Raw genomic sequence first — 204,820 nt, forward strand, 5'->3', positions numbered from 1 at the left:
CTCGAGGACAAGATGGGCGCGTTCCTCGACCGCGGCGTCGACGCGCCGGGGATCGACCTGGACAAGACCTGGGAGTTCACCCCCGAGGTCGAGGAAGGCGACGAGGTCGGCCCGACGGACGTCGTCGGGACCGTCCCCGAGACCGAGAGCATCGAGCACAAAGTGATGGTCCCGCCGGACTACGAGGGCGGCGAGGTCGCCGCCGTCGAGTCGGGCACCTTCGACGTCGAGGAGACGGTCGTCGAACTCGCCAACGGCGAGGAGGTCCAGATGCGCCAGGAGTGGCCGGTCCGCGAGCAGCGCCCGGCCGAGGAGAAGCGCACGCCGCGCACGCCCCTCGTTTCGGGGCAGCGCATCCTCGACGGCCTGTTCCCGATCGCGAAGGGCGGGACGGCCGCGATTCCCGGTCCGTTCGGATCGGGCAAGACCGTCACCCAGCACCAGCTCGCCAAGTGGGCCGACGCCGACATCGTCGTCTACGTCGGCTGCGGCGAGCGCGGCAACGAGATGACGGAAGTGATCGAGGACTTCCCCGAACTGGAAGACCCCAAGACGGGCAAGCCGCTGATGAGCCGCACGTGCCTCATCGCGAACACCTCGAACATGCCCGTCGCCGCCCGGGAGTCCTGCATCTACACCGGGATCACCATCGCGGAGTTCTACCGCGACATGGGGTACGACGTCGCGCTGATGGCCGACTCCACTTCGCGGTGGGCCGAGGCCATGCGCGAGATCTCCTCGCGACTCGAGGAGATGCCCGGCGAGGAGGGGTACCCCGCGTACCTCGCCGCTCGCCTGGCGGAGTTCTACGAGCGCGCCGGCAAGTTCGAGAACCTCAACGGCCGCGAGGGGTCGGTGTCGGCGATCGGCGCCGTCTCCCCGCCCGGCGGTGACTTCTCCGAGCCGGTCACCCAGAACACGCTGCGGATCGTCAAGACGTTCTGGGCGCTCGACGCCGACCTCGCCGAGCGTCGGCACTTCCCCTCGATCAACTGGAACGAGTCGTACTCGCTGTACCGGGACCAGCTGGACCCGTGGTACCGCGACAACGTCGCTCAGGACTACCCCGAGCTGCGCCAGTGGGCGATCGACGTGCTCGACGAGGAGGGCGAACTGCAGGAGATCGTCCAGCTCGTCGGCAAGGACGCCCTGCCGGAGGACCAGCAGCTGACCCTCGAGGTCGCCCGGTACCTCCGCGAGGCGTGGCTCCAGCAGAACGCGTTCCACGACGTGGACACGTACTGCGAGCCGACCAAGACCTACCGGATGCTCCAGGCGATCGAGACGTTCAACGACGAGGCGTTCGACGCGCTCGACGCCGGCGTCCCGGTCGAGGAGATCCAGGACATCGACGCCGCCCCGCAGCTCAACCGCATGGGCGTCGCCGAAGACTACGAGGAGTTCATCAGCGACCTCGAAGACGACATCGCGACCCAGCTCCGGGAGCTGTACTAACAATGAAAGAGTATCAGACAATCACCGAGATCAGCGGTCCGCTGGTGTTCGCCGAGGTCGACGAGCCCGTCGGCTACGACGAGGTCGTCGAGATCGAGACCCCGAACGGCGACACCCGGCGCGGCCAGGTACTGGAATCGAGCGAAGGCGTCGTCGCGATCCAGGTGTTCGAGGGGACCGGCGGCATCGACCGCAACTCCTCGGTCCGCTTCCTGGGCGAGACGATGAAGATGCCGGTCACCGAGGACCTGCTCGGGCGCGTGCTCGACGGGTCGGGCAATCCGATCGACGGCGGGCCCGAGATCGTCCCCGACGACCGGATCGACATCGTCGGCAAGGCGATCAACCCCTACGCCCGCGAGTACCCCGAGGAGTTCATCCAGACCGGCGTGTCCGCCATCGACGGCATGAACACGCTGGTGCGGGGCCAGAAGCTGCCGATCTTCTCCGGATCGGGGCTGCCCCACAACGAGCTCGCGCTGCAGATCGCCCGCCAGTCGACCGTCCCGGAGGAAGAGGAGTCCGGCGACGACGACGAGGGCTCGGAGTTCGCGGTGATCTTCGGCGCGATGGGGATCACCCAGGAGGAGGCCAACGAGTTCATGCAGGACTTCGAGCGCACCGGCGCGCTCGAGCGTTCGGTCGTGTTCATGAACCTCGCGGACGATCCCGCAGTCGAGCGGACGGTCACGCCGCGGATGGCGCTCACTACTGCGGAGTACCTCGCCTTCGAGAAGGACTACCACGTGCTGGTCATCCTGACGGACATGACCAACTACTGCGAGGCGCTGCGCGAGATCGGCGCCGCGCGCGAAGAGGTCCCGGGCCGCCGTGGCTACCCCGGGTACATGTACACGGACCTGGCCCAGCTCTACGAGCGGGCCGGCCGCATCGAGGGCCGCGAGGGCTCTGTCACCCAGATCCCGATCCTCACGATGCCCGGCGACGACGACACCCACCCGATCCCGGACCTGACGGGATACATCACCGAGGGCCAGATCTACATCGATCGGGACCTCAACAGCCAGGGCGTCGAGCCGCCGGTCAACGTGCTGCCGAGCCTGTCGCGCCTGATGGACGACGGCATCGGCGAGGGCCTCACCCGCGAGGACCACGCCGACGTCTCCGACCAGATGTACGCCGCGTACGCGGAAGGTGAGGACCTTCGGGACCTCGTGAACATCGTCGGTCGCGAAGCGCTGTCCGAGCGCGACAACAAGTTCCTCGACTTCGCGGACCGCTTCGAGGAGGAGTTCGTCCAGCAGGGCTACGACACCGACCGCTCGATCGACGAGACGATCGAGCTCGGCTGGGACCTGCTCTCGATGCTCCCCAAGGAGGCGCTCAACCGCATCGACGAGGACCTCATCGCGGAGCACTACCGCGAGGAGGAAGGCGAGACGGTCGAAGCGACCGCCGACTGATCGGCGACTGCGGGCATTTCTTTCTCGGCGTACTCGTCCCGTCAGTCGCGGCTCCGGCCTGCGCGTGCGATCGTCGACCGATACCGTCGGAGCGATCAGGCGCTCGCACGAACCGTCGCGACGTCCTACGAATTCTCGCGCTCGTCCGTCTCCGGCGTCTCGTCGTCCCTCCGATCGCGCCCTTCGCCGGCTCGGTCCCCCATTTTCCTGTCGAGTCCGCCCGGCGACCGTACTCCGGTCTTGACCTGCAGGTACAGTACGAGCGGTGCGACGATTCCGAGCGCGAGAAGTGCGGCGACGCCGACACCGATTCCCGGCATTGTTGCTACTCGGGTACTGTGCGCCGAGTTACAAGTACGTTGCCGCTCGCGCGTGCGACGCGCTCAGTCCGCCTTCGCGGGCTGCCCGGCGCCGACGGACTCCCGGAGGTCGCGGGGCAGCCGGATCGCGACGACGGTGCCGCGGGGCTCGTTGTCGCGGATGTCGATCTCGCCGCCCGACTGGGTGACGATCCAGTTGAGCAGCCACAGTCCCAGCCCGCTGGCGTGCTGGAGCTGAGTGATCTCGTTGGTGCCGTCGAACAGCCGGCGCTCGGAGTCGGGGATGCCGGGCCCGTCGTCCGCGATGCGGATCTCCGCGTAGTTCTCGTCGACCGGCCCGACCGACACGCGGACGGACTGCTCGGCGCCGTCGTTGTGCTCGAAGGCGTTCTCGACGGCGTTCTCGATCGCGGTGTCGATCAGGTCGTTCGCGATCACGTGGACGCCGTCGGCCAGCTCGCGTTCGACGCCGACGCCGGGGTGGCGCTCGGCGACCTGATCGAGCACGTCGGCGACGACCGCGCCGGCGTCGATCGTGCGCCGGGAGTAGTCGCCGGCGTCGAGCGAGCGCTCGATCTCGCGGGTCTGGCTGGAGAGGTCGATCAGCTCGTCGGCCGACGCGGTCAGCGACTCGGCCCACTCCCGTAGTTCGGGATCCGAGAGCCGCTCGAGGATGATCTCGGCGTTGCCCTTGACGACGTTCATCCGGTTGCGCAGGTCGTGGCGCAGCACCCGATACAGCACCTGGAGGCGCTGGCGCTGCTCGCGCTCGTCGGTGATATCGGAGTAGATGGCGTACGCGTCGACGTCGTGGGCGTCGGCCTCGACGGGGATCCCCTTGAACGCGAACGTCCGGAAGCTGCCGGCGGTGCGGCGCTGGACCTCGCGCTCGACGACCTCGCCCGTCCGGACGCGATCGACGATGTCGGCCGACTCCTCGCGGCGCTCGGGCGGGACGATGAACTCCGCGAGCGACCGGCCCTCGATCGCGTCGGCGTCGTAGCCGAACACCGCCTCGAACGCCTCGTTGACGTGCCGGACGACCGGCTTCGACTCCTCGAAGGTGACGCCGACGGCGGGCGAGGGAACGTGGTCGAAGAAGGCGACGAACTGGTTGCGCTCGCCGCGGAGGTGGCGCTCCTTCGTCGAGCGCCGGTCGTCGTAGTAGCCGACGACGGCGCCGAGCAGCGCCGCGAGGATCAGGAAGTAGCCGAGCGGGTACAACAGTCCCTCGCCCCGGGCGCCGAGCAGCGAGCCGTGGAACGCGGAGGACCACAGCAACAGCGCGAGCGCCGCCGCCCCGGCCGCGAGGCACCACCGCGCGACGGCCACCGCCCGGCCCGCGGGCACGTCGGCCACGAACAGCCACCCGCCGAAGGCGACGAGCGCCCCGCACAGCAACGCGGGCAGCGAGTTCTCCAGCGCGGCGATCGCGAACGGCTCGTCGCGAGCGACGTGGACGTACAGATCGAGGAGCGGAACGGCGAGCAGGGCGCTACCGATACCCACGACACAGCCGGCGGCGAGGCGACGCTTCGTTGTGGGATCCATGAAGACCGCGTTCGTCACACCTGCGAACGACTACCGGTACTGAGCGGAATCATATAAGCGCTGTGGCAGTATAAGCGATCGTACAGAAGAGCGACGGTACGGAACTTCCACCGCGATACCTCGGTTCCTGTCCGGACGACGGGGAGATGGTATCGGCGAGTCCGTGGTCGACCGCAGGAAACATTACCAGAGTTACACTAGTGGCCGTGGCGACCGTCACTCGCCGTCCGGTTCCGGCAGCACCAGCACCGGACGATCAGTTTCGTTCACGATCGACGACGCGGTGTCGCCGGTCAACAGGCGGACGAGCAGCCCGGCCTCACGGGGAGTGAACGCGACGACCGACGCGTCGATCGCCGCGGCGTGGTCGAGGATCGTCTCGGCGACGTCGGTGCCGTAGAGGATTTCCGTCGCGACGTCGCGATTCGGGAAGCGATCGGCGACGACTGCGAAGATCTCCTCGGCGACTTCTTCGCGCTGCTCGACGGAGGCCTTGTCCGGCGCACCGCCGGCTTTCTCGATCACGTGGACGGCAACGAGTTCGCAGTCGTCGGGGAGGTGGGGCTCGATCGCCCGGCACGTCGCGCGGGCGTCGTCTTCGCTGGCGAGCGGAACTAACGCGCGCTCGAACAGTTGCGTCGTCATACGAGGAATACGCCGGTGCAGCGGGAAAACTGTACCGTCGCGGAGGCGACAGATCCGGAGCTATCGGCCGAACAGTCGCTCTCGGAGCGACCGGTCGGAAGCCGTCTCGGTCAACAGCACCGAGCACTCGACGTCGTCTAACACGTCGAGCACGAGCGCCTGATTCACCAGCCGCGAGAGCAGCCCGCGCTCGGTCGCGCCCATCACGACCATCGTCGCGTCGTCGGCCGCGCGGTCGATCGCCGTCTCGACGTCGCGGTCGTCGACGACGAGTTCGGCGTCGGACAGGCCGCGCTCGGCCGCCCAGTCCGCGAGGAACTGCTCGGCCTCCTCGTAGCTCTCGTCCTCGCCGACGGCGTGGAGCAGCGTGATCTCGGAGCCGTACTCCTCGCGAAGGAGCTTGACGACCTCGGCGCTGAGGTCGGTGCTCGGGCCGCCGGCGGTCGGCAGCAGGATCCGCTCGGGGTCGAACCCGCGATCCTTCAATACGAGGAAGTCGCAGGGTAGATCCTCGGTCAGCTCGTCGACGCGAGACTCGGCCCGGCCGTGGGAGTGGGGACCCCAGCCCATCACGACCTGGTCGGCGTCGAGCCGCCGCGCCGAGTCGAAGATTTCGTCGAACGAGCGGTGGGAGACGACGGTGTGCGTTTCGACGGGGACGCCGAACGTCTCGGCGTCCTCTCGCGCACGCGCGAGCAGATCCTGCGACTCGGCGTCGATCCGATCGACCGCGTCGGCACCCCGGTCGAGCGGCGTCTGGTCGGGGACCTGGACGATGTGGACCGCGTGGACGGTGCCGCCCTTCTGCTTGGCGACGGCACCGGCGAGCGTGATCAGGTCGGTCTCGGTGCGCGGGTTCGCCAGGGGCACCATCACGCGGAAATCACCGCCGTCCGTCACGGCCGATCCTCCGGCGATCGGCGCCACGGAGTCCGCGGCGTCCGGCCGAACCGCGTCGGCCGCCGACACCGCCGCGTCGGGCAGCCGATCGGCCCGCTGCAGCACGTGCTCGGTGAGGACGCCGGCCCGCTCGGTGCGAGTCCGGGCGTACAGCAGGTACCACGCCACGGCGACGGCGACGAACACCATGCTCAGCAGAATTTCGCGCGTGTCCATGAACGCGACCAGCCCGAACGAAAGCGCGGCGCCGACGATCGGCGTCACCGGGTACAGCGGCACCTCGAAGTCCGGGTCGTACTCGGGAGTGTCGGCCTCGCGGAACGCGATCAGCGCGAGGTTCATCAGCCCGTAGACGATCAGGTGGAGGACGCTCGCGGCCTTGGCGAGCACCTCGATGTCCCCGCCGAGCGCGATGATGAAGAACACGATCATCCCGCCGGTCAGCAGGATCGAGCGGTACGGCGTCGCGAACGAGGGGTGGATCTCGTTGAGCCAGTCGGTGACGATCTTGTCCCGGCCCATCGCGAAGTTGATGCGGGCCGAGGAAAGGATCGACGCGTTCGCGCTGGAGGCGGTCGCCAGCATCGCCGCCACCGAGATCATCGTCACGCCGACCGCGTCGAGGAGCGGGACGCCGGCGAACGTGATCTCTGCGACCTGCGAGACGGGCACGTTGTCGTCGAGCGTGTCCCACGGAACGATGCCGAGCATCGTCGTGACGAGGATGGCGTAGATCACCGTCACGATGCCGACGCTCCCGATCACCGCGATCGGGAGATTTCGGCCGGGATTCTTGAGCTCCTCGGCGACGGTCGCGATCTTGGCGTACCCGAGGAAGGAGACGAACACCAGCGCGGTCCCGGGGAGAATGGCGCCGTAGCCCATGTCGGTCGGCGCCAGCCCGTCGGTGGTCACGGTCGACCACTCGAAGTGGAGGAAGCCCGTCGCGGCGAACACGGTGAGGATACCCAGCAGCGTCAGCACGATCACCGTTTGGACGCCGCCGGTCTCCTTCGCGCCGAAGTAGTTGACGCCGACGAACAGCGCGCCGGCGATCGCGGCGCCGAGCTGGACGTCGGTCAGCGTGAACACCAGCAGGTCGATCGTCGGGAGGGCCAGCGCGGTGCCCGCGAGCAGGTCGGTGAGGTAGCCCCCGAAACCGATGCAGTAGAACGCCGAAGCGAAGGCCAGCCCCATCCAGTCGCCCATCCCCGAGATCGAGCCAAAGAGGGGGCCGAGCCCGCGGTTGATGTAGTAGTACCCCCCGCCGGCTTTCGGCATCGCCGTGCCGAGCTCCGAGACCGCCAGCGCGTTGATCATCGCGATGACGCCGCCGACGACGAAGGAGACGACGACGACCGGGCCCGCCTCCTGAGCCGCGACGCCGGGCAGCACGAAGATGCCCGCGCCGATCATCGTCCCCATCCCGATCATCAGCGCCGAGAGAAGCCCGAGGTCCTTGGCGAGCTCCTCGTCCTCAGCCATCCGTATCACCTCCCGGTTCGTCGGCCGGCGCGGGCAGCACGAGCACCGCCCGGTCGGTCTTTCGGACCAGCGCGCCGCTCACGTCGCCGGAGACGAGCTTGAGCCACCGGCTCGCCCCGCGGGGGGTGAACGCGATGGCCGACGCGTCGATCTCGGCGGCGGCGGCCAGCACGGTATCGGCGACGTCGGTGCCGTAGAGAACCTCCGACGTGACGTCGACGCCGGAGTCGGCGAAGCGCCGCTCGACGACGCCGAAGATGCGCTCGGCGCGCTGCTCGCGCTGTTCGACGGAGGCCTTGTCCGGCGCGCCGCCGGCCTTTTCGATCACGTGGACGACGCGTACTTCGGGGTCGGCGTCCAGGTACGGCCGGAGCGCCTCGGCGGTCGCCGCGGCGTCGTCCTCGCTGGCGATCGGGACGAGCACCGTTTCGAGCAGGTCCTCAGACATCGTGCCGCCCTCCGTCGGGAAGCTCCGTTTCGAAGTCGGACCGGAACGTCACCGTCGGCCGACCGGGCGGTCGGGGAGCGCGTATCGGATGACTCATTGGAACGACCGTTGACAGCGGTGGAGCATAAAGCGCCCGGTTTTGTTAGCGTATCCTGAAAATAGAGTCATCGAATTCAGTATCCGCTAAAATAGACACTTTTCGTATGTTTTCGGGATCAGAACGACGTATGGTTCTGGGCGCCTCATGACGCGTCATGGAGCATCGGCTGGACGAGATCGACCGCCGGATCATCCACGCGCTGATGGACGACGCCCGCAACGTCTCCGCACCGACCATCGCGGAGGACGTGAGCGTCTCCCCGGGGACGATCAGAAACCGGATCGCGCAGTTGGAGGATCGGGGCATCATCACGGGATACCACGCGAGCATCGACTTCGAGCGAGCGGGCGATCGGCTCACGAACCTGTTCATGTGCAACGCGCCGGTCTCGGAGCGCGAGACGGTCGCGCGCCGGGCGCAGGTGATCCCGGGCGTGACCAACGTCCGCGAGCTGATGACCGGTCGCCGGAACCTCCACGTCCTCGCGGTCGGGGAGGACACCGACGACCTGCGGCGGATCGCCCGGTCGCTGTCGGACCTGGGTATCGAGATCGAGGACGAGGTGCTCGTCCAGAACGAGACGACCCACTCCTACGCGCCGTTCGGCCCGAACGACGGCGAGCGCGCCGAGACGGTGACGGACTTCATCAGCCTCTCGGGCGACGCCGAAGTCGCCGAGGTGACCGTCGAGCGCGGGGCGCCGATCGCCGGCATCTCGCTCGAACGGGCCGTCCGCGAGGGCGTACTGGACGACGACTCGCTCGTGATCGCGATCGAGCGGGACGACAGCGTGCTGACGCCCCACGGCAGCACGGAGATCCAGCCGGACGACATCGTCACCGTGTTCTCGCGGGGCGGCGTCGACGAAGAGACGATCGAGACGTTCCGCGGCGAGTAGGTCAGTCGTCGGACCGGCCGCCCAGGAGCCGCTCTTTGATCGAACGGCTGTGAGCTTTCTCGGTCAACAGGACGGAACACTCGACGTCGTCTAACACGTCGAGCACGAGCGACTGGTCGACCAGCCGCGAGAGCAGCCCGCGCTCGGTCGCGCCCATCACGACCATCGTCGCGTCGCGGGACGCCCGCTCGATCGCCGCCTCGACGTCGCCGTCCTCCACGACGACCGACGCGTCGTCGAGGCCGCGCTCGGCCGCCCAGTCCTCGATGAACGACTCGGCTTCCTCGCGAGGTTCGTCGTCGGCGACGTGCAGTAGCGTGATCTCGGAACCGTACTCCTGGCGGAGCAGTTTGGCGACCTCGGCGCTGAGATCCGTGCTCGGGCCGCCGGCGGTCGGCAGCAGGATCCGCTCGGGGTCGAACCCGCGGTCCTTGAGTACCAGGAAGTCACACGGCAGGTCCTCGGTGAGTTCGTCCATTCGGGATTCGGCCCGGCCGTGGGAGTGGGGACCCCAGCCCATCACGACCTGGTCTGCCTCGAGGCGCCGCGCCGAGTCGAAGATCTCGTCGAACGAACGGTGAGATAGCACGGTGTGGGTCTCGACGGCGGCGCCGAACGTCTCGGCGTCCTCGCGGGCGCGGGCGAGCAGATCGGCCGATTCGGCGTCGATCCGATCGACCGCCTCGCCGCCGCGGTCGAGCGGCGTCTGGTCGGGGACCTGGACGATGTGGACCGCGTGGACGGTGCCGCCCTTCTGCTTGGCGACGGCGCTGGCGAGCGTGATCAGGTCGGTCTCGGTACGGGGGTTCGCCAGCGGCACCATCACGCGGAAGTCCCCGCCGTTTGGCACCGCGGCCCCCGCGGCGTCCGGTCGGACCGTGTCGGCCGCCGAGACGGCGGCGTCGGGCATCTCGTCGGCCCGGTCGAGGATCCAGCCGGCGAGCACGCCCTCGCTCTCGACGCGCGAGCGCGCGTAGAACAGGTACCAGAGGGCGGCGAAGCCGACGAGCCCGGCCGAGAGCCCGATCACGAGCGGCTCGATGTACGCGATCAGCGCGAACGACGTGACGGCGCCGATGATCGGCACGGCGGGGTACAGCGGCACCTCGAAGTCCGGATCGTACTCCGGCGGGTCGGCCTCGCGCATGACGATCAGCGCGACGTTCAACAGCCCGTAGACGATCAGGTGAAGCACCGAGCCGGCCGTCGACAGCAGTTCGATATCGCCGACCAGCAGGAAGAACACGATGAGCCCGCCGGTGATCAGGATCGACTTCGAGGGCGTCCCGAACCGCGGGTGGATCTCGTTGAGTTTCGGGGTGATGATCTTCTCGCGACCCATCGCGAAGTTGATCCGGGACGAGGAGAGGATCGACGCGTTCGCGCTGGAGGCGGTCGCAAGCAGGCCGCCGATCAGCAACAGCGCCGACCCGACGACGCCGAGGTCGAACCCGAGAATGCTGTACTTGCCGAACAGCAACTCGGCCGCGTCGACGACGGCCGTGCTGTTGTTGGCGACGAGCTCGTTGGGCACCGCCGCCAGCAACACGACTAGGAACAGCGCGTACACGACGGTGACGATCAGCACCGACCCGATCACCGCGAGCGGGAGATTGCGGCCGGGATCTTTGATCTCCTCGGCGACCGACGTGATCTGGACGAAGCCGAGATACGAGACGAACACGATCGCCGTGACCGGGAGCACCTCGCCGGTCGTCCCCTCGGGCGCCAGCGGCGTCAGCGAGTTCATATCACCGTTGAGCAGTCCGACGACGGTGAACAGACCGAGAATCCCCATCAGCGTGAGGACGATCACGATCTGGAGGCCGCCGGTCTCCTTGGCGCCGACGTAGTTGATGCCGATGAAAAGCAGGGCGCCGAGCAAGCCGATCGACTGGGCGGCCGAGATCGTCACCGGACCGAGCGCGAGCGCGGGAGCGCCGACGAGCGTGTTGACGTACTCGCCAAAGCCGTACATGTAGAACGACGAGGCGAACGCCAGCCCGAGCCAGTTGGCCCAGCCGCTGATCGATCCAAAGAGGGGACCGAGCGCGCGGTTGACGTAGAAGTACGCCCCGCCGGATTTCGGCATCGCCGTGCCGAGTTCCGACGCCGACAGCGCGGTAAAGAGCGCGATGACGCCGCCGATGACGAACGTCGCCGCGGCGAGCGGGCCGGCCCGCGCGACGGCGGTGCCCGGCAGCACGAAGATGCCGGCGCCGATCATCGTCCCGATGCCGATCGTCAGCGCGGACAGGAGCCCGAGGTCCTTGGCGAGTTCCTCGTCACTCATCGAGCGACCTCCGCTCGTTCGCGCGATCGTTCGTCTCCGGCGGGCGGACGGTACTTGCGGGATCGTCCGCTGGAGAGTGCGGTGACTGGCGAGTCGTGTTCATGTGCGTGCACTGGTTACCGAGTCGTTAAGGGTGCTACGATACGCGCGGACGCGAGCGACCGAGAAAGCCTTTAACGACTGGCAGTCCTACCTCTCGGCAAATGGTACTCGACGATCTGGGGACCTCCCTCCGCGACACGCTCGACACGCTGAGCGGGAAGTCCCGAATCACCGAGGAGGACGTCGACAAGGTCGTCAAGGAGATCCAGCGCTCCCTGATCCAGGCCGACGTCGACATCGCGCTCGTCCAGGAGCTGTCGGACAGCATCAAAGAGCGCGCGCTGGAGGAAGAACCGCCCGGCGGCACGTCAGCCCGCGATCACGTGCTCAAGATCGTCTACGAGGAGATGGTCGCCCTCGTCGGCGAGAGCACCGAGCTACCGCTCGAAGAGCAGACGATCATGCTCGCCGGCCTGCAGGGGTCGGGGAAGACCACCTCCGCCGCGAAGATGGCGTGGTGGTTCTCGAAGAAGGGGCTCCGGCCCGCCGTCATCCAGACCGACACGTTCCGCCCGGGCGCGTACGACCAGGCCAAGCAGATGGCCGACCGCGCCGAGGTGGAGTTCTACGGCGACCCCGACGCCGACGATCCGGTCCAGATCGCCCGCGAGGGACTGGAAGCCACCGAGGACGCCGACGTCCACATCGTCGACACGGCCGGTCGCCACGCCCTGGAGGACGACCTGATCGACGAGATCGAGGACATCGAGGAGGTCGTCGACCCCGACCGCAACCTGCTGGTGCTCGACGCCGCGATCGGGCAGGGCGCCAAGGATCAGGCCCAGCAGTTCGACGAGTCGATCGGCATCGACGGCGTCGTGATCACGAAACTCGACGGTACCGCGAAGGGTGGCGGCGCGCTGACGGCCGTCGACCAGACCGACTCCTCGATCGCGTTCCTGGGGACCGGCGAGGAGGTCGCCGACGTCGAGCGCTTCGAGCCCGACGGGTTCATCTCCCGGCTGCTGGGCATGGGCGACCTGCGCCAGCTCGCCGAGCGCGTCGAGCGAGCGATGGAAGAGACCGGGCAGGAGGAAGACGACTGGGACCCCGAGGACATGATGTCCGGGTCGTTCACCCTCAAGGACATGCAAAAGCAGATGGAGGCGATGAACAACATGGGCCCGCTCGACCAGGTGATGGACATGATCCCCGGCATGGGCGGCGGGCTGATGGACCAGCTGCCCGACGACGCGATGGACGTCACCGAAGAGCGGATGCGGGACTTCGAGGTCGTCATGGACTCGATGACCGACGAGGAGATGGAGTACCCGCGCGCCATCGGCGCCAGCCAGATCGAGCGCATCTCCCGCGGCTCGGGCAAGCCCGAAGAGCGCGTCCGCGAACTGCTCCAGCAGCACAAGATGATGGAACAGACGATCAAGCAGTTCCAGGGGATGGGCGACGGCGACATGCAGCGCATGATGAAGAAGATGCAGCAGGGCGGCGGCGGCGGTGGCGGCGGCATGGGCGGCCTCGGCGGCGGCGGGCAGGGGCCGTTCTGAACCGGCTATCGTGCCACGATACCCCGATCGGTGCGGTGCCGAGAGCGCTCGACGTTGCGAGCCGCTGCCGAACGGTCGAGCGGTCTACCGAACGGTCGCGAGGTCGACGAACGCGTCGTGATCCGCGGTCAGCCAGGTCGACATCCGCGCCACGCCGGTCGCGTCGGGCGGAAAGATCGTACACCGATCCGGGGCGTCGGGATAGCTGACGACCTCGTGGCGAAGGTCGCGGATCCGGCGTCGAGCACCGTTCGATTCGGCCGGCACCCTTCCCGCCCCGGATTCATTTTTGTGGTCGCCGCCGGTCCCGTCGAGCGGAGAGTCGGTCGCCATCTCGTCCGGAAGAGCGGAGAGAGGACGGAAATACGTTGCTAGTAGTTGACTAGAGTTTCCGGTACGGCTTCGTATCGGTACCGACCGGTACGCGGTCGGCGATCGGCCGGCGTACGCCAGTAGGATTCACTTACCGGCTGGGCGACAACCGTTAAGGGGATCCGACGGCACCGTACGGACATGGATCGACGACGCTTCATCTCGACGCTCGCGGCGACCGGCGCGACCGCGTCGCTCGCCGGCTGTTCGAACCCGCTCTCGGGTGACGGGTCACCGCCCGAGCGGGACCCTGAGAACGCGGTCATGGACAAACTGTACACCGCCGTCGGGGAGCTCAACACCGCGGCGCTGGCGCTGGGAACCGTCAGCTCCGACATCCAGAACCCCGCGGACGTGGAGTTCGACGCGTCCGAACCGCGCGGGCGGATCGAAACCGCGCGAGCGGCGCTCGATGCCGCCGAGGAGGCCGATTCGGGCTCGTTCGAGACGGAGATCGAACAGGCTCGGACGTACGCCGACGCGATCGAGGCGATCGTCGACGCGTTCGTCGAGCTGCTCGACGGCGCCGCCGCTCTGTCGACCCTCGAGGGCGAGTTCGACCCCGACGCGCTCGGCGCCGTCGAGGACGCGCTCGAGGAAAGCCGCGATCCGCTGGAGACGGCGGTCTCGGAGAGCGAGGCCGCCTCGACGGCCGTCGAGAACGCTGACGCGGATGTCCTCTCGGAGCTGGACGCCGAAATCGAGCGCGTCGCCGACGCCGTCTCCGAGCTCGTCGGGTTCTCCCAGGGACTCGACGGCCTCTCGCGTGGCTACCGGCAGCTCGTCGACGGCGTCGACGACATCACGACGGCCCAGCAGGGGTTCGACGACGAGAACTACGACGAGTCCGGTACCGCCTTCGAGAACGCCCGGAGCCACTTCGGCGACGCGCGGAGCACGTTCGAGAGCGGCTCGGAGGCGGCGCCCGACCAGCTCGACGACCGGTTCGGGCGGGCGCTCGAACGGAGCGACTCGCTGGTCGCGCTCTCGGGCGGCTACGCGACGCTACTCGACGGGATGGACGATCTGGAGACCGGACGACAGCAGTCCGAGAACGAGGAGTACGCCGCCGCCGAAGAGTCGTTCGCGGCAGCGGGGACGGCGTTCGCGGACGCCGACGAGACGTTCGACATGAAGCCGTCACCGGAGGGAGAGTTCGACGCCCGATTCGATACCGCGGGCTGTCGTAGCGGCCACTTCGTCGACGCGGCGAGCTCGCTGGAAGAAGCGGCCGCCGCCGCCGCCGACGGTGACTTTCTGACGGCCCGGAACAAGCGCGAGGAGGGGCGACAGCAGGTCCAAGAGGCGCGGAACTGCTAAGCGATCGGTTGGTGCTTTCCGTCTCCGTCAGAGATCGCGCCAGACGTCGTCGTCCCAGTCGCCGGGACCGTGACTCGATTTTTCGTCCGACTCGCCGTCGTCCGTCGCGTCGTCGGGGACGTCGGCCGAACTGCTGTCGGCGTCGTCCCCTGCCAGCTCGTCGCGGCCGGGCAGGTCGCCGAGGCCTTTCGACAGTTCCCCGCCGACGTCGACCGTGTCGTCTTCGCTTCGGCCCGACAGCTCCATACGGGGCCAGGAGGACTGGTCCCAGTCGCCGCTCTTCGAGTAGTAGTAGACGACGTCCTCGCTGATCACCGCGAACAGGTCCCGGCGCGTGTCGTGGACGACCCGCTCCTGGGTGTCGATCGCGACGTCGACGACGCCCTCGAGGCTGTCGAGCTCGACGTAGTTCTGGCCGACCCACATCGGGATCGAGCCCTTCGAGATCCAGTCGGCGTACTTGCGGCGGTGTCGTTCCTGCTTGATCGCGTCGACGTCGAGTTCCTCCGGGCGGGTCGCGAACACCGTCCAGGCGCCGGTCAGCGACAGCGCCGCCAGCAGCGTCGCGAGCAGCACCGCGAACCAGTTCGGCGAGTGGCTCACCTGCCGGGTGGTCGTCGCGTAGTGAGGCTGGGAGTCCGAGAGCTCGCCGCCGAGCCAGTACGCCCGGTCGGTCACCTCAAGGGGCGCCGAAGCGTCGAGCGTGCCCGCGTACCGGCCGGTGTCGTACTCGACGGTCAGCAGCAGCTCGGTCTGTACGGAGCCGACGCCGGCGAGGCGCTCCCGGAGGGTCGCGAGCCGCGCCTCGAGGTCGCGGACGTCGATTTCCGTGCGGGCGGTCGCGGTGCCGTCCTCGGCAGTCCGAGTCTCGTTGACCAGCGTCTCGGTCGACGTCCAGAACACCTCGTCGTCGCGGGTCGCGGTGATCCGGAGCCGGACCGTCTGGGTGACTGACGAGCCCTCGGGGACCGTAGTTTGGGGTTCGACGGCCAGCGCGGGCGACGCGTTCGTCAGGTAGACCGGGTTGTTGCGCAGCTCCGTTCCCCGCTCCCAGAGGTCGCTGTCCCCGGTGACGGTCGCAACGGTGTCGGCGCCCGTCGAGGCCGTCGCCGCGGTCCGCTGCTCGGTCGCCGTCGTGGTCGGCGGCGTGAGCGCGACCCAGCCGCCCACGAGGAGCAACAGCGCGCCGACGACGACGAGCGCGATCGCTAGATTTCTGCCGTATCGGGCGATCAGCAGCTGAAACCGCGGGTCGTCCATCATGGGCTGGCCCACCCCGTCGCGTCGGCGTCGTGGTGGCCGCGGAAGGATGGCACAGCAGAAGCGGCGTCGAGACGGCGGGCCGCTGCGGCCGAAGCGGCGTCGGGACGCCCGGATGCCGCCATCGAAGCGGCGTCACGGCGCCGCGGCTGCGAACGCCGGCGTCCGGGCGCTCGACGGCCGCGCAGCGACGGGGGCGACGCAGGAGGCCGGATTCGCGGTTGCATGCGTAGAACTATCGGTGTAACTACACCCGATCACAATAATAATACCGAACGACTGCGCGAAATTCGCCGTTCTACAGCCACTTGCGGAGCTTGCGCCGGAGCCGCACCGAGAGCGACACGTGGTCGGCACCCGACCGCAGCCGGAGATCGCCCGTGCCGAACAGCGCGACGGCGATCGACAGCCCGACGCCGACGACGACGGCGTCGACCGCGAGCAGCGCGAGCGTCGGGTGGATCGCGTGCAGCGCTGCGATGAGCCCCGGCGGGAGCAACAGCAGGTAGCGCCGCTGGGTGACGTAGCGATCGTACTGGCCTTCGCTCTCCGGCGCGTTCAGGGTGACGCTGCTCGCGGCTTCGCCGCCCGCACCGACGCGGAGCCTGTCGGGCTCGGCGACGGCGCCGTCGCCGGTTTCGAGAAAGACGACGACCGGTACGACCCCGCCGTTGGTGACGGGGTACTCGACGGTCGATGAGCCGCCGGCCTCGATCACCAGCGGATCGTCTGCCGGCTGTTCGGCGCTGACGATGCCGTACTCCGTCGTGCCGGAGGGAACGACCATCGCCGCGGTCGCGAACAGGACGATCAGGATCGCGACAGTGCCCGCCACGGACCACACGGCCACGACCCCCGGGCGGTCGGCCGATCGCGCGAAGTCCCGAACCGCGCCGCCGCGAGCGCCCGACAGCGCCGCGACGCCGAGGAGGACGAGGCCGAGCGCTACCAGCAGGCCGCCGACCTGCGAGCTGTCGAGCCCGCCGCCGACGCCGACCGCGCTCGCGGCCGTCGACTGGGCGCTCGAAACGCCCGATTGGATGCCCATCACCGCGGTCCCCAGATGCGGGATGACGACGACCTCGCCGTTGATCTGGAGCGCCTCGGCGACGATCTGCTGATCGCTTACGGGCGGCTCCCCGCCGTCCTGATCGGTGAAGGGGTTCGCGTCGCCCTTGGTCACGTAGCCGCGATCGGTCTCGCCGACGACGCGGTGGGTCGTCAGCCCGCCGCCGTGGAGCTGCTCGGCCTCGAAGACGACCACGTCGCCCTCCGAGACGTCGCCGGCCAGCGGCGAGGGGATTGCGATGAATCCGTCGCCGGCGTCCATCGTCGGCTCCATGCTGTCGGTCGCGACGTAGCCCAGCAGGATCGGCTGGCCCAGCAGCTGGCCGACGACCAGCGCCGCGACGACGACCAGCAGCGCCGTCGCGGCCGCGCCCTTGGCGTAGCTCCCGAGTCTCATGGCTGTGCCGAGAACCGGGGCAACTGTGGCAGCGGTGCGATACTCACGTCACCGTCCTCTGGGCGGCCGATTCGGAAATATCTACCTCCCGATCGGTCCGACGCCGCGGTCGGTTCGGCCGACCCGGTGACGGACTCGCTCGGATCATCGGAGCAAAGCGAGCAACTCCCGCGGGTTGCGCCGGCTGACCAGCAGCGCGCCCGCGACGAAGGACAGCCCGACCACGCCGGTCGCCGGCGACCGGAGCTGCTGTTCGACCGCCTCGACGCCGGAGCCGCCCGGCGAGGACACGTCGAGTTCGCCCGCCGTCGCGCCGCTGACCGCAATCTCGTACGTCCCGGGCTGCTCGAACGTTCGCGTGAACGTGACCGTCGTCGTCTCGCCTGGGCCGAGGCGAACGGGTCGGGTTTCGAGAACGGTGCCGCCGACGGCCAACTCGGCGGTGAACTCGCCGGTCGACCCGCCGGCGTTTTCGATCGTCGCGGTCACGTCGACGTTCTCGCCGGGCGCGATCGACGCCGATGAGAGTGCGGCGTCTCGCACCGCGTACGACGCGGCGTCCGGCGCGGGCGGTTCCCTGACGGTGACCGTTCCGCCGGGGGTGTGGTCGACGGCGACCTCGTACGCGCCCGACCGCTGGAACGTCCGCTCGAACGTCACGGTTCGGCGCTCGCCTGCCGGGACGTACACCGCGCGCTGGGAGACCTCGACGCCGTCGACGAGGAGATCGGCCGAGTGAGTGCCGCCCTCAGTCCCCCGGTTCGCGACCGTCGCGGTGATCCTGGCCGACTCGCCGACCGCGATCGAGCCGTTCGCGTCGAGTCCCTCGATTTCGACGTCTGTGACCGCGAAGTCCGGCCCGCCGTCGCCCTCGGCGCGGATCGTGAGATCGCCCGGCTTGACGTCGGCGTCCCGCGTATCGGTCCGGACGCCGAGCGACGCGGTCTCGCCCGCGTCGAGGTCGAAGGCGGCGCCGCGACTCTCGACGGTGTTGCTCGGATCGCCGCGGTAGATCGTCGTCCCCGCCAGATCGTGCTCGACCCATACGCGCGCGTCCTCGTCGTCGGTGTTCGTGATCGTGAACACGTCGTCGGCGGTCGTCGTAGCCCGGTCGTTGAGTCGGTCCATCTCGACGGCGAGCTGTCCGTCGGCGTCGATATCGGCGTATCCGCCGTTCGAGTCGCCAGGGGAAAGCGAGAGGTCGCCCGCGCGGTCCTCGTCGACGGTGGCCGCCATGGTGGGGACTGCCAGCAAAAGGGAAACTGCTACGAGGAGTAGTGCGACCTTGGTTCTCATTCCGTTTGTCACCGTGCTGCACTAGCGAGTCTCCTTGCTAGAGCATCCCAATGATGAGTTCACCGTCTCGATCACGCGGTGGCGACATTATAGGTATCTTCAGGCACCGGAGTGGCTACTGGTATCTGCGACGAATGTAATCGAGCCAGGGATGTCGTCAGCGATGTTATCGCCGGTCAGGTCAAACACCAGATCGAGGTCAGCGCTTCCATTGGAAGCATTGAGGTCTACCGAATTACTGCTACCCACGATCGAAGTACCGTCGACTTGAATATCTATCTCATCAACGCCAGACACCTGACTACTCTCATCGTCTACGTAGAATCCGACAGCGTTATCTCCCGTGTTTGTAACCGTGATTGCGTCTTTTGCAGTTGTGGTCGCATCCTTGTTCAGGTTGCTTGCCGAAATTTTGAGAAGATCACTATCATTACCACCGTCCAGATTGACGAGAGTGCTGCTGCCACTGAACTGTAGCAGGGCCCCACTGTCCCCGGTAGTGCTTATATCAACAGTTCGTTCCGCTTCCACTTGCGAGAACGCCCCCGAGCCGAACACGGCTCCGCCGCCAGCAGTCAGTGCGCCGATCCCAGCCAGTACGTTGCGTCGATTCATTCTCATGGTAATCGTCTCTTACTGTACGCGAGTAGTCCACAGGGTGTGGCTACCGCGCCTTGTACCACCCGTGGAACCCCACCCACTTTGTATTGAGGAGCTTGGAGCCATGAAAGGCGGTCTTGAGCCCTGGAAAGGTGAGCTTGAAGGACGTCTCAGCCAGGCGAAAACCGCGAAGCCCGTGAAAAGAAGCAACATCACCCTCTATTAGCGATGGCCGCCTGCCTATCGGGCCCGGTTTGATACATGACTGAGGGTAGTCGCGTTCGGTCGCGCAAACCCCTGGTGTAGTTATCAGAAAATCCGAAAGTGTTTTGCAGGTGCGACATTAGTAATAGAACAGTTGAAGATGGCAACCAGTAGCGATGAGTCGCCGGGTCGGGGCGAGATCTTCGACCTGTTGAGCAACCATCGTCGTCGGTACGCCATCCACTTTTGCAAGCAACGCGACGAGACCGTGACGCTTTCGGACGTCGCCGAGCAGGTCGCCGCCTGGGAGCAGGACAAGCCCGTCGAGGAGCTGACCTCCGCCGAGCGCAAGCGCGTGTACACGTCGCTCCAGCAGACCCACCTGCCGACACTTTCGGAAAGCGGGATGATCGAGTTCGACGGGTCCGAGGTGATGCTGACCGAGGAAGCCGAGCAGATGGAGGTGTACATGGACGTCGTGCCCGGGGACTCGATCCCGTGGGGCGAGTACTATCTGGGGCTGTCGGCGGTCGGCGCGCTCGTGCTCGCGGGCGTGTGGTTCGATATCCTTCCGACCGATCCCGTGCCGGCGGTAGGCTGGGCTGCGATGGTGGTGGCTACATTTGGTGGATCGGCAGCCTACCACGTCTACCAGAGCCGGCAGAACCGGCTGGGGGAAGTCGAGCGACCGCCATGAGGTCGCGTAGCTTCGCGGCGATCGGTATGCTGTTGCTCCTCTGTGGCGGCGTCGTTATGGCCGGATCTACATTTGGTTTTACTACCGTCGCCGCAGATCGGGTGACAGCAGCGTCCGTCGCAGAGGACCAGAATGCGTATCTCGGCGTCGAAAGCGTTGGATCTGCTGGTCAACTCCGAAGTGACAGCGAACCCGTTCGGGTCGGCACACTCACGAATAACCTTGGTGCGTCGATGACTATTGATGACGTAGTCGTCGATAACATCAATGGAAGCACCAACGCTGACGTCCTCACCGTTTCAGCCCCAAGGCGGGGAACGTCCATTGCCCAGGGAGGTAGTACTGATGTACACGTTGAGTGTGCCCAGAAACAACAACTTGGCCAACGAGAGGTACAGTTCCGTGTAACCGAGGCTAGTAGCCAGACGGTTAGCATCGCCGAGGTTACGTTTACGGCGACAATAGATATCCAGTGTCAAAAGGGCAGAAATAAGCCAGGAAATGGATTCGCCAGTGTATCTGTCGAGGATGTTGATTCCTACACATCACCCGGACAGGAACGACAGACCATACGGTTCACGCCATCTTCGAAGCTCCAACCGAACAGCGAAGTCATAATAGATGTCAGTGAACCTCACCCAAGTGCGGTCGACTATGAAGCACCACCGAGCAACTGGCCGGATGTCTATGTTGAACAAGGCCAAGGCAGCGTCACCTACGACAGCGGTACGGAGTCGTTCATCTATCAAGCTGGGTCCAACGATAGAGGCGGTAACGAGATCATGCTCTCAATCGGCGAATACGGCACTAGCCAAGCCAGTTCTAGCCATCAAGTTTCGATCACACGCCAAGACAGTGGTGAGCAGGCGCTTGCGGTATTCGACGTCGTTGAATCCGGAACCAGACCGATTGAATCGGTGACGGTGAGTGATGTAGGAGCCAACGTCCAACCAGGAGATGAACGTCAGATGATCGGATTCGATCTGGGGACAACTCCGAGCGGGAGCGATCCGATTGAGATCGATCTGAGCGAAGCCCAAGGGAACGGTGTTGATTACATGGCAGGAGACTGGCCGGATACGCGCGTTGAGCAGGGCGGGGGGTCAGTGCACTACGATGAAAACAGTCAGTCGCTCATTTATTGGCCAAACAACGACGGCGCGAGTGACCGAATCGAAATTAGCGTCGGCGACTACGGTACGGAGTCGTCCGGTGGCCCCTACGAGGTCGCCATCTATCGCGCCGACGCCGATTATGAGGCCAGCGATACGTTCAGTATCGAGTGACAGCAGCCGAAGTAGCGTCATCATCTCGGGGAAGGTCCTCAGTTCGTACTGATCGAGTCAGAATTGTTTGTGACCGGCCTGTCCTCCTAGCCGGCATGTGGCGTAGTTGTTGAAGAGCACGACGTCGAATTTTTCAGCGTAAGCGAGACCGCATCCACTCGGAATCGCAACAACCAATCCAGTCGATTACCTGACGACGAGCGTGGAGTCGACGCTGAACCTCCTGCTCGCGGACATCCTCCCCCGGGTCGCCAGCATAGCCCTTTTTATCGCGGTCGGCGTTGCCCTCGCCAATCTTGCCGTCGAGTTCGGTGCCGTCGAGTACATAGCAGTGCTCTCGAAGCCGCTGACCGGCCCGGCGAACCTGCCCGACGAGGTCGGCACCGCGATCCTCGCGACCGCGACGTCGCCGACCGCCGGCTACGGCATGCTCGCGGAGTACCGCGAGTCCGGGTTGATCGACGACCTCGCGACGCTGGTCGCGATCACCGTCAACACGTTCTTCGGGTTCGTCCAGCACATCTTCACGTTCTACGCGCCGGTGTTGATCCCGATTCTGGGCCTGGAAGTCGGCGTCATGTACGTCGGCGCGCGAGCGGGCATCTCGCTGGCGATCACCGTCGTCGGGATCCTCGCGGGAGCGGCACTGCTCTCCGAAGAGAACGTCGACCCGACGGCCCGACCGGCGGCCGACAGCGGTGAAGAAGAAGCCGAACGGAGCCGCCGAGAGCGGGTCGTCAGCGCCGCGGAGAGCACCTGGTCGAAGCTGCGGACGATCGTCCCGCGGCTGGCGATCGTCTACGCGCTCGTCGCCGTGCTGACGGCGCGGGACGCCTTCGACGCGCTGTTCGCGGGCGTCGAGCCGCTGACCGCGCTGGTGGGGCTACCACCCGAGAGCGCCGGCGTCGTCGGCGTCTTCGCGATCGACACGACCAGCGGCGCGGCCGCGATCGCGCCCCAGCTCGGCGCGCCGTTCACGCCCCAGGAAGCCGTCACGACGATGCTGATCGGCGGCGTCGTCTCCTTCGCCTTTTCGACGTTCAAGCGTTCGATCCCCTTCCAGTACGGCATCTGGGGGCCGGCGTTCGGGACGAAGGTGATCCTGGTCAACACGGCGCTGAAGGTCGGCTTCATCGCGCTGACTGTCGTGCTGCTGCTGATCTAAGAGAAAAGCGGTCGACTTACGCGTCGTCGGCGACCGGCTTGCCCTCCTCGGTCGGCGGCGCGACGTGGTCGACGAAGGACTCGGCGTCGGGCTCGTCGACGCGCACGCGCACCTGGATGTCGCCGAGCTCGTCGGGGTTGCCGACGGCGAAGTTGACGACGCCCTCGAAGGCGGGCTGTTTCTTCAGGGCGAACGAGAACGTATCGTCGCGCAGGTCGCCGAAGAACTCGCCGCGGGCGGTGTCGAGGATCTCCTGGCGGTGGAGCTGCTCGGAGAAGTGGTCCATCGAGTGGGCCTCGGCGAGCAACTCGCCGTGCTGGAACTCGACGTCGGCGTCGGGGAACAGATTCGTGATGGCGTCTCGGACGCGGTCGGTGACCTCGGTGTCGTTGACCGGCGCCGTGATCTGGATGTCGACGCTGTAGATCATCGCGTGATCGCCTCCGGACCGCTCTCGAGTACCGTGCGAACCGTGCGGCGGAACGACTCCAGCGAGCCGGTGTTGTCGATGCGCACGTCGGCCCGCTCCATCGCCTCGCCCATGCCGAAGCCGAGCTCGCGCTCGTCGCGCTCTTCGAGGCTCTCGCCGCCCTCGTCTTCGCTCTTGTCGCGCCCGCGCTCGGCGAGCCGCTCCTCGCGCACCTCGAACGGCGCCTCGACGCTGACCAGCGAGAACCGCTCGCCGAAGGCGTCCTCGAAGGCGTCGACCTCGACGTCGCTGCGGATGCCGTCGACCAGCACCGCGTCGGCGTCGTCGAGTTCCTCGCGGATCAGCGGCAGCGATCGCTCGGCGACGGCGGCCGGCCCCTTTTCCTCGCGCAGCGCCTGCGCGACCTCGCCGTGGTGGGTCGCGGGGTCGAGCCCGCGGTCCCGGCACTCCCGGCGGATCACGTCGCCCATCGTCACGACGGGCACGCCCAGCTCGCGGGCGACTTCGGCCGCCTCGCCCTTGCCGCTGCCCGGCAGGCCGATGGTCCCGATAACTCTCATCGACTCGGTGTAGCGCTGACGGGCGCTTAAGCGCTGTGTTCCGGGCGTCGGACGAGAACGAAGCGACGACCCGAAACGCGGCGTCAGAACTGCCGGAGCGGCCGGCCGAGCCGCGCGAGGGCCTTGTTCACGAGGCCGCCCCAGTCACGGTCGGGATCGCTGGGTTCGTAGACGCCGCGAGTCTCGGCGACGCGACCCTGGCGCTCCAGCTCCGCGAGCGCCCGATCGACCCGCTCGGCCGGCAGGTCGACGGCGTCCCGGAGCGCCTCCGCGGATCGCGGTTCCCGGTCGAGCGCTCGCCAGACCGTCCCGGCGTCCTGCACGGTGACGTAGGGGTCGCCGGTGCGTCGCGGCGAGGCGCCGACCCGCAGGTCGCAGACGCCGTCGAGCGCGAGCCACGCGCCGGCGCCGAGCATCCCGAGCTTGATCCACAGGATTCCGTCGGGGCGCAGCAGCGCCGCGGCGCCGAGGCCCGCGAGCGCGACGCCGAGGATCGCCTTCGCCCAGCCGGGGTTGAACTCGTAGCGATCCCGCGCCAGCCTGTAGACCCTCACGGCCGCGAACGCAAACACGATGGGGAGCAGGCGCTCGACCGGCCAGTCGAGGACGAACACCAGCAGCGCGAGCCCCGAAACGGTCCCGGCGACCTCGATCAGCGAGCCGGTGATGCGACGCGCGTCCATCGTGCGACGGTTCGTCCGACCGACCCATTAGCGTTGCGGGAGTGACACGACGGAGAGCGCGAGCGCTCGCCGACCGGGACGAGTATACGTATCTGGCACCTACTCGGCAGCATGACAGAACGGTCCCTGCCGGTCCGTGCGCTCTGGTTCGTCCTCGTGGGCTGGTGGCTCACGCCGATCGTGGTCAACCTCGCGTGGGCGCTGAACGTCACGATTCTCCTGCTCCCCTTCGGCATCAAGCTGATCAACCTCGTCCCGACGGTGCTGACGCTGAAAGAGCCCCGATCGCTGTCGGACCCGGACAGCGCACGCGGGCAGAATTCGCTTCTCGTGCGGGGCGTGTACTTCGTGCTCGTGGGGTGGTGGGCCAGCCTGCTGTGGGCGAACGCCGCCGCCCTGCTCGCGGTGACGGTGATCGGCTTGCCCGTCGCGTACTGGATGTTCAACCGCCTGCCGTACGTGACGTCGCTGTACCGCTTCCACGGCTGAAGCCCCTTCCCAAGCATTATAGCCGGCGATATATTTTCACAAGTATGGACCCGAATGCAAAAGGAGACAAAGTGGAGGCGATGGTTCTGTCTGACTTGGTGAACAGAGAGTTTGATGTACTAATACCATTCAGCGAGAGTAATCGGTACGACTTGGTCATTCAGGGAGAGGCCGGATTCCATAAGCTCCAATGTAAGTCTGGACGTTATAAGCAGGATAGGATAATATTCAGTACTAAGAGTTCTAGACCTAATACAACAGGGAGTACTAGAGAAGACTACAGAGGAGACATCGATTATTTTGCCGTTTACTCGTTCGGTACAGAAGAAACATATCTGGTCCCAATCTCCAAAGCGGCTAATGGGGAGATGACGTTGCGAACTCAACCGCCGGACAATGGGCAGTCAAAGGGTATAAATTGGGCCGAAGACTATCTGATAGATGCACAGTTAAGAGACTTGTAGGGCACGTAGCTCAGTCCGGATAGAGCGTCGGACTTCTATCTCTAATACGGCAGTATTAGAGGAAGACATCCGACGGTCGTGGGTTCAAATCCCATCGTGCCCGTTCTGAGATCTCCGGTTCCTCATTTTCACCAATTATCCATTAAGATCCATTAATTCCACCAACTAGAGTATAGAAATCTATTTTTCTATGTTACCACATATAAGATAGGTGGTGATATATCTGCTTCACAGTTGTCGAACTCGGCGTAGATCTCTGTACCCGAAAGCGAATTGACGAGGACGGATTGGCGATAGGGTTATTGTTCATCAGCAGATAACCGAAGTTATGGCATTTAGACAATTCGAGTATCTTGATGATTTAGCTGTTCGCAGCCTATTAGCATCAGAGAATATTGCGATCCCGGAGGCAATAACAGAGGTTTCTGAGTCTACTACAGAAGGAGAAGGTGGTGCAGAGTTATCTGCGGGATTTGAGATACCCTATGTAGGAAAAGCAGAAGGGGGAGCTAACCTTGCAGGGTCAAAAATGGGAAGGCAGATGTTTGAAACATCTAAACGCATTAATGACCAGTATATTTTTAATGTTCTTCATGAAGAGGTAGAGGATGAGATTGTTGATATCACTGAGGGAGATACCGTTAGTTGCTCAGAAGGAGATCTAGTGAAAATCAGTGGGGCCATAAATACAGATGCTATTTATAGAATTTTGACGATATTTAATGCCTACTCAGAAGTCATGGATATAGAAAACCAAGATCAGATACAGGAAGCTCACAAAATATTATATTCGGATGCGATCGGATTATCATTAGAAGTAGAAGATTCACGATTTGCCTACGGAATGAGAATAGACCCGGACAATCTCTGGACAGAAAGGAGACAAGCATTTCTAGAAGCTAAAGAATATGTTGTTTTCGGTCGAGTATCAAAACAAATTGGAGGAGAAGATAGATGGGACTATCTCAATGTTGCAGAGCTAATTGATTCAATATTAGTGGATGAAACAATGGATTCCTTGAGGAATTGGGCTTCAGGAATGATTAATGCGATAGATTCTGCGGAAGGAGATATGGAAGTTCCTGATGTGTCTTCTGCTGATATCGAAGCTTTCGCTGATTTAGGTGATATCGGTGAGGTAACTACTGATGCTCGTTTCAGTTTGGATGTTGAGGATAGAGAGATAGCTCTAGAAGGACCAGGATTCGTCATCCATCCAATTGCAATATATTGGTGAAATCACTGATCGCGACCAGTCCGTATTGTTCCGCAATAATGGGCTATATACCAGAGAAAACACCTACTTTACTATATCATAGATAGAATTATTTGATGCGTGTATTATTCGTTATAGATCTACTGCAGCGGGCACGCGTACCGCAACACCTGCCGCTGACCCGTCGGACTGGTACCACCGTCGTACACGTACCGCTCGTACTCGGTGATCGTCACGTGCTCGGCGTCGGCGTCGTACCGGGCGCTCGCCCGCCGGCAGGCGTATTCGGCGAGGCGCTCGGCCGTGACGCCCGAACCGTCGATGTCGCTCATGAACTTGCGCCACCGGAAGTTTCCGTACGTCCGGGCGGCGTCGGGCGGGGCGGTCCAGTCCTCGACCGATCGGCCCAGCGCGTCGACCTCGCGCCCGGTGTCCAGCCGGGCCGTGACGCCGTACCAGCGGTAGGCGGCGGGCGGGTCGTCGAACATCGCCCACTTGTAGTCCTCCGTCTCGGCGCCGTCGACCGGCGCCAGCGGGTCCGCGGCGCCGACCGAGCCGACGCCCCACGCCAGCACCGAGACGAGCGCGAGCGCCGCGAGGGCGAGGCCGGCGCGGCGACGCCAGCGCGCGATCGCGGGCGACGTCGGGAGCGCGGGGGCGCGCCGGCGGGCGACGGTCAGCGCGTCGGCCCACCAGTCCAGCGCGAACGGGGCGAGGTGCGGTCGAACCCGGCGCTCGACGGCGTCCCACGCGCTCGCGGGGAGAAACAGGACGACGCCGGCGGTCAGCACGAGCGGGAACAGGCCGACGGTGACGGTCAGAAACATCCCCAGGTGCGCGCCGAGGAACAGCAGCACGAGCGCCGTGCGGGCGCGCCCGGTCAGCAGGATCAAGAGCGGCGACGCGACGAGCAGCGCGAGCCAGGGGACGGCGACCGCGCCGGCGAGGTCCGGAATTTCGGCGAGGTAGTTTCCCAGCAGGATCGTGAAGCTGTCGAGCCGGACCACGTCACGGACGGCGTCGCCGCCGAGCCAGCGGCCGCCGCGGAGCTTGAACACCGCGTTCGTCGCGTAAACCGTCACGACCTGCAGGCACAGCGCCGCCGTCGCCGCCGAGGCGACGTGCCGGTCGCGATCGGAGCGGCCGAGCGCGTCGACCGACCAGCGCTCGCCCAGCGGAACGAGCAGCGAAAGCGCCAGCAGCGTCGCGAGCAACACGTCGCCGGAGTTCAGCACGAGCGGGTTGCGCAGCTGCACGGAGACGAGCAGCGCCAGCGATCCGGCCGCTGCGAGCCGGGACCGGACGCCGAGCAACAGCGCGATCGCGAGCACGGCCGCGAGGACGAACAGGCACGCCTGAAACCACGCCGCACCGGAGACCGCGTGGAGCGACAGCGACTCGGCGAGGGGGTACTGCTCGGCGAGCGCCGCGCGGGGCAAGACGCCCCGATCGGCGTGGAACGCGACCAGATCGGTCGCCCGGAGCAGGAGATCGACCAGCAGCGTGATCGCGACGAGGGCGCGAAACGCCGCCAGCGCGCGGGCGTCGACGCCGAGGCGCCGCGCCAGCGCCGCGTGGAGCCGCGCCGCGGGTGAGGAGGCGTCGTTCGGGTGGAGGGACATCGTCGGCGCTATCGTTCCCCGGTCGCGAGTAAATAGTTTGTGAACCTGTTAGAAATAAACCGCAGTGCCGCGCAGCGACCGTGAACGGCGGGCGGGCGCCGCGGGTCAGGCCAGGCGACTGCTCACGTCCTCGATGTCGCCGCGGCAGAACGGACACCGATAGCTCGTGTCGAAGCCGCTGCGCTGGGTGACGGTACGGGCTTCGAGTTCGTGCATCGCGATGCTTCGATCGCAGTCCGGGCAACTGACCTTGGGCATGCTACGATAACTGCGACGGATATTCATAAATAATTCTCAAGTTTGTAGACGGGATAGAAGATCAAATTACGGCATCGAGCGCATCTCCGGGACGCACCTCGCTAGCGGAACTACCCCTCGAACCCGTCCTCGAACCTGAACGTCCCGTCGCGCTGCACCACTTCGCCGTCGACCTCGATCCGCGAGTCCTCGCTCATGTCGACGATCATGTCGACGTGGACGGCGCTCTCGTTCTGTTCGTTGCCCTCGCCGACGGTGTCCTCGTAGGCCCGACCGACCGCCATGTGGACGGTGTCGCCCATCTTCTCGTCGAACAGCATGTTGTAGGTGAACCGGTCGATGTCGCGGTTCATCCCGATGCCGAGCTCGCCGAGGCGGCGGGCACCGTCGTCGGTGTTGAGAATCTCCGTGAGGACGTCCTCGTTCTTGCTCGCGGCGTGGTCGACAACCTCGCCGTCCTCGAACACGAGGCGGGCGTCGAGCACCTCGCGACCCTGCTGGTAGACGGGCTTGTCGAACAGCACCTCGCCCTCGACGCTGTCGGGCTGCGGTGCGGTAAAGACCTCGCCGCCGGGGACGTTATGCTTGCAGGTGTCGTTGATCGTCGGGTTGTCGGCGACGCGCATCGTGACGTCGGTCGAGTCGCCCGAGACGATCCGGACCTCCTCGGCGCCCTCGAGGATCTCGACCATCTGGGCCTGGAACGCCTCCTGGGCGTCCCAGTCCTTGTTGACGGCGTCCCAGACGAAGTTCTCGTAGCCCTCGGTGCTCATCTCGGCGAGCTGGGCGTTGGCCGGCGCGGGGTACTGCGTGAGCGTCCAGTTGTCGGTGAGCCGCTCGTCGAGGATGGGCCGCCGGGTCTGCTGATAGGCCGAGTTCTGCTCGGGGTCGATGTCGCTGGTCTCGGTGACGTTCTCGTCCGCCCGGACGTGGATGTGGGCGTCGGCCGCCTCGACGAGCGCCATCTCGTGGTCCGGAAGCTCGAACTCGCCGTCGTGGGCTCGCATGTAGGCGCGGTGGGCGCGGGCGGTGCCGCCCAGCGACACGGGGTTGGCGCCGACGTCGCCCAGGACCTCGTAGATCGCGACCAGCAGGTCCTCGGCGACGTCCGGTACTCTGACGATCACGTCGTCGCCCTCTTCCAGTTCGAGCGCATCGTGGACGAGCAGCGACGCGTGCTCGCGGATTCGCGGGTCCATACCACCTTCTGAATCCGGGTCGTGCAAAACCGTTTGGTTTGGCGACGGTTGCGGAAGCGGCGCGCTCGCGGCACTCACCGACGACGGGTCGAGCGTCGGCATCGCGCCGGGTTCTATGTGCCCGTAGCTCCAGACGTGCAGTGTGCAGATCCACGGCCACGAAGTCCGGGGCGCGGTCGACGCCGAGACGCGCTGCGCCCACTACGCGAGCGAGCGCGACGTCGTCGCGATCAAGTTCGCCTGCTGCGGGACGTACTACCCCTGCTTTCGGTGCCACGAGGCCGTCACCGAGCACGACGCCGAGCGGTGGCCGGCCGACCGCCGGGACGAGCCGGCGGTGCTCTGTGGCGCCTGCGGCGCCGAACTCGCGGTCGAGGAGTACGTGGGCGCCGAAGGATGCCCGGCCTGCGACGCGGCGTTCAACCCCGGCTGCGCGGACCACTACCACCTGTACTTCGAAGAGTTCGGAAACGCCGGTGAGGAGAGCGCCGACGCCCCGTAGCTATTGACCGCCGCGCAGACCGCCTCGACGGCCGGGACCGTTTTTCCGCACGGACGCCAACGCGGGAGTATGATCGACCTCCGGAGCGACACCGTGACGACGCCGAGCGACGAGATGCGACGGGCGGCCCGCGACGCCGAGGTTGGCGACGACGTGTACGGCGAGGACCCCTCGGTGAACGAGCTAGAACGTCGGGCCGCCGAGATCGTCGGGACCGAGGCCGCGCTGTACGTCCCGACGGGGACGATGGGCAACCAGATCGTGGCGCGGGTCCACGCCGAGCGGGGCCAGGAGGTGCTCGTCGAGCGCGAGAGCCACATCTACAAGTGGGAACTGGGCGGCCTGTCCCAGCACGCCCAGCTACAGGTCCGGACGCTGGACGGCGGCGACCGCGGCGTCCCGACGCCGGCGCAGATCCGGGCGGAGCACGTCGAGGAGGACCTCCACAGACCCGGCACCGGGCTGCTGACGCTGGAGAACACCCACAACGCCAAGGGTGGCGTCGCCATCGCGCCCGAGCGGATCGACGCCGCCGCGGAGGCTGCCCGCGACCTCGACGTGCCGGTCCACCTCGACGGGGCGCGCCTGTTCAACGCCGCCACCCACCACGACGTGCCGGCCGAGCGGTTCGTGGAGTCGGTCGACTCGGTGATGTTCTGCCTCTCGAAGGGGCTCGGCGCGCCCGTGGGATCGATGCTGGCCGGCGACGAGAAATTCATCGAGCGCGCCCGGCGCACCCGGAAACTGCTGGGCGGCGGGATGCGCCAGGCCGGGCTGATCGCGGCGCCGGGAGTCGCGGCGCTGGCGAACCGCGATCGGCTCTCGGCGGATCACGAGAACGCCCGAGAGCTCGCCGCCGGGCTCGACGCCGTTCCGGGGCTCGCGGCGTCGGAACCGGAGACGAACATCGTGCTGGTCGACACGAGCGGCGCCGGACTGTCCGCGGAGGAGTTCCTCGACGCCGCGGAGCGTCGCGACGTGCTCGGCACCGCGTTCGGAGAACACACCGTCCGCTTCTGCACGCATCTGGACGTTGCGCGGGAGGACGTCGAAGCGGCCGTGCGGAGAATTCGGGACGAACTCCGCTAGCGGCGCGACTCGTCCATCCCTTCCTTGAAGGAGAGCAGCGTCCGGCGCACTAGCAGGAACAGGAAGAAAAACAGCCCGACGAAGACCGCGACGAGGCCGAGGAAGAACGGATCGAGGTTCATGTCTCGACGTTCAGTCGGCCGGAACAAAGGCGTTTCGACGGGTGTCGACGGTCGGTCCGGTGGGAGATTGCGGTCGCGGGCTCGCGCTCAGCCCGGAAAGTTCATGCAGGACGATTGAGATATGTAGCGCATGGCCGACCTCCTGCCCTCCTCCCCCGACACCTCGGCCGCGGACGGCGGCGACCCGCGGGTGGTCGGGTTAGACAGCGACGACGCCGACGACGTGCTGGCTGCCCTGTCCTCGGGCACCGCGCGCGAACTGCTCAGCGCGCTCCACGACGACCCCGGGACGCCCTCGGAGCTGGCCGACCGCGTCGACACCTCGCTCCAGAACACCCAGTACCATCTCGAGAACCTGGCCGACGCCGACGTGATCCGCGTCGCCGACACGATCTACTCCGAGAAGGGCCGCGAGATGAAGGTGTACGCCCCGACCGACCAGCCCCTCGTGGTGTTCGCCGGCGACGACGAGAAGGAGACCGGACTCCGCGCCGCGCTCTCGCGGCTGCTCGGCGGCATCGGCGCCGTCGCCGGCGCGAGCCTGCTCGTCCAGTATCTCGCCCCCGAAACGGCGACGAGCGGCGGCGCGACCGACGGCGGAACCGGCGACAGCGGGTCCGGTGACGAACCCGCCGGTGGGGGATCGGACGACGGCGGCGGAGTCACCACGTCCGACGCCGACGAGAGCGGTGACGGCACGGATTCGGGTGACGACACCACTTCGGACGGAGACAGCGCCGACGGCGGCGGGTCCGATGGTGGCGGCAGCGCCGACGGAAGCGGCGCCGACGGCGGAACAGCGAGCGGCGGCGAAGACGGCGGCGCCGGCGGCGTCGACGTCCCCTTCCTCGACGACGTGCCGCTGCTCGGTGATCTCTTCGGGGCCGGGCTGCCGCCGGGCGCGCTGTTTTTCGCCGGCGGCGCGACGGTGATGATCGCGTGGTTCGTGCTCTGGTACGCTCGGGCCTACCGAGCGTGAGCGATCTTCGAGCCGGGATCTCCCGGCCGAGCGACGGCGTCGCTCGGCGACCATCCCCTCGCCGTCACGTGACTAAAATCGCTGTTTGACTCTACGGTGGCTATTTTCCCTTCCCCTACAAAGTCGTAGACGCGTCCAGTCGAGGACGCCGTGGCTGTCCGACGGCCCTCCGAACGGAACCGCCCGATCGGCCCCGCGACCCGAATCCCACTGTCCGAAGCCCTCCGCCGTCGCGCCGGTCCCTGACGCCGGCGCGGTTCCGACCCTCCACGGGCGGCCGGAAATCCTGGCGCCGGCCGTCCGCGTCGGCCGTCACTGCCGAACCCATTCCCCCACTCTCAGATAGAGAACTCCTCGAACACCGTTCCGTCCGGCTGTACCAGTTTCCCGTCGAGCCCGTCGTCCGCGGGGACCAGTTCGGCGTGCCCCGGCCGGTTCCCGCGCGGCTGGGCGTGACTACCGGGGTTGAGCAGCGTCACCTCGTCGGTCTCGACCACGCCGGGGTCGTGGGAGTGGCCCGAGATCACCAGGTCGGCGCCCTTCTGGCGGCCGAACAGCGAGAGCGCGGTCGGCCCGCCGTCCCGGCGGTGCGTGACGGCGATGCGGACGCCCTCGTACTCGACGGTGCGGGCCGTCGGAAGCCGCTCGCGGACGGTTGCGCTGTCGGCGTTGCCGTGGACCGGGTAGAGGGTGTCGGCGACGTCGTGGAACGCGTCGAGCGCGCTCGTCGACGTGAAATCGCCCGCGTGGATCACCGCGTCTGCCTCGCGGACGGCCTCGATCGTTCGTCCTTCGAGCGCGTGGCCCTCGCTGCTGTGGGTGTCGGAACAGACCGTGAGCATGGCAGTGGCGAGGGGCGCCGTCCCGACCTGTCTTTCGACTCGGCGCGCAGCGGAATCGGATCGCGACCTGCCGAGCGAGACGCCGTCGCGTGCTCGCGAAGGGGAAGGCCCATGGTGGATGCTCGCAAACGCCCAGCTATGGCTGCGGACAGCGACGCGGGCGGCGGCGCGCCCTCGGCCGACGAGGCGACGGTGCTGGCGGCGTTCGAGGACGCGGCGCCGCTCTCCGTCCAGGAAGTCGCCGCGGCGGCCGGGCTCGACGCCGAGGCGGCCGCGGCGGCGCTCGACGCGCTCGTCGAGCGAGGAGCGCTCCGGCGGAAGACGGTGTCCGGCGTCGACGCCGAGGCTCGGGATCGACCCAGAGACGACGCGCGCGAGGAGCTCGACGTCGACCTCTGGTACCTTCCCCCGGAACGGCTGGCCGACGGCGACGTCGTCGTCACGATCGACGACGACCGGGCGATCGAGGACGCCCTCGACGAGCTGGAGTTCCCGGGCGCCAGCGAGCTGATGCGCGACTGGCGTCGCGACGCCGTCCGGACGGCGTTCGAGTATCTCCGAGAGCGCGGCCCGGCGGACCGCGAGGCGCTGGCCGAGGACGTGTATCCCGCCCACTCGGCGGGCTACGCGGACGCCGAAGTGTGGCTCGACTGCGTCGCGCCGCGACTGGCAGAACTGCCGGGCGTCGAGCGGGCGGACGGGGCGTTCCGGATCGACTGAGCGAAGCGAGTTCGTCCGGGTCAGAACTCCTGGGCGCCGATCCACCGGTCCGGACTCGTCTCGCACTCGAACTCGCGGTGGTAGTGGTCGCAGGCGGCGTGGATGGTCTGCCCGCACCGGCACCGCTCTGCCTCCCCCAGTCGGATCCGCTCCCCGCAGGCGCTGCAGTGCTGCATCGTGTAGAAATCGTAACTAGTTCGTCGTAAACGTGTGCATCGGACCGCTCGCGGACAGGTCCGGCGGGCGACGCGACAGCCGTCCGAGGCCAGTCGCTCGGATTCGCCTGCGATTCAGCGGGGCGAGACGCGCGACGCTCCGAGGCCGCCGTTCCGCGGTTGCGGAACTGTTTTACTTGCTGCGCGACCACCAGAGCATAATGAGCGAACTCGAGGAGGAGTACCGCCTCGACTATTTCGAGGACAACGACTTCGTCCGAAAGCAGTGTTCGGAGTGTGGCGATCACTTCTGGACGCGCGACCACGACCGGGTGACCTGCGGCGAGCCGCCCTGCGCGGAGTACTCGTTCATCGACGACCCCGGCTTCGACGAGGAGTACAGCTTAGAGGAGATGCGCGAGGCGTTCCTCTCGTTTTTCGAGGAGAACGGCCACGAGCGCATCGACCCGTACCCCGTCGCGGCGAACCGCTGGCGCGACGACGTCCTTCTGACCCAGGCGTCGATCTACGACTTCCAGCCGCTGGTGACCTCCGGCGAGACGCCGCCGCCCGCCAACCCGCTGACGATCAGCCAGCCCTGCATCCGGATGCAGGACATCGACAACGTAGGCAAGACCGGCCGGCACACGATGGCGTTCGAGATGATGGCCCACCACGCCTTCAACGCCCGCGAGGAGATCGAAGACCCCGAGCAGTACGCCTACGAGGGCGAAGTGTACTGGAAGGATCAGACGGTCCAGTACTGCGACGAGCTGTTCGAGTCGCTGGGCGCCGATCTGGAGGAGATCACCTACATCGAGGACCCGTGGGTCGGCGGCGGTAACGCCGGTCCCGCCATCGAGGTCATCTACAAGGGCGCCGAGCTCGCCACGCTCGTCTTCATGTCGATGGAGCAAGATCCGGAGGGCGAGTACGAGATGAAAGACGGGAACCGCTACTCGCCGATGGACACCTACATCGTCGACACCGGCTACGGGCTCGAACGGTGGACCTGGATGAGCCAGGGCACGCCGACGGTGTACGAGGCGATCTACCCCGAGACGATCGCGTTCCTCAAGGACAACGCCGGCATCGAGCTCAGCGAGGGCGAGCAGGCGGTCGTCCACCACGCCTCGAAGCTCGCGGGCAAGATGGACATCGACGAGGCTGAGGACATCGAGGCCGCCCGCGGCGAGATCGCCGATCAGGTCGGCGTCACGACCGAGGAACTGGAGGCGCTGGTCGAGCCGCTCGAAGACATCTACGCGATCGCCGACCACTGCCGGACGCTGGCGTACATGCTCGGCGACGGCATCGTCCCCTCGAACGTCGGGACGGGCTACCTGGCGCGGATGGTGCTCCGGCGCACCAAGCGGCTGGTCGACAACGTCGGCGTCGACGCGCCGCTCGACGAGCTCGTCGACATGCAGGCCGAACGGCTCGACTACGAGAACCGCGACACGATCCGCGACGTGGTCCGCACCGAGGTCGAGAAGTACCGCGAGACGCTCGACCGGGGCTCCCGGCGCGTCGAGCAGCTCGCCGAGGAGTACAGCGCGAAGGGCGAGCCGATCCCGACCGACGAGCTGATCGAGCTGTACGACTCCCACGGGATCCAGCCCGACATGGTCGAGGAGATCGCGAGCGACCGGGGCGCCGCGGTCGACGTGCCCGACGACTTCTACAGCCTCGTCGCCCAGCGCCACGACCAGGAGTCGGGCGCCGGGGGCGCCGACGAGATCGACGACCGGTTCGAGGATCTGCCCGAGACTGACAAGCTCTACTACGACGACCAGCAGGGCACCGAGTTCGAGGCGGTCGTGCTCGACGTGTTCGAGCGCGAGGACGGGTACGACGTCGTGCTCGACCAGACGATGTTCTACCCCGAGGGCGGGGGCCAGCCCGCCGATCACGGAACGCTGTCGAGCGACGACGCCACCGTCGAGGTCAGCGACGTCCAGATCGAAAACGGCGTCGTCCGCCACCGCACGGACGAACCGCTGGACAAGGGCGCGATGGTGCGCGGCCAGATCGACGTCCGACGCCGCCGCCAGCTGATGCGTAACCACACCGCGACCCACGTGATCATCCACAGCGCCAAGCAGGTGCTCGGCGAGCACGTCCGGCAGGCCGGCGCCCAGAAGGGCGTCGACAGCTCGCGAATCGACCTCCAGCACTACCGGCGCATCACCCGAGAGGACGTCAAGGAGATCGAGCGCGTCGCCAACGAGCTCGTGATGGACAACGTCGCGGTCACCCAGGAGTGGCCTCACCGGAACGACGCCGAGGCCGAGCACGGCTTCGACCTCTACCAGGGCGGCGTCCCGCCGGGCGAGCAGATCCGGCTGATCCACGTCGCCGAGGACGTCCAGGCCTGCGGCGGCACCCACGTCGAGCGCACCGGCGACATCGGGTCGATCAAGGTCCGGACGACCGAGCGCGTCCAGGACGGCGTCGAGCGCATCGTGTTCTCGGCCGGCGAGGCCGCCATCGAAGGCACCCAGCGGACCGAGGATGCGCTCTACGAGGCCGCCGAGGCGCTCGACGTGAACCCCCAGGAGGTGCCCGACACCGCCGAGCGCTTCTTCGAGGAGTGGAAGGCGCGAGGCAAGCAGATCGAGGAACTGCAGGAAGAGCTCGCGGAAGTGCGCGCGGGCGGCGCGGGCGACGCCGAGGAGATCGACCTCGACGGCGCGACCGCAGTGGTCCAGCGCCTCGACGGCGAGATGGACGAGCTCCGGGCGACGGCCAACGCCATCGTCGAGGAGGGCTCGGTCGCGGTGATCGGCAGCGGCGCCGACAGCGCGCAGTTCGTCGTCGGGGTCCCCGACGGCGTCGGCGTCAACGCCGGGCAGGTCGTCAGTGAACTCGCCGATCGCGTCGGCGGCGGCGGCGGCGGCCCGCCGGACTTCGCGCAGGGCGGCGGTCCCGACGTCGACGCGCTGGACGAGGCGCTGGAGGAGGCGCCCGACGTGCTCCGGCAGGTCCAGAACGCCTGAGAATACTCGGTCCTTCTTCGGGTTTTCTCGCTGATAGCAGTAGCTACTGATACGAGGGGAACTATCTCGAAAGCCCTCGGCCCGCTCTTAGCATCGGTGACGGCAGGGATTACTTTGACCACCTCGAAAGCCCTCGGCCCGCTCCGGTCGCGCGCCCCGCCTGCGCTCCTCGCTCCCTTCGGTCACTCCGGTGCTTGACGGGACGTGCTTCCCGGACCGTGCCTCGTCCTTTCAGTCCACCGGAAGACTCGCTCCGCTCGTCTTCCGAGCCCTGCCTCGCTTCGCTCGGCAGGACACCAGGCCCCGCAACCGCTTGCGCGGGTCGCCACAGGCGACCACGCGCAGCCCGGCCCTTCCCCGTCGGCGCGCCACGAGGGCGCGCCCGGCCGCGCAGTTGCGGTGGCGCGCGCTGTCGAGCCTTCATGGCGAGACAGCAGCGCGCGAGGGATGAGTGAGGGAGCGTAGCGACCGAACGAATCGGCTGGGGAGGACGAGGTTGTGGTTGGGTGGGACTGAGCGAACCCGAAGGGTTCGCGAGGGTCGAAAGACGCCGTCAGGCGTCTTTCGGGAATGAAAGGGGCCGCCGCACTCGACCGGGTGAGACGAAGCAAGGACCGCAGCCGAAGGCGAGGACCGCAGCGAGTCGCAACCGGTCGAGCGCGGCGGGGGGTTTCGGGAAGTTAGAGGCTGTAGCTGCTGTTCCAGAGAGCACGACGGGGGCTTTCGGGGTGTTGTCGTCCAATGGGATTCCGGAGAGCGTTGCAGAGGCTTTCAGGACGCCGTTGCCAATCGCTCGTGCGCCGGAGAACCCACGCCGAACACTTACGACCGAAAAAACCCGCTCTCTACGCGTACGTCTCTTCGAGGTACTCGACGATGTCGTCGCTCTCGGGCATCCCCTCGACGCCGTGCTCCGGGTCGACGAGCACCGGGACGCCGGTCTGGCCGCTCACTTCCTCGACCTCGGTACGCTCGGAGTGGCTCCGGGGCACCATGTGGGACTCGTAGTCCAGGTCGAGCTCGTCGAGCTTGTTCACGACTTTCGCGCAGTACGGGCAGCCTTCCAGTTCGTACAGTTCGAGGTTCGTCATCGACGACACGTAGGCCGTCCGGATAAAAAAGGGCCGCGACGATGTGTGCCCCAAACGCACCAGCGCGCGCCGGCGATCAGGCGGCGCCGGTGAGAACGCCGCCCGTCCGGACGAAGAAGTAGACGATGAACGCCCCGGCGAGCGCCCACTGTCCGAGCGACACGTCCCGCGCCTCGCCCGTCGCGGCCTTGACGACGGGGTAGCTGATGATCCCCGCGGCGATGCCGTAGGCGATCGAGAACGTCAGGGGCATGATGATGATCGTCATTCCGGCGGGGATCGAGTGGGTGACGTCGTTCCACCGGATGTCGGTGACGTTGCCGAGCATGATGATCGCGACGACCACGAGCGCGATGTTAGAGGCGTACGACGGGATCGCGGCGGCGAGGGGAACGACCGCGAGCGAGAGCAGGAACAGCAGCCCGACGACCAGCGCGGTCATGCCGGTGCGACCGCCCTCCTCGACGCCGGTCGCCGATTCGATGTACGTCGTCACCGTCGAGGTGCCGAGGATGCCGCCGACGGTCGTGCCGACGGCGTCGGCCATCAGCGGCTTGTCGATGTCGGGGAGATTTCCGTTCTCGTCGAGGAAGTCGCCCGCCTGCCCGACGCCGACGAGCGTGCCGGCGGTGTCGAAGAAGTCGACGAAGAAGAACGTGAACACGATCAGCGCGAAGGCGAACGCGTCGACGTTCTGGAACCCCTCGACGAACGCGCCGGCGAGGGGCGCGATGTTGTACTGGGCGTTCGGGAGACTCTGGGGCGCGAGCACGCCCTCGGCGGTCACGCCGCCGAGCGTCAGCCCCCAGCCCGCGAGAGCGGTCAGGATGATGCCGAGGATGATCGAGCCGCGGATGCCGTTGGCGTACAGCGCCAGCGTGGCGAACAGCCCGACGACCGAGAGGATGGCGACGGGATTGGACGCGAGATTGCCGAGCGCGAGGATGGTGCCCGCCTGATCGGCGCCGACGACGATCTGCATCGCCTCGAGCCCGATCAGGGCGAGAAACAGCCCGATCCCGGTTCCCACCGCGAACTTGACCGGTTCGGGGAACAGTTTGATGATGTACTCGCGAGCCCCGATGGCGGTCAGGAAGATGAACAGCACGCCCTCGGTGACGACGGCCGCGAGCGCCGTCTCCCAGGGGATGCCCATCGCGCCGACGACCGTGAACGCGAAGAAGGCGTTGAGCCCGAGCCCGGGCGCCTGTCCGAACGGGCGATTGGCGTACAGGGCCATCACGAAGATCGCGGCCGCCGACGCGAGTATCGTCACCACCGCGAGCATCTGGATGACCTCGGCCTCGGTGTAGCCCTCGATCGCGATGCCGGGCGAGGTCACTTCGCCCTCGGCGTTGGTCTGCTGGGCCATGACCCGGGGGTTGACCACGATGATGTACGACATCGTGAGGAACGTCGTGATCCCCGCCAGGATCTCGGTCCCGAGATCCGTGTCGTGCTCCTCGAACCCGAAGAAGTCGGCGAGCGTATCGGCGAGTGCCATTTGGACGATTATGCAAAGGGCACAGACCCAACTTAAATATTTTCTTGTGTCTGAAAGCGTTGCGAGCACAAACTTGCATATCAGCGCCCCCGGCGCCGGCCGGTAGTTCGGCAGCGACGAACGAAACCGGTGGGAGCGCAAAACGGGACCGCATCCCGAGACCGGGAGTAAGGAATCGTTACCGACCGCCCCGTGGTTTAAGTAGCATCTGGCCGGAGAGTACGGTAGATGGAGGTCCGGGAGCTACCCCTCGAAGACCGATTCGTCGAGCACTTCGAGGAGAAGGGAATCGAGTCGCTGTACCCGCCGCAGGTCGCCGCCGTCGAGGCCGGCGTCGCCGACGACCAGCGAGTCGTGGCGGCGCTGCCGACCGCCAGCGGGAAGACCCTGGTCGCCCAGCTGGCGATGCTGACCGCCGACGGGCCGGCGCTGTACGTCGTCCCGCTGCGCGCGCTGGCGACCGAGAAGTACGAGACGTTCAGCGAGCTCCCCGGCGTGAGCGTCGGCGTCGCGACGGGCGACTACGACGGCGACGACGACGGATTCGAAGACGACGACATCGTCGTCGCCACGTGCGAGAAGGTCGACTCGGCGATCCGCAACGGCGCCGAGTGGGTCGAGCGGCTCGCCTGCGTCGTCGTCGACGAGGTCCACCTGCTCGACGCCCGCGGGCGCGGGCCGACGCTGGAAGTCACGTTAGCGAAGCTCCAGCGGCTTCGCCCCGACCAGCAGATCGTCGCGCTCTCCGCGACTGTGGGCAACGCCGACGAGATCGCCGACTGGCTCGACGCCGAACTCGTCCAGTCGACGTGGCGTCCGGTCGATCTGAAAACGGGCGTGTACGACGACGGCGCGATCGCGTTCGAGGACGGCGAGAATCGCAGGATCGACGCCGACGATCGGCCGCCGACCACCGCGCTCGTGGCCGACGCGCTCGACGAGGGCGGCCAGTCGCTCGTGTTCGTCAACTCCCGGCGCGAGGCCCAGCAGCTCGCCGCGGAGCTGGCCGACGAGGGCTTCGCCGCGGCGCCCGAAATCGCCGAGGAAATCGGCCCCGACGCCACCACGAGCACGGGAGAAGCACTCGCGAGCGCCGCGAAGGGTGGCGTCGCCTTCCACCACGCGGGCCTGCGCGCCGAGCACCGCTCGATCGTCGAGAACGCGTTCCGCGAGCGCGAACTGCGCGTGCTCTGCGCGACGCCGACGCTCGCCGCCGGCGTCAACGTCCCCGCGCGCCGAGTGATCGTCCGGGACACCGAGCGGTTCACCGGCGAGGGGTACGATCCGCTCCCCGTGCTGGAGGTCCACCAGATGTTCGGGCGCGCGGGCCGCCCGGGGCTCGATCCCTACGGAGAGGCCGTGCTGGTCGCCACGGGCGAAAACGCTGATTCGCTTCGCGAGCGCTACGTCGGCGCCGAACCCGAGCCCGTCGAGTCGAAGCTGGCGGCCCGCGAGCCGCTGCGCACGCACGTCCTCGCGACGGTCGCCGGCGGCTTCGCGGACTCCCGCGAAGGGCTGCGCGACGTGCTCGCCTCGACGTTTTTCGCCCACCAGCGCGACGAGTCCGAACTCCGGGACCTGACCGACGAGGTGCTGGCCTACCTCGACGCCACCGGGATGCTCCGCCGCGACGGCGGCCTCGCGGCGACCGATCTCGGCCGGCTGGTCTCGCGGGTGTACGTCGATCCGCTGACCGGCGCCGAGGTCGTCGAGGCCGTCGAAACCGCCGCGGCGATGGAGCGGGTGACGGCGCTGACGATCCTCGAACTGGTCTGCGACACCGAGGACATGACGACCCAGCACGTCCGCAACGACGAGGCCGGCCGGCTCAGCGAGTTCGCCATGCGCCGCGAGGACCAGTTCACCAAGTCCGTCAGCGAGTTCGAGGGGAACTTCCAGTCCTGGCTCGGCACCCTGAAGACCGCTCGCTTGCTCGCCGACTGGGCCGACGGCGCCGACGCGGAGACGATCGACGAGCGCTACGGCGTCGCGCCGGGCGATGTCCGCCGGCTGGCCGAGAGCGCGGCGTGGTTGCTTTCCGCGACCGAGGTGATCGCCGAACACCTCGCCGACGGTGCCGTCGGTCGGGACGCCGATGCCGAGTCGGACGCGGCTGCCGACGGCGGAGAAACTGCGGACGCCGACTACGAGTCCGTGGTCGACCGGATCCGCGAGACGCGCGAGGCGCTCGTCGAGCGCGAGGACTGAGCGATCGCGGTGGGATCGGAGCGTACGAAGCCGGCGCTCGGCGCGCGATCTTCCGAAGAATGAAATCGTCGTTCAGCGCCGCCGTCAGGCGACAGTGAAGGAGATATTAGTTGCGGACGACGTTCGTCGCGCGGGGACCCTTGGGGGCCTGTTCGATGTCGAACTCGATCTCGGTGCCTTCTTCGAGGTCCGGGCCGCCGACGTCTTCCATGTGGAAGAATACGTCATCGTCCGCGTCGTCCGTCGAAATGAAACCGTAGCCGCCTGTGTCGTTGAAGAAATCAACGTTTCCTTTCGCCATTGCAAACAATCGTAGGGGCACTGCGGGGATAACCCTTCCGAGGGTCGCGGTATCACGAGGGTCGGCGGGCGGAACGCTCCGTCGCGGCGGACGCCGCCGCCGCGGACGCCGTCACCGTCGCCGACACCGCGGACGCCGCGGCGTCACTCCCGATCCAGATACTCCTGCTGAACTTCGACAACCTCGCTCGAATCCTCGCACTCCGCGTACCGGCGCAGGGGCTCCTCGTTCATCTCTAAGAACGTCTCGCCCCACCGGAACTTCGCCAGGATCTCCTCGGCGCGCTCGCGCTCGCCCAGAATCGTCAGTCCGGCGGCCAGCGCCTCGACGGTCGTCAGCTGGAACGGTTTCCCGTAGTTGATCGGGTTCGCCGCGACCAGAAACGGCAGCGCCCGGTGCTCGCCGTGGATCGAGAACATCGCCTCGCCGGCGGTCTCCCACGAGCAGTCCAGCGCGACGAGCCGGTCGCTTTCCTCGCGGTCGGCCGGCGAGAGCGCCCGCTCGGCGTGGGGATTGAGGACGATCCCGTACGGCGTCGCCCGGTCGCTGCGGTGCAGTTCGGCGAGGTCGAACCGCGCGAGCTTCCGGGCGGTGCACTTGTCGGGATCGTCGTCGCCCTCGTACCGGACGTGCAGGTTCACTGGCCGAGCGTTGGCGTCGGGCGAGCAAAAGCGATGCGGAGCGGACGTCCGGCGGCGCCGTCGCTGCGCGGGGATCCTCAGGACTCCGCGGATTCGATCGCCGACCGGATCGCGTCGAACTGGCTCTCGCCCGAGTCCAGATCCACCTGCTCGTCGTTCACGAACACCGTCGGCGTCCCCTGGACGCCGCGGTCCTGCCCCTCGCTCCGGTCGGCCTCGAGCACCGGCGCGTAGGTGTCGTTCTCGGCGGCCGATCGCACTGCCTCGCCGTCGGCGTCGACCTCGCCCGCCAGGTCGGCGAGCACGTCCATCGAGTACGATCCCTGTTGCTCGAACGCCAGCGCGGCGTACTCGAAGAAGGCGTCGTCGCCGACCTCGTCCTGGACGGCGCGGGCGGCGCCGGCGACCGCCCACGACCACCGCTCGTCGACGGGAATCGGGAAGTCGTGGTGTTCGTAGCGGACGCGCTCGGTGTCGACGAACTCCGAGACGACGTCGGGGTAGACGTTCAGGTGGAAGTCCCGACAGTGGGGACACGAGAAGTCCTCGTAGACTGCGACGGTGACGGCCGACTCGGGGTCGCCCTGCACAGGCGTCGGGAGCGATTCGACGGCCTCGCCGTCGGGGTCGGGGGAGTCGCCGAGTCCGAGACAGCCGGCGAACGAAGCAGTAGCTAGCCCGCCGGCAAGCGAAAGGGCCCGGCGACGGGTGAGTCGAGGTGCCATGGCCGGCGGTACGGACCGAACGAGTATCAACCGTCCGGCTTGCGATCGCCGTGAGGGGCGAGCGTGCTGACTAGCCACGCGCGGCCGCGACCGGCGCTGACGGGTCGCCGTCCTGATGCGGAACCACTTTGAGGACGGCAGCCACACCTCCGCACATGGAGGTTTTCGGGTCGAGCGGAACGCGGGGGACGGTCAACGAGTCGTTCACCCCCGAGTTCGTCGTACGGGTGGCCCAGGCGGCCGGGACGGTCTGGGACGCCGAGCGCGCCGCGGTCGCGCGGGACACGCGCGTGACCGGCGGGATGCTCGCCGACGCGGCCGCGAGCGGGCTCGCCAGCGTCGGGACCGACGTCGACCGGCTCGGCCGGACGCCGACGCCCTCGGCCCAGGCGTACGCCGAACGCGCGCAGGTTCCCGTGGTGATGGTGACGGCCTCGCACAACCCCCCGGAGTTCAACGGCATCAAGCTGATCGGCCCGGACGGCGTCGGCCTGTCGGTCGACGCGCTCGAACTGATCGAGGAGGCGTTCCTCGAGGACGGCGTCGAGACGGTGCCGTGGGACGAGGTGGGTACGCGCCGGCGCGTCGAGAACGTCAACGACGACTACGTCGCCGAACTGCTGTCGGCGATCGACCGCGAGCGCATCGCGGCGGCCGACCTGACGGTCGCGCTCGACCCCGGCCACGGCGCCGGGGCGCTGACCAGCCCCGAGTTCTTCCGCGCGCTGGGCTGTGAGGTCGTGACGGTCAACGCCCAGCCCGACGGCCACTTCCCGGGACGGGATCCCGAACCGGTCGCGGAGAATCTCGCTGATCTCGGGCGGCTCGTCCGGACGGCCGACGCCGACCTGGGGATCGCCCACGACGGCGACGCCGACCGCGCGATCTTCTTCGACGAGCGCGGCGAGTTCGTCGAGGGCGACGCCGCGCTCGCCGCGCTGGCGACGGCCGAGCTCGATCCCGGCGAGACGGCCGTCTCGGCGGTCAACGTCTCCCAGCGGCTGGTCGACGCCGTCGACGCGGCCGACGCGAACCTCGAACTGACGCCGATCGGCTCGACCCACATCGTCAGCCGGGTGCTGGATCTCGAGCGCCAGGGCGCCACCGTTCCGATCGCCGGCGAGGGTAACGGCGGCATCTTCTTCCCGGATTTCAGACTCGCCAGGGACGGCGCCTTCACCGCCGCCCGCTTCCTCGAACAGGTGGCGAGCCGGCGGGCCAGCGAGGCCGTCGCGCCGTTCGCGGACTACCACAACGTCCGCCGGAACGTCGACTACGCGGACCGCGACGAGCGCGACCGGATGCTCGCGGCCGCCGAAGAGTGGGCCGAACGCGAGGACGCCGAGCTGACGACGATCGACGGCTACCGGCTCGACTACGGCGACGCCTGGGCGCTGACCCGCCCGAGCGGGACCGAGCCGCTGATCCGCGTCTACGCCGAGGCGCGCGACGCCGACCGAGCCGAGGAGCTGGCTGCGGCGGTCGGCGACGCGCTCGAGGCCGGCAGAAACTGAGTCCGTTCTCGCGGCGGGTGACGACGACGCCGAGCCGCGGCGCCGCCGGTTCTGCCCCCGGACGCTACGGTTCCGGAAGCTCCTCGAGCGCCGCTTCGAGTGCCGCGCGCTCCTCGCGCAGCGCGTCGAGTTCGTCGCCGACATCGCCCGACGCGAGGCGATCCCGATCCTCGGCGTCGAGGCGATGAGTCGCGACCGCGGCGTCGCGCAGCCGCTCGTACCGCTCGGCGTCGGCCGCGAGCGCGCGAACGTCGCGGAGCTTCGCGATCGCGTCCTCGGGAGCGAACCGGTCGACGACCTTCCGGAGTTCGACGACCCGCCAGCGCAGGACACCCCGTTCCGGCGGCGGCCAGCCGACCGTGAGCGGTTCGGCGTCGAGCCGTTCGAGGTACGTCCGCTCGGTCGCGACCGACCGCTTGAGCGCGTCGGCGTCGGCCGCGTAGTGCTCGAGCTTCGAGCGAGAGTAGTCGGTGTACTCCAGCAGCGCGGGGATCGGCTCTTCGCCGTCGGGCGACTCGCGGACGTATTCGAGCAGGTCCTCCGAGGGGCGGGGCAGGTCCACGAGCGGGAACGCTCGGGTGCGCTCGACGAACTCGAGTAGCTCGCGGGCCGACGCCGTCTCGCGATACTCGCGGAACGCCTCGCGGACCGCCTCGTCGTACGCTTCGATCGGCTCGCGCAGCTCCTCGACGGGCGCGTCGAGGTCGGCGTCACCGAGCTCCAGCAGGCGTTCGAGTTCGTCGGTACGCTCGTCGATCGCGTCGAGCCGGTCGCGGGCGTCGATGCGGGCTTCGCGGTAGGTTTCGCGGGCGTCGTCGCGATCGTCCAGTAGATCGACCAGATTCTCGGCGCGCGCGAGCGCCTCGCGGGCGCGGTCGAAGTCGCTCTGGTCGAGCCGGCGCTTGTCGACCGCCTCCAGGGCGTCCTCGAACGCCTCGCGGCGGGGGAGCTCGTCGGGCAGGTCCTCGACGAGCGTGGCGAACTCGCCGCGGAACTCGACGTAGGACTTGAAATCGCCGGTGCCCGTGGCGGCGTCGACGTATCGGTCGAGCAGTCGGTGGGCCGACCGGTACGTCTCCGCGACCGTCTCGACGTCGTCCTCGCCGTGGTCCGCGACCTCGGAGCGGAGCGCTTCGAGGCGTTCGTGAGCCGTCCGGAGCCGCTCGACCGAGTCGAACCGGCGGGTCGCTGACTCGCTCATCTGCTCACTCGTACACGGCGTCGGGGTCGAACACCTGCTCGCCGACGGTCTCGCCGTCGATCGTGCGGTAGAAGCAGGACTCGTAGCCGGTGTGGCAGGCGCCGCCCTCCTGGTCGACCTGATAGACCAGCGCGTCGCCGTCGCAGTCGACGAGAATCTCCTCGACGTGCTGAACGTGCCCGCTGGTCGCGCCTTTCTCCCAGAGCTCCTCGCGGCTCCGGGAGTAGTAGTGAGCGCGGCCCGTCTCGCGGGTGCGCTCGACGGCTTCGGGCGTGACGTACGCCAGCATCAGGATCTCCCCGGAGTCGGCGTCCTGGGCGACCGCGGGGATCCGGCCCGACTCGCCGAAATCGAGGTCGACGGCGGCGGCTGCGTCGCTCATGCGAGAACCGAGGCCCGACGCCGAGGTATGCTTTTTGGTCGGCGGGGGTTCGGCCGTCACTGCCGGGCAACGTGGCGAACAGGCACCGCTTCTTCGGACAGGTAGCGTTCTGTCGGGCCGCGGAGCGCTGCGGTGCGCGACGGCGAGACGCTCCGCGCGATCGTCAGGTCACGTCGACCGTCGCCGCGGGATGGTACGTAAAGCTGTGGCGACTGGCGTTCGGCGTCGACCGATCAGACGAGCCCGAGCGCGCCCAGCAGCGAGAACAGCAGGTCGCCGTACGCCAGCGAGACGAGTAGTCCCGCGAACAGCGGGACGATAAAGGGGATGCCCGGGGAGATCCAGACGACCTCTTCCTCGGCGAGCACGTCGAGCCCGTCGCGGAGGTCCTCGGGCGTCGTCCCGTAGGCCGAGCCGTCGAGCGCGTCGAGGAAGGCGGCGGCGCCCCAGGGGTCGTCGTAGTCCGGGTCCTGACGGGGCGTTCCGCCGTCTGACGACGCCGCGCCCGCCGCGTCGCCGGCTGCCCCGCCCGACGAGTCGTCGGATGCCGCGCCCGCCGAATCGCCGGACGCCGCCTCCGCCGCGGCGTCCTCGGCGTCGCCCGCCCCGACCGCGCCGTCGGTCGGGGGGTTCGGGTCATCGGGGAGCGTGGCGGGATCGCGGTAGTAGTCCGGGCGCTCGCGCAGGTCCGCGAGCCCGAGGCCGCGCCAGCGCAGGTACATCCGGAGCGCGTCGAGATCTAGCCCGCGGCGGGTCAGGCCATCGGGCCGTTCCAGCAGCTGGCCGTGGGCGGTCAGCACCGCCGACCAGGGGCGTTCCAGCCCGACGGCCATCGCCGAGGAAAAGCGGCCGCGGACGGCGTTGTACAGCGCGAGCGCGAGCGGGTAGGCCGCGGCGACGATCACCGCGTTCGTCAGGACGCTAAAGGAAAACACGCCGATTCGGGTCTGAACCAGCGGGTACTCGGCGCCGCCGGCCAAGAAGTAGGACGGAAACGTCGGGAGCAGCACCGCCAGCACCATCAGCGCCTTGGCGTCGGCGCCGCCGAACCCGCCGATCCACCAGAACGCGTACGCCAGGGGGACGACCAGCCCGAGGCTGATCGCGACCTGCCTGACGAACAGCTGCCAGCGGTAGCCGCCCGTCGCGTGCAGCGAGGACGCCTGCCAGACGAGCGCGAGCAGGCCCAGCGCCAGCAGCGGGAGCCACGTCTTGTTCGGTACCCGACGGCTCTTGACGTCGCGCCAGGCCGCCCAGCCGAAGACGGGCACCGCGAGCAGGCGCAGGAGATCCCACTCCGGCGCCACGACGAACCCGAGGTCGATCACGTTCCCATGCGGGCGGGCGACCGTAAAATAGGTTCCGCCCGCCCTGCGGGGATCGCGGTCGCCGTAGCGGCGTCAGTGCCCGCTCCGGCCGAGCGCGATCCGCCGGCAGTCCTCGGGCGGCACCGTCGCCCTGGGGAGTCGCTCGGCGCAGATCCGGCAGTGTGCGAACTCGTCGCGGTTGAACGCGTGACAGAGTTCACAGAGCGCGAGCGGCGACTCGCCGTCCCAGTCCGCGGGGAGCAGACCGATCGAAAGCGCCTCCTCGCGTCGAGCGCGAGCGCGCTCGATGCCGTCGACGCCGCTTCGATCCGCCCGGCCAAGTCGTTCGAGTAGCCCCATCGATCGTTCGTAGTCGCCTCTCGGCAAAGATCTATTCGGTTCGATCGGGGCGAAGAAAACCCGAACGAACGATCCTGAAAGATCCGGCGGCCGGGGCGCCGCGCTGGACGGTCGGCGACCAAAAAATGAAGCGTCGGTTAGGTGTAGGTGGGACCGCTCAGATGACGCGGTTCTGCAGGTAGTCGAGGTGCTTGGCGTTGTAGACGATCTTGACCTCGTCGGCATCGGGCGATCCGATGCAGGTCAGGCGCACGCCCTTCTCCTCGACCTCCTCGTCGCTGAGGATCTGCTGCATGTCCATGTCGATCTCGCCCTCCTTGACGATGGCTGCGCAGTTCGCGCAGGCGCCGGCGCGACAGGAGAAGGGCCAGTCGTAGCCCTGGGCCTCGGCGGCCTCGAGGATGTACTCGCCCTCGTTGACGTCGAGCGTGCCGTAGTCCTCGTCGTCGAGGCCGGCGTCGGCAGCCTGATCGAAGAGGTCGTCGTCGTCCATGTCCCAGCCCTGGTCGTCCAGTACTTCGTAGTTGAGGTATTCTACCGTGGGCATCACGCCGAACTTCTCTGTCCAAACGGTTAGAAGTTGCTGTTTTGAGTTCGTCCGATGACCTATCCGCCAGCAGGGGCGACGACCCGGTGGACGGTCGTGGGACGAACACCCGTAGATGCCGACGGCCGGGCGCTCAGAACCCGAAGATCGGGACGAACTCGAACACCAGGTACGCGCCGGCGGTCGCGATCGTCGGCACGAGATTTTGAAGCAGGATCACTCGCCCGGTCGTCTCCGGATCGAACAGGTCCGCGGCGCTCGGAACGTCGTCGGGGTCCTCCTCGCCCATCGCCGGCAGCGCCTCGCCCTCCTCGTCGGCCGCCAGCGCGCCGATCGTGTCCTCCGGCGAGCGGACGCTCTCGCGGACGCCCGCGGTGCGGGTCGCCCGACCCCAGCCCAGCCCGACGATGCTCATCGTCGCGATCACGACGAAGCTGGCGGGAATCTCGATCGCCGACAGGAAGATCACCAGCCCGGAGCTGACCGTCGCGACGACGATCGCCGCGGTGAGCGGGAGCTCGGTGATGTCGTTACCCAGCGTGTCCAGCGTCCGTCGGGCGATCGTGAACGCGCCGACCGCGACGGCCGCGCTCGCCAGCAGGATGCCGGGGTTCATCTCCACCAGATCGCTGCCGACCAGCGGCGCGATGGCGTTGGCGACGTTGCTCGTCCCCGAGGAGAAGGCCATCAGGCAGCCGATCGCGACGACGACGCCCGCGCCGACCAGCTCGCGGCGAGATGACTCGTCGGCGACGGCGATCCGCGGGACGACGCCCGAGCGGTCGATCTCCAGCAGGTCGGCGTCAGAGCGGTCGATCGCGATCCACTCGTTGATCGTCGGGTAGAAGTACCGGCCGATGACGCCGCTGACCCAGAAGCCGATCAGCGGCGCGACCAGCCACCAGATCGCGATCTCGCTCATCACGCCCCAGTCGAGCGTGCCGCTGGCGACGCCCAGCCCGGCGATCGCGCCGACCGCGGTCATCGACGTGGAGGCGGGGACGCCGAACACGTTGCCGACGAACAGCGCGAGGCCGATGAAAAACAGCACCGCGATGCTCGTCGTCAGGGTGAACACCGACGGGTCGACGAGGTCGGCGCCCAGCGTCGTGACGACGCGGCGGCCGATCGTGAACGCGCCGACGAAGAAAAAGGCCGACATCAGCGCGGCGGCGGTCGTCTTCGAGATCACGTCGGCGCCGACGGCGGGACCGAAGGCGGGACCGGTGGTCGCCCCACCGATGTTGTAGCCCACGAACGCCGCGACGACGAGCCCGACGAGCAACAGCGGTTCGATCACGGAGAGAGGTTGAGCGGGCACGCAGTTAACTGGTGTGAAACGCGCAGCCGGACGCCGAGTGCAACGGTAGCAGACACCACGGTCGCGGGGGCGTCTCGACGCCGCGGCGGCCGGGGCGTCCGAACGCCGTCGCAGCGGCGGCGCCGAGCCGCCCCGCTTCGGAGCCTTTAGGCCGTCGCCCTCCCTCTCCCCGGACATGAGCGCGTTTCCGGAGTTCGAGGTGATCCCGGCGGTCGATCTACAGGACGGCGAGGTCGTCCAGCTGGTCCAGGGCGAGCGCGGCACCGAGAAGCGGTACGGCGATCCGGTCGAGGCGGCCGAGCGCTGGGTCGACCAGGGCGCCGAGACGCTCCACCTGGTCGATCTCGACGGCGCGTTCGATGGCGAGCGCGCCAACGCCGACGCCGTCGAGCGCGTGGTCGAGGCCGTCGACGTGGACGTGCAACTCGGGGGCGGCATCCGAACAGTCGACGACGCCGTCGACCTGCTGGAGCGGGGCGTCGATCGGGTGATCCTCGGGACCGCCGCCGTGCAGGAGCCCGAGATCGTCGGCGAGATCGGGGCGGAGCATCCCGGGACGGTCGTCGTCAGCCTCGACGCCAAAGACGGCGAAGTCGTCGTCGAGGGGTGGACCGAGGGCACGGGGCTCGATCCCGCGGAGGCCGCCGGGCGCTACGAGGAGCTGGGCGCCGGCGCGATCCTCTTTACCGACGTCGACGTCGAGGGGCGGCTGGAGGGCGTCCAGACCGAGCCCGTGCGGAACGTGGTTGGGGCCGTGGAGATTCCAGTGGTCGCCAGCGGCGGCGTGGCGTCGATCGACGACGTGCTGGCGCTTCGGGATGCGGGTGCGAGCGCGGTCGTCGTCGGCTCCGCGCTGTACGAAGGAGAGTTCACGCTGGCGGCGGCGATCGAGGCCGTGGCGGACGAGTCCTGACCGAATTTTGGCGTCGGTCGACAGCTGAGCGACGCCGGCCGTGCGCTCACTGCTGAGCGCGCCCGGAGAGCTCGCCGAGAGTGCCCCTGTAGCGGAGCCAGACGTACAGCCCCGCCGGTAGCAGTACCACCAGCGCCGCGAGGACCGCTCCGAGAACCGCGGTGTGGAGGGCAGCGACCATCACACGCGGTGCAAGCGGATCGAGGTACAATATTCTTTCCGACGCGCGCTCACGCACGCAACGCGCCGCCGACTGTGGGAACGCCGACGGAAGGCACCGCTCCCGATCGCGGATCGGCGTCCCGCCGTCCAGCGTCAGAAGTATGGTGGTCGGGTCCGTCGTCTCGCGCATGACCGACCGCGCAGCGGCCGTCGTCCGCGAGACGGCCGAGACGGAGATCGACGTCACGCTCGACGTGGACGGCGACGGCGAGGCGGCCGTCGACACGGGGATCGGCTTCTTCGATCACATGCTGGAGTCGTTCGCCAAGCACGGCCTGTTCGATCTCACAGTCGAGTGCGACGGCGACCTGGAGATCGACGACCACCACACCGTCGAGGACGTCGCGATCGTGCTCGGCGAGGCGTTCGACGAGGCGCTCGGCGAGAAGCGCGGGATCGTCCGCTACGCCGACCGCAAGGTGCCGCTGGACGAGGCCGTCGCCGGGGTCGTCGTCGACGTGAGCGGGCGGCCGCTGTTCCGATTCGACGGCGAGTTCTCGCAGGCCTCGGTGGGCGGACTGACCAGCCACATGGCGAAGCACTTCCTGCGATCGCTGGCGACGAACGCCGGCCTGACGCTCCACGCCGAGGTCACAGGAGAAAACGCCCACCACGAGATCGAGGCGCTATTTAAGGCGACCGCCCGAGCGCTGGACGACGCGACGCGGATCGACGAGCGCCGCGGCGGCGACACGCCGAGCACGAAAGGCGAGCTCTGAGGCGACGGAAACTCCTGTCGAACCCGCAGTTAAAAGTGCCGGGCACGCCTCGCCCTACCTAATGTTCGACGAGATCATGGAGAAGTTCGAGGGCAGCCCCTCCCAGCAGCGGGTGATCCGGCTGCTCCTCGAACGCGGGTTCTCGGTCAACGACGAGGGGCGGGTGGTCTCGGGCGGCATCGAGATCCCGAACACGGGGATCGCCCGCGAGATCGACGTCGACCGCCGGGTGGTCGACTCGACGACCGACGCGATCCTCGAGGACGACGAACTGCGCCGCATCTTCCAGAACATCTCGCAGGTGCCCAGCCTGATGGATCTGGCGCCGGTGCTCGATCTCACGGTCGTCTCGATCGCGGTGACCGACGCCGAGGCCGAGGGGATCGTCGCCGAGATCACGGGGCTGCTCGCCGATCGGGGCATCTCGATCCGCCAGACGATCAGCGAGGACCCGGAGTTCACCGACGAACCGCGGCTGTACCTGGTGACCGGGGAGCAACTGCCCGGCGATCTGATCAACGAGCTCAACGACCTGGCGTTCGTCCGCAGCATCGAACTGCAGTAGGATGTTGCTCTGGTGCGATCGACGTACTCTCTAAACACGGGACAGATACTGGTTCTAACTCTCTGAAAGCCCCCGCCGCGCTCGACAGGTTGCGACTCGCTGTGCTCCTCGCTCCCTTCGGTCGCTGCGGTGCTTGCTTCGGCCTCACCGGATCGAGCGCGGCGGCCCCTTTCGTTCCCACCCACCGCAGCCTCGTCCTCCCCAGCCGATTCGTTCGGTCACTCCGCTCCCTCACTCATCCCTCGCGCGACGCTGTCTCGCCATGAAAGGCTCGACAGCGCGCGCCACCGCACCCGCACGGCCCGGCGCGGCCTCGTGCCGCGCCGACGGGGGAGGGTAGGGCTGCGCGTGGTCGCCCATTGGGCGACCCGCGCAATGCTGTCCCTGGAGGATTGAAAGGGCGAGGCGCGGTCGCTGCCGCTGAGTCGGCTCTATCCGACCGAAGGGAGGATATCCGGCTCAGCGGCAGCGAGCGGGGCGAGGGCTTTCGCAGTAATCCTGTCAGTCGTTATGGTTACGGTTCCTCGGAGCGGACCGAGAGCTTTCGCAGTGTTGACGCCCGAAGCGATCGTTACGGCCAGCAAAAGCACACTGAGCGCACCCCAGCCTAGAACCGACGGGCTATTGCCCGCGGCGTCCCGACCCACCGAGCATGGACGAGAGTACGCGCGGCACCCTCGGATTCGTCGCGGTCCAGCTCGCGGCGGTGTACGCCGGGTTGCACTTCTACTGGGCGTTCCCCAAGCTCGTTCGGATCGTCCAGTACGGCCAGCCGCTCTACCGTGACCCGCGGCCGCTGCTGTTCATCGGGCTCGCCGTCCTCGTGCTCGGCGCGCTGGTGCTGGTCCAGCAGGGCACGATTCCCCGGACTGCGGCGTACGTCGCGGGGATGGCACTAATGGCCGTCTCGATCGCGGCGTGGGCGACCTGGCACCTCGGCGGGCACGTCGCGCTGCTGCCGTGGGCGCCCGAGGGCGCTGCCCAGACCCACGTGGGCAACCCCGTTGCGGTGCTGCTCGAACACGCCGTCGGCGATCCGATCGAAGGGATCTCGAAGCTCGTCGAGGTCGCGCTGTTCGGCGTGCTCGGGGCACTGCTGTACGACGAGGTCGCGACCGACGCATCCGCCGACCGAGAATCGACCGCCGAGTCGGACCCCGGCCGCTGAGGCGTCATGACCGACGAACCGTACCGAACAGTCGAAAGCAGAGGGCGCGCCGAGTTCGAGGTGACGGGCTCGGAGTTCATCGGCCACGTCGCGCCGGCGCCCGACGTCGAGGCCGCCGAGGCGTTCGTCGCGGACGTGCGCGAGCGGTACGACGACGCGACCCACAACGTGCCGGCCTACCGCGTCCGGGCCGATCCGCTCCGGGAGTGGGCCAGCGACGACGGCGAGCCGACCGGCTCGGCCGGCAAGCCCGCGCTGAACGTGCTACAGCAGGAGGACGTGGAGAACGTCGTCGCCGTCGTCACCCGCTACTACGGCGGGACGAACCTCGGCGTCGGCGGCCTCGCGCGGGCGTACTCCCGGGCGGTCAAGGACGGACTCGATGCGGCCGGAATCATCGAGGAACGGCCCCACGAGCGCTTCGCGGTCGTCGTCGACTACGACGACTCCGGGACGGTTCGGGGGATCGTCGAGAGCGCGGGCGTCGAGTTCGACGCCGACTACGAGGAACGCGTGACGATCGCCGTCCGCGCGCCGATCGAGGACGCCGACGACCTGCGCGACCGGATCCGGAGCGCCACCAGCGGGCGGGCGGAGTTCGACGACGAACGCTGATCGGCGGAACAGATCACGTCCCGAAGGTATCGACGCCGCGCGTCAGTTTCGACAATTCTCGACAGTACGGCTCCGTAACAGACGGTCCCGGCGTCAGAATCGAGACGCGACGAGCGCCCCGTCTAGCGGTCTCGACACGAAACGAAGGGGTTCGACGCGCGTCGATCGGGACGGGACGCGAGCGTCAGTCGACGATGATCTCGTCGTCGATCGTCTCGTGCTCTTCGGGTTGCATCTCCTCGCGGTAGCGCTCGATCCAGTCGGCGAAGCAGGCCGGACAGAGCCGCTGGGCGTCGACCTGTGAGCGGTCGACGGTGAGCCGCACCGTCCGCGCCAGCGGGTCCGAGATCGAGTCCCCGCAGCCGTCGCAGGCGTCTGACATACTGGACTGACCTGCGTTCCTCACCCACAAAGCTCTAGGGTCGGCGTCGACGCCGCGGCGGCCGTGGCGGCGACGAGACGACGCTCGTACGACGCCGACGACGCCGCGGCGTCAGGAGCGCCGCTCGCGAGTCGCGGTCCCGGTCGAACTGTTCCGAACGACGTACAGCAGCGCCGCGCCGGCCAGCCCCGGGGTTAGCCACCCGACGAGCGACTCGACCGAAACTGCCGGCATCGCGCCCTCGACCTGCCAGCGCGCGACGAGCGAGACGAGCCAGAACGTCGTGATGCAAACGGCGAGCGCGCTGGCGCCGGCGACCATCCGCCGATTCCGCGGGGTCCACGGCGTCCGGTAGCCGCACTTCGGACACTCCGTCGCGTCGGCGGGAATCTCGGCGTCGCAGCGCTCGCACGGCGCGGTTGAGTCGGTCGTCACTGGTCGGACGTTCGTCCGAGGGTGCAAAAAAGCGCGCCTCGTCAGCGATCTACTGCGTCCGGAACGCCCGGTCACCGGCGTCGCCCAGCCCGGGAACGATGTAGCCGTCGTCGTCGAGGTAGTCGTCGATGGCGACCGTCAGCAGATCGACGTCGGGGAACTGCTCGCCGACCCGGAGCAGTCCGTCGGGGGCGCTGACCGCCGAGAGGACGATGAAGTTCTCCGGCTCGGGCGAGTTCTCGGTGACGTGATCGAGCACCGTACACATCGTCGAGCCGGTCGCGAGCATCGGGTCGGCGACGATCACGGTGTCGTCCTCGGTGATCTCGGGCAGCTTCACGTAGTCGACAGTGATCGGGAACGAGCCGTCCTCGTTGCGGCCGGTCTCGTCGCGGCTGGCGCTGATCACGCCCTGTCGGGCGCGGGGGAACGCCTTCAGCAGCCCCTCGACGAACGGCGTCGCGGCGCGGAGAACGTTGATGATCACGACGTCGTCGAGCCCCTTGACCTGCTCGCCCATCGTCTCCTCCAGAGGCGTCTGGAGCGAGACGTACTCGGTGCCCATCCTGCCGTCGATGATCTCGTAGCCGCAGATGCGGCCCAGCTTCACCAGTCCCTTGCGGAACGCGACCTGCTCGGTCTCGACGTCCCGGAGCTTCGAGAGGGTGTGCTTGGCGAGCGCGTGCGTGACGACGTGCGCCTCGTCGCGGTCTTCGATCGTCATTACCGGAGCGTCGTGATCCGGCGAGTATAACCTACCGATCCTCTTCCGCGGCGCGACCGGGGGACGACGTTCAAGTGCCGCCTCGCTCACCGTCAACACGATGCGCACGGTCGAAGTCTCGCGGTTCGTCCGGGCGCCGCCCGCGGCCGTCGAACGGGCGCTGACGCCGCGCCAGATCGTCGAGTACGAGGGCTCGTTTTCGGTCCGAGAGATCGAGGAGCGCGAGGACGAAACCGTCGTCGCGGCCGGCGGTCCCGGCCTCGAACTCGCGCTTCGATTCGAGCCCCGCGAGCGCGGCTACGACTACGAGCAACTCGGCACCGGCGGCCCGCTGGGCGCCATGGAGACGACGCTGACCTACGACCCCGAGGACGAGGGCACCCGCGTGCGGGCGTCCTCGTCGGTGAGCCTCGGCGCCCCGCCGGCCGCGATCGCCGACCGGATCGCGGGCTGGAAGCGCCGCGGCGAGCTCGATCGGCTACTGGACGCGCTGGCCGAGGTCGTCGAGTAGCTGCAACCCAGACCCGGAACTCCAGGGGGTTACCGCCAGCCCTTTCGACGCCTCGTTCCAACTCGCAGGCGATGACCGACGACCTGTTTTCGCCCCTGGAGCTGCGCGGAACTGAGCTCCCGAATCGCGTGATGGTCTCCCCGATGTGCCAGTACTCCTGCGAGGACCGGGACGGACTGGCGACCGACTGGCACCGCGTCCACCTCGGGAGTCGGGCGACCGGCGGCGCCGGCGTCGTGATGACCGAGGCGACCGCCGTCGAGCCGCGCGGGCGCATCTCGCCCCACGACCTGGGTGTCTGGAGCGACGAGCACGCCGACGCGCTGGCGCCGGTCGCCGAGTTCGTCCGCGCGCAGGGCAGCGTCCCGGCGATCCAGCTCGCCCACGCCGGCCGGAAGGCCTCGATCAGCCGTCCCTGGGAGGGCCACGAGCCGCTGTCGCCCGACGAGGGGGGCTGGGAGGCGATCGCGCCGAGCGCGACGCCGTATCCCGGCAGGGAGGACGTGGCGCTGCGCGAGATGACCCAGGCGGACGTTTCGGACGTGATCGAGGCGTTCCGCAGCGGCGCCGAGCGCGCGCTCGCGGCCGGCTTCGAGATCGCCGAAGTGCACGCCGCCCACGGCTACCTGCTCCACGAGTTCCTCTCGCCGGTCGCCAACGACCGGACCGACGAGTACGGCGGGAGCTTCGAGGACCGCGCGAGACTGGTCGTCGAGGTGACCGAGGCCGTCCGCGAGGTCTGGCCCGACGATCGGCCGGTGTTCGTGCGCATCTCGGGCACCGACTGGCTGCCCGACCGGGACTCGTGGACGCGCGAGCAGTCGGCCCGCCTCGCCGACCTGCTGGCCGACGCCGGCGCCGATCTGATCGACGTCTCCAGCGGCGGGCTCCACCCCGACCAGCAGCTACCCGCCGGCGGCCCGAACTACCAGGTTCCGCTGGCCGAACACGTCCGCGCGGAGAGCGAGCGCGACGTCGCCGTCGGTGCGGTCGGCGGCATCACGACCGCCCAGCAGGCCGACGCTCTCGTTCGCAACGAACGGGCCGATCTGGCGATCGTCGGCCGAGAACACCTCCGGGACCCACACTTCGCGCTCCGGGCCGCGCGAGAACTCGACGCGCTCGACCGGATCGACGTCCCGGAGCAGTACGAGCGGGCGTACTGAGCGCGACGCCGGAATCCACTCCCGGCGAGGCGCCGAATTCCGGCTACCGACCTGGCGTGCTGTGACGCTCGATCTGCCGGTCCATCGTGCACTGGAGACAGAGATCCTCGGCCGTGCAACCCGGCGATTCGTGGGGACACGCGCGGACGTCCTCACTCGCCGAGAGCCGCTTGCGTTCGAGGCGCCACTCGGCGGCCCAGTCCTCGATCGAGCCGTTCCGGGTCGAGTCGTAGACGACGGTGTCGTCGCGGGTGACGATCTTCTCGCAGACGGCGTCGGGCGAGCGCGAGTTCTCGATCCGGTCGATCGCGTCTTCGATCGACGCGACGCGCTCGCTCTCGCGTCGCGTCTCGTAGAGCGTGAGCACCGTTATGCCGCCCGCCTCGCTGAGCGCCGGATCGGACATGACCGAGGCGTCGACCCGCGCCGGCAAAAACGCGGCGAACGATCGTGATAGCACACGGCAGGATTGTGGACGACACCCGAACCGGTGGCCGGACCGAACTACCTTAGTAGTTCACCGCTCTCTGTTCGAGTATGGGTTTTGGTAGCTACGACGAATCCGAGCAGAAAGACCAGAGCGTCGACGAGGACGACGACTCTGAGGCCGTCAACGTCCACGAGGAAGACCACGACGGGGAAGTCTCCTTCGAGTCCGAGGAGACGACCGCGGATCTGGTCGGTCGCCTCCAGGAGATGAAAGACGACGGCGACGACGACGAGTAATCGGCCGGTAGCACCCACTTTTCGCGCCCCGAACGAGGCTCGCCAGCGGCCGGTCCGCGCCGCGACATCCGTTCATCGACTCCCGACGGCGTCCGGCCGCCGACCGCACAACGGCGTCCGACCATCATCGCGCTCGGCGACGCCGTCGACGGTCGGCTCCGCGCGTCAAAGCGCTCCCAAGCATATCGGGCAGGAAGCTTATGGCCCGGTGTCGCTTACGCCGGGACGACCCCGCCGCAGCGCGACAGCCGGTCGCGAGCGGCCCCACACCACTATGGAACTACGGAACCGCCACCGGCGAGCCGTCGACCCGGTCCCGTTCCTCGTCGTCGCCGTGCTGGCCGGCACCGCGACGTTCTCGCTCGGCCCCGGCTACCTCCTCACGCTCGGGCTGTCGCTGCGGGCCGCGCTCGTCGCCTGCGCCGGCGCGACGGTGCTGACGACCGTCGTCGCCTACCACCGCTTCGTCTGGACCGTCCGCCCCGAACTCAGGCGCGAGGTGCCCGTCGAGTTGCGGCTGCGGCGCCTTCTGTACGGCGGCCTCGCGCTCGTCGCGCTCGTCCCGCTGTTCGCGCTCCCGCTGATGCTGTAGCGGGGCGCGAGGCTCGCCGGAGCACGGTAGCGTGGCGAGTGAGACCCGTCGGAGAAAAGCCCCTCGTCGGCATCGCGACGCCTCGGCGACGAGGTCACGACGCCGCCGTCTCGACGCCGATGCGACAGACGACACCGTGCGGTGCGGTTGCACACACCTCCCGTTTAACTGCCGATCGGACCTCACGTATCGTATGAGCCTCGCCGATCGGATCGCCGCCTACCGCGAGTACCTCCGGGAGGTGCTCCACGGGCTCTACCACGGCATGATCGAGCACCCGGCGTACGAGCTGATCGAGAAGGAAGCCGAGGATCGGGAGGACGAGTTCCTGCTGGCCTGCTTCGCCGACGCCTTCGGCGTCCCGAGCCCGGCGTCGTACTACACCGCGGAGCTGCTGCCCTACCTCGCCGAGGAGTTCGAGCAGTGGGAGCGCCGGATGTGGGACCGCTCGTCGGTGCTCGAACGCAAGGGCCAGCAGTACCACTTCTGATGGCGGGCGATTCGACCGCAAACGACCGGCCGGACGCCGAGGATCGCTTTGTGTTCTTCGGCGGGAAGGGCGGCGTCGGTAAGACGACGGTGTCGAGCGCCTACGCGACGCGCTGTGCGGCGGCCGGGCTCGACACCCTGCTGGTCTCGACGGATCCGGCCCACAGCACCGCCGACGTGTTCGACCAGCCGCTGGGCGACGATCCCCGCCCGGTCGACGGCCGCGAGAATCTGTGGGCGATGGAGATCGACCCAGACGCCGAGGTCGAGGCCCACATGAACCGGATCAGGCGCTCGCTGTCCGATCAGGTGAGCCCGGCGATCGTCAACGAGATCGACCGGCAGATCGAGCTGGCCCACCGGACGCCCGGCGCCCACGAGGCCGCGCTGTTCGACCGGTTCGTCGACGTGATGCGCTCACGCGAGGAGTACGACCGGGTCGTGTTCGACACCTCGCCGACCGGCGGGACGCTGCGACTGCTCTCGCTGCCCGAGCTGCTGGAGTCGTGGATCGACCGACTGGTCCGCAAGCGAACCGAGAGCATCGACCTCTACGAGAAGGCAGCGATCGGCGAGCGACAGGCCACGAGCGTCGACGAGGACCCGATCGTGGCCCGCCTGCGCGAGCGCAAGGAGAACTTCGAGTTCGCCGGGCGCGTGCTCCGCGAGGACGCCGCCTTCTTCTTCGTGCTGAACCCCGACGAGCTGTCGATTCGGGAGACCGAGCGGGCGATCGCGGACCTCGCCGAGCACGATCTGGGCGTCCGCGGACTGGTCGTCAACCGGCTCACGCCCGCGCCGGACGATCACGAAGACGGCCGCGGCGCGCGGTACCTGCGGGCCCGCCGCGAGACCGAGCGCGAGCGGCTCGCGACGATCCGGTCGACGTTCGACGCGCCGGTCGTCGCGACGATCGAGTCGCGAGTCGAGGAAATCCGGGGCGAGCACCTCGACGCCGTCGCCGATGCGCTCGACGTCGACGCGGCGGCCGCGGCGGCGTCGGACGCGCGGTCGGGGTAGTCGGCGCCGCGGGACGCCGAAGCGCGGCGGCGTCCGCGGCGTCGCCGGGCGCGCGATCGCGTCCCGACGCCGCCCCGATCGAATCGCTACGTCCCCCGTGGTATCCGGCACCAAGGTTTATTATCAGTATTGATAATGATAACATAGGGGGAGAACGGATGGTCCAGGTGATCTGGCTCGTGCTCGGCGTGCTGGCGATGTTCAGCGCGGGGTATCTGGGGTACTCCCGGTACCTGGCGAACTTCGTCGATCTCGACGAGGAGCGGACGACGCCGGCCCACGAGTACGAGGACGGACAGGAGTACGTGCCGTCGAAGAAGCCGGTCCTGTTGGGGCACCACTATTCGAGCATCGCGGGCGGCGCGCCGATCGTCGGCCCGATCACGGCGGCGCTGGTCTGGGGGTGGGTGCCGGCCGTGCTGTGGGTCGCGATCGGCAACCCGCTGATGGGCGCCGTCCACGACTTCATGTCGCTGTCGGGGTCGATCCGCCACGAGGGCAAGTCGATCGGGTCGATCATCGGCTCGTACCTCGGCGAGCGCGGGAAGAATCGGCTGCTGTGGTTCGCGTTCCTGACGATCATCCTCGTGGTCGCGGTGTTCGCCTTGGTCGTCGGCATCGTGCTCGACGCCTATCCGCAAGCGGCGACCGCGAGCATCATCTACATCGGGCTGGCGCTCGCCTTCGGCGTCTACCTGTACCAGCTCGACCTGCCCTTTATTCCGGGGACGGTCGCGTTCGTCGCCGCGGTGTTCGCCGGCGTCTGGGTCGGCGTGCAGTACCCGCTGGCGCTGTTCCCGGCGGTGGGCGACGCGAGCTACCCCGCCGGCACGATCGTGCTGTTCGCGAGCAGCGGCGCGTGGCTGCCCGGCGCCGAGCTGTTCAACCCGAACATCGCGGCGTGGATCGTCGTCGTGCTGCTGTACGCGTTCGTCGCCGCCGTGTTGCCGGTGTGGACGCTGCTCCAGCCCCGCGACTACCTCTCGTCGTTCCTGCTGTACGCCGGGGTCGGCGGCGCGCTGCTGGCGATCATCGTCGGCACGGTCTTTGGCACCGCGGCCGAGCCGCTGACGATCAACACGCAGGCGTACTACGGGTTCTGGGGGAGCGACGTCGCCAGTTTCGCGCTGATGCCGCTGTTCCCGCTGCTGTTTATCACGATCGCCTGCGGGACGATCAGCGGGTTCCACTCGCTGGTCTCCTCGGGAACGACGGCGAAGCAGCTCGACAAGGAGACCGACGCGCGCCTGATCGGCTACGGCGGGATGCTCGGCGAGGGGCTGCTCGCGACGGTCGCGCTCTGTACGGTGGTGCTGGTCGCCGACGTGGCCGCGTCGGGCGGCATCGGCCTCGCGCTGCCGAACTTCGCGACCGGCGGGGGCGTCATCTTCACGAGCTTCGGCATCCCGGCGTCGTACGGCGCGCCCTTCATGGCGCTGGTGCTGGTGAGCTTCCTGCTGACCAGCACCGACACCGCGGCGCGGCTGGGCCGGTATATGCTCGAAGAGATCGTCGAGACGCCCGAGACGACGACCCAGTCGGTCGCCGCGAACCGCTACTTCAGCACCGGCGTCCAGGTCGTGCTCGCGTACGTGCTGGTCACCAGCGGTCGATGGGAGGACCTCTGGCCGCTGTTCGGCGGCGCCAACCAGCTGCTGGCCGCGCTCGCGCTGCTGACCGCGACGGTCTGGCTCGCCAACTGGGACGAGACCAAGCAGCTGGTCAGCACCGGCGTCCCGATGGTGGTGATGGCGTCGATCACGGTGCTGGGCTTGCTCTGGCTGGCGCTGTACCAGAACATCGCGGTGAAGCTGCTCGATAGCTCCTGGATGGCCGACGCGACCGTGCTCGATCTGGTCGGGACGTCCCTGCAGATCGTCATCGCGTTCGTGCTCGTGGGATTGGCGCTGTCGCTGGTCAGGATGGGGTACAGCAACATCCAGCGCGTCCGGACGGGCGGGGAAGTGGCAGCGGCCGACGGCGGCGAGCCAGGCGAAGGTGAGAGATCCTTCGGATCTCGAACGTCGATAGACGAGCAACGCGAGTCTATCGGAAGTTCGGACGAGCGAAGCGAGTCCGAAGGAAGCGACGACTGACCGTCGGCGTCCCCACGCCGGACGCCGTTTTTTCGCCGGCGACCAACTACAGCTGTAGCCGTCGCTTGAGCAGATCGAGCAGCCCCGGCTCGGCGCGCTCGATCGACTCCCACGTCGCGAACGCCGACCGAACGTCCGCGTTCTCGCTGGCGACGAGTTCCTCGTCCGAAGGCGCCGTGACGACGAGGTTGATCTCGTAGTGGCCGTGGTAACCGAACTTGATGAGCGTCCGGTCGCGAAAGTCCTCGACGAACGATCGAACGTCGTCGGTGAGCACCGGCGGAACGAGGACGACGGTGAACTCGGTTCCGTAGTGTTCCTCGTCGGGCTCGATCCAGTCGTCGGCCAGATCGTGACAGAAGTCGACGAGATGCTCCAGTTCGGCGACGTACAGCGCGTCGACCCGGCGGACGAACAGGTGCTCGTGGACCTCGTGCTGGGCGAACGAGATCGAGGGATGCAGGAAGTGCTTCCGGCTCTCCATGTCCATCCGGCCGTACAGCTCGAACGGCTCGTCCCGGATCGTCACGTCGCGCGCCAGATCGTAGTTGTGCGCGAGCCGGTCGGCGGCGTCGTCGAGGTACTCGTCGTCCCACTCGGGCGGCGAGTCGGTCGTCGGCGGCGGGCGTTCGACGGCGGAGGGCGCCATGTGTAAACTGTGATCGAACCACCATATATAGCTGACAGCGGCGTCTCCCGGCGCGAAACGCGACGCCCCCGCGTATCGGGATGACCGGCGTCGAGACGCCGAAACTCGGCCGAGAAAACGGGGCGAGTTCTGGTCGGCGCTCGGCGGCGCTGAAAACTTTACCAGATTGCGGTCCATAGTCACACACAGCATGGGGGAGAAACGGACGGAAGCCTGCGGCCGCTGTGGCATCAGCTCGGCCGTCGACGCGAGCGACGGGGACGGCGAGCGCGACCCGTTCGGTGACGAGCGCATCGAGGTCGACGAGCGCGATGCCCGCGCGGCGATGCGACTCCAGGTCGCCGCCGGCCGGCTCAAACGACGCCTCGACGAGCTCGCGACCCGGCTGACGTACGGGCGGTGACGGCGCGGTGATGGCGAGTCGACAGTGGCGTTCGACCGCCGGAACCAAACCACGTCGGCACGGCGAGCGGGCGGTCCCTACGCACCGGGGGCAAAGCGTTTAACCGCCCGTGTCCTTAGCGGCTACTCAACGGCATGGAAGAGAGCATCTCCGGGTTCAAGATCCGCGGGGCGTGGGGCGATGTCGTCGAACACGGCGAGCGGATCACCCGGGCGCTGCGCGACGTCGACGCCAACGAGTCCGCGGGCGAGCCGAGCTACCCGGACGCGTTCGCCGAGTGGGACGAGTGGCGACCCAAATCCCACGAGCGCATCGAAGAGGACGTCAGCGAGAAAACGGCCGACCAGGCCAGCGTCAAGGAGGGAAAAGGCGAACAGGCCGGCAAGAACCCCGACGAGGACATCCGCACCGCGGGGGAGAAGCTCAGCGAGTCCTACGAGAAACTCGACGAGGACGACGCCAACGGCGCGGTCGACAAGTGGGGCGAGTCGATCGAGTACGTCGCCCGCGCGGCCGACTCGGCGGGCCGCAAAGCGCTCCGGTCCGTGGAGAACACCGTCTACCAGCGCGTGATGACCCAGCTCGCGCCGTACTACTTCGACAACGAGCTGATCAGCGCGAACCTCCAGCGCTCGACACGCAGCGACGAGGAGGTGTTCGTCTTCGAGGTCAACGTCAACGACGACGAGCTCAAAGAGGAGGTGTCCTCCCGGCTCGCCGAGTACGAGGACGAGATCGACCGCTGGCACGTCGACACCGAGAAGGACACCGACGTCGCCGCGGCCGCGGAAGGCGTCGAACCGCCCGAGGAGGAGACCGACGGTCGATCGAAGCCGTCGTCGAACTGACCCCGGCGACCGCTTCCGCGATGCTTCCCGATAGTTTTATCATCATTTCTCTGAACCATTCGGTATGCGAACGAGCCGGCGGGATCTGCTCGGAAAACTAAGTGCCGCCGGAGCGACGAGCGTCCTGGCGGGCTGTGGCGTGAAAACGACATGCGGCTGCGCTCCGCCGCCGGGGCGCGGCGACGCGATGCTCTGGCACGCGATGAGTGAGTCAAGGACCGAGACGTTCGAGGAGAGCCTCGAAATGTACAACGAGGCGAAAGACGTGAAGATCGTCACCGAAGAAAACGGCGACCTCCGGAGCGCCGTCACGACCAGGTTGGCCGCCGGTGACGGCCCCGAGATGTACCGCTGGACCCAGAACTGGACGGGCGGGCACTGGGAGCGCGATTTCCTGTACGACGCCAGCGACGACCTCAAGGTCGATCCCGCCGATCAGTTCAGTTCGCCCGCGGTCGAGGCGATCACGGTCGGCCCGGACGACGCCGTCGTCGGGCTGCCGGTCGCCAGCCAGACGGTCGGGCTGTTGTACAACGAGGACATGGTCGATGAACCCCCGGAGACGTTCGACGAGATGGAGTCGATCATGCAGGAGCACAACGACCCCACCCAGGGCAAGTTCGGCCTCTCGCACCCGATCGACGCCTACTTCGCCAGCGCCTGGCTGCACGCCTTCGGCGGTTACTACCTCCAAATCGACGAAAACGGCGAGGGAGAAACCGGAGTAGATCTCGACGCGACCAAGCGCGGGATGGAGTTCCTCCGCGACCGCATCTGGCCGTACGTCGCACTGGGTCTGGACCGCGAATCCCAGCGAGACGTGTTCCGGAACGAAAACGCGCCGCTGGCGATCAACGGTCCCTGGGCGATCGGGGCCTTCGAGGACAGCGGCCTCGACGTCGGCGTCGCTCCGTTACCCGCCATCGACGGCCACGCGCCCGCGCCGTACACGGGCACCTCGATGTGGTACTTCTCGGCCCGCATGGCCGACGACGCCGAGCGCCGCGACGCGGCGCTGGAGTACGCCGAGTGGATTTCGACGAGCAGGGAGCGACAGCTGGCGCACGCACGGGCCCACGGCTCGGTTCCGGTAGTCGACTCGATCAGCGACGACAGTCTCGGCGAACAAGTTGCCGGGTTCAAACGCTCCTACGAGAGCGGGATCCCGATACCGAGCCACCGGCGGATGAACGAGGTCTGGGCGCCCGTCGAGGACGCAATCTACGCGGTACTACAGGACAGCGCAGATATCGACTCACGGTTCGACGAAGCCGCCGCGACGATCCGATCGAACTGGCGGCAGTGACGCCGGCGAACTCACGGCGCTCGGTCGGTAGGCACTTGTAGGGGCCGGCGGTAGTACGCCGATAGATGGTCGACGCCGCGACGCTGGCGACGCTTCTGGTTGCGGGGCTGGCGAGTATGTTCATGGCCTGGGCGATCGGCGCCGGCTCCAGCGGGTCGACCCCGTTCGCGCCGGCGGTCGGCGCCAACGCGATTTCGGTGATGCGGGCCGGCTTCTTCGTGGGACTGCTGGGCTTTCTCGGCGCCGTATTGCAGGGCGCGAACGTCTCCGAAGCGGTCGGACGAGAGCTGATCGGCGGCGTCTCGCTGACCCCTACGGCGGCGACGCTCGCGCTGATCATCGCGGCGACGCTGGTCGCGATCGGCGTGTTTACCGGCTATCCCATCGCGACGGCCTTCACCGTCACCGGCGCGGTCGTCGGCGTCGGGCTGGCGATGGGCGGCGATCCCGCGTGGGCGAAGTACCGCGAGATCGGCGCGCTGTGGATCCTGACGCCGTTCGTCGGCGGGGGGATCGCCTACGTGACGGCGAAGACGCTGCGAAACGACTCGTGGGACGAGCAGGCGACGGTACCGGTGCTCGCCGGGCTGGTCGGCGTGATCCTCGCGAACGTCGAGTTCGTCGTGCTCGGCCCGCCGGGCGAGGGCGCCACGATCGCCCAGACGATCGCCGGCCCGCTGCCGCTGTCACCGATCGCCGGGCAGGCCGTCGCGACGCTCGCGCTCGGCGCGTTGTCGGGACTGGCGCTGTATCGCGACCTGCGCGTCGACGCCGACCGCGGACAGCGCCGGTTCCTGCTCGTGATGGGCGGACTCGTTGCGTTCTCCGCGGGCGGGAGTCAGGTCGGACTGGCCGTCGGACCGATGCTCCCGCTGGTCGAACCGCGGGGCGTGCCGGTGACCGCCGCGCTGGTCGGCGGCGGGCTCGGGCTGCTCGTCGGCTCCTGGACGGGCGCGCCGCGGATGATCAAGGCGATCGCGCAGGACTACTCCTCGCTGGGGCCGCGCCGGTCGATCGCCGCGCTGATCCCCTCGTTCGCGATCGCTCAGACCGCCGTCTTCTTCGGCATCCCCGTCTCCTTCAACGAGATCATCGTCAGTTCGATCATCGGCAGCGGCTACGCCGCGGGCGGGGGCGGCGTCAGCGCGAGCAAGATGGGGTACACGGTGTTCGCGTGGATCGCATCGCTCGTCGGCGCGATCGTCGTCGGATACGCGGGATACACCGGCGTTTCGCTGCTGTTCTGAGAGCGCGCCGCAAAGAAAGTAGAAGGGTACTGCCGCTACGACGAGCGCCACGGCGCGACGCCGTCGTCGAGTTCTCCGCCGCAATCCGGACAGGTCGCGCGGTACGATACCGGGTGGACGGTCCGTTCGCACTCGCTACAGCTGTACCGTTCTTTTTGTATACTCACGTTGGTTTCACCTGGATACGACAATGTTCCGGCAGCTATTAATCTTTTTCGTGAACTTTTGTTCATTGTACACCAGTATTACCAGACAGACGCATATACCCAATCTCAACGCTGGCCGAGCTGCCGTGGATAGTTCTCGCACCGGAACGCCGGCGACGACGAGCGAGGGCTATCCCACGGCTACTCATCGGTCGAAGCCGGCAAAAAGGTCGGATCGCCTCAGTTGTCGACCGACGTGCCGTTCTCCTCGTCGGCGACGGCCACGTCGTCGTCGTCGGACTCGACCTTCGCTTCTTCGGGCACGTCGAGCTGTTCCAGCCGGGCCTTCTTGATGCGGGTGTTCTCGACCTCCTCGACGGTGATTCGGGTGCCGTCGTAGGTGATCTCTTCGCCGGCCTCGACCAGTCGGCCAGCGCGGTTGAACACGAAGCCGGCGACGGTCTCGAACTCCTCGCCCTCCGGGAGGTCGATCTCCAGGGCCTCGTTGACCTCGTGGATGTTGACCTCGCCCTGGACGACGGCGCCGTCCTCGACGTACTCGATCGGCTCGTCCTCGCCGCCTTCGAGGATCTCGCCGACGATCTCCTCGACCATGTCCTCCATGGTGATCAGCCCCTCGGTGGTGCCGAACTCGTCGATGACGATCACCATGTGCATGCGCTCCTCGCGCATCTCGGTGAGCAGCTCGTCGACGTTCTTGGACTCGGGGACGTGGAGCGTGGGGTTGATCAGGTCCTCGAGCTCGAGCGTCCGCGAGTCGGCCTCGCCGTAGTTAGTGTCCCGAACCAGGTCGCGGATGTGGACGACGCCGATCACGTTGTCGAGGCTCCCCTCGTAGACGGGGACGCGGGCGTGCCCGCTCTGGACGCAGGTCTGGAGCGCCTCCTCGACGGAGGCGTCGGCGGGCACCGCGGTCATGTCGAGCCGCGGCGTCATCACCTCCTTGGCGATGGACTTGTTAAACCGGAAGATCCGCTGGAGCATCTCGCGTTCGTCCTCCTCGATGACGCCCTCGCGCTCGCCGGTCTCGATCATGTCCTGGATCTCCGAGCGCGTGACGTAGCCCGACTCGATCGCGCTGCCGCCGCCGGTCAGCCGGTTGACCTGCCGGGTGAGGAAGTCGAACGTGATCACCAGCGGCTTCAGCAGGTACTCGGAGAGCTTCAGCGGGCGCGAGATCGTCAGCGCCCAGGATTCGGTGTGCTCGACCGCGTAGGACTTGGGCGCGCTCTCGCCGAACAGCAAGACCAGCGCCGTGATCCCGAACGTCGAGACGAGCACCGCGACGATGCCGCTCGTGAGGTACATCCCGACGAGCGCGGTCGCGATCGACGACATCGCGATGTTGACGAGATTGTTCCCGACGAGGATCGTCACCAACAAGCGGTGAGGGTCTTCCTTGAGCCCTTGAAGCGTCAGGGCGCCGGGCTTGCCCTCCTCGGCCAGCGACTCGACGCGGTAGTCGGGCAGCGAGAACATGGCGATCTCCGAAGAGGAGAAAAACGCCGAGAGCCCGATCAGGACGACGATGCACGCCACGCCGAGCACGGCGATCGTCGACTGTGCCAGTTCGATCCCGACAAACGGCACTTCCGCGGCGAGCGGCGCCAACCACGAGACAGGTATACCCATCGACACGGGTACTTGCCGGGCGGGTGAATTAACTCTTGTGAGGGAAGCCCACGGAACACCCCACCGTTCTGCGGCTGCGACAGCCGAGCGGCGAGTCCACTCGCACACGTGCTCGATCGACGCGACCGGCAACGACGGCCGTCTGCCCAACGCTTTCACGCGTGCCGTCCCAACTGTACGGTATGAGCCAGTCCGACCAGCCGATCACGTTCTACCGCCTGCAGGCGTGCCCGTTCTGCGAGCGGGTCGCCCGCACGCTGGACGAGCTCGAACTCGACTACAGCTCGCGGTTCGTCGAGCCGATGCACTCGCAGCGCAACGTCGTCAAGCGCGTCAGCGGGAAGCGCTCGGTGCCCGCGATCGTCGACGAGCGCACCGGCGTCACGATGTCGGAGAGCGCCAACATCGTCGACTACCTCGAGAAGACCTACGGCGCCGAGGGGAGCGAACGGCCGGACGCCGCCGGGGCGACGGGTGCCAGCGGCGATCCCAGCGGGGGTGACGAGTAGATGGAGTTCGACGTCGTCGATCTCGGCGAGGCCGACCACGTCGCGGAGGGCGAGGTCGCGCCCGACTTCACGCGCCCGCTGGTCAACGAGGAGTACTGGGAGGATCGATCGCTCTCCGACCTGACCGACGAGGGGCCCGTTCTGCTGGTGTTCACGACGATGGACGGCGCGTTCCCGGCGACGTACGTCTGGAACGAGCTCCGCGACCGGGCGTGGGACGACGAGTACGACGTCGAGATCGTCGGCTGCTCGATCTCGGATCCGTACTCCCACAAGCGCCTGATCGAGGAGCGCGAGATCGACTACGACCTGTTCTCCGATCCGAAAAACACCGTCGCCGTCGAGTACGGCATCGCCCACGAGCTCGACGGCATGACCGGGATCAGCGAGCCCCGGCCCTCGGCGTTCCTGCTCGACGAGGACCGCACCGTGGAGTACGCCTGGGTCAGCGAGGAGTGGCCGGAGTTCCCCGACTACGACGAGATCGAGGCCGCGCTCGAGGACGTCTGAGCCGCGCTCACGACTCGTCGAAATCGAGTGCGCGTTCGAGCCGCTCGAGCGGCGGGTTCTCGCCGGCGGGGATCACCACGTCGTCCGTTCCTGCGATTTCGATCCTGAGCGCGGGGCGTCGCCCGACGATGTATCGGACTAAGAACGCCAGCGCGACGACCGCCGGCAGCGCCCACGCCAGCGTCAACAGGAGGTCGACCAGCGCGAGCGCACTCGTCACGGCCTCCAGCGCCCCTGCAGCCCCGGGAGGCGCGCCGGACGACGGCATCGAGAGCAGTCCGCCCAGATCGACGGCGGCGTCGAGCGCGAACAGCAGCGCCGCGACGAGCGCCGCCTTTCCGGCCGTCAGGACGTGGCCCCGATCGCCGTCGGCGTCGATCGACGCGCCCAGCACGTTCGGCCGGTCGATCGCCCGGTAGCGCTCGCCGTCGCCCGAGGGAGTCAGCGCGAGGACGCGGTGGGTGGTCACCACGACTTCGGCGTCGCCGATTTCGACCCGCTCCTCGATCGACTCGCCGGCGTAGAGGAGTTCGTCGACGCGCCCGCGCCACTCGTCCATGGCGGGGGCGACTCGTCGCGACAGCAAAAAGGTACTCGCCCGTCGAGCGGCGTCGGAAAGCCAGCGGATCGACGCCGCTGCGTGGCGTCAGCGCTCCCGCTCCTCGGCGAGTTCCGTCGTCTCGGATCCGGAATCGGCGTCAGAGCCGTCCGACGCTTCCTCCCGCGTGCGTCCGGCACCAGCGATTTCGGCGCCCGCTTCGCCGCCCAGCGGCGCCTCGCCCTCGCCGATCCCGCCGACATCCTCGACCTCTCCGAGGATCGCCTGGATGTCGTCGAGCCCCAGCAGCTCCTGCGTCTCGGCGTCAATCTGGAGGCTGTCGAGCGACGCGCCGTCGCCGGTGACGTCGCCGCCCGAGAGATGCTTGCCGTAGCGGCCCAGCATCGAGGTCAGCTCCTGGGGCAGCACGAACGTCGTCGACTCGCCCTGCCCGATGCCGGCCAGCGTCTCCATCCCCTTGTCGAGGACGGCCCGCTCGCCCATCGACTCGGCGGACTTGGCGCGCAGCACGGTCGAGACGGCGTCGCCCTGCGCTTCGAGGATCTGGCTCTGCTTTTCGCCCTGCGCGCGGATGATGTTCGACTGCTTGTCGCCCTCCGCGGTCTCGACGGCGGAGCGCCGTTCACCCTGCGCTTCGAGGATCATCGCGCGGCGCCGGCGCTCGGCGGCGGTCTGCTGTTCCATCGCGCTCTGGACGCCCTGGCTGGGCGTGACCGCGCGCACCTCGACGGCCTCGACGCGGATCCCCCACTCGTCGGTCGCCTCGTCGATCGCCGTGTTGATCCGGCGGTTGATCTTCGAGCGCTCCTTGAGCGTCTCGTCGAGCTCCATGTCGCCCAGCACCGCCCGGAGCGTCGTCTGGGCGAGGTTCGAGGTCGCGCGCTCGTAGTCGTCGACCTCCAGGTACGCCTTCCGGGCGTCCATCACGCGGATGTAGACGACGGCGTCGGCTCGCACCGGCGAGTTGTCCCGCGTGATCGCCTCCTGCATCGGGACGTCGATCGTCTGGGTCCGCATGTCGTAAGCGTGGGTCTTCGAGACGAACGGCGGGACGAAGTTGATGCCGGGTTCGAGCAGCTTCCGGTACTCGCCGAACACGGTCAGCGCGCGCTTCTCGTAGGCGCCGACGATCTCGACGGCGCTGGCGACCGTGACGACCGCGAGCAGCAGCAACAGGGCGCCGACGACCGCCAGCGGCGACGTCGACAGGAAGTTCAGCGCGACCCACGCGCCGATCGCTAACGCGGCGAAGCCGACCAGCACCGCGCGCGGCCTGATCCCCCGTTTGCCCTCGACGCCGTCGCCCCCCGGACGTGACATACCTGACGTTAGGAGCGTACGTGGTTAACGGTTGGCACTACCGGGGCCAGTCCTGCGTCGTCAGCGCCCGCCCCAGTTCGACGGCCACGACGATCGCGATGCCGAAGACGCCGCCGTAGGCGAAACTACTCAGCGGAACCGTCAGGGAATCCAGCAGCGACATCGCGGTCCAGACCGTCACCGCAAAAAGGACGATGACGACCGTTCGGCCCGCGTATCCGATTCCGCGGAACCACGCGCCGACTCGGTCGCCCAGCCGCGTGACGGCGAGCGGTCCCGCCGCGATCGCGAACGTCACGACGCCCGCGCCCAGCCAGCCCCAGGCGACCGTCTCCGCCGTCGAAATCCCCCAGACCGCCCACGCGATCAGCAGGAGCGTGAGCGCGACGTCGCGCCGGGAGGGCGCGCCCTCCGGAGACCAGGAAGCGGCGAGAGGCGAGGTCACAGCGGGAAGTAGGACGCGGAACGGCAAAAAATCGGGCCCGGACAGACCGGTGGCGTTCCGACTCAGTCGTCGCCGGGTGCCGAACCGCGCGACTCCCCCGAGAACGGCTTCGCCGGGACGTTCTTGCGGGCGGCGTCGAACTCCGAGAGCGCGTAGACGATGCCCGCCAGCGCGACGACGCCCAGGGGCAACAGGATCGCCATCGCGTACGTCGACCCGACGAGGCTCCACGCGAGGTAGACGACCGTCGCGACGAGGATCACCGTCAGCGCGTAGTAGATCTGGGTGCGCACGTGGTCGATGTGGTCCGATCCGGCGAACGTCGAGGAGAGGATCGTCGTGTCGGAGATCGGCGAGACGTGGTCGCCGAAGATCGCCCCGCTGAACAGCGCGCCGATAGCCACCGCGACCATCTGGGGGTCGCCGCCGCCGATCTCCCAGGCCATCGGCACCGCGACGGGCGTGACGAGGCTCATCGTCCCCCAGGAGGTGCCGATCGAGAACGCGATGAAGGCCGACGCGTAGAGGATCACGATCGGCAGCAACGTCGGCGTCACGACGCCCTCCGCGAGGTTCGTGACGTACCGGCCGGTGCCCAGCGCGCCGGCGACCGAGCCGATCGACCACGCGAGTACGAGGATGCTGACCGCGTGGAGCATGATGCCGAACCCGTCGAGCACCGTCTCCATCGCCTCGTCGATGTCCATCGCGCCCTCGCCGACGCCCATCGCGATCGCAGTCGCGACCATCGCGAACGACCCCCAGACGAGCGCGCCCGTGAAGTTGGCGTTCTCGGCGACGCCGACCGCCGACCGACCGGGGGCGTAGCCCGTCACAGCGGCGCTCCCGACCACGACCGCGACGAGGACGACCACCGGAACGACGAACGTCCGGAGCCGCGGGTCGTCAGTCACCGGCTCGCCCAGATCCGCCTTCATGCTCTGGAGCGGGTTGGCGTCGTCACGCGTGACTTTGCCCGTTTCGCGCGCCCGGGTTTCGGCGTCCAGCATCTCGCCGAAGTCGCGCTGGGTCACGACGACGATCCCGACCATCAACACCGCGAGCAGGCAGTAGACGTTGAACGGGATCGACCAGAGCCAGGTGACCGTCGCGGAGGGCGTCTGGCCGGCGATCCCCATCTCGGCGTACTGGCCCTCGATCAGCCCGATCTGGAACGCCGTCCAGCTGGAGATGCCGAACGTCGCGACCGGCGCCGCCGTCGAGTCGATGACGTACGCCAGCTTCTCGCGGGACATGTTCATCGTGTCCGCGATGTCTTTCATCGCGCTGCCGACGATGGCGGTGTTGGCGTAGTCGTCGAAGAACCAGACGATCCCGAGCAACCACGCCATCACGCCGACCTTGCGGTGGGAGTCGACGACGCCGGCGGCGGCCTGCCCGACCGCCAGCGAGCCGCCGAGGCGCCACAGCAGGGCGATGCCGGCGCCCAGCAGGAACGTGAACACGATGATCTCCGCGTTGGTCGTGCTGTCGCCGATCGCCGGGACGATCCAGTCGAACGCCTCGACGACGCCGACGAACGGCAGCGTCAGGACGTCGACCGGACCGTCGATCCCGGCGCCCGCGACGTTGATCACGCCGCCGATCCAGACGCCGACGAACAGCGACAGCAGCGCCCGCCGGGTGACGATCGCCAGCGCGATCGCCAGCAGCGGCGGGACGAGCGATACCGCGCCGAACTCGGTGGCCATAGGCTACACTACCCTCTCCGGAGAGTAAAGTTCTCACCGAACCGAGCGCGAGAACGTAAATTCAACGCGAGAATTCAAACAATTCGGAATAAATCGGTGCGTCCGGCGTTCCCGGAGTCCGCCGATCCCCTCACAGTCGCTCGTCGAGCGTCGCCGCGGTCTTCCGACCGACGCCGTCGACCGACGCCAGTTCGTCGGGCGACGCCGAGCGGACGCCGTCGACGCTACCGAACCGGCGCAGGAGGCGCTTCCTGGTCTCGGGACCGATCCCCGGCACGTCGTCGAGCGCCGTCGAGACGTCGTCCCGCACGGTCTGGTGGTACTGCACCGCGAACCGATGCGCCTCGTCGCGGACGCGCTGGAGCAGGTGGAGCTGGGGCGCGTCGTCGGGCCAGTCGTAGGTCCGATCGGGCGTGATCACGAGCTCCTCGTCTTTCGCGAGCGCGACGGCGGGGACGTCCCAGCCGACTTCGTCGAGGGCGTCCCGGGCCGCCGAGAGCTGGCCCTCGCCGCCGTCGATCAGCAGGAGATCCGGATCGGGTCGGTCGCCCCGGCCTTCGACCGCCCGACGAGCGCGCCACTCGATCAGGGTTCGCATGTTGCCGTAGTCGTCGTTTCGCTCGTCGAGCTTCTTCCGGCGGTAGTCGGCGCTCTCGCGCGTCCCGTCGACGAAGGTGACGTCGCTGCCGACGACCGCCTTGCCCTGGGCGTGGCTCACGTCGAACCCCTCGATCCGGTCGGCGGCGTCGAGGTCCAGCGCGCTTTCCAGCGCGCCGACCTCGTCGCGGCGCCCGCCCGAGCGTCGGGCGTTCTTCAGCGCGAGTTCGACCAGCTTGGCCTCGCGCCCGGCGCCCGGCACGCGGACCGCGACGCCCTCGGCGTCGAGCCACGCTTCCAGCTCCTCGTCGTCGGGATGCTCGGGCAGGAGCAGGGCGTCTGGCAGCGTGCGCTCGGCGTAGTACTGCGGGACGAACGCGGCGAGCACGCGGGGGATCTGGTCGGGACCGCTCTCGGGTGCCGCGACGGTGTGCCGTTCCCGATCGACGAGTTGGCCGCCCTCGCTGTGGAGTCGCGCGACGGTGGCCTCCTCGCCCTCGACGGCGACGCCGAGCACGTCGACCGCGCGCTCGCCCCGATCATCCTCGCTGCTGACCGCGGCGCCGCCCTCGCCGTGGAAGCGCTCGACGGTTTCGAGGCGATCGCGGAGGTTCGCGGCGCGTTCGAACTCCCGGTCCTGCGACGCTTGCTCCATCGCGCTGCGGAGCGGCGTCGCGAGCACGCCCGTCTCGCCCTCGAAGAATCGGCGGACCGACTCGACGTCTTCGGCGTACGCCTCCTCGGAGATCTCGCCGGTACAGGGCGCGGTACAGAGTCCGACCTCGTAGTCCAGGCAGGGCCGGTCGCGCCCGGAGTACTTGTGGTCCGAGCAGCCCCGCACGCCGTAGGTCTCCCGGAGCGCCTTGACGACGGTCTCGACCTCGCCGCGGTTCGTGTAGGGGCCGTACACCGTCGCCGCCTCGTCGGGATCGCGCGTGATCTCGATCCGCGGGACGGCGTGATCGGTCAGCTGGACCAGCGGGTAGGACTTGTCGTCCTTCAGCCGGACGTTGTACCGCGGCTGGTGGCGCTTGATCATGTTCGCCTCCAGCAACAGCGCCTGCGTCTCGGTGTCGGTCACCGCGACGTCGATCGTCCGCGCGCGGTCGACCATCCGCGCGATCCGGCGGCTCCGCGGGTCGGCGTACGACCGCACGCGCGACCGGAGGTCGACCGCCTTCCCGACGTACAGCACCTGGTCGCCGTCGAGGAACTGGTAGACGCCCGGCTCGGCAGGCAGATCGGCTGCGCGCTCGCGGACCGCGTCGGCGTCCATCGGCGCGCGCTAGGCGGGCGGGAGGTTTGAGGGCTACGCCTGCGGGCGACGCCGCCGGAGCAGCGGCTCTGCGACCGAACGGGTATAGCGAACAGGTGGCAGCTTCAGGTTGCGACGCGGCGCGCCACGCGCCCGCCTCGGCCGGCGTCGCATCGAGCGGTCAGGGCACGGGGCGTCTGGTCGCGCCATCACTCATAAACGCACGGTGGGACGGGCGAGCGAACGTCGGTCGAGACCAACCGTTTACGGCCCCTGCGGCTCAACTCCACCCGTGCGCGACTTCCACCTCCACTCGAACTACTCCGACGGCGCCTTTCTCCCGGCGATGGTCGACGCCGCCGCCGCGGCGGGGCTGGAGGGGATCGGCCTGGCCGACCACTGCGTCGTCACGGAGCGCGAGGCGGCGCGAGACGAGCGCGCCCGCTACGGATTCACGCTCGACCAGACGTACGAGCGGCGGCGGCGGGCGATCGATCAGGCCCGCGAGGAGGCGGACGTCGAGATCTACGACGCCGTCGAAATGAACTACGAACCGCGCGACGAGGATCGGATCGAGGAGTTTCTGACCGACGCCGAGTTTCAGTATTCGATCGGGAGCGTCCACGCCGTCGACGGCCGATCGGTTCAGTCGGCCTCTGCGTTCGCCGACCTGAGCGAGGCGAAACTGGACCGCGTCGTCGACCGGTACTACGAGAACCTCGTCGCTCTCGTCGACTCCGAGCTGTTCGACGTCGCCGCCCACCTCGATCTACCCGAGCGGACGCCGCCGCTGCGCGGGCGAGCGACCGAGGACCACTACCGTCGGGTCGCGGCGGCGCTGGCCGACTCCCGTACCGTCCCCGAGATCAACGCCGGGCGGGCGCTGCGCGAGGCGTCGATCGTCCACCCGAGCGAGCCGTTTCTTGACGCCCTGCGCGAGCGCGGCGTCGGCGTCACGGTCGGCACCGACGCCCACCGACCGAACGAGATCGGCGACCGGGCGGCGTTTCTGGAAACCTATCTCGATGATCGGGACATCGACCCGGTGGCACCGCCGGGGCTGGAGCGGTGAGACCGGACGAACGTCGCCCCGGTGCGGTCAGTCAGCGTGCTCGGCGTCGGGAAGGTCCCCGTCTCGCGACGCGGCGTCGACGCTCGCGCGGTCGGCGCCCTCGTCGGCTCGCGGGAGCTGTAGCGTGATCGTCGACTCCGATTCGTCGGTCTCGAAGGTGACGTCGCCGCCGAGCGTGGAGACGCCCCACTTGACGAACCACAGTCCCATCCCGCTGCCGTGGTTGAGCGCGGTCTCCTGGCCGTCCTCCACGACGGCGATCTCGTGGTCGGGGATCGCCGCGCCCAGCATCCGGACCTCGACGTGCGAGAACTCCGAAGACGGGTGGCCGCTCGTCCGAATCTCGAACGTCGGCGCCTCGTCGGCGTACTCGAGGCAGCTTTCGAGGAGGTTCCGGAGGACGATCCTGAGGAGCCGCTCGTCGCTTTCCAGCGCGAGCGACCGCGGGACGTCGACGTCGATCGAGTGCCGATCGAGCGACGGTTCGGTCGCGAGCTCCTCGATCAGGTCGCTGAGCACGACGGTTTCGCGATCCGACTGGCGCTCGTTGGCCACCGCCTGCTCGAACCGGCGTGCCTTCGTCCCCAGCTCCATCAGCTCGGTCGTCGTCTCCTCGGCGGTCTCCAGCGTCGACTCGATCCCCTCGTCGTCGATCCGCTCGGCCGCCAGCTCCAGGTAGCCGTGGACGACGTTCAGGTCGTTGCGCAGGTTGTGCCGGAGCGTCCGGTTGAGCACCTGCAGGCGCTGTTCGCGCTGGCGCTCGACGGTGATGTCCTGCAGGACGAGCGTGTAGCCGACGCGCGTCCCCGCCGAGTCCCGGAGCGGCGAGGTCGACACCGCGTACTCGCGGCGGCGGCCGTCGCTACGGATCGTGACGGCCTGGTCCGTGCCGTCGAGATCGATCGAGCGGCCGATCAGGTCGGCGACGGGCGCGCCGACAGCGTCGGCGTCGTCCGAGTCGAACAGCGATTCGGCGGCGGCGTTGAGCCGGACGACCAGCCCGCCCTCGTCGAGCACGACGATCGGGTTGTCGATGTCGTCGATCGCGGTGCGCTCGGCGGCCCGCCGCGTCGCGGGCCGGGAGTCGAACATGTTGTTGCCGACGAAGGCGTACGCGTCCAGCGCGACGTGGGGCAGGAACGCCACCGCCATCGCGTTGAACTGCGGGACGGGGCCGAGCCCGAACAGCCAGACGAATCCGGCGATCCCCGGCGGGACGGCGCTCAGCGCGACCGCGGCCGCCTCGCGGCGGTACAGCGGGCCGTAGCTGAACACCGTCTCGAACAGGAGCAGCGTCGCCACCCCCGCCGACAGCGTCCCCATAGTGAAGGTGACGTACGCCAGCGGTTCGAGGGCGTACTCGGCGCCCGCGTGGCCGAACACCCGGACGACGTCGAAGTCGCTCCAGAGCAGTCCGAGCGCGGGATTGGCGGCGGCCAGCACCGTGATCAGTACCGGCACGCCCAGCAGGAGTCGGAACGGCGTCGAGCGGATCGTGCTCCCCCGACCGGTGTACGCCAGCGCGAACGCGAGAAACGGCACGCCCATCCAGGCGAGCGCGATCCAGGTGACGGTTCCGATCGCCTCGCGAACGAGCGGGTCGAACACCAGCAGTCCGACGCCGTAGGACGTCGAGAAGACGGTCACGGCGCTCATCGCGAGGATGAACCATCGCACGCCGGGCTGGCCGCGGTACCGGTAGAGGTAGCTGATCAGCGCCAGCGCGCCGCCGCCCGAGGCGAACGCTGCGAGCGTCAGCCACGGGAGCGACGACGAAACGACGTTCATTCGGTACTACCAGTACCTAGCGTTTATTCATAATAAGTTCCATTGCCGTTTCGGCCCGAACTGGGGTGAACACGGCGGTCGGCGAGTCAGGAGAGCTGCTCGCCGACGATATCGTCGGCCCGCTCGACGAACTCCGCCTCGGTTCCCGCGGGGACGGTCGCGCCCGCCGCCACGTCGTGGCCGCCGCCGTCGCCGCCGACGGCGCGCGAGGCCTCGCCCATCACTTGCGAGAGGTCCAGCCCCTTCCGGACCAGACTGTGGGTCCCCCGCGAGGAGACTTTCACTTCTTCCTCCGACTTCTCGGCGAACGCGACGATCGGCAGCCCGCGGTCGACGCCGTCGGCGCCGACGGCCATCCCCGCGACGATGCCGACGATCGTCTCGCGGATCCGATCCTCGGCGTGGAACCACTGGAGATTTTCTTCCCTGTTGACGCCTTCCTCCTCGACCCACTGAATCCCCTCCGAGAGGTTGCGCCGGTGGTCCCGGAGCAGCTGGCGCGCGCGTTCGAGCGCCGGCCCGCGGTCGCCGAGACAGACCGCCAGCCCCACGTCGGCCCGCTCGTACCTGGCGGTGGCGTTCAACAGGGTGGAGAACTCGCTGGCGTCGCGCAGTTCGGTGCCGACCGATTCGTCGGTCAGCGTGTAACTCGTCGCGGCGAGCCCCTCGATCTTGTCGGTCGGCACCCCCTTCTGGATCGCGTGCTGTATGAGCGCGTTGCTGACCTCGCTTTGCTCCTCTTCGTCCAAGTCGACCCAGCGGCGCCACTCGCCGTCGGACTTCAGGTCGAGATCGAGCTCGTCGAGGAAGCGCAGCGCGCCGCTCTCGTCGTTCGAGATCCCGGGGATGTTCACGTCGCTGGAGTACTCCAGCAGCTTGGGGAGCGGGCGGGTCTGCTTGCCGTACATCGCGAGGTCGGTCCCGGTCTCGAGGGCGTCCGCGGCGACGCCCTCCTCGACGATGCGCTCGTTTGCGCCGTGGAGCTCGCCGCCGCTGGCCTGCATGTCGCCGACGGCGCCGACGACCGCCAGCGCGGCCAGATCGCGGTTGTCGCCGCCCTCGGGTTCGAGCGCCCGCGCGAGGGCGTAGCTCGCGCCCGCCCCGGAGAGTTCGGAGGCGCCGTTGATGCCGAACAGCAGCGGGTTGAGGTGGAACTCGGTTTCGGGCGCTTCGGCGTCGGCGCCCTCGGCAGCCTCGCCGTCGGCGTCGTCCGCGGTCGCGGGCTGGTGGTGGTCCGCGATCACCGGCGTGAAATCGCCCGCGGCCTCGTGCTCGGCGATAATGTCGAGCTGGCCGCTACCGAAGTCCGTAAAGAGCGCCGTATCCGGCTCCAGTTCGGCGATACCGGCGATCTCCTCGGCGTCGAGCTGCTTGCTGAACACCGTCCGGAAGGGGATTCCGGCGCGCTCCAGGGCGCTGGCCGCGATCGCCGCGCTCGTCAGGCCGTCGGCGTCGATGTGGGAGGCCAGCACGACGCTGTCGGCGGATCGCAGGCGCTGGGCGCAGGCGTCGGCGCGCTCGGCGAGGTCCGGGATCGGCGCGTCCATCGGTCGCTACGAGGTTCGTCGGAATCCCGGATAAACCTGCGGAATCGGCTCGTCCGCGAGCCGAAACGTATCGCCCGGTCGCCGGGAGCGGTCCCGGAGACGGACCGACGCTCCGTCACTCGGTGTACGTCGGCGCCCCGTCCTCGATCGTCTCGCAGGCCAGCGCCTCGAAGTCGGCGCGTTCGGGCACGACGTCGACGTCGATCCCGAGCGACTCGGCTGTCTCGCGGGTCGGATCGCCGATGACGCCGACGGTCGCCGCCGCCAGCCCCTCGATCGCGGCCTCGCGGACACCCAGCTCCTCGGCGGCGTCGAGGAAGTGCTCGACGGTCAGCGAGGAGGTGAAGAGCGCGGCGTCGAGGTCGCCGTCGGCGGCCAGTTCGGCCGACTCGCCGGCTCCTTCCGGTCGGACGAGCCTGTAGAGGATCGTCTCGTGGACGTACGCGCCGGCCGCCGCTAAGCCGTCGGTCAGCACCGCGCTACCGTGGTCGCTCCGGGCGACCTCGACGCGGGCGCCGTCGACATCGTCTTCGAGGGCGTCGACGAGGCCCGACGAGGAGAACTCCTCGGGGACGACGTCGACGTCGTAGCCGGCCTCGCGGAGCACGTCGGCCGTTGGCTCGCCGATGGCGCAGACCGTCGCGTCGCCGGGGTCCCAGCGCTCGGCGCTATCCTCCGAGCGCAGTCCGGCCGCCAGTTCGACGCCGGTCTTGCTCGTCAGCACGACGAAGTCGGCGTCGGAGCGAGGCCGGGCGCCGGTCGGCTCGACCGCCAGCATCGGGTCGGGCACCGGCGTCGCGCCGAGCGACTCGATCAGCTCGACGGCGTCGGCGAGGCGTTCGTCGTCGGGGCGGAACGCCGCCACCGTCATCTCGCGGGGCACGGCTCACTCCCCCTCCGGCGCGCCGAAGACGTCCCGGTCGGGACGGTCGGCGGCGTCGGCGTCCGGCTCGTTGTCCAGAAACTCCAGCACGCGCTCGCGCGTCGCGGCGACCTCGCCGATCACGGTGATCGCGGGCGGCTCGATGCCGGCCTCGTCGCGCACGTCGACGATGGTGTCGAGGTCGCCCGTCGCGACGCGCTGGTCGGGCCAGGTCGCCCGCTCGACGAGCGCGACGGGCGTGTCGGCGTCCATCCCGGCCTCGCGCAGCGCGGCGGTGTAGTCGGGCAGTTTGCCGACGCCCATCAGCACGACGAGCGTGCCGCCGGTCGCCGCCAGAGCGTCCCAGTCGACCGCCGACTCCGCCTTGGTCGGGTCCTCGTGGCCGGTCACGAGCGTGACGCTGGAGGCGTGGTCGCGGTGGGTCGCGGGGATGCCCGCGACTGCGGCGCCGGCGATCGGCGAGGTGACGCCCGGCACGACCTCGACGGGGACCGACCGCTCGGCGAGGTGGACCAGCTCCTCGCCGCCGCGGCCGAACACGAACGGGTCGCCGCCCTTCAGCCGGACGACCGTGTTCCCTTCGCGCGCGAGTTCGACGAGCCGGTCGTTAGTGTACTCCTGGGAGGTGCGCCCGCCGCCGGCGCGCTTGCCGACGTCCTCCCGTTTCTCCTCTGGAATTAGGCCGATGATGTCCGGGCCCGGCAGCTTGTCGTGGAGCACGACGTCCGCCTCGTCGAGCAGCCGGCGGGCTTTCACGGTGAGCAGGTCCGGGTCGCCGGGACCGCTGCCGACCAGATAGACCTTGCCGTCGGCCGGTTCGGTGGCGGCGTCAGGATCCCGAGCGTTCATGCCGACTCCTCTCGCTTGGCTTCGGCCTCCTCGTCGTCGCGCCGGGCCTGCGCGATCAGCTCGTCGGCGCCCCGATCGGCGAGGTCGGCGGCGAACGACCGGGCCGCCGAGACGTGATCCTCGGCCGGCAGGTCGCGGCTCGCGGCGACCGACTCCGATCCGTCGCGGCTGAACACCTGCACGTCGACGTGGACGTACTCGCCCTGCAGCACGGCGTGGACGCCGATCGGGGCGACGCAGCCCCCGCCGAGTTCGGCGAGGATCGTCCGCTCGGCGGTCGTCTCGATGCGCGTGCGGGGATTGTCCAGAATCGTCGTGATCGCCTCGCCGGCCTCGTCGTCGAGGGTCGTCACCGCGAGCGCGCCCTGGCCCGGCGCCGGGACGAACCGCTCGGTCGGAAGCTGGCGGTAATCGACGCGGTGGGCCAGGCCGCTGCGATCGAGACCGGCCTCGGCGAGCACGATGGCGTCGTACTCGACGTCGGGCTCGCGTTCGAGCGCCCGGCGCTCGATCTCGTCGAGCTCCGAGAACCACGTCTCGACGTCGCGCTCGTACGGGTGCTCGTAGTCGTCGTTGTCGACGTTCTCTTTCTTTTCCTTCTCGGCGTCGGTGCGGGCCTCGTGTTCGGCCTGCAGGCCGGGGGCGAGCAGCTTCTCGATCCGGGTGTCGACGTTACCCCGGAGCGGCTCGACCGTCAGATCGGCATCGCTGTCGAGCAGTTGGGCCTGCCGGCGCAGGCTCGAGGTGCCGACCGTGGCGCCGTCGGGCAGCTCGTCGAGCGTCGCCCCGTCGGGCGTGACCAGGGCGTCGCCCGGCGCGGCCCGCTCGGGGACGCCGGCGACGATCAGCTCGTCGGGCTGTTCGGTCGGCATGTCCTTCATCGAGTGGACGGCGGCGTCGACCTCGCCCTCGATGACCTTCTCGTCGAGGCTCCGGACGAACGCGCCGGTCTTGCCGAGGCGGTGGATCAGCTCGTCCTGGATCTGATCCCCGGTCGTCTCCACCTCCACCAGTTCCACGTCGTAGCGGCGGTCCTCTAAGGCCGCCTTCACCGTCGCCGCCTGGCGGAGCGCCAGATCGGAACTCCGCGTCGCCAGGCGTATCGGGCCGCGAGTACTCATACGCGCCTCTCGGGGGGCCACGGTGAAAAGGACACTCTTTGGCCGAGCGCGCGGCGTCGGGGCGGTGCAGTCGATCGAGAGTCGGGGCGACGTTCGGGCGGCGCGCTACAGTCCGACCTGCTGAACCCGCCGGAACAGGTAGTAGCTCGCGACGACCGGCGCGTAGCCGGGGACGAACAGCCCCGCGGCGCCCAGCAGCACCCACGTCTCGCGGTCGGGGGACCAGTCGGTTCCCGCCGAGTCGGTGGGCAGGCTCCGGAGGTCCTGGTGGAGCGCCAGCGGCAGCGCGAGCGTCACGAGCAGCGCGGGCGTCCCCAGCACCAGGATCGTGACCTTCGGCGAGAGGAACACGCCCGCCGTCGGCAGCGGGCTGCCGAGCACGACCGAGAGAGTGAACATCGGCGCCAGCGCGAGCGTGAGCGTGTACACCACCGGGACGGCCGCGACGAGGTACCACCAGCGGCTCCCGGCGCTCGCCAGTTGCTCTTCCTCGGAGCCGATCGAAGACGCCTGCGAGGCGGTGGCGTCGGACACGTGTCGAGATGCGCGAAGTAGTTCTTAAGTATGCGGTGGTTACCCGGGTGAAGCCGTCCATGAGAACGAGCGTCGTCGAGTCGCCGGACGCCGAAATCGCTCGGCCGGGACTACATCTCCGGAAGAAGTAGCTGTTCGATCCCGAACGTCAGAGCCGCTCGGCCGACCGGGCCTGATCGGTCCGCTGGCGCGCCTGATCCAGGCGGCGGTCGGTCGCGCGTTCGCGGTCGTCGGGCAGGTCGCCGCGGGCTTCGGCGAGCCGCTCGGAAACGCGTTCGAGTCTGGCGACGACGGTTTCGAGCGACGCGTCGGCCCGTTTCCCCTCGCCCGACTCGGCTCGGGCGGCCGCGCGTTCGGCGGCGTCGGCGACGGCCTCGAGAGCGTTTGCGAGTCCCCGGACGGCGTTCTCCGATCCGGAGGCGTCGTCGGTGTCGTGGCCCGCCACGGAGTCCCGCGTCTCGGCGGCGACGTCGGCGACGTACGCGGCGAGCGATCCTTTCCCGGTGTCGGGTTCGTCGACCCGAACGCTCGCTTCCGACGCGGGAGTGACCCGGAAGGCGCCGATTTCGCCCTCGGCGTCCCGCACCTCGGTCGTGTAGGCGCCGTCCCGGTGGACGTACACCGAGTCGGGGCCCGAGAGGTCGGCGTCGTACAGCCGACCGGCGAAGTCGTCCTCGACGGCGAGGTCGGTCAGGTCGGCGTCCGTCCCGTCGGCGTCGACGGCCAGCCGCACCGAGTTTTCGCGGGCGACCAGCGGGATCTCGCCGTCGGCGCCCGCGACCGTGGGCTCGCCGCCCTCGTCGGCGACGGAGACGGGTTCGCTGTGGGGTTCGACGCCGGCGCCGTTGACCGTCAGGCGGTGGTCGCCGGCCGGCACGTCTCGAAGCATGGCGACGCCGCCGAACGTCGGGACGGCCTCGGGATCGCTTTCCAGCAGCGCGATCGTCTCGACGGGCGAGAACCGCGTGGTCAGCCCTTCGCCGTCGGGTGCGTCGTCCGACGCGACCGCCTCGGTGACTCCGGCGACGACGGTGTTGACCGTGGAGGGAGCGCCCACCGCGTCGTAGCGGTCGGCCAGCGCGGCGCGGTGGTTCGGCTCCGAGATGTCCGCGGCCGGGTTATCGTACCGGGACTGCTCCCAGGGCGCGCCGGTCGCTGTGATGTGACTGGCGAACGCGTCCTCGACGAACGAGGGCACGGCGAACTCGAAGCTCAACTGCGGGCCGTTGAACCCGGAGATGTGTTCGACGTCGCTCGCGGGGACGAGGTCGTACGCCACGTCCGGGTCGCCGTCCCGGTCGGCGTGTTCGAACACCAGCCCCGTCGCCCGGTCGGGGAGTTCCCGCGGCGGCGAGGAGAGCGCGTCCAGCGAGCGCACGGTCAGGTCCTCGGGGACGAGGTCCGTCCGCTCGACGTGGGGAAGCCGGTCGTGCTCGTACAGCGGCGCGCCGTCGAGTTCCGGCACGACGTAGGGGAGACGCCCGCCTTCGTCCCGCGGGAGGCCGTACGCCGCCGGAATCTCCGCGAGATCGCCGAGTCCCTCGATGGCGCTGTTGGTGATGTCGGCGAAGCTGGCGTCGCTCGAGAGCCGCTGGAACCGGTCCGCCTCGTCGTTGATCGACAGCGCGCTCGAATGGGAGCCCAGTTCCGAGAGGATCCGCGGGACGGTCCGCTCGGGGTCGAGGAACTCGTTGTTCGGCACCGACCGGGAGTGGGAGCTGGCGACGAACAGCTGCGGTTCGGCGGATTCGGGCCGGGTGCCGCCGTCGTCGGTACGGAACTCCGAGACGTCGACGAACGCGTGTAACACCTCCCAGTCGTGCCAGTGGAAGTTCGTCGTGAACTGGTCGAACGCCGAGTAAAACCAGAACTGAACCACCGCCAGCGGCGAGTCCTCGTAGGCCACGCCCCGGAAGAACACGGTCGGAGCGGGCGGCTCGCCCGACTCCTCGTACTGTCGGGTGTACTCGTCGAGGGCGTCGAACCCGTCGACGACCGTCTCGCCGTCGCGCTCGCGCTCGTAGGGGCGCGGGTCGGTCGGGAACCAGGGCTCGCGCTCGTCGAAGTACAGCGTCGGCGCGAACCGTTCGGCGAGCTCCCGAACCTCCTCGTCGGCGAGCGCTTCCGTGGCGGCGTCTTCGTCGGCCTCGAACAGCGAGCAGCCTGCCAGCGACGCCGTTCCGGCGCCCGCGAGCGCGCCGAGGACGGTTCGGCGGTCGACCGCCGCGGGATCGCCGTCAGTCACGGTACCAGCCGCCACAGACTGGTCGTTTCGCGGCGGTCTTGCGAGTCATAGTTGTCCTGTGGACGGGCGCCGAATATGCCTTCTGGCAGGCGAGTGCGAATCGAGCGCGCCTGGCGTCGAAGAGCAGCCGGCACCGAAGCGGGCGCTCCGGAACCGCGATGCCGAAGAGGACAATTCGGAACCGCGACGCCGAGCGATGCCGGGATTTCCGGTCCGGGCGGGGCTACAGCGCCTCCCGGTAGGCGTCGAGCGCCGTCTCGACGTCCTCCTCGGTGTGGGCGTAGCTGACGAACTGAGACTCGAACTGGTTCGGCGTCAGGAACACGCCCCGCTCCTTCATCGCGGGCCAGAACAACCGCTCCCAGCGCTCGGTGTCGCAGTCGGCGACGTCGGCGGCGTTCTTCGGGCAGTAGTCGTAGCGCGGGCAGTCCGGGCGCTGCTCGCAGCCGGCCTCGCAGTGGCCCTCGGTCGCGTCGGGACCCTCGCGCGTGAACATAACCTTGAACATGCTGTCCGTGCCGGCGACGGTGTACTGGGGCGCCTGGTCGTGAATGATCTCCGTCAGGTCCCGCCGAAGTTTCTCACCCAGCTCGTTCACGTGCTCGTACACGTCGTTCTCCGCAGCGTACTTGAGCGACTCGTAGCCCGCGGCCATCGTGACCGGGTGGCCCGAGAACGTGCCGGACTGGAACACGTCGCCCGAGGGCGTGAACTCCTCGATTATCTCGGCGGGGCCGCCGATCGCGCCGACCGGGAACCCGCCGCCGACGATCTTTCCGAACGTCGTCACGTCGGGGGTGACGCCGAACTTCCCCTGGGCGCACTGGAGGCCGCCGACGCGGAAGCCCGTGATGACCTCGTCGAAGATCAGCAAGGCCCCGCGGTCCTCGGTGACGTCGCGCAGGGTCTCGAGGTAGCCGTCTTCGGGCATCACGATGCCGGAGTTGCCCAGCAGCGGCTCGGTGAGCACGGCCGCGATGTCGTCGCCGTGGGCCTCGAACGCCTCGTGGATCGCGTCGAAGTCGTTGAACGGCACCGGCAGCGTGTGTTCCGCGAACTCCTCGGGAATGCCCGCCGTACTCGGCCCGTGGTCCTCGACGTCGCCCTCGACGAGCGTCGACTCCTGAGCGCCGTGGTAGCCGCCCTGCATGACGACGATCTTGTCCCGGCCCGTGTAGCCCCGCGCCAGCCGAACCGCCGAAACGGTCGCTTCCGTGCCGGAGTTGACGAAGCGCGTCATCTCGACGCTGGGGACGTGGCGGGCGACGAACTCCGCGAGGTCGACCTCGACCTCCGTCGGAGCGCCGTACATCGGCCCCTCGCTGACCGCCGACTGGACTGCGGCTTGCACCTGATCCGGCAGGTCGTGGCCGTACAGCAGCGGGCCGTAGCCGTTGACGAAGTCCAGGTAGCGGTTGCCGTCGGCGTCGACGACGTGGCCGCCGTCGCCCCGCTGGACGAAGAAGGGGTACGGACGGATCGCCCGCACGGAGGAGTTGACGCCGCCCGGAATCGCCGACAGCGCCCGGTCGTACAGGTCGCGAGAGCGGTCGTGGTTCATGCTCGCACGGTGGCGCTCGCGCGTAAAGTCAGTACCGAAGCCAGCGAGGAAGCGCGTCGAACGGCGGTCCGAAGCGACGCTATCGGTCGTCGAAAACTGCGAGAGAGGATGCGACGCGGCCGCGGGAGCCACCCGCGAGCCGGTCGCGAAAACGGCCAAACCGAAGCAGAGGCAACGGACCGAAGGCGTCGTGCCGGAACAGGCCGGCGCGCGGCGCCCCTACACTGCGTCGGGCCCTCTGTTACCGGTGCGGACCTGCAGCGCGTCGTCGACCGGCAGCACGAAGATCTTCCCGTCGCCGGGCTCGCCCGTGTTGGCGCCCTCGCGGATCGCCTCGACGACCTCGTCGACGGGCGTGTCCGCGACGACGCACTCGAGTTTGACCTTCTGGTGGAGGTCGACCGTGTACTCCTCGCCGCGCCACTGGCCCTTCTTCGCGGGCTGGCTGCCGCGGCCGGAGACGTTCGTGACGGTCAGCGACGGCGCGCCGGCTTCGGCGAGCTGTTTCTTCACTTCGCCGAGACGGTCGGGGCGGATGATCGCCATGACCATCTTGATGTCGCCCTCCTCCTCGACCGTGCCGCCGTCCGTGCGGATCTCTTTCCCGCCGTCAGAGCGGAGCTCTGACGAGGCCTGCGCTCCGGTGGAGCGCTGACCGCCGTCGGCGGCGATGTCGGGCTCGCCGAACTCGGGGTAGGTGTCGACGCCGTGTTCGGAGACGTCCAGCCCGTCACGCTCGTGTTCGGGGGAGACGCGGGCCTGACCGACGGCCTTGAACGCGCCGAAGACGAGCGCGGTCGCGGCGACCGTCCAGACCGTGATGATCGAAACGCCGATGAACTGTGAGATGAACGCTTCGAGGATCGTCGTCCCTTCGAGCGCGCTAGACGTGGCGACGAAGGGGAACAGCAACGTCCCCAGAACGCCGGCGGAGCCGTGAACCGGGAACACCGCGCAGACGTCGTCGATCTTCAGGCGCTTCTCGACGAAGCTGAAGACGATCGGGAGCTGCGCGCCGGCGAGGCCGCCGACCACGAACGCGCCCCACCAGGTGGTGGTGTTGGGGATCGCGGTGATGCCGACCAGACCGGCCAGCAGTCCGTTCGCGACGTACAGCGTGTCGACCTTACCGGTCTGGGCCCAGGCGACGAGCCCGGCGCCCATCGCACCGCAAGCCATCGCGATGGTCGTCGTCAGCGCGACGCGACCGAGCTGGTCGCCGAGGAAGACGCTCTCGCCGCTGAAGATCGCGGACGTACCGACGTTGAAGCCGTACCAGCCGAACGCGAGGATCAGCGTCCCGAGCACGGCGAACGTCAGCGAGTGACCGGGAATGACGTTAGGCGTGCCGTCCTCGCTGTACCGGTCCATGCGCGGACCGAGCACCCACGCCGCGGTGAGGCCGGCGATGCCGCCCATGCCGTGAACGATCATCCCGCCTGCGAAGTCGGCGAAGCCGACGCCGACCGTGTTACCGAGCCAGCCGGTGCCCGTGAGTAGACCGCCGGTCGTCCAGCCGATGCCGGCGACGACGGGGTAGATGACCGCCGAGAGGGCGATCGTGTACCCGACGTACGCGCGGAGTTTCGCGCGACCGGCGACCGCGCCGGAGACGATGGTCGCCGCCGTCATCGCGAACACGGCGCCGTACAGCCAGTTGTCCCAACCGGCGGCCGCGCTCTCGAACGTCCACGAGATGCCGGCGCCGCCGGCGAAGCCGGAGATCGTGGCACCGATCAAGAAGTACACCGTTACGCCGACCGACCAGGTCAGCAGGTTCTTCGTCAGCTGGTTCGCCACGTTCTTCGAGCGTACCTGACCGGCCTCCAGCATCGCGAAGCCCGCGTGCATGAAGAAGATCAGGAACGTCGCGACCAGCACCCACAGAGCGTTGACCGAGTCGATCAACGTCGGGATGTCCGCCTGAAGGGGAGCGATCATGCTGCCACCTCCACGGACCGCGCGGTCCTCGGGGGCGAGGACCCGTAGTCGTCCACCAATTCACTCGTATTCCGAACGATCGTATCCTGCATCACGGATAGGATTCAGGAAGTACATTAATATAAGGATTAGCGTTTACGTTCGTCTACTATCGAACTCCCTAATTGGAAATGCGGAGATGTCATAGTACGTTATACGTGTATAAGGTTGTTCGAAGTACGAACCGCGGCCTCTCTCGGTATATCTTTTGGACGCACGTCCACCGCGGTAACCGCGCAGGTTGCAGGCGTCCACCGTCGGAGCGCCGCGCGCCGCGGCGGCGTGCGCGCCGGTGCGGCGGCGCGGCGATGCGCGACAACACTCAACCCGGGGTACGTTTATTGCGCGTCGGCGCCGTGTCTCGGCCATGGAGAAAGTCGCGATCGAGAACGTCGAGACGGAGATCAACCCGATGCGGGTCCACAGCGTCCGCAAACCGGTCTCTCGCGCGCTCGGAACGACCGACGTCGCGATGAACTACTTCGAGCTCGAACCCGGCGAGTCCTTCTCGGGCGCGCTGCACACCCACGAGGACCAGGAGGAGATCTTCTACGTCGAAGACGGGACCGCGACGTTCGAGGTCGGCGTCGACCGCGAGACGGTCGACGTCGCGGCGGGCGAGCTGATCCGGTTCCCGCCCGGCGAGTTCCAGAAAGGGTCGAACGAGGGCGACGAGCGCGTCGTCGGCTGGGCGATCGGCGCGCCGGGCGCCCGCCACGACTGGGACGACCTGTACTCGCGGGCGTACTGTCCGGAGTGCGAGAAGGAGACGACGCAGGACGTCGGGTTCGCGAGCGGACAGTTCGAACTCGAATGTACGGACTGTGGCTACGAGCAGGGGTAGGTCGGCGCGCGTTACTCCCCGGGATCGAACCGACGCGTGTACACGGCGGATTCGTCACCGACCTCGATCCGGAGGGCGCCGTCGGTCGCCGGGTCGTAAGCGACCGTGACGGCGTCGCCCGGTTCGACCGTCCCGTACTCGTCGGCGAACTGTCGCTCGGTCTCGCCGTCGAGCGTTTCGAGCGTCACGCGCTCGGCGCCGACGGCGTCGCCAGCGACGTGTTCGACAGTCGCCTCGTCGGCGTCCGAATCGTGATCGACCGCCCACGTCACGGACGGCGTGGCACCATCCGCGGCCCGTTCGGCGAACTCGGCGGCGTCGACAGTCCCGTCGAGACGGACCGCTCGACCGTTGCGGCTGACCGCGGTGTTCAGAGGGGAGAACGCCCCACCCAGCGACCCCCGACGGAACGTCGATCGATCGACCGAAGCCGCCGCCTCGGCGTCGGAAAACTGTAGCAGTTGCGTGCGGTGGGCGTCGTCGCCGTCGAGCAACCACAGCAACGCGTGGCCCGTGGCGTTCGTGTGTCGGCCGCGGGTGATCGCGCGCTCGCCCGCGGAAGTCGTGAACATCGTCGGTCGACCGATCCGCTCCGTGAGCGCGGCGAACGCGTCGCTGTCCTCGTGGTACCGGGACGCGTCGCCGTTCCGAGCGTCGATCGTCGCCTCGACGTACTCGCCCGAGAGCTGCTCGCTGGCCCAGACGACGACGCCGTCGCGGACGGCCACGCGCTGGCCGAACGTTCCCTCGAACTGTTCGTAGCCGGCGTACTCGTCGGTTCGCTCGTAGCTGCTCCCGGGGAGCGTTTCGACGACCGTCCCGGCGTCGAACGTCCCCAGCACGACGCCGCCCAGGGACAGCCCGGCCTGGATCACTTCCTCGACGCTCCCCTGCGGGATCCCGAGGTGATCCGGGGACCCCAGGGCGTTCCCCAGCCGCCGGGCCTCGCCGGCCGAAACGTCGTCGTGGGCGCGGATCGCCGCGACGTCGACGTAGCGCACGAAGTAGTCGTCGGCGTCGCGGAACGTCCGGCCGGCCGGGAGCCACCGCCGGTAGGTCGGCTCGCGATCGGGCGCCAGCGCGGTGTCAGGCGCGACCGTCGCCGTACCGCTCGACGCCGCCAGCGCGCCGACGCCGAGCGCCGCGCCGGATCGCCGAAGAAGTTTGCGGCGTGATAGGTCAGGCATGAGACCCTGTTTTTGGCCGCGGAAACTTAAAATCATTACTCGTTTCGAGAATCTACCGGGAAGACGCGCTATCGGACGGATCGAACCGCCGCACGAACACGTCGTTCTCCGAGTGCCAGCGGATTCGCAGCGGATCGTCGGTAAACAGGGAGAGCGAATCGCCGGGTTCGACGGTGTCGCGGTCGTCCGAGAACTGCCGGTCGTGCGCGTCACCGACACCGGTTTCGAGCGTCAACCGGTCGGTGTCGACCGGATCGCCGGCGGCGTGCTCGACGGTCAGCTTCGATGCGAACGCGTCGTACTCGACCGTCCAGGTGACGACCGGCGGGGCCGTTCCGTCGACGTCCGCTCCGAACTCCGCGGTCGGCATCGTCCCGTCGAGGCGGATTCTCCGGCCGTCCGTTCGAACCGCGTCGACGCCGTCGCCCAGCAGCCGGTCGCCGACCGCGTCGCGCAGCACCGATTCGTCGAGCGCCTCGGCCTGCTGGGCCTCGGGGAACTGCACCACGAACGATTGGTAGGTCCGCTCGCCGTCGAAGTCGGCGATCCCGGCGTACCCGTCGGCACGAGTGATTTCGAGTCGCTCCTCGGCGTCGGCGCCGACGCTGCTCCGGATTCGAGCCGGACGGCCGATAGCCTCGGTGAGGGCCGCGGCGGCGTCGCTGTACTCGTGTAACCGCGGGACTTTGCCGCGGCGGGCGTCGATCACAGCCTCGAGCAGATCGCTCCCGTACAGTTCGTGTGTCCAGACCACCGCACCATCCTTCACGGCGGCACACTGGCCGAGCGTTCCTTCGAACAGCGTAAATTCGCCTCGCGATCTCGTCTCCTCGTAGCCCGTCTCGAGCAACGTCTCGACGACAGCATCGGCGTCGTACGACCCGACGACGACGGAGGTCCAGAGCGGCATCGGGTTGATCACCGCCTCGATGTCCTCGAAGGCGATCCCGAGGGCGTCCTGGCCGCCCCTGATGCCGGCGAGGCGCCGGTACAGCGACTCGGGAAGCCGATCTTCGTGCGCTCGCAGCGCACGAACGTCGAGATACCAGTAGCCGACGAAATCCAGTCCGTCCGCCGGTACCTCGGGGGAGGGAAACCACCGCCGATACGTCGGGTCGCGGTCGGGCGCCAGCGCGGTGCCGGGCTCGGACGCGTCGTCCGACGAGAGCACGCCCGAACAGCCCGCGAGGGCGCCGAACGACGTCGCCGCGGCGCCCGCGCTGACACGTCGAAGCGCCTCGCGGCGCGACAGCCGAGTCATGACGGCGGATTTTCACCCGAATCGAGTTAAAATCACCGCGCCGCTGCGAGAATCACAGCCGCCGCGCGACGTCCTCCGCGAAGTACGTCAGAATCAGATCAGCGCCGGCGCGCTTGATCGACAGCAGCGACTCGGTCGCGGCGGCGTCCAGATCGAGCCAGCCCTTCTCGGCGGCGGCGTGGAGCATCGCGTACTCGCCGCTGACGTTGTACGCCGCGACGGGGTAGTCGAACTCGCGGTCGACGTCGCGGACGATGTCCAGATACGGGAGCGCGGGCTTGACCATCAGCACGTCGGCGCCCTGCTCGACGTCGAGGCGCACCTCGCGCGTCGCCTCCTCGCGGTTCGCGGGATCCATCTGGTAGTGACGCCGATCGCCGAACGCGGGCGCCCCGTCGGCGGCATCGCGGAAGGGACCGTAGAAGCTACTCTCGTACTTCGCGGCGTAGCTCATGATCGGCACGTCCGAGAACCCGGCGTCGTCTAACGCCTCGCGGATCGCGCCGACCATCCCGTCGGTCATGCTGGAGGGCGCGACCATCTCGGCGCCGGCTTCGGCCTGCGAGACGGCGATCTTCCCGAGCAGCTCCAACGTTTCGTCGTTTTTCACTGTGAGGTCCGGGTCCTCGGCGGCCGTCTCCTCGACGACGCCGCAGTGGCCGTGATCGGTGTACTCGCAGAGGCAGACGTCCGTGATGACGTAGGCGTCCGTCTCGGCGGTGATCCGGCGCGTCGCCTTCTGGACGACGCCGTCCTCGGCCCAGGCGCGGGAGCCCTGCGGGTCCTTGGACTCCGGGATGCCGAACAGCATCACCGCCTCGACGCCCGTCTCCAGTACTTCCTCGACGCGGTCGACGGCCTGGTCGATCGGGACGCGCTCGTGGCCCGGCATCGACTGGATCGGGACCCGCTCGTCGGTCGTGGCGTCGACGAACACCGGCGCGATCAGGTCCTCGGGCGAGAGGCTGGTTTCGCTGACCAGCTCGCGGACGCCGTCGCGGCGGAGCCGTCGCGGGCGATCGGTGAGGTTCATGCGCGGCCGTACGGACGGGACGGTGAAATTCTCGTCGTTCGTCGGGGCGTCACTGCCGGCGCACGCGAGACTCGGCGCGAAGCGCGGCAACGCTTAACTGGTGGAATCCTCTACTTGGTAGTAATGAGTACCTCGATCAAGATAAGCGAGCGAGCCAAATCCAGGCTCGAGGAGCTACAGGCCGAAATCCGGCTCGAAACGGGGACGAAGGTCACCCAGCAGGAGCTGCTCGACCGACTCGTCGAAGAATCGTACGAATCGAAGGACGAACTCGTCGACTCGTACAGGGACGACTTCGATGGGCTCTCCGAGGAAGAGATCGAGCGATGGATGTCGGGGACGGTCGCGTCGGAGAACCCAGTAGACGAAGACGAGATCGACGAGGTGTTGTACGACGATGAGCATCTTCGTTGACACCGGCGTCTTCTACGCTCACCACGATCGATCCTCGCCGCGCCACGACGCCGCGGCGGCGGCAATGCGCGAACTCCTCGTAGGAACGTACGGAAAAGCGTTCACGAGCGACTACGTGTTCGACGAGACGGTGACGCTCACGCTGTCCCGGACGAGCCGAGTCGAGGCGGCGCGAAAGGCGGGCGAACGGATCCGCGGTGCCGGTGAGTACCCGGACGTCGTGTCGATGCTGTTCGTCTCGTCCGACTGTTTCGAGCGCGCCGTCGCGGCGTTCGATCGGTTCGACGACCACGCCCTGAGCTTTACCGACGCGACGACGGTGGCGCTGGTCGAGGACCGCGACATCGACGCGGTGCTCTCCTTCGACGACGATTTCGACGGCCTCGTCGAGCGCGTCGATCCGACCACCCTCGCCGAGTAGCCGCCCTATCTGAAAGCATTTAAGCGACCGCGACGCCAGCGTGCGACCATGAGCCAAGCCACCAAGATCGTCGTCGGAACCGTCGGCATCGCCGCGATACTCGCGCTCGCGCTGATCGTCCAGACGCTCGCCTGATGTTCTCGGAACGCGACCTCCCCGAGGACCTCGCCGCCGTACGGGACGAGCTCGTCCCCGGCGCCGTCGTGCTGGACTGCGAGTCGGACTTCGAGACGCTCCCGCCCGCGCAGGCCGAGGACCTGGGACTGCTGGTCGACGAACTCGACCCCGCGACGTACTCCGAGGAGTGGATACCGGAGGACGCGCCCCAGCTGCTCCACCGCTACGCGGGGAGCGACTTCACCATCGGGATGCCGGGTGACGGCAGCGTCGCCTGGACCCGACAGACCGATCCCCCAGTGATACTGGTCAAGCCCCGCGTCGAGGGCGCCGGGGAGGACTTCGTCGACTTCCTGATCGGCGAGGCGCTGGTCGAACTCGGCGTCGATGCGCCGGAGCATTTCATCCAGTTCTTCCAGGAACGCTACCTCGAACTCGACGCCGCCGTCGAGTTAGATCCCAACAGCACGTACCAGATCGCCGCCGCGCTCTGCGACGCCTGGGTCGGACTCTTTACTCGCAACACGTTCGGCCAGTGGCGCGAGGACGGCTCGCGACTCGGCGCGGCCTGGGAAGATGCCGGCGAGCGGATCGAAGGGCGCCTGACGGACCTGCCGGCGGCGGTCGCGCAAGGCCAGACGGACTTCGCCGACGCGACCGAACTGGCCTGCAGCGGCATCAAGCACGGAAAAGAGCTGCCGGATCCGTTCGGGGCGCTCGACAACCGCGCGTACGCGAATCGGGGCGCCGACTACGCGGTGACGTGGGCCGAGAAGACGTTCGAGAAACTGTAGAGCGGCGTCAGAACTCGACGTCGGTCTCGCCGTCGGCGTCCAGGTCGATCACGCCGTCGAACTGCTCGCGGTAGGATTCGAGCACGTCCTCGGGGTGAACTTCCTTCGAGAGGTGAAAGAGGCCGACGGCGTCGTGTCCCGCCAGCAGTGCGAGCAGTTCGCCGACCGCCGCCTGGGTCTCTTCCTCGCCGGCGTAGTACGCCAGTTCCGTGATCGAGTCGAGACTGATCCGCACCTTGCCGTCGTGGGAGTCGAGGAACCGCTCGGTCTGCTCGATGATCCCGTCGAGGTCGTCGGGCGAGCTGACGTAGTGGACCGCGTCGCTCGATCGCCGCGAGTAGCCCCGCTCGACGCTGAGCGTGTCGAGGATCTCGGCTGACGTCTCGTCGACGTCGTAGTACTCCAGTTTCTGCTTGACTTCGCGGGCGGTCGTCCGCGTCGAGATGACCAGGAAGTGATCGGTGTCAGTCTTGAAAAAATCGGTGTCGATGCGGTCCGTCTCGCCGGTGCTCGGGTGCAGCAGCAGGACGCCGGTCCCGCCGGGAATCGTCTCCGGCGCGCCGTCTACCGCAAGCGAGTAGTCCATACGTGCCGAACACCCATCGGACGAACTTAAGGTTGCGGGTGGCGGATCGGGAGACGGTAGCAGGGAGCAGGCCGTCAGAGGACGCCGTCCTCTTCGAGCACGGTTTTGAGCCGGTCCATCGTCGCGACGACGACCTGGCAGTGAGGACGTACGGCGTCCTTCGGGACGAACCCGACCGATTTGCCGGCGACCCGCAGCATCGGCAGGTCGTTGGCGCCGTCGCCGACCGCGATCGTGTCGTCCATGTCGACGCCGACCTCCGACGCGAGATCCGCCAGCGCGGTGTCCTTGGTGCCCTCGATCAGCGGCCCCTCGACCTCGCCGGTGAGGTGGCCGTCCGCCATCGGCAGGCGGTTGGCGACGATCGTGTCGACCTCGACGTTCTCCCGCGCCAGCGCGGCCTCGACGCCGCGCTCGAAGCCGCCGGTGAGGACGGCGGTGTGGACGCCGGCGTCGTTGAGCGCCTCGATCAGGTCGGCGGCGCCCTGGCGGAGATACACCTGCCCGAACGCCTGCTCGGCGCGAGCCTCGGGGAGGTCCTCCAGCAGCGCGGCGCGCTCGCGCAGGCTGGTCGCGTAGTCGATCTCGTCGTTCATCGCCCGCTCGGTGATCGATTCCATCTGGTCGGCGACGTCGTACTGCTCGCCCAGCAGCACGGTCATCTCGGAGTCCGAGAGCGTGCCGTCGAAGTCGAACGCGACAAGCGTCATTGCTCTCGGGTTGGCGGAGCGGGGTTGAAAAACGTCCGCTTTCGGCGTCGAGCGGCGGCGCTCGATCGCGGATCCCGATCGCGGCGCGTCGGCATCGAGCGTCGGTCTCGGATGGGGTACGGCACTCGCTACCGAGCCCCGGCAACGCATTTCGGGGTTCGGACACAACTGGGGGTATGTCCAGACCTGACGTCGACGAGATCGTCGAGCCGGCGCCCGACGGCGCCGAGGTTCGACAGGACCTCCAGCAGGCACTGATCTCGGGAATCGCCATCATCGTCCCGTTCGTCGTGACGGTGCTGGTGTTGCTGTGGGCCTTCAACTTCGTGGCGAACGCGCTGTCGCCGCTGGTCGATCTGCTCGGCGTGTTCGGCCCGGCCTCCGAGATGCGGTCGCTCGTGCGGGAAGGCATCGCCGCGGCCGTCTTTCTCGGGTTGATCCTCGCTGTCGGACTGGCCGCCCAGCACGGCCCGAACACCGGGCTCGGCAGGCGCATCGACGCCGTCATGGGGGAGTTGCCGGGGATCGGCTCGATCTACAGCAGCGTCGACCGCATGAGCGAGGTGATGGTCGAGGGCGACACCGAGAGCTTCCGGGAGGTCAAGCTCGTGGAGTTCCCCCAGCAGGAGAGCTTCGCGATCGCGTTCCTGACCGCCGAGTCGCCGGCCGCCGTCGAGGACGCCGCGGGCTACGATGAGATGCAGACCCTGTTCGTCCCGATGGCGCCCAACCCCGTGATGGGCGGGCACCTGCTGAGCATCCCGACCGAGCGCATCCACGACGTCGATCTCACGGTCGAGGAGGGGATGCAGGCGATCGTCACGACGGGCATGGCGATCGACGAGAACGCCCACGACGAGCGGTAGCGTGACGGCACCGCTCACGAACCCGATCGCGCTCGCGCTGCTCCCGGCGGTGCTGTGGGGCCTGACGCCGATCTTCGACAAGCGCGGGATGGCCGCGGGCGGCGGTTCGGTCCAGGCGTCGCTGGTGGTCGTGATCGTCGAGGTCGCGTTCTACTGGACGGCGATCGCGGCGCTACGCGGCGGATCTGCCTTTTCGGGACTGACACCGGAGATCCTGGCGGTGTTCGTCGGCGCCGGCGTCGTCGGGACGGCGCTGGGCCGGATCGTCATCTTCGTCGGCGTCGACCGGGTGGGCGCGAGCCTCAACAACGCCGTCCTGAGTACGCGCCCGCTGTTCGCGACGCTGGTGGCGCTCGTCGCGCTGGGCGAGCCGGTCGGCCCGCTCACGATCGCCGGGATCGTCGTGCTGGTCGGCGGGCTCGCCGTGCTGACGATCTCGAAAGGGGGCGACCTGCAGGGCTGGGAGCCCCGCGACCTGGCGTGGCCGCTGGCGGCCGCCGCGACGTTCGGGGTCGCCAACGTCGCCCGCCGGTACGGGCTGCTGGAGTCGCCGATCACGGCGCTCGAAGCCGTCGCGCTCAACGAGACCGCCGGGATGATCGCGCTGGCGGCCTACGTCGTCGCCGCGCGGGGACGGGCGAACGTGCTGGCGCGGCCGCGAGAGACCTATGCGTACTTCGCTTCCAGCGGCCTGCTGACGACCGTCGCGATGCTGTCGCTGATGGCCGCACTCGGTCTCGAATCCGGACGGGTCGCGCTCGTCGATCCGCTGGTGGCGACCGCGCCGCTCTTCACCGTGATCTTCGCGGCCGCGCTGCTGCGCGAGTTCGAGCGCGTGACGAAGGGCGTCGTCGCCGGCGCCGCGCTGATCGTCGTCGGCGCCGCGCTGATCACGCTCTGAGCGGCGGGGCGACGCCGAAATCGCGTCGACTCGGCGACGCCGCCGCCACCGCGACCGCGACGCGGATCCGAGACGGACGCCGCCGCGACCGCGGCGTCGAGACGCCGCGTCGGCGCCCGAACGCCGGATCCGCTCGGTCGTCCCGATGAAGAAAGGGTTATCCCCGACCCCTCGCATCGAACTCGTATGAAGGTACTCGTGACCGACCCGATCGCGGACGCCGGCCTGGAGCGGCTCCGCGAGGCGGGCTACGAGGTAGAGACAGCCTACGACGTCGAGGGCGACGCCCTGCTGAACGCCGTCTCGGACGCCAACGGGATGATCGTCCGCTCGGGCACCGAGGTGACCGAGGAGGTGTTCGAGGCCGCCGAGGAGCTCGTCATCGTCGGGCGCGCGGGCATCGGCGTCGACAACATCGACATCGACGCCGCCACCGACCACGGCGTGATCGTCGCGAACGCGCCGGAGGGCAACGTCCGGGCGGCCGCCGAGCACACCGTCGCGATGGCGTTCGCGACGGCCCGCTCGATCCCGCAGGCCCACGCCCGCCTAAAGGGCGGCGAGTGGGCCAAGGGCGACTACCTCGGCACCGAGGTCAACAAGAAGACGCTGGGCGTCGTCGGGCTCGGTCGCGTCGGCCAGGAGGTCGCCAAGAAGCTCGACTCCCTGGGCATGGATCTGGTCGCCTACGACCCCTACATCAGCCAGGACCGGGCCGACCAGCTCGGCGCCGAGCTCGTCGACCTCGACGAGTGTCTCGAACGCGCGGACTTCCTGACCGTCCACGTCCCGCTGACCGACGAGACGGAGAACCTCATCAGCGACGAGGAGCTCGCCCAGCTCGAGGGGGGCTACCTCGTCAACTGCGCGCGCGGCGGCGTCGTCGACGAGGAAGCGCTCGCCGAGGCCGTCGACGACGGCGTCATGGCCGGCGCCGCGGTCGACGTGTTCGCCGAGGAGCCAGTCTCGCAGGACAACCCGCTGCTCGACGTCGAGGACGTCATCGTGACGCCCCACCTCGGCGCCAGCACCGAGGCCGCCCAGGAGAACGTCGCCGTCTCGACGGCCGACCAGGTCGTCGCCGCGTTCCGCGAGGAGCCGGTGATCAACGCGCTGAACGCCCCCTCGATCGACGAGAGCGCGTTCCCCCGCGTCGAGCCGTACCTCGAACTGGCCGACACCGCCGGCAAGATCGCCGCCCAGCTGCTGGGCGACCGCATCGCCGAGATCGAGGTGCGCTACGAGGGCGAGATCGCCGAGGAGGACGTCGAGCTGATCACCGCCAGCGCGCTCAAGGGCGTGTTCGAGCCCCTCGAGTGGCAGGTCAACGCGGTCAACGCGCCGAAGATCGCCGACGAGCGCGGCGTCGACGTCACCGAGACTAAGACCCGCCAGGCCGAGGACTTCCAGAGCCTGGTCACCGTCACGGCGAAGGACGGCGACAAAGAGATCAGCGTCGACGGGACGCTGTTCGCCGGGGACGATCCGCGGATCGTCCGGATCGACGGCTACCGCGTCGACGCGATCCCCTACGGCCACATGCTGGTCGCGCGCAACGAGGACGCCCCCGGCGTGATCGGCCACATCGGGAGCGTGCTCGGCGACTCCGACATCAACATCGCGGGGATGTTCAACGCCCGCGAGACGATCGGCGGCGAGGCCCTGTCGGTGTACAACCTCGACGGCCCCGTCCCGCAGGAGGTTCAGGACAGTCTGGAGGCCGACGAGCGCATCATCGAGGTGCGCCAGATCACCCTCGACGGGCGCGACGAGTAGCGACTGCCGACCGCGGGCCAGTTACCGTTCACCATCGCTTTTGGCGTTATCAACACCCCGTGAGACGTTCACAACGGGCGTCAGTGTTTTTACGGTGGGCTAAAAATAGGGTAGCTGACTATTGATGGCGTCCGATCGCGAACCGATGACCGTCCTCCTCGTCGACCCCGCCGACGCGATGGGCAGGGTCGAAGAGGCGCTCGTGGGCGAAGACCCGACGATCACCGTCGGGACGGTCGAGTCGCCCGCGGCGGTTTCCGAGACGGACGTAGATCCCGACTGTATCGTCGTCCTGGAGTACGAAGACGCCGGCGTCGACGGGATCGAACTGCTCCACGACGTCGAGGACCGCGTCGGGGACGTCCCGGTCGTCGTGTTCGTGATCGACCCCCGGGCCTATTTCACCCAGCGAGCGCTCGAGGAGGGCGCGGCAGACGTGCTCGCGGTCGGCACCGGCGGCAACCGGGAGTCCGACGAGGACTTTCCCCTCCTGCTGACCCGACGCGTCCGTCACGCCGCCGACATGGGCGAGTCGTTCCAGACCGACAGCGAGCTGTTGAACTCGGTGATGGAGTATCTCCCCCACCAGGTGTTCATCAAGGACGACGTCGGGCGGATCGCCGCGATGAGCAACGTGGCGATGCACGAACACGAGCCCACTCAGAAGGAGATCCAGGGGTTCACCGACCACGACCTGTTCGACACCGAACTCGGTCGCGAGCTCTACGAGGAAGAACAGGAGATCATGGAGACCGAGGAGCCGATCATCAACCGGGTCGAACACTACGTCGAGGACGGTCAGGACCACTGGGTGTCGACAACGAAGGCGCCCCGCTACGACAGCGACGGCGACGTCGTCGGCATCATCGGAACGGCCCGGGACGTCACCGAACAGAAGCGCCGCGAGGTGATGGTCAACGCCCTCCACGCCGCCAGCCGCGATCTGGTGACCGCCGAGACCCGCGACGACATCGCGGCGACGGCCGTCGACATCGCCGACGACATCCCCGACCTGCCGGTGCTGGAGGTCGTCCTGTACGACGACGAGGCGGAGCACCTCGAGACGGCGGCGACCGGCCACACCGACGAGTCCGCGTCCGTGTTCGAACGCTACGAGGAGTGGTTTCGCCGGGCCTACGAATCGGGCGTCGGCCAGTACGTCGTCTCGTTATCGGAGGACGATCCCGGCGCCGTCGTCGGCTACGCCAAGTCGGAGGTGACCGACGGCGTCGATCCGATCGCGGTCGCGCTCCCGCTGGGCGAGCACGGCGTGCTCGGCTTCGCCTCGACCAGCGGCACGTTCGACGACGCCGGCGTCGAACTCGCCGAAGTGCTGGCGGCCAACGTCGAGGCCACCCTCGACCGGGCGGCCCGCGAGGCGGCGATCCGCGAGCGCGAGCGCGAGCTCGCCCGCCAGAACGAGCGGTTAGAGGAGTTCGCCAGCATCGTCTCCCACGACCTGCGCAACCCGCTGTCGGTCGCGCAGGGGTATGCCGAGATGTTCGACGAGGACGACGACAGCGCCGAGGAGGTCCGCTGGGCGCTCGACCGGATGGACCGGCTGACCGACGAGCTGCTGACGCTGGCCCGACAGGGCCAGATCGTCGGCGACACCGAGAGCGTCTCGCTGTCGGGCGCGGCCTGGGACGCCTGGCAGGGCGTCGACACCGGCGCCGCGACGCTGGCCGTCGAGGACGACGTCGGAACGGTCGCCGCGGATCGCGACCGGCTGCTGGAGCTGCTGGAGAACCTCTTTCGGAACGCCGTCGAACACGGTTCGACGAGCCCTGACTCGCAGGCTCGTCAGGATGCGATCGAGCACGCCCACAGCGCCGACGATCCGGTCACCATCACGGTCGGCCCGCTAGAGTCCGGCTTTTTCGTCGAGGACGACGGCCCGGGGATCCCGGATAGCGAAAAAGAAACCGTCTTCGAGCAGGGCTACACCAACGCCGACGACGGCACGGGCTTCGGCCTCTACATCGTCCGGACGCTCGCCGACGCCCACGACTGGGCGGTCGAGCTCGCCGACGCCGATCCGACCGGCGCGCGCTTCGAGATCACCGGCGTCGAGCGCGGGAAACGCTCGCCCGGCGTCGACAGCGGGCACCCCACATGACCCGACGACGACGACCGTCGAACCGACCTGCGGGATCCGCCGTTACTGTTTTGAGTGAGACGTACGAACGGGTAGGAACTGAATTTGCGCGAGGGATCGCACGACAGAAATGAACGTACTTCTGATCGACCCGGTCGGCGATCTCCGCGAGGTCGAGCGGTCGCTCCGGGCCGAGGCCGACGACGTCACGGTCGAGACGGTGTCCGAACCGGCCGCGGTGGCCGACGCCGACGTCGAACCGGACTGCGCTGTCGTCCTCGATCACGACGAGGCCGGCGTCGACGGGCTCGAACAGCTGGAAGCGGCCAGAATCTACCTGCCGGACGTCCCGTTCCTGATCGTCGTTCGCGATCCAGACGACGGCGACATCAGGGCCGGCCTCGACGCCGGCGCGGCCGACGTGATCACCGCGGGCCCGGAGGTGCAGATCGACGAGGAGTTCCCGATCGCGGTCGTCCGGCGTATCCGCGACGTCGCCGGCGACGGCACCTCGTTCCAGACCGAGGGCGAGCAGCTGAACTCGCTGATGGAGTATCTCCCCCATCAGGTGTTCATCAAGGACGACACGGGCCGGATCGCGGACGCCAGCGCGGCCGCCGCCGAGGAGTACGGGTTCACCCGCGAGCAGATGATCGGGCTGACCGACTACGAACTGTTCCCGCCCTCGCACGCGGACTCCCTGTGGGAGGAAGAAAAGGCGATCATGGAGAACGAGGAACCGGTCATCAACAAAGTCGAACACTTCGTCGACGAAGCGGGTCGCGATCGCTGGATGTCGACGACGAAGGCGCCCCGCTACGACAGCGACGGCGACGTCGTCGGCATCATCGGGACGACCCGCGAGGTCACCGAACAGCACCGACAAGAGGAGATGATGAACGCGCTCCACGCCGCCAGCCGGGAGCTGGTCGCGACGGAGACCGCACGGGAGATCGCCGAGATCGCCGTCGACATCGCCGAGGAGATCCCCGACCTGCCGGTCGTCGAGGTGGCGCTGACCGACGACGCGGGCCTGGCGCCGGTCGCGAGCGGGCGAGGAGTGGACGACGAGGGAACGCCCGGCGAGTCGAGGGAAGCCGACTTCCCCGTCGAACCGGTCGACACTGACAGCCCGATCGAGTTGACGGAGGAGCTGCCCGACGCCGAAACGGCTGCGACCGACGCGTCCGACGCCGCGGTCGACGCGTCCGATGCAGACGACGCGGCCGGATCGACGGACGCGACGGAGGTCGCGCTCGTCGATCGATACGACGAGTGGTTCCGGCGGGCCTACGAGACGGGGCGGGCGCAGTTCATCGAGGATCGGCCGGACGAGACGGGCGAGGTTTCGGTCGTCGAGGCCGCCGGCGACGCGGGCGGCGACGTCGACGCCGATCCGGTGGCCGTGACCCTGCCGCTGGGCGAGCACGGCGTGCTGGGCTTCGCCTCGACCAGCGGCACGTTCAGCGAGTTCGGCGTCGAGCTCGCGGCGGTGCTGGCGGCGAACATGGAGGCGGCGCTCGACCGGGCGGCCCGCGAGGAGGCGCTCCGCGAGCGCGAGCGGGATCTGGCCAACCAGAACGAGCGGCTAGAGGAGTTCGCCAGCATCGTCTCCCACGACCTGCGCAACCCGCTGTCGGTCGCCCGGGGCTACCTCGGGCAGGTCGACGCCGACGAGGAGATCGTCGCGGAGATCGAGTGGGCGCTCGACCGGATGGACCGGCTGACCGACGAGCTGCTGACGCTGGCCCGACAGGGCCAGATCGTCGGCGAAACCGAGCGCGTCTCGCTGTCGCGGGTCGCCTACGACGCCTGGCAGGCGATCGACGGCGGCGCCGCGACACTCTCCGTCGAGGACGACGTGGGGTCGATCGAGTCAGACCCGGATCGGCTCGTCGAACTACTGGAGAACCTCTTTCGGAACGCCGTGGAACACGCGCACACTCCGGACGATCCCGTCACCGTCACGGTCGGACGGACGGAGACGGGCTTTTTCGTGGAAGACGACGGCCCGGGCATCCCCGACGACGAGAAAGGCAGCATCTTCGAGCAGGGATACACCAATTCCGATGACGGCACCGGCTTCGGCCTCTACATCGTCCGGACGCTCGCCGACGCCCACGGCTGGACCGTCGGGGTGACCGACGCCGAGGACGGCGGTGAGGGAACCGACGGGTCGCGATCCTCGGAAGACGAGCGAAGCGAGTCTTCCGGCGGCGCGCGCTTCGAGTTCGCGATCGAGCAGTCGGCGTAGAAGCGACAGCGGAGGGGGCCGGGGTCAGCGTCGGGCCAGCCAGTTCCGAACCGCGGTCAGGATTTTCGATCCGCGAGTCGCCGAGCCCGAATGAGGTTCCGCGGACTCGACGGGCGCGCGCTCGGCGGCCCTGCCGCCGCCGCGGCGCTCGGACAACAACGCCTCGTAGCGCTCGGTCACGCGCCGGCGCTCCTCGCGATCGTCTCTCAGTTTTCGTTCGAGCGCCGCTGCGCGCGCTCGCAGCAGCCGATTCTCGGTCCGGATCGCCGCCCGCGATCGCCGACCGTCAGCGTCGACGGTCGAGTTCGGCGCCGTCCCAGTGCGTTCGCCGATCGAGGGGCCATCCGTGCCATCGAGCGGGGTGTCGATCTGGCCGTCGAGAGAGGGGTCGTTGAGCGACATCGGACGACCGAAACCCACGAGATACTATAATGAAAAATTATGTGAGACGCGCGTCCGACGCGCGGCATCCGGCGGCGCAGCGGGGCAGTTGCGGGGACGAGAGTGCCCCCAATCGGCAGATCAGTCGAGGTGCTCTAGAACACCCTCAGTGTCGCCCGGCACCGGTTCGGGGTCGGCGCCCGCCGCCGCCGCGGCGTCGGGATCCTTCAGCAGGTGTCCGGTCGTCAGGCAGACGACGTTCTCGTCGGCGTCGACGACGCCGCGGTCGCGGAGCTTCCGGAGGCCCGCGATCGACGCCGCGCTGGCGGGTTCGACGCCGACGCCCTCCTCGGCGAGCGAGCGCTGGGCGTCGGTGATCCGCTCGTCGGAGACGGCGACGGCGGTGCCGTCGGTCTCGCGGATGCCGGGGATCGCCTTCGGCGCGTTGACCGGGTTGCCGATGCGGATGGCCGTCGCGCGCGTCTCGACGTCGTCCCAGCGGTGGATCTCGTCGTTGCCCTCCTCGATCGCCTCGACCATCGGCGCGGCGCCCTCGGCCTGGACGCCGGTGAGCTTGGGCACCTCCGTCTCGTCGAGTTCGCCGGCCTGGACGAGCTCGCGGAACGCCTTGTACAGCGCGCTGGTGTTGCCGGCGTTCCCCACGGGGAGCACGATCCGGTCGGGGAACTCGCCGGTACGAGACTTGCACTGCTCCAAGATTTCGAGGCCGATCGTCTTCTGGCCCTCCAGTCGGAAGGGGTTCAGCGAGTTCAGCAGGTACGCCTCGCCCATCCCCGCCAGATCCTGGACGATGTCGAGGCAGGTGTCGAAGTTGCCGTCGACTTCGAGGATCCGCGCGCCGTGAAGGCTCGCCTGCGCGACCTTTCCGGCGGCAACCTTCCCCGCCGGCAAGAGTACGAGCGTCTCCAGTTCCGAGCGGGCGCCGTAAGCGGCCAGCGCGGCGCTGGTGTTTCCAGTGGAAGCGCAGGCCAGCCGGTCGACGCCGAGTTCGCTGGCGACCTGCACGCCCACGGTCATGCCGCGATCCTTGAAGCTGCCCGTCGGGTTCATCCCCTCGTGTTTCACGTGGAGATGCTCGACGCCGGTCTCCTCTTCCAGATCGGGCACGGAGTACAGCGGCGTGTCGCCCTCCTGGATGGTGACGCCCATCTCGACGGGCAGGGCGTCGTCGTAGCGCCAGACGCCCCGGCCCTCGAAGTCGTCGAAGGTCGGCAGGTCGGCGTAACGCACCTCCAGCAGGCTGTCGCAGTCGGGACAGGTGTAGACGACGTCGTCGAACGGCGCGAGGACGTTGTCGCACTCGATACAGGCCAGCCAGACGCCGTCGTCGGCGACGTCCGGTGCGGCCTCGGCGGGCGCGTCGAGTTCGAGACTCATTGTCGGTGTGCAAGGGGCCCGGGGGGAAAAGAGAGCGGGTTTTGCGTCGGGGGTGTCACGCCGCGGCGTCGAGCGCGGCCTCCGAGATCGGCTCGACGCGGAACACGTAGTCGGAGTACGCCGCGTCGAGGTTCACCGGCGATTCCTCGTCCGTGTGGGCCCGGCAGAGGACGGTCTGGGCCTCGACGGGACCCTTCCCCGTGTCCTCGAGATACCGTTCGAGAACGACGAACGCGGCTCGCTCGTCGCAGCTCCGGCGGTCGCAGGTAGGATGTTCGGTTGCGTCGTCGGCCATACGAGAGTCTTCGTCGCGCAGCCCAAAGAAGGGTCGACCCCGCACAGTGAAGCGTCGGTTCGTGGACGTGTGACGCGTATGGGAGAGGAGACGGAGCGCGGAAGCGCGTTGGATCGGCGGACGTACCTCGCGGGAGTCGCCGGGACGAGCACCCTCACCGGCTGTCAGGGGTGGGACGACATCCCGGCGGAAGCCCAGAGGGGCGACGAGGGAGGCAGCGACTCGGACTTCGTGTGGCTCAGCGGCTCGCTGCTGGCCGACGCGCCGATCCGGGAGAACCTGCTCGCGTTCGCCGCCCGGCGCGATCTGGCGGCGATCCTCGCGATCCCGGATCCGAAGGCGTCGGGCGCGATCGAGAACCTCCGCGAGGGGCTCGCGACGGCCGACCGCTTCGACGTGCCCGCGTGGCTCCACGCCGGCGTGCTGACCGACGTGACCGCCGACGAGTTCGCCGCGAGCCGAGAGGCCCGCGAGCGCAACCTGAAAGGGATCCGGCGGGCGGTCGAGGCCTACGGCGAGTTCGAGGCGGGCGGGAAGCTCATCCCCTGGCAGGAGGCGCCGGTGATGGGCGGGTGGTCCGACGAAAAGTGGGACGACGAGGCCGTCGACAACCTCCGAACGTACGGCCCGGCCGTGTTCGCCGCCCAGCGGCGGGCCGCCCGCGAGATCGATCCCGAGATCGACGTGGGCGTGTTCGTCCACTTCCCCTACGTCGTCGACTCGAAGCAGCCCCACGTGTTCGCCCGCCTGCTGGACGACCTCCACCGCCAGGGGACCCCGCCCGACTTCGCGTTCGCGGACTACTACCGCGGCTGGTACGAGAAAGACGTCGGGCCCGAGCCCGCGAACGATGCGGTCCGGAGCCTCGTCTCGAACGCGAAAACGGGGCTCCGCGGCGGCGACGTCTACTACATGGGCCAGTCCCACACGATCAACCCGGGCCACACGCCGAGCCGGCAGTCGCTCCGGATGGACCACCGCGCGGCGCTCGACGCCGGCGCCGACGGCGTCGGCTGGTACGCCCGCACCGCGTACGTCCCGACCGAGCAGGGGTTCGATCCGCTGGTGCCCAATCCCGAAGGATCGGCCGCCGCGGGCCAACAGCGAGCGAGCACGTTCACCGTCGCCCGCGACCGCTACCGGTACGCGTGGGCCGCGACGGCCGACGCCAGGGCCGCGATGGGGGGTGCCGGCGCCGCGCCGGGGGACGCCAGCGACGGTACGGCGTCCGCACGAAGCGAGGACGCCGACGACCGGTTCGACCTCTGGCTGCGCTGTCCCGACGCCGGCTTCTACGATCACCGAATCAGACTCCGGAGCGGTGCGGACGACGGAGACTGGCGCTTCGTCGGCGACGTCGGGACGTATCTCGACGGCGCCGCGCCGTACGCCGACGCCGGCGCCGAGACGATCCGGGCGCTCGGCCGCGAGCGGTATCTCGACGGCGATCGGCTCGACATCGAGATCGAAACCGGCGCGGACGCCGACGCGACGCCGCTCGTCGAGGCCGTGGTCGTCCCGTCCGATCCGGCCGCGCACCTCACGGACGCCGACGTCGCTGCGACGATGCAGGCGGGCGAGCACTCCGCGGCCGCGCTGGGGCGCGAGCGCGTCGACCGCCGGCTCGCGCCGGGCGAGACGGTGCGGTTCTCGGTCCCGGTCGACGCCGACGGCGGCGGGTCGGTGGGCGCGCTACTGGGCGAGGAGCGGGCGAGCCTGCGCCGCCGGCTCGCGGACGCCGAAGCGGCCGAGGCGGAGCGTCCGATCGCCCCGGGAGACCGATTCGACCTGTGGGTCCTCGGCGACGGGCTGCCGGACGCCGAGACGGTCGGCGCCGAACTCCGCGTCGGCAACCTGACTCGGCCCGGCGAGGCCGCGTTCGTGTCGACGGGGTCGCCGGACGCGGTCCTGTTCAGCGGCATCGACCGTGAGGTGCTGTTCGGAGACGGCGCGGCCGCGGGGTGGTCCGGGAGCGGAGAGAGCGCGGACAGCAGCCGCCCGGCGTGGCTCGACGGCGTCGGGGCGGTCGTCGCGATGCCGTACTTCGGGAGCGGGAACGTCGTGACGCCCGCGCGGGCGGCGGAGCTGTTCGCTCGGCAGCCGGGAGAAGTGCGTACGTACGCGTTGGCGGTCGCGTCGACGCCGTAGCGGAGCGTCCCGACCACAAAATCCGGCGCGGCGTCTCGACGCCGCGGCGAGGGGGCGCCGGGTCAGCAGTCGTCGGGGAACTCGTCGATCGCGCTGTGGACGGTCTCGGACCAGGCGTCGAGCGCGTCGTGGAGCAACTCCTTGGCCTCCGGTAGCGGAACGGCCGTGTACTGGTAGACGAACCCGCCCGAATCGAGCAGGCGGCGCTCGCGTTCGACGAGGCCGGCCTCGAGCAGCGTCGACAGCGACCGGTTGACGTTGCTCCGGTCGCGCTCCAGGGCGTCGGCCAGCTCCTCGACGGTGCTGCCCGGGCGGTCGTGTAGCGCGAGGTAGGTGCGGGTCTCGTGGTCCTGGATGCCGAACACGCAGGTCATCACGTCCTCGAAGGCCGGATCGGCGTTCTCCATCAGGGAGACCATGTCCGGCTGGGCGGCGTCGCTCATGGGAACGTATGGGACACCGAGAACGATAAAACCGGCTACACGCCGCCAGCGTGCAATCGCGCGGTCGGAGAAGCTACTCCTCCGCCCCGTACCCGTTTTTCAGGATGCACTCGCGCATCCCGTCGGACGACTCGTGTCGGTGCAGCGTCGTCGGCGTGTCGCAGTAGTAGACGTCGCCGTCGTGGCGCAGCGTCACCTCGTGGGACCCGCCGAACATCTCCGTCTCGACGACGACCCGGCGGCCGTCCTCGAGGGCGTCGAGCAGTTCCTCGGCCGATCGCTCGCCCGCGGCGACGCGGAGTGGCTCTGCCATCGACGGGCGTACGTTGTCGACCCACCTTACTGTATGGAAATCGAACGGCGGTCCGGAAGCCGCCAGCGCGTCCGTTCGGACGCCGCTCGCGGGGCTCCGCCGACGGGACGTTTGAATTGCTCCGCGATCGGAAAATATCAACTCCATCCTTATACATAGAATGAGACATATTAATTACCGTCGGCAACAGATCGGGAAACACCGATGAGTACGGACCGCGAGGACGACGGCGGGGACGAGGCGAGCGCCCGCCCCTTCCGCTGCGGGGCGTGCCGGCAGGTGTTCCGAACCTGTCACGACCCGTCGCTCGTCCACTGCCCGATCTGCGGATCCCGCGACGTGCGCCCGGTGACTGACGAGGAGTAGTCCCCAGTGACGGGGCGAGCGGTGCCGGTAGCGGAGATGCGTCTCTAGTTCTGGGCGACGAACCCGATCGGAATAGCGAAACCGCGACCCCGAACGCAGCCTTTAAATATTGATTGACCACTCAATCAACTATGACCACCGGGGACGAGATCGTCGACGCCACGTTCACGGCGCTGTACGAGCACGGCTACGCCGACCTGACGATGGCGGCGATCGGCGAGGAGTTCGACAAGAGCACGTCGCTGATCCACTACCACTTCGACTCGAAGGAGGACCTGCTGGCGACCTGCCTGGAGACGATTCTGGACGACTTTCTCGACGACCTCGAGGACGATCCGGACGCCGATCCCGCCGATCGCCTGCTCCGGCTGGCCGAGCTGGTCGTCGGGGGCACCGGCGACAACGGCGTCGACGAGTTCCACACCGCTCTCCTGGAGCTCCGGGCGCAGGCGCCCTACGACGAGGCGCTCCGCGAGCAGCTCGCGCGCAACGACGCCGTCTGGCGCGAGCACATCGCTGATATCGTCCGCGACGGCATCGAACAGGGCCGATTCCGCGAGGTCGATCCCGAGCACTTCGCCGCCCTCTTTCGCTCGGCGATCGAGGGCGCCCAGTCCCACAACGTGATCCTCGGCGAGGACGCCCCCTGCGAGGAGGCGATAGCCGGGATCGAGGAGCTGCTGATCCGGGAGCTGCTGGTCGAGGACGAGCGAACGGGGGACGCCGCGGCGTGAGAGTGAATCGTCGTCCCGCCACCGTCGAGCAGCGGCCGCCCGCGTCGGGTGATCGCCGTGCCTGAGGACCGCTCGGTCGAGCTCACCGAGGGGCCGATGCTGAAGCCGCTGCTGTCGCTGACGCTCCCGATCGTCGCCTCGCAGCTGCTACAGGTCACGTACAACCTCGTCGACACGTTCTTCGTCGGCCGTCTGGGCGCCGACCCGGTCGCCGCACTCGGGTTCGCGCTGCCCTTCTCGTTCCTGATGATCAGCCTCGGGAGCGGGCTGACCGTCGCCGGCACCGTGCTGGTCGCCCAGCACAAGGGCGCCGGCAACGAGGACCGGGTCGCCAGCGTCGCCGGTCAGACGATCACGTTCGTCTCGCTGACCTCGGTGGCGCTCGCGGCGCTGGGCTACGCGCTCGCGCCGACCTTGCTGCCGGTCGTCGGCACCGAACCGGGCACGGTCGTCCACGCACTGGCGGTCGAGTACACGCGCACGTTCTTCGTCGGCGTCGTGTTCATGTTCGGCTTCTTCATCTTCCAGGCGGTCCTGCGGGGCTGGGGCGACACGACGACGCCGCTGTACCTGATGGGCGTCAGCGTCGCGCTCAACATCGTGCTCGACCCGTTCCTGATCCTCGGGTTCGACGGCAACCCGCTGTTCGCGTGGGCCGGCCTCGAAGGGCTAGAGGCCGCGCTGTTCGACGCGACCGGCTTCACCGGCTTCGGCGTCCAGGGCGCCGCGGTCGCCACCGTCTTCTCGCGCGGCGTCGCGGCGATGATCGGACTCTGGATGCTGTTCACCGGCCGCGTCGGCATCTCGCTGGCGCTGTCGGACCTGAAACCGGAGCTCTCGGTCGTCCGCAAGATCCTCGACGTCGGCGGCCCCTCCGGGCTCGAAAAGAGCGCTGAATCGCTGGCCTACACCGGGATGACGGCGCTGGTCGGCCTCGTGAGCGCCGACGCCGTCGCCGCCTACGGCATCGGCAACCGGATCAACACGCTGGTCTACCTCCCGGCGGTCGGCCTCGCGCAGGGCACCGAGACGGCCGTCGGCCAGAACCTCGGCGCCGGGAAGAACGACCGGGCGCGCACGGCCGTCCTGCTGAGTGCCGGTATCATCGTCAGCGTCCTCTCGGTGTTTAGCCTTCTTGCGTTCCTCTTCGCCGAGCCGCTCGTCCGGGTGTTCATTCGGGGCGAGGACGCCGCGACGGTCGTCGCGATGGGGACGGACTACTTCAAGATCATCGGCCCGACGTACGTGTTCATGGGCCTGTTTCACGTGCTCAACGCCGGGTTCCGGGGCGCCGGCAGCACCCGTACCGCGTTCATCTTCTCGACGCTCTCCCAGTGGGGGCTGCGCATCCCGCCGACGCTCGCGTTCGTCGCGCTGCTTGGGATGGGCGCGACCGGCGTCTGGTGGGGCATCGCCTTTTCCCACGTCGCCGCGGCGGTGCTCGTCGGGACCTGGTTCCTCGTCGGCAACTGGGACCAGCGCGTCGTCGAGGACGACGAAGACGCGCCGGAGACGGCCGCTCCCGAGACCGACGACGCCGCGGCGGCCGACGACTGACGCCGCGGCGCCGGTGCCGCCATGTTGTTTTGATCCATAATTACCGACTGGCTACGGATAGTTGAACGGTCGTCCAGGCGCTAACTATAAGTTATATTAACTATGGTTCACGACAACTGTCGTCACAGTATGGGTTTCCAGGATCGCATCCGAAAATCGCTCACGGGCGGCGGCGACAGCTCCGACCCCCCGGAGTACCGCTGCAACGGCTGCCAGGGACGGTTCAACTCGAACCGGTCGCCGAGACACGCGCGCTGCCCGGAGTGTGACTCGGACGACGTCGAACTCCTGGCGAACCCCGACCGCGCCGAGGGCTCGCACCCGCTGGATCCGCGGTCGAACGACGACGCAGGCGACAGCGTCGACGCCGAGTCGGTCCAGTCGGACGCCGCTGCGGAAGCGTCGACCGGCGAAGAGGCGGCGCCGAGCACTGCACCGGACACGACGGACGCCGCGGCGGAGACGGCGTCCGGCGGTGCAACTGACGAATCCGACGACGCAACAACTGACGGGCCGGGCGACGACGAGGCGGCGGTCGTCAGCGAACTGATGACGACCGGACAGTACCGGTGCCAGGACTGTCGCGAAGCGTTCAATCAGGACGGTCCCGATCTCGTCTGCCCGGACTGCGGCTCGACCGACATCAAAGAGCGATTCTAGCGCGATCGAGTTTCGGCGCCGCGATTACGTCCCGTGCTGCCAGCTGTTCATGTACTCGGCCTGCTCGTCGCTCAGGTCGTCGAACTCGACGCCGTCGGCCGCGAGCTTGATCTCGGCGATCTCGCGGTCGAGGTCGTCGGGCAGGTCGTGGACGCCCGCCTCGTACGCCTCGCCGTTCTCGACCAGTTCGCGGACGCCGGCGGCCTGGACGCCGAAGCTCTGGTCCATCACTTCGACCGGGTGGCCCAGCGCGATCGGCGAGGCGAGATTCACGAGGCGCCCCTCGGCGAGCACGTTCAGTCGACGGCCGTCCTCTAACTCGTAGGTCTGGACGCCGTCGCGGGCCTCGTAGGTGTCGACCGCGAGATCCGAGAGATCGTCGAGGTTGACCTCGACGTCGAAGTGGCCGGCGTTGGCCAGCAGGACGCCGTCGCCCATCTGCTCGAAGTGCTCGCGCGTGATCACGTCGCGGTTGCCCGTCGTCGTGAGGAACACGTCGCCTTCCTTCGCGGCCTCGGCCATCGGCATCACCTCGTAGCCTTCCATGTGGGCTTCGAGCGCGCGCCGGGGCTCGACCTCGGTGACGATCACGTCGGCGTTCTGGCCCGAGGCCTTCTTCGCGACGCCGCGGCCGCAGTCGCCGTAACCCGCGACGACGATCGTCTTGCCGGCCCACGAGAGATTCGTCGTCATGGCGATGTTGGCCAGCGAGGACTCGCCGGTGCCGTGGACGTTGTCGAACAGCCGCTTCATCGGCGTGTCGTTGACCGCGAAGACGGGGTACTCCAGCGCGTCGTCGTCGTCCATCGCGCGCAGGCGGTGGACGCCGGTGGTCGTCTCCTCGCAGCCGCCGACGATCGTGTCGATCAGCTCGGGGTACTCCTGGTGGATTCGGAAGATGAGGTCGGCGCCGTCGTCGACGGTGACCGTGGGCTCGAACTCGATGACGGCGTCGATGGCGGCGTAGTACTCCTCGTCGTCGACGCCGCGCTTGGCGTAGCTGGTGATCCGCTCGTGCTCGTCGAGCGCGGCGCTGACGTCGTCGTGGGTCGAGAGGGGGTTGCAGCCGGTGACGGCCACGTCGGCGCCGCCCTCCGCGAGCAGCTCGACCAGGCAGGCCGTCTTGGCCTCGACGTGCATCGCCATCCCGACGCGCTCGCCGGCCAGGGGCTGCTCGTCGCGGAACTCCTCGCGGAGTTCGGCGAGGATCGGCATGTGCTGGCGCGCCCAGTCCATCTTGCGGTGCCCGTCCTCGCGAGCGGCCTCGACGTCGTCGAGGTGCTCGCTGATCGGGGAGTAGTCGCTCATGCGGAGAGAAAGGAGCAGGGCGCCCAAAACCCTACCGAAGGGCGGGCGCGGCGTCGAACCGTAGCGGCCGGAACGGCGTCGGGACGCAGTCGCCGGAACGCGGCGTCGGGGCGCGGTCGCCGGAATTCGTGGGCCCGCGTCGGAACTTGGCGTTTCGTCGTAGGATCCCCCGTTCGGAAGCCTGAGTTCCGATCGCTCGCAGTGTCGTGAGTAGCCAGTCCACTGGAGTCCCTACGGCACCGCCGACGCGAGCCTGACACGCCCGGCGGAGGCAACGGATCGGCGTCAGCCGATCGCTACCTCGGACGAACGAAAGAGCGGCCTCAGAACGTCTCGAGGTACTGGTCGTGCTCCCACTCGGAGACTTCGGCCTTGTACTCGTCGTACTCGGCCTGCTTGGCCTCGACGAACTTCTCGGCGACGTGCTCGCCGAGCGCGCTCGTGATGACCTCGTCGTCCTCGAGCTCGTCGATCGCGGCGCCGAGGTTCGGCGGCAGCGTCTCGATGCTGTACTCCTCGCGCTTCTCGGCGTCGAACTCGTAGATGTTCTCCCGAACCGGGTCGGGGCAGTCCAGCTCGCGCTTGACGCCGTCCAGACCGGCAGCGATCATGGCGGCGAGCGCGAGGTAGGGGTTGCACGACGGGTCGGGCGAGCGCAGCTCGACGCGGCTGGCCGCGGGGACGCGCGCGGCCGGCTTGCGGATCAGCGCCGAGCGGTTCACGTCCGACCAGGCGACGTAGACGGGCGCCTCGTAGCCCGGCACCAGGCGCTTGTAGCTGTTGACCGTCGGATTCGCGACCGCCGTGACGGCGGGCGCGTGGTCGAGGATGCCCGCGAGGAACTGCTTTGCGGTCTCGGAGAGGTTGAACTCGTCGTCGGCGTCGTGGAACGCGTTCTCGCCGTCCTCGGTGAACAGCGAGAGGTGCGTGTGCATCCCCGAGCCGTTGATGTGGGCGATCGGCTTGGGCATGAACGTCGCGTGGACGTCGTTGACTTCAGCCGTGGCGCGGACGACCGAGCGGAACGTCGCGATGTTGTCGGCCGTCGTCAGGCCGTCGTCGTACTTGAAGTCGATCTCGTGCTGGCCTTCCGCCACTTCGTGGTGGGAGGCCTCGACCTCGAAGTCCATGTCCTCGAGGTTGTAGATGATCTCCCGGCGCAGGTCGGAGGCGAGGTCCTTGGGCGCCAGATCGAAGTAGCCGCCGGCGTCGTGGGTCTCGGTGGTGGCGCGGCCGTCCTCGTCCTTGTCGAAGACGAAGAACTCCGGTTCGGGGCCGGCGTTGACCGTATAGCCCATCTCCTGGGCCTCCTCGAGGACGCTCTTGAGCACGTGACGCGGATCGCCGCTGAACGGCTCGCCGGTCTTCGTGTCGTAGACGTCACAGATCAGGCGGGCCGCCTTCCCGCTCTCGGTGTTCCGCCACGGGAGGACGGCGAACGTCGAGGGGTCGGGCACTAGACGCATGTCGGATTCCTGGATGCGGACGAACCCCTCGATCGAGGAGCCGTCGAAGTAGATCCCCTCGGTGAACGCCTTCTCGGCCTGGTCGGCCGTGACGGAGACGTTCTTCACAGTGCCGAGAATGTCGGTGAACTGCAGGCGGAGGAAGTCGACGTCCTCCTCTTCGATGCGAGCGAGTACGTCCCGTTCGTCGGACGTGAGGCTTTCGGATGCCATGTTGCTTCGGTCATTCCTTGCATAGATAGTACTAAAGCGACGGCGATCGGCGCAAATATTTGCACGAAGTTCCGAACAGCAGGACATTCATCCGATTACGTGCGCTCAAGCTCGGTCTTTTTTCCATTCGTTTCGTCGGATGTGGTTCGGTCTAACGATCGTCCAGCGGTCCGAATCTCGGTACCGAGTTCGAACGCGCAGTCGGGCCTACACGAACGGAACGAAAACGCGAACCGAACGGCGCGCCGGGTACGCACCTCGACGCGGGACGCTGTCGCGATGCTGCTGGTCGGTTCGTACGCGTCGAAAACCGCGGTCGCAAAAAAGTCGCCGTTTAGGCCGTCTCGTCGCTGTCCTCGTCGTCAGCGTCTTCGCCGTCAGCGTCTTCGTCGCCGTCGTCCGAATCGTCTTCCTCGCTATCGACCTCTTCGTCGACCTGCTCCGAATCGTCGTCCTGTTCGCTGTCCGCGTCGTCTTCGTCCGCGTCGTCACCGCCGGGGCCCCTGTCAGCGGGCGGGCCGCGCTGGGAGTCCTCGTCGGCGTCGCTACCGGGGCCCTTGTCCGCGGGCGGGCCCTGCTTGTCGTCGGACGGACCCTTGTCGCCGCCGGGCCCCTTGTCCGCGGGCGGACCCGGCTGCTTGTCGCCGCCGGGGCCGGCGTGTTCGGGCGGACCCTGGTTACCGGGACCCGCGTGGTCCGGGATCTTGTCAGCAGCCGGGTTGTTCTCGACCACGAAGGCCGCGACCTGCTGGCCCATCGGACCGCTGACGTTCTCCTGCTGGAGCGACGCGACGAACGAAGCGACCTCCAGACCGAAGTTATCGGCCGCGTCAGTGCCGAGCGTCGTCGACACCGAGACCGAGCGGTTATCGACCTCGCCGGTGACGGTCACCGCGACCGTCTCGTTCGGCGAGGGAAGGGCGACCGTCCCGTTCTCGTCGGTCGTGTACTCGCCCGCGCCCTCGTAGGACGCGTTCTCGTCGTCGACCGTCACCGAGACGGTGGCGTTGGCCGCCGCCTCGCCGTCGTCGGTCAGCTCGACCGACGGGGCGTTGGTGACCGAGATCGTGAGGTTGTCGCTGGACGCCGAAGCGGCCGCGCCGTCCTCGTCGTCGTCGGCGTCGTCGTCATCGGCATCCTCCTCGTCTTCCTCCTCTTCGTCTTCGGCGTCGTCGTCTTCGTCATCCAACTCCTCCTCGTCGCCGTCAGACTCGTTGTCAAGGTCGTCGTCGTCCGATTCGTTCAGGTCGCCGTCGCTCTCGTTGTCGTCCGCGTCCTCGAGGTCGTCGCTGTCTTCGTCGACGTCCTCTTGGACCGTCGCGGACGCGGCGGCCGCCGGGGCCGCCATCGACACGATCAGCATGATCGCGCCGAGCACCGCGAACAGTTGGGTTTTCCGACTCATCACGTCCCATCCATATCAGGAGCGAAGCATAAAGGGGGTCTCTCGTTCACCCCGTTCACCCAGCGACGAAACCGAAGCAGAAATCGTTGTAACGTTTAAAAACTCATCTCTTCGTTTATTTTCCAAATAGTTGCGTGGTGACGAATCACTCGTCACCCGCTCGCTCGACCAGCGCGTCGGCTCGCTCGGCGGCGGCGTCCCGGACCCGCGGCTCGTAGAGCGTCAGGACCTCGCGATCCCGCATCAGCACGTCGCCGTCGCAGATCGTGTGCCGGACGTCGCCGCCGTTCACGGCGTACGCGAGGTGGCTCACGAGATCGTGTTGCGGCGTCAGGCGGGGCGCGGCGAGGTCCACGACCGCGAGGTCGGCGTTCGCGCCGGGTTCGATCCGACCGGAGTCGATCCCCAGGGCCTGCGCGCTGCCGGCCGTCGCCAGTCCGACCGCGTCGGCCGCCGCGACCGCGCTCGCGTCGTCCGCGGCGAGCTTGCCCAGCATCGCCGCGTCGCGAATCTCGTCGAACATGTCCAGGTCGTTGTTCGATGCCGCGCCGTCGGTGCCCAGCCCGACCGTGACGCCGGCGTCGAGCATGCGCTGGACGGGCGCCATCCCCGAGGCCAGCTTCATGTTCGAGGCCGGGCAGTGGATCACGCCCGTCCCCGAGTCGGCGAGCAGGTCGATCTCCTCGTCGTCGACGTGGACGCCGTGGGCGAGGAAGTTCTCCGGGCTCAGCAGGCCGATGCCGTCGGCGTACGCGAGCGGGCGCTCGCCGTGCTCGTCGACGATCGGCTCGACCTCGCCTTCGGTCTCGTTGGCGTGGAAGTGCATCGGCAGGCCGGCCTCGCGGGCGCGCGGGACGAACTCTCGGAGGTACTCCTCGCCGACGGTCGTCAGGCTGTGAGGCTGAAAGGTAGTAGAAATTCGACCGTCGGCGGCGCCGTCGAGCTCCAGCGCGACGTCGAGACTCTCTTGCATGTCGGCCTCGGCGCCCTCCTCGTCCTTCCCGACGGTGATCGCGGTGTGGCCCAGCACGGCCCGGACGCCCGCCTCGTCGACGGCGTCGGCGATCTCGGAGACGTGGAAGTACATGTCCGAAAAGGCCGTCGTGCCGGACTTGATCATCTCGACGATGCCGAGTTCGGCGCCCGCGCGGACGTCCTCGGCCGTCAACTCGGCTTCGACCGGCCAGATGTCCTCCTGGAGCCAGGCGTCGAGCGGCTTGTCGTCGGCGTACCCCCGCAGTAGCGTCATCGCGACGTGGGTGTGACCGTTGACGAGGCCCGGGATCACCAGCCCGCCGTCGGCTTCGAGCAGTTCGTCCCCCACGCCGGCCTCGACGCCGACCTCCAAGATCTCGCCGGCGTCCTGGTCGACCAGCACGTCCGCGCGCTCTACCGTCATGTCGGGGCGGAGCACCTGCCCGCCCGCGATCCGCAGCGTAGTCATGGGCGTCGATTCGGGGGCGCCGGTGTTAATCCGTCCGGTCCGGGGCCGCCGAACGCCGTCGCTCGGTCGAAAAACAGTTCACCGCGGCCCGCGAATCACCGGCAAATGCGAATCGCCGTCCCCAACAAGGGTCGCCTGCACGACCCCACGCTGGACCTGCTGGAGCGCGCCGGGCTGCCCGTCGTCGACGGCGCCGACCGGAAGCTGTACGCCGACACCGTCGACCCCGACGTGACGCTGCTGTTCGCGCGGGCCGCGGACATCCCCGAGTACGTCAGCGACGGCGCCGCCGACGTCGGCATCACCGGCCACGACCAGATCTCGGAAGCCGAGCCGGACAACGTCACCGAGCTGCTCGATCTCGGCTTCGGGCAGTGCCGACTCGTGCTGGCGGCGCCCGAGGATGGCGACATCGAGGCGGTCGAGGACCTGGCCGGCAAGAAGGTCGCCACCGAGTTCCCGACGATCACGCGCCGGTACTTCGAGGACCGGGGCGTCGACCCCGAGATCGTCGAGGTGACGGGCGCGACCGAGCTCACGCCCCACGTCGAGATGGCCGACGCCATCGTCGACATCACCAGCACGGGGACGACGCTGAAGGTCAACCGGCTGGCGATCATCGACGAGGTGCTCGACAGCTCGGTCCGCCTGTTCGCCCGCGAGGACGTCGCCGACGACGAGAAAGTTCAACAGATCGCCACGGCGCTGGAGTCGGTGCTGGCCGCCGACGGGAAGCGCTACCTGATGATGAACGTCCCCGAGGACAGTCTGGACGACGTGCGCGACGTGATTCCGGGGATGGGCGGGCCGACGGTCATGGACATCGCCGACGGGGACGAAGCTCTCGTCGCCGTCCACGCCGTCGTCGACGAGAGCGACGTGTTCGAGACGATCAACGACGTCAAGCGGGCGGGCGCGAGCGACATCCTCGTCACCGAGATCGAGCGGCTGGTCGAGTAGTCCGTCCCGCGCAGAGCGGCGGCGGCCGACTGTCTACGCCGGATCGACGTCGACGGTGAGCTCGCCCGTCGGCGAGACGCGCAGTTCGACGTCGACGCCGTCGTGAGAGAAGGATAGTCTGGTCGACGCCGACCGTCGGCGGGCGTGCTCGCCGAGCGCGTCCAGGGCGTCGGGATCGATCGAGTCGTACAGCGGGGCGAGCTCGTGGGTCGGACGACCGGTGGCGGCCGCGATCGTTCGTACGACGGCGAGCGCGGGGCGCGCCGAATCGTCGACGCCGTCGCCCGTCGAGGAGGGGTGCGTGATCATCGTGGAGGGTATCGGTCGCTAGACCGGGACGACGGGTAACGCCCGCGCCTATGAGGATAGGTGATCGGGGTCGGGCCGCGCGTCGCGGTCGACCGACGCCCGCGTCGCAGTCTGGAAGACGGCCGTCAGGAGCTTCGACTCGGCGCGCCGGAGGTGCTGGCTGAACGTCGGCTGCGAGACGCCCAGGGCCTCCGCGCACTCGCTCGCGGTGCTCTGGCGCGGCCAGTCGTAGTACCCCCCTGCGAGCGCGACCTTCAGCGCGCGCAGTTGCTTGTCGGTCAGCGGGTCGAGCAGCCGGTCGACGTCGCTGATCGGGACGATCCCGGTCGTCGACTGCTGGCGCTTCGAGACCAGTCTCGTCACCTCGTGGCGCTCCTCGATCGCGTCGTACACCGACCGGGGAGCGACGCCCGGCGGCACGTCGACCGAAACCGTCGCGACGCCGTCGACGGCCACGGCGTCCCGCGCGACGGCGCCGGCGTCGGCGATCGCCGCGCCGAGACACGGCCCCGAGAGCACCACCTCCACGAGCAGTTCGTCGTCAGCGCGGGGGATCGTCCGGGCGCGCTCGACGCCGGGGAACGCCGACGCGAACGCCGTCACCGCCTCGGGATCGGCGCCGGCGACCGAGAAGAACTCCAGCAGGTCGCCGTCGGAGCGCTGGACGATCTGGCGGGCGACGACTTCGCAGTCGAGTTCCGCCGAGAGCGTCGTGAAGAGGTATCTCTCGTCGCGGATCTCGAAGACGAGTTCGACGCCGTCGTCCGACGCGGCCGAAGGCACTGCCATCGGTTCGAACGTCGTCGGCATCCGTAGTAAGTAAGGGGTGTCGGACGGGTCAGACGAAGAGGCTCGTGACCGCGGTCCCCAGCAGGACGCTCACCGCGTAGTGGACGAGCGTGACGGCGACCGACCACTTCAGGCCGGGGTCGTAGATGCGATCGATCGCGACGAAATCGCCGACGAGCGCGCCGATCAGGGCGACGTACAGCCCGATCCCCTCGCCGAGCAGCCAGACGCCGACGACGAGGATCGCCGCGGGCACGATCCCGACGAACAGCCCCTGCTCGAAGTCGACGTCGCCGAGCACGTACCGGGCGGCGACGTGAGCGGTGACGCCGTAGAACACGGCGGCGATCAACAGCGTGCCCAGCACCGCCGGCACCGAACCGAGGGGGACCGACTGCGCGGGCGCGAGACCGACCATGCCTGTGGCTTCGGCTGCCGGGACTTGTACGTGCTGATACCGGGCGCGACGACTGTCGCCGAACGGGTCGGGAGTGCCGAAAGCGGATCGACCGAGTTACTCCAGCAGGCCGAGATCTTCCAGCCGGGAGACGATCTTGTCGACCGCGTGCTCGGCGTCTTCGGGCTTCTTGCCGCCCGTGATGACGAGCTTGCCGGAGCCGAACAGCAGCGCGACGACTTCGGGGTCGTCGAGCCGGTAGACGAGTCCGGGGAACTGCTCGGGCTCGTACTCGATGTTCTCCAGACCCAGCCCGATCGCGATCGCGTTCAGGTTGAGGTTGTGACCCAGGTCCGCGGAGGTGACGATGTTCTGGACGACGATCTCGGGGTCCTCGTTGACGTTGATCTCCAGGTCGCGCAGCTTGTCGAAGACGATGCGAAGGCTCTGGTGGACGTCGTCGGTCGACTTCGCGCCCGTGCAGACGATCTTGCCCGAGCGGAAGATCAGCGCGGCCGACTTGGGATCCTGCGTGCGGTAGACGAGCCCGGGGAACTGCTCGGGATCGTAGTCGGCGCCCTCGAGGTCCATGGCGACGCTCTGGAGGTCGAGCTCCTGCCCGATCCCCGTCGAGGCGACGACGTTTTCGATATTGATAGTTTCCTTGGGGTCGCTCATAGTACGTTTTAAAGGATGTATTTAAGGCTTATAAAGGTTCATGCCACGGCCTGATACGTCGCTGACGCGGAACGATCGGACCGTTCCGCGCCGCCGTCGAACCGCGGAATCGCCGGGCTCCGATGGGTTGCGGGTCGCCTCCGGGGAGACATCAACACCCACAAAAAGGGGACGATCGGTGCGTCGGTGGCCACGCCGCGGGGCGGGGCGATCCGACCACACCCGGACGTTTTTGCCGGATGGTGGCCGTCCAGTCCTCCGAGCGAGCGCGTGCGAGGAACCGGCCGTTTCATACGTTCGCGCGGCCGACTGTGGCGCGTGTACCTGCTGGAACTGGGCGGCGAGGACGACCGGTTCGCCGCCTGCGAAGCGAGGAGCGCGGCCGCGAGCGTCGAACTGCTCGCGCCGGGACTCGCCACCGCCGGCGCCGTCGAGCGCGAGCGCGTCGAGACGCTGGCGTACGCCCGCCGCGCGAGCGAGCTCGTCGGACTGGCCGACGCCGATGTCGAGAGCGCAAGCGCGTTGCTCTCGGCCGCAGCGGTCGATCGCGAGGGGTCGGTCGCCGTGCGCACCGAGGACGTCCGGGGCTCGACCGGCGTCGACACCCAGCGCGTCGAGCGCGAACTCGGCGGCGTGCTGGTCGATCGCGGCTTCGACGTCGACCTCGACGACCCCGACCACGTGCTGCGCGCGCTGTTTTCCGACCCGAGCGCCTGGGAGCGCGAGGGGCAACTCGACCCGCGCGACGCCGATGGCGCCACTGGAGGGATCAGCCGCGGCGACGACCTTTCGATCGCCGACCGCGCGGTCGACGGCGAGGCGGTCTGCGCGCTGGGCTGGGTGACGGCAGAGAGCCGCCGCGACTTCGGCGAGCGCGCGCCGACCGATCGACCATTCTTCCAGCCCGGCAGCATGGACCCGCTGCTCGCGCGCGCGTTGGCCAACCTCGCCGGTGCGCGCCCCGGCGCGCTCGTCGTCGATCCGATGTGTGGCACCGGCGGCGTCCTGATCGAGGCGGGGCTGGCCGGCGCGGACGTGCTCGGCACCGACGCGCAGGCGAAGATGGCCCGCGGCGCGGCGCGAAACCTCGCCCACGCGCTGCCGACCGACGCCGCGTTCGGGACGGCGCGGGGCGACGCCACGCAGCTCCCGCTGCCGGACGACGCCGCCGACGCCGTGGTGTTCGACGCGCCGTACGGCCGGCAGTCGAAGATCGCCAACCTCGATCTCGCCGATCTGGTCGCCGGGGCGCTCGCGGAGGCCCGCCGGATCGCTCCCAGAGCCGTCGTCGTCGCCGATCGGCCGTGGGACGCCGAAGCGCGGGCGGCCGGCTGGCGGATCGAGAATCGGTTCGAGCGGCGCGTCCACCGGTCGCTGGACCGGCACATTCTCGTGCTCGAACGCGACGACCGCGGGTCGGACGACGTTCCGAAGTGAGAATCAGGCTGCGGCGTCGGGCGCGGACGGGTCGGCGTCGAACCACCGATCGCGGGCGATCGCCGCCGCCAAGGTGAGCGCGACGACGCCGATCCCGACCTCGCGAAGCGGCGTCCGGCCGACGGTCAGCGCGACGGCGGCGTGGCCCGCCAGCGCGAGACAGATCGCGAGAGCGGCCGCGTTCCCGAGCGCGCCGACGTCGAGATCAGGATAGCGCCGCAGGACGCCGTACGTCAGCGCCAGACTGATGACGCTACTGGCGTACGCCGGCAGCGCCGTCGAATCGGTGACGGCGCCGATGCCGGGCATCGCGACGAACTTGACGCAGAGATCGAGCGCGAGCCAGACGGAGACGTTGCGGAGCAATCGCATCGTCTCAGGCGATCTCGGGGATCCGCGAGAGCAGGTGCGAGACGTGCAGGCGGTCGTTGGTTCCCTCGGTGAGATCCAGATCGACCTCGCCGGCCGCGCGGTAGAGCTCGGCCTGCGCCCGATCGTCGTAGCGCGACTGGGCGACCGCGAGCACGTCGCGCAGGACCTCCTCGCCCTCCAGGCCCTCCTCGACGAGCAGGTCGTCGAGCGTCTTCCGGGCGTCGGTGAACTCCCCGGCCTCGGCGTCGTCGAGCATCTCCTCGATTCGATCCGTGGTGCCGACCTCGCCGAGGGTCTCGTAGGCGGCGTTCATCGTGATCTCGCCCTCCTGTTCGTAGGTCGTCTGTGTCCCGAGAATCGCCTTCCGGAGGTCGCCGGCCGCGTAGCCCGCGACGTACTCCAGACCGTCGGCGTCGTACTCGGCGTCCTCGTCGTCGGCGATGCCTTCGAGGACGGACACGATCTCCTCGTGAGAGGGCGCCCGGACCGGCACGGGGAAACAGCGCGACCGGATCGGCGGGATGAGCTTGGTCGGCTGGCGCGTCGTCAGCACGAACTGGGTCGTCTTGTGGTGCTGTTCCATCACCCGGCGCAGCGCCTGCTGGAAGTCCTCGCGGACGGCCTCGGCGTTGTCCAGCAGGATCGTCTTGTACTCGCCCGAGACGGGCGCGTAGCTCGCCGACTCCTTGAGGACGTGGTTGATCATGTCCCGCTTGGCCATGTCGGACTTGCCCTCAAGGAACGAGGCGAACCGCGGGTCGTTCTTGATCTCGGTCTTCGTGCGATCGAAGAAGTCGGCGACGTTGATCTCGATCAGGTCGCTGTCGGGGTTCTCGTGGGCGGCGTCGGCCAGCGCGCGCACCGCCGCGGTCTTGCCGCTGCCCGGCGGACCGTGCAACACGAGGTTGATCGGCTCGTCGACGCCCTCGGTCAGGTAGTCGCGCACGTCCTCCTGGGGGAGATCCTCCAGGGCGGGCGCGTGCTCGTCGATCCACAGCGGCGGTTCCATTACCCCCTCGTACGCCGTCCGTCAGTAAGAATCGGTCGGTCGGTGGCGGTCGCCCGCCCCGGCGACCCGGTTCGCGAACTGTGCGTTCTCCGCGTCGCGAGGTGACGAGGCGATCGCCCGCTTCAGGCGAACAGCGCCGCCGTCTCGTTGCCGTCGACGCCGGTCGCGTCGCCGTCGGTCTCGTTGGTCGTCCCGTCCGTCTCGTTCGTCTCGCCGTCGGTTTCGTCGTCGTCCATCGCGTCCGCGTCACCGTCAGTTACGGTAACTCCCGCGTCGTCGATGATGGGGACATCATCCTCGGTGTACGGACCATCCTCCTCGCCGTCGGTTTCGACGAAATCGTACGTTTCGTTGTCGTTGGTGTCCTGATGGGGCATCGCGATCAGCGTCTGGTCCTCCTCCAGGGCGTCCTGATCGAACTCGGCGCCCGGCACCATCTCCTCGTCGTACAGCTGGACCTCGACGTCCTCGTGTTCGCCGGGTTCGAGGTACTCGGAGGTGCCGACCACGCTGTCGACGACGACCTCATCGAACAGTGAGCTGTCGTGAATCGTCACGAATCCACCGTCGGGAAGACTGACGCTGTCGACAGTGACCGTGCTACCGTCGGTCTCCTGGTCCTCGAACGTCACGGCAGCCTCGGTCGGAGCCTCCTCTTCATCGTCTTCACCGTCGTCAGTGGGTGCCTCCGCCTCGTCATCTTCCTCCTCGACGTCGTACTCGATCTCCTGGCTGGTCAGTTCCTCGTCGTCCTCCGCGGAGAGGATGGCGACCTCGACGGTCGTGTCGCTCTCGATGGCCGGATCGAGCGTCAGCGTGTAGTCGAGGCGCTCCTCGACGGCGTTGAACGTCGGGCTTTCCGAGGTTTCGCCGTCGTAGTTGGCGACGACGTAGAAGTCCTCGCCGGCGGTGGCTTGGCCGATCTCGAGCGTCGTACCGTCACCGCTCTGGTCCTCGACGTCGAGCGTCGCGTTCGTCTCACCGTCGTCCTCTTCTTCCTCGTCAACCGGCGCGTCGTCCTCACCGTCCGCTTCCTCGTCGACGACCGTGATCTCGGCGTCGTCGACCACGGCTTCCCCGTCCTCGGTGTACGGCCCGTCTTCCTCGCCGTCAGTCTCGAGGAAGTCGTAGGACTCGTTGTCGTTCGTGTCGAGGTGAGGCATCGCGATCAGCGTCTGGTTGTCCTCCAGAGCGTCCTGGTCGAACTCGGCGCCCGGCACCGTCTCTTCGTCGTACAGCTGTACTTCGACGTCCTCGTGTTCGCCGGGCTCGAGGTACTCGGAGCTGCCGACGACGCTGTCGAACGTCGCGCCCTCGAGCAGCGAGCTGTCGTGGATCGTGACGAACCCGCCCTCCGAGACGTTGACGTTCTGGACCGTGACCGTGCTACCGTCGGTCTCCTGGTCCTCGAACGTCACCGTGGCGTTCGGTTCGGCGTCCTCTTCGTCCTCCTCGTCTTCACCGTCGTCAGCCGGAGCTTCTTCCTCGTCGTCTTCCTCCTCGTCAGCTTCTTCGAGCGAGATGTCCGCGACCTCGCCGCAGTCGTACGTCAGAACGCCGTGGTTGTAATCGCCGGCTTCCAGTCCTTCGGTGTCGATCTCGAAGGTCACGGTTTCGTTCTCACCGCCGTCGAGAACGAGGAACTGCCGTTCGACTACGTCACCGTCGAGACGGAACTCGACGGACTGGTTGGTCTCGAAGTCGTTCGGGTTCGAGATCTCCGCGGTGACGGTGAGCTGGTCGCCGACCGTGGCGTTCTCCGGGGCTTCGAGGGTGCTCACTTCGTAGGAGTCTCCCTCCGGCACGGGGGCGTCCCCCGCCATCCCGGTCTCGTTGTCCATCTCTTCGGCGTCGTCGTCGGTCGCGTTGTCCATCGCGCCATCGTCCGTCTCGTTGTCCATCTCCTCGTCGTCGACGACCGTGATCTCGGCGTCGTCGACCACGGCTTCCCCGTCCTCGGTGTACGGCCCGTCTTCCTCGCCGTCAGTCTCGAGGAAGTCGTAGGACTCGTTGCCGTTCGTGTCGAGGTGGGGCATCGCGATCAACGTCTGGTTGTCCTCCAGAGCGTCCTGGTCGAACTCGGCGCCCGGCACCGTCTCCTCGTCGTACAGCTGCACCTCGACGTCCTCGTGTTCGCCGGGTTCGAGGTATTCAGAGGAGCCGACGACGCTGTCGAACGTCGCGCCTTCGAGCAGCGAGCTGTCGTGGATCGTGACGAACCCGCCTTCGGAGACGTTGACGCTGTCGACGGTGACCGTGCTACCGTCGGTCTCCTGGTCCTCGAACGTCACGGACGCTTCTGGCTGGGCGTCCTCTTCCTCGTCGTCCGTTTCGTTCAGGCCGTCGTCGCTCTCGTTGTCGAGGTCATCCTCGACTCCGTCGTCCGTCTCGTTGTCCAGACCGTTCTCGGTCTCGTTATCCATCCCGTCCTCGACCGTCACACCTTCCATGTCGCCGGGCGATGCACCGAACATCGCGCCGACGGCGGTACTCGTCACGTTGAGTCCCTCGATGGTGAGGTTCTCGATGGTAAGGTAGTCGGTCGAGATGCGGTCGATCGTGATCCGATCGGCCGTCAGTCGGGTCTCTACCGTGTGGTTCGTCGTTCCGTCTGTCGTGTGGTTCTCTATCGCAGTCTGTGCGCCGCCGTCCGCTGTCTCCGCCCCGTCGTCGTTCGCCTGCACGCTCGCGCCGGCCAGCCCCATCGCGGGGCCGATCGCGAGCACGAGTGCGAGTGCGACGAAGAGGGCGCTGATCGTCTGTCGGTCCAGTTGTCTCATGGTTTGTACGGGCGCGGCTGCCGGTGCCGCAGCGAGTCGCGGGGTCACGCACCGCGGGGTCACGCACGGCCCTGGCGCCGCACGTGTTCTTGCAAGCCTAATAGGAGGATAAACGGGCTCTATCGTTCACTGAGTACCAGTTCCGTACTCGTCGGTAAGCTGACCCAAGATCTTCTCGTCGGTCGGTAAGTACGGTCCGTTTACCGATCGAGTCGCGGATAAGCTCAGCCACAGGCACTTCGAAGTTCGCACGGCGGCGCGCCGTTCGCCCCAGTAACGACCGGTAACTCGACGTTATCGGTCGCACGACGCCGATGCGCGGTCGAGAGCCGCCACCGTCCGGCCGCGCGACGCCGACGCGAGGGACGCCGACAGATCGTGCGACCCGCTACCGGGGAGAGCCGCCGATCCGAAGCCGGTTTACCCGTCGGCCGACCAGTTGCGAGCAGATGACGCTGCGCGCGACGTTCCTCGGAACCGGCGGGGCCGTGCCGACGACCGAGCGTAACCCGCCCGCGATCGCGGTCAACCGCGAGGGCGACCAGCTGCTGTTCGACTGCGCCGAGGGAACTCAGCGCCAGATGATGCGCTTCGGCACCGGTTTCGGCGTCTCCCATCTCTTCGTCACGCACACCCACGGCGATCACGTCTACGGCATCCCCGGACTGCTCGACACGCTCGATTTCAACGACCGCGAGGACGCGCTGACGATCCACGTCCCGCCGGGCAAGAAGGGCGAGCTCCGGGCGTTCGTCGACGCCGCCGGCGCCCGACCCACGTTCCCGCTGCGGATCAACGAAGTCCGGGACGGAACGGTCGCGCTGCGCCGCGACGACTACGAAGTGCGGGCGTTCGAGGTCGAACACCGCACCAGCGCCGTCGGCTACGCGCTCGTCGAGGACGACCGCAAGGGCCGGTTCGATCGCGAGAAAGCGGAGGAGCTGGGCGTCCCCGTCGGGCCGAAGTTCTCGCGGCTCCACGAGGGCGAGTCGGTCGAACTGGACGACGGCACCGTGATCGATCCCGAGCAGGTCGTCGGATCGCCGCGGCCGGGCCGGAAACTCGTCTACACCGGCGACACGCGCCCGATCGATCGCACCGTCGTGGTCGCAGACGGCGCCGACCTGCTGATCCACGACGCCACGTTCGCCGACGACCGGGCGGACCGCGCCCGGAAAACCGGTCACGCGACGGCGCGCGAGGCCGCCGAAATCGCCGACCGTGCCGACGTCAGCCGGCTCGCGCTGCTGCACGTCTCCTCGCGATACACCGGCGACGTCGGCGCCCACCTGCGGGAGGCCCGCGAGGCGTTCGACGGCGACGTGTTCGCGCCCGACGACGGCCGGACCGTCGAGGTGCCCTACCCCGACGGAGGGTGACCGATTGCTATTTTTCAACCGCAAAGTACAGTATCATCACGGAGACAAATAGCAACAACACTGGCAACAGATATGCGATCTGCGGAACGTGTTGTCGAGTGAGAGTGATCATCCCGACTACTACCATTGCCAGTCCGACAATGGCGGCCACGGCGAACGACGCATTCATTTCCATTCCCGGAGGATTATTTCGGATTGCATTACTAAAAATCAGGGATGCGTTCCCCGTTTTACATCGCTCCGACGCCACTGATGATCATCGTCCCACCAACGACGTCCGCACCGACCAGACCGAGTTTCCGAGACTGCCGGCAGTTGTATGAGACCAGCGAGGCCGCCCATCGCGACGCCCGCTGATCCAGCGGTTGAACTACCACTCGCGCCCGCCGTGGATTTATTCGTGGTGATTCCCTACACGGGGTCGTGAGCCACCGAACGAGCGCCCTCGACGCGGTCGTGTTCGGCGTCGACGTCCAGAGCGGCGACGTGCGGGGCGACGCGCCCTCCTACGCGCTGTGCGTCTTCGACGGCGAGTCGATCGAGCGGGACGTCGTCAGCTACCGCAAGCTCCGCCGGCTGATCGCGGACCGGGAACCCGCGATGGTCGCCACCGACAACATGTACGAGCTCGCGGAGAACAAGGACGCCCTGATCGCGCTTTTGGGCGACCTGCCCGACGGCACCCGGCTCGTGCAGGTGACCGGCGACGAGCAGCCCGAGCCGCTCTCGCGGGTCGCCAAGCGCCACGGCGTCCCCTACGGCAAGGACCCGATGCAGGAAGCCGAGGCCGCCGCGCGACTCGCGGCCCGGAACGTGGGCTACGAGGTCTCGGCGTTCACCGACACGACCGAGGTCAAAGTCGCCCGGGGGCGTTCGACCGGAAAGGGCGGATGGAGCGAGGACCGCTACACGCGCAAGATCCACGGCGCGGTCAAGCGTCGCTCGCGGGAGGTCGAGAGCGAACTCGACGACGCCGCACTCGAGTACGAGAAAGACGTCACCGAGAAGTACGGCGGGTTCAGCAACGCAATTTTTCGGGTATCGGGACGACCCGAGGACATCCCCGTCGGCCGCGAGCGCTCGGGCGACGTGCGGATCGAGATCGAGCGCGAGCGCCGCGACGGCATCGAGTTCCACCCGCTCGTGAAGCGCCGGGACCACGTGCTCGTGGGGATCGACCCCGGGACGACGACCGCCGTCGCCGTCGTCGGGCTCGACGGCGAGGTGCTGGACGTGCTCTCGACGCGGACCGCCGACACCGCCGCCGTGATCGAGTGGATCGTCGAGCGCGGGCGGCCGATCCTCGTCGCCGCCGACGTGACGCCGATGCCCGAGACCGTCGAGAAGATCCGCCGCAGCTTCGACGCCGCGCCGTGGACGCCGACCTCGGACCTGCCGGTCGACACCAAGCAGCACCGCACCCGCGAGGAGGGGTACGACAACGACCACGAGCGCGACGCCATGGCCGCCGCGCTGTCGGCGTTCGACGAGCGCGAGGATCAGTTCCGCCGGATCGCCCGCAAGGTGCCCCCGGAGTTCGACCGGGGCGAGGTCACCGCCCGCGTCGTCGCCGGCGAGGAGTCCGTCGAGACGGTGCTGGAGGACCTCACCGAGCCCGACGAGGAGGAGACAGAGGAGACCGAGCACAGTCCCCGCGAGCTCACCGACGAGGAAAAGCGGATTCGGGATCTCGAACGGCAGGTCGAGCGCCTCGAATCCCACGTCGATCGGCTGGAGGACACAGTCGACGAGAAAGACGAGCGCATCGAGGAACTGGAGGGCGAGCTCTCGGAGGCCCGCCGCGAGGAGCGCCGCGAGGCCCGCGAGCGCCGCGAGGTGACTCGGCTCCAGCGCAAGAACGAGCGCCTGCAGCGGGAGATCGAAGAGTTGGAGGAGGACAACGAAGCCCTAGAGGACAAGCTCGACCGCCTGAAAGAGCTCTGGAAGCTCGACCACTCGAACTTCGCGGACGTCTCCGCGAAGAAGAAGGATCTGATTCCGATCAAGCCCGTCGAGAAGTTCACCGCGAACGCCCTCGAAGACGCCCACGAGAGCTACGGGCTCGCCGAGGACGACGTGATCTTCCTCCGGGACGCCAGCGGCGCCGGGCGCTCGACCGCCGAGCGCCTCGTCGACGTCGATCCCCGCGTCGTGCTCAAGGCCGGTGGCGACCTCTCCGACGTCGCCGACGAGATCCTCTTCGAGCACGAAATCCCGGTCGGCCCCGCCGCGGACGTCCGGATGCAGGAGGTCGACGAGCTCGCGGTCGCACGGGAAACGGATGTCGAGGCCGTGATCGAGGACTGGCACGACAGGGCCGAGGAACGACGCAAGGAGCAGAACGCCGAGATGGTCGACCAGATCATCAGCGAGCACCGGGTGCGCGACGACGAGGCCGGGGCGTCCGGCCTCTGATCCCGTTCAGAGTTCCTTCTCGATAACGTAGCCCCACTTCTCGTACTCGCGGCTCTCGTAATACTCGTGAACCGCCCCCTCGTCGAGCGGGCTCGCCAGCGCGACGTACTCGCAGTTCCGTTCGGCGGCCCACGCCTCGACGTGCTCCAGTAGCGCGGTACCGTGACCCTCGCCCCGGCGGGGGTCGTCGACCACGAGATCGTAGAGCCACGCGATCCGGGCGTGGTGGAGGTGGTTGCCGAGCTGGACGCCGGCGACACCGGCGAGGTCCTCGCCGTCGAAGCGTCCGAACAGGTGGTATTCGTCCGCGCCGGTCCACGCGACGATCTCCTCGGGATCGGCGTCGCTCCACAGCTGGCGGAGGATCGGGACGGCGTCGCGGCGCTCTCGCTCGGCGTCGAGTTCGCGGATCTCCATGCGATCGCAGAGTGGCTGGTCGAAAATAAAGGTGGATCTCGGCGCGGCGTCAGTTCAGGCGCTCTGTCCCGTCGGGACCTACGGCGCGCACCGCCGCCCCGAGGTCGGTGTGGCGGAGCCGATAGTAGAAAAACGGGACGTAGATCCCGACCAACGCCGTGAGCTGGAACCATCCGAGTCGCGTCTCGGGTGGTTCCCGGCCTGTCCCTTTCTCGATCGACCGCGGGAACAGCTCCGGGAACAGCGACCGAAGCTCCGGCGCGATCAGAAGCTGGAAGACCGCGACCGCAACGAGCATCACGAGGAGGGATTCGACTGCGAACCGCCTGAAGTTCGAATCTCGAAGGAGCTTCCGCTGGTAGGACGTCAGCATTAGGAAACCAAATCAACTCCGAGTTCAATAAATTATCGGCTATCGTATCTGAACGATAGGCTGCAGCCCCCCGAAATCTGTCGTGAGCGCATCAGTCCAGTCGATACTGACGTCGATGCGGCCTATATCGACGTTTTCTCGACGACGGCGCTCACCCAGTTCCGCTCAGTCTCGATCCGCACGGGATCGAGTCCGGCGTCGGCGAGCAGCTCGCGGAGCTCCCGCTCGCGGTAGTACTCGAAGTGCCTGCCGTTCGGATCGGAACCGGGAGTTTCCCCGCGCTTTACCGAGACGAAGGCGACGCCGTCCCTATCCAGCACCCGCCGGAATTCACGGAGGGCCGCCGCCGCGTCTGCGCGGGGAACGTGAAGCAACGAGGCGCTGCTCCAGACGCCGTCGAACGACCCCGCCTCGAAGGGGAGCCGACGCATGTCGGCGCGAGCGAGCGCGGCGTCGGGAACCTGATCGCGCGCGGCTCCGAGAAACGCCGGCGTCAGGTCCAGTCCCGTCGCGTCGTAGCCGCGTTCCGCGAACGTTTCGAGGTCGGGACCGGGGCCGCAGCCGACGTCGAGGATCCGGTCGCCGTCGAGTTCGTCGAAGAACGCGTCGCCGTACCGGGCGGCGACCGACGCGTCGAGATACTTCTCGACGTACGCGTCGGCGTCGGACTCGTAGGCGTCGAGCGTTCGGCGCACCTCGTCCATGGCAATTCCTTCCGCTCGAACGACAAATAGGTGGTCGCTGTCAGAGGATCGAGGTTTCGCTCGCGCTTACGCCGCGGCTTCCGCCAGCGGCTCGACTGCCAGCGTCATCTCGACGCCCTCCACTTCCCAGGTCTTGCGGTTGCCGTTCTCGACGTCGACGTCACCGAGCTCCTCGGCGCGAACCTCCTGCGTGATCAGTTCCTCGTGCTCGCGCACCAGATCGGCCACGCGATCGTCCGCAACGTCGATCTCCAGCCGGATCGAGGCGTCCATCTCGAGATCGAGTTCCTTGCGCATCTCGCTGCCACCTTTTTCCGCCTCGGGTGTGCTACGCACACCGCTCGGCGCAAAAACGTGGGCGAAAAAGGCAGAACGCTCCCTTCGGTCGCGTTCTGTACTACTCGGAGGCTTCCGCAGCCACGACAGGCGCGATCGCGATCTCCATCTCGGTGCCCTCTACGTCCCACGTCTTCCGGTGACCGTCTTCGACAGCCGCGAGCTCTTCCGCACGAACTTCCTGCGTGATCAGCCCCTCGTGCTCGCGAACCAGGTCAGCAACGCGGTCGTCGGCCACGTCGATCTCCAGCCGGATCGAGGCGTCCATCTCGAGATCGAGTTCCTTGCGCATCTCCTGGACGCGCCGGATCACCTCCCGGGCGTACCCCTCGCTCTCGATGTCCTCGTTGAGCTCGGTGTCGACGTAGACGACGCCCAGATCGTCGCCGTTGCGCGAGAACGCCGACCCGGAGACGGCGTCGGGCGTCTGGGTGACGAACGACACCATCTCCTCGGTGAGCTCGTCGTCGGCCTCGAGCACGTCGGCGACGGCGACTTCGAGCGCGTCGAGGGTCGGCTCGTCGACGCGAGCGTCGTTGAGCGCGTTCATCACCTGCCCGGCGCGGTCGCCGAAGGCGGGGCCGAGCTCGCTCATGTCGGCCTCGGCGCTGTAGCGCAGCTCGCCCCAGTCGTCGTCGGGGTCGACGAGCTGGATCTCGCGAGCGTTCAGGCGGTCGGCCAGCAGGTCGCGGTGGCGCTCGACGGCGTCGACGACGCGCTCGTCGTCGGGAGCGACCACGGCGCGGGTGACGGGCCAGCGGAGCTTGCGTTCCGCTTGCTGGCGGGCGTTCGAGCCCGCCTCCTCGACGGCTCGGACTATGTCGACGTCCTCCTCCAGCTGCGCGTCGCGGAGGTCGTCGTCGGCCTCGGGCCACTCGCACATGTGGACCGTCGGGTGCTCGGCGTCGCCGGTGAGATAGCCGTAGATCTCCTCGGCGACGAAGGGAGTGAAGGGCGCCAGCAGCGCGACGACCTCTCGGAGGACCCGGTACAGCGTCGCGTAGGCGGCGCGCTTGGACTCGCTGTCCTCCTCGTCCCACATGCGCTCGCGGACGAGCTGGACGTAGTACCGCGAGACGTCCTCGACGACGAAGTCGAGCACGGCGTCGATCGCGCGGTCCTGCCGGAACTCCTCCATCGCCTCGGTCGCCTCGGCTTCGACCGACTGCAGGCGCGAGAGCACCCAGCGGTCCTCGCGGTCGAGTTCGACGTCCTCGATCGTGGTGGCATCGGGGTCGAACCCGTCCATCCGCATATAGGGGAGCGGGAACCGGAACACGTTCCAGAGGATGTTGAGCCGGCGCTGCATCTCCTGGGTCTCGTCGTAGGAGAACTGCATGTCCTCGCCGCGCGCAGTAAGGGAAAGCAGGAACGCCCGCATCGGGTCGGCGCCGTAGTCGTCGATGACCTCGCCGGGATCGACGCGGATGTCCTTGGACTTCGACATCGCGCGGCCGTCGGGCATCAGCGCGTGGCCGTGCATCACGACCTGTTTATAGGGGGATTCGCCGACCGCGGCGGTGCCCATGCCGAGCTGGGACCAGAACCAGCCCCGCGTCTGGTCGTGAGCTTCGAGGATCAGGTCGGCGGGCCACAGCTCCTCGAAGTCCTCGGTTTCGGAGGGGTAGTCGATCGTCCCCCACGTCGCGACCGCCGAGTCGAGCCAGACGTCGAACACGTCCGGGACGCGGGTGTACGTTCGGCCGTCCTCGGTGATCGTCAGGTCGTCGACGGTGTCCTTGTGGAGATCCACAGCGTCGGGATCGACGTCCTGGTCGACGCGCTCGGCGAGCTCCTCGCGGTCGCCGATCACGATCGCGTCGTCCATCGTGCCGTCCCAGTTTTCGGGCGTCCAGATCGGGATCGGCGTCCCCCAGTAACGCTGGCGCGAGACGTTCCAGTCCGGCGCCTCCTCGACGAAGTCCCGGAAGCGGTTCTCGCGGGCCCAGTCGGGGTACCACTCCGAGTCGCCGATGTTGTCCAGCAGCTCGTCTTTGACGTCGGTGATCGTGATGAACCACTGGTCAGTGACGATCTGCAGGATGCCGGTGTCACACCGCCAGCAGTGGCCGTAGCTGTGGGTAGTGGTGCCCGCCGAGAGCATGAGGTCCTTCTCCTGCAGGTCGGCGATGATCTCGTCGTCGGCGTCCTTGACGAACTGGCCGGCGTACTCGCCCGCCGAGTCCTCGTAGACGCCGTCGCCGCCGACCGGACAGAAGATATCGAGGCCGAGTTCCCGGCCGCGCTCGAAGTCCTCCTCACCGTGGCCCGGCGCGGAGTGGACGAGCCCCGTCCGGTCGACCTCGACGTAGTCGGCGTCGTACACCTGCAGGGCGCCCTCGCCGTCGGGCGCGTCGGGAACCTCCTCGCGGAGCGGGTGGTCGTACTCCCAGCCGACCAGATCCGCGCCGGTGAGCTCCTCGACGACCTCGTAGTCGTCGTAGCGGCCCTCCGAGAGGACGTGTTCGACGACGCCATCGGCGACGTAGAGGCGCTCGGTCTCGCCGTCCTTGGTCGCGTCGACGCCGACGTACTCGACGTCCTCGTCGACGGCGACGAACGTGTTCGCGGGGATCGTCCACGGCGTCGTCGTCCAGATGACGAGCTTGCCCTCGCGGTCGCTCAGCGGGAACTTGACGTAGATCGAGGGGTCCTCGACGTCCTCGTACTCGACCTCGTTGTTGGCGATCGCGGTCTCGCAGCGGGGACACTGCGTGATGGAACGCTGGCCCTGTTCGACGAGCCCTTCGTCGTGGGCCTGCGCGAAGCCCCACCAGGCGGCCTCCATGTACTCGGGCGAAACCGTCTTGTAGGGGTCGTCCCAGTCCATCCAGACGCCGAAGGACTTGAAGTCCTCCTGAAGCCCTTCGAGGCTGTCCTCGGAGAACTCGCGGCAGGCGTCGATGAAGTTCTCGACGCCGTACTCCTCGATGTCCTTCTTGTTCTCGAAATCCATCTCCTCCTCGACTTTCGTCTCGATGGGCAGGCCGTGCATGTCGTAGCCCGGCCGGTCAGTGACGTCGAACCCCTGCATTCGCTTGTAGCGGATGTAGACGTCCTTGAGACTCTTGTTCCAGGCGTGGCCCATGTGGGCCGAGCCCGACGTGTACGGCGGGCCGTCGACGAAGAAGAACCGCTCGTTGCCCGCACGTGCCGCCTTCGCTTTCTCGTAGGCGTCGACCTCGTCCCAGTACTCGAACACGCGGGATTCCACCGCGTCCGGATCGTACTGGTCGTCGACTTCCCCGAATCGGTCCATGTGCCTGCTATCTCACTCCTGCAGTAAAGGACAATCGGTTAGGTAGCGGGCGATTCAGCGGTGGAAAACGGGACTGCGGCGGGTCGAACGGACGAACGTCGGCGCGTCGATCAGGCCCGCAGCGCCAGCGCGGTCTTGGCGAGCTTCTCGTAGCCCATCATGTAAACGCCGGCGTACAGCAGCAGGGCGCCGAAGAAGGCGAACCAGATGGCGATCGTCGTCTCGCCGGCGCCGAGCCGGAGGACGCTGGCGAACTCGGCGGCCAGCCCCAGCCCCGTCAGCGCCGCCGCGGCGACGAGGTACGCGAGCAGTTCCGCGATCACTTCGAGTTGCATGCCTCCCACCAACCCCCGGAAGGCTATGGACCTTTCGGGTGGACGATACGGGAGCGCCCAACGGCGTCGGTCGGGCGCGCTACTTCACGTGGACTTTCGTGACGTGGCCGCCGCAGCCGCACTGCTCGACGTACTCCCACTCGATCTCGTCGCCGAGCTCCGCGTCGAGCGCCTCGTAGAGGTACTCCTCGGGGTGGCCGTTCTCGCCGTGCGTGACGAGGTTGACGTGGTTGCCGGCCGTCGTGTGCTCGACGGCGTCGATCGCCTGCTCGACGACGAGTTCGGGTTCGCCGGCGTGCTCGGGCTTTTCCATGTTCGCCGACCAGGAGTTGTCGTGGACGCGGTCTGTCACCGGGTCGACGTCGCCGTGGCCGTGATCGGTCGTTCCCATACTCGTTAGTTAAATCCGAACGGGAGTGGGCGTTGAGCCGAACACGTTCGGGCAGATGCTGTTCCTCGTCTCCGCGGCGCCGCTACGGAAAGCTTACCTTCGGGCGAGGAGTTCGTTCGGGATAATGGCACACGTCTCGGGTCGCTACGGCGACCTCGACTATCCGACGCTCGCGAAGTACGGCTTTCTCGCCGGCGCCGCGCTGTTCCTCGGCGGCGCGCTCGGCGAAGCGATCCTCTCGACCGGCGTCGCCGCCGGACACCCCGGGGGGATCGACACGCTGCTGACCGGCGCCGAGATCATCGGCGTCGTGCTGGGCCTGTTCGCGCCGCTCGTGTTCGGCATCGTGATGCCGCTGACGGAGTGAGCGATGGTCGATTCCGCGGAGTTTCCGGATCCCGACGAGCGACTGGTCCTCGAACCGGGCTGCCGGCGCTGCCCCGCGCTGGCCGAGGCCCGCGAGTGCATCGCCTGGGGCGCCGGACCGACCGACGCCGCGGTAATGGTGATCGGCGAGGCGCCCGGCGCGGGGCGGCCACCCGAGGACGCCGACGATACCGCGGCGGATCCCGCCCCGCCGGTCGACGCCGACGCGGACGACCCCTGGCGCGGCGGCAACTGGACCGGGATGGCCTTCACGACGCGCCACTCCGGCCGACGAATTAGGACCCTCCTCGCGGAAGCGGGCTACGGCGACGACGCGTACTACACGAACGCCGTCAAGTGCTTTCCCGAAGGCGACGACGGGTCGAACCGCGAGCCGACCGAACAAGAGCGCGCGAACTGCCGGCCCCACCTCCAAACCGAGATCGAGCGAATCGATCCCGACGTGCTGGTGCCGGCCGGGAAGCACGCCGCGGCGTCGACGTTCGTGCTCGCCGACCTGACGCTGGACGGATTCCTCGACACCGTCCTCGATCCGGTCGATTCTCCGGAAATCGACCCGGCGATCCTGCCGATCCTGCACCCGTCGTATCAGGACGTCTGGATCGCCAGGCTGGGGTACGAGCACGACGAGTACGTCGCCGCGATCGGCGACGCGCTGGATCGGCTGACCGGCGAGTGACGCGGTGCCGAGCGGTCGGCGGCGCCGACGCGGCCACGGCGCTCCGGAACGTCGCACCGCTCGGGAAACTTTCATGCCGACACGCGGTGACGTATCGCGTATGCCCGAGGACTGCATCTTCTGCCAGATCGTCGACGGCGAGATCCCCAGTCGCAGCGTCTACGAGGACGATCAGGTCATGGCGTTTCTCGACGCCAACCCCCTCGCGCCGGGCCACACGCTGGTGATCCCGAAAGAACACCACGAGACGCTGGGCGACCTGCCCGAAGACGCGGGCTCGCGCGTCTTCGAGACGCTCCACCGGCTCGCGCCCGAGATCGAGGCCGCGGTCGACGCCGACGCCAGCAACGTCGCGTTCAACAACGGCGAGGCCGCCGGCCAGGAGGTGCCCCACGTCCACGGCCACGTCATCCCGCGGTTCGAGGGCGACGGCGGCGCCCCGATCCACGCCATCGCGGGCGGGCGCCCGGAGCTCTCTGACGAGGAACTCGACGAGATCGCCGACGCGATCGCCGGGCGCACGTAGCGGACTCCGGTCCAAACCTTCTTTGCGGAGACTAAAGGTCGCAGGTGTCTACCGTCCGGTATGACCGACTCCGTCTACGAGGAACTCGACGTGCCAGAAGTGATCAACGCGACCGGCACGAAGACCCGCATCGGCGGGAGCTTGATCCGCCCGGAAGCGGCCGACGCGATGCGACGCGCCGCCGAAGGCTTCGCTCGCATTTCGGACCTTCAGGCGAGAGCCTCCGAGCTGATCGAAGACGTGACGGGCGCCGAAGCGGGCTACGTCGCCTCGGGCGCCAGCGCCTGCATGACGCTTGCGGCGGCGGCCTGCATCGCCGGCGACGACCTCTCGGCGATGGCGTCGCTGCCCGACACCGAGGGGCTGGCCGACGAGATCGTCGTCCCCCGAACCCACAGGACGGGCTACGATCACGCCTACCGCGTCGCCGGCGCCGAGCTCGTCGACGTCGGCGCGAACGACGCGTACCTCGGAACGGGCTCGGAAAACACCGAACTCTGGGAGATCGACGCCGCGATCGGCGAGGACACCGCCGCGGTCGCGTACGTCCAGAAGGCCTACACCACCCCGCCGCTCGACGCCGTCGTCGAGGTCGCCCACGACAACGACGTGCCGGTGATCGTCGACGCCGCCGCCGAGCTGCCGCCCGTCGAGAACCTGGAGCGCTTTGTCGATCTGGGCGTCGATCTCGTCGCCTTTAGCGGCGGGAAGGCGATCCGCGGGCCCCAGACCACCGGGATCCTCGCCGGGCGCGAGGACCTGATCCGGTCGGCGGCGCTCCAGCACCTCGACATGCACGCCGCCGAAGACGCCTACGTGCCGCCCGAGGGCGTGATCGACACCGAGGAACTTCCGGGCGTGCCGCGCCAGGGGATCGGTCGCGGCATGAAGGTCGGCAAGGAGGAGCTCGTGGGCATGATTCGCGCGCTCGAACTGTTCGTCGAGGAGGACCACGAAGCGCGCACAGCCGAGTGGCGCGCCCGCGCCGAGCGCATCGCCGGGGAGCTCGCCGAGGAGCCCGCGCTCTCGACCAGCGTCACCGCCGCCGAAAAGACCGACGTGGCGCCGACGGTGCCCGTAACGGTCGACGAGAACGAAGCGCCGGTCACCACCGCCGAGCTCGTCCGCGGGCTGCGCGAGGAGACGCCGCGGATCTTCGTCGGCGCCGACGAACTCGACGAGGGACGCTTCACGATCAATCCGATGTGCCTGCCCGACGAGCAGGTCGAGTACGTCCTCGAACGGATCCGTGCGCGGCTTTAAGGATCGATCGTACCCGATCGCCGTAGGCTCGACGAACTGTCGACGCGGTCATTTCCCGGACCAGACCGGGTTAGTTTCCCTTTTGTCTCGCTGCATTTTTATCCGGTGGAGCGGTACGCCGGCGTATGTCCGAACAGCCTACGACGGCGGCGCTCGTCGGGACCGCGGGCGGCGCCGGCGCCACGAGACTCACGGCCGAGGTCGGGGCGACGCTCGCCCGTGACGACCGCAGCGTCGCCGTTCTCGACGTCGCCTTCGCCACGCAGGGGCTCGCACAGCACGTTCCGGGGCGGATCGAGACCGACGTCGTCGATCTGGTCACCGACGACGATCCGCGACCGAGCGACGCCGCCGTCGACCTGCGGACTGACACGCCCGGCAGGCTCGTCGCCGTCCCCTCCCGCGCGCCGTTCCAGGCGCTCGCGCGCGCCAAGACCGCCGGCGCCGCCGAGCGCTTCGAGACCGTGCTCGCCCGGCTCGACGAGGCGTTCGATCGCGTGCTCGTCGACGTGCCGCCGATCGCGACCAACCCCGCCGTCGCGACCGTGACGGCGGCCGAGCGCGTCGCGCTCGTCGCACCCGGCACCGAGCGCGGCGTCGACTCGCTCCAGCGGTCCCGCGCGCGGCTGACCGATATCGGGACGACCGACGATCTGGCGGTGGCGAACCGAACCACCGATTCGCCCGACGGGTCGATCGATCTTGCGATCCCAGAAAGCGAGGCGACCGCGGTCGCGGACGCGCCGGCCTGCCTCGATCCCGACGACGAGTTCGCGCCGGCGGTCGCGGCGCTCGCCGAAGAACTGTTCGACGACTCGCTCGACCTCGAGTTCCCCGAACCCGACCTCGTCGACCGGCTGCGGTCCTAGAGCAAGTCGTCGACGCCGCTCATCGTCTCGGATAGCCGGTCGCGCTTTTCGACCGCGGCGTCGTCACCCTCCCGCAGCGCCCCGCGCACCGCGTCCGCGGCGTCCGACAGCGGTTCGTGGGCCTCGAGGTACGACGCCAACGCGAACTCGGCTTCGCTCGCGCCGGTCAGCGCCTGCGCGTCGGCCCGCGAGAGCTCGCCGCGCTGCCAGTCCCTGACGATCCGCCGCGATTCGGGGGCCAGCGGCGAAAGCCCCTCGACGCCGAGCAGGTGAAGCGCCTTCGCCGCCGTCGTCGGGACGACGCCGGCCTCGGCGGCGGCGTCGCCGACGCTCGCGCCCGCAGTGTACGCGCCGACGACTTCCGCCGCGGCGTCCGCCGAGCAGGGGAGATCGGCCTCGACGTCGCGGAGCGCTCCGATCAGATCGTCGTCGGTGTCGTCGACCGTCGCGACGCCGCGCTCGCGCTGCTCGGCCGTCACCTCGATGCCGGCGGCAATCTCCGATAGCATCTAAATTATTTCTGAAGTCGTGTGCATAAAAGAGCTTGGATGGCATCGCTACGACCAGCGGAACGTACCGGTCACCGGTACCTTCGACCCGCCGGACCCGGATCGTTTCGGTCGTTCGTTGCCGGATTTAAATACCGATCCCGGCCCAAGTTCCGACTGTGATGGCAGACACCGCGACGACGACGACGTGTCCCGAGTGCGGCGGCCGACTGAACGCGAGCGGCGACGAGACGGTCTGCGGCGAGTGCGGGCTCGTCGTCGGCGCCGACCGGATCGACCGCGGCCCCGAGTGGCGATCGTTCGACGACGGCGAGGACCGAAAGCGCACGGGCGCGCCGCTGACGCGCTCCCGGCACGATCGCGGCCTCTCGACCGAGATCGGCTACGGCTCGGACGGGCGGCTCACCGGCCGGAAACGCCGCCAGCTCTCGCGGATGCGCCGGGAACACAACCGATCGAGAATCGCCTCGAAGACCGAGCGCAACCAGGTGTACGCCTTTACCGAGATCCGGCGGATGGTCGCCGACCAGTCGCTGCCCGAATCGATCAAGGAGCAAGCCTGCACGCTGTTCCGGTCGGCCCAGTCAGAGGATCTGCTGCGCGGGCGCTCGCTGGAGGGGTTCGCAGCGGCGACGGTGTACGCGGCCTGCCGCGCGGGGACCGTCTCGCGAACGGTCGACGAGATGGTCGAGGTGTCCCGCGCGAGCCGCGACGAGTTCAAGGCGGCCTACGGGGCGCTCAACACCGAACTCGGCCTGCCGATCGGGCCGATCGACCCGCGCGAGTACCTGCCGCGGTTCGCCAGCCAGCTCGGGCTCGAGGCCGACGTCGAGCGTCGCGCCCGCGACCTCGCTCGAGGTGCTCGGGAGGACGGCATCGTCGGCGGTCGCGATCCCAGCGGATTCGCCGCGGGCTGTCTGTACGCCGCGGCCCGCGAGTTCGACGCCGGCGTCACCCAGGCCGAGGCGGCCGACGTCGCCGACGTCTCGCCGGTGACGCTGCGCTCGGCGTACCACGACCTGACCGAGTGAGCGGCTGCTCGCTGAAGCGGCAGTTACGGGAGAATCGACAGATCAGCGGCCGTCGGAGACGACGATCGACGCCAGCCGCCGGAATCGCTCCGCGACCGTCGAATCCGGTGCGAGCGCCCCGACCGGCTGTCCCGATCGCCGGGCGCGGGCGACGACGTCGGCGTCGGGAATGGTCTCGACGGGGACGCCCAGCGCGTCGCGGACTCGCTCGTCGGGCGGCGAGGCGCCGACGCGGTTCAGCACGACCCGTTCGATGCCGGCGTCGAGGACGCGCGCCAGCGCCCGGGTGCGGACGGCGTCGGGCAGCGCGAACGCCTCGGACGACGCCACGAGCAGGCAGCGATCCGCGGCGTACAGCGGGAGCCCGGCGTCAGCGGACATCCCGGCCGGGCAGTCGATCACGATATCCTCGTAGCTGCGCTCGATTTCTCGGACGGCGTCGACGAGCCCCGTCGGATCGGCCGCCCGCGCGCCGGCGAGCGACCGTCCGCAGGGGAGGAGATCGACCGCACCAGTCTCGTCGACGGCCTCGATCGGCTCGGCGCGCCCGGCCAGCACGTCGTGCAGATCGGGACCGCGGCGTTCGGGCAGATCGGCCATCCCGAGGTCGGCGTCGACGGCGACGGCGTCGAGCGCGTGCGCGAGGTTCAGGGCCACCGTCGTCTTCCCGACGCCGCCCTTCCCGCCGGTGATCGCGAGTATCACGGATCGGTCGCCTCCTCGGCGCGGTCGCTCCCGCCGGAACCGGTTTCGGGGACGGCGTCGCGCGGCGGCGAGGGATCGCCCAGCGCGCGGAGGACGTCCGACGGCGTCGCGCCGTCGGCCGAACTGACCTCGCCCCGATCGCGGTCGACGATCTCGACCGGCGGATCGGCGGGGTCGGCCGGGCTCGCGAACCCGACTGCGACGTGCTCGCCCGCCGGGACGGCCGTCTCGAAGCGTCCGTCCGACCAGCCCGCGGTCGGGACGCCGTCGCGCCGCGGCGGCCAGACCGGCCGGAGTCGGCTCTCGACGGTCACTCGTAGCGCGGGATCCTCCGAGACCGGCGTCGGGTCCCGCGAGAGAACGGCCTCGACCAGCGTCACGTCGCCCTCGCGACGGACGGTCCACTGTAGGTCTGTCACGGGGCGTCTCGCCGCCCGATCGGCCTTAAACTCTCAGGACGGGGCGGCCGAGTCGGCGCGCTGCGGTCGCCGGCGACGCGAACCGATCGACGCCGAGCACGACCGGCGCGGGCGACGGCGAGAGCCGCGCCAGCGCCAGTGCGGCGTCGGCGTCGTCGCCGCGAAACGCGGACGGCGAGTCGCCGGGGCGGGCGGGGCCGGGAACCGCCGCAAGCGCGTCTGCAAACGCGGGGTAGACGGCCGCGGCGAGGTCCGCCCGAACCGCGCGTTCGAGATTCCGTTCGCGGTCCTGCAGTTCGAGCCGACGTTCTCGCCGGGTTCGGAGCTCTCTGGCGCGCTCGCGTTCGCGCGCCAGGCGCTGCTCGGCGGCGATTCGGCCGGTCCTGACCTCCGAGAGTTCGGCGACGGCATCGTCGAGCTGCGCCGAGAGTTCGTCGCTCTCGCCTCGCTCCCGGAGCCGCCCGCGCAGCGTCGCGACGCGCTCGGCGAGTTCGCGCTCGGCGTCGCCCGCGTCCGCGACCGCGCGTCGGGCCGCCGTCGCGTCGCAGTCGTCGAGAGACAGGGCGGCGAGCTTCTCCCGGACTGCAGTGAGCTCGGACTCTTTGGCCGATTCGTGGCCCCGTCGCCTCGCGACGGTCGCCAGCGCCGATCGCAGTTCGACCGTCGCGTCGGGCGTGATCGCGCCGACGTGCTCGAACAGCGGACCGGGGTCCGGGCAGCGAACGGCGATTTTCGACGCCGACTCCGACCCGCGCACGACGGCCGCGAGCCGGTCGGCGTCGACGCCGTGCTCGCGCAGGTCGACCCACTGGCCGCAGCGATCGTCGCCGCCGATCTCGACGTGGACGATCGCGGGCGGTGCGGCGTCAAAGAGCGCCCGGCGTGACATCGCTACTCTGCGAGGTCCCGCTCCCGCATCGCGGCGATCGACGGGTAGTCGGTTCCCGATCGGAACTTCGCGTACGGAGTGCTCGGGTGCTCGCGATCATCGTAGGCCGCTACGGCGTCCCTGACGGACTCGGGGACCGCGACGAACTCGTTGAACGGCCGCGTGCGCTCGATCTGAACGTCGGCGCCGTGCTTGGCCCGCAGTCTGAGCGCGAGGAACGCTCCCAGTTCCGAATCCTCGAACAGAACGGCGCGGCCGAACCGCCGAACGACGGCGTCCTCGTGGGACTGACAGACGTTCCGGAGCGTCTGGCGGGCGCCCCTGGAGTAAGTGACGACCAGTATCACTGGCCGTATTTTACTCCTTTTGAAGTATAAAATTATCGCGGCGAGATCAGTCGTCGAGGCGCTCGATCGCTGTCGCGGTGATCGGCTCGTCGAGCAGGGCCTCGACGCGCTCCCGGGCGTCGTCTAGCGAGGCGGCGACGACCACGACGTCGTCGGCCCGATCTCTCGTCTCGACGCGGTACGCGGCGTCCGGCGCGCTCTCGTACTCGGTGGCGTACGTCCGAAGGACACCCTGAACGCGGCGTTCGGTGGTCGCGAGATCGATCTCGCCGTCCTCGAACGCCGCGAGCGCGTCCTCGACGTTTCTGAGTGCGGAAATTCGGTCCATCGGCGCCCTACGCGGTTCGGAGGTGATCGAGGTTCGGCTCGTACACCTCGCCCTTCTGTTTGAGTTTCTCGATCTCGCGCTCGGCCTTGGTCTGGTCCATCCCGATCTCGTCGACCCGGTCCATCACGACGTCGACCGGCGCGCCGTCCTCGTAGTCCTCCTCGACGTCGGCGATCAGCTGCTTGATGTTCTTGATACGGTCGCGCTGGGTCTTGGACTGGCCCGTCTCGACGACGTCGGCGTCGAACTGTCCGGTCTCGGGGTCGACGCCGATGTCCTGCAGACACGACCGGACGATCTCGATGACGCGCTCGGCGTCCTGGGCCTCGACGGTGTCCGAGAGGCGGACGCGCGCGCTGGCCTCGGCGAGGCGGACGAGCGCTTCGAGCTTCCGGGCGGTCACCGGAACGGGCGCGTCCTCGTCGGTCCCCTTCGAGCGAAGGTCGACGTAGAACTGCTGGATCGCGTCCCGGGCCTCCTCGGTCATCGTCGGGAACACGTTGCTCTTGGCGTGGGCGACGTACTTGCGGAGCAGGTCGGCGTCGATGGCGGGTTCGACCTGCTCGGTCTGGGCGTCGACCTGCTCGCGGGTGACGTCGGGCGTCGCCATCTCGTTGCGCTGGGTGTTGAGCTCGCCCGCGAAGTTCGTCTGGATAATGTGCTCGGCGAGGCGGGCGTCCTCCTCCTCGTCGGGCTGGTCGGTGACCGTGAAGATCAGGTCGAACCGCGAAATGAGGGCGGGTTCGAGGTCGATCTGCTCGCCGATCGGCTCGTACTGGTCGAAGCGGCCGTACTTGGGGTTGGCCGCGCCGAGGAGCGAACAGCGACTTTTCAGTGTAGCGTTAATTCCCGCTTTACTTACACTAATGGATTGCTGTTCCAGTCCTTCGTGCATGGCTGACCGGTCGCTTGCATCCATTTTGTCGAGCTCGTCGACCGCCGCGATGCCTTTGTCAGCTAAGACGAGTGCGCCCGCTTCGAGCGTCCACTGCTGGCCGTCGCCGAAGTCGTCGCGGACCGCCGCGGCGGTCAGACCGGCCGCGGACGAACCCTTGCCGGAGGTGTAGACGGACCGGGGCGAAATCTCGCGGACGTACTGAAGTAGCTGGGACTTACCCGTACCCGGATCGCCTATCAGCAGCATGTGCAGGTCCCCACGGATCCGCGAACCGTCGGGGAGATGCTTGGTGACGCCGGAGAACAGTTGCAGGATGATCGCGAGTTTCTCCTGATCGTAGCCGTAGATCGAGGGCGCCATCGACGCGATCATCTTCTCGTAGATGTCGGGATCCTGGGAAAGTTCGACGATCTCGGCCTTCTCCTCCTCGGTGATCTCCATGTCCTCGAACTCCTCGTCCTCGATCTCGACGGAGACGCCCTCCATGTACACGTCGAAGATCGGGGACTTCTCCTGGTCGCTGCCCTGCTGCTGGAGGTGGAGCACGCCGGTGACGGTGACGTGATCGCCGGGCGTGACCTGGCCGGTGACGTCGTCCTCGATGGTGACGTCGACGCTCTGTGGCGTCTCGCCGCCGCGCAGCCCCTCGGGGCTCTCCTGAACTCGGAGGCGCTGGGCGTCGACGAACTCGGACTGGTCGAAGTTGATGTTGAACGGGCCCTGTCGCTCGCAGCCCTGGCACTCGTGGGGTTCCTGGAAATCACCGGAGGACTGAGGGATGTAGGTGAGCGTGCCGCAGCGCTGGCACTCGAAGGCGGCCTCCTCGATCTTCGGGCGGACGTCGGTCGCCTTGCGGATGATCCCCTGGACCGCCAGCAGCTGTCCGACGTGTCGCGACCGGATCTCCCGGATCTCGGTCGTCTCGGGGAGGTTGTGGACGCGGACGTGGGCGCGCCCGAGACTCACGTCGACCGGGAGGTCGTAGATCCGCAGCGCCTCCTCGGCGTACTCCTGGAGCTGCTCGGGCTGGGAGAGGTAGTCGTCGGCCAGATCCGGGTCGTACTTGTAGAGGTCCTGCCAGTCGACGTGGAGCGACCGCTGCTCGCCGGGGTAGTTCTGCGCGAGCTGGCCGATCTCATCCCGGTAGTAGTTCCGATAGAACTGCTCGAAAGAGTCGACGAGTTCGGTGTTTTCCGCTCGCGCCATTGCTCTCCCGTAACGCGGCATCGCCTATGAACCTTGGCAAAGGGCAGTGGAACTGGAGGTCCGACAGGTCCGGCGAGCGACCGGTAGATCGGGCGAGAGCGGCGTCGACGCCGAAATTCAATCGCCGTCTTCGCGGGGCGGTTTTGCTTCGACATCGGCGTCGCGCGGAGGCTCGGCATCGCGACGCGGATCGGCGTCGCGCGGGGAGTCGACGTCACGCCCGGAGTCGGCGTCGCCCGCGGCGGCGTCCGCAGTCGCGGTCGCGGGAGCAGCCGGGCGCTCGTGGACGACCAGATCGTGGTACTCGAACGCCGGATCGAACCGTCGCAGACGGGCGCGGTACGCGCTCGCGAGGCGGGCGGCCATCCCGGCGTCCGCTCGACTCTCGAACCACAGTCTCGCGAGCGGGACCGGCGTGACGCCCGTTCGGGCGCAGGCGACGCCGAAGCGGCCGTCGCTGGTTGCGAGCGATTCGACGGAAGCGCGGAGCGAGCGGAGCGAGCAGGTCATGGCTGTGGCGTGGTCTCGACGTGGGCGCGCTGAGCGGCGGCGGTATGTTTTAGGTTAGCCTAAAACCATAAAATCGTTTCGCTGCGCTTCGGTCGAAACCACCGGGCAGGTGCGGGCGCGGCGTCGCGTACCGGGTCAGGAATCACCCGCGTAGGCCATCGTGCTCAGCAGCGCGTTCTCGGCTTGCCGGGAGTCGAGTCGGGTGTGCTGGCAGACGATCGGCACGTCGGACTCGATCACGCTGGCGAATCCGGTTCCTCGCGGGACCTCCTCGGGATCGTCGAGATCGTTGAACTGCACGTGCTCGGTTCGTTCGGCCCGCACCGTCAGCCGATAGGGACCGACCGGATCGCGGTCGCTGAAGTAGAGCGTGATCTCGACGTCGGCGTCGCGCTCGCTCGCGTTCAGGATGCAGATCGTCTCGTGGCTCGTCATCTCCGGGGCCGGGCCGGTGCTCCCCGCGGGGATGTACCCCTCCGGGATCGCCCAGCGTTGCTTTCCGATCATCGTTCGGTTCGTCATCCCACGATCGGCGTGAAAAACTGCCACCCCGATCGCCGAACGTTCGCAGTCCGAACGAGAGACCGACGGCGAGAGTTACTGCTCGCCGCCGAACTCGCGGTCGCCCTGGATGCGGGTCGCCTGCGGGCCCTTCTGCTCCTGGTACTTCGAGCCGCGCTCCTCGCCGTACGGTCGTTCTGCTGGCGACTTCAGTTGCGTGAACGTGAGCTGCGCGATGCGCATGTCCGGCGTCAGTGCGACGGGCGTCGTCCCGAGGTTCGACAGTTCCAGCGTGATCTGGCCCTTGTAGCCGGGATCGACGACGCCGGCGGTGGCGTGGACGACGATCGCGATCCGGCCGAGCGACGAGCGGCCGTTCACGTGTGCGATGAGGTCATTCGGGACTTCGAGCCGCTCTTTCGTCGTGCCGAGAACGAACTCCCCGGCGTGGAGGATGTACGACTCGTCCTGCGGGACGGTCTTTTTGGTGACGTACTCCTCCATGTCCCGCTCGTTGTTCGGATCGATACACGAGATGTTCCCGTTGTCGAACTCCAGAAACTCGTCGCCGAGGCGGAAATCGACTGACGCCGGCTGCACCTGCAGGTCGGGGTCGTCGAGCGGATCGATGACGAGGTCCCCCTCCTCGAGACGCCGTAGAATATCCGCATCTGAAAGCATCATACCGTGTCCTTGCTGCAGGGGGCGCTTTAAACATTTGTTTGTGGCCCGTCGATCGGGTCGACCGAGAGATCACGAACCATCGGTGGGGAGGGTGGTCGGCCGTCTAAAGCCGATTCTTCCGAAAAGGCGTCTCGCAGAAATCGTCTCAAGCCTAGGCCGGGATTTGAACCCGGGCTCTCGTCCTTACCAAGGACGCGCTTTACCGCTAAGCTACCCAGGCGCATATCCTGATTGCCGGGATGCGATTTTAGGCGTTTCGATTCGGCCGCCCCGCGGCACGCGGTGTCGTGGGGTCAGGGATCCGTCGCGGACCGGACCTGATCGTCGGCGGCGCCGTCGCTCGGCGTCGAACCGAGGAAGGCGCCCAGCCCGTCGCCGAACAGCGCCGCGGCGGGCGGCAAGGGGAGTTCGGTCGTCCGGCCGAGTTCCGTCGCGACCTGCATGAGCCGGGGTCTGGCCGGGGCGGCCTCGGCGGTGACGCCGTCGGCCGCCGTGGTGCCCGCGATCACCGCGAGTTCGAGGACCGAGGTCTCCAGCGCGCGGTCCAGCGCGCGGGCGTCCTCGGGGTCGGCGTCGCGCCGGAGCGTCTGGTCGCGCCCGAACGAGCGGACGACGTCGACTGCCGCGTCGGCGGCGTCCGTGCGCGCGAGGAGGTAGAATCCCCGCGAGACGAGCACGTCCGCGGCGAGGACGGCGAGGTTGGGCTCGACGTGGTCGGCGGGGTCGCGGTCGGCCCACGGTTCGTCGTGGGCGAGGCTGCGAGTGAGCCGGAGCCCCTCGTAGATGAGCTGGACGCCGGCGCCGCGGTCCGCGACCGGCTCGGTCGGCACCGACTCGTCGACGGCGCGGGCGCTCAACAGTACGAGCGCGCCGGGAGCCATCGAGGCGTCCGCGAGCGCGTCGTCGATCTCCTCGCGGAGCCGTGGCGGCTCGATGTCGGCGACGGCGTCGGTGGCTGCGCGCCGTATCCTCGCGGCGTCGTCCATCACCGCGCTGCTAGGGAAAGGACAGGCAAAGACCTTTGGAAACGCCCGGCGGCGGCTGCGAGGCGACCGCAACGGGACGGCGACGCGCGATGCCGACGCGATCGTTTGCGAGCGCGAGGGACCGCGGAACTGCGACGACGCCGGAACCTACACGGTCGCGGGCGCTCCACACGGCGTATGATCGAGACCGAAGTTCGGGACGACGTTCGGACGGTGCGGCTGACCCGACCGGAGCGTCGGAACGCGCTGACGCCGGCGGCGCTCGACGAGCTCGCCGCGGCGATCGAGGACGCCGACGAGCCCGTGGTGTACCTGGCCGGCGCGGGGTCGGCGTTCTGTGCCGGCGCGGATCTCGACGCCGTGGCCGACCTCGACGACGAAGAGCGCGCTCGGGCGTTCGCCCGGCGAGGCCAGCGCGTCGCGCGGACGATCGAGACGGCCGAGAGCGCAGTCGTGGCCGGGATCGACGGGGCGGCGCGGGGCGGCGGCGTCGAGCTCGCGCTGGCCTGCGACGTGCGCGTCGCGACGCCCGCGGCGACGTTCGCCGAGCCCGGCGTCACGTTCGGGCTGTTCGGGGCCTGGGGCGGCACCGTTCGCTTGCCGGAGGTCGTCGGGCTCGGCGACGCGATGGACGTGGCGCTGTCCGGGCGCGTGCTCGACGCCGACGAGGCCCTGCGCGCGGGGCTCGTCTCGCGCGTCGTCGACGAACCCTACGCCGTCGCCGACGAGCTCGCGGGCAACGATCACGCGGCCGTGCGCGCGGTGAAGGCGCGACTTCGCGACGACGCCGATCGCGAGACGCGAGAACGGGAGGAGGCCGACGCGTTCGCGGAACTCGCCGTCGAGCGGGCGGGAACGCGGAACGAGGACTCGCGCGGACGCGAGGAGAACTGAGGCGGCCGTCGAGAGTGGTGGTTGTCGAGCGGCAGCTGTCGGTCGCGGCGGTGTCGTCCGCGGCAGAGAGCCGACAGCTTTGATACGGCGAAGCACCCAGTCGGTAGCATGCCCGACTGCGACTACTGCGACGACTCGTTTGCCGACGAGTCGTCGTATCTCGATCACCTGAAGTCCGATCACCGCGGCGAGCTCGGAGCGATCGACCGCCGCCGGATCGACGCCGACGACGATGACGAGGGGGGGCGCGACCTGGCGCTGTACGCCGTCGGCATCATCGGCGTCGCGCTGATCGCCGGCCTTCTCACCTACGTCGTCATCTCGGGAGCGCTCGGCGGCGGGGGCGGCGACGGCGAGCTCGGTCAACAGGGGGCGGCGCCGAACCCGCCCGGCTTCGACCTCGGGCCCGCCGGCGAAGATCAGGTATACCAGCCGTACGGACAGACGCACTACCACGGCGAGATCAGCGTGACCGTCGGCGGCCAGGAAATCGACTTTACTCGGTCGGCGTTCCAGCATCCCGCCGCCAGCCCGGCGTTCCACTTCGAGCGGGGCGAGGCGCGCTGGCACGGCCACGCCAACGGCGTCACGCTGGAGTACGCCCTCGAGACGACGGCCTTCGGCGTCACCGAGAACACGTTCTACTACGACGGGACGCTGTACGACGGCAGCGAGGACGGGACGACCGTGCGCTACGAAGTCAACGGCGAGACGGTCGACCCCGAGACGTACGTGCTCGAGGAGAACGACTACATCGAGGTCGTGGCGACGAACGAGTCGAGCGGCTGACGGATCGCGGCGGACGGATCGGCGACCGACGAACCGACCGAGTAACTCAGCGCTCGGGCGACGGCGGCATCGCGCGCTTGTGGGCGCTGCGCTCGTACATCGCCCGGACGCGATCGACAGTTTCGACGTCGACGTCGACCAGCCGCGCGGTCGCCGTCGCGGGGACGTCGCCGTCGATATGCAGCGCCAGAATCGGATCGAGCGTGTCGTACGCGATTCCGAGCTCGCCTTCGTCGGTCTGGCCGCTCCAGAGGCCCGCCGTCGGCGGCTTCTCGACGAGATCGTCGGGGACGCCGACGGCGCGGGCGAGCTGGCGCACCTGCTGCTTGTAGAGGTTGCCGATCGGGTGACAGTCGACGGCGCCGTCGCCGTACTTCGTGTAGTACCCCACCAGCGCCTCGCTCCGGTTGCCGGTGCCCAGCACCAGCTGATCCTCGTGGTTCGCGACGAGGTAGTTGAGCACAGCTCGCGTCCGCGCGCGAGCGTTGCCGACAGCCGTCTCGTCGCCCTCGCTGTCGGGGTAGGCGTCGACGAACCGCTCGACGATCGGCTGGATCTCGATCACGTCGTACTCGATGCCGAGATCGCTGGCCACGCGCTCGGCGTCGCTCATGTTGTCCTCGCGGCTGACCGTCCCGGGCATCACGAGCCCGCGCAGCCCGTCCTCGCCGAGCGCCTCGACTGTGAGGTGCGCGGTGAGCGTGCTGTCGATGCCGCCCGAGAGCCCCAGCACGGCGCCGTCTGCGCCCGCGGCGTCGACCCGGTCGGCGATGAACTCCGTAATGTGCTCGCGCCGAATCGCGAGCTCTTCTTCGGAGAAGCGTAGGTCCACCATCACGCCGGAATTGGTGCGTGATCGTCTAATAGCTGTTCGTTTCGCGCAAATATCGGAGTCGTCTGAGCGCCAAACGTGCGTGATTCTCGAAGTCCTTGGAGGGGCTCAAAGGTACGTCCGCCAGGATTTACGGGCATCGAGTCGGATTATTATAGTATGGATCCGGACGCGCAACGGACGGTCGCGGCCTGGGCGGTGCTCCTGCTCGGGGGCGTCGGCTGCGGCGTCATGTTTACGCTACTCGAGGGTGCTGACGCCGGCTCGGTGCTCAGAACGTACGCATTCGGAATCGCAATCGCGGTCGCCGCCGGCACGGTGCCACTTCCCGGTAGCCTCGACCGTTTGCATCCGCTCGGGGACTGACGATCGGCCGACGGAAGCGCTACGTTCAAGTGCGGGCATCTTCAAGCAGTTTCTACGCTGCGCGAGCGCGCCGGTGGTGAGCAGACCGAAGGTCTGCGATCCTCGGCGCGAGTGAGCAAAGCGAACGAGCGCCGGTGTTGAGACGGACGAAGTCCGTCGATGCACGGCGCATGAGGAACGACGTGACGAATGCGCCGGTGGTCTAGTGGTAGGACATGAGCTTCCCAAGCTCATAGCCCGGGTTCAATTCCCGGCCGGCGCATTTCTCGGTCCGAACGGACGTGAGGACCGTGTATGCGGAACGGAGGGAATTGAATCACGCGAGTCGCAGCGCGCGAACGGAGTGAGCGCGACCGTCTCGCAGTCGGGTTCAATTCCCGGCCGGCGCACTTCTGCGAGGTCGTCGCGAACGAAGTGAGCGATTGCTCGAAGCGACTCGCCGCTTCGGTGAACGGGCGCGCAGAGCTGTGTACGCGGAACGGGGACTGAGACAGGCCACGAAGCAAGGCTGGATAGCTGGCGGCAAAATCATAGCCGCTTTGTGTCTCACACGGCTGTAGTCGGGTAAGAATGGTACACGTCAGCGTCATCGGATGCGGAAACATGGGGAGCGCCCTCATTCGGGGACTCTCGAGAACCGGCAATCACACGATCACGGCCTGCGACGTCGACGAATCCGCGCTCGACGCGGTCGACGAGTACTGCGCGACGACCACGACTGATCTCGCGACCGCGGCCGAGGCGCCGGTCGTGTTCGTCGTCGTCAAACCCGATCTGACGGCGGCGATCGTCGACGACCTCGATCTCGCGGACGACCAGACGCTCGTCTCGATCGCCGCGGGCGTCTCGACCGACGCGCTCGAACCGCGGACGGACGCCCGCGTCGTGCGCGTCATGCCGAACCTCGCAGCCGCGACGGGAGACATGGCGGCGGCCGTCGCCGGCGACGAGCTCACCGACGACGTCGTCGAACTGCTCGACGACGCCGGCGTGTTCGTCGAGATCGACGAGGACCGGATGCACACCTCGACCGCGGTCAACGGGAGCGGCCCCGCCTTCGTCTTCTACCTGATCAAGGCGATGATGGACGCGGGCGTCGACAGCGGATTGAACCCCGACGAGGCGAAGGTCCTCGCCGCACAGACGTTCAAGGGCGCCGCCGAGACGGTGCTTCGCTCGGATGAATCCATCGACCAGCTCATCGAGGACGTCTGTTCGCCGAAAGGAACGACCATCGAAGGAATGGAAGTGCTTCGAGAGAGCACCGTCGACGAGGCGGTCGCGGACGCCGTCGCCGCCGCGGAGCGGCGATCCGAGGAACTAGCCGGGGAGGCCGACGATGAGTGAGACGTTCGAGCTGACCGAGACCGTCGATTCGGACGCCGTCGACGAGGCTCGCGAGCTCGCGGCGAGTGCCGAACTGGTCGTCGTCAAGGCGGGGACGAACTCGCTGACCGACGAGCAGTCGAATCTCGACGAGGCGAAGGTGAACAAGCTCGTCGAGGACGTGATGGATCTCCGCCGACAGGGCAAGCAGGTCCTGCTCGTCTCGTCCGGCGCGGTCGGCGCGGGGAAGGGGCTGGTCGACCTGACCGACGAGACGGTCGAGGAGTCCCAGGCGCTGTCGACGGTGGGCCAGTCCCAGCTCATGCGCCAGTACACGGAGAGCTTCGAGCGGTTCGACCAGACCGTCGCACAGCTCCTCCTGACGGAGAACGACCTCGACGATCCCGACCGGTTCACCAACTTCACGAACACCGTCGAGACGCTGCTCGAGTGGGACATCGTGCCGATCATCAACGAGAACGACGCCGTCGCGACCGAGGAGCTTCGCATCGGCGACAACGACATGCTGTCGTCGTCGGTCGCGATCGGCGTCGAGGCGGACCTGCTGGTCACGCTCACGGACGTCGACGGCGTGTACACGGGGAACCCGAAGCACGATCCCTCGGCCGAGCGCATCGACGCCGTCGGGAGCAACTACGGGGCGGTCCAGGAGCTCGTCACCGAGAGTTCGTCGGAGTCGTTCGGCGGCATCCAGACGAAAGTGTCCGGCGCGCGCTCCGCGAGCGAGCACGGCATCCCGGCGATCATCGCAAAGTCTACCGAGGACGACGTGTTAGACAAGATCAGCGCCGAGAAGACGGTCGGGACGCTGTTCGTCCCGATAAACAACAAGGGAGATCACGAGGACGATGACTGAGAAATCGACCGAAGCCAAAGTGGAGGAGGCACAGACGGCCGCGCTGCGGATCGCGGGGCTATCCGACGAGGCGCGAGCGGACGCGCTGGAGTCGATCGCGGACGCGATCGACGCGAACCGCGAGGAGATCCTCGCGGCGAACGAAAAAGACGTCGCCGAGGCCGAACAGCTCCTCGAAGCCGGGGAGTACACGCAGGCGCTCGTCGACCGGCTCGAGCTCTCGCCCTCGAAACTGGAGAGTATCGCGGAGATGGTTCGGAGCGTCGCCGACCAGGAGGATCCGCTCGGGAAGACCCAGACGGCCCGGGAGCTCGACGAGGATCTGGAGCTGTACAAGAACACCGTTCCCATCGGCGTCGTCGGGACGATCTTCGAGTCCAGGCCCGACGCGCTCGTCCAGATCGCCGCGCTCTGCTTGCGGTCGGGGAACGCGGTGATCCTCAAGGGCGGCAGCGAGGCGAGCCACTCGAACCGCGTGCTCTTCGAGCTGATCGAGGAGGCGACGGCCGACGTGCCCGACGGCTGGGCGCAGCTCATCGAGGCGCGCGCCGACGTGGACACCGTCCTCGAAATGGACGACTCGATCGACCTCGTCATGCCGCGCGGTAGCTCCGAGTTCGTGAGCTACATCCAGGACAACACGAGCATCCCGGTCCTCGGGCACACCGAAGGCGTCTGTCACGTCTACGTCGACGCGGACGCCGACCTCTCGATGGCGACCGACATCGCGTACGACGCGAAGGTCCAGTACCCCGCGGTGTGCAACGCCGTCGAGACGCTGCTCGTCCACGAGGACGTCGCCGAGGAGTTCCTGCCGATGATCGCCGAGCGGTACGAGGACGCCGGCGTCGAGATGCGCGGCGACGAGGCGTCGAGAGCGATCGTGCCGATGGAAGAAGCAAGCGACGCCGACTGGGAAACCGAGTACGGCGACCTCGTCGTCGCCGTCAGGGTCGTCGAGTCGCTCCGCGAGGCGACCGGCCACATCACGGCGCACGGCTCGAAACACACCGATTCGATCGTGACCGACGACTCGGATCGCGCCGCCCGGTTCATGCGGAGCCTCGACTCGGCCAGCGTGTTCCACAACGCCTCGACGCGCTTCGCCGACGGCTACCGCTACGGGCTCGGCGCCGAGGTCGGGATCAGCACCGGAAAGATCCACGCGCGCGGTCCCGTCGGCCTCGAAGGGCTCACCACGTACCAGTACTACCTCGAAGGCGACGGCCAGATCGTCGGCACGTACGCCGGCGCCGACGCGAAACCGTTCGTCCACGAGGACTTCGACGGCTCGTGGACGCCGGGCTCGCTGTCCGACCGGTAGCCGTCGACGCGTCGGCGTGACGCCACGCTTTTGCCGTCCAGTCGACCACCTTTCGTCAATGACCGACATCGACCGCGCCGCCGAAGCGATCCGAGCGGGCGAGCTCGTCGTCTACCCGACCGAGACCGTCTACGGCCTCGGGGCCGACGCGCTGGACGCCGACGCCGTCGAGCGGGCGTTCGCGGCGAAGGGCCGCCCGCGCTCGAACCCGATGTCGCTGGGCGTGCCGGACGTCGAGACCGCCGCCGAGTACGTCGACCCGACCGAGCGCGAGCGGGCGTTCATGCGCGAGTTCCTGCCGGGCCCGGTGACGGTCGTCTGCGAGCGCCGCGAGTCGGTTCCGGACGTGCTCACCGCGGGGAAGGACCGCGTCGGGGTGCGCGTGCCGGATCACGAACTGGCCCTGGAGTTGCTGGAGGCCGTCGCTCCCACCCCGATCACCGCGACCAGCGCGAACGTCAGCGGGCGGGCGAGCGTCCTTCGATCGGAGGACCTGGACGACGAGATCCGCGAGGACGCCGCGGTCGTGCTCGACGGCGGCGAGACGGCGGGCACGGAGAGCACGGTCGTCGACGTGAGCGCCGGCACGATCCACCGGCGGGGCGCGATGGCCGACGAGATCGAGGCGTGGCTCGACGAGCACTGACGCCGGAGGCGCCGCCAAAGCGTTGGCGCCGGAGGCGCTGCCATCGCCGTGCCCCCGACAGCTACCCGAACCCCAGCATCGAGCGTAGCGTGCGCGTCCGGACGCCGCACTGCTCGGCGTACTCGCACGAGTCGCACTTGGCGTCGTCGCGCAGCCGCGGCGGCGGGCCGTCGATCGATTCGAGGGTTCGGATCGCCTTCCTGTAGCGCGCCTTCCGACGGACCGTGAGATCGATCGCCCGGACGACGCCGTGGGTCGGGTACTCGACGTACGCGCACTCGACCGAACGTTCACGTTCCCAGGCCAGCGCCTTGGCCGCGGCGACGGCGTGGACCGACTGGGCCTCCCAGACGCCCTGTTCGGGCGGGCTACCGGCCGATAGCAGCGACGGACGGGGCGGATCGGCGAGAATTTTGTGGACGACGCCGCGGCACTCCCGCCCGGTCAGGAGAGCGTTGCGCTCGGCGGGCCGAGCGATGTCGTTCCAGTCGTCCAGCCGGCGTCGAGCGCGTTCGAGGTTCTCGCGGAACCTCTCGGGGGAGACTGCGATCGGCTCGTCGTCAAGAGCGCTGTCGGCCGCGTCGAATAGTTCGCGGTACCGGAACGCCAGTTCGCGGCGACGCTCGACCTCGGGCGGCGGCGATCGGTCGTCGTCGCGGCGCGCGTAGTAGAGCTTCCGGGGACAGTACGCCGCGAGCCGGAGGTCGCTGAACGCGTGGCGGGACACGCGAGGCTCTCGCGGCGGGATCGGATTTGAATCTGCGGGCGATCGGTGGACGGAGAAAATTCAGAACGAGACGTCGGTCTCCATCCCCTCGGTGGCGTCCTCGAGCCCGTCCTGCTGGACGTCTTCGGTGATGCGCTCCGAGAGGTCGGCGTCCGCGAGGATGCTGTCGAACTCGTCGCGGTAGCGGTCGTTGGCCTGACGGGACTCGTTTTCGGCCTCGACGACCCGACGGTAGCGTCGGACCGTGGACTCGCTGACGTCGAAGCGCTCGGCGAGGTCGGCCGTCGAGGCGTCGTCGGCGAGCGCCCGCCGAAACGCGTCGAACTCGAAGGGAGCGTCGGTGTCCCGGTCGCGCACGAGGTGCAGGTCGAGCCGGGACCGGACGACCGTCGTGCGCGATGCGTCGAGCGCACGGGCGATTTCGGCGTCCGAGTCGCCGTCGTAGAACCGCTCGACGAGCTCGCAGAGCTGCTCGGTCGAGAGATCGGTCTCGAACTCGTAGCGCTCGCGCATGCTCTCGATCACCCCCTCGACCCGCTCGTCGACGTCCTCGCGGTCGGCGTCCGCGAGCGAGCCCCGCGTGTCCTCCTGAGACTCCGTGACGGTGTCTTCGTCCGTCACGTCGATGAATATGTCGCGGAGCTCCTCGGTCTTCTCGTCCATCGGTACGGTACGTATCAACGTGAGGGAGTAAAAAACCTTGTTGACGATAGACCGTCAGGACGGCGCGGCGACGGCCCGGTGGCGGAACCGCGGCGCCAGCGGGACGCAAGCGGGGACGGCGCCGGCGGCGAATCGTTTGCGTAAACCGTAGCGTTCTTCGTGGTTGACGTAGATGCCATGGGCATGCAACAGACGGACGAGCAAGTCGATATAGTCGACGAGGAGCACGTCGTCGGACTGAGCGGCGCGGCGCTGTTCGCGGCGCTGACCGGGGCGCTCGCGTATCTCTCGATTCCGTACCCGCTCTCGCCTGCGCCGGTGACCCTGCAGGTGCTCGGCGTGTTTCTCACCGCCACGTTTCTGGGCGCGAAGTGGGGCGGCGTCTCGGCGGTGCTGTACGTCCAGGCCGGCGCGCTCGGCGCGCCGATCTTCGCCGGCGGCGGCGCCGGGCTCGGAACGCTGCTGGGACCGACCGGCGGCTACCTCTGGTCGTACCCGATCGCGGTCGCGCTCATGGGGTGGCTCGCGTACGGGCAACTCGGCATCGGGTCGCCCTCCGAGACCGGAACGACGCGACTGGTCGCCGCGTTAGCGGCCGGAACGCTCGTGATCTACGCGCTCGGAACGGCCCAGATGATGGTCGTCAGCGACCTGGCGATCGTCGAGGCGATCTGGGTCGGAGCGGTCGTGTTCTTCCCCGCCGAGGCCGCCAAGATCGCCGCCGCGGTCGCCGTCGTCCGGAGCGGCGCGGTCCCCGACTGGTCGGCCGAAGGGATCGCGAGTCGGCGATGATCGAGACGCGCGAACTGGTCTGCCGGTACGGCGACGCGACGGCGCTCGACGGCGTCTCGCTCCGGATCGCTGACGGCGAGTTCGTCGTGCTGGCGGGCGCCAACGGCAGCGGCAAGACGACGCTCGTCCGGCAGTTCAACGGGCTAGAGACGCCCGACGAGGGCGAGGTGTTCGTCGACGGGACGCCTGTGGCCGACGATCTGGTGGGCGCGCGCAGGCGCGTGGGGATGGTGTTCCAGAACCCGCGCGACCAGTTCGTCGCCGCGACGGTCGGCGAGGACGTCGCGTTCGGGCCCCGGAATCTGGGGCTGTCGGAGAACGAGATCGAGCGACGGGTGGGCGACGCGCTGACGGCGGTCGGCATGGAAGGTCGAGGGGACGAGCGGATCGATCGACTCTCGGGCGGCGAGCATGAGCGCGTCGCGATCGCCGGCGCGCTGGCGATGGAGCCCGATCACCTGGTGCTCGACGAGCCGTTTACCGGGCTGGACGAACCGGCTCGATTGTCGGTGCTCGATCGCCTGTCGGAGCTCAGCGCGGAGGGTGTCGGGTTCGTCGTCGTCACCCACGACCTGCGCGACGTGCTGGCGCTGGCGGATCGGGTCGTCGCGCTCGCTGACGGGCGAGTTGCAGCCGACGTCGGACTCGATGCGGACGCCGACGCCCAGTCGGCCGCCGCGGTGCGCGACGCGCTCTCGGGGCTCGGCGTCCGCGTGCCCGGGTCCGAAGCAGATCCGAAAGCGAACGCTGACCGACGATGTTAGCCTACGAGCCCGGCGACTCGCCGGCACACCGGCTGGATCCGCGGACGAAGCTCGCCGCCCAGTTCGGGTTCGCGATCGCGGCGTTCGGCCACGGCGGGCCCGAGGCGCTGGCGCTGCTCACTGCGGTCGCGCTGGCGGCGCCGGCGAGCGCGGGGCTGTCCCCGTTCCGGGCGCTCGCGGCGTTTCGATTCGTGCTCGTGATTCTGCTCGTCGCGCCGCTGGTCGCCGCCGCGACGCTCGGGCCGCCGTGGCTCGACGTCTCTGCCGGCGCGGCGTCCGCGCTGGCGAGCTATCGGGTCCTGCTCGTCTTGCTCGTCAGCGCGGCGTACGTCGCGTCGACGCCGGCCCGCGACTCGCGGACGGCGATCCAGTGGCTCCTGCCGGGGCGGATCGGCGTCACGCTCGGCGTCGGCGTCGGGCTCGTGTTCCGCTTTTTCCCAGTGTTGCTGAGCGATCTTCGCTCGATCCGCGACGCGATGGCCGCCCGGGGCGGCGATCGGGGCTCGTTCGTCGAGCGCGCGCGGCGCATCGGCGTCCGCGGCGTCGACCGGACGTTCCGACGTGCTGATCGACTTGCGGTGGCGCTCCAGGCCCGGTGTTTCGCGTGGAACCCGACCCTGCCGACGCTGTCGTTCGGGACGCGGGACGCGCCGGTGCTGGCGCTCGCGGTCGGGCTGGCGATCTCGCCGCTGCTGTGATCCGGGGTCGCGGCGGGCCGTACGGTTCTATTGAACGCGAAACGAGTTGTAGATTCGCGCAAGACGTGACGGGGATCGGTGTCGGATTTCGGAGCAAGATTTAACTCGCAGGTGCCCCCGTGATAGTACATGATAGATAGTCGTGACCACGATGCACACTCGTGGAGCGGGCCGGCACCGATACGGGAGCGTGATCGGCGATGACACCCAGTGCTGGAGCCGATGGTGCGCTGATCGTCGCCCAGTCGAGCGGCGACGTGACCCGACCGACGTTCTTCGAGATCGGGCCCGTCGGGAAGGCCATCTTCTACATGCTCGCGGCGGTCGCGATCTTGATCTTCCTGCACGGCGTCTACGAGCGGTTTTCGCGGTACGCCCGGGGGAGCGACGACCGCCGTGAGCGGCTGGCTGACTTGCCCGGTCGGCTCGTCGACGCGGTGACGATCGTCGGCTCCAATCGCTACCAGTTCGATCGGGATCTGACGGCGGGCGTGATGCACGCGTTCATCATGTGGGGGTTTCTCACCCTACTGATCGGGACGACAATTCTCGGCATCGACATGGACTTCTACCGGCCGCTGACCGGCGAATCGTTCTGGGTCGGCGACTTCTACCTGGCGTACTCGTTCGTGCTGGACGCGATGGGGCTGCTGTTCGTCGTCGGCGTCGGGATGGCGCTGTACAAGCGCTACTGGAAGCGCTCGGAGCGGCTCTGGGGCAAGCACACCGGACTGGAGGACGACCTGTTCGTCTGGACGCTGTTCGTGCTCGGCGTCGGCGGCTACCTGCTGGAGGGCGTCGGCATCGTCGGGCGCGGGTTCCCCGATCACGAGACGATCAGCTTCGTCGGCTACTTCCTCGCGCTCGCGTTCGATGCCGGCGGGCTCTCGGCGGGCGGCGCACAGTCGATCTATCCCGCGGTGTGGTGGCTCCACTCGCTGCACGCGCTGGCGTTCGTCGCCGCGGTGCCGTACGCCAAACCGTTCCACATGCTGTCCTCGTTCGCCAACGTCGTCGCGCGAGACGAGGACGCGGGCGCTCGACTCCCCGGCGTTCCGGCGGATCTCGACGCCACGAACGCCGAGTCGCTCGACGACTTCACCTGGAAGGAGCTGCTCGATCAGGACGCCTGCACGAAGTGCGGCCGCTGCTCGTCGGTCTGTCCGGCGAAGGCGTCAGGTCGACCGCTGGATCCCCGCGACGTGATCCTCGACCTGAAATCCTACCGGGAGTCGCTGGACGCGGGGGAGACAGAGGAGAAGCCGATTGTTGCAGACGGGGGGGCGAGCGTGATCGACAGCGAAACCATGGAGTCGTGCATGAGCTGCATGGCCTGCATGGACGCCTGTCCGGTCGAGATCGAGCACCTCAACTCCTTCACGCGGATGAACCGCCAGCTCACCGACCAGGGCGACGTCGATCCGAACGTCCAGGACGTGTTTCAGGACGTGATGCAAAAGGGCAACACGTTCGGAGATCCCCAGCGGAATCGCGCCGACTGGGCCGACCCCTTAGAGATCGAGCCGACGGACGCCCGGGAGGAGGACGTCGAGTACCTCTGGTACGTCGGCGACTACCCGAGCTTCGACGAGCGCAACAAGAAGGTCGCCCGGTCGCTCGCGAAACTGTTCGAGGCCGCCGACGTCGAGTGGGGGATCCTGTTCGACGACGAGAAGTACGACGGCAACGACGTCCGCCGGATCGGCGAGGAGTTCCTCTACCTCGAACTCGCCGGCCACCACGTCGAGACGTTCGAGGACTGCGAGTTCGAGAAGATCGTCTGCACCGATCCGCACTCCTACAATACGATGAAAAACGAGTACCCCGAACTCGAGTTCGAGGAGTTCGCGGACGATCCGATGATGCCGTTCGACTACGACGAGCGGTGGAACGACGACGGCGAGATCGACGTGTTCCACTGGACGCAGGTCGTCGAGGAACTGGTCGAGGAAGGGCGACTCGGGCTCTCCGGCGACGAACTCGACTACACCGTCACCTACCACGACCCCTGCCACCTCGGCCGGTACAACGACGAGTACGAGGCGCCCCGCGAACTCGTCCGCGCGACGGGCTGTGAGCTCCACGAGATGCCGCGCAACCGCGACAACTCGTTTTGCTGCGGCGGCGGCGGGGGCGGCCTCTGGATGGAGTTCGACGAGGAGCCAAAGCCCAGCGAGGAGCGATTGCGGGAGGCGCTGGAGGATACCGACGCGGGCGAGTCGATCGAGAAGTTCGTCGTCGCCTGTCCGATGTGCATGACGATGTACGAGGACGGCCGCAAGACCGGCGGCTACGAGGACGCGATCGAGATCGTCGACGTGGCAGAGCTGCTCGTGGAGGCGGTGACCGGGAACGTGCCGGACGAACTGGACGAAAACTGACCCGACCAGGGTCGGATGCAGTCGTTTCTACTCGAAGCGGATCGCCTCCACTCGAAGCGGAGGGGTTCGAGGATCGTACGGATACGAACGGCTACGAACTAGTTCGAACGAAAACGAGAAGATCCGTACACCGCGTTCCAAAGGAAAGGGAGGGGTTCGGTCGCAGTTTCGAAAGTAGAGAGACGAACCGGAGCCCCGCTATCGCGGGGGAGCTACTCCCCGTCGCGCCAGGCGTCGGGGACCTCGATGGCGTAGCGACCGTCCTCCATCAGCGAGATGATGTACTCGTCGCGGTCGTACAGCTCCATCAGGTTGAGCTCGTATTCGCCCGGCCGGACGATCTTGATGCTCTCGAACTGCTCGTTGAGCTCCTGACGGAGCGCCTCCAGATCTGGCTGCTCGTCGTCGGGCGTCCCGACGACTTCGCCGTTGTCGGCGTCCGGCGGCGTCCCGCTCCGGTCGCCGTCGATCGGGTGGTCAGACGTATCGGATCCGCCGGCAGCGGTGCCGTCCGCCGTGGCGGCGTCCGCCGTATCGTCGGCCGGGAGGTCGTTCGGGTCGACGACATCCGACCGGGCGCTAGCCTGCGCGACGTCCTCGGACGAGGAGGACGGAGACGTGTCAGCGTCGTTTCCGGGCGTGCGCGTCAAATCGTCGTCCGAAGGAGTCGGGCGGTCGTCCGGTCGGGACTGGCGGGACGGGCGGTCGTCCGGTCGGGACGGGTGATCGCCCGATCGAGTCGGATCGTCGGTGGGGTCGCGACTGCCGACGTCCGGCCAGTCGCCGGTCGATTCGATGTTCGACCGCCCGGCGTCGGCGTCTTCGCGAGCGTCAGCGAGCGAAGGTTCGGAAGCCCCGAGAGGGCTTCCGGTGTCCTGGCGAGGCGAAGCCGAGCCAGGGCTCGCGGAGCTTCGTTCCGCGGCGTCCGATCCGGCTCGGTCGTCGGCGGACGCTGACGTGGCGTCTCTGGTAGATGCCGACGCCGCATTCTCGGCGGATGCCGACGCGTCGTCTTCTGTGGATGCGTCGTCGGCGGCGGATGCCGTTGCGGCGTCCTCCGCGCTCGAGGAGTCGCCGCGTCCGACCCAGTCGCTGACGGTCTGTTTCGCCTGGGAGACCGTTCCGCTGACGCCGGAATCGGACGAGCTGTCGGAGTCCGACGCTTCGTTCGACGCCGACGCGTCCGCGGTGCTGTCGGACGCCGCGGTGGCGTCTGCCGACCCGGCCGATGTGTTGGCGCCGACGGAACCGCCGCCGGACGGCTCGAACTGGAACTTGTTGCCCCCGCAGTCCGGACAGCCCGACAGCATCTCCTTGGAGCCGTCGGGGAACGTCCGGCCGCAGTTCGTGCACTGGTGAGGCATTACTGGCGGGAGACGAGCGCGCTGATCAGCGTTTCGTCCTTGTGGAGCGTCTCGATCTGGTTGGCCGGGCCGATCACTGTCAGCTTCGAGGTGTCCTCCTTGCCCATCAGGCGACCGAACAGCCCCTGACTGTCGGTGTCCGAGCGCGGGTACGTCTCGATCTCGATCCCGTTGAAGTCCTCGGGATCGGCGGGGGTGATCTCGGTCATCGTCACCTCGATGAGCTTCGACTCCTCGTCGGGCGAGAGCCCCTGTTCGAGGATGACGATGTTGCCGTCCCGGACGCCGTCTAAGATCATCCGGATCTTCTCCATGCTCGTCATCCCCTCCATCCGTTCGCCGCTTATCAGGTCGATCTGGACCCCGTCGGCGGGTTCTTTCACTTCCGGCATGTTATCCGAAGTACTCCGCGATCTTGTCGTACACTTCGTCCATGTTGTCGCCCTCCAGCGCCGAGAGCTCGACCGTCTCGTGCTGCGGGAAGGCGTTCGCGATCTGCTGGACGCTCGAATCCTCCAGGTCGATCTTGTTCGCGAAGATCAACACCGGCAGGTCCTGGCTCTCGATGATGCCGACCAGCATGGTGTTGACCTGCGTGAACGGATCCTGCGTGCTGTCTAACACGTAGATCACGCCGTCGACGTCCTCGCGGAGCCAGTGCATCGCCTCGGCGACGCCTTCGGTGGCTTCGCGAGATCGTCGCACGGCGTCGTCCTCTTCCATGTCGTAGTCGAGGAACTCCTCGTAGTCGACCTTCGTCGTCACGCCCGGCGTGTCGACGATGTCGATGGTCACCGAGCGGCCGTTGCGTTCGATCTCGACGTTCTCCTTGCGGCGCGCGCGGCGCGTCTCGTGTGGCACGTGGCTCTCGGGGCCGACGGCGTCGCCGGTCCAGTCCCGGGCGATCCGGTTGGCCAGCGTCGTCTTGCCCGCGTTGGGCGGCCCGTAGATGCCGATCCGCTTCTGTTCGTCGTCGGAGAAGAGTCGGTCCGTCACCCGCGATATACTATCTTTGAGTCCTGTGAACAGTCCCATCCTGTCACCCCGCACCCGCGCGTGGGCTAGGTGCTATGGCGGACAAGGAGCCCCATGCTACTTAAGCCTACGTCAGACACCCATATTATTGGATACACTTGCGCCGCTGATTGTTTTTCGTTGCTACTTGCTCGAATCAGTGCACGGACGGTGGGCAGCCGTTCTACGTCGGCTGTGCTGTCCCGCCACGAGACCGATGGGACAGGCTCAGTGTCGTAGATAGCGAGAACCCGTAAAGTGAGTCACCGGTCATCGAGATGCTCGTGGCGTGTTACCAGGCAGCTTGATCGGGAGCTCGTCCGCCCGTGGTGAGGCCCCCACCCCTTCGTTTCGTGTGGAACACGAGAAGGGCGGGTGGGGAGGGGCCGTCTGGCGGGAGAAATCACGTCACCGGTTCGCACGTTTCCTGCGTTTGTCTAGTTTATAACTAGATGAATACATACGATACTAGCTATCTCTCTAGTTTGCGGATACTGTTTCTGAGCAGAGGTGATAAAGATTCGGCTAGCTAGAAGCCTTGCTGGATCTCTCATCCCCTCCCCGGTCATTTCGTGTTCCACACGAAACGAAGGGGTGGGGGGGTTCGGGCCGTTCCCGCCACAACCCCCCCCATTTCAGGTGGACGCCTCCCCCCGCGAGTCGTCAGTTCGAACTTCACCGGATCGCGATCGCGAACTGCTCGTCGAGTTCGATGACATATCGTCAAAATCCAGAGGGTCGGTAGACCAGGTGTTCGGTGCAACCCCTCCGTTTCGACTGGAGATCCGCAGTACGACTTCCGAAACGTGCTCGCCACCAGCTCTCCAACCGGTCTCATCACGACGCCGCCGATGCTGAAGCGGAACGATACTAAAACAGAATGACTTGTTGTCCGTTCGCTCTTTTCCGACGAGATGCACCTGATCGAAACTCGGCGTTCATCGTCCGAAGGTCGATCCCCAGCGGACATCCGAATCAGGTGACGATCGGCCCCGGCCAGACGATCAAACGACTGGCCAGTCGTGGGTCCCGAGGACATCCCAGTCGTCGAAGATACGAGCACGCCCCGCACGGCCGCGTTCGAACCCCTAGCCCGAGCTTTCCCGTCGTACGATACGGACTAGAGGGAAGAATTTAAGACCCTCGTCGACCTTTGCTTCGTCTGCATCAACTGGACGCACCCGATAGCATTCCGACGCGTATTTACGCTCGTCACGTCGTGTGACGCCGGTTTCGCAGTCTCCGTGGGTGTCCGTTCCAGGCGAAACAGAGGGGTAGAACGATTCACAGATGGCCGACAACGACACCACTCCCGACGACGCTCCGGACCCCGGCGATAGCCCGCGGTCGTTCGACGTCGACCTCGACGAAGTCGTCCTCGACGACGAGGAGGAAGACAGTCAGGGGCTGTTCGACGATCTGCTCGACAGCGAACCGATCTTCGAGAACAAGGAGGTTCTGCGACCGTCGTACACGCCCCACGAGCTTCCGCACCGCAAAGAGCAGATCAACAAGATGGCGACGATCCTCGTCGCCGCGCTCCGGGGCGAGACGCCCTCGAACATACTCATCTACGGGAAGACAGGGACGGGCAAGACCGCGAGCGCGAAGTTCGTCAGTCAGGAACTCGAGAGCACCTCGGAGAAGTACCAGGTCCCCTGCAACGTCGAGTACATCAACTGCGAGGTGACCGACACCCAGTACCGCGTGCTCGCGCAACTGGCCAACAAGTTCATCGAAAAGAACGAGGCGTTCGTCGACGAGCGCCTCGGCGAACTCCGGGATCTGCGCGACGCCGCCGAGGACGACCGATCGGCGCTCGACGACGCCGAGTTCGCCACGGTCGAGGCCGTCGAGGACCGGATCGACGAACTGGTCGACGACCGCGAGGAGATGGAGCAGGTGCCGATGACGGGGTGGCCGACCGACCGCGTGTACAGCGTCTTCTTCGACGCCGTCGACTACCGCGAGCGCGTCGTCGTGATCATGCTCGACGAGATCGACAAGCTCGTCGAGAAGTCGGGCGACGACACCCTCTACAATCTCTCGCGGATGAACTCCGAGCTCGACAACTCGCGCGTGTCGATCATGGGGATCAGCAACGACCTGAAGTTCACCGACTTCCTCGACCCCCGCGTCAAGTCCAGCCTCGGCGAGGAGGAGATCGTGTTCCCGCCGTACGACGCAAACCAGCTGCGCGACATCCTCCAGCACCGCTCGGACGTGGCGTTCAAGGTCGACGCGCTGACCGACGACGTGATCCCGCTGTGTGCCGCCTTCGCCGCCCAGGAACACGGGGACGCGCGACGTGCGCTCGATCTCCTCAGGACCGCCGGCGAGCTCGCCGAGCGCGACCAGTCCGAGAAAGTTCTCGAGGAGCACGTCCGACAGGCCCAGGACAAGATCGAGCTCGACCGCGTCGTCGAGGTCGTCCGCACACTCCCGACCCAGTCGAAGCTCGTGCTCTTCTCGATCATCCTCCTCGAGAAGAACGGCGTCCACAACGTCAACACCGGCGAGGTGTACAACATCTACAAGACGCTCTGCGAGGAGATCGACGCCGACGTGCTCACCCAGCGCCGCGTCACCGACCTGATCAGCGAACTCGACATGCTCGGCATCGTCAACGCCGTCGTCGTCTCGAAGGGCCGGTACGGCCGCACCAAGGAGATCAGCCTCTCGGTCCCGATCGACGAGACCGAGGCCGTGTTGCTATCGGACTCCCGGCTCGGCGCCATCGAGGACGTCCAGCCGTTCGTTCAGGCGCGCTTCGACAACTGAGCCTCGGATCGAGTCCGACAACCGAGCCGCGAACCGAAGCGGCGTCGTCTCGAACTCGTTCACCCCCGATACCGAACCCCCTCGTTTCTACTCGACACACGTCCCGGAGCGCGCCGGCCTGCACGTTGAGCGCCGGCGCCATTTCGCGGACGACGACGACTCACAGCCGACGGCGTCCGCCCCGTCGGTCGAATTCGCGCGATCGATCGACGGCGTTTGCCGCCGACTGGCGAGAAGCGTTCAGAAAGCGCCGTCGATTACGATCGCGGCGCGGCGATCGCGGTTCGAGCCGAAACGGTGGGTTGGTCGCCGATCATCCCCGGCGACGCCGGCTGGGCCGTGCCGAACAGCGGCCGGCAGCTCGCGGTGCCCGAGAACTCCAGTCGGATGCAGCCGAGCCACGGGAGCCGCACCTCGGCGGTCCCCTGGATCCACTCGGGCTTGACCACCTGGTACCGGTCGACCTGATCGTACTGCTGGTTGGTTCGTGGATTGTCACCCTTCGTGACGAACCCCGAGTGCGGGGCGCTGCAGGCGTTGATCTCCTCGCAGCTGTCGGCCTGGATGTGGCTCTTGTTGGCCTTCTCGTACCAGTTCTCGCCCTCCTCGACGTAGAACATCGCCCGGTGTATGATCGGCGTGTCGCTACCGCCGTTGGGCTGGAAGACGATCACGTCGCCGTAGGAGCCGAACGTCCTGTAGCCGGCTTCCTTGCCCTGCTGGTAGGTCACGACGCCGGTCCCCTCGACCGCGGCGTCGGGCGTTAATCGGTCTTCCTCCATGATGAAGACGAGGTCGCCTTTCTGCATGTGCGGGTTCATGCTCCCGCTCTCGATGGCGACCAGCGGCGGCCAGACGCCGCTGATCCCGAACAGCACGAGGCCGATCACGAGGACGATCCCCACGCTGCTGGCGACGTCCTTGAACACGATCACCGCCTCGTTGTCGGTCCGTCGAAACCAGCCGATCGGGTTCGCCGAGGGATCGGGAATCGGTTGCTCGGCGCTCGCGTCGGCTTCCGGCGCGGGCTTGTCGGCCGCAGTCGTTCTGGCGACTCCGCCAGGATTCGCCGACTCGCCGCCGTTGGGTTCGACGCTGCCGTCTCCTTCGACGCCGGGATTCCCGTCGGCGGGCGCTTCGTCTCCGCCGGCGGACGCTTTGTCTCCGTCCGCGGACGCCGTTTCCCCGTCGGAGGAGGCTTCGTCTCCGCCGGCGGACGCTTGTTCGGCGTCGACCGACCGCTCGTCGGCGCCGGAGTTCGGGTCAGAACCGTCTTCGTCCGAGCCGCCCTCGCCAGCGTCGACGTCCTCCGAAGCGGCGTCGTCGGCGTCTCGACCGTCGTCGGAGCGTGCGGACGGCGGCGGATCGCGGTCGGGCCCGTCGCCGCCGTTGCTGTCCGTCATTGACGACGTGTAAACCGCCGCCTGTGATCAACTTTCTGCTCTCTCTACCGTCGTCGCCGGGGTTCCGACACCGTTCGACGTCCGGGACGCCGCGGCGGCCCCGACGTTCCGGCACGCTTTTGCCCGACTGCGCGGATCGTAGCAGACGTGCCGCTCGAAACGCCCGCCAGAATCGTCCGCGCGCTGGCGACCAACGGGTTCAACGCCGATCGCGAGGCCGTGACGCTGATCGCCTCGGCCGACGACCCCGGTCGCGCGCTCGACGCCGTCGTCGAGGCCGCTCCCGAGGACGCCCTGACGATCACGCCCGAGCACGTCCGGACGGCGCTGGACGACGCCGACCCCCCGGTTTCGAGTGGAACTGACTCCCCGGAACCGCAGGACGGAGACGGCGACGTTCCAGTCGAAACGAAGGGGGTAGAAGACGACGCAAATTCACAAACTACGACGGCGTACTCGGACGATTCTTCGCGCGAAGCGACCACAGAGAGCTCCGTTTCGAGTGCATCGGCAGCGAGCCCAGCGACCGACGAAAGCGACGCCGCGGCCGGCGCAGACGCCGCCGCTGATGCGAGCGCCGCCACTGCTGCGGACGCCGCCACTGCTGCGGACGCCGCCACTGCTGCGGACGCCGCCGCCGAAGCGGACGCCGACGACGCCCCGCCGGCCGCGGGCCGGGCCGACCGCGCGACGCCGGACCGCGCCCAGCGCGACGACTCGCAGCGCTCGCTCGACATCGGGAACGACATCACCGGCCGCTCGACGGGGACCGGCGAGTACCAGGACTTCGTCACCGTGTTCCGCGACCGCTTCGAGCGCCTGAGCGGCAAGCTCCGCGGGCGCATCAACCACCGGCCGACCGACGCGCTCGACGCCATGGGCGGGGGAAGCGACGCCGCGATCGTCGGGATGGTCAACGACATCCGCTCGACCGCGAGCGGCCACTGGCTGATCGAGCTCGAGGACACCTCGGGCGTGTTCCCCTGCCTCGTGATGAAGGACCGGCGCTTCGCCGACCAGGTCGACGAGCTGCTGTGCGACGAGGTGATCGCCGTCGAGGGGACGCTCGCCGACGACGGCGGGATCCTCTTCGTCGACAGCATGTACTTCCCCGACGTTCCGCGAACGTTCGAGCCCTCGACGGCCGACCGGCACGTCCAGGCGGCGCTGATCAGCGACGTCCACGTCGGCAGCCAGGAGTTCATGGCCGAGGCGTGGACGCGCTTTACCGACTGGCTCCACACCGCCGAGGCCGAGAACATCGAGTACCTGCTAATCGCCGGCGACATGGTCGAGGGCGTCGGCGTCTACCCCGATCAGGACGACGAGCTCGACATCGTCGACATCTACGAGCAGTACGAGGCGTTCTCGGAGTACCTCAAGCAGGTGCCCGGCGACATCGAGATCGTGATGATCCCCGGCAACCACGACGCCGTCCGTCTCGCCGAACCCCAGCCGGGGTTCGACGAGGAGCTCCGGGAGATCATGTCGGCCCACGACGCCCGCATCTCCGGCAACCCCTCCGTCGTCACCATCGAGGGCGTCTCCGTGCTGATGTACCACGGCGTCTCGCTCGACGAGATCATCGCCGAGTTCCCCGACGAGAAGGCGACCTACGACGACCCCCAGAAGGCGATGTACCACCTCCTCAAGAAGCGCCACGTCGCCCCGCAGTACGGCGGCCACATGCGGCTGGCGCCCGAGGAGAAAGACTACCTCGTGATCGACGAAGTGCCCGACATCTTCCACACGGGCCACGTCCACAAGCTCGGCTACGGGAAGTACCACAACGTGCTCGCGATCAACTCGGGCTGCTGGCAGGCCCAGACCGAGTTCCAGAAGAGCGTCAACATCGATCCCGACACCGCGTACGCGCCGGTCGTCGACCTGGACACGCTCGACGTGACGATCCGGAAGTTCGCCTGAGCCCGCCGCCGCCGCTTCTTCGGATCGCTCACCCGACGAGCGACCCCCTAACCCGCCGACCGAGGACTTAACACGTACCTGGCAAACACGACTGCATGGCGATCCAACTGCAGCTCTCGCGGGCGACGGACACGGTCGTCGAGGAGCTGGTCGACGGCGCGATCGCGGCGCTCCCTCGCCTCGTGATCGGACTCGTCTTCCTCTCGCTGGCCTACGTCGGCATCAAGGTCGCGCTCGCGCTCGTCCGGTCGGCGCTCTCTCGCGTCTACGCCGGCGAGCAGCGACTGATCGCGGATCTCTTTACGGCTATCGTCGGCGTGTTCCTCTGGTTCGGCGTCGCGCTGACGCTGCTGAAGGTCGTCGGGATGGGCGACATCGCGGCGAGCCTCGGAACGGCGGCGGGCTTCGTCGCGCTCGGCATCTCCTTCGCGCTCTCGAACATGATCGCCGACACCGTCGCCGGCGTCTACCTGCTGCGGGACCCGGACTTCGAGATCGGCGATCGGGTCACCGTCGAGTCGGTCACCGGAACGGTGGTCGGCATCGAACTCCGGAAGTGCCGGATCGAGCTCGACTCGGGCGACACGGTGGTGCTGGCCAACAAGGACGTCGAGAAGAAGTGGACCCGGCTGGCGGACGCCGACGCGGCCGAAGTACCTGGAGCGCCGGCCGAGTGACTGCGGAGTGGTGAGAGGGGCGTCTCGGCGATTCGACTGCGGCACCGTCGACCCGTGCCACTAACCCCCACGTTTCGACTGGAGCTACGGTTCCAATCGGTAGCGCACCGTCGGCGTCCCGTCGAACCGCGGCCCCGGACCGCGTTCGGTGAACCCCAGCTTCTCGGCGGCGTCGGCCACCGACGGCTCCGAGTCGGGCGCCAGCAACTCGACGGTCATCGACTCGGCGCGCGCGAACCGGATCGGCTCGCCGAGCAACTGCTCGCAGGCGTCGCCGGTGCCGTCCAGCTGGGTCACGTGGACGGTGTCCTCTTTCGCGTCGAAGCTGACGAACCCGAGCAGCTCGTCGCCGCTGTCGGCGTTCCCGGCGTCGTCGTTCGGATCCGACGCGGTGCCGTCGGGCTCGGCCACGCGAACCGTGCGGTCGTGGACGAGGTTGCGCATCACGTCCGTCGGCGAGTCGGCGATCGCCGCGAGGGCGCTCGCGTCGGCCTCGACAGCGTCCCGGATCTCCATCAATCGTGTGGTAACGGCGCACACGGATAAACTGTTTGCGTCCCCGGCACGGACAGGTTCAAATCGCTCGAACCCCTCGCCATGTGTATGAGTGGCACGGACGATTCGGATCCGGACCGGTGTGACTTCTGCCGGCTTCCCTGTCCCGAGGGGACCCACACGCTGGAGCGCGACGGGACGACCTACCGGTTCTGCTCGGCGACGTGCCGCGACGCCATGCAGCGCTCGGACCGCGTGTTCACCGAGTACCACGGCCACCGCCGGATCGACGCGGGCGTGGCCGGCCTCGACGCTGCGCTGCCCCAAGGGCTGCCCCGCAACTCGTTCGTGCTCGTCGGCGGGCAGACCGGCAGTCGCAGCGGCGCCCTGCAGGCCGAACTCGTCTGGCGCGCGCTCGACCGCGGCGATCCGGCGGTGATCGTCTCGTTCGGCGAGCCGCCGGCGTCGGTCGTCCAGCGCTTTCTCACGCTCGACTGGAACGTGTTGCCCCACCTCGAATCCGGCCGTCTCCGGATCGTCGACTGTTTCACCTACCGGCTGGAGGACCGCGACCGGTACGAGGACCGCCTCTGCGAGTGGAACGTCCACCTCTCCCGGTTCACCGACGACGCCGTCACGAGCGTTCGGGATCCGAGCGACGCCTCCGAAATCCGGCACAAGCTCGACGCCGCGCTCGACGACCGGGACATGATCGACCGCGGCGTCGTCTCGATCGACTCGCTGACGGAGTTCGGGACGCTCGTCCAGCCGGTGCAGGCGTACGACTTCGTCAAGGATCTCCGCGCCGACGTTTGCAAGGGTCGGTTCGTCCCGGTGTTCGCCGGCGCGACGCTGCAAGGCGGCGGCGAGTCGTTCCCCCACGATCTCCACTACATCGCCGACGGCATCGTCGATCTGCAGATGAACGACGAGCTCGTCGAGGACACGCTGATCAAGCGCGCTCGCGTCCGCAAGATGAGCGGCGTGCTGTCCTATCAGGAGTGGGTCGCCTACGAGTACACCGCCGGCGAGGGGATGGTGACGTTCTCGCCCGCCGAGGAGATCGAGGGCGAGGATTCCGCGTCGGGAGCCGGGACCGATGCGATGGACGCCGAGGACGCCGATCCGACCGCGGAGAACGTCGACGACGCGGTTGCGGACGCGCCGGACGCCGGCGACGGCGACGATGCCGAGTCGCTCGACGCCGGTGCGAGCGCCACTGCGGACGACTCGTCGAACGCGGGATGACGTGACGGCGCCGCGTCGCGGCGCGCCAGCGTTTCGGCGTGCCAGCGTCGCATTGTGGCACCGGCACGACGCGCGACGCCGCTCTCGACTCCTCTGGACGGTTGACGTTCGTCCGGAACCGCCCGGTATCCGGAGCGAATTCTTCACGAACGACCGGATAGGTCGGGTGTGGATGGACACAGTTATTTGCTCCCCTTGGTTATCGGTCCCCATGAGCCACAGTCGCACGAACGATCGGGTGGTACGATGCGCGTAGTCGCGAAGTTCGGGGGGACCAGCCTGGGGAGCGGGGACCGGATCGACCGGGCCGCCGACTCGATCGCCAAGGCCGTCGAGGAGGGCCACGAGATCGCCGTCGTCGCCAGCGCGATGGGATCGACGACCGACGAACTGCTCGACGAGATCTCCTTCGAGACCGAGCCGGCCGACCGCGCCGAGATCGTCAGCATGGGCGAGCGCACGAGCGTCCGGATGCTCAAGGCCGCGCTGGCGGCCCGCGGCGTCGAGGCGATGTTTCTCGAACCGGGTAGCGACCTCTGGCCGGTGCTGACCGACGCCGCCGGCGAGGTCGACGTCGAGGAGACCCGCGAGCGCGCCGCCGAGATCGCCTCGCGGATGGACGGCGTCGTCCCCGTGATCACCGGGTTCCTCGCCGAGTCCCACGACGGCAGCGTCACGACGCTCGGCCGCGGGGGCAGCGACACCACCGCCGTGATGCTGGGCAAGTACATGGACGCCGACGAGGTCGTGATCGTCACCGACGTCGAGGGCGTCATGACCGGCGATCCCCGCGTCGTCGAGGGGGCGCGCAACGTCGGCGAGATCACCGTCGACGAGCTCCGGAATCTTTCGTTCCGCGGCGCCGAAGTCGTCGCCCCCTCGGCTCTGGCGTACAAGGGTGGCAACATGGGCGTCCGCGTCGTCCACTACCAGCACGGCGACCTGCTGACCGGCGGCACCCGCATCGAAGGCGAGTTCTCCAGCCTCGTCGACATGCGCGACCAGCCCCTGGCCTGCATGACCGTCGCCGGCCGCGCGATCCGCAACAGCCCCGGCGTGCTCCAGGAGCTGACGACCGCGCTGGGCGAGGCCGACGTCAACGTCGACGCCATCGCCTCGGGGATGGACTCGATCACGTTCTACGTCGACGAGACGCTCGCCGAGGACGCCGAGGCGGTGCTCCACCGCGAGGTCGTCGACCAGGAACCGCTCTCCAGCGTGACCGTCGAGGACGGCATCGCCGTCATCCGGATCACTGGCGGCGAGCTACCGAACCAACCGGGCATCCTCTCGGAGATCATCAACCCGCTCACCCAGGCCGAGATCAACCTGCTCGACGTGATCACCAGCGCGACGAGCGTCGCCATCTTCGTCGAATGGGACGATCGCGAGGAGGCGCTGGAAATCATGCAGAACCGCTTCTGATCGGTTTCACGACGTTTCCGCCCCGTACGTCGATACGTCCGGCTGTCTTCCGCCGTCACATCTGTATTCCCGTCGTCGATCTGCACGAACTACCGTTTCTGTCGTCCGTGGTCCGATTTTCCGCACGTCGTGACGGATTTCCCCGGAGAAGCTACAACTGGCCGCCCGCACACGGTTCCAGTATGCGATACCGAACCAAGGTCGCCGCGACCGTCCGGTTGCCCGACCGCGACGAGCGCGAGACCGCGCTGGAAGCGGCGGGGTACAACGTGTTCGCCCTCGACGCCGACGACGTCTACGTCGACCTGCTGACCGACAGCGGCACCGGCGCGATGAGCGACGAGCAGTGGGCCGCGCTACTCCGGGGCGACGAGGCTTACGCCGGCAGTTCGAGCTTCCGGCGCTTCGAGGAGGCCGTTGCCGACGTGACCGGGTTCGAGCGGGTGGTTCCGACCCATCAGGGCCGGGGCGCCGAAAACGTCCTGTACGGCGTCCTCGCCGACGAGGGCGACGTCGTACTCAACAACACGCACTTCGACACGACGCGGGCCCACGTCGCCAACCAGGGCGCGGATCCGGTCGACGTTCCGGTCCCGGTAGCCCGCGATCCGGACGCCGACGAGCCGTTCAAGGGAAACCTCTCGCTCGACCGCGCCCGGAGCGTCGTCGACGACGTCGGCGCCGACCGAATCCCCGCGGTGGTGCTCACGATCACGAACAACTCGGCGGCCGGGCAGCCCGTCAGCGTCGAGAACGCCCGCGAGGTCCGCGCGTTCGCCGACGAGATCGACGCCGCGTTCGTGATCGACGCCTGTCGGTTCGCCGAGAACGCGCACTTCGTCGTCGAACGCGAGGACGGCTACGAGGGCGCCAGCGTCGCCGAGGTCGCCCGCGAACAGCTCGGGCTCGCCGACGCGCTCGTGATGAGCGGCAAGAAGGACGGGCTGGTCAACGCCGGCGGCTTCGTCGCGGTCCGCGATCCCGACCTGTTCGAGCGCGTCAAGCAGCGCGCGATCCTCTACGAGGGATTTCCCACCTACGGCGGGATGGCCGGTCGCGACCTCGAAGCGATGGCTGTCGGGCTGCGCGAGGCCGTCGAAGACGCGTACGTCCGGACCCGCGTCGAACAGGTCCGGGAGCTCGCCGACCTGCTCGAGGACGCCGGCCTCCCCGTCTACCGGCCGGTCGGGGGACATGCGGTCTACGTCGACGCCGCGGCGACGTTCCCGTCGATCGACGCCGAGCGGTTCCCGGGACAGGCCCTGGTCTGCGAACTGTACCGCGAGGGCGGCGTCCGCGCCGTCGAACTCGGGAGTTTCGCGTTCCCCGAGACCGACCGCCCCGAGCTGGTCCGCCTCGCGCTCCCGCGCCGGACGTACCACCGCGAGCACCTCCGCCACGTCGCCGACGCCGCCGCGGACGTGCTCGACCGCCGCGAGTCGGTCCCGGGCTACCGCGTCGTCTCCGAGCCGTCCAGGCCCGAACTGCGCCACTTCTCGGCCGCCCTCGAACCGGTCGACGTCTGAGAGGCGTCGTGTGCTGCGACGATGCTGGTCACGGTGCCGCAACGACGCTGTGCCGTGACGCCGCAACGACGCTGCAGTACGAAACCTGCCGCACCCGCCCTACCGTCCCTGCTCCAGCCGTGCGCCGATCTTATCGGGCAGCTCCGCCTCGTTCACGGCGTCCTGCACCGCCTCGATGTCGTACTCCACGCGGTGCAGGTCGACCGTCAGCGCGTCCAGGTCGACGACCGCGTAGGCCGCCTTCGGGTCCCGGTCGCGGGGCTGGCCGACGCTCCCCGGATTCACCACGATCCCTTCGCCGTACCGCTCGGCGTGCTGGACGTGGGTGTGGCCCAGCACCAGCACGTCCTCGTCGTCCAGCATCCGCGGGCTGAAATCCTCGGGGTAGGTGTAGCGGTCCGGATCGTCGGGATGGCCGTGAACGAGTTTCACTTGCCCGTCGAACTCGGTGCGCTCGTCGGGCAGGGCGTCGAGCCACGCGAGCTGCTCGTCGTCGAGTTCCTCGCGGGCGTGCTCGACGCCCGCCGCGGCCATGCTGTTGAAGCGGAACGCCGATCCGCTGGCGACCGCCCGATCGTGGTTGCCCATCACGGTCGGCACCTCGCCGGCCGGCAGGTCGTCCCGTCCGAGGTCGTCCAGCAGCGGCGCCGGATCGACCATGGCGTCGACGCAGTCGCTCGGCCAAGGGTTGTACCCGACGACGTCGCCGGCGCAGACCAGTCGGTCGACGGTCGGCATGTCCGAGAGGACCGCTTCGAGCGCGACGCGGTTGCCGTGGATATCCGAGAGCAGACCCACTTTCATACGTGACACGACGCGCTCGTCGTCCTTCATGGTTCGCCGATTCCCCGTCGGCATCGTCCCCGACGAGCCCCGACGCGGCGTCTCGACGCCGCGACGGATCGGAAAAGTGCCCGACTACTCGCCGTTCTCGATCGCCAGCCGGACGTCCTCGTCGGTCCGCTCGACGCCGGCCGCGCAGACCGCGTGCTCGAAGTCGAGATCCAGCGCGTCGCTCGCCGCGCTCGGCGCGTCGGCGGCGTCGAACGCGAACGGCTCCGGACTGTCCTTCTCGTAGGTCGCCACCAGCGTCGGCTCGTCGACCTGCTCGACGAGCAGGGCGTCGTTCCGGACGGTGCCGATATAGGCGTCCTCGCCGACGACGCCCGCGATCCGGGGGGTGTCGTAGTCGTCTTTCTCGTAGTCCATCGCGAGGAGACTCTCGGCCAGCGCGTCGCGTGCGGGGTAGCCCAGCTCGAGTTTCTCGGTGATCGGGTCGACGTGCGAACCGTTGCCGACGACGACCTGATCGCCGGCCGTTCGCACGCAGTTGTACGAGACGTAGGGGTTGTCGGTCTCCTCGGCCTCGGCGGTCGGGACGACCGTCAGCGAGCCGTCGCGCTCGATCATCTTCCGGTTCGGGAACGACCGGGACGATACTCGGTAGGCGGCCACCGACGGTCCGACGATCACGAAGCGTCCGACGTACATACACGACAGTGCATAGTTCGAGGTAAAGTAGATGTCGAATTGTGCACGGGCGTCGAAGACGGCGGCGACAGCGGCGTCGCTCCGTGCTGATATTCAAGTACGATCGAGCGGCGACAGTCGACGTGACGACCGAACGAGAGTGTCTCGACGCGCTCCGGGAGGCGGCCGACTTACTCGGCGAGTCACCCACTAAAGCGCAGTACGAACGACTCGACGTGACGCCCTCCTCTTCGACAATCGTTCGACATCTCGGCGGCTGGAACGCGGCCAAGGAGCGGGCGGGCCTGGAGACGGCGAATTCGCGCGGCTCGCGTCTCGATCCGAAACCGGACGACGTGGAAATCCCTGAAGATGTAGAATGGTCCAATCTGTCGGCCGATCAGCGGTGGCACTACCGGCACGTGGAAACGAATAGAGAACGCACACTCACGAGGCGTGCTGCGAACCGAGCGTGGCTGTACGAGTACAAACACTTCAACTGCGAATGTGAGCGCTGCGGCGAGGAAACTCCTGCCTGTCTGGATTTCCATCATCCGGATCACGTCGAGAAGGAGATGGAGGTCGGGAAGATGGTCACGTACGGATACTCTCGTGAGCGCCTGCTCGATGAGATCGAGAAGTGCGTCGTCCTCTGTGCGAACTGCCACCGGAAGGAACACTACCCGATTCCGGACGGCGTCGAAATACCAGAGGAGCAAATTAGAGAGACTGATCTCTGCCAGTGATTCCCGAGGCGGAACCGAGTTCGAAACGCTCAAATACGGAACCGGAGTACGAACTGGTGAAGCGGCGGAAGACGTGACCGCCGGAAAACATGTCAGTCCATTGGGGTAGCGGCCAATCCTGAAGCCTTCTGGGGGCTTCGACCCTGGTTCGAATCCAGGATGGACTACTTCCTTCGACGAACTTCCCTCTCAGCAGTAGCTTTGTCGTTCGTCAGGACGCCGAAAACGCGCCGTCACGCCGTGCCGCCGAAATTCACTCGCTTCACACCGGCATGCCCGACGAAATCACGCCGATCGTCGACTCCCACACCGAGACGTCGAACAGCACCTTCGCGACGAAGTCCGCCGCGAAGAACGCGAACAGCGCCGCCCCGGCGAAGTGGGCCTTCCGGATGTCGAACCGGTGGGCGAAGTGGTGGAACACGTAGGCGTTGAGCAGGCTGATCGGGAGGATCGCGAGCATCTCGCCGGTCCAGATCGCCGTCGGCGCCGACGGGTACTGGGTGGCGAGCGTGATCGTGATCAGTTGGGTCTTGTCGCCGAACTCGCCGAACGCCATCATCGCGAAGATCGGGACGAACCCGCCGAACTTGTTGGGAACCTTCCACCCGAGGAACGGCACGCGGACGTCTAGCTCGCCGCCGTCGCCGAGCATGGCGGTCGCCGGCTCCTCGGCGTCGCGGTCCTCGTCGGGCGCCGTCGCGACGAGCATCACCGCGAACACCGCGAACATCACCGCGGTCATCGCGTCAAGGTAGATCCCCGGCACCGCGTCGGTCAGCGCGCTGCCGAGCCAGACCTCCAGGGCCGTCCAGCCGGCGAACGCCGAGCCGGCCGCTGAGACGACCAGCAGCGGGTTGTACCGGGTCGAGAGGCCGGCGATGATGAACTGCACCTTCTCTCCGGGCAGCACCGCGAGCTGGGCGGCGAACGCGACGGCCGCGACGTGAAGCCAGGTCTCGCTCACCTGCCGCTCACCTCCGGCGGGGCGAGGGACGCGTCGGCGTCGTCGCGGCGACGCGACGGCTCGTCGCGAGAGAGTGCAGAGTGCTCCATGAACTCGTTCGTACCGGGTGAATTAGACTGGTCTAAACTTAGGTCTTCTGCCATCGAAACCCCCGACGATCGGACAGGGCCCCTCGATCGGCCCTGCCGGATCAGCCCGCCGAGACGTACTCGTCGAGGGTCTCGACGATCGTCCGGGCGAACCGTTCGTCGTTGATGTCGGCCTCGACCTCGATCAGTTCGACGTCGTCGCCGACGTTCTCGCGAAGCGCCTTGAACAGTGCTTCGTCCGCCTCCGGATCGTAAAAGTCCTCGCCCTCGACGCTGAGCATCGAGACGCCGTCCAGCGGGAGCGCGAGCGCCGTCGGGCCGGTCGCGGCGTTGAGCTTCTCGGCGATGATCTCGCCGAGTTCGGCGCACTCCTCGGGCGTCGTGCGCATCAGCGTCACCTGCGGGTTGTGGACGTGGAGATTCCGGTCCTGAAACTCCTCTGGGACGGAGTCCTCGGGGCCGAAGTTCACCATGTCGAGCGCGCCGACCGAGACGATCTGGGGCGTCCCGGTCTCGGCGGCGGCGTCGAGCCGCTCCGGCCCGGCGTTGAGGACGCCGCCGACGAGTTCGTCGGCCCACTCAGTCGTCGTCACGTCGAGGACGGCGTCGATGACGCCCTGCTCGATCAGGTTCTCCATCGCCCGCCCGCCGGTGCCCGTCGCGTGGAACACGATCGTCTCGTAACCCATCTCTTCGAGGTGCTCGCGGGCCGCCTGGACGCCCGGCGTCGTGACTCCGAACATCGTGATGCCGACGGTCGGTTTGTCCTCGGTCTCGACGTCGGGCTCGTTGTCGACCATCCCGACCGTCGCCAGCGCCGCGTTCGAGATGATCCGCCGGGTGAGCTGGTTGAGCCCCTCGACGTCGGCGACCGAGTACAGCATCGCGATGTCCCGGGTCTCGACGTACGGCTCGACGTCGCCCGACGCCACCGTCGACACCATCACCTTCGGGACGCCGTAGGGCAGCGCCCGCATCGCCGCGGTGGCGATCGAGGTGTTGCCCGACCCGCCGAGGCCGAGTACCCCGTCGAGGACACCCTCGTCGTGTAACTCCCCGACGATCGTCGCCGCGCCCTCGCCCATCGTCTCGATGGCCTCGCCGCGCTCGGCGTCCTCGCGCAGCGTCTCGAGATCGGTGCCGGCCGCCGCGGCGACCTCGGCGGCGCTCGTGTCGGGCTCGAACTCGGGGTCGCCCATCACTCCGACGTCGACGACGTGAACGTCGACGCCCTGGCCCTCGATCACGTCCCGCGCGAAGCCGATCTCCTCGCTCTTGGTGTCGAGCGTCCCGACGATGACGACGCTCATGGCCGGTCACCTCCGCGCTCCGTTGCTTGACCTCCACTCTCCGTCGCCTGCGAGTCCCAGCATCCCGCTCCCCCCGCAGTCATAGGTCGATCTCCTTGAACTCGCGGGCCTGGTTCTCGATCGCTTCCTCCGTCGGCAGCCGTTCGATGCTCGACGCCCCGAAGAACCCGACAACGCCCTCGGTGTTCTGGAGGACGTGCCGGGCGTCGTCGGGCCACGCGATCGGGCCGCCGTGACAGATCACCATGACGTCCTCGTTTACCTCCTTGGCGGCGTCGTGGTGTGCCTGGACGCGCTCGGCCGCCTCGTCGAGGTCGAGCGCCGTCTCGGCGCCGATGTCGCCCGAGGTCGTCAGCCCCATGTGCGAGACGATCACGTCGGCGCCCGCCTCGGCCATCCGCCGGGCGTGCTCCTCGCTGAAGACGTACGGACACGTCAACATCCCCTGCTCGCTGGCCTCGCGGATCATCTCGACCTCCTCGTCGTACCCCATCCCGGTCTCCTCGAGGTTCTGCCGGAACTGGCTGTCCTCGTCGATCAGCCCCACCGTCGGGAAGTTCTGGACGCCGGAAAAGCCGCGTCGCCGCAGGTCCTCGATGAACACGCTCATGTCCCGGAACGGGTCGGTACCGTTGACGCCCGCGAGCACCGGCGTGTCCTCGACCACCGGGAGCACCTCGTGGCCCATCTCGACGACGATCTCGTTGGCGTCGCCGTAGGGCAGCAGGCCCGCCAGCGAGCCCCGACCGTTCATCCGGTAGCGCCCGGAGTTGTAGATGATCAGCAGGTCGACGCCGCCGCGCTCGGCGAACTTCGCCGAGATGCCCGTTCCCGCGCCGGCGCCGACGATCGGGTCGCCGTTCTCGACCGATTCCTCGAGTCGTGTCAGTGATTCTTCTCGGGTGAACTTCATGCGACGTTTGATATCACGTCTCATATAACTAAGAACGTCGGGGGTGAGGCGGCGCGGTCGAGCCGATCACGGCGGCCAGCCGAACACGCCGGCGTCGTAGGAATCGACGTCCGCGGGCGACTCCAGGACGACGACCTCGAACGACCACTCCGTGCCGGCACTCAGATCGCTCGTCGAGGCGAGGTACGTCCCCAGGTGCGCGCCGTTCTCGCCGTAGAACCGGGTGCGGACCTCCGCGTACTCGATCAGCTGCTCGGCGTCGTTGCGGACGCTTCCCTGAACGGTGAGCCCCTTGTACCCGCCCGCGTTGGCCGGTTCGTGTTCGACGAGTTCCAGCGCCTGCACGGTCGTCGCGTCCGGGTCGGGCGTCGTCGAGGCGAACGCCCGCTGCGTGCTCGCGTTCGTCGCGTTCTCGAGGCTGCCGTTGCCAGAGACGGCGACCTCGTTCTGGGGGCCGTACGCGGTGCCGCCGTCGCCGCCGAGACAGCCCGCGATCCCCGCGATCCCGCCGGCTCCGACCAGCTGCAACACTCGCCGCCGCGTCGGATCTTCGCCCGCCGCCCCCTCGCCCGTCGCGTCGCTCTCCATACCGTCTGGTAGACCGCGGGCTGCCAAGTGCGTTGGTCACAGTCGGTTGCGACGTAGTTACCGACGCCCTCGCGGCGCGCTACGCGCTCTCGCTCGGCACGCTACGCGTCCTCGAACGGGCGGTGGGTCGCCCGGTACCCCTCGTCGGTCGGTTCCACGTCCTCGACGACGCGCAGGCGGATGTTGCGCTCCTGTTTCGTCCGCACCGGCACGTCGTAGTGAGTCGCCTCGTACCCCAGCGAGCCGCCGTCGGCGCGCTCGCGCTCGACGAACTCGCGGTGAGCCGCGAGCCGGTCGGCCGCGACGCGCTCGGAGATCGCCGGCGCCTCGGCGACCCGCTCCTCGAAGGCGCGGACGAACTCGGGTTCGATCTCGACGCCGACCGAGTTCCGGCCGGCGATCATCGCGGCCAGCGTCGTCGTGCCCGTACCCCAGAACGGGTCCAGAACGGTGTCGCCGTACGCCGAGTACATGTTGACGAGCCGGTAAGGGATCTCGAAGGGGTAGGCCGCCGAGCGGTCCCGGAGCTCTTCGCCCGCCAGCGCCTGGTGCTCGCCCCGGACCTCCTTCCAGACGTCCGAGAACCATTGGTTGCGCTCCTCCCAGAAGTACGCGGCCTCGTAACGCCGGTCGGCGCCGGGCTCGAAGCTCCGACTCTTCGATCCGTTCCGGAAGACGAGGACGTACTCGTGTTCGAGCGTGACGTAGGCGTTGGGCGGCACCATCCCCGAGCCCATGAACTTCGCGGCGCTGTTGGCCGGCTTGCGCCAGAGCACGTCCGGCAGCGGCTCGAACCCCAGGGATTCGAACGCGTCGATCACCCGGGCGTGGTTCTGGTAGACGCGGAAGCTGCCGTCGACGGTCCGCGTCGCGTCGCCGACGTTGACGCAGGCGATGCCGCCCTCGACCAGCACGCGCTCGACCTCCGCCCAGACGGCGTCGAGCGCCTCGTGCATCAGCTCGTAGGCCCGCCGCCCGTCGCCGTCGTCGAGCGCCTCGCCCGCTCCGGGCGCCAGCTCGGCGAACAGCTCGTCCCACATCTCGATCATCGGGTACGGCGGCGACGTGACGACGAGTTCGACCGAGTCGTCGTCGAGGTCGCTCAGCTCCCGCGCGTCCCCGACGACGATCCGGTGGCGAGTCTCCATCGTCGTCCCGTTCAGTCCCCGGGATCTAGAATCTACCGGCTCAGACCGACGCCTCGACGTACTCGACGGCCTCGGCCGCCGATTCGGCGGCTTCGACGCCCGCCACGTCGTGGGTGCCGAGCCCGGCGACCGGTCGCCCCAGATCGAGCGCGTGGGCGATCTCCGAGAGCGTCCCGGTCGAGCCGTCGATCGCGATCGCGGCGTCGCCGTTGAGCACGACCAGCACGTTCCGGGCGTTGCCCAGCCCGGTGGCGATCGGCGTCGTGACGTACTCGTTGGCCGCCCGGCTGTCCTCGCCGGGGAGGACGCCGATCGTCTCGCCACCTTCCTCGCGGGCGCCCCGGCAGACCGCCTCCATGACGCCGGTGCGGCCGCCGCAGACCACGGTGTGGCCCCGTTGGGCAAGTAGCCTGCCCACGTCGCGTGCCTGCTCGTACTCCGCGTCCGTGATCGTGCCGCCGCCGACGACGCTGACGCGCATACTCGCTCGGATTCGGGCCGGCGGGACAAGCGTTTCGGGTGGAGCGCGGCCGCTCGGCGCGGCTGCGGCGTCGCGTACGGCCTCTGCGCTCAGTCGTCGGCGTCTCGCTCGTAGGCCCCGGCTTTCTCCAGTTCGCCGCGACGCCGGAGCACCGACGGCGTCCGGCAGACGCCGGGCGCGCCGGTCACCTGCGGGACGGTGCAGTTGTTGCAGCTCTCGCAGGCGACCCGAGTTTCGGCGTCGACGCCGTAGCGAGGGGCGCTGCCGGTGGTCGCGTCCGATTCCAGCAACCGCGCCGGAAGCCGCGGCTCGGCGTAGAACGGGCGGGCCATCCCGACCGCGTCGGCGGCCGGCTCCTCGCCCGCCTCGCCGAGCAGCCGGTCGATCTGCCCCCGCTCGCGGACGCCGCCCTCCAGCATGACCGGAACGTCGACGCGCCGGCGCACCCGCCGGCAGAACTCCTCGTTCCACGCCGGCTCGAAGTCGAACCGCCGCTCCTGCAGCCGGTTGAGCGCCGCCACCGCCCGCGCCCGGTAGCGGCTGCCGAAGGCGTCGGCGTACCCCTCGGCGAACTCGTCGCTCTCCCAGGCGCGCTCGGGGTACGCGCCGCGGACGATGCTCATGTCCCAGATCACGTTGGTCTCGACCGGCGCGACGGCGTCGAAGCCGTACTCCGCGAGGTGCTCGGCGATCGCGACGCCGTCGTCGCGATCGAGATGCCGGCGGACGATCCGCGGCGCGGCCGTCTCGGCGGGCACCTTCGTCAGGAGCGGGACGTCGCCCGCCCGCGTCCGGATCTCGTCGTGGACGAGTTCGAGGAAGCGCGTCCGATCCTCCGGCCGCGAGCCGCCGAACTCGTCGTCGCGCCGGTTGTAGAACGGCGAGAGGAACTGCTGGACGATGCCCATGTTCGCGCCGGCGAGGTGGATCGCGTCGTAGCCCGCCTCGACCGCGCGGGCCGCCGCTTTGCCGAAGTCCGCGGCCAGCCCGTACACTTCGGCGGTGTCGAGCACGGACGGGTCGAAGGAGACGAGGCCGAGCCGGTCGAGCGCCCGGAGCTGCGCCGGCGGGCGCGACACCGCCAGCTGTTCGAGATCGGGGTGGGCCGCCCGGTACTCGCTGTGCCACGTCTCCATCGTCCGCAGGCCGCCGTGCTCCAGCTGGAGCGCGATCCGGGCTCCGTGGTCGTGGATCCGGTCCGTGAGCCGTCCCAGGCGCTCCACGAACGCCGGATCGTGGACGCGCGACATCCCCGGCGCACCGCGTCCCCCTTCGCCGCGGACGATCGTCGCGCCCTGACAGAGCAGCCCGGCGCCGGCGTCGGCCGCCGGTTCGAGATCCTCGATCAGCGCGTCGACGGCGTCCGGTCCGTTCCCCGCGCACTCCAGCAGCGGCGCCCGGTACAGGCGATTCCCCACCGTCTTCCCCCCGAGATCGACCGGCGCCTCCAGGCGTGCCATCGTTTCGTGGTGGAACCTATCGGCCCAAAAGCGTTTGTCGCGCCGATACCCTCGTACCTCCATGCGCAGACAGATCGCCCTCGTCGCGGTCGTCGCCCTCGTCGCCCTGGCGGGCTGTGGGGGCGTCCTGACCGACGGCGGCGCAACCGACAGCCCGGACGACGGCTCGGCGAACGAATCGGAACCCGACCAGGCGCCGACGCTCGAGTCAGTCGCGTACCCCGACGGGTACGATCGAGACGGAATTAGCAACGCCAGCCGCGCGCTCTCGACCCACGACGCGGCGATCTCCGAAGCCGCGGGGTACGAGCTCTCGGCGACGATGCGCGTCGACTCGGGCGACGAGACTCAGGAGCTGGTGATGACCTCGACGGTCGACAACGAGGCCGGCACCGAGTTCTCGACGCTCGAACTCTCGGGCTCGGTGGCGGTGTACCGCGCCGCGGACGGCTCGACGTACACGCGCATCGACGACGGCTCGAACGTCCAGTACGAGTCGAGCCAGCCCGACAGCTACGCCCGACTGACGATGTCGCAGTTCGAGAGCTCCATCGCGGACGCCAACCTGAGCGCCACGTCGGTATCGCGGGAGGGATCGACGACGCTGATCACGTACTCCGGCGACGCCGGAATCGAACTGGTCGTCGACACCGAGGGCCGGATCCACTCGCTGACCATCGAAGAAGGCGACGTGCGAGCCGACTTCGCGTTCGACTACGGATCGGTGACCGTCGAGGAGCCTGACTGGCTCGACAAGGCCAAAAACGAGACGGCCGCCTAGAGGTCGCGGTTGCTGTCGGCGGGGCCGTCGCCGCCGATCTCCCCGAGATCCCGCCCGGCGTTCGCCTCGCTTTTCCCACCGGCTTCGCCCGTCAGTTCGCCGTACACCGCCTCGCGGACGTCCTCGGCCGACTCGAACGTCTCGTCGGACAGCCGGTCGAACACGCTCCCGAGCGACTCGGTTTCGTTCGCGAGATCGATCTCCTCGTCGGCGTACGTCGCGGCCAGCTCCTCGCCCCTGACGGGGTACTTGTGCTCGGTGAAGTCCTGCTGGACCTGCTCGATGATGTTCTCGCTGTGCTCGGCCTGCTCGTGTTTTCGGCGCTTCGATGCCTCCTGAACCTTCTCCGGGTCGGGCTCCCCCGACGGATCGTTGCCTGACATCGTCTCCCCCGTCCGATGGTCCGCCGCGGACGCGGAAAACGGTGGTGCCGAGGTGTATCGGTCGCCGGACGGCGTGGCCCCGATGTCGTCTCTCCGCCGGAGTTCGGCGTCCGGCCTACTTCTCGACGTCCAGCAGTGCGACCCGCTCTAACACTACGTCGGCCAGCTCGGCATCCGTCGCCGCCAGTTCGGCCTCGGACACGTCGAAAAAGTCCCGCACCAGCGCCGCGTCGGCGTGCTCGACGCCGAGCGTCGAGCGCTCGTCGAGGTCGAGCGCTTCGCGGACCGCCGCGGCGGCGTCGGCTTCGCGCGCTTCGGTGCTAGCGTCCTCTGCCTCGCCGTCCTCGGCGTCAAGGCTATCGATCAGCACCGCGACGTCCTGCTCGCCCGCTTTGACGCCCATCGCCAGCGCGTCGTCGATCTGGCGGCGCCCCGCTGCGTACAGCAGGATCTCGACGCCTCGGTCGCGCGCGACGTTCTCGCCGCGCTCGATGGCGCGGTCCGCCAGCTCGATGGCGCGTTCGAGGTGCTCGCGCCCGATCAGGTAGCGCGCGTCGAACGCCTGTACGGTACAACCGTGCTCGTCGCCGATCGCCGCCAGCTCGGCGATCGCGGCGTCGACGTCTTCGATCGTCGCTCGCCCCTCCAAGATGTGCATCAGTTATCGCCCTCCATCAGAAGTCACCCAGGCTCGCCTGGTCGGCGTCCGCGCTCGCTTCGTCGCCCTCCTCGCCGTTCGACGCCGCGTCCCCTTCGTTTCCGCTGGAGCCGTCGGCCGCCGCGGCCTCTGCGCTCTTGTCGGCGTTCACGCCCTCTAGCGAGGGGTCCTGTCGACCGGCGTTCTCCAGGACCGTCTCGGCGGTCTTCCGGCGCCCGCGCAGCGCGCCGAGCACGACCGACTTGTCGGCCTCCCGGAGGTCGGCGCGATTCTCGATGCCGGCGTCGAACAGGCGCCGGGCGCGCTTGCGGCCGACGTTCCGGACGCCCGCGAGTTCCAGCAGCTCCTCTTTGATGCCGTCCTCGACGCGCTTGCGCGCCTCGCGGATCGACGGCGAGACGCCGAGATCGAGCTCGGCGGCGAGCTGCTCGGCGGCGTTGAGCAGCCACTCGGCGGTGTCGGTCTTCCCGCGGACGTCGCCCGGGCCGACGCCGTACTTCGCGGTGATGCGGTCCTCGTCGATTTCCTCGGCCCAGTCTTCGAGCATCTCGGCGGTCTTGAGCGCCGAGAGCCAGTCCTCGAAGCGCACGTCCTCGAACTCGCTGGGCATCGCCCCGAGAAATTCGTTTTCGCGCTCGTAGGCGACCTCGGTGTACTCCTCGCGGTCGCCGGATTTCAGGTACAGCTCGTACATGTCCGGCGTCCGCGCGACGAGGTGGTACAGGCCCATCGCGGTGGGTTTCTCGCCATCCTCAATGTCGCGCAGCCCGTCGACGATCTCGGCGGCGCTCATCGGGTCGAGGTAGAGCCGGGAGACGGTGTGCCCGAGGCCGGTCGCGGAGAGCTCGCCTTCCCCCTCACGTTCGATGAACTCGTTCCGTTCCAGGTACTCGATCACGTTGTCGGCGACTTGCTCCAGCCGTTCGGGATCGTCGGCCTGGCTGGCGTGGAGCGTCTCCGAGAGGAATCCGAGCAGCTCCTCTCGCGACCGGGCGAACCCGCTGGCGATCGTCGCCAGCACGTGCGTCCGCAGCGCCGGCTCGGCGGCCAGCTTCGAGCGCACCGGCTCGGGATCGGCGTACACGTACCGGTCGAACAGCTCGTCGAGCTCCTCGTGGCTCTTGGCGAGCAGCACGGCCTCGCCGTAGGGGTCTCGGCCCGGGCGCCCCGCCCGGCCCATCATCTGGTGGACCTCCAGCACGTCGAGGGGCTGCATCCCGCCGGCGGTGCCGTCGTAGCGCCGCCAGTCGCGAACGATCACCCGCCGGCTTGGCGTGTTGACGCCCGCCGCGAGCGTCGGCGTCGCGCTGACGACCTTCAGCAGACGATCGCGGAACGCGTCCTCGACGAGCGAGCGGTGCTCAGCCGCCAGCCCGGCGTGGTGGAAGGCGCCGCCGCGCTCGACGCAGTCGGCCAGATCATCGCTCGTCTCGGTGTCCGAGACGTCGCGGATCTCGGCGGCGATCTCGCGTAACTCCGCTTTCTCCTCCGGCGAGAGGCTCGGCTCGACGGTGTCGGCGAGGCGTTCGGCCGCGGCCTCGGCGTTGCGCCGGGAGTTGACGAACACCAGCGACGAGCCGCCGTCCTCCAGGGTGTCCCGCACGATAGCGGCGGTCTGCTTCTCGTTCTTGCGGGTCGGCAGCTCGCGCTGGGTCCCGTCGTCCAGGTGCAGGGCGTCGCCGTAGTGGACGCCCTTCTTCAGGTCGATCGGGCGCCACGTCGAGTCGACCAGATCGGCGTCGAGCCAGTCGGCGATCTCGTCGGCGTTGCCGACCGTGGCCGACAGCGCGACAGTCTGCAAGGATGGGTTGAGCTGGCGCAGCTTCGCCAGCGTCACCTCCAGCGTCGGCCCGCGCGAAGCGTCGTCGATCAGGTGGACCTCGTCGCTCACGACGCAGTCGACGTCCTCGATCCAGGGCGCGCCGTTCCGCACGAGGGAGTCGACCTTCTCGCTGGTCGCGACGACGATGTCCTTCTCGGCGAGCCACTCGCCGGAGGCCTCGTAGTTGCCCGTCGAGACGCCCACCGAGACGCCAAAGTCCTCGAACGCCTCGAACTCGGCCTTCTTCTCGCTCGCCAGCGCACGCAGCGGGACGATGTACAGCGCCCGCCCGCCGCGCTCGATCGTCGAGAGCATCCCGAGCTGGGCGATCAGCGTCTTCCCGCTGGCGGTCGGCACGCTCGCGACCACGTTCTCGCCCGCCGTGACGCCCGCCTCGACCGCCTCGGCCTGGGGCGGGTACAGTTCCTCGATCCCCTCCGCCCGCAGGTACTCGACGAACTCGGGAGGGACGTTCTCCAGCTCCGCGGTCTCCATTAGGTCCTCGTTGGCCCCTCCTGTGGTTTAAACTTCCGTCGTCGGCCGGCCGCTTCGACGCCGCGGCGGCGTCGCCGGTCGCTACGCCGGGCGTCGGCATCCTCCGACCGTCGCTTGACGCCGTCCCGCGCTCCGCCACCCATTTGGTCCCCTCGCGCTAACTCGACACTATGAAAGTTGAGTTCGACCGCGACACCTGCATCGGAATGTTCCAGTGCGTCGCCGAGTGGGACGCCTTCGAGAAAGACTCGGACGCCGGGAAGGCCGACCTCGCGGGCAGTGAGGAGGCAGAGGACGACGTGTTCGTCCGCGAGGTGCCCGACGGCGCAGAACTCGACGCGAAGTTCGCCGCCCGCTCCTGTCCGGTCGACGCCATCGCGATCTACGACGACGACGGCGAGCAGCTGATTCCCTGACCGGCCCCTCCTCAGAGCTCAGCCCGGTAGACGAGCAGGTCGAACGGCGTCTCGAAGTCGTCGACGCGCTCGCGGACGACCCGCTCGAACCCGGCGTCCTCGTAGAACCGTTGCGCGGCGTCCTGCCGGTCGGTCGTGTGGAGAACGAACGTCTCGATGCCGTCCTCGCGAGCCCGACGCTCCAGCTCGTCGTACAGCGCCCGCCCCACGCCGCGGCGCTGGTAGTCGGGGGCGACGCTGAACCGCTTGATCTGCGCCGCGGCGGCGCCGAACTCGTCGTAGAACGCGCGTAGGATCTCGCCCGGCGAGTGGAACGCGATCGACCCGACGATTCGCCCATCGATCTCGGCGACGAGGAACTCCCCCTCGGGAAAGTACCCCTCGCCGATCGCGTCGAGATCCTCGTCGAGTTCCCCGTCCATGTCGCCGACCCACGCGTCGGCCTCGCGATGGGCGATTTCGATCACGTCGGCGATCCGATCCTCGTCGCCGGGCTTGTACCGGCGGATCGTCGGGTCCTTGCTGACGTTCTCGTCCGTCACGATCAGACGTACACGCGTTGACGGTGGTAGTGACGGTGACGGCGGTAAATGTTGCTTCGCCGGTTCTAGTTCAATACCGTCTTCGTCAGTCGACGGCGCATATCATACGAGATTGTGCCGGTGGCTCGTTCTCAATCTCTCACCCGTATTTGCGCCGCTTCAACTAGTCCCGCGAGAACAACCCCACCAGCTATCACAGACAGAAGAAATGAATTGTAGGGTATCGATAGCACACCGGCAGTGATGCCTACCAGTGTAATCTCTATCGCAAACATCATGTCCCGTATGTCAGTCATATTGGGGGACTCTTTTTCCATGGTTTGTGTAGTAAGATACCGGCATTAGTTTTGGTGGAATGGTAGCATAAACTGTTGTTATAGTTTGATCACCAATCTATGGTGGAGGACCTCCGGAGAAATTATGAACACGACGAGTTACGGGAATGGGTCGACTCGTCCGCTTGGCAAGCACGTTCGGTCGTACGCGTGCTGACGGGGGTGACTGTTTCTTCGCCGGTTCCAGTCCGACACTGTACTCGCTGGTCGACGAAAACGTTATAACGAACCGTGTGGGAACCCCGCATAGGTGAACGATCCATGACCGGAGATCGGTCGCACGTCACCGAGTGGGCGGAGTTCGTCGACGCCGAGGTGCCCGAGTCGGAGCTGTCGGGCGAGCGCGACCGACCGCTCGGGCGCGATCGCTGAGAACGAGGTTCGCGGGCGGCGAGCGTCGGCGTCGCGCGTCGTCTCCCGCTGCCGGTGCGAGTCGACGCCTCACTCGATCTTCTCGTACTGCTCGGAGAGCTTGTCGGCGGCTTCGCCGAGTTGCTCGCGCTCGAAGTTGTCGAGGTCCCACTCGACGACCTCCTCGACGCCGTCACTGCCCAGCTTGACGGGTACGCCCAGCGCCACGTCGTCGTGGCCGAACTCGCCGTCGAGTTTGATCGAGCCGGGCAGCACCTCGCCGGTATCTCGCAGCACGGCCTCGACCATGTGACCGACGCCGGTCGCGGGGCCCCACTCGGTGGCGCCTTTCTTCTCGATGACGTTCATCGCGCTCTGCTTGAGCTCGTCGAGGATCTCCGATTTCTCGTCGTCCGAAAAGTCTGGATCCGTCCCGTCGACGCGGACCTTCGAGAACACCGGCACCTGCGCGTCGCCGTGCTCGCCGAGGATCGTCGCCTCGACGTTCCGCACCGGCGCGTCGAAGCGCTCGGCGAGAACGTAGCGGAATCGCGCGGAGTCCAGACGGCCGCCGAAGCCGATCACCTTCTCGCGTGCGCGCTCGCCCGTCTCGTAGAGGTGCCGATTGAGGAGGTCGACCGGGTTCGAGGTCGTGATCGTCACGAACTCGTCGTCGTTGTGCTCGGCCAGCGACGAGCCGATGTCCTCCATGATCGGCGCGTTGTCGCCCGCCAGATCGATCCGGGTCTGGCCGGGCTGGCGCGGGATCCCCGCCGTGATGACGACGACGTCCGACCCGGCGGTGTCCTCGTAGCCGCCCTGCCGGATCGTCGTGTTCGAGTCGTAGGCGACGCCGTGGTTCGCGTCGGCGGCCTGGCCGACCGTGTCGGCCTCCTTGTCGGGGATGTCGACGAACACGATCTCGTCCGCGACGTCCCGGAGCGCGATGTTGTACCCCGCCGCGGCGCCGACCGTTCCGGCCGCACCGACCACGCTAACTTTCGTCATACTAGATGAATGGCCCCGCGATGGCGGTTAAAGCTTCGGACGTGAAACGTTACCTCGCCACACGGATACGACGTCCGCGTGCGATCCGAGCGGAGCCTCGGGCGAGATGCGAGTTGCGGGTTTTTAGTCGCCGCGGCCCCTCCCCTCGGGTATGAGCGAGTTCGACGAGGAAGCAGAGCGGGAGAAGCTCCGCGAGAAGTACGGCGAGGACGACGCCGACCGAGAGGCGACCCAGCGCATGAGCCAGCTACTCCTGCAGGGCGCGACGATGACGAACCGCCACTGCGACCGCTGCGGCGACCCGATCTTCCGGCAGAACGACCAGGAGTTCTGCCCGACCTGCAACGCCGAGGCGCAGGCGGCCGAAGCACAGACGGGCGACGCCGAGGCCCAGGCGGCCGAAGCCGACACACAGGCGGGTGACGCCGACGCACAGGCGCCCGATGCAAACGCACAGGCGGTTAACCCCGGAAATCAGGGTGCGGACGCCGATACGAACGCTGGCGAGACCCAGCCGACCGAGACGCAGTCCGCCGCTGGCGACGCCCAGTCCGCCGACGCCGACGCTCGGTCAGCGGACGCCCAGCGTCCACCCGCCGGGCGTCAGCCGCCCGACGCTCAGTCTGGACGCGCCGCGGCGCCGGAACGCCCCGAATTCCAGGCGTCCCGAACGCCGCCGACCGACAACGCCGCGGCCGCTGCCGACTCGAACGCGGCATCACGCGGTGCCGGCAGCTCCGACCACCAGTCGTCGGCGTCCGCCGGCGATCTCGCCGACGCGGACGCGGCGCTCGTGAAGACGTTGAACAAATTCGCGAGCGCGGCCGTGCGAACCGACGATCCGCGACGGGCGAAAGAACACCTCGAAGCCGCTCGCGAGGCAGCCGAGGCGCTCGACGCGCTCCGGCGGTGAGAGCGCCCGAGATCCCTTCGACCGCTACTGCACCAGCTGATCGGTGAACTGCTCGCGGACTTTTTCGACCTTCGGCGCGGCGTGCATCCGGCAGTAGGCGTCCTGGGGGTTCTTCTCGAAGTAGTCTTGGTGGCGCTCCTCGGCCTCGTAGAACTCCTCGAGGGGCTCGATCTCGGTGACGATCGGGTCGTCGTACGCGCCCGACTCCTCAAGTTCGACGACGAACGCCTCGACGATCTCGCGCTGGTCGTCGTCGTGGTACAGCACGATCGAGCGGTACTGCGAGCCGATGTCGGGGCCCTCGCGATCCTCGGTGGTCGGGTCGTGGATCGTGAAGAAGACCTCCAGCAGGTCCGGGTAGCTGATCTCGTCGGGGTCGTAGGCGACCTGCACCACTTCGGCGTGGCCGGTCGAACCCCGGCAGACTTCCTTATAGCTCGGGTTCTCGGCGTGGCCGCCGGCGTAGCCCGACGTGACGCGCTCGACGCCGTCGAGCGGCTTGAGCGCGGCTTCGACGCACCAGAAGCAGCCGCCGCCGAACGTCGCGCGTTCGAGTTGCTCTGTCATACGAATCGGTAAGGGCCGAGCGGGTTTGAACTGTGGGGTCAACGCTCTCGACCGCCGCCGTAGTGTTATCAAAGAAACACTTTTTGCGCCGGCTCGACAACGCTCCCACGACGATGAAACGCCGAACCGGACGACTCTGGCTCCGAATGGGCGCGGTATTTCTGGCGTTCCTGGCCCTCAACGTCCTGTTCGTTCGGACGGCGATCTGGTTCGTCACCGGCTTCGTTTTCGGCGTCGCGCTGCTGATCGCGGGGACCGTCCCCGACTTTTCGGGCGTGACCCCGCCGCTGTGGCTGGTCGGCGCCCTTGTCGCGCTCTTCATCGCCGCCCAGTACGGCTACAGTCGCCACCAAATGGCCGGAGCCCTCGTCGACCAGTCGTACGACGCCGACCTGACGGCGTTCGCGACCCGGCGCGCCCAGCAACTCGACGTTCCGGCGCCCTCGGTCTACGTGGCCGAGTACGAGCGTCCGAACAGCATGATCTACGGCTCCAGGCGGTCGGCGACGATCGTTCTCACGCGCGGGCTGGTCGAATCGGCAGACGAGTCGACGCTCGACGCCGTCGTCGCTCACGAACTCGGCCACCTCAAGAACGGCGACCTGTGGCTGATGACGACCCTGAACGCGCTGCCGGTTCTGGCGAAAAAGCTTCGCGGATGGGCATCCTGGCTCCGCGGCACAATCGCGGGCGGTGACGGTGGCAACGGGGGTTCGCTGTTCGTCCTCCTCGTCGCCCTGATGCTCGGCGCCCTCGCGATCGTGTTCCGGGCCGCCAGCCTGCTCGTCTTTCGGCTGTTTTCCCGATACCGCGAGTACGCCGCGGACGCGACCGCGGCCGAACTCGTCGGGGCGCCCGAGCAGGTCGCCGCCGCCCTCGCGGAGCTCGACGAGGGACACGGGCCGCCCGACGCCGACGCCAGGGAGCGCGCGGCCGAACTGCGGCAGGCCTGCTTCCTGCCCCACGGACTCGGCGAGCGGACCGAGGACGCCGGCCTCGACTACGACGTCTCCCTGCAGCTGGACGAGGACGACTCGGGCTTCTCGGGGACTGATGCGGACGATTCGTCCGGGATGAGATGGGATCGCGTCGACGAGATCGAGTCCAGAAACGAGGACCAGCCGATGCAGCGCCTCGAACGACAGCGAGCCGAGTCCGAGTCACCGACGACGTGGGTCCGCGAACGGTTCCTTCCGGACACGCACCCGTCCACCGCCGATCGGATCGAACGGGTCCAGTCCCTGCGCGAGTAGTCCCTGCAGACCGTCTTCGCGCCCTTATCGCCGCTCGGGCACCATCTCGACCGGCCCGTCCGGTCGCAGCGTGATCGACGGCCTGAAGCCGAGGTTCTCGACGGTCGATTCGACGTTCCAGTCCTGACAGATCGTCGCCAGCACCAGTCGCGCCTCCAGCATCGCGAACCGGTCGCCGATGCAGCGCCGCGGCCCGCCGCCGAACGGGAAGTATGCAAATGGGGGTAGCTCCTCGCGCAGCTCGTCGGTCCAGCGCTCCGGCCGGAACCGCTCGGGATCGTCGTAAAAGCGCGGATCCCGGTGGAGCACCCACTGCTGGAACGAGACGGTCCGGCCCTCGGGGATCCGGTAACCCGCCATCTCGACGTCCTCGTCGGCCTCGCGGATGATGTCGTACACCGGCGGGTAGATCCGCATCGTCTCCTCGACGACCTGCTCGGTGTAGGTCAACTCGTCGAGGTCGCTGACCGTCGGCGTCCGGCCGCCCAGCACGTCGTCCAGTTCGGCCTGCAGTTTCTCGCGCTTCTCGGGGTTCTCCGAGAGCAGGTGCAACGCGTAGGTCAGCGCCAGCGCGGTGGTCTCGTGGCCCGCCAGCAGGATCGTCACGACCTCGTCGCGGATCCGCTCGCGCGGGAGGTCCTCGTCGGCGGCGAGCAGGAGCGAGACGACGTCGCCGGCGTCGCCACCACCCCGCTCGTGTTGGTCGATGATCCGTTCCGCGACGGCGTGGAGATCGTCCAGCGCCGCGTTGAACCGCCGGTTCCCCGGCGTCGGCACCCACAGCGGCACGTCGACCGGCCGCCGGATCGACGACGCCGCCCGATCCATCACGGCTTCCAGCGCGTCGCCGATCGCCTCCTCTTGGGCTCGGATGTCGACGTCGAACAGCGCCTGCGCGGCGATCTCGACAGTCAGACTCATCATGTCCTCGTGGACGTCCCGCCGCTCGCCGGGCGTCCACTCCGCGAGCGCGCGCTCGGTGACGTCGGTCATCTCCGTCGCGTACGACTCCAGCATCTCGGGATAAAAGGAGGGTTCGACGGTGTGGCGCTGCGTGCGCCAGGTCTCGCCCTCGCTGGTCAGCAGCCCGTCGCCGAGCACAGGCTTGAGCGTGTCCATGAACCGCTCGCCCTTGACGAACGAGTCGTTGTCGTCGACGAGCACGCGCCGGACGAGCGCAGGATCGCTCACCTGCACGAACTGCTCGCCGCCGAGCACGTACTCGGCGACGGGGCCGTACTCGCGGGCCAGATTCTCGAAAAAGGCCAGCGGATCCTGCACGTACTCGCGGGTGTTGCCCAGAATCGGCATCCCGTCGGGGCCGGGCGGGGCGGCGGACCGGGAGCTGGTCATATTCTGTTCACACTACGTCCCGCGAAGTCAAGTGCGTTCCCCTCTACCGGCCGTCCGGAACGTACTCGCTGCCGATCACGTCGCGGATTCGATCCGCTGTCACCTCGCCGACGCCCTCGGCCTCCAGCAGGTCCTTCTTCCGGGCGGTCATCACCGCCTCGACGGTGCCGAACTCCGAGAGCAGCGAGCGGGCCGTGACGGGCCCCACGTCCGCGATCGACGCCACCACGTACTCCTGCTGTTCCGACAGCGTTTTGGACTGCTTCTCGCCGTGGATCGACACCTCGCGGTCCTCGTTCTCCTGCTCGCGCCCGGCGATTACCGCCAGCAGTTCGCGGGTGTCGTCCTCGTCCTCGGTCCGGAGCACGCTGACGCCGAAGTCGACGATCAGGCTCGATAAGGCGCCTCGGATCGCGTTCGGGTGGACGTCGCGCTTCTCGTACAGCCCCTCGCCCTCCAGCACGACGACCGGCCGGGAGTAGTGCCGGCTCATGTCGCCGACCTGTTCGAACAGCGACCGGTCGCCGCCGGTCAGCGTGTCGAGGAAGTCGTCGACGGCCTTGCGCTCGACCGCGACGCGATCGGACAGCACGTAGTCGCCGACTTCCAGGGTCTCCAGTCTGGTCTGGACGTCCTCGCGCTTCGAGAGCTCCCGGACGATGTTGGCGTCGAGCTCGCGCTGGTCGGCGACGATCTCGATCGTGCCGTGCTCGTCCGGTTCGGCGGTCGCGACGGTGGCGTCCTCGCTGTCCGACGCCGATGCCGCCGCGGCGTCGTCGCCATCCGTCTCGTCCGAGCCCGATTCGTCGTCCGCGCCGGTGAAATCCGCCAGCCCGGGCTGGACGTCGTTCTCGCCGCCGTCGGCGGCCGATTTCGCGGTGCTCGACGACCTACTGCCGCCGCCAGCCCCGCCTTCGAAATCGCCGAGCTGTTGCTGGCTGTCGTCGAGCTCCTCCTCGATCTCGTCGGTGAGCCCCTTGAGCTCCCGGAGCTCGTCTTCCATCTGCTGCTCGCGCCGGCGCGAGATCCAGAAGTACGCCTCGTCACGGGTGTCCTCGGCGAGCAGGACGACGACGCGCCCCTCGGCCTGCCGGCCCGTTCGCCCTTTGCGCTGGATCGACCGGATCGCCGTCGGGACGGGCTCGTAGAACAGGACGAGGTCGACCTCGGGGACGTCCAGGCCCTCCTCGGCGACCGACGTGGAGACCAGCACCTCGAACTCCCCGCTCCGGAAGTCGTCGAGGGTCTCTTGCTGTTGCTTCTGGGTCATCCCGTCGCTGCCCTCGCGGTCGCCCTGGCCGACGAACCGGCGGGCGTCGAAGCTCTCCGAGAGGAACTCGGTGAGGATCTCGGCGGTGTCCCGCGATTCGGTGAACACGATCACGCGCTCGCCCTCCTCGATGCCGAGCGTCTGGGCGAGCAGCACGCGCGTCCGGGAGAACTTCGGGTGGAGCTCGTCGTAGGACGCGCAGTCCTGCATCGCCGTCCGAACTCGGGGATCCGAGACCAGACGCTGATCGGCCTTCGACGCGCCCGAGGACCGGGCGGCGTTGCGCAGGCGCTCGAAGTACCGGGCGAGCGCCTCGACGCTCTGGGTCTCGACGTAGGTGACGGCGGTCCGGAGCTTGCGAATCTCGGCGTGGACCGACATCCCCTCGTACCCCTCGGACTGGTCGTTGTTCATCAGCTTCTGGAGCTCGGCGCGCATCGACTGGAGGTCGTTCTCCGAGAGGTCGGCGCTGCGCTTGTTGGTCACGCCCAGCTCGTTGAGTTTCTCTAACCTGTCCTCGATCACGTCGTTCAGCGCGTCCCGGATGTCGGTGATCGTCTCGGGCAGCTCGACGCGCTCCCACTCGACGTCGGTGTCGTGGGTGTACTCGTCGACGTCGGCGTCGGCCTCGGTCATCACCTCGACCTCGTCGATGCCGAGATTCTCGCAGACTTCGAGAATCTCCTCCTCGTCGCCGCCGGGCGACGCCGACATCCCCGTCACGAGGGGGTCGGCGGCGTCGGCGTGGTAGCGCTCGGCGATGTAGTTGTACGCGTAGTCGCCGGTCGCGCGGTGGCACTCGTCGAAGGTGAGGTGGGTGACGTCCCGGAGGCTCACTCGCCCGCCGACGAGGTCGTTCTCGACGACCTGCGGCGTCGCGATGACGATCCGCGCCGACTCCCACAACTCGGCCCGGTCGTCGGGGCTGACCTCGCCCGTGAACACGACGATGTCCTCGTCCGGAATTTCGAGCGCTTCGCGGTAGAAGTCGGCGTGCTGCTGGACCAGCGGCTTCGTCGGCGCCAGAAAGAGCGCCTTCCCGCCGACGTCCTGTAACCTGTTGGCGGTCACCAGCAGGCTCACCGTCGTCTTGCCCAGCCCGGTCGGCAGGCAGACCAGCGTGTGGTGGTCCGTCGCCGTGCCGGCCAGCTGGAGCTGGTAGAGGCGCCGCTCGAGAAAGTTCGGCGCGAGCAGCGGGTGGTCCACGTACTGCGTTTCTCCGTCCGTGGCGGCCATTGCGGGTCCGTTCGGGGCGGGGGCGGTTAAGGATTCGCCCAGCGCGGTGAAAGTGGTCCCCGGCGCGTGGCCGCCGCGCTCAGAGCGTCGCCCGCGGGCTCGCCGGCGTTGCTTCGGCTCCCATTGCGGTCACCTCGACGCCTCGCCGTCCCGGTATGTCATCGCGTCGCAACCGGTGGATTTGTACCCGACCGTGGAAGCCCCACGCGTGCAACCGACCGACGCCGTCGCCCCCGCGCTCGCCGACGCGCTCCCGGCGCTCCCGGGCGCGCTGGCCGAGATGAACTCGCTGGAGCGGATCTTGCTGGTGATCGCGATCGCGACCGCCGCCGCCGTCGCGCTCAAACTGGTCGCGCCGCGGCTCGTCGCGCGCCGGTTCGACGAGAGCGGCGAGTCGCTTCCCGCGATGCTGTTCGACGTGCTGGCGACGCCGATCTACCGAACGCTCCCGCTGACCGGCGTCTACGTCGCCGTCCTGCTGACCGACCTCCCGGTGCTGGGTTTCTATCTTCGCGGCGCGACGCTGACGCTACTCGTGTTGATCTGGTCGCTCGCCGCGGTGCGCCTGGGCCGCCGGACGCTCCGGCGCGTGAGCGAGGATGCGGCCGTCTCCGACGTCGCGCCCGTCCTGGGAAACGTCTGGACGGCGATCGTCGTCCTCGCGGCGCTGTTCTCGCTGCTCAACGTCTGGCGCGTCGACGTGACGCCGCTGCTGGCGTCCGCGAGCGTCATCGGGATCGTGATCGGACTCGCCGCCCAGGACGCCATCGCGAACTTCGTCGGCGGCATCGCGCTGTTCGCCGACGACACGTACAAGCCGGGCGATTTCGTCGTGCTCGACACCGGCGAGAAAGGCACCGTCGTCGACATCGGGCTCCGGGCGACCACCATCGTGACCCTCGACCGGGTCGAGGTCACCGTTCCGAACGCGGTGCTCAACTCCACGCACGTCACCAACGAGTCGGCGCCCCAGCGCCACAAGCGCATCCGGGTGCCCGTCGGCGTCGCCTACGGCAGCGACCCCGAGCGCGTCGAGGAAGTGCTGCTCGACACGATGCGCGCGGAAGACGAGATCATCGACCATCCCCAACCTCGCACGCACTTCCGGGAGTTCGGCGACTCGGCGCTGATCTTCGAGTGCCGGGGGTTCATCCACCACCCCGCTCGCGAGGCGCAGGCCCGCAACGCGCTCAACGAGCGGATTCACGGCCGACTCCGCGAGGCCGGCATCGAGATCCCCTACCCTCAGCGGACGCTCACGTTCGACGACGAGACCCGGTCGGCGCTCGATCCGGACCCGGCGCCGCCCGACGGCGCCCCGCCGGATCGCGAGGGCGAGCGGACGGCGGGCGACGCCGAGTGAGGGCGGGCGGCACCAGGCAGCGGTCGTAGCGCCGCCGCCCGGACCACGGTCCTTTTTGTCGATTTGCTCCCTTGCTCCCGTATGGCCGTCTACGAAAGCGACCTCCCGGGGGTCGGCAAGAAGTTCGAGATCGACCTCGACGGGGAGGCCCAGCTCGTCGTCGTGATTCACAACACCGGCAAGCGCGAGCTGTTCGTCCGCGACTCGCCCGACGCCGACTCCGAGAAGCTGTTCGAGCTCTCGGACAAGCTGGCCCGCCAGGTCGGTACGATCATGGAGGGCGCGTACTTCCAGCCGATCCGGGACGACGAGATCAGCACCGTGCTCGACGACGACACGATCATCGAGTGGGCGAAGGTCACCGACGAGTCCGAGCTCGTGGGGACGACGCTCGCCGAGTCGGGGGTCCGCCAGCGCACCGGCGCCTCGATCATCGCCGTCCAGCGCGGCGACGAGACGATCCAGAACCCGCCGCCGGACGTCGAGTTCGAGGTCGACGACACGCTCGTCTCGATCGGCGACCGCGAGAGCCACACCGAACTCGAACGGCTCGCCGCCGGCGAGGCGACGCTCGACGGCGCGCCGGGTGGCGGCGAGCCGCCGGGCGACACGGCGGACGACGAGTTCGTCGACGACGACTCCGCGAACGACGAGCCCTAGATGGCGGCGACGCCGCTGATCGAGATCGGCGCGCTGTTCGTCGGCATCGCGCTCGCGGGCGCGATCGCCCAGCGCGCCGGCCAGTCGGTCATCCCCTTCTACATCGTCGGGGGGATGCTCGCCGGCGAGCACGTCCTCGGGCGGCTCGCGCCGCTGGAGATCGGACTCGGCGACGTTGCCGTGACCCTCCAGCAGCCGTACGTCTCCGAGAGCGAGTTCGTCGAACTCGGCGCCGAGCTCGGGATCGTCTTCCTGCTGTTCTTCCTGGGCCTGGAGTTCAGCATCACGCGCCTGCTGGAGAGCCGCGACCGGATCGGCAAAGCGGGGGTCGTCGATCTGGCGATCAACTTCCCCGCCGGCGTCCTGCTCGGGCTGGCGCTGGGCTGGTCGGCGATCGAGGCCGTGTTGCTCGGCGGGATCGTCTACATCTCGTCGAGCGCCGTGATCACCAAGTCGCTGATCGATCTGGGGTGGATCGCCAACGACGAGAGCGACCCGATGCTGGGGACGCTCGTGTTCGAGGACCTCTTTATCGCGCTGTACCTCGCGGTCGTCTCGGCGCTCGTGATCGGCGGCGGCGACGTCGGCGCCGCGGCGACCGACATCGGTATCGCCGTCGGGTTCATCCTCGTCCTGCTGGGCGGCGTGTTCTACGGCTCCGAACTGTTCCAGCGCTACCTCGAAACCGACTCCCGAGAGCTGACGGTGCTGCGAACCGTCGCGCTGGTCGTGTTCGTCGCCGGGCTCGCGCTGCTGCTCGACGTCAGCGAGGCCGTCGCGGCCTTTTTCGTCGGGATGGGCTTTTCCTCGACCGACCACGTCCACGAGATCGAGGAGCTGCTGATCCCGGTCCGGGATCTGTTCGCGGCGGTGTTTTTCTTCTGGGTCGGGCTCGGTACCGATCCGGCGGTGTTCGCCGACCCCGCGCTCGTGGCGGTGCTCGCGCTCGCCGTCCTCGTGACGACTCCCACGAAGCTCGTCAGCGGCTACCTCGGCGGCCGGATCTACGATCTCGACGAGCGGCGCTCGCTCCGGGTCGCGACCGGAATGGTCACGCGCGGGGAGTTCTCCTTGATCATCGCGGCGACGATCGCGACGGCCGGCACCGGTCCGGTGATGACCGAGACGATCCCGGACCTCACCGTTGGATACGTGCTCGTGATGAGCATCCTCGGCACCGTGCTGATGCAGTACGCCGACCGGCTCTGGTCGGTCGCCCAGCCGTATCTGGTTGACGCCGCGGAGTGACACTGAGCCTCGGTACTTCGCGAGCAGAATCCCCCGGCTGCTCTGGCTGTAGCGGCGGTAAGTGCACGTGCGAATCGGTCGACGGAACACTTCGGTAGCTAACGTGTGATCTTCTGAGTCAGTATGCGGCATTATGTGCCTGTAGTTCGTCCTCCTCACACAATGGGATTGCACAGAGGATCATCGTAGAGATCGCACAGCAAGAGGGGTGCGAGGAGACGAGCCTTCCCCCGCTCTATTCCCAAATCAACCCGAGAGCGTTGCGGTTATTCGTCGATTCGGCCGCGGATGAACGGTCCGTCATCCGGTTCACGTATTGTGGATACAACGTGATCGTTACGGGTGACGGTGATATCAGTATCGACAGTAGCGGGTTACAACCCCGGACGAAGTGAACCTCTCCTATCCACCCGGACGATATTTGTCCTCCGTCGAACGTTGCGCGCCGGGGTGCTACCCCTTCCCGACCATCTGATCCTCGTCGTCCCACTCGCGCTTGCGCAGTTCGTACTTCTGGATCTTCCCGGTCGCGGTCTTCGGGATCGCGTCGACGAACTCGATTCTGTGGACGATCTTGTAGTCGGCCAGCTGCTCGCGGGTGAACGCGGTCAGTTCGTCGGCGGTGACGCCGGGGTTCTCGGGATCGCCGTTGTCCGGGACGACGAACGCCTTCGGCGTCTCGCCCCACTTCTCGGACGGCGCGGGGATGACCGCCACGTCGCCGACGGCCTCGTGGTCGAACAGCGTGTCCTCCAGCTCGACCGACGAGATGTTCTCGCCGCCCGAGATGATGATGTCTTTCTTCCGGTCCTTGATAGCGATCATGCCGTCCTCGTTGACGACGGCGAGGTCGCCGGTGTGGTACCAGCCTTCGAGGCGGTCGTTGAACGCCGCGTGCGTCTCGTCGGGCTTCTCCCAGTACTCCTCCATGACCTGATTGCCGCGGACGACGACCTCGCCGATCGTGCTGTCGTCGCGGGGGACCTCCTCTCCGTCGTCGTCGACGACGCGGAGTTCGGTCCCGAGCGGGGCGACGCCCTGGCGCTGCTTCAGCGAGAAGCGGAGCCCTCCTTCCTCGGGGATCAACCGGGCGGCGTCCGAGGTGGCGATCAGCGGCCCGGTCTCGGTGGCGCCGTACAACTGCGTGAACTCCCAGCCGAACTCGGTTTCGACCTCGCGGATCGTCGCGCTCGGCGGGGCGCTTCCGGCGGCGGTCACGCGGACCGGGTTGTCGCCGCTGAACGCCGGATCGTGCTCGTCGGCGTACTCGCCGAGGATCGTCAGCACGGTCGGGGCACAACAGAGGAAGGAGACGTCCTCGTCGTGGATCGCGTCGAAGACGGCCTCGGCGTCGACGCCGCGCGTGCAGACGTGTTTCGCGCCGCGGCCGGTGACGGCGTAGATGTGGCCCCAGCCGTTGACGTGGAACATCGGGAGCGTCCACAGGTAGACGTCGTCGTCGGCGAGGTGGTGGTGGATCGTCACGAGCTGGGCGTGCAGCGACTCCGTCCGGTGGGTCCGGCAGACGCCCTTCGGATCGCCGGTCGTCCCCGAGGTGTAGTTGATGGTGATCGTCTCGTCCTCGGTCATCTCCGGGCGGTCGTAGTCGTCGGGGTCAGTTTCCAGGAACGACTCGAAGTCGATCCAGTCGCCCTCGACCGGCGCGGGGTCGTTCGTCACGAACACGTCGGCGGGAATCTCGTCGCGCACCGCCTCGATCTTGCCGGCGTACTCGTAGTCCGCGTAGACGACGCTCGCCCCCGAGTCCGAGAGGAGGTACTCGTAGTCAGAGGGTTCGAGCCGGTAGTTCAGCGGCACGTGGATCGCACCGCACTGCATCGCTCCGAACGCCGCTTCGAGGTGGTAGTGCGTGTTCGGGTCGAGCACCGCGACGCGGTCGCCCTTCTCGACGCCGCGGGCCTGCAGCGCCGCCGAGAACCGGTCGACGCGCTCGCCGAACTCGTCGTACGTGAACCGTTCGCCGTCCGTTCCCACGACGGCTTCGTAGTCGCCGTAGTACGTTCTGGCCCGATCGAGGAAGTCGGTCACGAGCAATTGTTTCTTCATTCATGATAGATTCGGCCGCCGAACGCACTAAACGTGCGATTACAGGCAATATTTTCATCATCCTCTCCAGAATCAGGCGCAGCCACCGGTTGAACGTCGTTCAGTCCCTCGGTGACGTAGGCCGCCGCTCCTCAGGCCAGCGCGGGCAGGTACGTCACGCCGAACCAGCCCACCAGCCCGGCCGCCAGCGGGATCGAGAGATTGTCGTCGATGAC

At 68.1% G+C, this 204,820-nt stretch carries 206 protein-coding genes and 4 tRNA genes; 92 read left to right on the forward strand and 118 right to left on the reverse strand.

Annotation, left to right across the window (positions count from 1 at the left end; genetic code table 11):
• Together ABDZ81_RS05315 and ABDZ81_RS05320 are read left to right on the forward strand one after the other, a co-directional pair.
• On the forward strand, window positions 1-1,455 hold a 1,455-nt coding region (locus ABDZ81_RS05315), incomplete at its 5' end, for a V-type ATP synthase subunit A (RefSeq protein ID WP_343772846.1).
• A 2-nt stretch (window positions 1,456-1,457) separates the two neighbouring features.
• Window positions 1,458-2,879, forward strand: coding sequence for an ATP synthase subunit B (locus tag ABDZ81_RS05320; RefSeq protein ID WP_343772847.1), 1,422 nt, complete (start codon window positions 1,458-1,460; stop codon window positions 2,877-2,879).
• A gap of 125 nt (window positions 2,880-3,004) precedes the next feature.
• On the opposite strand, the gene ABDZ81_RS05325 is transcribed toward ABDZ81_RS05320, so the two are convergent.
• The 5 genes from ABDZ81_RS05325 to ABDZ81_RS05345 all read right to left on the reverse strand — a co-directional run bounded on the left by ABDZ81_RS05325 (window position 3,005) and on the right by ABDZ81_RS05345 (window position 8,228).
• A complete protein-coding gene (locus ABDZ81_RS05325) occupies window positions 3,005-3,199 on the reverse strand; it encodes a hypothetical protein (RefSeq protein WP_343772848.1) in 195 nt (64 codons plus the stop codon).
• Between the two features lie 63 nt (window positions 3,200-3,262).
• Window positions 3,263-4,750, reverse strand: coding sequence for an ATP-binding protein (locus tag ABDZ81_RS05330; protein WP_343772849.1), 1,488 nt, complete (start codon window positions 4,748-4,750; stop codon window positions 3,263-3,265).
• 216 nt (window positions 4,751-4,966) lie between these two features.
• Window positions 4,967-5,395 (reverse strand): universal stress protein, encoded by a 429-nt coding sequence (locus ABDZ81_RS05335; protein WP_343772850.1) that lies wholly within the window; start codon window positions 5,393-5,395, stop codon window positions 4,967-4,969.
• 60 nt (window positions 5,396-5,455) lie between these two features.
• Entirely contained in the window at window positions 5,456-7,780 is a 2,325-nt protein-coding gene (locus tag ABDZ81_RS05340; protein ID WP_343772852.1) for an amino acid permease, read from the reverse strand.
• Window positions 7,773-8,228, reverse strand: a complete 456-nt coding sequence (locus ABDZ81_RS05345) for a universal stress protein (protein WP_343772854.1) — start codon at window positions 8,226-8,228, stop codon at window positions 7,773-7,775. The genes ABDZ81_RS05340 and ABDZ81_RS05345 overlap by 8 nt, the downstream gene beginning before the upstream one ends.
• A gap of 254 nt (window positions 8,229-8,482) precedes the next feature.
• On the opposite strand from ABDZ81_RS05345, the gene ABDZ81_RS05350 reads away from it, so the two are divergent.
• The gene (locus ABDZ81_RS05350) at window positions 8,483-9,226 is read left to right on the forward strand and encodes an Lrp/AsnC family transcriptional regulator (protein ID WP_343772855.1); all 744 of its coding nucleotides are present in this window, start codon (window positions 8,483-8,485) and stop codon (window positions 9,224-9,226) included.
• A 1-nt stretch (window position 9,227) separates the two neighbouring features.
• On the opposite strand, the gene ABDZ81_RS05355 is transcribed toward ABDZ81_RS05350, so the two are convergent.
• Window positions 9,228-11,519 (reverse strand): amino acid permease, encoded by a 2,292-nt coding sequence (locus ABDZ81_RS05355; RefSeq protein WP_343772856.1) that lies wholly within the window; start codon window positions 11,517-11,519, stop codon window positions 9,228-9,230.
• A 203-nt stretch (window positions 11,520-11,722) separates the two neighbouring features.
• Between ABDZ81_RS05355 and ABDZ81_RS05360 the strand changes: the two genes are divergently transcribed.
• Entirely contained in the window at window positions 11,723-13,126 is a 1,404-nt protein-coding gene (locus ABDZ81_RS05360) for a signal recognition particle protein Srp54 (protein ID WP_343772858.1), read from the forward strand.
• 84 nt (window positions 13,127-13,210) lie between these two features.
• On the opposite strand, the gene ABDZ81_RS05365 is transcribed toward ABDZ81_RS05360, so the two are convergent.
• Window positions 13,211-13,459 (reverse strand): DUF7511 domain-containing protein, encoded by a 249-nt coding sequence (locus ABDZ81_RS05365; protein WP_343772859.1) that lies wholly within the window; start codon window positions 13,457-13,459, stop codon window positions 13,211-13,213.
• A gap of 180 nt (window positions 13,460-13,639) precedes the next feature.
• Between ABDZ81_RS05365 and ABDZ81_RS05370 the strand changes: the two genes are divergently transcribed.
• Window positions 13,640-14,818, forward strand: a complete 1,179-nt coding sequence (locus ABDZ81_RS05370; RefSeq protein ID WP_343772860.1) for a hypothetical protein — start codon at window positions 13,640-13,642, stop codon at window positions 14,816-14,818.
• A gap of 27 nt (window positions 14,819-14,845) precedes the next feature.
• On the opposite strand, the gene ABDZ81_RS05375 is transcribed toward ABDZ81_RS05370, so the two are convergent.
• From ABDZ81_RS05375 to tafE, 4 genes are all read right to left on the reverse strand, one after another.
• Window positions 14,846-16,081, reverse strand: a complete 1,236-nt coding sequence (locus tag ABDZ81_RS05375) for a DUF5305 domain-containing protein (protein WP_343772861.1) — start codon at window positions 16,079-16,081, stop codon at window positions 14,846-14,848.
• Between the two features lie 295 nt (window positions 16,082-16,376).
• Window positions 16,377-17,543 carry a signal peptidase I gene (locus tag ABDZ81_RS05380; RefSeq protein ID WP_343772862.1) on the reverse strand — a complete coding sequence of 389 codons (1,167 nt, stop codon included), beginning with the start codon at window positions 17,541-17,543 and terminating at the stop codon, window positions 16,377-16,379.
• Between the two features lie 144 nt (window positions 17,544-17,687).
• On the reverse strand, window positions 17,688-18,779 hold the full coding sequence (locus ABDZ81_RS05385) for a CARDB domain-containing protein (protein ID WP_343772863.1): 1,092 nt from the start codon (window positions 18,777-18,779) through the stop codon (window positions 17,688-17,690).
• A 159-nt stretch (window positions 18,780-18,938) separates the two neighbouring features.
• Window positions 18,939-19,454 carry a TafE family fimbrial adapter protein gene (tafE, locus tag ABDZ81_RS05390; protein WP_343772864.1) on the reverse strand — a complete coding sequence of 172 codons (516 nt, stop codon included), beginning with the start codon at window positions 19,452-19,454 and terminating at the stop codon, window positions 18,939-18,941.
• Between the two features lie 349 nt (window positions 19,455-19,803).
• Here tafE and ABDZ81_RS05395 point away from each other — a divergent pair, with 349 nt between their 5' ends.
• The 3 genes from ABDZ81_RS05395 to ABDZ81_RS05405 all read left to right on the forward strand — a co-directional run bounded on the left by ABDZ81_RS05395 (window position 19,804) and on the right by ABDZ81_RS05405 (window position 22,791).
• Window positions 19,804-20,340, forward strand: coding sequence for a DUF7344 domain-containing protein (locus ABDZ81_RS05395; RefSeq protein WP_343772865.1), 537 nt, complete (start codon window positions 19,804-19,806; stop codon window positions 20,338-20,340).
• A 26-nt stretch (window positions 20,341-20,366) separates the two neighbouring features.
• Window positions 20,367-21,626, forward strand: coding sequence for a hypothetical protein (locus ABDZ81_RS05400; RefSeq protein ID WP_343772866.1), 1,260 nt, complete (start codon window positions 20,367-20,369; stop codon window positions 21,624-21,626).
• 202 nt (window positions 21,627-21,828) lie between these two features.
• Window positions 21,829-22,791 (forward strand): nucleoside recognition protein, encoded by a 963-nt coding sequence (locus ABDZ81_RS05405; RefSeq protein WP_343772867.1) that lies wholly within the window; start codon window positions 21,829-21,831, stop codon window positions 22,789-22,791.
• A gap of 16 nt (window positions 22,792-22,807) precedes the next feature.
• Here ABDZ81_RS05405 and ABDZ81_RS05410 read toward each other — a convergent pair whose 3' ends face one another.
• The 3 genes from ABDZ81_RS05410 to ABDZ81_RS05420 all read right to left on the reverse strand — a co-directional run bounded on the left by ABDZ81_RS05410 (window position 22,808) and on the right by ABDZ81_RS05420 (window position 24,464).
• Window positions 22,808-23,221, reverse strand: coding sequence for an RNA-binding domain-containing protein (locus ABDZ81_RS05410; RefSeq protein WP_343772868.1), 414 nt, complete (start codon window positions 23,219-23,221; stop codon window positions 22,808-22,810).
• Entirely contained in the window at window positions 23,218-23,781 is a 564-nt protein-coding gene (locus tag ABDZ81_RS05415; RefSeq protein ID WP_343772869.1) for an AAA family ATPase, read from the reverse strand. Before ABDZ81_RS05415 ends, ABDZ81_RS05410 begins: the two co-directional genes overlap by 4 nt.
• 83 nt (window positions 23,782-23,864) lie before the next feature.
• On the reverse strand, window positions 23,865-24,464 hold the full coding sequence (locus tag ABDZ81_RS05420) for a DprA-like winged helix domain-containing protein (RefSeq protein WP_343772870.1): 600 nt from the start codon (window positions 24,462-24,464) through the stop codon (window positions 23,865-23,867).
• Between the two features lie 111 nt (window positions 24,465-24,575).
• On the opposite strand from ABDZ81_RS05420, the gene ABDZ81_RS05425 reads away from it, so the two are divergent.
• The 4 genes from ABDZ81_RS05425 (at window position 24,576) to ABDZ81_RS05440 (ending at window position 26,654) form a co-directional block, all read left to right on the forward strand.
• Complete coding sequence (locus ABDZ81_RS05425) at window positions 24,576-24,953, forward strand: YccF domain-containing protein (RefSeq protein ID WP_343772871.1); 378 nt, start codon at window positions 24,576-24,578, stop codon at window positions 24,951-24,953.
• Window positions 24,954-24,997: 44 nt separating this feature from the next.
• Window positions 24,998-25,417 (forward strand): group I intron-associated PD-(D/E)XK endonuclease, encoded by a 420-nt coding sequence (locus ABDZ81_RS05430; RefSeq protein WP_343772872.1) that lies wholly within the window; start codon window positions 24,998-25,000, stop codon window positions 25,415-25,417.
• Window positions 25,417-25,520 (forward strand) — tRNA-Arg (locus tag ABDZ81_RS05435). Before ABDZ81_RS05430 ends, ABDZ81_RS05435 begins: the two co-directional genes overlap by 1 nt.
• Window positions 25,521-25,745: 225 nt before the next feature.
• Window positions 25,746-26,654 (forward strand): DUF6414 family protein, encoded by a 909-nt coding sequence (locus ABDZ81_RS05440; protein WP_343772873.1) that lies wholly within the window; start codon window positions 25,746-25,748, stop codon window positions 26,652-26,654.
• Between the two features lie 119 nt (window positions 26,655-26,773).
• On the opposite strand, the gene ABDZ81_RS05445 is transcribed toward ABDZ81_RS05440, so the two are convergent.
• The 3 genes from ABDZ81_RS05445 to ABDZ81_RS05455 all read right to left on the reverse strand — a co-directional run bounded on the left by ABDZ81_RS05445 (window position 26,774) and on the right by ABDZ81_RS05455 (window position 29,712).
• Window positions 26,774-28,255 (reverse strand): HTTM domain-containing protein, encoded by a 1,482-nt coding sequence (locus ABDZ81_RS05445; protein WP_343772874.1) that lies wholly within the window; start codon window positions 28,253-28,255, stop codon window positions 26,774-26,776.
• A gap of 105 nt (window positions 28,256-28,360) precedes the next feature.
• Window positions 28,361-28,513, reverse strand: coding sequence for a hypothetical protein (locus ABDZ81_RS05450; RefSeq protein ID WP_343772875.1), 153 nt, complete (start codon window positions 28,511-28,513; stop codon window positions 28,361-28,363).
• Window positions 28,514-28,623: 110 nt separating this feature from the next.
• On the reverse strand, window positions 28,624-29,712 hold the full coding sequence (locus ABDZ81_RS05455; protein ID WP_343772876.1) for an aminopeptidase: 1,089 nt from the start codon (window positions 29,710-29,712) through the stop codon (window positions 28,624-28,626).
• Between the two features lie 142 nt (window positions 29,713-29,854).
• On the opposite strand from ABDZ81_RS05455, the gene ABDZ81_RS05460 reads away from it, so the two are divergent.
• Together ABDZ81_RS05460 and ABDZ81_RS05465 are read left to right on the forward strand one after the other, a co-directional pair.
• Complete coding sequence (locus ABDZ81_RS05460) at window positions 29,855-30,214, forward strand: CHY zinc finger protein (RefSeq protein ID WP_343772877.1); 360 nt, start codon at window positions 29,855-29,857, stop codon at window positions 30,212-30,214.
• Window positions 30,215-30,283: 69 nt separating this feature from the next.
• Window positions 30,284-31,303, forward strand: a complete 1,020-nt coding sequence (locus ABDZ81_RS05465) for a threonine aldolase family protein (protein ID WP_343772878.1) — start codon at window positions 30,284-30,286, stop codon at window positions 31,301-31,303.
• Here ABDZ81_RS05465 and ABDZ81_RS05470 read toward each other — a convergent pair.
• Complete coding sequence (locus ABDZ81_RS05470; RefSeq protein WP_343772879.1) at window positions 31,300-31,425, reverse strand: DUF7859 family protein; 126 nt, start codon at window positions 31,423-31,425, stop codon at window positions 31,300-31,302. The genes ABDZ81_RS05465 and ABDZ81_RS05470 overlap by 4 nt on opposite strands.
• 130 nt (window positions 31,426-31,555) lie before the next feature.
• Between ABDZ81_RS05470 and ABDZ81_RS05475 the strand changes: the two genes are divergently transcribed.
• Window positions 31,556-32,404: an ArsR/SmtB family transcription factor gene (locus ABDZ81_RS05475; protein WP_343772880.1), complete on the forward strand. Its 849-nt coding sequence runs from the start codon at window positions 31,556-31,558 to the stop codon at window positions 32,402-32,404.
• A 338-nt stretch (window positions 32,405-32,742) separates the two neighbouring features.
• Here the strand turns inward: ABDZ81_RS05475 and ABDZ81_RS05480 are convergent, their stop codons facing one another.
• Complete coding sequence (locus ABDZ81_RS05480) at window positions 32,743-33,246, reverse strand: metallophosphoesterase (RefSeq protein ID WP_343772881.1); 504 nt, start codon at window positions 33,244-33,246, stop codon at window positions 32,743-32,745.
• Between the two features lie 138 nt (window positions 33,247-33,384).
• Here ABDZ81_RS05480 and ABDZ81_RS05485 point away from each other — a divergent pair, with 138 nt between their 5' ends.
• The gene (locus ABDZ81_RS05485; RefSeq protein WP_343772882.1) at window positions 33,385-33,966 is read left to right on the forward strand and encodes a hypothetical protein; all 582 of its coding nucleotides are present in this window, start codon (window positions 33,385-33,387) and stop codon (window positions 33,964-33,966) included.
• A 20-nt stretch (window positions 33,967-33,986) separates the two neighbouring features.
• On the opposite strand, the gene ABDZ81_RS05490 is transcribed toward ABDZ81_RS05485, so the two are convergent.
• On the reverse strand, window positions 33,987-34,142 hold the full coding sequence (locus tag ABDZ81_RS05490) for a hypothetical protein (protein WP_343772883.1): 156 nt from the start codon (window positions 34,140-34,142) through the stop codon (window positions 33,987-33,989).
• Window positions 34,143-34,342: 200 nt separating this feature from the next.
• Between ABDZ81_RS05490 and alaS the strand changes: the two genes are divergently transcribed.
• Entirely contained in the window at window positions 34,343-37,120 is a 2,778-nt protein-coding gene (gene alaS / locus ABDZ81_RS05495; protein ID WP_343772885.1) for an alanine--tRNA ligase, read from the forward strand.
• Between the two features lie 845 nt (window positions 37,121-37,965).
• Here alaS and ABDZ81_RS05500 read toward each other — a convergent pair.
• Window positions 37,966-38,211 carry a glutathione S-transferase N-terminal domain-containing protein gene (locus ABDZ81_RS05500; protein ID WP_343772887.1) on the reverse strand — a complete coding sequence of 82 codons (246 nt, stop codon included), beginning with the start codon at window positions 38,209-38,211 and terminating at the stop codon, window positions 37,966-37,968.
• A 76-nt stretch (window positions 38,212-38,287) separates the two neighbouring features.
• A complete protein-coding gene (locus tag ABDZ81_RS05505) occupies window positions 38,288-39,715 on the reverse strand; it encodes an NCS2 family permease (protein WP_343772888.1) in 1,428 nt (475 codons plus the stop codon).
• A 228-nt stretch (window positions 39,716-39,943) separates the two neighbouring features.
• On the opposite strand from ABDZ81_RS05505, the gene ABDZ81_RS05510 reads away from it, so the two are divergent.
• Window positions 39,944-41,923, forward strand: coding sequence for a DEAD/DEAH box helicase (locus ABDZ81_RS05510; RefSeq protein WP_343772890.1), 1,980 nt, complete (start codon window positions 39,944-39,946; stop codon window positions 41,921-41,923).
• A gap of 106 nt (window positions 41,924-42,029) precedes the next feature.
• On the opposite strand, the gene ABDZ81_RS05515 is transcribed toward ABDZ81_RS05510, so the two are convergent.
• The 3 genes from ABDZ81_RS05515 to ABDZ81_RS05525 all read right to left on the reverse strand — a co-directional run bounded on the left by ABDZ81_RS05515 (window position 42,030) and on the right by ABDZ81_RS05525 (window position 43,590).
• Complete coding sequence (locus ABDZ81_RS05515; RefSeq protein ID WP_097009945.1) at window positions 42,030-42,224, reverse strand: cold-shock protein; 195 nt, start codon at window positions 42,222-42,224, stop codon at window positions 42,030-42,032.
• Between the two features lie 143 nt (window positions 42,225-42,367).
• Entirely contained in the window at window positions 42,368-42,865 is a 498-nt protein-coding gene (locus ABDZ81_RS05520; protein WP_343772891.1) for a DUF367 family protein, read from the reverse strand.
• A 77-nt stretch (window positions 42,866-42,942) separates the two neighbouring features.
• The gene (locus ABDZ81_RS05525; protein WP_343772892.1) at window positions 42,943-43,590 is read right to left on the reverse strand and encodes a DsbA family protein; all 648 of its coding nucleotides are present in this window, start codon (window positions 43,588-43,590) and stop codon (window positions 42,943-42,945) included.
• Window positions 43,591-43,745: 155 nt separating this feature from the next.
• Between ABDZ81_RS05525 and glmM the strand changes: the two genes are divergently transcribed.
• On the forward strand, window positions 43,746-45,104 hold the full coding sequence (gene glmM / locus ABDZ81_RS05530) for a phosphoglucosamine mutase (protein ID WP_343772893.1): 1,359 nt from the start codon (window positions 43,746-43,748) through the stop codon (window positions 45,102-45,104).
• 64 nt (window positions 45,105-45,168) lie between these two features.
• Here the strand turns inward: glmM and ABDZ81_RS05535 are convergent, their stop codons facing one another.
• From ABDZ81_RS05535 to ABDZ81_RS05560, 6 genes are all read right to left on the reverse strand, one after another.
• The gene (locus ABDZ81_RS05535; RefSeq protein WP_343772894.1) at window positions 45,169-46,305 is read right to left on the reverse strand and encodes a DUF7118 family protein; all 1,137 of its coding nucleotides are present in this window, start codon (window positions 46,303-46,305) and stop codon (window positions 45,169-45,171) included.
• 4 nt (window positions 46,306-46,309) lie between these two features.
• Complete coding sequence (gene hisI, locus ABDZ81_RS05540; RefSeq protein ID WP_343772895.1) at window positions 46,310-46,687, reverse strand: phosphoribosyl-AMP cyclohydrolase; 378 nt, start codon at window positions 46,685-46,687, stop codon at window positions 46,310-46,312.
• A 233-nt stretch (window positions 46,688-46,920) separates the two neighbouring features.
• Window positions 46,921-48,015: a prepilin peptidase gene (locus ABDZ81_RS05545; RefSeq protein WP_343772896.1), complete on the reverse strand. Its 1,095-nt coding sequence runs from the start codon at window positions 48,013-48,015 to the stop codon at window positions 46,921-46,923.
• 72 nt (window positions 48,016-48,087) lie between these two features.
• A complete protein-coding gene (locus ABDZ81_RS05550; RefSeq protein WP_343772897.1) occupies window positions 48,088-48,354 on the reverse strand; it encodes a hypothetical protein in 267 nt (88 codons plus the stop codon).
• Between the two features lie 157 nt (window positions 48,355-48,511).
• Window positions 48,512-48,901 (reverse strand): ferredoxin Fer, encoded by a 390-nt coding sequence (gene fer / locus ABDZ81_RS05555; protein WP_343772898.1) that lies wholly within the window; start codon window positions 48,899-48,901, stop codon window positions 48,512-48,514.
• Window positions 48,902-49,034: 133 nt separating this feature from the next.
• Entirely contained in the window at window positions 49,035-50,201 is a 1,167-nt protein-coding gene (locus ABDZ81_RS05560; RefSeq protein ID WP_343772899.1) for an inorganic phosphate transporter, read from the reverse strand.
• Window positions 50,202-50,397: 196 nt separating this feature from the next.
• Here ABDZ81_RS05560 and hisA point away from each other — a divergent pair, with 196 nt between their 5' ends.
• On the forward strand, window positions 50,398-51,135 hold the full coding sequence (gene hisA, locus ABDZ81_RS05565; RefSeq protein WP_343772901.1) for a 1-(5-phosphoribosyl)-5-[(5-phosphoribosylamino)methylideneamino]imidazole-4-carboxamide isomerase: 738 nt from the start codon (window positions 50,398-50,400) through the stop codon (window positions 51,133-51,135).
• A gap of 46 nt (window positions 51,136-51,181) precedes the next feature.
• Here the strand turns inward: hisA and ABDZ81_RS05570 are convergent, their stop codons facing one another.
• Window positions 51,182-51,319: a hypothetical protein gene (locus ABDZ81_RS05570; protein ID WP_343772902.1), complete on the reverse strand. Its 138-nt coding sequence runs from the start codon at window positions 51,317-51,319 to the stop codon at window positions 51,182-51,184.
• A gap of 166 nt (window positions 51,320-51,485) precedes the next feature.
• On the opposite strand from ABDZ81_RS05570, the gene hisB reads away from it, so the two are divergent.
• The 4 genes from hisB to ABDZ81_RS05590 all read left to right on the forward strand — a co-directional run bounded on the left by hisB (window position 51,486) and on the right by ABDZ81_RS05590 (window position 54,424).
• Window positions 51,486-52,076: an imidazoleglycerol-phosphate dehydratase HisB gene (gene hisB / locus ABDZ81_RS05575; RefSeq protein WP_343772903.1), complete on the forward strand. Its 591-nt coding sequence runs from the start codon at window positions 51,486-51,488 to the stop codon at window positions 52,074-52,076.
• Between the two features lie 61 nt (window positions 52,077-52,137).
• Window positions 52,138-52,641: a TrpY family transcription regulator gene (trpY, locus tag ABDZ81_RS05580; protein WP_343772904.1), complete on the forward strand. Its 504-nt coding sequence runs from the start codon at window positions 52,138-52,140 to the stop codon at window positions 52,639-52,641.
• Between the two features lie 652 nt (window positions 52,642-53,293).
• The gene (locus ABDZ81_RS05585; protein WP_343772905.1) at window positions 53,294-53,809 is read left to right on the forward strand and encodes a hypothetical protein; all 516 of its coding nucleotides are present in this window, start codon (window positions 53,294-53,296) and stop codon (window positions 53,807-53,809) included.
• A gap of 6 nt (window positions 53,810-53,815) precedes the next feature.
• A complete protein-coding gene (locus tag ABDZ81_RS05590; RefSeq protein WP_343772906.1) occupies window positions 53,816-54,424 on the forward strand; it encodes an IMPACT family protein in 609 nt (202 codons plus the stop codon).
• A gap of 184 nt (window positions 54,425-54,608) precedes the next feature.
• Here the strand turns inward: ABDZ81_RS05590 and ABDZ81_RS05595 are convergent, their stop codons facing one another.
• The 3 genes from ABDZ81_RS05595 to upp all read right to left on the reverse strand — a co-directional run bounded on the left by ABDZ81_RS05595 (window position 54,609) and on the right by upp (window position 55,965).
• On the reverse strand, window positions 54,609-54,806 hold the full coding sequence (locus ABDZ81_RS05595) for a DUF7569 family protein (protein ID WP_343772907.1): 198 nt from the start codon (window positions 54,804-54,806) through the stop codon (window positions 54,609-54,611).
• A gap of 111 nt (window positions 54,807-54,917) precedes the next feature.
• The gene (locus ABDZ81_RS05600) at window positions 54,918-55,241 is read right to left on the reverse strand and encodes a hypothetical protein (RefSeq protein ID WP_343772909.1); all 324 of its coding nucleotides are present in this window, start codon (window positions 55,239-55,241) and stop codon (window positions 54,918-54,920) included.
• A gap of 49 nt (window positions 55,242-55,290) precedes the next feature.
• Window positions 55,291-55,965 carry a uracil phosphoribosyltransferase gene (gene upp, locus ABDZ81_RS05605; RefSeq protein WP_343772910.1) on the reverse strand — a complete coding sequence of 225 codons (675 nt, stop codon included), beginning with the start codon at window positions 55,963-55,965 and terminating at the stop codon, window positions 55,291-55,293.
• A 100-nt stretch (window positions 55,966-56,065) separates the two neighbouring features.
• On the opposite strand from upp, the gene ABDZ81_RS05610 reads away from it, so the two are divergent.
• Complete coding sequence (locus ABDZ81_RS05610; protein WP_343772911.1) at window positions 56,066-56,476, forward strand: SRPBCC family protein; 411 nt, start codon at window positions 56,066-56,068, stop codon at window positions 56,474-56,476.
• 71 nt (window positions 56,477-56,547) lie between these two features.
• Entirely contained in the window at window positions 56,548-57,642 is a 1,095-nt protein-coding gene (locus ABDZ81_RS05615) for an NADH:flavin oxidoreductase/NADH oxidase (protein WP_343772912.1), read from the forward strand.
• A gap of 43 nt (window positions 57,643-57,685) precedes the next feature.
• Here ABDZ81_RS05615 and ABDZ81_RS05620 read toward each other — a convergent pair whose 3' ends face one another.
• Complete coding sequence (locus ABDZ81_RS05620; RefSeq protein WP_343772913.1) at window positions 57,686-58,048, reverse strand: hypothetical protein; 363 nt, start codon at window positions 58,046-58,048, stop codon at window positions 57,686-57,688.
• 131 nt (window positions 58,049-58,179) lie between these two features.
• On the opposite strand from ABDZ81_RS05620, the gene ABDZ81_RS05625 reads away from it, so the two are divergent.
• From ABDZ81_RS05625 to ABDZ81_RS05645, 5 genes are all read left to right on the forward strand, one after another.
• A complete protein-coding gene (locus ABDZ81_RS05625) occupies window positions 58,180-58,368 on the forward strand; it encodes a DUF5786 family protein (RefSeq protein WP_343772914.1) in 189 nt (62 codons plus the stop codon).
• 274 nt (window positions 58,369-58,642) lie between these two features.
• On the forward strand, window positions 58,643-58,960 hold the full coding sequence (locus tag ABDZ81_RS05630) for a hypothetical protein (RefSeq protein ID WP_343772915.1): 318 nt from the start codon (window positions 58,643-58,645) through the stop codon (window positions 58,958-58,960).
• Between the two features lie 193 nt (window positions 58,961-59,153).
• Window positions 59,154-59,450, forward strand: a complete 297-nt coding sequence (locus ABDZ81_RS05635; RefSeq protein ID WP_343772916.1) for a DUF7990 family protein — start codon at window positions 59,154-59,156, stop codon at window positions 59,448-59,450.
• Window positions 59,450-60,469 (forward strand): ArsA family ATPase, encoded by a 1,020-nt coding sequence (locus ABDZ81_RS05640; protein ID WP_343772917.1) that lies wholly within the window; start codon window positions 59,450-59,452, stop codon window positions 60,467-60,469. The genes ABDZ81_RS05635 and ABDZ81_RS05640 overlap by 1 nt, the downstream gene beginning before the upstream one ends.
• Before the next feature lie 158 nt (window positions 60,470-60,627).
• Entirely contained in the window at window positions 60,628-62,565 is a 1,938-nt protein-coding gene (locus tag ABDZ81_RS05645; protein WP_343772918.1) for a carbon starvation CstA family protein, read from the forward strand.
• A gap of 46 nt (window positions 62,566-62,611) precedes the next feature.
• Here ABDZ81_RS05645 and ABDZ81_RS05650 read toward each other — a convergent pair whose 3' ends face one another.
• Entirely contained in the window at window positions 62,612-63,214 is a 603-nt protein-coding gene (locus tag ABDZ81_RS05650) for a DUF8052 family protein (RefSeq protein ID WP_343772919.1), read from the reverse strand.
• Window positions 63,215-63,404: 190 nt separating this feature from the next.
• Between ABDZ81_RS05650 and ABDZ81_RS05655 the strand changes: the two genes are divergently transcribed.
• The 4 genes from ABDZ81_RS05655 (at window position 63,405) to ABDZ81_RS05670 (ending at window position 67,018) form a co-directional block, all read left to right on the forward strand.
• On the forward strand, window positions 63,405-63,617 hold the full coding sequence (locus ABDZ81_RS05655) for a DUF8007 family protein (protein ID WP_343772920.1): 213 nt from the start codon (window positions 63,405-63,407) through the stop codon (window positions 63,615-63,617).
• Between the two features lie 134 nt (window positions 63,618-63,751).
• On the forward strand, window positions 63,752-64,465 hold the full coding sequence (locus tag ABDZ81_RS05660) for a DUF5828 family protein (protein ID WP_343772921.1): 714 nt from the start codon (window positions 63,752-63,754) through the stop codon (window positions 64,463-64,465).
• Between the two features lie 202 nt (window positions 64,466-64,667).
• Window positions 64,668-65,771 carry an extracellular solute-binding protein gene (locus ABDZ81_RS05665; RefSeq protein WP_343772923.1) on the forward strand — a complete coding sequence of 368 codons (1,104 nt, stop codon included), beginning with the start codon at window positions 64,668-64,670 and terminating at the stop codon, window positions 65,769-65,771.
• A gap of 65 nt (window positions 65,772-65,836) precedes the next feature.
• Entirely contained in the window at window positions 65,837-67,018 is a 1,182-nt protein-coding gene (locus ABDZ81_RS05670) for an inorganic phosphate transporter (RefSeq protein WP_343772924.1), read from the forward strand.
• 386 nt (window positions 67,019-67,404) lie between these two features.
• On the opposite strand, the gene ABDZ81_RS05675 is transcribed toward ABDZ81_RS05670, so the two are convergent.
• Window positions 67,405-68,817, reverse strand: coding sequence for a hemolysin family protein (locus ABDZ81_RS05675; RefSeq protein WP_343772925.1), 1,413 nt, complete (start codon window positions 68,815-68,817; stop codon window positions 67,405-67,407).
• Between the two features lie 182 nt (window positions 68,818-68,999).
• On the opposite strand from ABDZ81_RS05675, the gene ABDZ81_RS05680 reads away from it, so the two are divergent.
• Window positions 69,000-69,326, forward strand: coding sequence for a glutathione S-transferase N-terminal domain-containing protein (locus ABDZ81_RS05680; RefSeq protein WP_343772927.1), 327 nt, complete (start codon window positions 69,000-69,002; stop codon window positions 69,324-69,326).
• Complete coding sequence (locus tag ABDZ81_RS05685) at window positions 69,327-69,836, forward strand: peroxiredoxin family protein (RefSeq protein WP_343772928.1); 510 nt, start codon at window positions 69,327-69,329, stop codon at window positions 69,834-69,836.
• Window positions 69,837-69,843: 7 nt separating this feature from the next.
• Here the strand turns inward: ABDZ81_RS05685 and ABDZ81_RS05690 are convergent, their stop codons facing one another.
• The 5 genes from ABDZ81_RS05690 to ABDZ81_RS05710 all read right to left on the reverse strand — a co-directional run bounded on the left by ABDZ81_RS05690 (window position 69,844) and on the right by ABDZ81_RS05710 (window position 75,745).
• Window positions 69,844-70,395, reverse strand: coding sequence for a hypothetical protein (locus ABDZ81_RS05690; protein ID WP_343772929.1), 552 nt, complete (start codon window positions 70,393-70,395; stop codon window positions 69,844-69,846).
• 87 nt (window positions 70,396-70,482) lie between these two features.
• Entirely contained in the window at window positions 70,483-71,715 is a 1,233-nt protein-coding gene (locus tag ABDZ81_RS05695) for an SPFH domain-containing protein (protein ID WP_343772931.1), read from the reverse strand.
• A 37-nt stretch (window positions 71,716-71,752) separates the two neighbouring features.
• Window positions 71,753-72,160: a hypothetical protein gene (locus ABDZ81_RS05700; protein ID WP_343772932.1), complete on the reverse strand. Its 408-nt coding sequence runs from the start codon at window positions 72,158-72,160 to the stop codon at window positions 71,753-71,755.
• 62 nt (window positions 72,161-72,222) lie between these two features.
• A complete protein-coding gene (locus tag ABDZ81_RS05705) occupies window positions 72,223-73,872 on the reverse strand; it encodes a Na+/H+ antiporter NhaC family protein (protein ID WP_343772933.1) in 1,650 nt (549 codons plus the stop codon).
• A gap of 130 nt (window positions 73,873-74,002) precedes the next feature.
• Entirely contained in the window at window positions 74,003-75,745 is a 1,743-nt protein-coding gene (locus ABDZ81_RS05710; protein WP_343772934.1) for an excinuclease ABC subunit C, read from the reverse strand.
• 271 nt (window positions 75,746-76,016) lie between these two features.
• Between ABDZ81_RS05710 and ABDZ81_RS05715 the strand changes: the two genes are divergently transcribed.
• Window positions 76,017-76,796, forward strand: a complete 780-nt coding sequence (locus ABDZ81_RS05715; protein WP_343772935.1) for a PHP domain-containing protein — start codon at window positions 76,017-76,019, stop codon at window positions 76,794-76,796.
• A 27-nt stretch (window positions 76,797-76,823) separates the two neighbouring features.
• On the opposite strand, the gene ABDZ81_RS05720 is transcribed toward ABDZ81_RS05715, so the two are convergent.
• From ABDZ81_RS05720 to ABDZ81_RS05760, 9 genes are all read right to left on the reverse strand, one after another.
• Window positions 76,824-78,584 carry a histidine kinase N-terminal 7TM domain-containing protein gene (locus ABDZ81_RS05720; protein WP_343772936.1) on the reverse strand — a complete coding sequence of 587 codons (1,761 nt, stop codon included), beginning with the start codon at window positions 78,582-78,584 and terminating at the stop codon, window positions 76,824-76,826.
• Window positions 78,585-78,670: 86 nt separating this feature from the next.
• Entirely contained in the window at window positions 78,671-80,131 is a 1,461-nt protein-coding gene (gene recJ / locus ABDZ81_RS05725) for a RecJ family nuclease (protein ID WP_343772937.1), read from the reverse strand.
• A 115-nt stretch (window positions 80,132-80,246) separates the two neighbouring features.
• Window positions 80,247-81,002, reverse strand: coding sequence for a uroporphyrinogen-III synthase (locus ABDZ81_RS05730; protein ID WP_343773372.1), 756 nt, complete (start codon window positions 81,000-81,002; stop codon window positions 80,247-80,249).
• Window positions 81,003-81,017: 15 nt separating this feature from the next.
• On the reverse strand, window positions 81,018-81,863 hold the full coding sequence (gene cobA, locus ABDZ81_RS05735; protein WP_343772938.1) for a uroporphyrinogen-III C-methyltransferase: 846 nt from the start codon (window positions 81,861-81,863) through the stop codon (window positions 81,018-81,020).
• Entirely contained in the window at window positions 81,860-82,984 is a 1,125-nt protein-coding gene (hemC, locus tag ABDZ81_RS05740; RefSeq protein ID WP_343772939.1) for a hydroxymethylbilane synthase, read from the reverse strand. The genes cobA and hemC overlap by 4 nt, the downstream gene beginning before the upstream one ends.
• Before the next feature lie 105 nt (window positions 82,985-83,089).
• Window positions 83,090-83,518 (reverse strand): hypothetical protein, encoded by a 429-nt coding sequence (locus ABDZ81_RS05745; protein WP_343772940.1) that lies wholly within the window; start codon window positions 83,516-83,518, stop codon window positions 83,090-83,092.
• A gap of 148 nt (window positions 83,519-83,666) precedes the next feature.
• Window positions 83,667-85,763: a hypothetical protein gene (locus ABDZ81_RS05750; RefSeq protein ID WP_343773373.1), complete on the reverse strand. Its 2,097-nt coding sequence runs from the start codon at window positions 85,761-85,763 to the stop codon at window positions 83,667-83,669.
• 223 nt (window positions 85,764-85,986) lie between these two features.
• Window positions 85,987-87,324 carry a glutamate-1-semialdehyde 2,1-aminomutase gene (hemL, locus tag ABDZ81_RS05755; protein WP_343772941.1) on the reverse strand — a complete coding sequence of 446 codons (1,338 nt, stop codon included), beginning with the start codon at window positions 87,322-87,324 and terminating at the stop codon, window positions 85,987-85,989.
• A gap of 219 nt (window positions 87,325-87,543) precedes the next feature.
• Window positions 87,544-89,265: an ammonium transporter gene (locus tag ABDZ81_RS05760; protein WP_343772942.1), complete on the reverse strand. Its 1,722-nt coding sequence runs from the start codon at window positions 89,263-89,265 to the stop codon at window positions 87,544-87,546.
• 406 nt (window positions 89,266-89,671) lie between these two features.
• Between ABDZ81_RS05760 and ABDZ81_RS05765 the strand changes: the two genes are divergently transcribed.
• A complete protein-coding gene (locus ABDZ81_RS05765; protein ID WP_343772943.1) occupies window positions 89,672-90,148 on the forward strand; it encodes a cupin domain-containing protein in 477 nt (158 codons plus the stop codon).
• Window positions 90,149-90,159: 11 nt separating this feature from the next.
• Here ABDZ81_RS05765 and ABDZ81_RS05770 read toward each other — a convergent pair whose 3' ends face one another.
• The 3 genes from ABDZ81_RS05770 to hemB are packed head-to-tail and all read right to left on the reverse strand — an operon-like array spanning window position 90,160 to window position 93,629.
• The gene (locus ABDZ81_RS05770) at window positions 90,160-91,335 is read right to left on the reverse strand and encodes a hypothetical protein (RefSeq protein WP_343772944.1); all 1,176 of its coding nucleotides are present in this window, start codon (window positions 91,333-91,335) and stop codon (window positions 90,160-90,162) included.
• A gap of 52 nt (window positions 91,336-91,387) precedes the next feature.
• Window positions 91,388-92,596 (reverse strand): hypothetical protein, encoded by a 1,209-nt coding sequence (locus tag ABDZ81_RS05775; protein ID WP_343772945.1) that lies wholly within the window; start codon window positions 92,594-92,596, stop codon window positions 91,388-91,390.
• 52 nt (window positions 92,597-92,648) lie between these two features.
• Window positions 92,649-93,629, reverse strand: coding sequence for a porphobilinogen synthase (gene hemB, locus ABDZ81_RS05780; RefSeq protein WP_343772946.1), 981 nt, complete (start codon window positions 93,627-93,629; stop codon window positions 92,649-92,651).
• 123 nt (window positions 93,630-93,752) lie between these two features.
• Here hemB and ABDZ81_RS05785 point away from each other — a divergent pair, with 123 nt between their 5' ends.
• The 4 genes from ABDZ81_RS05785 to ABDZ81_RS05795 are packed head-to-tail and all read left to right on the forward strand — an operon-like array spanning window position 93,753 to window position 95,375.
• The gene (locus ABDZ81_RS05785) at window positions 93,753-94,043 is read left to right on the forward strand and encodes a hypothetical protein (protein WP_343772947.1); all 291 of its coding nucleotides are present in this window, start codon (window positions 93,753-93,755) and stop codon (window positions 94,041-94,043) included.
• The gene (locus ABDZ81_RS05790; protein ID WP_343772948.1) at window positions 94,027-94,464 is read left to right on the forward strand and encodes a type II toxin-antitoxin system VapC family toxin; all 438 of its coding nucleotides are present in this window, start codon (window positions 94,027-94,029) and stop codon (window positions 94,462-94,464) included. Before ABDZ81_RS05785 ends, ABDZ81_RS05790 begins: the two co-directional genes overlap by 17 nt.
• 48 nt (window positions 94,465-94,512) lie before the next feature.
• Window positions 94,513-94,599 carry an adenosine deaminase gene (locus ABDZ81_RS18140; protein WP_425541902.1) on the forward strand — a complete coding sequence of 29 codons (87 nt, stop codon included), beginning with the start codon at window positions 94,513-94,515 and terminating at the stop codon, window positions 94,597-94,599.
• The gene (locus ABDZ81_RS05795; protein ID WP_343772949.1) at window positions 94,599-95,375 is read left to right on the forward strand and encodes a DUF7089 family protein; all 777 of its coding nucleotides are present in this window, start codon (window positions 94,599-94,601) and stop codon (window positions 95,373-95,375) included. Before ABDZ81_RS18140 ends, ABDZ81_RS05795 begins: the two co-directional genes overlap by 1 nt.
• Window positions 95,376-95,382: 7 nt before the next feature.
• Here ABDZ81_RS05795 and ABDZ81_RS05800 read toward each other — a convergent pair whose 3' ends face one another.
• Both ABDZ81_RS05800 and serB read right to left on the reverse strand, forming a co-directional pair.
• Window positions 95,383-95,961, reverse strand: coding sequence for a DUF7090 family protein (locus ABDZ81_RS05800; protein WP_343772950.1), 579 nt, complete (start codon window positions 95,959-95,961; stop codon window positions 95,383-95,385).
• Window positions 95,962-96,035: 74 nt separating this feature from the next.
• The gene (serB, locus tag ABDZ81_RS05805; RefSeq protein ID WP_343772951.1) at window positions 96,036-96,671 is read right to left on the reverse strand and encodes a phosphoserine phosphatase SerB; all 636 of its coding nucleotides are present in this window, start codon (window positions 96,669-96,671) and stop codon (window positions 96,036-96,038) included.
• Window positions 96,672-96,847: 176 nt separating this feature from the next.
• Between serB and ABDZ81_RS05810 the strand changes: the two genes are divergently transcribed.
• The 5 genes from ABDZ81_RS05810 (at window position 96,848) to ABDZ81_RS05830 (ending at window position 104,566) form a co-directional block, all read left to right on the forward strand.
• The gene (locus ABDZ81_RS05810) at window positions 96,848-97,537 is read left to right on the forward strand and encodes a DUF502 domain-containing protein (protein WP_343772953.1); all 690 of its coding nucleotides are present in this window, start codon (window positions 96,848-96,850) and stop codon (window positions 97,535-97,537) included.
• Window position 97,538: 1 nt separating this feature from the next.
• Window positions 97,539-98,438 carry an EamA family transporter gene (locus tag ABDZ81_RS05815; protein WP_343772954.1) on the forward strand — a complete coding sequence of 300 codons (900 nt, stop codon included), beginning with the start codon at window positions 97,539-97,541 and terminating at the stop codon, window positions 98,436-98,438.
• Between the two features lie 186 nt (window positions 98,439-98,624).
• A complete protein-coding gene (gene serA, locus ABDZ81_RS05820; RefSeq protein ID WP_343772955.1) occupies window positions 98,625-100,214 on the forward strand; it encodes a phosphoglycerate dehydrogenase in 1,590 nt (529 codons plus the stop codon).
• Window positions 100,215-100,338: 124 nt separating this feature from the next.
• Complete coding sequence (locus tag ABDZ81_RS05825) at window positions 100,339-102,333, forward strand: PAS domain-containing sensor histidine kinase (RefSeq protein WP_343772956.1); 1,995 nt, start codon at window positions 100,339-100,341, stop codon at window positions 102,331-102,333.
• A 109-nt stretch (window positions 102,334-102,442) separates the two neighbouring features.
• The gene (locus ABDZ81_RS05830) at window positions 102,443-104,566 is read left to right on the forward strand and encodes a PAS domain-containing protein (protein WP_343772957.1); all 2,124 of its coding nucleotides are present in this window, start codon (window positions 102,443-102,445) and stop codon (window positions 104,564-104,566) included.
• 24 nt (window positions 104,567-104,590) lie between these two features.
• Here ABDZ81_RS05830 and ABDZ81_RS05835 read toward each other — a convergent pair whose 3' ends face one another.
• The 3 genes from ABDZ81_RS05835 to ABDZ81_RS05845 all read right to left on the reverse strand — a co-directional run bounded on the left by ABDZ81_RS05835 (window position 104,591) and on the right by ABDZ81_RS05845 (window position 106,640).
• Window positions 104,591-104,968, reverse strand: coding sequence for a hypothetical protein (locus tag ABDZ81_RS05835; RefSeq protein ID WP_343772958.1), 378 nt, complete (start codon window positions 104,966-104,968; stop codon window positions 104,591-104,593).
• Window positions 104,969-105,088: 120 nt separating this feature from the next.
• Window positions 105,089-106,345 carry a threonine synthase gene (gene thrC / locus ABDZ81_RS05840; RefSeq protein ID WP_343772959.1) on the reverse strand — a complete coding sequence of 419 codons (1,257 nt, stop codon included), beginning with the start codon at window positions 106,343-106,345 and terminating at the stop codon, window positions 105,089-105,091.
• Window positions 106,346-106,400: 55 nt separating this feature from the next.
• Window positions 106,401-106,640 (reverse strand): hypothetical protein, encoded by a 240-nt coding sequence (locus tag ABDZ81_RS05845; RefSeq protein WP_343772960.1) that lies wholly within the window; start codon window positions 106,638-106,640, stop codon window positions 106,401-106,403.
• Window positions 106,641-106,718: 78 nt separating this feature from the next.
• Between ABDZ81_RS05845 and ABDZ81_RS05850 the strand changes: the two genes are divergently transcribed.
• Window positions 106,719-108,788 (forward strand): hypothetical protein, encoded by a 2,070-nt coding sequence (locus ABDZ81_RS05850; RefSeq protein ID WP_343772961.1) that lies wholly within the window; start codon window positions 106,719-106,721, stop codon window positions 108,786-108,788.
• Window positions 108,789-108,850: 62 nt separating this feature from the next.
• Here ABDZ81_RS05850 and ABDZ81_RS05855 read toward each other — a convergent pair whose 3' ends face one another.
• Both ABDZ81_RS05855 and ABDZ81_RS05860 read right to left on the reverse strand, forming a co-directional pair.
• Window positions 108,851-109,231 (reverse strand): helix-turn-helix domain-containing protein, encoded by a 381-nt coding sequence (locus ABDZ81_RS05855; protein WP_343772962.1) that lies wholly within the window; start codon window positions 109,229-109,231, stop codon window positions 108,851-108,853.
• A gap of 73 nt (window positions 109,232-109,304) precedes the next feature.
• Window positions 109,305-109,544, reverse strand: a complete 240-nt coding sequence (locus ABDZ81_RS05860; RefSeq protein WP_343772963.1) for a DUF8001 family protein — start codon at window positions 109,542-109,544, stop codon at window positions 109,305-109,307.
• Window positions 109,545-109,748: 204 nt separating this feature from the next.
• Here ABDZ81_RS05860 and ABDZ81_RS05865 point away from each other — a divergent pair, with 204 nt between their 5' ends.
• From ABDZ81_RS05865 to ABDZ81_RS05880, 4 genes are all read left to right on the forward strand, one after another.
• Window positions 109,749-109,910: a hypothetical protein gene (locus ABDZ81_RS05865; protein WP_343772964.1), complete on the forward strand. Its 162-nt coding sequence runs from the start codon at window positions 109,749-109,751 to the stop codon at window positions 109,908-109,910.
• A gap of 131 nt (window positions 109,911-110,041) precedes the next feature.
• Window positions 110,042-110,644, forward strand: coding sequence for a TetR/AcrR family transcriptional regulator (locus tag ABDZ81_RS05870; protein WP_343772965.1), 603 nt, complete (start codon window positions 110,042-110,044; stop codon window positions 110,642-110,644).
• A gap of 96 nt (window positions 110,645-110,740) precedes the next feature.
• Window positions 110,741-112,201: an MATE family efflux transporter gene (locus tag ABDZ81_RS05875; RefSeq protein WP_343773374.1), complete on the forward strand. Its 1,461-nt coding sequence runs from the start codon at window positions 110,741-110,743 to the stop codon at window positions 112,199-112,201.
• A 129-nt stretch (window positions 112,202-112,330) separates the two neighbouring features.
• The gene (locus ABDZ81_RS05880; RefSeq protein WP_343772966.1) at window positions 112,331-112,861 is read left to right on the forward strand and encodes a hypothetical protein; all 531 of its coding nucleotides are present in this window, start codon (window positions 112,331-112,333) and stop codon (window positions 112,859-112,861) included.
• A gap of 24 nt (window positions 112,862-112,885) precedes the next feature.
• On the opposite strand, the gene ABDZ81_RS05885 is transcribed toward ABDZ81_RS05880, so the two are convergent.
• From ABDZ81_RS05885 to ABDZ81_RS05900, 4 genes are all read right to left on the reverse strand, one after another.
• Window positions 112,886-114,169, reverse strand: a complete 1,284-nt coding sequence (locus ABDZ81_RS05885) for an adenosylhomocysteinase (protein WP_343772967.1) — start codon at window positions 114,167-114,169, stop codon at window positions 112,886-112,888.
• 323 nt (window positions 114,170-114,492) lie between these two features.
• The gene (gene glnA, locus ABDZ81_RS05890; RefSeq protein ID WP_343772968.1) at window positions 114,493-115,848 is read right to left on the reverse strand and encodes a type I glutamate--ammonia ligase; all 1,356 of its coding nucleotides are present in this window, start codon (window positions 115,846-115,848) and stop codon (window positions 114,493-114,495) included.
• 334 nt (window positions 115,849-116,182) lie between these two features.
• Window positions 116,183-117,253 carry a hypothetical protein gene (locus ABDZ81_RS05895; RefSeq protein ID WP_343772969.1) on the reverse strand — a complete coding sequence of 357 codons (1,071 nt, stop codon included), beginning with the start codon at window positions 117,251-117,253 and terminating at the stop codon, window positions 116,183-116,185.
• Between the two features lie 145 nt (window positions 117,254-117,398).
• A complete protein-coding gene (locus ABDZ81_RS05900; protein WP_343772970.1) occupies window positions 117,399-118,697 on the reverse strand; it encodes an amidohydrolase in 1,299 nt (432 codons plus the stop codon).
• A gap of 105 nt (window positions 118,698-118,802) precedes the next feature.
• On the opposite strand from ABDZ81_RS05900, the gene hisG reads away from it, so the two are divergent.
• Entirely contained in the window at window positions 118,803-119,657 is an 855-nt protein-coding gene (hisG, locus tag ABDZ81_RS05905) for an ATP phosphoribosyltransferase (protein ID WP_343772971.1), read from the forward strand.
• Window positions 119,658-119,690: 33 nt separating this feature from the next.
• Here hisG and ABDZ81_RS05910 read toward each other — a convergent pair whose 3' ends face one another.
• The 4 genes from ABDZ81_RS05910 to ABDZ81_RS05925 form a co-directional block, all read right to left on the reverse strand.
• Entirely contained in the window at window positions 119,691-119,966 is a 276-nt protein-coding gene (locus ABDZ81_RS05910; RefSeq protein ID WP_343772972.1) for a HalOD1 output domain-containing protein, read from the reverse strand.
• Between the two features lie 48 nt (window positions 119,967-120,014).
• The gene (locus ABDZ81_RS05915; protein WP_343772973.1) at window positions 120,015-120,755 is read right to left on the reverse strand and encodes a bacterio-opsin activator domain-containing protein; all 741 of its coding nucleotides are present in this window, start codon (window positions 120,753-120,755) and stop codon (window positions 120,015-120,017) included.
• A gap of 49 nt (window positions 120,756-120,804) precedes the next feature.
• On the reverse strand, window positions 120,805-121,173 hold the full coding sequence (locus ABDZ81_RS05920) for a DUF7473 family protein (protein WP_343772974.1): 369 nt from the start codon (window positions 121,171-121,173) through the stop codon (window positions 120,805-120,807).
• Window positions 121,174-121,269: 96 nt separating this feature from the next.
• On the reverse strand, window positions 121,270-121,830 hold the full coding sequence (locus tag ABDZ81_RS05925; protein WP_256391565.1) for a TATA-box-binding protein: 561 nt from the start codon (window positions 121,828-121,830) through the stop codon (window positions 121,270-121,272).
• Between the two features lie 318 nt (window positions 121,831-122,148).
• Here ABDZ81_RS05925 and ABDZ81_RS05930 point away from each other — a divergent pair, with 318 nt between their 5' ends.
• Window positions 122,149-123,267: a methyltransferase domain-containing protein gene (locus ABDZ81_RS05930; RefSeq protein ID WP_343772975.1), complete on the forward strand. Its 1,119-nt coding sequence runs from the start codon at window positions 122,149-122,151 to the stop codon at window positions 123,265-123,267.
• Window positions 123,268-123,270: 3 nt separating this feature from the next.
• Here the strand turns inward: ABDZ81_RS05930 and ABDZ81_RS05935 are convergent, their stop codons facing one another.
• From ABDZ81_RS05935 to ABDZ81_RS05945, 3 genes are all read right to left on the reverse strand, one after another.
• On the reverse strand, window positions 123,271-123,639 hold the full coding sequence (locus tag ABDZ81_RS05935; protein WP_343772976.1) for a hypothetical protein: 369 nt from the start codon (window positions 123,637-123,639) through the stop codon (window positions 123,271-123,273).
• Window positions 123,640-123,643: 4 nt separating this feature from the next.
• Window positions 123,644-124,648 carry an AAA family ATPase gene (locus ABDZ81_RS05940; RefSeq protein ID WP_343772977.1) on the reverse strand — a complete coding sequence of 335 codons (1,005 nt, stop codon included), beginning with the start codon at window positions 124,646-124,648 and terminating at the stop codon, window positions 123,644-123,646.
• Window positions 124,649-124,770: 122 nt separating this feature from the next.
• Window positions 124,771-127,428: a DUF7282 domain-containing protein gene (locus ABDZ81_RS05945; protein WP_343772978.1), complete on the reverse strand. Its 2,658-nt coding sequence runs from the start codon at window positions 127,426-127,428 to the stop codon at window positions 124,771-124,773.
• 449 nt (window positions 127,429-127,877) lie between these two features.
• Between ABDZ81_RS05945 and rnz the strand changes: the two genes are divergently transcribed.
• Both rnz and ABDZ81_RS05955 read left to right on the forward strand, forming a co-directional pair.
• A complete protein-coding gene (gene rnz, locus ABDZ81_RS05950; protein ID WP_343772979.1) occupies window positions 127,878-128,807 on the forward strand; it encodes a ribonuclease Z in 930 nt (309 codons plus the stop codon).
• A gap of 423 nt (window positions 128,808-129,230) precedes the next feature.
• Window positions 129,231-131,222, forward strand: a complete 1,992-nt coding sequence (locus tag ABDZ81_RS05955; protein ID WP_343772980.1) for a DUF460 domain-containing protein — start codon at window positions 129,231-129,233, stop codon at window positions 131,220-131,222.
• Between the two features lie 6 nt (window positions 131,223-131,228).
• Here the strand turns inward: ABDZ81_RS05955 and ABDZ81_RS05960 are convergent, their stop codons facing one another.
• The 7 genes from ABDZ81_RS05960 to ABDZ81_RS05990 all read right to left on the reverse strand — a co-directional run bounded on the left by ABDZ81_RS05960 (window position 131,229) and on the right by ABDZ81_RS05990 (window position 137,037).
• A complete protein-coding gene (locus ABDZ81_RS05960) occupies window positions 131,229-131,639 on the reverse strand; it encodes a GNAT family N-acetyltransferase (RefSeq protein WP_343772982.1) in 411 nt (136 codons plus the stop codon).
• 49 nt (window positions 131,640-131,688) lie between these two features.
• The gene (locus ABDZ81_RS05965; protein WP_343772983.1) at window positions 131,689-132,012 is read right to left on the reverse strand and encodes an ABC transporter permease; all 324 of its coding nucleotides are present in this window, start codon (window positions 132,010-132,012) and stop codon (window positions 131,689-131,691) included.
• Between the two features lie 122 nt (window positions 132,013-132,134).
• Window positions 132,135-132,716 (reverse strand): class I SAM-dependent methyltransferase, encoded by a 582-nt coding sequence (locus ABDZ81_RS05970; RefSeq protein WP_343772984.1) that lies wholly within the window; start codon window positions 132,714-132,716, stop codon window positions 132,135-132,137.
• 66 nt (window positions 132,717-132,782) lie between these two features.
• Window positions 132,783-133,052, reverse strand: a complete 270-nt coding sequence (locus ABDZ81_RS05975; protein ID WP_343772985.1) for a hypothetical protein — start codon at window positions 133,050-133,052, stop codon at window positions 132,783-132,785.
• A gap of 61 nt (window positions 133,053-133,113) precedes the next feature.
• Window positions 133,114-136,311, reverse strand: a complete 3,198-nt coding sequence (gene ileS / locus ABDZ81_RS05980) for an isoleucine--tRNA ligase (RefSeq protein ID WP_343772986.1) — start codon at window positions 136,309-136,311, stop codon at window positions 133,114-133,116.
• A 110-nt stretch (window positions 136,312-136,421) separates the two neighbouring features.
• Window positions 136,422-136,646, reverse strand: a complete 225-nt coding sequence (locus ABDZ81_RS05985) for a DUF8151 family protein (RefSeq protein ID WP_343772987.1) — start codon at window positions 136,644-136,646, stop codon at window positions 136,422-136,424.
• 79 nt (window positions 136,647-136,725) lie between these two features.
• Window positions 136,726-137,037: a CGCGG family putative rSAM-modified RiPP protein gene (locus tag ABDZ81_RS05990; protein ID WP_343772988.1), complete on the reverse strand. Its 312-nt coding sequence runs from the start codon at window positions 137,035-137,037 to the stop codon at window positions 136,726-136,728.
• Window positions 137,038-137,161: 124 nt separating this feature from the next.
• Between ABDZ81_RS05990 and ABDZ81_RS05995 the strand changes: the two genes are divergently transcribed.
• The 5 genes from ABDZ81_RS05995 to ABDZ81_RS06015 all read left to right on the forward strand — a co-directional run bounded on the left by ABDZ81_RS05995 (window position 137,162) and on the right by ABDZ81_RS06015 (window position 140,761).
• Window positions 137,162-137,404 carry a DUF7860 family protein gene (locus ABDZ81_RS05995; protein WP_343772989.1) on the forward strand — a complete coding sequence of 81 codons (243 nt, stop codon included), beginning with the start codon at window positions 137,162-137,164 and terminating at the stop codon, window positions 137,402-137,404.
• A 3-nt stretch (window positions 137,405-137,407) separates the two neighbouring features.
• On the forward strand, window positions 137,408-138,103 hold the full coding sequence (locus tag ABDZ81_RS06000) for a uracil-DNA glycosylase (protein ID WP_343772990.1): 696 nt from the start codon (window positions 137,408-137,410) through the stop codon (window positions 138,101-138,103).
• Window positions 138,104-138,203: 100 nt separating this feature from the next.
• Entirely contained in the window at window positions 138,204-138,629 is a 426-nt protein-coding gene (locus tag ABDZ81_RS06005; RefSeq protein WP_343772991.1) for an HIT family protein, read from the forward strand.
• Window positions 138,630-138,689: 60 nt separating this feature from the next.
• On the forward strand, window positions 138,690-139,892 hold the full coding sequence (locus ABDZ81_RS06010; protein ID WP_343772992.1) for an aminotransferase class V-fold PLP-dependent enzyme: 1,203 nt from the start codon (window positions 138,690-138,692) through the stop codon (window positions 139,890-139,892).
• A 125-nt stretch (window positions 139,893-140,017) separates the two neighbouring features.
• Window positions 140,018-140,761, forward strand: coding sequence for a ParA family protein (locus tag ABDZ81_RS06015; RefSeq protein ID WP_343772993.1), 744 nt, complete (start codon window positions 140,018-140,020; stop codon window positions 140,759-140,761).
• Here the strand turns inward: ABDZ81_RS06015 and ABDZ81_RS06020 are convergent.
• Window positions 140,758-141,270, reverse strand: a complete 513-nt coding sequence (locus ABDZ81_RS06020; RefSeq protein WP_343772994.1) for a DUF7858 family protein — start codon at window positions 141,268-141,270, stop codon at window positions 140,758-140,760. The two genes, ABDZ81_RS06015 and ABDZ81_RS06020, sit on opposite strands and share 4 nt — an antisense overlap.
• A 161-nt stretch (window positions 141,271-141,431) precedes the next feature.
• On the opposite strand from ABDZ81_RS06020, the gene ABDZ81_RS06025 reads away from it, so the two are divergent.
• On the forward strand, window positions 141,432-142,301 hold the full coding sequence (locus ABDZ81_RS06025) for a transcription initiation factor IIB (protein WP_343772995.1): 870 nt from the start codon (window positions 141,432-141,434) through the stop codon (window positions 142,299-142,301).
• A gap of 42 nt (window positions 142,302-142,343) precedes the next feature.
• Here ABDZ81_RS06025 and ABDZ81_RS06030 read toward each other — a convergent pair whose 3' ends face one another.
• The 11 genes from ABDZ81_RS06030 to ABDZ81_RS06080 all read right to left on the reverse strand — a co-directional run bounded on the left by ABDZ81_RS06030 (window position 142,344) and on the right by ABDZ81_RS06080 (window position 149,774).
• Window positions 142,344-143,006, reverse strand: coding sequence for a nucleotide-binding protein (locus tag ABDZ81_RS06030; protein ID WP_343772996.1), 663 nt, complete (start codon window positions 143,004-143,006; stop codon window positions 142,344-142,346).
• A complete protein-coding gene (locus tag ABDZ81_RS06035; protein ID WP_343772998.1) occupies window positions 143,003-143,425 on the reverse strand; it encodes a DUF7857 domain-containing protein in 423 nt (140 codons plus the stop codon). The genes ABDZ81_RS06030 and ABDZ81_RS06035 overlap by 4 nt, the downstream gene beginning before the upstream one ends.
• Window positions 143,426-143,450: 25 nt before the next feature.
• Window positions 143,451-144,314 (reverse strand): DUF7856 family protein, encoded by an 864-nt coding sequence (locus tag ABDZ81_RS06040; RefSeq protein ID WP_343772999.1) that lies wholly within the window; start codon window positions 144,312-144,314, stop codon window positions 143,451-143,453.
• A gap of 2 nt (window positions 144,315-144,316) precedes the next feature.
• Window positions 144,317-144,661: a DUF7855 family protein gene (locus ABDZ81_RS06045; RefSeq protein WP_343773000.1), complete on the reverse strand. Its 345-nt coding sequence runs from the start codon at window positions 144,659-144,661 to the stop codon at window positions 144,317-144,319.
• A gap of 46 nt (window positions 144,662-144,707) precedes the next feature.
• The gene (locus tag ABDZ81_RS06050) at window positions 144,708-144,989 is read right to left on the reverse strand and encodes a DUF7854 family protein (RefSeq protein WP_343773001.1); all 282 of its coding nucleotides are present in this window, start codon (window positions 144,987-144,989) and stop codon (window positions 144,708-144,710) included.
• A 7-nt stretch (window positions 144,990-144,996) separates the two neighbouring features.
• Window positions 144,997-147,093 (reverse strand): minichromosome maintenance protein MCM, encoded by a 2,097-nt coding sequence (locus ABDZ81_RS06055; RefSeq protein WP_343773002.1) that lies wholly within the window; start codon window positions 147,091-147,093, stop codon window positions 144,997-144,999.
• A gap of 117 nt (window positions 147,094-147,210) precedes the next feature.
• Window positions 147,211-147,603 (reverse strand): DUF7552 domain-containing protein, encoded by a 393-nt coding sequence (locus tag ABDZ81_RS06060; RefSeq protein WP_343773003.1) that lies wholly within the window; start codon window positions 147,601-147,603, stop codon window positions 147,211-147,213.
• Between the two features lie 135 nt (window positions 147,604-147,738).
• On the reverse strand, window positions 147,739-148,110 hold the full coding sequence (locus ABDZ81_RS06065) for a sensory rhodopsin transducer (protein ID WP_343773004.1): 372 nt from the start codon (window positions 148,108-148,110) through the stop codon (window positions 147,739-147,741).
• Window positions 148,111-148,200: 90 nt separating this feature from the next.
• Window positions 148,201-148,788, reverse strand: a complete 588-nt coding sequence (gene dcd, locus ABDZ81_RS06070; protein WP_343773005.1) for a dCTP deaminase — start codon at window positions 148,786-148,788, stop codon at window positions 148,201-148,203.
• A 148-nt stretch (window positions 148,789-148,936) separates the two neighbouring features.
• Window positions 148,937-149,008 (reverse strand) — tRNA-Thr (locus ABDZ81_RS06075).
• 73 nt (window positions 149,009-149,081) lie between these two features.
• Window positions 149,082-149,774 (reverse strand): DUF7114 family protein, encoded by a 693-nt coding sequence (locus ABDZ81_RS06080; protein WP_343773006.1) that lies wholly within the window; start codon window positions 149,772-149,774, stop codon window positions 149,082-149,084.
• A gap of 177 nt (window positions 149,775-149,951) precedes the next feature.
• Between ABDZ81_RS06080 and ABDZ81_RS06085 the strand changes: the two genes are divergently transcribed.
• Both ABDZ81_RS06085 and ABDZ81_RS06090 read left to right on the forward strand, forming a co-directional pair.
• Window positions 149,952-150,668, forward strand: coding sequence for an enoyl-CoA hydratase/isomerase family protein (locus ABDZ81_RS06085; RefSeq protein WP_343773007.1), 717 nt, complete (start codon window positions 149,952-149,954; stop codon window positions 150,666-150,668).
• Between the two features lie 108 nt (window positions 150,669-150,776).
• The gene (locus tag ABDZ81_RS06090; protein ID WP_343773008.1) at window positions 150,777-151,457 is read left to right on the forward strand and encodes a hypothetical protein; all 681 of its coding nucleotides are present in this window, start codon (window positions 150,777-150,779) and stop codon (window positions 151,455-151,457) included.
• Between the two features lie 46 nt (window positions 151,458-151,503).
• Here ABDZ81_RS06090 and ABDZ81_RS06095 read toward each other — a convergent pair whose 3' ends face one another.
• On the reverse strand, window positions 151,504-152,292 hold the full coding sequence (locus tag ABDZ81_RS06095; protein ID WP_343773009.1) for an NAD+ synthase: 789 nt from the start codon (window positions 152,290-152,292) through the stop codon (window positions 151,504-151,506).
• Window positions 152,293-152,448: 156 nt separating this feature from the next.
• On the opposite strand from ABDZ81_RS06095, the gene ABDZ81_RS06100 reads away from it, so the two are divergent.
• The 6 genes from ABDZ81_RS06100 (at window position 152,449) to ABDZ81_RS06125 (ending at window position 156,828) form a co-directional block, all read left to right on the forward strand.
• Window positions 152,449-152,655, forward strand: a complete 207-nt coding sequence (locus tag ABDZ81_RS06100; protein WP_343773010.1) for a hypothetical protein — start codon at window positions 152,449-152,451, stop codon at window positions 152,653-152,655.
• 191 nt (window positions 152,656-152,846) lie between these two features.
• A tRNA-Gly gene (locus ABDZ81_RS06105) sits at window positions 152,847-152,917 on the forward strand.
• A 308-nt stretch (window positions 152,918-153,225) separates the two neighbouring features.
• Window positions 153,226-154,002 carry a pyrroline-5-carboxylate reductase gene (gene proC / locus ABDZ81_RS06110; protein ID WP_343773011.1) on the forward strand — a complete coding sequence of 259 codons (777 nt, stop codon included), beginning with the start codon at window positions 153,226-153,228 and terminating at the stop codon, window positions 154,000-154,002.
• A complete protein-coding gene (gene proB / locus ABDZ81_RS06115) occupies window positions 153,995-154,858 on the forward strand; it encodes a glutamate 5-kinase (RefSeq protein WP_343773012.1) in 864 nt (287 codons plus the stop codon). Before proC ends, proB begins: the two co-directional genes overlap by 8 nt.
• Window positions 154,851-156,182, forward strand: coding sequence for a glutamate-5-semialdehyde dehydrogenase (locus ABDZ81_RS06120; protein WP_343773013.1), 1,332 nt, complete (start codon window positions 154,851-154,853; stop codon window positions 156,180-156,182). The genes proB and ABDZ81_RS06120 overlap by 8 nt, the downstream gene beginning before the upstream one ends.
• A 58-nt stretch (window positions 156,183-156,240) precedes the next feature.
• Window positions 156,241-156,828, forward strand: a complete 588-nt coding sequence (locus tag ABDZ81_RS06125) for an L-threonylcarbamoyladenylate synthase (protein WP_343773014.1) — start codon at window positions 156,241-156,243, stop codon at window positions 156,826-156,828.
• 61 nt (window positions 156,829-156,889) lie between these two features.
• Here the strand turns inward: ABDZ81_RS06125 and ABDZ81_RS06130 are convergent, their stop codons facing one another.
• Together ABDZ81_RS06130 and ABDZ81_RS06135 are read right to left on the reverse strand one after the other, a co-directional pair.
• Window positions 156,890-157,555, reverse strand: coding sequence for a CRISPR-associated protein Cas4 (locus ABDZ81_RS06130; RefSeq protein WP_343773015.1), 666 nt, complete (start codon window positions 157,553-157,555; stop codon window positions 156,890-156,892).
• Between the two features lie 60 nt (window positions 157,556-157,615).
• On the reverse strand, window positions 157,616-158,218 hold the full coding sequence (locus ABDZ81_RS06135; protein ID WP_343773016.1) for a conditioned medium-induced protein 4: 603 nt from the start codon (window positions 158,216-158,218) through the stop codon (window positions 157,616-157,618).
• 183 nt (window positions 158,219-158,401) lie between these two features.
• Between ABDZ81_RS06135 and ABDZ81_RS06140 the strand changes: the two genes are divergently transcribed.
• From ABDZ81_RS06140 to ABDZ81_RS06155, 4 genes are all read left to right on the forward strand, one after another.
• Window positions 158,402-159,010: a biotin transporter BioY gene (locus tag ABDZ81_RS06140; RefSeq protein ID WP_343773017.1), complete on the forward strand. Its 609-nt coding sequence runs from the start codon at window positions 158,402-158,404 to the stop codon at window positions 159,008-159,010.
• Window positions 159,007-159,774 carry an energy-coupling factor ABC transporter ATP-binding protein gene (locus tag ABDZ81_RS06145; protein WP_343773019.1) on the forward strand — a complete coding sequence of 256 codons (768 nt, stop codon included), beginning with the start codon at window positions 159,007-159,009 and terminating at the stop codon, window positions 159,772-159,774. The genes ABDZ81_RS06140 and ABDZ81_RS06145 overlap by 4 nt, the downstream gene beginning before the upstream one ends.
• Window positions 159,768-160,472, forward strand: a complete 705-nt coding sequence (locus tag ABDZ81_RS06150; RefSeq protein WP_343773020.1) for an energy-coupling factor transporter transmembrane component T family protein — start codon at window positions 159,768-159,770, stop codon at window positions 160,470-160,472. The genes ABDZ81_RS06145 and ABDZ81_RS06150 overlap by 7 nt, the downstream gene beginning before the upstream one ends.
• Before the next feature lie 200 nt (window positions 160,473-160,672).
• Window positions 160,673-162,853 carry a (Fe-S)-binding protein gene (locus ABDZ81_RS06155; RefSeq protein ID WP_343773021.1) on the forward strand — a complete coding sequence of 727 codons (2,181 nt, stop codon included), beginning with the start codon at window positions 160,673-160,675 and terminating at the stop codon, window positions 162,851-162,853.
• Between the two features lie 212 nt (window positions 162,854-163,065).
• Here ABDZ81_RS06155 and ABDZ81_RS06160 read toward each other — a convergent pair whose 3' ends face one another.
• From ABDZ81_RS06160 to ABDZ81_RS06170, 3 genes are read right to left on the reverse strand one after another with little or no spacing between them, the layout of a single operon-like run.
• Complete coding sequence (locus tag ABDZ81_RS06160; RefSeq protein WP_343773022.1) at window positions 163,066-164,217, reverse strand: OapC/ArvC family zinc-ribbon domain-containing protein; 1,152 nt, start codon at window positions 164,215-164,217, stop codon at window positions 163,066-163,068.
• Window positions 164,217-164,609 (reverse strand): DUF2073 domain-containing protein, encoded by a 393-nt coding sequence (locus ABDZ81_RS06165; protein ID WP_343773023.1) that lies wholly within the window; start codon window positions 164,607-164,609, stop codon window positions 164,217-164,219. The genes ABDZ81_RS06160 and ABDZ81_RS06165 overlap by 1 nt, the downstream gene beginning before the upstream one ends.
• A 1-nt stretch (window position 164,610) precedes the next feature.
• The gene (locus ABDZ81_RS06170) at window positions 164,611-165,252 is read right to left on the reverse strand and encodes an Era-like GTP-binding protein (RefSeq protein ID WP_343773024.1); all 642 of its coding nucleotides are present in this window, start codon (window positions 165,250-165,252) and stop codon (window positions 164,611-164,613) included.
• Between the two features lie 1,269 nt (window positions 165,253-166,521).
• On the opposite strand from ABDZ81_RS06170, the gene ABDZ81_RS06175 reads away from it, so the two are divergent.
• Complete coding sequence (locus tag ABDZ81_RS06175) at window positions 166,522-168,012, forward strand: Cdc6/Cdc18 family protein (protein ID WP_343773025.1); 1,491 nt, start codon at window positions 166,522-166,524, stop codon at window positions 168,010-168,012.
• A 257-nt stretch (window positions 168,013-168,269) separates the two neighbouring features.
• On the opposite strand, the gene ABDZ81_RS06180 is transcribed toward ABDZ81_RS06175, so the two are convergent.
• The gene (locus tag ABDZ81_RS06180) at window positions 168,270-169,415 is read right to left on the reverse strand and encodes a S26 family signal peptidase (RefSeq protein WP_343773026.1); all 1,146 of its coding nucleotides are present in this window, start codon (window positions 169,413-169,415) and stop codon (window positions 168,270-168,272) included.
• A 147-nt stretch (window positions 169,416-169,562) separates the two neighbouring features.
• On the opposite strand from ABDZ81_RS06180, the gene ABDZ81_RS06185 reads away from it, so the two are divergent.
• Together ABDZ81_RS06185 and ABDZ81_RS06190 are read left to right on the forward strand one after the other, a co-directional pair.
• The gene (locus ABDZ81_RS06185; protein ID WP_343773028.1) at window positions 169,563-171,341 is read left to right on the forward strand and encodes a DNA-directed DNA polymerase II small subunit; all 1,779 of its coding nucleotides are present in this window, start codon (window positions 169,563-169,565) and stop codon (window positions 171,339-171,341) included.
• 95 nt (window positions 171,342-171,436) lie between these two features.
• The gene (locus ABDZ81_RS06190) at window positions 171,437-172,018 is read left to right on the forward strand and encodes a mechanosensitive ion channel domain-containing protein (RefSeq protein ID WP_343773029.1); all 582 of its coding nucleotides are present in this window, start codon (window positions 171,437-171,439) and stop codon (window positions 172,016-172,018) included.
• Window positions 172,019-172,102: 84 nt separating this feature from the next.
• On the opposite strand, the gene ABDZ81_RS06195 is transcribed toward ABDZ81_RS06190, so the two are convergent.
• Window positions 172,103-172,534, reverse strand: a complete 432-nt coding sequence (locus ABDZ81_RS06195; RefSeq protein WP_343773031.1) for a hypothetical protein — start codon at window positions 172,532-172,534, stop codon at window positions 172,103-172,105.
• An 87-nt stretch (window positions 172,535-172,621) separates the two neighbouring features.
• Between ABDZ81_RS06195 and ABDZ81_RS06200 the strand changes: the two genes are divergently transcribed.
• From ABDZ81_RS06200 to ABDZ81_RS06210, 3 genes are all read left to right on the forward strand, one after another.
• Entirely contained in the window at window positions 172,622-173,761 is a 1,140-nt protein-coding gene (locus tag ABDZ81_RS06200) for an ATPase domain-containing protein (RefSeq protein WP_343773032.1), read from the forward strand.
• Window positions 173,762-174,007: 246 nt separating this feature from the next.
• Window positions 174,008-175,186, forward strand: a complete 1,179-nt coding sequence (locus tag ABDZ81_RS06205) for an aspartate kinase (RefSeq protein WP_343773033.1) — start codon at window positions 174,008-174,010, stop codon at window positions 175,184-175,186.
• Window positions 175,187-175,368: 182 nt separating this feature from the next.
• The gene (locus tag ABDZ81_RS06210; protein ID WP_343773034.1) at window positions 175,369-176,712 is read left to right on the forward strand and encodes a tryptophanase; all 1,344 of its coding nucleotides are present in this window, start codon (window positions 175,369-175,371) and stop codon (window positions 176,710-176,712) included.
• 99 nt (window positions 176,713-176,811) lie between these two features.
• Here ABDZ81_RS06210 and ABDZ81_RS06215 read toward each other — a convergent pair whose 3' ends face one another.
• Both ABDZ81_RS06215 and ABDZ81_RS06220 read right to left on the reverse strand, forming a co-directional pair.
• Window positions 176,812-177,516: a metallophosphoesterase family protein gene (locus ABDZ81_RS06215; RefSeq protein ID WP_343773035.1), complete on the reverse strand. Its 705-nt coding sequence runs from the start codon at window positions 177,514-177,516 to the stop codon at window positions 176,812-176,814.
• A gap of 114 nt (window positions 177,517-177,630) precedes the next feature.
• Window positions 177,631-178,203 (reverse strand): IMP cyclohydrolase, encoded by a 573-nt coding sequence (locus ABDZ81_RS06220; RefSeq protein ID WP_343773036.1) that lies wholly within the window; start codon window positions 178,201-178,203, stop codon window positions 177,631-177,633.
• A gap of 122 nt (window positions 178,204-178,325) precedes the next feature.
• On the opposite strand from ABDZ81_RS06220, the gene ABDZ81_RS06225 reads away from it, so the two are divergent.
• Window positions 178,326-178,928 carry a homing endonuclease associated repeat-containing protein gene (locus ABDZ81_RS06225; RefSeq protein WP_343773037.1) on the forward strand — a complete coding sequence of 201 codons (603 nt, stop codon included), beginning with the start codon at window positions 178,326-178,328 and terminating at the stop codon, window positions 178,926-178,928.
• 94 nt (window positions 178,929-179,022) lie between these two features.
• Window positions 179,023-179,095: transfer RNA gene (locus ABDZ81_RS06230), tRNA-Gln, on the forward strand.
• A 95-nt stretch (window positions 179,096-179,190) separates the two neighbouring features.
• Here the strand turns inward: ABDZ81_RS06230 and ABDZ81_RS06235 are convergent.
• From ABDZ81_RS06235 to ABDZ81_RS06265, 7 genes are all read right to left on the reverse strand, one after another.
• Window positions 179,191-179,895, reverse strand: coding sequence for a TMEM165/GDT1 family protein (locus ABDZ81_RS06235; protein ID WP_343773038.1), 705 nt, complete (start codon window positions 179,893-179,895; stop codon window positions 179,191-179,193).
• A gap of 190 nt (window positions 179,896-180,085) precedes the next feature.
• Window positions 180,086-181,294: a Tm-1-like ATP-binding domain-containing protein gene (locus ABDZ81_RS06240; protein WP_343773039.1), complete on the reverse strand. Its 1,209-nt coding sequence runs from the start codon at window positions 181,292-181,294 to the stop codon at window positions 180,086-180,088.
• Window positions 181,295-181,373: 79 nt separating this feature from the next.
• Window positions 181,374-182,207: a phosphoenolpyruvate hydrolase family protein gene (locus ABDZ81_RS06245; RefSeq protein ID WP_343773040.1), complete on the reverse strand. Its 834-nt coding sequence runs from the start codon at window positions 182,205-182,207 to the stop codon at window positions 181,374-181,376.
• 66 nt (window positions 182,208-182,273) lie between these two features.
• Window positions 182,274-182,795 (reverse strand): FxLYD domain-containing protein, encoded by a 522-nt coding sequence (locus ABDZ81_RS06250; RefSeq protein ID WP_343773041.1) that lies wholly within the window; start codon window positions 182,793-182,795, stop codon window positions 182,274-182,276.
• Window positions 182,796-182,896: 101 nt separating this feature from the next.
• Complete coding sequence (locus ABDZ81_RS06255) at window positions 182,897-183,943, reverse strand: DNA-methyltransferase (RefSeq protein WP_343773042.1); 1,047 nt, start codon at window positions 183,941-183,943, stop codon at window positions 182,897-182,899.
• 40 nt (window positions 183,944-183,983) lie between these two features.
• A complete protein-coding gene (locus ABDZ81_RS06260; protein WP_343773043.1) occupies window positions 183,984-184,424 on the reverse strand; it encodes a TIGR00725 family protein in 441 nt (146 codons plus the stop codon).
• Window positions 184,425-184,513: 89 nt separating this feature from the next.
• Window positions 184,514-185,884, reverse strand: a complete 1,371-nt coding sequence (locus ABDZ81_RS06265; protein ID WP_343773044.1) for an oxidoreductase — start codon at window positions 185,882-185,884, stop codon at window positions 184,514-184,516.
• A gap of 61 nt (window positions 185,885-185,945) precedes the next feature.
• Here ABDZ81_RS06265 and ABDZ81_RS06270 point away from each other — a divergent pair, with 61 nt between their 5' ends.
• Entirely contained in the window at window positions 185,946-186,665 is a 720-nt protein-coding gene (locus ABDZ81_RS06270) for a hypothetical protein (protein ID WP_343773046.1), read from the forward strand.
• Here ABDZ81_RS06270 and ABDZ81_RS06275 read toward each other — a convergent pair.
• The 3 genes from ABDZ81_RS06275 to ABDZ81_RS06285 form a co-directional block, all read right to left on the reverse strand.
• On the reverse strand, window positions 186,662-187,048 hold the full coding sequence (locus tag ABDZ81_RS06275) for a DUF5789 family protein (RefSeq protein WP_343773047.1): 387 nt from the start codon (window positions 187,046-187,048) through the stop codon (window positions 186,662-186,664). The genes ABDZ81_RS06270 and ABDZ81_RS06275 overlap by 4 nt on opposite strands.
• 115 nt (window positions 187,049-187,163) lie before the next feature.
• Window positions 187,164-187,706, reverse strand: a complete 543-nt coding sequence (cgi121, locus tag ABDZ81_RS06280; RefSeq protein WP_343773048.1) for a KEOPS complex subunit Cgi121 — start codon at window positions 187,704-187,706, stop codon at window positions 187,164-187,166.
• 16 nt (window positions 187,707-187,722) lie between these two features.
• Window positions 187,723-190,023 (reverse strand): ATP-dependent DNA helicase, encoded by a 2,301-nt coding sequence (locus tag ABDZ81_RS06285; protein ID WP_343773049.1) that lies wholly within the window; start codon window positions 190,021-190,023, stop codon window positions 187,723-187,725.
• Between the two features lie 170 nt (window positions 190,024-190,193).
• On the opposite strand from ABDZ81_RS06285, the gene ABDZ81_RS06290 reads away from it, so the two are divergent.
• Entirely contained in the window at window positions 190,194-190,439 is a 246-nt protein-coding gene (locus ABDZ81_RS06290; RefSeq protein ID WP_343773050.1) for a ferredoxin, read from the forward strand.
• Between the two features lie 11 nt (window positions 190,440-190,450).
• On the opposite strand, the gene ABDZ81_RS06295 is transcribed toward ABDZ81_RS06290, so the two are convergent.
• Both ABDZ81_RS06295 and mdh read right to left on the reverse strand, forming a co-directional pair.
• Entirely contained in the window at window positions 190,451-190,981 is a 531-nt protein-coding gene (locus ABDZ81_RS06295) for a GNAT family N-acetyltransferase (protein WP_343773051.1), read from the reverse strand.
• A 776-nt stretch (window positions 190,982-191,757) separates the two neighbouring features.
• Complete coding sequence (gene mdh, locus ABDZ81_RS06300; RefSeq protein WP_343773052.1) at window positions 191,758-192,675, reverse strand: malate dehydrogenase; 918 nt, start codon at window positions 192,673-192,675, stop codon at window positions 191,758-191,760.
• A 151-nt stretch (window positions 192,676-192,826) separates the two neighbouring features.
• Between mdh and ABDZ81_RS06305 the strand changes: the two genes are divergently transcribed.
• Entirely contained in the window at window positions 192,827-193,588 is a 762-nt protein-coding gene (locus ABDZ81_RS06305) for an Sjogren's syndrome/scleroderma autoantigen 1 family protein (protein WP_343773053.1), read from the forward strand.
• A gap of 24 nt (window positions 193,589-193,612) precedes the next feature.
• On the opposite strand, the gene msrA is transcribed toward ABDZ81_RS06305, so the two are convergent.
• Window positions 193,613-194,155: a peptide-methionine (S)-S-oxide reductase MsrA gene (gene msrA / locus ABDZ81_RS06310; RefSeq protein ID WP_343773054.1), complete on the reverse strand. Its 543-nt coding sequence runs from the start codon at window positions 194,153-194,155 to the stop codon at window positions 193,613-193,615.
• A gap of 113 nt (window positions 194,156-194,268) precedes the next feature.
• Between msrA and ABDZ81_RS06315 the strand changes: the two genes are divergently transcribed.
• The gene (locus tag ABDZ81_RS06315) at window positions 194,269-195,408 is read left to right on the forward strand and encodes a M48 family metallopeptidase (protein ID WP_343773055.1); all 1,140 of its coding nucleotides are present in this window, start codon (window positions 194,269-194,271) and stop codon (window positions 195,406-195,408) included.
• A gap of 24 nt (window positions 195,409-195,432) precedes the next feature.
• Here the strand turns inward: ABDZ81_RS06315 and ABDZ81_RS06320 are convergent, their stop codons facing one another.
• Together ABDZ81_RS06320 and ABDZ81_RS06325 are read right to left on the reverse strand one after the other, a co-directional pair.
• Window positions 195,433-196,761, reverse strand: a complete 1,329-nt coding sequence (locus ABDZ81_RS06320; protein WP_343773056.1) for a cytochrome P450 — start codon at window positions 196,759-196,761, stop codon at window positions 195,433-195,435.
• A 43-nt stretch (window positions 196,762-196,804) separates the two neighbouring features.
• Window positions 196,805-199,267, reverse strand: a complete 2,463-nt coding sequence (locus ABDZ81_RS06325; protein ID WP_343773057.1) for a DEAD/DEAH box helicase — start codon at window positions 199,265-199,267, stop codon at window positions 196,805-196,807.
• 208 nt (window positions 199,268-199,475) lie between these two features.
• Between ABDZ81_RS06325 and ABDZ81_RS06330 the strand changes: the two genes are divergently transcribed.
• The 4 genes from ABDZ81_RS06330 to ABDZ81_RS18145 all read left to right on the forward strand — a co-directional run bounded on the left by ABDZ81_RS06330 (window position 199,476) and on the right by ABDZ81_RS18145 (window position 202,933).
• Window positions 199,476-200,630 (forward strand): mechanosensitive ion channel family protein, encoded by a 1,155-nt coding sequence (locus tag ABDZ81_RS06330; RefSeq protein ID WP_343773058.1) that lies wholly within the window; start codon window positions 199,476-199,478, stop codon window positions 200,628-200,630.
• A gap of 81 nt (window positions 200,631-200,711) precedes the next feature.
• Window positions 200,712-201,290 (forward strand): cation:proton antiporter regulatory subunit, encoded by a 579-nt coding sequence (locus ABDZ81_RS06335; protein ID WP_343773059.1) that lies wholly within the window; start codon window positions 200,712-200,714, stop codon window positions 201,288-201,290.
• Entirely contained in the window at window positions 201,291-202,538 is a 1,248-nt protein-coding gene (locus ABDZ81_RS06340; protein WP_343773060.1) for a cation:proton antiporter, read from the forward strand.
• 179 nt (window positions 202,539-202,717) lie between these two features.
• Window positions 202,718-202,933: a HalOD1 output domain-containing protein gene (locus tag ABDZ81_RS18145; protein ID WP_425541903.1), complete on the forward strand. Its 216-nt coding sequence runs from the start codon at window positions 202,718-202,720 to the stop codon at window positions 202,931-202,933.
• 58 nt (window positions 202,934-202,991) lie between these two features.
• Here the strand turns inward: ABDZ81_RS18145 and ABDZ81_RS06345 are convergent, their stop codons facing one another.
• Entirely contained in the window at window positions 202,992-204,605 is a 1,614-nt protein-coding gene (locus ABDZ81_RS06345) for a long-chain-fatty-acid--CoA ligase (RefSeq protein ID WP_343773061.1), read from the reverse strand.
• 2 nt (window positions 204,606-204,607) lie between these two features.
• On the opposite strand from ABDZ81_RS06345, the gene ABDZ81_RS06350 reads away from it, so the two are divergent.
• On the forward strand, window positions 204,608-204,820 hold a 213-nt coding region (locus ABDZ81_RS06350), incomplete at its 3' end, for a hypothetical protein (RefSeq protein WP_343773062.1).

This window comes from Natronoarchaeum mannanilyticum (assembly GCF_039522665.1).
GTDB classification, from domain to species: Archaea; Halobacteriota; Halobacteria; order Halobacteriales; family Natronoarchaeaceae; genus Natronoarchaeum; species Natronoarchaeum mannanilyticum.

Excerpts from the sequence above, each read along its gene's own strand:
- ABDZ81_RS05320 (WP_343772847.1), top strand. The coding sequence starts at position 1,458 with ATGAAAGAGTATCAGACAATCACCGAGATCAGCGGTCCGCTGGTGTTC.
- ABDZ81_RS05325 (WP_343772848.1), bottom strand. The coding sequence starts at position 3,199 with ATGCCGGGAATCGGTGTCGGCGTCGCCGCACTTCTCGCGCTCGGAATC.
- ABDZ81_RS05330 (WP_343772849.1), bottom strand. The coding sequence starts at position 4,750 with ATGGATCCCACAACGAAGCGTCGCCTCGCCGCCGGCTGTGTCGTGGGT.
- ABDZ81_RS05335 (WP_343772850.1), bottom strand. The coding sequence starts at position 5,395 with ATGACGACGCAACTGTTCGAGCGCGCGTTAGTTCCGCTCGCCAGCGAA.
- ABDZ81_RS05340 (WP_343772852.1), bottom strand. The coding sequence starts at position 7,780 with ATGGCTGAGGACGAGGAGCTCGCCAAGGACCTCGGGCTTCTCTCGGCG.
- ABDZ81_RS05345 (WP_343772854.1), bottom strand. The coding sequence starts at position 8,228 with ATGTCTGAGGACCTGCTCGAAACGGTGCTCGTCCCGATCGCCAGCGAG.
- ABDZ81_RS05350 (WP_343772855.1), top strand. The coding sequence starts at position 8,483 with ATGGAGCATCGGCTGGACGAGATCGACCGCCGGATCATCCACGCGCTG.
- ABDZ81_RS05355 (WP_343772856.1), bottom strand. The coding sequence starts at position 11,519 with ATGAGTGACGAGGAACTCGCCAAGGACCTCGGGCTCCTGTCCGCGCTG.
- ABDZ81_RS05360 (WP_343772858.1), top strand. The coding sequence starts at position 11,723 with ATGGTACTCGACGATCTGGGGACCTCCCTCCGCGACACGCTCGACACG.
- ABDZ81_RS05365 (WP_343772859.1), bottom strand. The coding sequence starts at position 13,459 with ATGGCGACCGACTCTCCGCTCGACGGGACCGGCGGCGACCACAAAAAT.
- ABDZ81_RS05370 (WP_343772860.1), top strand. The coding sequence starts at position 13,640 with ATGGATCGACGACGCTTCATCTCGACGCTCGCGGCGACCGGCGCGACC.
- ABDZ81_RS05375 (WP_343772861.1), bottom strand. The coding sequence starts at position 16,081 with ATGATGGACGACCCGCGGTTTCAGCTGCTGATCGCCCGATACGGCAGA.
- ABDZ81_RS05380 (WP_343772862.1), bottom strand. The coding sequence starts at position 17,543 with ATGAGACTCGGGAGCTACGCCAAGGGCGCGGCCGCGACGGCGCTGCTG.
- ABDZ81_RS05385 (WP_343772863.1), bottom strand. The coding sequence starts at position 18,779 with ATGGCGGCCACCGTCGACGAGGACCGCGCGGGCGACCTCTCGCTTTCC.
- tafE (WP_343772864.1), bottom strand. The coding sequence starts at position 19,454 with ATGAATCGACGCAACGTACTGGCTGGGATCGGCGCACTGACTGCTGGC.
- ABDZ81_RS05395 (WP_343772865.1), top strand. The coding sequence starts at position 19,804 with ATGGCAACCAGTAGCGATGAGTCGCCGGGTCGGGGCGAGATCTTCGAC.
- ABDZ81_RS05400 (WP_343772866.1), top strand. The coding sequence starts at position 20,367 with ATGCTGTTGCTCCTCTGTGGCGGCGTCGTTATGGCCGGATCTACATTT.
- ABDZ81_RS05410 (WP_343772868.1), bottom strand. The coding sequence starts at position 23,221 with ATGATCTACAGCGTCGACATCCAGATCACGGCGCCGGTCAACGACACC.
- ABDZ81_RS05415 (WP_343772869.1), bottom strand. The coding sequence starts at position 23,781 with ATGAGAGTTATCGGGACCATCGGCCTGCCGGGCAGCGGCAAGGGCGAG.
- ABDZ81_RS05420 (WP_343772870.1), bottom strand. The coding sequence starts at position 24,464 with ATGGACGCGCGTCGCATCACCGGCTCGCTGATCGAGGTCGCCGGGACC.
- ABDZ81_RS05425 (WP_343772871.1), top strand. The coding sequence starts at position 24,576 with ATGACAGAACGGTCCCTGCCGGTCCGTGCGCTCTGGTTCGTCCTCGTG.
- ABDZ81_RS05430 (WP_343772872.1), top strand. The coding sequence starts at position 24,998 with ATGGACCCGAATGCAAAAGGAGACAAAGTGGAGGCGATGGTTCTGTCT.
- ABDZ81_RS05440 (WP_343772873.1), top strand. The coding sequence starts at position 25,746 with ATGGCATTTAGACAATTCGAGTATCTTGATGATTTAGCTGTTCGCAGC.
- ABDZ81_RS05445 (WP_343772874.1), bottom strand. The coding sequence starts at position 28,255 with ATGTCCCTCCACCCGAACGACGCCTCCTCACCCGCGGCGCGGCTCCAC.
- ABDZ81_RS05450 (WP_343772875.1), bottom strand. The coding sequence starts at position 28,513 with ATGCCCAAGGTCAGTTGCCCGGACTGCGATCGAAGCATCGCGATGCAC.
- ABDZ81_RS05455 (WP_343772876.1), bottom strand. The coding sequence starts at position 29,712 with ATGGACCCGCGAATCCGCGAGCACGCGTCGCTGCTCGTCCACGATGCG.
- ABDZ81_RS05465 (WP_343772878.1), top strand. The coding sequence starts at position 30,284 with ATGATCGACCTCCGGAGCGACACCGTGACGACGCCGAGCGACGAGATG.
- ABDZ81_RS05470 (WP_343772879.1), bottom strand. The coding sequence starts at position 31,425 with ATGAACCTCGATCCGTTCTTCCTCGGCCTCGTCGCGGTCTTCGTCGGG.
- ABDZ81_RS05475 (WP_343772880.1), top strand. The coding sequence starts at position 31,556 with ATGGCCGACCTCCTGCCCTCCTCCCCCGACACCTCGGCCGCGGACGGC.
- ABDZ81_RS05480 (WP_343772881.1), bottom strand. The coding sequence starts at position 33,246 with ATGCTCACGGTCTGTTCCGACACCCACAGCAGCGAGGGCCACGCGCTC.
- ABDZ81_RS05485 (WP_343772882.1), top strand. The coding sequence starts at position 33,385 with ATGGCTGCGGACAGCGACGCGGGCGGCGGCGCGCCCTCGGCCGACGAG.
- ABDZ81_RS05490 (WP_343772883.1), bottom strand. The coding sequence starts at position 34,142 with ATGCAGCACTGCAGCGCCTGCGGGGAGCGGATCCGACTGGGGGAGGCA.
- alaS (WP_343772885.1), top strand. The coding sequence starts at position 34,343 with ATGAGCGAACTCGAGGAGGAGTACCGCCTCGACTATTTCGAGGACAAC.
- ABDZ81_RS05500 (WP_343772887.1), bottom strand. The coding sequence starts at position 38,211 with ATGACGAACCTCGAACTGTACGAACTGGAAGGCTGCCCGTACTGCGCG.
- ABDZ81_RS05505 (WP_343772888.1), bottom strand. The coding sequence starts at position 39,715 with ATGGCACTCGCCGATACGCTCGCCGACTTCTTCGGGTTCGAGGAGCAC.
- ABDZ81_RS05510 (WP_343772890.1), top strand. The coding sequence starts at position 39,944 with ATGGAGGTCCGGGAGCTACCCCTCGAAGACCGATTCGTCGAGCACTTC.
- ABDZ81_RS05515 (WP_097009945.1), bottom strand. The coding sequence starts at position 42,224 with ATGGCGAAAGGAAACGTTGATTTCTTCAACGACACAGGCGGCTACGGT.
- ABDZ81_RS05525 (WP_343772892.1), bottom strand. The coding sequence starts at position 43,590 with ATGGCACCTCGACTCACCCGTCGCCGGGCCCTTTCGCTTGCCGGCGGG.
- glmM (WP_343772893.1), top strand. The coding sequence starts at position 43,746 with ATGGAGGTTTTCGGGTCGAGCGGAACGCGGGGGACGGTCAACGAGTCG.
- ABDZ81_RS05535 (WP_343772894.1), bottom strand. The coding sequence starts at position 46,305 with ATGAGCGAGTCAGCGACCCGCCGGTTCGACTCGGTCGAGCGGCTCCGG.
- hisI (WP_343772895.1), bottom strand. The coding sequence starts at position 46,687 with ATGAGCGACGCAGCCGCCGCCGTCGACCTCGATTTCGGCGAGTCGGGC.
- ABDZ81_RS05550 (WP_343772897.1), bottom strand. The coding sequence starts at position 48,354 with ATGGGGCTACTCGAACGACTTGGCCGGGCGGATCGAAGCGGCGTCGAC.
- fer (WP_343772898.1), bottom strand. The coding sequence starts at position 48,901 with ATGCCCACGGTAGAATACCTCAACTACGAAGTACTGGACGACCAGGGC.
- hisA (WP_343772901.1), top strand. The coding sequence starts at position 50,398 with ATGAGCGCGTTTCCGGAGTTCGAGGTGATCCCGGCGGTCGATCTACAG.
- hisB (WP_343772903.1), top strand. The coding sequence starts at position 51,486 with ATGACCGACCGCGCAGCGGCCGTCGTCCGCGAGACGGCCGAGACGGAG.
- trpY (WP_343772904.1), top strand. The coding sequence starts at position 52,138 with ATGTTCGACGAGATCATGGAGAAGTTCGAGGGCAGCCCCTCCCAGCAG.
- ABDZ81_RS05585 (WP_343772905.1), top strand. The coding sequence starts at position 53,294 with ATGGACGAGAGTACGCGCGGCACCCTCGGATTCGTCGCGGTCCAGCTC.
- ABDZ81_RS05590 (WP_343772906.1), top strand. The coding sequence starts at position 53,816 with ATGACCGACGAACCGTACCGAACAGTCGAAAGCAGAGGGCGCGCCGAG.
- ABDZ81_RS05595 (WP_343772907.1), bottom strand. The coding sequence starts at position 54,806 with ATGTCAGACGCCTGCGACGGCTGCGGGGACTCGATCTCGGACCCGCTG.
- upp (WP_343772910.1), bottom strand. The coding sequence starts at position 55,965 with ATGACGATCGAAGACCGCGACGAGGCGCACGTCGTCACGCACGCGCTC.
- ABDZ81_RS05610 (WP_343772911.1), top strand. The coding sequence starts at position 56,066 with ATGCGCACGGTCGAAGTCTCGCGGTTCGTCCGGGCGCCGCCCGCGGCC.
- ABDZ81_RS05615 (WP_343772912.1), top strand. The coding sequence starts at position 56,548 with ATGACCGACGACCTGTTTTCGCCCCTGGAGCTGCGCGGAACTGAGCTC.
- ABDZ81_RS05620 (WP_343772913.1), bottom strand. The coding sequence starts at position 58,048 with ATGTCCGATCCGGCGCTCAGCGAGGCGGGCGGCATAACGGTGCTCACG.
- ABDZ81_RS05625 (WP_343772914.1), top strand. The coding sequence starts at position 58,180 with ATGGGTTTTGGTAGCTACGACGAATCCGAGCAGAAAGACCAGAGCGTC.
- ABDZ81_RS05630 (WP_343772915.1), top strand. The coding sequence starts at position 58,643 with ATGGAACTACGGAACCGCCACCGGCGAGCCGTCGACCCGGTCCCGTTC.
- ABDZ81_RS05635 (WP_343772916.1), top strand. The coding sequence starts at position 59,154 with ATGAGCCTCGCCGATCGGATCGCCGCCTACCGCGAGTACCTCCGGGAG.
- ABDZ81_RS05640 (WP_343772917.1), top strand. The coding sequence starts at position 59,450 with ATGGCGGGCGATTCGACCGCAAACGACCGGCCGGACGCCGAGGATCGC.
- ABDZ81_RS05645 (WP_343772918.1), top strand. The coding sequence starts at position 60,628 with ATGGTCCAGGTGATCTGGCTCGTGCTCGGCGTGCTGGCGATGTTCAGC.
- ABDZ81_RS05650 (WP_343772919.1), bottom strand. The coding sequence starts at position 63,214 with ATGGCGCCCTCCGCCGTCGAACGCCCGCCGCCGACGACCGACTCGCCG.
- ABDZ81_RS05655 (WP_343772920.1), top strand. The coding sequence starts at position 63,405 with ATGGGGGAGAAACGGACGGAAGCCTGCGGCCGCTGTGGCATCAGCTCG.
- ABDZ81_RS05660 (WP_343772921.1), top strand. The coding sequence starts at position 63,752 with ATGGAAGAGAGCATCTCCGGGTTCAAGATCCGCGGGGCGTGGGGCGAT.
- ABDZ81_RS05665 (WP_343772923.1), top strand. The coding sequence starts at position 64,668 with ATGAGTGAGTCAAGGACCGAGACGTTCGAGGAGAGCCTCGAAATGTAC.
- ABDZ81_RS05670 (WP_343772924.1), top strand. The coding sequence starts at position 65,837 with ATGGTCGACGCCGCGACGCTGGCGACGCTTCTGGTTGCGGGGCTGGCG.
- ABDZ81_RS05675 (WP_343772925.1), bottom strand. The coding sequence starts at position 68,817 with ATGGGTATACCTGTCTCGTGGTTGGCGCCGCTCGCCGCGGAAGTGCCG.
- ABDZ81_RS05680 (WP_343772927.1), top strand. The coding sequence starts at position 69,000 with ATGAGCCAGTCCGACCAGCCGATCACGTTCTACCGCCTGCAGGCGTGC.
- ABDZ81_RS05685 (WP_343772928.1), top strand. The coding sequence starts at position 69,327 with ATGGAGTTCGACGTCGTCGATCTCGGCGAGGCCGACCACGTCGCGGAG.
- ABDZ81_RS05690 (WP_343772929.1), bottom strand. The coding sequence starts at position 70,395 with ATGGACGAGTGGCGCGGGCGCGTCGACGAACTCCTCTACGCCGGCGAG.
- ABDZ81_RS05695 (WP_343772931.1), bottom strand. The coding sequence starts at position 71,715 with ATGTCACGTCCGGGGGGCGACGGCGTCGAGGGCAAACGGGGGATCAGG.
- ABDZ81_RS05705 (WP_343772933.1), bottom strand. The coding sequence starts at position 73,872 with ATGGCCACCGAGTTCGGCGCGGTATCGCTCGTCCCGCCGCTGCTGGCG.
- ABDZ81_RS05710 (WP_343772934.1), bottom strand. The coding sequence starts at position 75,745 with ATGGACGCCGACGCGGTCCGCGAGCGCGCAGCCGATCTGCCTGCCGAG.
- ABDZ81_RS05720 (WP_343772936.1), bottom strand. The coding sequence starts at position 78,584 with ATGAACGTCGTTTCGTCGTCGCTCCCGTGGCTGACGCTCGCAGCGTTC.
- recJ (WP_343772937.1), bottom strand. The coding sequence starts at position 80,131 with ATGGACGCGCCGATCCCGGACCTCGCCGAGCGCGCCGACGCCTGCGCC.
- ABDZ81_RS05730 (WP_343773372.1), bottom strand. The coding sequence starts at position 81,002 with ATGACGGTGGCGGCGTTCCGCCCCGACGACGAACGCCTCGCCGACGCC.
- cobA (WP_343772938.1), bottom strand. The coding sequence starts at position 81,863 with ATGAACGCTCGGGATCCTGACGCCGCCACCGAACCGGCCGACGGCAAG.
- hemC (WP_343772939.1), bottom strand. The coding sequence starts at position 82,984 with ATGAGTACTCGCGGCCCGATACGCCTGGCGACGCGGAGTTCCGATCTG.
- hemL (WP_343772941.1), bottom strand. The coding sequence starts at position 87,324 with ATGAACCACGACCGCTCTCGCGACCTGTACGACCGGGCGCTGTCGGCG.
- ABDZ81_RS05760 (WP_343772942.1), bottom strand. The coding sequence starts at position 89,265 with ATGATCGCTCCCCTTCAGGCGGACATCCCGACGTTGATCGACTCGGTC.
- ABDZ81_RS05765 (WP_343772943.1), top strand. The coding sequence starts at position 89,672 with ATGGAGAAAGTCGCGATCGAGAACGTCGAGACGGAGATCAACCCGATG.
- ABDZ81_RS05770 (WP_343772944.1), bottom strand. The coding sequence starts at position 91,335 with ATGCCTGACCTATCACGCCGCAAACTTCTTCGGCGATCCGGCGCGGCG.
- ABDZ81_RS05775 (WP_343772945.1), bottom strand. The coding sequence starts at position 92,596 with ATGACTCGGCTGTCGCGCCGCGAGGCGCTTCGACGTGTCAGCGCGGGC.
- hemB (WP_343772946.1), bottom strand. The coding sequence starts at position 93,629 with ATGAACCTCACCGATCGCCCGCGACGGCTCCGCCGCGACGGCGTCCGC.
- ABDZ81_RS05785 (WP_343772947.1), top strand. The coding sequence starts at position 93,753 with ATGAGTACCTCGATCAAGATAAGCGAGCGAGCCAAATCCAGGCTCGAG.
- ABDZ81_RS05790 (WP_343772948.1), top strand. The coding sequence starts at position 94,027 with ATGAGCATCTTCGTTGACACCGGCGTCTTCTACGCTCACCACGATCGA.
- ABDZ81_RS18140 (WP_425541902.1), top strand. The coding sequence starts at position 94,513 with ATGAGCCAAGCCACCAAGATCGTCGTCGGAACCGTCGGCATCGCCGCG.
- ABDZ81_RS05795 (WP_343772949.1), top strand. The coding sequence starts at position 94,599 with ATGTTCTCGGAACGCGACCTCCCCGAGGACCTCGCCGCCGTACGGGAC.
- ABDZ81_RS05800 (WP_343772950.1), bottom strand. The coding sequence starts at position 95,961 with ATGGACTACTCGCTTGCGGTAGACGGCGCGCCGGAGACGATTCCCGGC.
- serB (WP_343772951.1), bottom strand. The coding sequence starts at position 96,671 with ATGACGCTTGTCGCGTTCGACTTCGACGGCACGCTCTCGGACTCCGAG.
- ABDZ81_RS05810 (WP_343772953.1), top strand. The coding sequence starts at position 96,848 with ATGTCCAGACCTGACGTCGACGAGATCGTCGAGCCGGCGCCCGACGGC.
- serA (WP_343772955.1), top strand. The coding sequence starts at position 98,625 with ATGAAGGTACTCGTGACCGACCCGATCGCGGACGCCGGCCTGGAGCGG.
- ABDZ81_RS05825 (WP_343772956.1), top strand. The coding sequence starts at position 100,339 with ATGGCGTCCGATCGCGAACCGATGACCGTCCTCCTCGTCGACCCCGCC.
- ABDZ81_RS05830 (WP_343772957.1), top strand. The coding sequence starts at position 102,443 with ATGAACGTACTTCTGATCGACCCGGTCGGCGATCTCCGCGAGGTCGAG.
- ABDZ81_RS05835 (WP_343772958.1), bottom strand. The coding sequence starts at position 104,968 with ATGTCGCTCAACGACCCCTCTCTCGACGGCCAGATCGACACCCCGCTC.
- thrC (WP_343772959.1), bottom strand. The coding sequence starts at position 106,345 with ATGAGTCTCGAACTCGACGCGCCCGCCGAGGCCGCACCGGACGTCGCC.
- ABDZ81_RS05845 (WP_343772960.1), bottom strand. The coding sequence starts at position 106,640 with ATGGCCGACGACGCAACCGAACATCCTACCTGCGACCGCCGGAGCTGC.
- ABDZ81_RS05850 (WP_343772961.1), top strand. The coding sequence starts at position 106,719 with ATGGGAGAGGAGACGGAGCGCGGAAGCGCGTTGGATCGGCGGACGTAC.
- ABDZ81_RS05855 (WP_343772962.1), bottom strand. The coding sequence starts at position 109,231 with ATGAGCGACGCCGCCCAGCCGGACATGGTCTCCCTGATGGAGAACGCC.
- ABDZ81_RS05860 (WP_343772963.1), bottom strand. The coding sequence starts at position 109,544 with ATGGCAGAGCCACTCCGCGTCGCCGCGGGCGAGCGATCGGCCGAGGAA.
- ABDZ81_RS05865 (WP_343772964.1), top strand. The coding sequence starts at position 109,749 with ATGAGTACGGACCGCGAGGACGACGGCGGGGACGAGGCGAGCGCCCGC.
- ABDZ81_RS05870 (WP_343772965.1), top strand. The coding sequence starts at position 110,042 with ATGACCACCGGGGACGAGATCGTCGACGCCACGTTCACGGCGCTGTAC.
- ABDZ81_RS05875 (WP_343773374.1), top strand. The coding sequence starts at position 110,741 with ATGCTGAAGCCGCTGCTGTCGCTGACGCTCCCGATCGTCGCCTCGCAG.
- ABDZ81_RS05880 (WP_343772966.1), top strand. The coding sequence starts at position 112,331 with ATGGGTTTCCAGGATCGCATCCGAAAATCGCTCACGGGCGGCGGCGAC.
- ABDZ81_RS05885 (WP_343772967.1), bottom strand. The coding sequence starts at position 114,169 with ATGAGCGACTACTCCCCGATCAGCGAGCACCTCGACGACGTCGAGGCC.
- glnA (WP_343772968.1), bottom strand. The coding sequence starts at position 115,848 with ATGGCATCCGAAAGCCTCACGTCCGACGAACGGGACGTACTCGCTCGC.
- ABDZ81_RS05895 (WP_343772969.1), bottom strand. The coding sequence starts at position 117,253 with ATGAGTCGGAAAACCCAACTGTTCGCGGTGCTCGGCGCGATCATGCTG.
- ABDZ81_RS05900 (WP_343772970.1), bottom strand. The coding sequence starts at position 118,697 with ATGACTACGCTGCGGATCGCGGGCGGGCAGGTGCTCCGCCCCGACATG.
- hisG (WP_343772971.1), top strand. The coding sequence starts at position 118,803 with ATGCGAATCGCCGTCCCCAACAAGGGTCGCCTGCACGACCCCACGCTG.
- ABDZ81_RS05910 (WP_343772972.1), bottom strand. The coding sequence starts at position 119,966 with ATGATCACGCACCCCTCCTCGACGGGCGACGGCGTCGACGATTCGGCG.
- ABDZ81_RS05915 (WP_343772973.1), bottom strand. The coding sequence starts at position 120,755 with ATGGCAGTGCCTTCGGCCGCGTCGGACGACGGCGTCGAACTCGTCTTC.
- ABDZ81_RS05920 (WP_343772974.1), bottom strand. The coding sequence starts at position 121,173 with ATGGTCGGTCTCGCGCCCGCGCAGTCGGTCCCCCTCGGTTCGGTGCCG.
- ABDZ81_RS05925 (WP_256391565.1), bottom strand. The coding sequence starts at position 121,830 with ATGAGCGACCCCAAGGAAACTATCAATATCGAAAACGTCGTCGCCTCG.
- ABDZ81_RS05935 (WP_343772976.1), bottom strand. The coding sequence starts at position 123,639 with ATGCGATTGCTCCGCAACGTCTCCGTCTGGCTCGCGCTCGATCTCTGC.
- ABDZ81_RS05940 (WP_343772977.1), bottom strand. The coding sequence starts at position 124,648 with ATGGAACCGCCGCTGTGGATCGACGAGCACGCGCCCGCCCTGGAGGAT.
- ABDZ81_RS05945 (WP_343772978.1), bottom strand. The coding sequence starts at position 127,428 with ATGAGACAACTGGACCGACAGACGATCAGCGCCCTCTTCGTCGCACTC.
- rnz (WP_343772979.1), top strand. The coding sequence starts at position 127,878 with ATGACGCTGCGCGCGACGTTCCTCGGAACCGGCGGGGCCGTGCCGACG.
- ABDZ81_RS05960 (WP_343772982.1), bottom strand. The coding sequence starts at position 131,639 with ATGGAGATCCGCGAACTCGACGCCGAGCGAGAGCGCCGCGACGCCGTC.
- ABDZ81_RS05965 (WP_343772983.1), bottom strand. The coding sequence starts at position 132,012 with ATGCTGACGTCCTACCAGCGGAAGCTCCTTCGAGATTCGAACTTCAGG.
- ABDZ81_RS05970 (WP_343772984.1), bottom strand. The coding sequence starts at position 132,716 with ATGGACGAGGTGCGCCGAACGCTCGACGCCTACGAGTCCGACGCCGAC.
- ileS (WP_343772986.1), bottom strand. The coding sequence starts at position 136,311 with ATGGACCGATTCGGGGAAGTCGACGACCAGTACGATCCGGACGCGGTG.
- ABDZ81_RS05985 (WP_343772987.1), bottom strand. The coding sequence starts at position 136,646 with ATGCAACTCGAAGTGATCGCGGAACTGCTCGCGTACCTCGTCGCCGCG.
- ABDZ81_RS05990 (WP_343772988.1), bottom strand. The coding sequence starts at position 137,037 with ATGGGAACGACCGATCACGGCCACGGCGACGTCGACCCGGTGACAGAC.
- ABDZ81_RS05995 (WP_343772989.1), top strand. The coding sequence starts at position 137,162 with ATGGCACACGTCTCGGGTCGCTACGGCGACCTCGACTATCCGACGCTC.
- ABDZ81_RS06000 (WP_343772990.1), top strand. The coding sequence starts at position 137,408 with ATGGTCGATTCCGCGGAGTTTCCGGATCCCGACGAGCGACTGGTCCTC.
- ABDZ81_RS06005 (WP_343772991.1), top strand. The coding sequence starts at position 138,204 with ATGCCCGAGGACTGCATCTTCTGCCAGATCGTCGACGGCGAGATCCCC.
- ABDZ81_RS06010 (WP_343772992.1), top strand. The coding sequence starts at position 138,690 with ATGACCGACTCCGTCTACGAGGAACTCGACGTGCCAGAAGTGATCAAC.
- ABDZ81_RS06015 (WP_343772993.1), top strand. The coding sequence starts at position 140,018 with ATGTCCGAACAGCCTACGACGGCGGCGCTCGTCGGGACCGCGGGCGGC.
- ABDZ81_RS06020 (WP_343772994.1), bottom strand. The coding sequence starts at position 141,270 with ATGCTATCGGAGATTGCCGCCGGCATCGAGGTGACGGCCGAGCAGCGC.
- ABDZ81_RS06025 (WP_343772995.1), top strand. The coding sequence starts at position 141,432 with ATGGCAGACACCGCGACGACGACGACGTGTCCCGAGTGCGGCGGCCGA.
- ABDZ81_RS06040 (WP_343772999.1), bottom strand. The coding sequence starts at position 144,314 with ATGTCACGCCGGGCGCTCTTTGACGCCGCACCGCCCGCGATCGTCCAC.
- ABDZ81_RS06050 (WP_343773001.1), bottom strand. The coding sequence starts at position 144,989 with ATGGACCGAATTTCCGCACTCAGAAACGTCGAGGACGCGCTCGCGGCG.
- ABDZ81_RS06055 (WP_343773002.1), bottom strand. The coding sequence starts at position 147,093 with ATGGCGCGAGCGGAAAACACCGAACTCGTCGACTCTTTCGAGCAGTTC.
- ABDZ81_RS06060 (WP_343773003.1), bottom strand. The coding sequence starts at position 147,603 with ATGACCTGCTCGCTCCGCTCGCTCCGCGCTTCCGTCGAATCGCTCGCA.
- ABDZ81_RS06065 (WP_343773004.1), bottom strand. The coding sequence starts at position 148,110 with ATGATCGGAAAGCAACGCTGGGCGATCCCGGAGGGGTACATCCCCGCG.
- dcd (WP_343773005.1), bottom strand. The coding sequence starts at position 148,788 with ATGATGCTTTCAGATGCGGATATTCTACGGCGTCTCGAGGAGGGGGAC.
- ABDZ81_RS06080 (WP_343773006.1), bottom strand. The coding sequence starts at position 149,774 with ATGGACGACGCCGCGAGGATACGGCGCGCAGCCACCGACGCCGTCGCC.
- ABDZ81_RS06085 (WP_343773007.1), top strand. The coding sequence starts at position 149,952 with ATGATCGAGACCGAAGTTCGGGACGACGTTCGGACGGTGCGGCTGACC.
- ABDZ81_RS06090 (WP_343773008.1), top strand. The coding sequence starts at position 150,777 with ATGCCCGACTGCGACTACTGCGACGACTCGTTTGCCGACGAGTCGTCG.
- ABDZ81_RS06095 (WP_343773009.1), bottom strand. The coding sequence starts at position 152,292 with ATGGTGGACCTACGCTTCTCCGAAGAAGAGCTCGCGATTCGGCGCGAG.
- ABDZ81_RS06100 (WP_343773010.1), top strand. The coding sequence starts at position 152,449 with ATGGATCCGGACGCGCAACGGACGGTCGCGGCCTGGGCGGTGCTCCTG.
- proC (WP_343773011.1), top strand. The coding sequence starts at position 153,226 with ATGGTACACGTCAGCGTCATCGGATGCGGAAACATGGGGAGCGCCCTC.
- proB (WP_343773012.1), top strand. The coding sequence starts at position 153,995 with ATGAGTGAGACGTTCGAGCTGACCGAGACCGTCGATTCGGACGCCGTC.
- ABDZ81_RS06120 (WP_343773013.1), top strand. The coding sequence starts at position 154,851 with ATGACTGAGAAATCGACCGAAGCCAAAGTGGAGGAGGCACAGACGGCC.
- ABDZ81_RS06125 (WP_343773014.1), top strand. The coding sequence starts at position 156,241 with ATGACCGACATCGACCGCGCCGCCGAAGCGATCCGAGCGGGCGAGCTC.
- ABDZ81_RS06135 (WP_343773016.1), bottom strand. The coding sequence starts at position 158,218 with ATGGACGAGAAGACCGAGGAGCTCCGCGACATATTCATCGACGTGACG.
- ABDZ81_RS06140 (WP_343773017.1), top strand. The coding sequence starts at position 158,402 with ATGCAACAGACGGACGAGCAAGTCGATATAGTCGACGAGGAGCACGTC.
- ABDZ81_RS06145 (WP_343773019.1), top strand. The coding sequence starts at position 159,007 with ATGATCGAGACGCGCGAACTGGTCTGCCGGTACGGCGACGCGACGGCG.
- ABDZ81_RS06150 (WP_343773020.1), top strand. The coding sequence starts at position 159,768 with ATGTTAGCCTACGAGCCCGGCGACTCGCCGGCACACCGGCTGGATCCG.
- ABDZ81_RS06155 (WP_343773021.1), top strand. The coding sequence starts at position 160,673 with ATGACACCCAGTGCTGGAGCCGATGGTGCGCTGATCGTCGCCCAGTCG.
- ABDZ81_RS06160 (WP_343773022.1), bottom strand. The coding sequence starts at position 164,217 with ATGCCTCACCAGTGCACGAACTGCGGCCGGACGTTCCCCGACGGCTCC.
- ABDZ81_RS06165 (WP_343773023.1), bottom strand. The coding sequence starts at position 164,609 with ATGCCGGAAGTGAAAGAACCCGCCGACGGGGTCCAGATCGACCTGATA.
- ABDZ81_RS06170 (WP_343773024.1), bottom strand. The coding sequence starts at position 165,252 with ATGGGACTGTTCACAGGACTCAAAGATAGTATATCGCGGGTGACGGAC.
- ABDZ81_RS06175 (WP_343773025.1), top strand. The coding sequence starts at position 166,522 with ATGGCCGACAACGACACCACTCCCGACGACGCTCCGGACCCCGGCGAT.
- ABDZ81_RS06180 (WP_343773026.1), bottom strand. The coding sequence starts at position 169,415 with ATGACGGACAGCAACGGCGGCGACGGGCCCGACCGCGATCCGCCGCCG.
- ABDZ81_RS06190 (WP_343773029.1), top strand. The coding sequence starts at position 171,437 with ATGGCGATCCAACTGCAGCTCTCGCGGGCGACGGACACGGTCGTCGAG.
- ABDZ81_RS06195 (WP_343773031.1), bottom strand. The coding sequence starts at position 172,534 with ATGGAGATCCGGGACGCTGTCGAGGCCGACGCGAGCGCCCTCGCGGCG.
- ABDZ81_RS06200 (WP_343773032.1), top strand. The coding sequence starts at position 172,622 with ATGAGTGGCACGGACGATTCGGATCCGGACCGGTGTGACTTCTGCCGG.
- ABDZ81_RS06205 (WP_343773033.1), top strand. The coding sequence starts at position 174,008 with ATGCGCGTAGTCGCGAAGTTCGGGGGGACCAGCCTGGGGAGCGGGGAC.
- ABDZ81_RS06210 (WP_343773034.1), top strand. The coding sequence starts at position 175,369 with ATGCGATACCGAACCAAGGTCGCCGCGACCGTCCGGTTGCCCGACCGC.
- ABDZ81_RS06215 (WP_343773035.1), bottom strand. The coding sequence starts at position 177,516 with ATGAAAGTGGGTCTGCTCTCGGATATCCACGGCAACCGCGTCGCGCTC.
- ABDZ81_RS06220 (WP_343773036.1), bottom strand. The coding sequence starts at position 178,203 with ATGTACGTCGGACGCTTCGTGATCGTCGGACCGTCGGTGGCCGCCTAC.
- ABDZ81_RS06240 (WP_343773039.1), bottom strand. The coding sequence starts at position 181,294 with ATGAGCGTCGTCATCGTCGGGACGCTCGACACCAAGAGCGAGGAGATC.
- ABDZ81_RS06245 (WP_343773040.1), bottom strand. The coding sequence starts at position 182,207 with ATGAAGTTCACCCGAGAAGAATCACTGACACGACTCGAGGAATCGGTC.
- ABDZ81_RS06250 (WP_343773041.1), bottom strand. The coding sequence starts at position 182,795 with ATGGAGAGCGACGCGACGGGCGAGGGGGCGGCGGGCGAAGATCCGACG.
- ABDZ81_RS06255 (WP_343773042.1), bottom strand. The coding sequence starts at position 183,943 with ATGGAGACTCGCCACCGGATCGTCGTCGGGGACGCGCGGGAGCTGAGC.
- ABDZ81_RS06260 (WP_343773043.1), bottom strand. The coding sequence starts at position 184,424 with ATGCGCGTCAGCGTCGTCGGCGGCGGCACGATCACGGACGCGGAGTAC.
- ABDZ81_RS06265 (WP_343773044.1), bottom strand. The coding sequence starts at position 185,884 with ATGGCACGCCTGGAGGCGCCGGTCGATCTCGGGGGGAAGACGGTGGGG.
- ABDZ81_RS06270 (WP_343773046.1), top strand. The coding sequence starts at position 185,946 with ATGCGCAGACAGATCGCCCTCGTCGCGGTCGTCGCCCTCGTCGCCCTG.
- ABDZ81_RS06275 (WP_343773047.1), bottom strand. The coding sequence starts at position 187,048 with ATGTCAGGCAACGATCCGTCGGGGGAGCCCGACCCGGAGAAGGTTCAG.
- cgi121 (WP_343773048.1), bottom strand. The coding sequence starts at position 187,706 with ATGCACATCTTGGAGGGGCGAGCGACGATCGAAGACGTCGACGCCGCG.
- ABDZ81_RS06285 (WP_343773049.1), bottom strand. The coding sequence starts at position 190,023 with ATGGAGACCGCGGAGCTGGAGAACGTCCCTCCCGAGTTCGTCGAGTAC.
- ABDZ81_RS06290 (WP_343773050.1), top strand. The coding sequence starts at position 190,194 with ATGAAAGTTGAGTTCGACCGCGACACCTGCATCGGAATGTTCCAGTGC.
- mdh (WP_343773052.1), bottom strand. The coding sequence starts at position 192,675 with ATGACGAAAGTTAGCGTGGTCGGTGCGGCCGGAACGGTCGGCGCCGCG.
- ABDZ81_RS06305 (WP_343773053.1), top strand. The coding sequence starts at position 192,827 with ATGAGCGAGTTCGACGAGGAAGCAGAGCGGGAGAAGCTCCGCGAGAAG.
- msrA (WP_343773054.1), bottom strand. The coding sequence starts at position 194,155 with ATGACAGAGCAACTCGAACGCGCGACGTTCGGCGGCGGCTGCTTCTGG.
- ABDZ81_RS06315 (WP_343773055.1), top strand. The coding sequence starts at position 194,269 with ATGAAACGCCGAACCGGACGACTCTGGCTCCGAATGGGCGCGGTATTT.
- ABDZ81_RS06320 (WP_343773056.1), bottom strand. The coding sequence starts at position 196,761 with ATGACCAGCTCCCGGTCCGCCGCCCCGCCCGGCCCCGACGGGATGCCG.
- ABDZ81_RS06325 (WP_343773057.1), bottom strand. The coding sequence starts at position 199,267 with ATGGCCGCCACGGACGGAGAAACGCAGTACGTGGACCACCCGCTGCTC.
- ABDZ81_RS06335 (WP_343773059.1), top strand. The coding sequence starts at position 200,712 with ATGGCCGTCTACGAAAGCGACCTCCCGGGGGTCGGCAAGAAGTTCGAG.
- ABDZ81_RS06340 (WP_343773060.1), top strand. The coding sequence starts at position 201,291 with ATGGCGGCGACGCCGCTGATCGAGATCGGCGCGCTGTTCGTCGGCATC.
- ABDZ81_RS06345 (WP_343773061.1), bottom strand. The coding sequence starts at position 204,605 with ATGAAGAAACAATTGCTCGTGACCGACTTCCTCGATCGGGCCAGAACG.